Origin of the sequence: Altererythrobacter lutimaris, assembly GCF_013371495.1 — a bacterium.
Lineage (GTDB): Bacteria > Pseudomonadota > Alphaproteobacteria > Sphingomonadales > Sphingomonadaceae > Erythrobacter > Erythrobacter lutimaris_A.
The window spans coordinates 57,672-285,248 of record NZ_JABWTA010000001.1; the positions used below are offsets into that span (position 1 = coordinate 57,672).

Here is a 227,577-nt window from a genome sequence, read left to right on the forward strand (position 1 = left end):
GTCGCGCATGCCGCGCGAGAGATTGCGCTCCTGCTCGGGGAGCCGGGTGCTGCTCGTGGCTATCCGCCCTCTGCTCTCGCGACGATTACCAGACTGGTCGAGCGCGCCGGTAATTCCGCAAGGAGCGGGGGCGCGATCACTGGTGTCTACACAGTGCTTGCTGACGGGGACGATCAGGATGATCCGGTTGTCGATACAGCACGCGCGATCCTTGACGGCCACATTGTTCTATCGCGCGAGCTTGCTCAACAAGGGCACTATCCCGCGATAGATGTTTCGGCTTCGCTTAGCCGCGTGATGGACGCAATTGTCAGCGAGCAGCATCGCCGCGATGCGCGAGAATTGCGGTCGCTCGTGTCTGCGGTCCAGACCAATCGCGACCTTGTCATGATGGGCGCATACCGTCCTGGTTCGGATCCGTTGCTCGACCGCGGAATGGCGGCAATGCCGAAAATAAACACTTTTCTTCAACAGGATGCGGATGAACGAGTAACGATTGCCGATAGCGTCGCGGCTTTGGCTAATGCCACAAGGCTTGAGGCGGAAGCATGAACCGGGAGAAGAAAAAAGCGGCCGTTCTTGCGCGGCAGTCCCGGATCGGTGCAATCGAACGCAAGCTCGCTTTGCGCGAACTGGCCGATGCCCAATCAGAGCGCTCCCGGATGCACGCTTTGGCAGAGCGGAGCGAGGCCCTGGCGGACAATCGCGCCTCCCGAATGTCAGTCAAAAATGCGAGCGATCTGAGTAGCCTAATTCGCTTCAGCGGCGCGCTTCACGGCGTTAGCGATGATGCGCGTAAGATGAGCGATGTGGCGCAGAGTGAAGCGGATCGCAGTGCTCAAACGCTCGGCCGGCTCGATAACCGGTTGAAAACACTGAATACCCGTAGGCGCGATGCCGAGCGCGCTGTCGAACGCAAGCAAGCGCAGCGCGCGCTCAGCCAAGCCGCGCCGCCGGGTCAAATTGGCACGAGAATTGCTTCTTCAGGTGCGGAGAAAAAGGAACCGCAGCGATGATCCAATTGCCCAGCTCAATGATACCTCAGCCAACCGGCGGACCTAGCATCGCTGTCGGCAAGCCACTGGAATCGATCACTGAAATCGGCCTGAGCGCGGAGTTTGCGGCAGCACTTGCCGATGTGCTGCAGATCGAGAATGGCGAAGTGCAGCTGGTTTCGGGCGGTCCGCGATTGCCGGGCGGCAATAGCTTGCCGGGTGACAGCGATCCGGTCGAACTGCTTGGCAATCTCTTGCCGGATGGCGCCGCTGCGAGTGCTGGAGATGACCCCGAGATAACTCGAGATGACCAGGAGATTGGTCGAGATCAACGCATCGCTTTGATAGATGGCCGGCTCCAAGTCGTAGTTCCTGGTGAGACCAATTTAGCTCTCACGAGCGCGGCCCAAACTTCAAGCCCGCAAACCGGCACCCTAACCGATACTACCAACAGCACCCCGCCACTCGCCGCTAGCATTGCCCGTCTGCAATCGCTGCTGAGCCAAACCGGCTCCAATGATGCAGGCCAGCCCGCCGCTGCTCGCCAAGCCAACGGCATAGAAGCACGCCGGGCAGGGCTTGAGCGCGCTTTGGAAGCTATCATGGGGAGAGCTGCGCAGCCTGCCGGTCCATCCGTTCAGATCCCGCCGACACAAGATGCCGAGCTGCCAAGTTTACAGAGCTCCGCCATGCTTGAGCGGCTTGCTGAAGCTATTGGTCGCCCTGCCAGCGAAGTGCGCGAGCGCTTTGCCATCGTGCAGGAAATCATGCGCGATCCGGCACCGACGTCGCGCGCGCTGGACCAGCTTGGCCTCACAACTGGGGCCACAAGCGACACAGCGAATGCCAGCACACAGCGCCTCTCGACAAGCGGCTTCGAAAGCGCGCTGCGCGATAGCAGCCAGCTTGAGACACTGATCGAGAACTTGGCTCAGGCTCGCGAAACGGGCCGCGCAGCTAAAGGCGAGATGCTTGTCCGGCACGAGGATTTCGGCGTTGTCAGCATGAAGCTCGCCGCGATTGAAGGCGAGCTCAAGGCAACGCTTAACAGCCGCGATCCCGGCTTTGCTCTTGCCGCGCAAAACGCGATCGCAGAACGCAGTGTTGCCGCTGTCAGCGACAGCTACAACGCCCAATCGCGCGGGCAGGATAACGCCGCAGGCCAAGGCTCATCAGGCGGCCAGCAGCAACGCGATTTCGGCGCGCAGCTTCAGCAGGGCGGAGGCTCAGGCGAGCAATCTTCAGCACAGAGCGAACGCGATTCCATGAGCGGACAAGCATCGCGCAGCAGCGATGAGCAACGCGAGGAAATGATCACTTCAGGGCCGTCTACCAGCGGGCTCTACGCCTGATTGCGCAGCGCAAGACCTGAACTTCAACTGCACACACAATTGACATTTTGAGACTGGAACTATGGCGAAGAAAGACAAGGCAAAGGACGAAGACGAGAAGCCCAAAGGCGGCAAGCTCAAGCTGATAATCGGTGCCGTGTTGCTGCTCGGTGCGGGCGCGGGCGGCGTCTATGGCGCTATGGCGGCAGGTCTGCTCGGTCCAACTGCGGAAGCCGCAGAACCGCAAGGCCCAGAGCTTATCCTGAAAGGCGAGACCGACCCTTACGCGCCGCCATCCGACAGCAAGGATGCCGCAGCCGATGCAGCCGTATTCGGTGAAGGCGGCAGCAAATATCGCACTGCCTATTTCCGCTTCGAGAACAGCTTCACGTCCAATTTTGCTGATTCCACCGGCATCATCCAGGTCAGCCTCGCAACTTCCACGCAGCGCGATGGCCGCGTGTTGCAATGGCTCAAGCGGCATGAGCTGGCGGTGCGTTCAGCGATTCTGGTCGAGCTTGCTGCAACGCCGGAAGAAGACGCGTTCTCGGCGGACGGGAAGGAACGCATGTCCAAACGCCTCACGCAAGCGATCAACAAAGTTCTTGAGGAAAAAGAGGGCTTTGGCGGCGTTGATGCAGTCTATTTCGAGCAGTTCCTCGTCCAATGAAGACAGATCACAACTTTGTGGCAGAGCGCGCTCTTGCCAATCATTGTGCGGAGCTGATCAGCAAGCCTCTGCGCGATCCTGAGCGTATCGAGCAAGCCCGCACTGACTTTGCGCAGAGCCTCGCGCGGATGCTCCAAACGGGCATGCGCTCATTACTGGCAAGCAAGAGCGTGCAAGTCGCAATCGAACCGCGCGGGCCGGAAACAGCCAGCTCGCTCGCGCAGACCATCGGCCCGCGTGCCGCAAATTTTGCGCTTGGTGTGGCGGACGCAGCCCAGCCTTATGCACTCTCGTTGGACCTTAAAACCGCGATGGTCCTGACTGATAGACTGTTTGGCGGCGAAGGCGAGGAGCCTACAGAGGAATTGGAAGCGCTTCCGGCATCCTGCGCTTTGGCGCTGCAGGAAGTGGGACTGTCAGTCGCGCGCGCTATTGCTGAAGCACTTGAGCGGGAACCTGCGCCGCAAATCCTCAGCCAGCATGAGAAATTCGCCCGGATGGAAGTGTTTCCGCGCGGCGATTATTGCCTGAGCTGGACAGTGACCGTCAAACAGGATGGGCGCAGCGATTGGTCGTTCTTGCTGATGACAACAGAGCATACGCTCGATGCAGTGCTGGACACAGGCAGCGGCAGCAAGGTGCAAAACGGCTTTGCCGCAAGCCCCGATGCCAAGCCATTCGCGGACATTCCGCTGCTCGCCCGCGCGATTCTCGCTGAGTTCAAGCTTCCTTTGGGCCGGTTGGCGCGGCTTTCGCCCGGCGATTCCATACCGCTGGCCCCGGCGCGCGAAGTGCCTTTGATGATTGGACGCCAGACCTTGGCGCATGGCCGCGTAGGCGCGCTCGACGAGCGCATTGCTCTGCGCATTTCAAACCTTTCCTCCCCGGAGATGACATCATGAACGCCGCAGCCGCCCACGCGAAATTGCTCGATGATATTGCCGTCACTGTCTCGGTCGAGCTGGGCCGCGTCGACCTGCCGTTGAAGAAAGTGCTGGCGCTCGGGCCGGAGAGCGTTGTGCCGCTTGACCGCCTGACCGACGAACTACTCGATGTAATGGTCAACGGGCACACGATCGCGCGCGCAGAGGTGGTGACGCAGGATAACAAATTCGCGCTTCGCATTGTTGAACTGGTGGGCGTCGGCCCAATGCCGGATCCTGTGCCTGACAGCCCAAGTCCGGCGGCAGATGGGCCGAGTGAGGCTGCATCTGCTGTGCCTCCTCCACCTGCAGGGGCGTAAGCCATGCTGTGGTATTTCGCTAAGCTCGCCTTTGTCCTGCCGCTGCTCGCGCTGCTCATTTGGGGCAGCCTGAAATTAACGCGACATATGCAAAATCGGCTCGCGCAAAGCGGCTCGTCTGAGCGCGCGATCAAGCTGGTTGAGACGAGCTTTCTCGCACCGGGCATTCGGCTTGCGGTGGTTGAGTTTCACGGGCGCGAGATTCTGCTCGGCTGTTCCAAACAGGGTTTGACGCGGCTCGCTGAAGTGGAAGCGCGCGCTGCGGTGCCGAAACAGCCTAAGGCGCTGGAGCAAGCACAATGACAGGCCGCATCGCGCTTCTGATTGCTGCTATCGCGCTCGGCGCGGCGGCAATCCTCGCGCCGAGCATCGCTTATGCGCAAGCGCCGATCCCGCCCGTGGCGGCGGAAGGCGTTGGCAGCGCGATCGAGCGTGCGCTCGGTGCAGGCTCTGAAAGTTCTGACGCTCCCTTGTCGATATCGCTCCAGCTGCTGCTGGTCATGGGTCTGCTTACGATCCTGCCCGCGCTGGTTCTGATGATGACGAGTTTCACCCGCATCATCATTGTTCTGGCGATCTTGCGGACGGCTTTGGGTTTGCAACAAAGCCCGCCTAATCAGGTGCTTGTGGGCCTCGCTCTGTTCCTCTCACTATTCATCATGGCGCCCACTCTGGCTGATGTGAACACGCTTGCACTCGCGCCGTACATGGCGGGACAGATGACAGCGGATCAGGCGATTGTCGCGGCAGGAGCAGAGTTTCATGAGTTCATGCTGCGCCAGACGCGCGAAGCCAATCTTGCGATGTTTGCGGATATTGCGGGCAATCCGGGTTTCGCATCGCCTTCCGACATTCCCTATTCGATCCTGCTGCCCGCGTTCGTGACGAGCGAGTTGGAAACCGCGTTCCAGATCGGCTTCATGCTGTTTCTGCCGTTTTTGGTGATCGACCTGGTTGTTGCGAGCGTGTTGATGTCGCTCGGCATGATGATGCTCTCGCCGACCATTGTCTCGCTCCCGTTCAAGCTGCTGCTGTTCGTATTGGTCGACGGCTGGGCGCTGCTGATGGGTTCGCTCGCCATGAGCTTTGCGTAGCGGAGGGCGTAGGTAATGCAGGATGATGCTGAGATTATGGCGCTTGCCGACCAGATGCTGTGGATTACGGCATTGGTCGCAGGGCCCGTTCTGGTGGCAGCGCTCGCGGTTGGCCTGATCGTCGGGATCATCCAGGCGGCGACTTCCGTCAACGAACAGACTTTAAGCTTCGTCCCAAAGCTGGCGATCACCGCTGCGATCATGGTGCTGATGGGCGGCGCGATGATGAGCTTGCTGACGGATTTCTCGCGCGAGATCTTCGCGCAGATTGCAGCGATTGCGCGCTGATCCATGAATGTCACCGATTTCGGCTTCGGCGCATTGGACGAGCAGCTCTGGACGCTGCTGATCCTGTCGATCCGCTGCGGAGCTGCGCTGATGGCCGCGCCTATGTTCGGCATGATGAGCGTGCCGGTGACGATCCGCGCGCTGTTCGGCTTCGTGCTTGCGCTGTTCATCATGAGCTGGATGCCCGTGCCGGATCTCCCGCCAATGCTTTCCTTGGAAGCGATGCTGATCGTGTTGCAAGAAGCACTGATCGGCGTAGCGCTGGGCTTCGTGCTGCAGATCGCCTTTGCAATTCCGTTGATTGCAGCCGAGCAGATCTCCGGCACCATGGGGCTTGCGATTGCGACTTCGGTTGATCCCAATACCGGCGCGCAGTCAGGGGCGATCGGGCAGTATTTCTCGCTGCTGATGACGCTTATCTTCCTCAGCATTGGCGCGCATCTCATTTGGCTTGAGCTTATCCTGGAAAGCTATCGCGCGTTGCCGCCGGGTCTTGCGATCTTCACGCCGGAACGCGCCATGCAAGTGGTCAATTTCGCAGGGCTTGGTTTCCTGACCGCCGCTGCGATTGCCTTGCCGGTTGTGCTGGTCCTGCTGCTCGTCCAGATCGTCACAGGCGTGCTGAGCCGCTCCGCGCCATCGCTTAACCTGTTCGCCCTGGGTTTGCCGGCTGGCGTTCTTGCGGGCCTTGCAGCCTTGATCGCATCCTCCGCCATCCTGTTCGAGCAATTCGTCGATCTGTCCGAGCTCTCGCTTGAACAAGTCGGCGCGCTGGTGGTGGCTCCATGAGCGAGCAACCGGCGGGCGAGAAGAGTTTTGAGCCGACGGAAAAGCGGCTGCGCGATGCGACCAAGAAAGGCGACGTTCTGCGCAGCCGTGAGGTCGCAACCGCTGTCGCAGTGGCCGTGGGCGGCGGCTGGCTCTTGATGGGCGGGCCATGGCTCTTGGAAGGGTTGCGCAGCGTTGCACAAGTCGGCTTCCGCTTCGATCACGGCGCGCTGGAGAGCTTCTCCGCAGGCGCACGTTTCAGCCACGCGCTCGAAGCTCTCTTGCCGCCGATCCTGTTCCTCGGCCTCACCGTGCTGATCTTCACAGTCGCATCGCAATTGGTCTTCGGCGACGGGCGCTGGGTCAACGCCAATGCCGCGCCCAAGGGCTCGCGCATCAATCCGCTTTCAGGGCTCAAGCGCATGTTCGGCACGCAAGGCCTGATCGAGCTCGGCAAGAGTTTGCTTAAGCTCATCCTGCTCGGCGGCATTGCTATGTGGTGGGCGTGGACGAATATGCCGGGGCTTATCAAGCTGGGGCGGGGCGCCTTTCAAGGACAACTGGCCGCAGGCTGGGATGCAGCGGTCATGCTGGTCGGCCTGCTCGCGCTCGGCCTGTTTGTGATCGCCTTGATCGACTATCCGATCCAGCTGGTCCGCCGCATCGGCAGGCTGAAGATGACGCAGCAGGAACTGCGCGACGAGACCAAGGAAACTGAAGGCTCCCCGGAAAAGAAAATGGCGCAGAAACAGCGTCAGCGTGACATGGCGAGAGCAGGCGTGTCAGGCGCCATGGAGAAAGCGCAATTCCTTCTGACGAACCCGACTCATTTTGCGATTGCGCTTACGTATGATCCGCTACTCGCACCTGCACCGATTGTGCTCGCCAAAGGGCGCGGTGAAAAAGCGCTCGCAATGCGCGAGCTGGCAGCGGAAAAGAAATTGCCGGTGCTCGAATACCCGGCCTTGGCCCGCTCGGTGTACTTCACCACGCGCGAAAACCAGGTCATCCGCGAAGAGCTTTACATCGCGATCGCTTCGCTCGTCGCTTTCGTCATGTCGTTGAAACGCGGCGAGAAACCGCGCCGTCCGCAGGTCGATGTGCCTGTCGCTTTGCGCTTTGATGCAGACGGCAATTTGCAAAAGGCTTAAGCATCGCGCGGCATGGCCGTTTTAGAGGGCATGGAAACAGCTCTCTCATCGATTGTCGGAACCCTTGGCGGCGGTAGCGGCGTGGACATGGTCAAGCTTGCAGCGGACTTGTCTGCTGCCCGTTTCGCCCCTGCTATCGCGCAGCTTGAAGCGCGTAATGAAGAGCTTCAGACGCGTATCAGCGCAGCCTCGGATCTCCGCAATCAGCTCTCGCAGCTTTCGAGCGCATTGGGCGACCGGATGCGCAATGGCGACCTCGCTCCTGCAGCGCGCCTCACAAACCCCTCCATCGCTGACGTTTCCGTCCTGCCGGGCGCAAACCCAAGCGGGACCTATTCGCTGGAAGTCACGCAACTGGCGGATGCACAGACGCTGGTCATGCCAGCCTATGGCAGCAGCGAGGATTTTGTCGGCGAAGGCACGCTCACTTTGCGTTTTGGTACTGTCGCAGGCGGAGGCTTCACCGCTGACACCGAGCGTGCAGCAATTGATATTGCTATCGCTCCCGATGACACGCTCGCCGATGTCGCGCGTAAGATCAACGGCACTGGTAGCGGCGTGACGGCCTATGTTGCCGATGGCACCAATGGCGCGCAGCTCGTCATTAAGGGCGAGCAAGGCGATGCGAACGGCTTTGTTTTGGAAGCCGCGCCGGCTGGCGGGGGAAGCGGCGCGCCGGGTAGTCTCGATTATCTCGGCTGGAACCCGGCGAGCGATACAGGTCAGCAACGCAGCACGGCTCAGGATGCGATCTTCCGCTTCGACACTATCGAAATGCGCAGCCAGTCCAACACTGTCTCTGACTTGCCGGGCGGGCTCAGCGCCGAGTTGACGTCCACCAATATCGGAGCGCCTGCAACAATCGGCTTTGCCTCACGCAATGATGCAATTGGCGCTGTGATGGGCGACCTTGTGGCCGCTCTGAATGACATTACCAGCAATCTGCGCGATGTCGCCAATCCGCTTGGCGGAGAGCTTGGCCGTGATGCCGGTGCGCGCGGGCTGAAGCGTGCTCTCTCCGGCCTGACGTCCGAAGTCATCATGCCTAATACAGCGCCGGGTGAACCGAGCCGGCTGTCAGATCTTGGTGTCTCGATCAATCGCGACGGCTCCTTCAGCTTTGACAGCGCGCGCTTGAACGAAAGCCTGGCAGAGAACCCGACAGCCACAGCGGCCATGTTCACCACCGGCCTGTTCGGTATCTTCGCGACGATTGACGATATCTCGCGCTCAATGGGGGCTCCGGGCGATCCCGGCTCGCTCGCTGGCTCAGTCGCCCGCTACACGCAGCAAGTGGAACGCAATGATGAACGTCTGGCGCGCGTGACAGAGCAGCAGGACAAACTGCGCGAGACCATGACCAGCCAGTTTATCGCCGCTGATCGTAATGTGTCTGCTTCGCAGTCGACCTTGGACTTCATCCGGTCTCAGATCGAGATCTGGAACAACACGAATAATTGATGATGATGCCGCTTACCGCCAATCCCGCTGAAGCCTATCGCCGCGTTGAACTCGATGCGCGGATCGAAGGGTCTGACGGCACGAAGCTCACGCAGATTTGCTTGGAGGCAGTCGTGCAGGCGCTTGCGAGCGCGCATGCGGCGGCCAAGCGCGATGATCGCATGGAGCTGACCGATGCGCTCAGCCGGGCAGGGCAGATCATTCTCGGGCTGGAGCGAGCGGTCGATTCTACCAATCCGATGAGCGCGACTTTGCGAGAATTCTACAGCGCGGCGAGCCTGCAAGTGCGGCAGATCACGATCCGCTATGATGAGAATATGCTTGTGACATTGCGGCAGGACTTCATCGACGTCATGGATGCGATGGACGCGGCACGGCGTGCAGAAGCGAGTGCGCCGCAAGCGGCTTAGTGCCTATGCCATGGGGATGGGGGTTGCAGCGACGGAGGTTCGCCCGCATTAATGCTCGCCACTATGAGTGCGGGGGCAAACCAGAAAAGCAATGACGCTGCCGCGTCGCGCCGCGCTGCGATCACAGCAGAGTTCGATGCCTGGGCGCCGAGCTATGAAAGCGGCAGGCTTGCCCCGTGGTATCAGATGCATGCGCGCGAAGTGTTTGGGCATCTCGATTTGGCGAATGTCCGCCGCGTGCTCGACATCGGTTGCGGGACAGGCTGGGCGCTAAGACAGCTCGCGGCTGAGCATCCGAAAATCGAGTTTCACGGTATTGATCTGTCGCCAAGGATGATCGCAGAGGCAGAGCAGCGCGCCACGTCAGAGGGCTTCAGCAATGTCGCTTTCCATCAGGGCGATTGGGAGAAATTGAGGCCAGAAATCGCGGCTGGCAAACACGCCGTTCAGCCCGGCTTTGATCTGGCGCTCGCGCTCAGCAGCTTGCACTACATGGCTGATCTGAAAGCGGCACTGGCGCATATAAGGGAAAGCCTCTATGCAGGCGGCAAGCTGGTGCTGGTAGAGCGAGACACGCAAGGCTCGTCACTCACTCGGCTATGGGGCGCATTACACAAATTTGTTCTGAGGGACGGTGTCGAATTTGCTGATACCGGGGAGCTGATGACGATGATGCAATCAGTCGGATTTGAAGACGTGCGGGTTCTGGCTCGTAAGCGTCAATTCTTGCGGCATGGTAAGCTGTTTACGAGCGTGGTTCTCATCGAAGGGGCTCGTAGCAAGTGAGCCTGCCGGATAGCTCCTTGATGGCTGTGCGTGCGGCGGAGCGCGAGCTCAAAGGCAAGAAATGCCTGGTGACAGGCGCGGGCGGGTTTATCGGCGGTGCCTTGCTTACGCGCTTGCGCGACATCGGCGCAGATGCGCTGGGTACGACGATTGACCAGGAACAATGCGACAAGCTTCGCAGTAAAGGCCACCGTGCAGCGGTTTTCGACTTGAAGCAGACGAAGGATGCTGTGCCGCTGCTCGAAGGCGTTGAGATCGTCTTCAATGTCGCTGCTATGTTCAATGAAACCGAAGCCTCTGAAGCAGAATATTTTGAAGTCAATGAAACCGCAACAATGGCCTTTGCAGAAGCAGCTTACGATGCCGGGGTGAAGCGTTTCGTCCATGTCAGCACGGTGGGTGTGCATGGCGATGTCATGGAAATCCCTGCGACCGAGGAATCGCCATTCAATCCGATGGATAGCTATCACCGTTCCAAGCTGGCTGGCGAGCGGGCGATCCTGATGATGGCGCGCGAGCTTGGCGAGGACGAGATGGTCATCACTGTCAACCGCCCGGCGATGGTCTACGGCCCGGGCGATATGCGGCAGCTGAAGCTTTTTCGCCTGATTGCGCGCGAGAATTTCGTGATGATCGGGAGCGGTAATACGCTCGCGCATTTCGGCTATATCGATGATCAAGTGGACTCGCTGCTGCTGTCCGCTGTCGCGCCGCGCGATCAGGTTCATGCGGAAGCCTTCAACATCGCCTCTGGCAAGCCGATTACATTGAACGATGCAGTCAAGGTCATCGCTAAAGCGCTCGATATGGAGAGCCCGGATACGCGGCTGCCATTGGCACCGGTCATGCTGCTGGCGACCGCGATCGAGCTGTTGTGCAAGCCTTTCGGTATCCGCCCGCCTTTGTCGCGGCGTCGGGTGGGTTTCTTCACGCACAACCGCGCGTTTGACCTTGCCAAAGCGCAAGAGCGGATGCGCTACGAGCCGCGCGTTGATCTGCCGGAAGGCGCACGCAAGACTGTCCAATGGTACCGCGAACGCGATCTTCTGTGATCCTGGCTAGACCAGCGTCATCAGGTCTTGCGCCATGCTGACAGCGCGCCAGAAAATGTGGCTCGGGATCAGGCGGGTCCTTACTCCGAAGATAATCGTCTCGCTGATATACTACTTCAAATATGGCGCCCGGGTGAGCCCGCGTGCGGAAGTGGAGCTGAATTCCAACCTTGTCCTGGGGCGCGATTGCCGCATCGGTCCGTTCGTGAAGATCAAGGCCTTTACCGGCCCCTTGCATATCGGCGCGCGGGCCAGGATTGAAGCGGGTTGCTTCATCACGTCGCGCGAAGGCGGGACCATGATCGGTGATGATTTTGTCTCAGGGCCCGATGCTAAAGTCATTTGCGGCAATTACCGCTATGATCAGAAAGGCGTGCATTTGGAGGACCTTGGCGGCTCATCCAAAGGCATTGTCATCGGCGACCGGGTTTCGATTGGAGCAGGCGCCATGATCGCTGATGGCGCCAAGCTCGGCGATGATACGCAAGTGTTGCCTGGCGCGCTTGTCAATCGGCCTTTCAAAGGCGGTATTGTCCTTGGCGGCTCGCCTGCGCGCAGGATCAAGCCTGAGGAGGATGCGGATTAGCCCGCTTTGATCTGGATTTTCGCAAGGCCTGACTTCGCGATATCGAGCATATGCGTTTCCGCGCCTTCCGGGCGGCCTCGTGCGTACCACAAGCCTGCAATTGTAGCGCAGTACGTGATCGCGCCAAGCGCGACGAGCAGTCCGAATTCCACTGCGATCTGGAACAGATATATTGACGGCGCAAAGCTGATGGAAGCGGCCCAGACGACCGCGCTCATGACCAGAGCAGCGATCACTGGTCTCGCCGCCAGCCTCACATGATCTCCGACTGTCACGGGACTGATCCGTGCGATCAGCATCATGTTGAGGAGTGCATTGATCGCAGCGGCAATCGCACGCCCATATAGCGCGCCCAGGATCACGTCATTGCCTGTCCTGAGACCCCAGATGATGCCGAGAGCCATGAGTGGCAGCCGGATCAGCATTCCGCGCAAGTCGCGATTGAAAAGCGCTTTGGTGTCTCCGGTCGCCATAGCAACCGGGTTCAACGACTGGAGCAGCCGGCAAGCGACACAGAATGCGAGGATCTGGATATAGGGCACGGCTGGCAGCCACTTATCGCTCAACAAAAGCCGCACGACGGGGTCAGAGAGCAAGGCAAGCCCGACCGCCATGGGAAGGATGCCGGTCACCAGCACACCTTGCGCATCGACATAGGCTTGGCGCAGCCGCGCCGCATCGGAACGAATGCGCGAGAATGCGGGAAACAGCATGTGCGAAACCGGATGCAATATCTCGCGCGAGATAATGCCGGAGGTCCGCTCTGCCATCGAAAACTGACCGATCGCTGCAGACGGCACGAACAGGCCAAGCACCATAGGGTCCGTGCGCCAGTTAATCGTCTGGACCCACATGCCGAGCGTCATCCATACCGAGAAATGCACGAGTTCGCGCCAATGCGATAATGTGATGCGCGGCCTGTAAGGTGCAAACAAATATGACAGAATGACGCGTGCCAATTGCGAAGCGAGAATGCCGATGGGAAGCGCAAAATAGCTGCCCGTTGCCCAGGCAATCCCGACTGTCACAATCAAGCCGACCACTTTGTCCGCCATGTCGAGCGCGACCATGGCGCGGAAATCCAGCTCGCGCTGATAGAGGATGAATTTCGGACTGATCAGCGCGCCGATAAAAGCGATCCCTGCAAAGATGTAGAGGACTTCGACCAGCCGCATGTCATCGTAGAATTGCGCAACCGGGATCGCCAGAAGCGCGGTTGTGCTGCTCATCAAAGCAGCGCGGATGATGTTGATGGTAAATGCGGAATCGAAGTGTCCATCTTCGAGGTCTTCGACATGGATCAGAGCCTGGCTGACCGACAGCTCGCTAACCATTGTGATCAGCAGCGATACGGCTGTCGCGATCGCGAACAGACCGAAATCATCAGGCGCAAGTAGCCGTGCCAAAAGGATAATGCTGGTAAACGAGATCGCTGCATTGACGATCCGTGCACCGCCCATCCAGGCGGCCCCGGCGACCAGTTTGTCGCGCCGACCGGGCTCTTCCATGGGCGTTTCACCGCTCATGCTGTGTGCGTCCCGTTGCGATACAGTTGTGACGCAGCGCTCGCGCAACCCTCGCTTATGGGCAATCCAACAATCCCATATTTACCAAGGGTTAGAACGGGTCTGATGAACACTCTTTGCAAGATGCATATCCATGACTGGGTCAGTCGCCCTGCGACGCATCGCGCTGATCGACTTATCCGTAAGTGCCGCCGTTGTGGGAAAGTGAAAGTCATCCGGCTCAACGTCCCGCAAGGCTCGCATCAGCCGGCAAGTCGCTCTTCCTATCCTGCTGATTTGCCACGATAAGCGGTTCGATTTCGCGTTTTTCAGCGATCCCGTTATCGCTTTCCGATCCCATTTTGCTGACCAGATGGCTCGCTGAGAGGCGCGCCAGGCCGCTGAGGCCGATAACGCCAGTGATGAGGTCCTTGGCTGACTGACGCATGGCTTTATCGTCATCACGCAATCGCCACAAAGTGCCGCGCAAAACCGTTTCCACGATCTCAGTTGCATTGCCGCCTTCCCCTTCGAGATTGCGCAAACGAGCGACAATTTCGTCTTCGAGAGCGCCGGGGAAACCGTGTTTGCCGCAGACTGCACGGCGACAAATGTCGCGCTCGACAGAGCCAATTGCGACTGTCGGGGCAAGGGCCGATGCCGCGCGCAGATCATTCACAGCATCGCTCCACATATCGTGGCGCGCCGACACGCAGGCGCGTTGCAGCAATGCTGCGCGTTTGCGCAAGCGCGGATCGGTATGCGTGAACATCGACTGGTAAAAGCTCAGAGGAATGATCTGGCGCTGGCGCTCAAAGATGCGGCGATCATAGTCCAGCCAGACCGATTCCGAACTGCCAGCCGCATGGCGAATGCTGGCCGGCCCGCGCGCGCCATCATGCTTGCGCTGATCGAAAGCAATGAAGTCGACATAACGGCAGCGCACTTGCGTCGCGAGCCGGACCGCCATGTCATAATCGAGCGAGCGCAGAAGCGTTTCGTCGAACGAACCAACTTTGGCATAGGCTTCACGTGTTGCCAGCGTTGCGTTCTGCATAACGAAAGAATCTTCCAGCACATGGCGCGCAATGCTGCCTTTGGACAGGTCCGGCCAATAACCGGTGCCCATATCCCGTCGCTCGCCATCCACTTCGGCAAAGCGGGTGTAGCGCGCGAAGACCATGTCTGTATTCGGCTTGTTGATCGCAGCAACCATCAGCCGCACACAGCCTTCGCGCAGCAGATCGTCATCATCACAAATCCAGATGAACTTGCCTTGCGCTTCGCTGAGCCCTCGATTGAGCGCGACAGCCTTGCCGCTGTTTTCTTGGGCAATGATCCGGTGGTCCCCGGTGACACGCTTCAAAACCTCAGGCGTGTCATCGTTCGAGCCGTCGTCGATCAGGATCAGCTCATCGTCTGCAGACATCTGCGATGTCACGGACGCAATCGACTCTTCAATCAGATGCGCTCTGTTGAAAGTCGGCATGAGGAAACTGATGCGCGTCATGGAAGCACTCTGGTCGATTGATCGGTTGGCAAGGCAATTGCGATGCTCATGGCAGCATCCCCAAGGCTTGCTCCATGGCCTTTATCTGACGATCGTTACCATCGCCCAAATAATTGTCGTCGCTTAGGGAAATACGGTTCTCGGTTGGCCATTCGACGATATCGAACCACGCCTTTGTGCGGCGATGCTGCCGTCCCGCTTTGCGTGCCATCCAGAAGAACCAGATATCATCGCCATTGGGGCAGAGCGCTTTGAACTGCGCTTCGTCCATGACATCGGGATGCAGCGAGCCAGGGGGATAGAGAATGCCGCCAACCCCGGTCGGAAACAGCCGGTCATTCGCTTTGCGCGGCAATTGCGCATCGGTTGCCAGTTCCCAGTCCGCATAGGTTGTGAGCTCGCCGTTTTCGCCCACTTCAGCCATGTGAGCGCGCGTGCCGATCACGTCCTCAGGGTATTTTTTCGCAGTTTCGACCAGCCCGGTGAGCCATTCCGGCGGATAATAGACATCATCGTCAGCCGTCACGAAAGTTGCGCCCGGCCGCTCTGCCAGCGCCGGGATTAGCTTCTTGTAGCTGCGCGTGTCATCGCACCCGCGAATCTCAAGGCCATGATCCTTCAGTGCCAACACGTCTGCCGGAAGGTGCTCGATGTCGTCATGAGCAAGCCACAGCATCACGCCATCGGCCCGCGTTTCCTGATCGAGCAGGCTTTTCAATGTCTTGCCGAGCATAGCAAAGCGCGGCGGAAACGAGGTTAGCGTTACGATCAACGGCGTTCCAAGGCCGTGCGGCTGCTTGTCAGAAATGCGCGGGAAAGAGGCGACAGCACGCTCTGCGGCGGCCTCCAGCCAGCGCTGACGCAGACTGCGGTAAAGCAGTTTCAAGCGATAGGTCCCGCGCATCAGCCTTGCTCGCGATAATTGATCGAGTTGGCCATCGCTTCTTCGCGTTTCTTGACCGCGAGCCAGCGTGCGGTTTTCTTCAGCTGCCGCTTCGCAAACCGCCGGCCAAGCGCCAGCCTTGCCAGTTTGGCTGGACTGCGGAAGCGGTAATAACGCGGGTGATCAAACACGTGGTGCGCATCGGCAACGTCGCCAGCCTCCAGCCAGCGGACCTGATAGCTCGCATCGCGCAGCAGGAACGGTTCGAACTGCTCGACGAAACTTGGCGAAAGTCCGAAAGCAGGCACAGTGCGCAAAGGCGCCGCGCCGCCTTCATAGCCAAAGTGCTGGAGCCATTCGTGGCAGATCAGGCTGATACCTGCAGCCATGTCTTCATCGAGCGTGTTTTTCCAAGCATAGACGCGCGAGGCATCGAGTTTGTCCGAGACCTGCGCTTTCCAGCTCTCGCCATCGGACGACACATCTTCTGCCGCGTCCTGAAAACGCAGCATGGCCGGGTCGAATGCGATACCAAGCTTCGCGCAAAGGGTGTTCAATTCCGTTTCCGGCGCAGCCATCAGATCTTCGTAACGGATGGTTGCAACAAGCGGGTCTGTCGCGAGGATCGGCTCGCCTGCATCCTGCCATTCGCGCCAGATATAGGCGTTTGCGAGCGGCGAATTGCTGAAAGTCGGAAGCTTGCAGGTCGAGACCACACTGTCGCGCGGGTCACGCACAATGCGGATGATCCGGGCTTCAGGCCAAAGCTCACGGATCTGCGCAAGATTGCAGATGTGGTTGGGTGTCTTCTCTACCCAACCGTTTTTCCCGCGCGCTTTCGCAAACGGCATTGTGAGCGCTTCCAGCATAGCGGCAACCGACGGCTCGCGCTGCGACAGAAAAGCGCGGACTTTCTCTGCGTCGGTTCCAAACAGCTCAAGCACAGACTGATCTGCCAATGTCAGGCTTGCCAAGGTCGAAACCGCTTTGTCCGGCCATGTTCCAGCATTGGTTGCGGCTTCCAGCATTTCGCCATTGAGCTTGGAGAAAAACTGCGTTTCTGGCCCCGCGGCATAATCGGGATGCGCCCCAAACATCGCGGCGAGCAAAGTTGTGCCTGAACGCGGTGCACCAACGATAAAGACTGGAGGAGGAGAGACTGCCATGGAGTGTGCGAAACCCTGAATCGCGCGATCAGCTTACGCTGCGCGATTTGCTGTAAGCGAGCATTTCGGCTTTCTCGTCTGCACTAAGCGGCAGATCATCTTTGGCAAAGCCGAGCGTTAGCGCCGCATAAGTCAAGATGGTCTCTGCGTATATCTGTCCCAGACCGATGCTTTCGAAATAGGTCCGCAGCGTTGCATAGACGAGCCATGCGCAAAAGAAGATGCGTGTGGGATCAGGCCTGACCATCGTGCGCCAGATCAGCGCTCCGGCAGACACGGCAGCGATCACGCTGAATAGCGTGAAGCCCACCCAGCCCAGCGAAACAAGCAGCTCTTTGGCTGTGTTGTGAAAATTGAACCCGGTGCGGTTGAAGACACCGAAGTCCCGCCAGATTGCCTCGGCATCGAAATTGCCCGGTACCCAGAATGCAGCAAAGCCCTGGCCCAAGAACGGTCGCTGCGCAATAAGCTGGTCGGCTTTGAGCCAAAGCTCCACGCGACCTGTAAGGCCGGCGTCCTTGCCCGAGCCGGTGATGACGAATTCGAACAGGATCGGGAGCCAAAGCTCGACTGAAATGGCCGCGGCGAAGACCATCACGCTGATGGCGATGAGGATCGAAGCGCGTGCCTGACGCGGCAAACGCTGCGATGTGATCCACATCATCGAGCAGATAATTGCAGCGCCTCCCCCGATAAGAGCACCGGCTGAAAGTGCCTTGTAAAGCGAGTACAGAGCGACCGGCATCAACAGGACGGAGACCGCAAGCAATGGGAATGAGCGGATCCGCTGCGCCAATGACATGCAAGCCAGCGAAAGCAGGATTGCAATGGCAGAGGAGCTTCCAGCCATGTTCTTGCTCGGCGCAATTCCGATAAAGGCGACTTCATTGGTGTTGTAGCCGACGCGCCGCTCGTCTCCTATGGCGAGCCCGGTCATCAGGAAAGCCAAATAGGCCAACATGACGCCGACCAACACAGCCCGGCGGTCAAGGCAAGTCGCCATGAGCACACCGGATGCGACGGTCATGCCGAACAGGATGCCGTAGCGCATGGTTGCACTGGGCTGTACCGACCATATGTAGGATGCCAGCGCGAAGATCGGGATCAGTAGGATCGGCCAACTTCGCGCAATGGCAGAAGGCAGCTTCTCCATCCGCAACCATGCCGTCAGCACGACCGAGCCAAAGACGAGAATAACCGATAATGGCCCGAGCTTGCTGTTGAACAGACACGCAAAAATAGGAAGAGCGGCCAGCAGCGCGTCGACTATCAACGCACCTTGACCGCTCTTGAGGTCATTCAGATAGACAGCGTTGGGCTGGCGGCTGACGACCTGCTCCATGATGGTGTGGTTACCTTCTTGAGAAGCTTAGAGGAAGCGCTCACCGATACGCACAGTGTCACCTGGGAGGATCCAGACCGGCTGATCGGGCTTGAGAATGTAAGTGCGCTCTTCAGTCTCTCCGGCGCGGCGGATGAAGACTTTGTTCTTGTCAGCGCGGTAGGAATAGCCACCGGCCAGAGCAATTGCTTGCGTAGCGGTCAGATTGGCGCGGTAAGCGAACTCGCCCGAGCTCGTGACTTCGCCAAGAATGTAGAACGGACGATAGTTCAAGACTTCCATGCTGACGCGCGGGTCGTTGAGATATCCGCTGGCGAGACGGTCTGTCAGAAGCTTGGCTGATTCTTCAACCGTCTTGCCTTCAACCGGGATCGCTCCGAGAAGCGGAAACGCGATATCGCCAACGGATGTGACAACATACTCATTGCTGAGCGCGTCTTCACCAAACACAGTGACTTTCAAGCGGTCACCGGCGCCAATCCGATAGGATGGTGCATCCATTGATGCATCGGCGATAGGCGGTGTTCCTGATGCGCAGGCACTCAAACCCAGCAGCATGGCACCCAGAAGTGCGAACATTTGCGATATGCGTAGCATGACGATTTTCCCCATTGTGAGCGCGATGAAACGCTCAATTATCCGGCAATTTCAAACATATTAGCCGACCCGTCATCCAGCCCCTGTCGAGCTTTTTGTCGGTTGAAGACTATCCTTAGTTAGCCGGTGAGGCAACCGCATCGCTCTTGCAGGCGCTGCCCCATAGAAGGACAGGTTTTTCAAACACCTTTAATGTGCCGAAAACAGCTAACCGAGCTTCAGGATCAGATCCTAGCTGCCTGCGAATCGCTTGAGCCGCGCTTTAATCGGCATGGCGAAATGACGGATACTGGCGGGTTCGCGCAGGACTTCGCCCATTGCCGCTAAGGGTTTGCCAGCTTTGAGCGCTTCGATCGCAAGGGTGAAAGCAACCGCTTGGCGCATGGCATTCTGGCGCGTGCGAAAAGCTGGACTCTCCAGCCCGGCGTCCTTGACGTCTAATTCCAGCGTCTTCGCGCGCTCACCCATAGCCGCAGCATGCTTTGGCGAGAGCCGGTGCGAGATCGATTGCTCGTGCTTGCGGTAGAGATAGCCCGCCTCCGGTGCGACATAATACCGCCCACCTTCCATCAACAGCCGGATGATCAGATCATCGTCTTCGGCAACGCGCAGTTTTTCGTCGTAGCGAATGCCGGTTTCCTCGATCAGTGCGCGCGCAATCATGGGCTTGAGGAAGCCTGGATTGGGGGCAGGGCCGTACATTGCGCTGTCTTCAAAATAGCGGTCCAGCGTTACTAAAGTGTCCGGCAAATTTGATCCAACCAGAAAAGCGGTCGTCTCCATGCCTTCGCCAAACAGATGCAGATCGTCCGCGACCATATTGGCTCCGCGCGCTTTGGCCGCCGCGATCAGCCTTTCGCTGCGCTCGGGCACAAGCAAATCATCGCTGTCAAGGACGGCGTACCAATCGCCACGCATGTTCTCCAAGGCGATATTGCGCGCGCCGCCAGGCCCGCGATTGGACGGCGTACGAAAGAATCTTACCCGTTCGTCAACCTCGGCCAAGCGCTGCGCTAAAGCATCGCTGCCGTCAGTGCTGCCGTCATCCACGATGATGACTTCGCAAGCTATTCCGACTTGCGAGAGGGCCGAATTAACGCATTCTTCAAGGTATTTGCCCGAGTTGAAGCTAGCGACGGCAAAAGTCACATCCATTCGGGAACTACCTCGTAATTTCATGACTCTTTCTCTACCTATAGAAGCATCAGGAGCAAGCTCGGACATTCGGGCTGGATCTGGCATAGGTAGAAAGAAAATCGGCAAAAGTTTGATGGATTTCTGGAAACGTCACCCGCACACGGCTGCGGGCGAGCGTCTCTATGCCATCGGCGATATTCATGGCCGGGCCGATCTTCTTGAGCAGATGCTGGCTGCGATCTGGGACGATATGGCGCGTACCGAGGATGGCCGGACCGCGCGCATCCTGTTCCTTGGCGACCTCATCGACCGCGGGCCGGATAGCAAGACAGTCTTGTCACTGGTGCTCGATTTAACGCGCACGCAGAATGCGATTTGCCTGCTGGGTAATCACGAGCAATTATTAATGAGCGCGCTGATGGGCGACAAGGCTGCGCTTAAGGGCTGGCTGAAGCTCGGAGGCTGGGAAACGCTTAGGTCTTACAGCGATGCGAAGCGAAAGAAGAAAGAGAGCGACAAGGAATATGCGATGCGTTTGGCTGAAGCCATTCCGCAGCAGCATATTGAATTTCTTGAGAACCTGCCGACGTCCTATCGCTCTGGCACGTACTTTTTTGCCCATGCCGGTGTGCGCCCTGGCGTGAAGCTGAAAAAGCAGGACCCGCATGATTTGGTCTGGATCCGCAAACCGTTTCTGGAAACGCAGGAAGATTTCGGCGCGATCGTCGTACACGGCCATTCCATCGTCGACAATGTGACCTTCTTCAACAATCGCATCGCGCTCGACACACAGGCCTGGAAGAGCGGCAAGCTCTCTTGCATCAGGCTGTCAGGGGAAGGGTGCTCTGTGATGTTCGCAAAGAAAAAGAGCGTGAAAACAATTCCGATTTGGTCGGAAGATTGATCCTTATCGTGCCGAGATGGCGGCAAGCTTCGCTTTCAATTCCGCATGAACGCTTTCGGCTGAGAAATGGGCCTGAGCGCAGGCAAGCGCTTTACCTGCCAGCTCCGCGCGCGCCTCTCTATCTTCCACAAGCGCGATAATTGCTTCGGCCATGGCTTGTGGATCATCATGGCTATGAACCACGTCGCGGCAGATATCTTCGACGCCTTGTAGAGTGACAGAGGTGGCGACCACAGCCTTGCCCTGGCCAAGCGCTTCGACGAGTTTGATTTTGAGGCCTGAGCCGAAGGTCAGTGGGGAGATCAGCACGCCCGCATCTGCGTAATGCGATGCCAGATCATCGACCAAGCCCAGAAAGCTGACATTGGGATAGGATGCAGTGTCGAACTTACGGCCGACGGTCCCGATGACGTACAACCGCGCTTGTGGTTTGGATGCGAGAACAATTGGCCAGACTTCTTCGCAGAACCAATTGAGGCCGACGGAGTTAGGCGCGGTATCGCTACCGATGAACAGCAGGCGGTTGTCATAGCCCGGTTGCGGCTCTGTGACGATGCTTGCGGGCATGGCTGCGAGTACAGCATCAGCCTCTGGGCAGGCCTTTGCGACAAAATCGCGCTCTTCGGACTGAATGGTGATCACCATGTCTGCCCGCGAGAGCATGGCGACTTCTGCATCTTCACTTAGGACTGCGACCGAATCCGCCCCTTTGCCATCGCGCTGCGAAAACAGGTCGTGCATGATGACCGCTTTAGCGGTGCCCACCGGCACATTGGCGAACGCATCTGTCGCGAAGACATAGTCCGAAACGACTAGCTTCAACCGATCGCATGCTTGCTGCGCAAAATGCTCGACGAATTGATGCTCTTGGCGCTGCCAGGGAAGCGCGATCGAATAGGGGCGGGGGCGGTCTTTGAGAAAAGCCTTGTCGCCAAACAGCTTGCGCAGAACGAGCTTGAGCCCGCCCGTGACAAACCCTGACCAAACGGCTGGCGAAAGCGAGACAGCCGCGCCGCCGATGCGCTCCATTCCCAATATTTCATGGCGCGCAAACACATTGAGCTCATCGCTAAAACGCAGCACAGGTGTCCGGCCCGGCAAGTCAGCGCTCGGCTGTATCAGCCAGACATCGAAGCCGCTGTCTCTGATGGATCGGGCCAGCGCGAGCACGTAGGCAGAGCTGCCATTATTGGATGCAACGATCCTTTGCTTGCTGACCAGCAGAGCGACGGGCCGCGCCTCAGATCCAGCGCTATTTGGTACATTCGCCGCGGCCATATCAGCTGGCAGGGCTGCCATTATTGGCTTTGAACCCGAAGCGGGACGGAACGCCGCGCGGATGCATGACGAGCTCTTGCAAAAAGCCTGTGCCCCAAGCGGCGTGCATAATGATCGCGGGGATGCCGCACAACAGGCCGCATGCGCTTCCGGCCTTTGCTCCTACGATTAGGCCCAAGAGCAGGATGGACGCGATATAGAGAAGCGCTGGCACTGCCGCGATCGCACTGATCGGTGCGAGCAGCAGGCTCAGAAGCGCAAAGGGCACAAACAGCGGGAGGATCTGGCGCAGTCGCAGACGGCCACCATGCCGCCGAACATTCCGCGCTCTGCCCTGGCCATAGCGAAGATACTGCCGCCACAAGGCGCTTGGCGAAGAACGCGGCAAATATCCGATGGTTGCTGCCGGCTCGAGCCAGATGGACACATTCGCTTGCCCCAGACGGAAGTCGAGCTCTGCATCTTCATTGCAATGCATCGCTTCACAATATCCGCCAACATGCTTGAACGCTTCGATCTCCATCAACGCGTGATGGCCATGATCCACGAACATGCCTTGGTCTTGAACGTGCCTGTGAGCGGCTGCTCCTGTGCCGATCACGCTGTTCTGAGCGGTCGCCACTGCATTCTGAAAGCATCCTTGCGCGCGTGTGACCATGGGTACGACAACGGAGCGCGCTCGGTTCTTCTCAGCCGCATCGAGCAAAGTGCTGACATAACCTTCGGGATAAAAGCTGTGCGCATCGATCCGCACCAGCCAGTGATAGTCTTCGCCATATTGAGCAACTGCTCGATTAACCCCGGCGCTTTGAATGCGATCGGGATTGTCGAGCAAAGCGATCCGGGCGTTATCTGCGCCCATATCCGACACGATGGTGCGGCTGCCATCGCTGCTGCCACCATCTGCTACCACGATCATGTCGGCTTTGGGATCAGCCAGCAGATCTAGCAGCAAGCGCGGCAAATGCGCTGCTTCATTGAGGCAGGGAATGACGACCAGCGTGCGCATTGTCTCTAAGCCAGTTCCTCGAGCCATGCCGTAAACTCACGGCACTCAGCATCGCCCATTATAATCGCATTCGGCGAAATAGTGGAAACTTGACCTTGGAGCGCAGCGTAGCCCGCCGCATCCAGACTGGCAAAAACCGATTGTAATTCCGTGGTTTCCACGATTTGCAGACCCGCATCTCTCTTTGCCAGCCAACGGCCGACTTCATGCCTTTTGAGCACGATAGGAACAGTTGCGTGCGCTGTTGCCTCATACAAGCGGTTGGGCAAGAGCCATTCGCTGTTCTGTCCCTCTTCGAACCAGTCAATCGCCCAGGCGAAATGGCACGCCGCATAGAGTTCGGGCAATTGTGCAGGCGTGTAGGGCCCAGAATAGTGGAAATGCGGGGCCGCTGCGACCTGCGTTTCGAAGTCGGGAAGTTCAGCTGGTGACGGCTTGCCAGCGATGTGGATTTGCACTGCACCGTTCAGCTTGGCCGCCACCTCGGTAAGTTCCGCCAATGTCCGCTTGCAGCGCAGCATTCCAAACCAGCCAATGACCCACGGCGGTCCAGCCGGTTTGGCTTGCGGTGCCAAAAGCGCGGCGGTCTCTCCCGGATCAAGCAGGATCTTGTTCTCAATCAGCTTGATCTCGGCATCGCCTATCGGTCGATGGTCGAAATATTCGCGAATGAAGCCCGGCGAGGACGTAATGATCGCTTTAGTGTTCGCTAGCAATTTAGCTTCAATGCCTCGAATGATCTTTCCCGCGAAGCCGTCATTCAGCAGGCTGCGGTGAATATCCAAACATTCATAGATAACCGGTCGCCCATCCGCGATACGTTGAGCGATGGCGAGCGATTCCAGATTGCGCGCTATCAGGATGTCCGAGCCGTGCATCGCTTCGCTTATCTTCGCTGGCAAAGTAACGTTGCGCATCACTGCCATGGCCCGCTGCGCCAGCGCTCCATCGGCCGTTTCGCCTAGTTCAACTGGACTGATCCCTTGCACTTGTGATGGGGCATTAGCTCTGCGGAAGCCTGCAAGCTGCACTACCGCACCGCCGCGAAGCATCATCGCGCAGCGTTTGGCAACGGCCGCGTCGTTGAGATCGTGAACAATGTAGCCGATACGCAAGGTCAAGAATTCGCTCGTTATTTCAAAAACGTGTAAAGGCTCTCATGCGGTCAGCAGCGCTTACGCATAGAAGCCTGCGCTGCTTTGCATATACAGGGCTGGCCTTCAACACACAGCGCGTTTACCAATCTCGGTTAATAGCCCTGCGTTGAAGCTCAGGGCGGATGAAGTTGGGGGCCTTTTTTGTCAGGCAATATCGCAGTCATTATTCCGGCATACCGGGCTGCGTGGTGCATCGCGGAAGCGGTTGCGTCTGCTTTGGCGCAGCCAGAAGTGGCCGAGGTCCTGGTCGTGGACGACGCTTCGGGAGATGACACTCTCGAAGTCGCATCAACCGCCGATGACGGCACAGGCCGGCTCAATCTTCTGCGGCAGGAGGTCAATCAAGGTCCATCTGCAGCGCGAAACCGCGCGATTGCGGAAAGCCATTCGCCATATATCGCGGTGCTCGATTCCGATGATCGATTTCTGCCCGGCCGGTCCGCAGCTCTGCTGTCGATCAAGGAAGAATGGGACTTTGTTGCCGACAATATCCTGTTTGCAGGCGATGCCGAGACGATTGCGGCCGTTCCCGCGCTGGACACTGACCAGCCGCCGCGAACGCGCCAGATTGAACTGGTTGAATTTGCGCGGCGAAACATCAGCAAACGCGGCGCCAATCGCAGTGAGCTGGGCTTTCTCAAGCCTCTGATAAAAAGGGATTTCCTGGAGCAGCATGGCCTTATCTATGACGAGCAATTGCGGCTCGGCGAAGATTTTGTCCTCTATGCTCAGGCCTTGGCAAAGGGCGCTAAGTTCCTGCTCGCTGAGACCTGCGGCTATGGCGCTATCGAGCGCGCTGGATCGCTAAGCGGCAATCATTCCGCGAATGATCTGGCTGCTCTGGCTGCTGCATCGCGTGAGATCATGCGCACATTGCCTCAGGGCGCGGAGAAGAACATGATGCAGCGCCATGCTGCATCGCTTGACGGGAAAGTGGCCCACAGGCGGTTTCTTGATCGCAAGCGCAGCGAAGGACTTTGGCCTGCCACCGCGCATCTGATGCGTTCGCCCAACCGCTTTCTCCATGTCAGTTGGAGTATTGCGCAAGACAAGCTTTCGCCCGCCGCTCCTTCACCTTTGCCGCGGCAGCTTTTTTCAAGTGAAGAGTTTGAAAGACCATGATAGTGTAATCCACACTGGTCGCGGGGCGGTAACCAGCTACAGGCGGGCTGTCCAACAATGAAACGTACATGCGAAGCCTCAAGGCGGTGTGATGTGCTGCAGACTTACTTGCGCTATGGCGGAAGCTCTTAATGCGGAGCGACTTGACTGCCTGAGGTTTTAATCAAAGATTTTCAGACACTTGCCATTGGAAGACCTGATAATCTGGAAGAATCGAATTGACCTCGTGTTAGCCAGTGCTTGGGCCAAGGACTAAAAAAATGAACGCACAGAATATGCAAGATGCTGCGATTGAAGCGCCAATTGAGCAAAGCAGAGGACTGCCATTGCTTCCTGATCCCATGCAGGTCTGGCAGATTTTCCGCCGCAATCTGAAGCTGTTTCTCGCTGTCGCCGGCGCTGTGCTTGCATTGGTAAGCCTCGCGTACTTCCTTCAGGAAAAGCGTTACACGGCCAATTCTGCCTTGCTCATTGCGCCTTCAGACTCCGTCATCCGCACGCCTGATCTTAATCAGCCCAATACCGCGTCCACCGATGACAAAGCGATCGACACGCAGATGCGTCTGATGCAGTCGCCTGAGATTGCTCAGCGAGCGGCGCGTGCCTATGCGGTCGACACGCTGTCACCCGACGGTGACGCATGGTCGGAAGACGAGATCGAAAGTCTCGCTGCGCGTATTTCGCGGACCTACACTGTCATCCGAGAAGGCGATACGCGCGTTCTCAACGTCCAAACGAACTCAACCGATCCGTCCTTCGCGGCGACGGTTGCAAACCTTGTGGCGCAAAGCTTCATCCAGTGGCAGCTCGAGGGCAAGCAAGCTGAAGCGAGCGGGGCCAATGCATTCTTGCGCGAGCGTCTTGCCGAGCTGGAGTCCGATGCCATTCGGACACAGGCTGCGGTCGATAATTTCAAGGTCGAGCGTGGTCTTTTGAGCGCGCAAGGTGCTACAATTGCCGAGCAGGAAGTTTCCACCATCAACCAGCAACTCGCGATGGCGAGAGCGGATCTTGCTGAGAAGCAAGGCCGATTGAGCGCGGCACGAGCGCAGCTGGCACGTGGCGGTGGCGGTGCAGATGTCGGAGCGGCGCTCGGCTCCGGGACAATCGGCACATTGCGCGCTCAGGAAGCCGACTCCAGTGCACGCCTGGCTGTGCTGACTGAGAAATATGGCGAGCTTCATCCGGAACGCCGCCAGGTCGAACGGCAGCTTGCCGATATCCGGTCGCAAATTCAGCAGGAAATCAACCGCGTTCTCTCCAGTCTGGAAGCAGAAGTGGTGACAGCACGTTCTCGCGTCGGTTCGCTCTCGGGAAGCCGAGGCGCTGCTACCGGTGCGCTCGCCGCCAATGGGCGCGCGCAGGCTGGACTGAACGAGCTTCAGCAGAAAGCCGATGCGGCGCGCACCATTTACGAGAACTTCCTCGCGCGTTCGAAAGAGACCGCAGCGCTGGAATTCGCGCAATTACCGGACATCAAGCTGGCCGAGCGCGCGACTGTGCCGCGTTCGCCCTCTTCACCGAATACGCTTCTGTTTATCCTGATGGGTCTGGTTGGCTCACTTGCTGCAAGTGTCGGTGCAATCGGCGTTGCTGAATATGTGCGTACAGGCATTGCAACCAAGCGTGACGTGCAGGCCAAGCTTGGCGTGCGTTATGCTGGCGCCGTGCCTACGCTTGAATCCACGATCGATGGCCCTGCAGTGGAATCGCCGCAGGATTACGTGGTCAATCACCCGCAGTCGCTATTCACGGAAGCCTTCCGGTCGATCCGCGCGTTTTTGTTGCTCAGTGCAAAATCTGAGCCGCGCGCGATTGCTGTTGTTTCTGCATTGCCGCAGGAAGGCAAGTCGACCACGGCGGTCTGCCTGGGACGAGTATCTGCAATGGAAGGACTGCCGACGATCCTGGTGGACACCGACTTGCGGCGTTGCGGCACTAGCCAGTTGATCGGCATTCCCGAAGACAAGCCTGACCTCTACGATTACTTCGCGGAAGAAGCGACGCTCGATGAGGTGATCGTCATTGACAAGGAATCGGGTATGCACGTCCTTGGGGTGAAAGCGCCTCAGTCGAGCCCGGTGAATCCTCTCATCGAACGCAATATCGAGCGAATGCTGACTGATCTCAAAGCGCGTTATGAAGTGATCATCATCGACACCGCTCCGATCCTCGGCGTTGCTGAATCGCGTTTGCTGGCGCGTATGTCGGACCGCGTTCTGGCGCTGTGTGAGTGGCGCAAAACCAGCGCCAATGCGATCCAGGCAGTTATCGAGATTTTACGCAATACTAACGCGACCGTGTCAGGGGTCGCGCTAACACAAGTTGATATTCGCAAATATGCCAGTACCGGTGACGGAGACGTCTACGGTTACACTAAGAAATTTAGGGGGTATTATGTTGACTAAGGGAACGCGGCTGAGCCGCAAGTGTGCCCTGTCTCTCGGAGCGAGCGCTGGTGCAGCGCTCGCTTCTGTTTCTGCTGTGCCTGCAATGGCGCAGGACGATGTGCAAAACCAGTCGGTGCTGGAACGCGATCGTCCCGAATATGAAGGCGATGGCTTGCGCGTCGGCAGCCTGATTGTTCGTCCTGAGCTCAACACCACGGTTTCGTTTAACGACAACATCCTTGCTGACGACACGGATACGATTTCTGACACAATATTCCGTGTGCGTCCCGAAGTCCTCGTACGGCTCGATCAGCCAGTGATTGATCTGCGTTTGCGAGCCGGTGCGGATTTTGAGCGTTTTGCAGACAATACGTCTGAAAATACTGATGCCTATTTCACGACCCTGCGCGGAATTCTCGGTCGTGGTCGTCCAACGCAGGCGCAATTCCGTGTCACATATCGCGCCGACAATGAAAGCCGTCGAGCGCTTGACGCGGCAAACAGCCTTGCGACCCGTTTGGGACGCGACAGCATTGAGGCTTTTGCAGAGGTTCGTCAGGATCTCGGCGATCTCGACCTTCTTGTAAGCGGCCGTGTCCGCGATCTGAGCTATGGCAGCGCCCGCAATGATGTTGGTGATCTCGTGGACTTCTCGTTCCGTGATCAGACCATTTATCAAGGCACGATTGGCAGCGAGTATGCTATTTCGCCGAATGATTTGCTGATCGCTCGTGCGACCTATGACAAGCGTGACCTTGACGTCCGTCCCGGCGATCCGCTGTTCCCGATTAACGGGTTCGATCAGAGTTCAGAGGGTTATCGCCTGGAGGTGGGCTATGGCCGTCAGGTGAGCGAGCTTCTCTATCTGCGCGTCTTCGTCGGGTATCTTGAGCAGAATTTCGATGACAACCGTGTCGAAGACATTTCCGGTTTGTCGCTGAACTCCGATGTCTTCTGGAACGTCACTCCGCTCACGTCCGTGCGCGTGGCGGCATCGCGCTCCATCGATGAAGTGGTTGCGCCTGATCTCGCTGGTAATTTGCGCTCGCAGATTTCCGGTCAGGTTGATCACGAGTTGAAGCGCAACTTCATCATTTCAGGCGGCGTGCGCTATGCCGATATCAGCCCGCGCGGCATCGGTGTCTCCAGCGACGAGTTCGAAGCAAACATTACCGGACGCTTGCTGGTCAATCGCCAGATCACCGTGACCGGCGGCTTCAGCCATTTCCAGCGCAACTCTTCAAACGCGAACCAGCGCTTTGACGAGAACGTCTTCACTGTCGGGCTACGTTTCCGCATCTGACGTAAGACAAATGCGCGCTTGATGCCGGAGTAGTACCGACAAGCAATGCGAAAGACATCGAAAAGGGCGCAGCACTCGATTGGGGTTCTGCGCCCTTTCTCTTGGACACACCTTTTATGGCGCGGGTCTTTTCCTCAGGCGTGGAAAGAATTTGATAAGACTTTCAGGGTTAGTCTGGTTGCATGGCCAATGCGACTAACCCTGATCGAGAACATCTGCGGACTGCTCATGTTGAAGCGAGCTTCTTCGTTCCTGCTTCGTCGAAATCGAGCTCCATCGGCTGGGATATCGCGCAATCACCGGATGATAGATACTCGGTGGCTGCGCGTGCATCCATCATTTTGGGTAGCTGCGTCGCGTTCTGGCTCTCATTGGGCCTGTTAATATCTTGACGCCTATTGCGTCGTTTTAATACAACTCTGTTTTTCAGGGACTTATGGGCGGTAGTTGAGTTGCAAGAATCGAGTTAACGGTTTACTAACATTGCAACGCAGCAAAATGGGGCTGCGATGCAAAAGACGAGGCAACCGTGTCCACCACTGCAATTCTTCATCCGACGCCAATTGCGTCTCTGAATGTGGAGAATGGCGCGCAGGATCCCGATTCTGCTCAGTGGCTTGATCGTGGTCTCGCACTATTCCTCATCATCTTTCTGGCGCCGCTGCTGATCGCGACTGCGATTGCGATTGTGGCAACAAGCCGCGGCAAAGTCTTCTTCCGTCAGGCCCGGATCGGTCGGGGCGGTCAGGAATTCCAGTGCTACAAGTTTCGTACCATGGAAGTGGATGCAGAACGCCGCTTGGAAGTCCTGCTCCAGAATGATGCTGAAGCTCGCCGTGAGTGGGCGGAAGACCAGAAGCTGCGCAACGACCCGCGGATCACCAGCATCGGCACGTTCTTGCGCAAGAGCTCGATCGACGAGCTGCCGCAACTGTTCAATGTGCTCAAGGGCGATATGCGCCTGGTTGGACCGCGTCCTATCGTCCAAAGCGAGCGTCAGAAATACGGCCGCTATTTCCGCGAATACTGCTCAGTCCGTCCTGGCATTACTGGCCTTTGGCAAGTGAGCGGACGCAATGACGTCTCCTATCGTCGCCGCGTCGCTTACGATGTGCTGTATAGCAAGCATCGCTCTTTCCTGGTGGATCTGGGTATACTGTTCGCGACAATCCCGTGCGTGCTGTTCCGTCGCGGCTCTTACTGAGCGGGCGTCACTGCAATCAGTTCAGCAAATAGCAGCAGCCCAAGGCTCGTCACATGCGCGCGATAATCGGCGCACGTACGGAAGCCACGGACTTATCCGTGCGAATTTACCACTTTGTTCCGGTAGCTAGTGCTAGCTGAACCAGATCACTGCTTGGTAGACAATTGCAGCCCACATGAGACCACTCAGTGCCATTGCTTTTGCTAAAGCTGTGACCGGTAGTTGAACACCAATCATTACGACTTCCTCTGCGCCCGCGTTATTTTCTTGCGTTTTTTGCCCCGAAGGGAGGTCCCCTCTAGCGAATATTTCAGTTTGGTTAAAGCCCGCATCTGTGGGGGGCACAAATTTTGTCGTTTCAGGCGACCCGTTCGTCGTTTTCATTATTGGCTTGCTCCAGCAGCTCGTAGGCCTGAGACAAGCGTTGGCGAAAACGATCAATTCCGTATTCCTGCTTAGCGCGGGAAGCAGCAGCCCGTCCGATACTCTCTCTTTCGGCCCCTGCATTCAATGCATTCAGCAAGGCTTTGGCGTATCCATCCGGTGTTACATCACCAAGATAAGCCGTTGAATTATCGAGAACCTGTGTGTGACTGAGAATATCGGTTGCGACGATAGGGACGCCGCTCGCCATGTAGGCGTAAACCTTCATTGGCGTGTTGATGCCTTTGATCCGCGGTGAACACAAAATATCGGCCTGAGCGAGATAATGCATCAAATCGGACAAAGGTCTGGGCCCCAGAAACCGAACATCATTGGCCAGTCCAAGCGACTTCGCTTGCGATGAATAGGCGTTAATACTTTCCTCATTCCCGCCAATAATCGCCATATCGGGTCTCTGATCCGAAGACAGTTGCGCCAGCGAATCGAGCAAGAGGTCGATGCCCTGATAGTGATCAAGGTTTCCGACATAGAGCGCCAGCGGTCTGGTCTCGCTTTCACGGATCGACGGAACATGCGCGCCCGCAAGATCGCTTGCAGCCATGTCCGGTGCGATGTCGGGCAGAACCTGCACAGCCTTTGCGCCCCATCCGCGCGCGCGATCGGCAATCGCTTCACATACAGGCAAGACGAGATCAGCACTGCGAACCGCGCGCCTCTCGAATGCTTCCATGGCAGTGCCCAAGAAGCGGAGCTTCGAGAACTTCTCGATCAGCTGATCGCTAAGCACTGAGTCCATATCGTAGACCAGGCGAGGGCCTTTGCCCCGGCAGAGCGGCAATGCGAGGAAGACGGATTCTTCGACCGCATGGATCACATCATATCGCTTCTCGCGAACCATCTTGACCATGGCTGCACCAATCGCGCCGTCGACCATCAGCTTGGCAGGCGAGAACCCGATCGGAAGTGACTTGATGAAAGATGCCTTGCTCGCCCGGTGTATCGTCACACCGGGCATTTCGACATCCTCGCCCAGATGCGTGGTCAGCAGATCGACTTCATGCCCCATCGCACCGAGGCTCTCAGCCAGATAGCGCACAGCGATCGGCGTGCCGCGTTCGATAAAAAATGGCTGCGGGGCAACGAGGAGGATACGCATCCTAGCGCCCCCCTTTTGCAAGCCGCAAGCGCAGCTGTTCGCCGACGCTGGCGCGCGCGCTCTTGCGCTGTCCGTATGGTGTCAGCGGCACGGTCCGGTTACGCAGCATGGCGATGATGTCCTGCGCGCCGATCGGTGCCGAGTTCGCCTGCAAGGTGGAGCCGAACGCGCCCACGCTATCGCTTGAACCAGCCATCGGCAGATTGTCACTTCCGCGAAGCACACGTTCGCCGGCGAACATCGGTTCGTGCCACAGGGCAGGCCGATTGGTAATGTCTCCGAGCAGGATCTGATGAGACAGCCGCGCAAAGAGCTCGTGTGCCAAGCGTCTGCGCTCGCCGAGCCACTTGCCAAAGCCCCATGGCAGGCACACAGCAGCGCCTCTATCGAGACCTGCCGCAATTACGCGATCAGCAGGAGCACCTTCGAGCGATTGATCGCGCGATCCGATATGAAGCACTTCAAGACCTTCAGCGCTCACGACCTGCCGTCCGGCAATGAAGTGCAAGCCAGTCGCTTCGTCCCTTAGGCCGAGTTCTCCCCATCTCTGATTGGTGCGTTCAAGCTCGGCAAAGCGATCGACACCGGCGGATTCGACGATCAGGCAAACATGCAAATGGCCGGGTGCAGCGCGTTCGAAGTTTGCGGCAATCCGATCCCACGGCATATCGCGTTGCAAATGGACGTGTCCGTCCATCGCAATATCCTGCGTTGAAGTCATGTCGCTTGAGATGTCAGGCTGGGAAGCCACTGCTCGGTGTCACTTCACCTGCTTGATCGGCAGGACATTCTGACCGGAATCAGGCGTGTCTGGTGTATCCGGTTCATCGCTGGCAGCCTCGCTATCTTCGCTAACTGTCTCGGCGTCTTCCTCGACACGGGAAACCGAGCGTACGTGATAGGTCGAGAATTTGCGCGCTCTTGTGAACATGACGATTTCTGCAATCAGTCCGACAACAGCGATCTGCAGACCCAGTACGATCGACAGCACCACCAGCAGCAGCATCGGGCGGTCACCCATTGGCACAGAATAGAATGTGCGTTCGACTACCATGTAGATGCCGAGCAAGACGCCCGCTGCGATAAAGGTTGCCCCGATCGATCCGAAGAAACGGAACGGCTTCTGCATGAAGCGCATCAGGAAGCCCATCGAGATGAGGTCGAGCAAGGCACCGAGATAGTCGGTGGGCGCGTGATAGCGGAATTTCCGGTCCATCTCCGACTGCGGCAACATCAGCAATTTGACGCTGTATCCGGCGCGCTCTGCAATGAGCGGCAAGAAACGGTGCTGTTCGTCCTGCAGATTCAGCTCTGGCAGGATGTTCGCGCGCAGCAGGCGCACCGCACAGCCCGGATCGCGATAGGGGGAACCGGCAAGCGAGGCGCAGCGGTCAAAGAACCAGCCGCGCAAGCGGTTCATAGGCGTGTCTTCGCTGCGGTCGCGCGCTGCGGTGACAACGTCCGCGCCGCTTTCATCCTCGAACAATTTTCCGATATGGCCGGGTTCAAGCTGGAAATAGGCTGGCAAGATGAGGATTTGCTCGCCACGAGCCCGTCGCGCGCCTTGCATCAGGCAAGCCGCTTCACCGAAGCGTGAAGGCATACGCAGCACGAGATCAGGCTGTTTGTCCTTGTCGACTTCAGCCAGGCTCTCTTCAAACGCAGGCTGAGCTCCGTCGACCACAAAGATGATCTCTTGGCTCTCGACGTGATCCTTGACCGCATCGCGATACGCCTCAAGCAAGCGGGGCACATCGTCAAAGCGCCCGCAAACCGGGATGATCACGGAAACATCTATAGGCATATTGGCATCAACCATTGTTGGTGTGGTCCATCATTTGTTGGTCCATCATTTGCTCGAGCGTTTCGCGATTGCTTGACGGCAGGCCTGCAGCGAGCCGTGCATATCGCGCAACGCTGGGTTCAATCTGTGCGAACAAGGCGCCCAGCAATCCCCATGCGAGAATAAAGATGGAAAAGGAGAAGAAGACGAAAGCCACCGCTGCTTCGATCACCGACACATAGCCATTGGTGAAATAGCCGACCAGCAGCATGACGATTGCAGGGATCAAGCCGAACAGCAGCGGCAGCTGGATCCAGCGCAGCGGATGGCGCGCATAGCTGAGCAAAGCGCGGATCGAGATGATGTCGAAGAACACTTTCTGGATACGCGAGAAGCCGTATTTGGAGACACCGAACTGGCGCGCACGGTGATTGACTTCGATCTCTGCGAGCTTGGCGCCTGCAAGACTGCAAAGCGCAGGAATGAAGCGATGCATCTCGCCATAAAGCGGGATGCCTTTGATAAGCGGCGCTTTGTACGCTTTCAAAGAGCAGCCGCTATCCTGTACTTGCACGCCGAGGATTTTGCCCATCATGCGGTTGGCAATTTTCGAGATGACAACGCGCGCACCGCCATCCTGGCGTTTCTTGCGCCACCCCACAGCGATGTCGTGCCCGTCTTCAATCAAAGCCAGCAGTCGCGGGATGTCCTTCGGATCATTTTGCAGGTCGCCGTCCATTGTGACCACAACTTCCCCGCTTGCGAGCTCAACGCCGGCCGCCATTGCCGCGGTCTGACCGAAATTGCCATCGAGCTCGACGACTTTGACCATGGGCATTTCCAGCATCATGCGGCGCGCCTCGGACAAAGTCGCATCGCTGCTGCCATCATCGACCAGCACTACCTCGATGCCCGGCAAGTCCGCGCAATGCGCCGCGATGTCGCGGCACAGCAGCTCGACATTGTCTTCCTCATTATAAAGAGGAACAACGATCGATACGGACTTGATCACGGTCTGGCATGCCCCCCAAAGTCGTTATGCGGTGGTGAACGCCCGTCCCAAGTCGTGACAAAGCGTTTTATTAAATCAATTTCTCAAGAGTTTTACCGTAAGTCCGGCTAGGAATCGACTCGATAGTAGTGATGGAAATGCAGGCGAACCAGTTTGAGACAGAGGCGGATCGACCGCTTAACAACGGCGCCGGGCTGAGCCTGAGCCGTGCCGGCTGGCTAGCGCTGGGGCTGGTGGTGATTGCTGCCGTCTTGCGTCTCGTAGGCCTGTCCTCGCGAGAGATCCATCCCGACGAATGGTATCATGTGCTGGCAGGTGCAAGCTGGGCAGAAGGCGAAGGCCTCACCTTCATTCGCGGCATTTACGACCGCGCCTGGCCGTTCACGATTTCAACCGCCTGGGCGCATTCGTGGCTTGGCCTCGACGGTTTTATCGCCGCGCGTTTCCCCGCGCTGGTCGCCGGTGTCGTGTGCGTTTGGCTTATATATATACTCGGCAAGCGGACCGCGTCGCCTGCTGTCGGCTTGATCGCTGCTGCCTTGCTCACCGTCGACAATATGGCGATTGAATGGAGCCAGATTTCGCGCTTCTACACCATGCAGACGGCGTGTATCCTTGGCATTGCATGTATCTTTGCTGGACCAAGCTTCGGAGCGCCGCGAGCGAATCTTATCCGCACAGCCATTGCAGCGGTAGCGGCGTTAGCGCTCGCTGTGCTGGCATTGCTACTGCAAGTCATCTCCATTCTCGGGATCGCGGGTCTTATCCTCTTCCTGTTCACTCGCACGCCTTATTTCTCGCTTGAGTTTGCCCGCACGTCTTCGCCTGAGCGCACGCTTGTTGGGACAGCACTGGTTATCGGCGCCGTAATTGGTCTGGCGGGCGCTTCGATGATGTGGCCGGAACTGCGCGCAACACAGGCCTGGTCGGCGCAGGATGCCAACAATTTCCTTTACTACGATGACTATCTTCGCGCGATGTATGGCGTGCTGTGGCCGCTCACCCCGCTTGCTGTGCTCATTGGCCTATCGCATTCACGCAAGGCTGTGTTGCTCGCTCTCAGCGTTATTGTTCCCGTCCTCCTGGTGCAGTCGATCGGCGGAATGAAGGCCCCGCGTTATATCATGCAGTGCGTGCCGTTCATCATTCTGCTGTGGGCCGTTGGCCTCAGAAGCGGTTTCCTGTGGCTCGCCGGCATGATTCGCGACAGAGTGCCGTTTGGCAATGCAGGGCCGGGCCATTGGGTCTCGAACGGCGCGGCGCTGGCCGTGCTGGCATTCGCGCTGGCTGGAAATTTGTCCTTCCGCGAGTCTGCAAAATGGGCAATACGCGATGGCAGCGCGACCCTCGCTGGCAAACCGATATTCTCCGGTGAGCCGCTAGACCCTGCTATGCAAGCCGCATCGCAAGAGGCTGCCACAAAGCTGCGCATTGGCGAGAGTGTCTTGATTGCAAGTGACCCTTGGATCCAGGCCTATTACGGACAAGCCGGACAGTTCATGCTGATCAATCCGCTGAATGACGATGACCAGCCGCTCAATTACGAGCGCAAAACCGGTCAGGTGCGGATTGGCAATGCAGAAGAACTGGCGATAGCGCTCGATTGCTTGCCTTCGGCTGACATTCTTTTGCAGTCGAAGAAGGCCGGGACGTTCTATTTGCCACCGGAGACCATGGCTGTGATCGAAACAAGGGCAAAGCCTGTGGCAATGGATCACAGCGCATTGCGGCTTTACCAATGGGATCGTCCAGTGGATCAAACCGATACAGACTGCACAATTGTAGAAGCTGAACTCGCTAAACAAAGCTAGGCAAACAACAGCTTAAACATAAAGTCAGGGTCAGATCATTGCCAGATACCGTTACAGCATCTGAGGCATATGCGCTGCGCTTTTCCGGCGATGCCGGTGCCTATCTGCTCGATGTGCAGGAACTTTCGCTTGCCGCTATCCTCAATGCAGAGCCGCGCTTGCCTGCCGGAGCTTCTTTCCTCGACCACGCTGGCACACACGGACAGGTCGCGCCGTTGCTGCAGCAATATGGATTTGCGAGAACGGTGAGCGCCTCTTCTATGAATCTGGTTGACCGCGCGAACACAGCGGATCCGAAGATCGTTGGTCCGCTTCATAAGCTCGACATGGCAAGCAAAGTCTTTGACGGCGTGATTTGCGTGCGCTTGCTGGCCCATACCGACGATATTGATGCAGCTGTGGCAGAGATGTGCCGCCTTGCGCGTCAAACTGTGATTGTCGATTATCCGAGCCAGCGTAGCATCAACCTGTTTTCGCGCTGGCTGTTCAAATACAAAAAGCACATCGAGCGCGACACGCGTGAATTCACCAGTGTTTCGGACCGCAGACTGATCAAGGCTTTCGAACGAAACGGATTTCGCTTGAATGTGATCGAACGGCAGTTTTTTATACCCATGGCAATTCATCGAGCTGTTGGTAGCAACAGGCTAATGAAAGGGATCGAAGCACTGGCTCGAGGGTTGGGACTGACAAGATTGATGGGCAACCCGGCGGTCGCCCGATTTGACCGAATTGATAGCGAGTAGACTATGCGCATTGGCGTAACGGGTGGCACAGGCTTCACTGGCGGGGCCTTAGTGCGACAGCTTTTGCAAGATGGATATGACGTCGTGTGCTTGGCGCGTGATGCCGCGCGTTTGCCTGAAGAAGCTCGCGCCAATGCGATCGTCGGTACAACCGATCAGGCGGGGATAGCGGAGCGCTTTGTCGAAGGCGTCGACTCTGTGATCCATGTCGCGGCCATGTTTCGCGATGTCGGCACGACGGACGAATTTGAGCGCATCAATGTCGGCATGACCAAGACTTTGCTCGATGCGGCAGAGAAAGCGGGCGTGAAGCGCTTCGTTTATATCTCCACCATGGGCGTGCATGGCAGCGTGCCTTATGTGCCGGCGGATGAGAACGCACCATTCTCGCCGCAGGATGATTATCAGCGTACCAAGCTGAAAGCGGAAAAGATGTGCCGTGCGCGCGGTGAAGAGGGCAATATCGAAGTCGCGATCGTCAGGCCCTGTGCGATCTATGGCCCGGGCGATCTGCGCATGCTCAAGATGTTCAAAATGATCCGCTCAGGCACGTTTTTCATCGCTGGGAAGTTCGATGCGTACTTCCATCCCGTCTTCATTGATGACCTTGTTCAAGGCATCACGCTCGCAGCAACAAAGCCGGAAGCCAAAGGCGAAACCTTTGTGATTGGCTCTGCCAAGTATCACAAATTGCGCGATTATGTGAACACAGCGGCTGATGTGCTGGGTGCGAAACATCCATGGATCAACCTGCCATGGCAGCCGATGATGGCGCTTGCCTGGGTGTCGGAAAAGCTCGGGCTGATTTTCCGGTTCAATCCGCCGCTCTATCGCCGCCGGCTCAAATTCTTCAAGCATGACCGCGCCTTCGACATCTCCAAGGCGCGCCGCGTTCTGGGTTATCAGCCGCAAGTCGATATCGAAGAGGGTTTTCGCCGCACGATCGATTGGTATCGCGAGGAAAATTTACTTCCTCCGCGCTAGGGTGGCCCGCTCTGCGACACTGTGGACAAGCACCTTTCGCAAACCTCTGATTTGCTTAGATAGGATCGCATGAGCGAGAGAAAGAAATCTGCCTGGACTGGCATTGCGCGTGTGCTCACGCCGTCTTTTGTCGTGTCGCTCTATTACTTCCTGAAATTCAAAGCGAAAATCAGCCCCAAGGCTGAGGTTGAAATGTCGCCGAAACTGCATTTGGGCAATGATTGCCATGTCGGCAGCTTTGCCAAAATCAAGGCTACCGATGGCGTGCTCAAGATCGGCAATCGCGGACGCATTGCTGTCGGTGCTTTTATTGATGGCGGCAAAGGCACGACGATTGGCGATAATTTCATCGCCGGACCGCATGTTCACATTGTCGCAGCCAATTACAGCTATTCCAAAAAGGGTGTGCATCTGGAGGACATGGATGTGATCTCCAAGGGAATCACCATTGGCGATCATGTGTGGCTTGGCGCCGGTGTGACAGTCACGGACGGCGCTGAGATCGGCGACAACACCATCGTTGTTGCGAACTCGCTTGTGACGCGAAAATTTCCCGCTGACGTTGTCTTGCAAGGCAACCCGGCAAAGATCATTGCTCGCCGCTAAGGGGCGGTCCGGGCACGAACGGAGGCAGAAGTGGCCAGCGTAAAAGAAATCGTTCTTGGTGCGATCAAGGACATCAACGAAGATCTCGATATGGAGCAGTTCGCAAATCCGACGGACGAAACTCCGCTTTACGGCGATGAAAGCGAGCTGGACTCGCTTTCGCTGGTGATGCTCGTGGGTGAAACCGAAGCGCGCATCAATGACGAGTTTGACAAGGCTATCGTGATCGCGAGCGAAAAAGCCATGTCGATGCGCAACAGCCCGTTTCGTAGTATTGGCGCTCTCGTCGAATTCATTGAAGGGGAGCTCGCCGAAGCATGAGCGGCGTCATGATCGTAACCGGCAGCCGCAAAGGCATTGGCCGCGGTATTGTCGAGCATTATCTCGCAAAGGGATGGAAAGTCGCGGGCTGCTCTCGCGGGGCGTGGGAAGATGCGCCAGAGGGCTATCGCCACTTTGAGGTCGATGTGGCTGACGAGAAAGCGGTTGTCCGCATGGTCAGCGCGGTGCGGCGCGAGTTCGGACAGATCGATGCGCTCATCAACAATGCCGGTATTGCGTCGATGAACCATGCGTTCCTCACGCCGCTTGCAAAAATGGAGCAGATTTTCGCGACCAACACTTTCGGCACATTCCTGTTCTGCCGCGAAGTCGGCAAAGTGATGATGCAGAAGAAGAGCGGACGGATCGTCAATTTCGCAACTGTTGCAACGCCTCTAAGGCTCGAAGGCGAAGCGGCCTATGCGGCCTCCAAGGCGGCTGTGGAATCGCTGACGCAAGTGCTCGCGATGGAGCTCGGCCAGTCTGGCATCACTGTAAATGCGGTCGGGCCGACGCCGGTCGACACAGACCTCATCAAGTCAGTGCCGAAGGACAAGATGGATGCGCTTGTCGCGCGGCAAGCCATTCATCGTAAAGGCACGATCGAAGACGTCATCAATATCTGCGATTTCTTCATCAAGCCGGAAAGCGACTTTGTGACCGGCCAGGTCGTCTATATGGGCGGAGTGTGCTGATCCATGTCGGGCCTCAGGGGCCTATTGAAGCGGTTTAAACGATATGCAGACCGCCCGGCGCTGATCGAAGCGGATGGGCGGGTCGTCACTTTTACAGAGCTGGTTGAGAGCGTCGACGCCGTGCGCGAGCGCTTGGCCGAGGCGGGCGTTGCAGCGGGCGATGTGATCGCGCTCAAAGCTGACTATGACAGTGCGTCCATCGCCAATCTTTTGGCCGCTTTAGGGCATGGGGCCATCGTGGCGTTGCTACCAGTAGCCAGCGAAGCGGATACGGAATTGCTGGAGCTTTGCCAGGCTAGTCACTTGGTGGAAGGCGAGCAGATCGCGGCTCTTCAAGGCACTAAAGGCGAACCCCATCCGCAGCTCGAAACCCTGCGGCAGACGAGCACGCCCGGCCTTGTCATCTTCACTTCCGGGACATCCGGCAAACCCAAAGCGGTGCTGCATGACGCGGAGCGCTTCCTCGCGCGTTTCGAGGATGCCAGCAAAGCGCACACCACCATCGGCTTCCTGCTGTTCGACCATATCGCAGGGCTCGACACGGCCTGTTACACGCTCGCAGCGGGAGGCACTCTGGTGGCTTTGAAGGATCGCCGCGCCACGACCGTGCGCGAGGCCATTGCTTCGACATCGGCTGAAGTTCTGCCTGCATCCCCCTCGTTCCTAAGGCTTTTGTGCCTGGATGAAGACGCTGCGAGCGATCTCCAGTCGCTGCGCACTATCACTTACGGTTCAGAGCCTATGGACGAAGCAACTCTAGAGCGGCTGGAAGCCATGTTGCCAGATGCCAAGCTCATCCAGAAATTCGGTACATCAGAATTCGGCGTGGTTCCTGCGCGTACCAAGCCTGATGACAAGCGCTTTATCGAACTGGATGAACGCAAAGTCGGCATCCGCATCGAAGACGGCATGCTCCATGTTCGCGCGCCGACCGCGATGATCGGCTATCTCGGTGAAGAGACGCCGTCGGTCGTAGACGGCTGGATCGCAACCGGCGACAGCGTCGAGCAAGACGGTCAATGGATCCGCATCATCGGCCGCCAATCCGAGCTCATCAATGTGGGCGGCGAGAAAGTCTATCCCGCTGAAATCGAAGACGTGATCCGCGAGCTGGATGAAGTGCGCGAAGTGATCGTGCGCGGCGATCCGCACCCGCTGCTCGGCAAGGTGATCGCTGCACGCATCCGGACAGTCGAAGGCGCCGACACCGCCGCTGTGCGCAAGGCTGTGCGCAAACATTGCAGCGCGCGTCTTGCCCGCTACAAAGTCCCTGTGACTATCGAGCTGACGCAAGACGCGCTGACCGGCGAGCGGCAAAAGCTGCTGCGTCGTAGCTAGCGCGCGAGAGAGCCATGAAGCTCGCGTCGCTCATCGCACCCTTCAAGAATGCGACAATCGGCTCTGCGCTGATTTTTGCAGCGAGCGGCGCAGCTTTCGCGCTGGCCAATATCCTGCTGGCAAGAGGGCTGGAGGTCGAAGCCTATGCGCGCTTTGCGCTGGCGATTGCGGTCTACAACGTCGCGGCTTTGGTTGCGCCGCTGGGCATGGATCAGCTGAGCATCAGGCGCACCATGCGCTACACGCTGCGGATGATCTTCGCGCAGATCTTTGCGGGCAGCTTCGTAGGCTTCGTCTTCGCTTTGGGCGCGAGTTTCTATGTCGACATGAGCCCTAATGCAGCGCATGCGCTCGCCGTTTCGATCCTGCTGGGCGGCGTCATGGTTGGCGCCACCTCGGAGCTGCGGCGGCGCGGGAGCACATTCTTCGCGCTGGTCATATACGTCTTGCCGAACTTGGGCTTGCTGCTGATCGCGGGGCTCGCGCAAGTCTGGTCGAACTTGAGCCTTGCCAATGTCCTGTGGCTTTATGCAGGCGGGACCGGCATCGCGATGGTGCTTGCGCTCGTCAAAGCAGCCAGCGGCGAAGGTCTCGCCAAAGGCGCTTCAGGCTATCGTTTCGCTGAGGCCTTGCCGCTGCTGGGCCTGGCCGCGCTCGGCACGCTAACGCTGCAGATGGAGCGGCTCATCCTGCCCGCGCTGATCGACCTTGGCAGCCTTGCGACGTTCAGCCTGCTCTCTTCGCTCGCCATTTTCCCGTTTCGCCTGATAAGCTCAGGCATGGGCTTTGCGTTGACCCCGCAATTGAGCGACCGCGAGAAGCTAGCGAGCAATTATGCGCGGGTGCGCCTTGAGATGGTGGCGCTTGCGGGGCTTATGATTGCAGGTTCAGGCGTGCTCGTATTCCTTGTCCCTTACCTCATGCCGTGGCTGACTGATGGTCGCTATGAAGCCAGCCATTGGTTGGTACTTGCGGCCTGTTGCAGCGGCTTGGTCATGATCGGCCAAGCACTGGCGCGCGCTATCATCACAGCGCTCGGCTCTGTCAGCATGCTCCACGCCTTGAACTTCGCAGGCTGGGGCGGACTTCTCGCTTCGCTGATCGCCGCTTGGTTGGGGTCAGCCTATGGTCTGATCGGTGTGATCCTTAGCGTCGCTGCTGCGCAAGCATTTGTCACGATCCCGGTGCTCAGCATGGCGTGGCGCAGCTTTGCCCGGCAAGCGAAGGCGGCATGAACCTTCCTGCTTCCGCCCTGGTCCGCGATACGGCCCGATTGAAGAATGAGAGCTTCGACGTACTGGTTGTGGGCGGCGGAATTGACGGCGCTTATTGCGTCCTCGATGCAGCATCGCGCGGCCTCAAGGCGGCGCTGATTGAAAGCCATGACTTTGCCTGCGCGACTAGCGCAAACTCGGCCAAAGTCGCGCATAGCGGGGTGCGCTATTTGCAGCATGGCGACCTCAAACGATTGAAGAAATCTGCCAAGGAACGTGCTGCTCTGTTTGCGAACGCGCCGCATATCATGAAGCATGTGCCAGTGCTGATGCCGGTACGCGGGCACGGCATAAAGGGCCGCGAGACGGTGCGCATTTATACCGCAATCTATGACTGGCTGAGCCGCGAATGGCGTCGTTCGGAAGATCCGGAATTGGCGGTTCCGTCTTCGAAGATGTTGTCGCGCGAAGAGGCACTGGCAGCCTGTCCGTTGATCGCGCCTGAGAAGCTAACCGGAGGCGCGGTCTGGCCGGAAGGTCTGGTCACGAACACAGAGCGGCTGGTGATCGGCGTGCTGCGCGCCGCTGCGGAAAAAGGCGCAGTCATCGCGAACCGTGTCGCAGCCGAGGAACTGTTCAAAGCGCCTGACGGCGCAGTGCAAGGCGTGTTCGCGCGTGACCAATTGAGCGACGAGGCTCTGACGATACAGGCCTCGATAGTGATTGATGCGACCGGGCCGCTCACCGGATGGTCAGGCGCGAAAACGCGCGTTCCACTGGCGCGCGCATTCGGCCTTGTGACGAAATCTTTGTGCGAAGGGCATGTGCTCTCTTTTCCTGTTCCGCCAACCTATCACGATACGGATGCGCTGGTTGACCGCGGGGAAAGCCTTCAATTTGCCGTCCCGTGGCGTGGCAAGTCGATCCTCGGGACGATGCATTTGCCGCTCAATGGGCCAGCCGACAAATCCAGCATCACGCAAGACGAAGTCGACCGCTACATTGATGCAGTCAACCGCGCTTTGCCCGATGCGAAGCTCAAGCGCGGCGATGTCTACCGCGTGTTCTGGGGCGTTTTACCTTCTGCGAGCGAAGGCTCGCCTAACCCGGAAAAGCAAGGCCGCGTGCTCGATCATGGTACGCTAGACGGGCTGCGCGGCTTGTTCGGTATTGCAGGAGTGAAGCTTACAGAAGCGCGTGCTTTGGCAGAAGAGGCGCTCGATGCAGTGTGCGAACAGCTTGGCAAAGAAACGCCAGCGGAAACAGCTCACATGCCGATTTGGGGCGGGGGGATCGCGCAGCTCGAAGATTTCAGGCGCGAGGCGGAGCGTGTGATGGATGCTCTGCCACGCGCAGCACGTACGCGCCTCATGCAGCATTACGGAACGGGCTTTTCGGAGGTGATTCGCCATGCAGGCAAGCTCGGCCCGCTCGACTTCATTGCCGGTACGCATGTCCTCAAAGGCGAAGTCTCCTACGCTATGCAATACGAACAGGCGTTGTCCTTGGCGGACATCGTCCTGCGCCGGACTGATCTCGGCAGCGCGTCCTTGCCGCCTGCGTCCGCTTTGGATGCGATTGCGCGGCTTATGGCTGCAGAGCTCGGCTGGGATGAAACGCGGATCGCGAGCGAAATCGCTGCGGTGGAAGCGCGCGCCAATTACGGAACGTTTCCCGCTGCCGACGCGCTACGGTCGGGCTAGTTAGCCTCCGCGAAGCGCTTCAAGCGGGGTTGCACGATATCCGTGCACTGTCATCCGAATACGTTCGCCTGGTTCAAGCGGCTGCCAGCTGCCGGCCCATTGCTTGGCCCAGCCATGCCTGTCAGCGGCGTAAAGCGAGATAATCGGACGCATCGCGCTGCGCGGGAAAGCGGGGCTTTCTTCATTAAAGCCGTGCACTTTCTCACCATCGACAAACACATCGATCAAGCCAAGGTCGGCATGGCGGCGCAATGCCACGCGCATCCGCCGACCGGAATGGTCTCCGGCAAGGCGAAACTCTTCAGACTGGCGAATGCCTTCCGGAGCGCCGTGGATCGTAATCTGGAGATGACGCTTGCCGACAATCTGAACAGCGATCGATTCTTCGGTCCGGTCATTATAGAGCATGATTGGTGTCGCGATCAGACCAGGGCGCATATCGGGAACCGTGAAGTCGACCTGATACATGCCTTGCGTCCATTCCGGATGGCCCTTTTGCGCTTTGAGCTCTGGTGCGCCGCTGGCGTTCAGGACAAAGTGCGTGTCGCCGCCAAAGGCCTGACGCACGCGGCCATACTTCCATGGAATGGTGGAGTCGCCATTCGCCCACTCGCTGGCGTGCCACATACCGTTCCAGTTCCATGGTTTCATGTCGGACAGATAAATCCGGGGCAAACGCAGTTCCGTGTTGGGCTCTGGCAGTGGTTGCGAAATACGCTCGCCGGTTACAGTGACTTGCGATTGCGCAGCTGTCTCGCCGGTTTCTGGCACTGTGCCAGCTTCATCTGCGGCCATCTGCGGGTTATCTCGACTTATCTCAGGGGTATCTCCCGCTGTCTCGGCGCCTTCGACAGCGTCTTGTCCGCTAACCGGAGCGGCGGCCACGAGCAGCACGAATGCCATCGTCACGGCGATGGAAAGACTTGATTTTGCTGAAAAAGCTGGCGAGTTCATGCGATAAGCCTCAATCGGAGTTGATCAGGCTTTTGCTCTATCACGAATGAGCGAGCGCTGAACCGGCCTTGCGGCCAAGTGTCTCGAAGCGGTGCAACTTATGTCAGCGGATTAACGCTGTTTTGGGTTATAAACCATTGAAATACATGGGTTGTATGGCTGGCGCTATTGTTGCTCAAAGCGGTAGCCATGCACTGTCATGACCAGCTGTTCACCCTCCGCAAATCCTTCCCACGGTCCGGTCCAAGGTTCCGCCCAGCTGACATTGTCGCCGACCCACATGGAGATTACGGGACGCATCTCTCCGGTCGGGAAAGCATTGGTATTGTTATAGAAAGTGTACACGACCTGCCCGTTGACCAGCATATCGATCTCGCCGCGCTCCAGGTCGGTTGCAATGCCCAGCTTCATCCGCTGGCCGGAAAAATTTCCTTCGATCTGGTGCTCTTTGGTGCGATGCTCGCCAGAGCGATAGGAGTGGATCGTAAGCTGCAGAAACTTGTCGCCTACAAACTCGAAATCAACCTCGTCGCGCGTGTGATCATGCCATAGCCACAGAGGCGCAACGACCATGCCGCTACGCAATTCCGGCAAGGTAACATCGACCTCGTAGAACGCCTTTGTCGAATAAGGGTGCCCGTTTTGAGCCTTGAGTTCAGGCGCGCCATTCTCATCGAAGATAAAATGGGTGTCACCATTTTCGTCTTGAATTACATGATCATATCGAAACGGGAGGGAAGACCACGCATTGTCCCAATTGGATGCGTGCCACTTCCCATACCAATTGTAGAGCCGCATATCCGACAGATCGAGCGGCGCCAGATCGCTCTCTGCCATGGTCCCGCCGTCACTTCCGGTCGACCCAGATCCGCTGCTCCCGCTGGTGCCCGTACTAGAGCCGCTGGTTCCGCCGTTCTCAGGTAGTGTTTTACTTGGTCCAGGACCTTTGCGCGACACTCCACCTTTCCCAAGCGGCTGCTGCGAAGGATGCTCGATTACATTGCCATCGGGCGTGATCGAGATCGAGCGCGGTCCCGCAGTTAACGGATGGATGGACGCGCTCGTCAGAGCGCATAAGGCGAGGATGGATGAGACACGTGAAGCCACGATCAATTCCTTTCTCGAAGCTGAGAAAATCGTAAGCATTGCGTGACTCGCTAACCTTTACCGCAAACGACCGAGCATGGTTAATCCCGGTGCATGTAAGGCAGGTTAGACGTCACCCGGCTTATCGCAAGCACTACTGAACGCGAGTCCCGCTTCAGTACGGCCTTGTGCAGTCAGACTGTGGACCGTTTATAACTCTGAAATTCAATGAAAAACTGGACTGCTTAACGGGGTTATGTGCCGAAGAAGGCCCTGATTGCGCCGCGTTTGGCCGGTTTGGTCTCGCCAATGGCTTCGAAAAGGTAGTTAGCCAGCTGCACCGCCTGGTTGCGATCCAGCAAGATCGCACGCTCGCGCATTTCCCGTTCGCTGCTGCCATTACGATGCATGGTTTGCAGATGCAGGACGACACGCTGTCCCAGATCGTCCGCGCGCCAACCCACCAAAGCCCCTGTATCGAGCTTATCCATTCCTTGCCCCTTCTCCGATCAGACTGGCGAATGCTTCTGGTCCAGCAGCACTCCCTGTGTGGTCGTTTGTCATCCCAAGCGGTGACGCTATCGTTTTTGCCTAACGAGTTAACAAATTCAAGCTAACTCCGCCGGAAGGTCAGTTGCGCTTTGCAATCTCTTCTCGACATGGCATGTTCAAAGTCGTCTCTTGCCGAGCTTGAGACTACATCCAATGATTCCATCGACCAGACTTTAGGACACCCATGCTCGATACTTCCAATCGCTTTGCTTACAATGAAGATCACGAGGCTTTCCGCGACACTGTGCGCAAAGTGCTCGCAGAACATATGGTCCCATATCTGGACCAGCATGAGGAAGAGGGCATTGTCCCGCGCGAAGCGTGGAAGGCAGTTGGTGAAGCGGGCATGTTGTGCCCGACGGTCGCGGAGGAGAATGGCGGTCTAGGTCTCGATTTCGGCTTTAACTGCGTCGTCAATGAAGAGCTTTGCTATATCGGGACGTCGGCAGGCTTTGGGCTGCAGAGTGACATTACCGCGAACTATTTCGAACGCTTGGGAACGCCAGAGCAGCGTGAGAAATATCTGCCGGGCATGGTCTCAGGCGACATTATCACAGCCATTGCCATGACTGAGCCGGGGGCAGGCAGCGATTTGCAAGGCGTCCGAACCACTGCAATCGAAGACGGCAACCATTTGGTCCTCAACGGTTCTAAAACCTACATCACCAACGGTCAGAATGCAGATGTTGTTATTGTCGTTGCAAAGACCGATCCCAGCCAGGGAGCGAAGGGTACTTCGCTCGTGCTAGTTGAAGCGGGTACGCCCGGATTTGAAAAGGGCCGCAATCTCGACAAGATCGGGCAGCATTCTGCCGACACGTCCGAACTGTTCTTCAGCGATTGCCGCGTTCCCAAGACCAACATCCTTGGCGGGGAAGGGCGCGGCTTTGTCCACCTGATGGAAGAGCTGCCGCAGGAGCGCTTGTCGATTGCGGTGAGCGCGCAAGCGGGCGCGCAGCGAGCCTTTGATGAAGCGGTCAATTTCACGAAAGATCGCAAGGCCTTTGGTCGGACCGTGTTTGAATTTCAGAATACGAAATTCACATTGGCTGATTTGAAGGCCAAGCTGCAGGTCGGCTGGGCGCATCTGGACTGGGCAATCAAGCGTCATCTGGATGGCAAGCTTACGACCGACGAAGCGAGTGCTGCTAAGCTGTGGCACACCGATCTGCAGTGGGAAATCTGCGATGCGGCGCTGCAGCTGCATGGCGGCGCGGGCTATATGAACGAATACATGATCGCTCGCCTCTGGCGCGATGCCCGCGTAACCCGCATCTTTGGCGGCACGAACGAGATCATGAAGGAAGTGATCAGCCGCGCAATCTAAGGGAGACAGCTTGAATGATCGATCCGCTTGATTTCACCGGAAAACGTGTCCTCGTCATCGGAGGATCAAGCGGGATCGGCAACGGTATTGCGCAAGGCTTCGGCGCGCGGGGAGCTGATGTTCACGTCACAGGTACTCGCCCTGACGAAGGCGACTATCTGGAGGCGGAAGACAGCGACTTCAGGGGCCTCACCTACCACCAGCTCGATGTTAGCGAAAGGGATCGCGTTGACTCCCTTGCCGAGAAGATTGGCGCGTTCGACGTGCTTATCCTGTGCCAAGGCATTGTGCGTTATAACCGCGAGGAATTCGAAGCGGAAGGCTGGGACAAGGTAGTCCAGGTCAATCTGACTTCGCTGATGGATTGTGCGCGTGCTTTTCGCGCAGGCCTAGCCGAGCGGGGTGGGTCGATTACCATCGTTAGTTCCACTGGCGGATTCCATGGCATGATCGGAAATCCAGCTTACGGCGCGAGCAAGGCGGGCGCGGTAAGTCTCGTCAAATCGCTTGCGCAAGCCTGGGCGAAGGACGGGCTGAGGGTCAACGGGATCGCGCCTGGCTTTGTGCCGACCAAGATGACAAGGGTCACGACAGAGAATGAGAACCGCCGCGAAGGCGCGATTGCTCGCATCCCATTAGGCCGCATGGGCAGGCCCGAGGATATGGCAGGAGCTGCTCTTTTTCTCGCGTCTCCACTGGCGAGCTATATCACGGGCCAGTCATTGATCGTTGATGGCGGGCTATCGCTCTAGCCGTAAATCTGGAGACCAATCATGCAGTTCACCCGCCTTGGGCCGTCAGGTCTTACAGTCTCACGACTTTGCCTTGGATGCATGAGCTATGGTGATACGTCCAAGGGCTGGCACGGGGACTGGCTGCTCGACGAAGAGGCCTCTGCGCAATTCTTCCGCCGCTCACTGGAAGCGGGGATCAATTTCTTCGACACAGCCAATGGTTATGCTGGCGGGACTTCTGAAGAGATTACCGGCAAGCATTTGCGTGCTATGGCTAAGCGTGACGAGATCGTCGTAGCCACCAAAGCCTATCTGCCATGGCGAGGCGCGCCGAACACGTCGGGTCTTTCGCGAAAGTCACTGATGCAGGCAATCGATGACAGCCTGACCCGTCTGGGGATGGACTATGTGGATTTGTATCAGATCCACCGATGGGATGATGCGACACCCATCGAAGAAACCATGGAAGCGCTGCATGATATCGTGAAGGCAGGCAAAGCTCGCTATATCGGCGCTTCGTCCATGTATGCCTGGCAATTCGCGAAGGCACAGGAAACCGCGCGTATGAACGGCTGGACGCGATTCATCTCCATGCAAAACCAGCTCAATCTCCTCTATCGTGAGGAAGAGCGCGAGATGCTGCCGCTGTGTGCGGATCAGGGCGTCGGTGTGATCCCGTGGAGCCCGCTTGCGCGAGGCCGTCTGACCCGTCCGGTGGGTGAATCAACTGTCCGAAGCGAAACGGACGGCTTCGGCAAAGTTATCTATGACGACGAGAATGCAGTCGATCATTCAATCATCGCAAGGGTCGGCGAGATCGCGAAAGCACGCGGCGCAAAGATGGCGAGCGTGGCGTTGGCTTGGCAGTTTACCAAGCCGCAAGTGGCCTCGCCCATCATTGGGGCTACCAAACCGCACCATATCGACGATGCTGTTGCGGCGCTTGATATTGCGCTCACAGCGGAAGAAATCGAAGCGCTTGAAGCGCCGTATAGACCCAAGGTACCCACGGGCATGGGAATGAGCCTGCCTCCCATGGATCAGGTTACAGTCCTTCCTGATTGAAAGTCCTCAATTGCGCGATGGTCAATCGGATTCCACGAATTGCCAAGAATTGAGGCATAAGAGGGATTGATCGTCGATTCGTGCGTGTTTCCTAGGGGAAACGCCACGAAGCAGAGAGGACTATGAACACGCACGCGCCCATCAGCGAAGACCAGGCAGAGATCGCGGATAGCGAGCTCTACTTCAATCGCGAATTGAGCTGGCTGAAGTTCAACGAGCGTGTGCTCGCTGAAGCGGAGAATGAAAGCTATCCACTGCTGGAGCGCCTGCGGTTCCTTTCGATCTCAGGCAGCAATCTTGACGAGTTCATGATGATCCGTGTGGCGGGCCTCGTGGGCCAGGTGCAGCGCGGCATCGGCAAGCCATCGATCGACGGACAGACGCCGTCACAACAGCTCGCAGCGATCCGGTCAAAGCTGGTGGAGCTCAGCGCAAGGCAGCAGACCATCTGGCGCGATTTGCATGATCGCCTCGGTGAGATGCACATTCACGTTGCTGACGAGCACCGGGTCAAACCGTCCGCCTATCAATGGCTCAAGAACTACTTTCTGGAGGAGATCCTCCCGATCATCACGCCGCAAGCGCTTGATCCTGCGCACCCGTTTCCCTTCGTCACCAACGAGGGGATGGGGCTGCTATTCACGCTCAATCGGGAGGTGGACAAGGAACGGATCATCGAGATGATCCTGATCCCTCCCGCGCTGCCGCGCTATGTTCGCGTGCCCGGAGAAGAGGCGATCTATGTCAGTATTGCAAGCCTGATTGTCCGTTTCGCCGATCATCTCTTCCCCGGCTTCACAATCAAAGGTAATGGCCTTTTCAGAGTGCTGCGCGACAGCGATATCGAAATCGAAGAAGAAGCCGAGGACCTGGTGCGCACCTTCCGTAGCGCGATCCAGCGCCGCCGCCGCGGACAGGTGATCCAGCTGGAAATGGAAGAAGATTTCGACACTCATGCCGAGCAGGTTTTGCTCGAGCAGTTGGGTGTGCACGAAGCAGCGGTCATCAAGACCGATGGTATTATTGGTATCGATGGACTGGCCGAGATCGTCGAAGAGGATCGCCCGGATCTCAAATTTGACAGCTATTCGCCGCGCTATCCGGAACGCATTCGCGAACATGATGGGGACTGCTTCTCCGCCATTCGCGAAAAAGACATCATCATCCACCACCCCTATGAAAGCTTTGAAGTGGTGGTGGACTTCATCCGGCAAGCGGCGGCCGACCCTGATGTCGTTGCGATCAAGCAGACGCTCTATCGGGCTGGCACACAAAGCTCTGTCATCAATGCTCTGATCGCAGCGGCAGAGAACGGCAAGTCAGTCACCGCGGTGGTCGAACTCAAAGCGCGCTTTGATGAAGAGCAGAACCTCTTCTGGGCAAACAAGCTGGAGCGGGCCGGAGTTCAAGTCATTTACGGATTTGTCGATTGGAAGACGCATGCGAAGGTCGCAATGGTCGTCCGCCGCGAGGAGCAAGGCTTCCGCACATATTGCCACTTCGGCACCGGGAATTATCACCCGGTCACAGCCAAGATTTATACCGATCTGAGCTTCTTTACCGCTTCTCCCAAGCTCGGCCGCGATGCCGCGAAGCTGTTCAATTTCGTAACCGGCTACGTCGAACCGCACAGCATGGAACTGCTTGCGGTCGCACCGCTCAACCTGCGCGAGAGGCTCTATGAGTGCATCGACAAAGAGATCGAAAACGCGCGCAAAGGCAAGCCTGCGACGATCTGGTTCAAGCTCAATCAGATCACTGACAAGGAAATGATCGACCGGCTTTACGCCGCGAGCCAGGCCGGCGTCGAGGTTGAGCTTGTTTGCCGTGGTATCTGTTCATTGCGGCCAGGCGTGCCAGGTCTTAGCGAGAATATTCGGGTGAAATCGATTATTGGTCGCTTCCTTGAACACAGCCGTATTTTCGCTTTTGCCAATGGCCAGTCCATGCCCGGCAGCAAGTCCAAGGTGTTCATCTCGTCCGCTGATCTGATGGGGCGTAACTTGGATCGACGGGTCGAAGCGCTCATTCCGATCAAGAACAAGACCGTGCACGATCAAGTTTTGCAACAAGTGTTGCTTGCCAATGTGCTCGACACAGAACAAAGCTGGGAGCTGCATCCTGATGGGAGCTATTCGCGCATGCAGCCTGACGATAAGCCCTTTAATTGTCACCGCTATTTCATGACAAACCCCTCGCTTTCAGGACGAGGAGGGGCGCTCGAGCCTGATGCGGTGCCGAAACTCGCACTACGCAAAGGGCGTCACGCATGAGCCTTCGCGCACGTCGTACAGACCGCGATGGCATTTTCAGCGGCAATACGCCGGAACGCGCGATTATCGACATCGGATCGAACACAGTGCGCCTGGTCGTCTATGGTGGCTCCATGCGTGCACCCGTGGTGCTGTTGAACGAAAAGGTTGCCGCGCGCTTGGGCCGCGAAATGGCCGAGACTGGGCGTATTCCGCAAGATTCATTCGATCTAGCCTTGCAGGGATTACGGCGATTCCGCTTATTGCTTGAAGAGCTCGAAATCGAGGACGTGGAAACGGTCGCAACCGCTGCGTCTCGCGAAGCAGAGAATGGACCTGACTTCATCGCAGCGGTCAAAGAACTCGGCTTCAAGCCGCGTGTCATCTCCGGCGAAGAGGAAGCACGAGTCAGTGCCCAGGGGGTGATCGGTGCCTTCCCGGGCGTCCAAGGCGTGATGGCTGACTTGGGCGGAGGCAGTCTGGAACTGATCCGTATTCGGGATGGCGAGACATGCGATGCAGCGTCATTGCCTCTTGGCACCTTGAGGCTCTCCGCATTTGGCGACGGTGATCCTGATTCTATGCTCAAAGCCTTGGGCAAAGAGCTGAAGAAGGGCGGCTGGGGCAAGCCCATCGATGCACCGCTCTATCTTGTTGGCGGAACGTGGCGCGCGATGGCGGTCTATGCGATGGAGAAGGTCGGGCATCCTCTGAGCGATCCGCACAGCTTGTGGCTTGATCCCAAGCGTGCACGCGTCCTCGCTGAAGACTTGGCGCAAGCAACGCCTGAAACCCTCCAGCAAATCGAGCGCATCTCGACCATGCGTTCCAACACGATGCCGCATGCAGCCGTGCTACTTCGGGCAATGCTGAAAAAGCTCCAACCTGAGCGGCTTGTGTTCTCGTCATGGGGACTGCGCGAAGGGCTGCTTTATGACCGGCTTGAGATCGGTGCTCGCTCGCAGGATCCGCTGCTTGCCGGTCTAACCCTGTTCGCAGCCCAGCGTGGGGCACCACCTCGACTTTCGACGCGTGTCGCAGGATGGACGGTGGATGCAGTGCCGGCTGGCAAACATGGCTCAGAACGCTTGCGGCTCGCGGCAACGATGCTGTCGCTCGCTTCCATGCAGATTGAACCCAATTTGCGGCTCCACCAGGCAGTGGATTGGGCGCTGCATAAGCGCTGGATCGGGATTGAAGCGCATGAGCGTGCAATGATGGCAGCGGCAGTATGTGCCAACCGCAACCATCTGGATTTGCCATCTGAAGTCACAGCTTTGGCGAGCGAAGAGGCCTTGAACGAGGCGATTGGCTGGGGGCTGTCGATCCGGCTTGCAAGGCGTCTCGGAGCGCGCTCCAAGCGATCATTCCAAGTCAGCAGGCTGCTCCGCGACGGGGATAAGCTCGTGCTGCAACTGCGTGAAAGCCACAGGGATTTGCGCGGTCTGCCACAAGACAAGGATATGACCTTGCTGGCGAACCATCTCGGCGGCGACTATGAAATCCGCACTGTTCCCGACGAAGAATGGGACGTTTCAAGCGAGAGCGGAAACGACGATCCCTTCGATAGCGTCAGCCAAGCGGCGGAGTAAGCCCTAGCTTGCACCGGTCTTGCTGCTTGCGAATGGGGAGAAGTCCGTATCGGTGTCAAACAGGTCGACGCCCTCTGCGCGCTTGAGCTTGTTGACGACCAGATAGGTCACTGGCGTGAGCAACGCCTCCCATGCGGTCTTGATAAGCCATTGCGAGATCACAACCTGAACCAGCGTTTCAGGTGGCCATCCGGCAATGCCCCAAAATGCAAGCGGGTAGAAGATCAGGCTGTCGAGCCCTTGGCCGACCACAGTCGATCCGATCGTGCGGCTCCATAGATGTTTGCCCTGCGTCCAGACTTTCATCTTTGCCATCACGAAGGAGTTGGCAAACTCCCCGGCCCAGAATGCGACCATGCTTGCGATTACGATCCGCCAGCTATTGCCGAAGACATTCTCATAGTCGCTCTGGAACGGCCATCCGTCAGCTGGCGGCAGGCTTACGACCACCCACGCCATGAACGCCATAAAGGCGAGAGCGGCAAAGCCGGTCCAGATCACACGCCGCGCGCGGGCATACCCATAGACCTCCGTCAGCACGTCGCCGATGATGTAGCTGATGGGAAAGAACAGGACGCCTGCCCCGAAGATCCATGGATCGCCGCCGGGTAGCGTTATGTAGCTCGGTTTCGAAGCGCCAATCAGGTTGGAGAGCAGCAGGATCGTCACGAACGCTGCCATCACCAGATCGTAATAGCGGAAGCTGCTGGGTGCTGTGGAGGTGCGCTGCGGCGCTGAGCTTACTTCGGAATTTTCCATCGCTGCGCGCCCTAACGCCATTTGCCCCTCAGGAAAAGCACGCTAAGGAGCGCGCGGCGCGCGCCCGTAGCTCATCTGGATAGAGCGCGAGACTTCTAATCTTGAGGCAGCAGGTTCGAGTCCTGCCGGGCGCGCCATGAAATCAATAGCTTAGCAGTTACCTGATGCTCAATCAGGTAACATATAGGATACAAAATGAGGCCAAAATGCTTGAGCTGATAACCAACAATCTGGCTGAATCGGTCTCGATTGGCACGGTCATTCTAGGCTTCGCATTGGAGCGAATTTTCCGACTTAAAGCGAAGCTTTTCTACAGTATTCGCCACGCATCGAGTTATCCCGTTGAAGAACCCCTTCATGACAAAGACGGCAAAGTGATCCAGAAAATGCAGGTCGTTCATACGGCTAGTATTGTGGCGGAAAATACCGGCCTTCAGCCAGCCACTGATGTTGAATTTACCTTCAACTGGAAGCCACCCATATTTACCGTGTATCCTGGACGCGCCTTCGAGGCGAGCACCACAGGGATGGGGCGCTGGTCACTTACTCTGCCAAGCCTTGCACCAAAAGAGGTATTTGTGATCGAGATTATGAGCATTAATCAGGAACTGCCTATGCTAACTGCGGTCAGATCTCGAGAAGTTGAGGGCAAGGCAATCGCCATGATCCCTCAACGCGCAGTTTCCCCATGGCTGGTCCGTCTCGAAATCATGCTTTCGCTGATCGGGATAGGTACTTGCATGTATTTCTTAGCCAGCTTCATTGAGGCGATTCTAGGATAGCTACTAAAAATTCATCGCGTGTTTAACTCCTCGCGAATGACTCTAGCTTTGAGCCCCGTCACCGCAATGTGGCGGGGTTTCTTCTTGCCTTGCGCTTAAGGAAGATTCCCGCCAGTCCCATAAACATGAACAACAGGTTTTACGGCATTCTTGAGCAGCAACTGCGCTTGCAGCGCCAATTCAAGGAAATTGGCCTTGGTCTGCGACCATACGATCAGATCCGAGAGGCGATGGAGACAGTCTATCCGACCATGTCGGTACTGGACAGGTTAGGCCTTACGAACAATGCGTTGATCGAATATACGAACATATCAAAGGAGATGGCCCAGATCGACTTCCCGACCGCTCGCCAATCTCTGTTCCCTCTCAACCGCAACATAGGTGAAGACTTTGCAGGCATCTCGAATGCAACGCGAGGCCTTCGAGACCTGTTCAATGAGAGTGAAGTGCTGAAGGCAATGGAGGGCTTCACTCCAGCCCTAACTGACATGCTGAAAGGCTCGCAAGGTGCTGTAAATGCTCTGAACCTAGCGGTTGATCAGAGCCTAGGAAACTATCGTGACGCCTTCGGTATAGCTGGCGGTCTCGCCGAGAGACTGGCGACCGACCAGGCTGGGATAATCGATGCGGTAAGAGCCCTGACCTTGCCGGAATTATCTGATACCGCCCGTGCATTCAGAGACCTCGGAATTGGTGACTGGGAAGACATTGACGAAGAGAGCGACGACGAGGTGCGCGGGCGTCTCACAACCGTAATCGCGATGTTGCTCCAGCAACTTGATTTTCGGAATTGGGCCCCTGCTGAGTACATTGCAATAATAGCGTTGATCTATACCATCGCTAACCCGTCATACACCAAGGAAGATCGCCAGTTTGCGAAAGAATCAAGCAAACAGGTCGCAAAGCTTCAAGAGGAAGCAGAAGAAGCCACCAAAGCTCTCCAGCATCTATTGCGTGCTGAAGCAGAAAGAGGCTTGTATTTGGAGTATGTCTCAAATCTGCCTCGGGCCAGGGTGGTCAATCGCGCATACATTCGAGAAAGTGCCAATGGAAAATCAGCGCACATAGCAACATTGAGGGCGGACTCAGCATTGGCGATCAGGCGGATCGAAGGACCATGGGCCTTGGTAATCTATCGTGATTCCCTGACCGATGAGTTGGCTGAGGGATGGGTCTGGAAGGCCTCAATCACCGAGCTTGAATAACCTCCCCCACCCGATCATCAAACTCGTGCAGCTTCCACTCCTCAACGCCCTTGGCTGAAACCTTGGTGATCCGGATCTCTCCGCCCACGCCAATTCCGTTGCGGCCACTCGCCCATTCAGTCGGCTTACGCTGAGCTTGCACGAACTTCATTGAATCTGCCCGAGGATTGAAATTCTCAGGCTTAGTTATGTCGATTGTCGTGTCAGTCCCCCAAACCTCAACAGGCTCAACATAGGGCAGGATCATCGCGCGCTTTGGATACCACCTCCAAGCATTCGCTTCAGGCTCCCCATCCGCAGGATCAGTAAAAAAGTAACACCCAAACGCCCGACTCAGCTCAGCAGAATAGTATGCAGCAATCCAACGGGTCATCTCTTGCGCAGGATTGTGACCGTCTCGCTCATATACCCGTTTCACAACTTGCTTGAAGCGATCGAGCGTAAAGGCCTGTTTGGCGAAAACCTCCAGGCAAGCGATATGCACCTTCGCAAGGATATGTCCTGAGCCCACCGCTGAGATCACGACAGGTACGCCGTCGATCAGAATGGATTTGGGCTCATGCATTAGCACTTGCCCAGTTTCATCGAAGAAAGCGGAATCGGTTACGAGATATGCCGCCTCGTCCTGAACGATAAGATTGCAGAGGCTCATGAAATGTATCCTTCATCATTTCGATGCAGCTTGCTTCGTTGCGCCGGTATGAAGACGCTAGACACTCCCGCGCTGAGAGCTTGTGAACGCATCAATGCCCGAAACTCTTCCGGCACACGTTGCTTGAACTTTGATGAGTTTGCAGCATCCGCCATCCGGTCAAGCAGCGCAGCTTCGGCTTTCGCCTGATTGGCCTCCTCCATCTTGCGAGCGAATTGATTGGCTGCGCGGGCAGCTCGATCGAAACCGGCAACCGCAGAGGTTTGCGCAGTCGTTCCGCTCAAGGTTTGCAAGAAGGTTGCCGCGGCGGCGCCTGGACGTGCCGCCAGGTACTCGTTCAATGTGCCTTGAGGATTGAGGTTCACCCATTCCGAAAGGTCCTGCATCAATGTCGCAATTTGTTCGTTCGGTATCTCCTCGCCCAGTTGGCGTAGAAGCGTCTTTCCGAATGGCGACTTTGTGGTGATCGAATCGACAAGTGCCGAAGCCGGGATCTTCTCGGTCAGCGTTTCGATTGCGCCCACTTCAACGGCATACTTGATCGATGTGACACGATCAGCGCCCCGCAGCCGTGCATCGGCATAAGATGGAACGCCAGTTTGCACTCCCATCATGCCAGCAGATACATTCGGGTTGCGCGTCAGTACGCCAGCAACGAGCGCCATAGCGCTTTGAGGCGTTTGTTCGATCCCTTGCAAGATGTTTTCTTGCACAAAGCCGGTGTAATCTGGACGTGCCTCAGCAACGGCAATTGAGGCCTGAGAAACTCCTGCTTCAAAATAGGCTCTTCGATCAGCAGCGCGGCGCTCCAACTGGCCGCGCGTGAGAGTGTTAGGCGCAGCAATTCTATCAACGAAATCCATGGCGCTGCCAACGCTATCCGCCAAAGAGAAATTCATCTTTGCGCCTTGAAGGCCAACACCCTTAAATGCTGCCTCGGCAGTTGCGGGAAGCTTCTTGATGGTGTCCCAGATGCTTCCCAGCGTGCCCAAGCTTTCCGCATCATCTTGCGCCATGATAGCGCCGCGTGGGTTTTGAGCGGACCAGCGACCGACTTCAGGGAATTGCTCTGTTAAGCCAACAAACTTGCGCGTTTGCAGTGCGCGCTCAGTGTCATCGACGTTCTGGACCTCGTAAGGTTCGACACCAGCTTCACGAGCCACGCGCTCTTGCCGAGCAATCTGATCAGGTGGCGGCGAGAATTGCATATCCTCGCGCAGCTTGTCAGCCTGCATACGCTGAATTTCAGCCTGAACGGGATCTAATGCAGCCGTGCGCTCAGTCTTGCGCTCTTGCCGCTCAAAGCGTTTCGCATAGTCAAAGGGATTGGTAGCCACTGCTAGCGCCTTCCCAATAGGATATCAGGCGGGGGCAATTGAACAGCATTGTAGTTGGGCTCAGGTTCTGGTTCCTGACCCATGAGCCAAGCGAACGGGTTCATCGCTTGGGCGTCCAAACCCCTCGTTCGCGATGACAAAGGTCGATTGGCTTTGCGGGCTTCATCAGCCGCCCAAGAGCGAGGATCAAATTCAGGAGCGCGCGGCATGGCTAGGACGCCTGGCCAGGGTGAAGCTCGTTCATGAGCCTACGGACTGGCGTGATTATTTGATCGCCCACATGGCTTTTTTCGCGCCCCTGAACGACATCTCCAAAGCCATACTTCCCACGGCCCCTCAGAAGCGCATCGAGACACCATCGCTTGTCTTCGCGAGTATCGTGTTCCTTTGCCCACTCTTCGCGCTCCTCAGAGTCGAGAGGCTCGAACTTGCGATCAGGCGGACCATCATAGCGAAGGAGCTCGTCAGGCTCGTATTGCGTCCCAGCATAGACCGGTACACGCAGACGATGCGTCGGATCGCCAGCGCGGGAGATTGTGTAGCCAGCGCGCGTCATCAGTTAGTTTCCTCGGTTGAAGCTGGTGCGCGCAAAGAGAGTGCTGAAACTCCGTCGCCATGCATTTCGTCAGCGAGAGTTGAGAGATGGGGAAGTTGCTCGAGTGCTGCACGTGCAGTCGCAATCTTGTTGTTCGCCCGGCCGTGAAAGTCCAGTAATGACTTTTGATCATCGACTCCACGCGGTAGCCTCCAACGCGTGGACATCTCGCGGATGGCGTTCTGAATGCCTTCCGCATTGTCGATCGCTTCAACCAGGATTGAGAGCGCGTCTTCGATCTCGGCTGCCTGCTTGGAAGCCTTCGCATAGACCGCATCGATCTCAGAGAGCTCATCCTCCCAGCGCTTGCGATCAGCTTTCGCTTGCTCGATCTTCTCAACGGCCACGGACTCTGCCCAGGCCGCTTCGAGCGCTTCGAGCTGGGATTCGATTCGTGCCGTCTTGGCCTGCGCTTCGACCTGCACAGCCTCATCTACATTGCCCAGCGCTACGTCCAAGGCAGCTCCGCTGAAGGCTTTGATTGCCGCTTCTCGCTCAGCTTCCAGCGCGTCTCTGCGCTTGTGATAAGTTCCTGCATCAAGGGTCTTCATTGGGTGTACTCCATCAATCGTTCCGAGAACGATAGGGTTGTTTCGGCAGCGTTTGAATCGCGGTCACTGCGTCGAAATTTGCGCATACCGACCATGCTTCAGCGCGTTTAGATTTCCGACCGGTGCACCCGGTGATTTGCCGCCGTGAAAGTGGCAACGACCGTTGGCCATAGGTTTCCGTTTGCAAGGCACGCCCTTGCGGTTCTTCGCTCCGCAGAAGCGTTGAGACTCAACCATCGAGCTCAGCATAGCGATCAACAGGCTTGCGACGCACATCACTGCGATAGACCGGGTCGGTGCAATGAGCTTCGGTCCCATAGCCGTAGAAGCCACCATCGACTGGCAACACTGGTTCAGCAAATGTCAGAGCAAGAGCGTCTGCATCATCAGGAGAAGGCAAGCCGCGCGCCTTCATATCCTTCTTCTTCTCAAGCTGGATCGAAACCTGATCGGCTGCATAGCCATACTCAGGGCCGGTAAGATCAGCCTCCAGATCATCGCAATCAGGAATGGCCCCAGTCTCCAACCAGGCGCGCATACTGGTCCACATCTCAGCCCTGCGATTGATAGTTTGAACGCGAACGCCGGAAGCCCAATCCGCCTCACGCCCTTTCGCGCCAAACCAGACTTCGACTACGTTCTGCACATTAAGCTGGCGCAAGCGATCGACCACTGCCGCGCCAATATTACCAGCATCCACACAAATCATTTGCGGGTTCCAGCGTTGAGCCTCTAACGCGACTTCAGAGGCCAGTGTCATTGCATCAACGTCATTCCAGCGTTTCCATGCCAGCGATCTGGCATCCCGCCCACGCCGGAGAGCAAGCGTTGAATGGTCATCTCCGAAACGCGCGCAATCCAGCCCGAACACCAGCGGATCACTTGGCAAAGCCGATACTTCGCGCTTGCGAGCATTTTGGACTATCTCAGAAGAGATAAACTGCATCGAGCCTGCGCGCGGGAATTGCCCAAGAACGCGAACCCGAACGAAATCGCTGTCAGCCCCATACGCATCAATCCAAGCTTGAAGTTGATCCTTGTTCGTTCGCTTGGCAGTCCGGCCGTCAATCATGCGGTGCGACCAATGATTGCGATACCGACCGACAATCACTTCTCGAAAGCGCCCGGTGTTTCGTGTCGGGTTTCCATATGCCAGCCAGACGATTTCTGTCTTGGCATCGGTCAGACCACCGCTAGCCGTATCCCAGATCGCATCAATGATCGAAGATGCTTCATCGAACAGCAGGATCGTGCGCTTCCCGGCATTGTGCAAGCCCGCAAAGGCCTCCGTGTTCCGTTCCGACCATGGGATAGCGTCAATCCGCCAATTGCGTTCGTGACCCGCTTGTGTCGAATGGATCGAGGTTGCTTCCATCACGAACAATTCACGTAAGCAATCGAACTGAAGCAGCGAGTACCACTTAGCCAATTCCGGCCAGGTTTTCGTACGAAGCTGCCCTTCGGTGTTCGCTGTGACCACCCCGCGCGTATCTTCATGCGTCATCAGCGCCCAGAGGATCAGCCAGGCGACCTGAGAGCTTTTCCCGATACCGTGACCGCTGGCAGTTGCGTCTTGAATAACCTTGAAAGGATCATCGCGCAGCCTTGAGCCGATAAGCTCCAGTTGTTCACGCTGCCATGTGTCAGGGCCGTCTTCATCCGCAAGTGATGTGCCTTCTACGCCCCAAGGAAACGCCCACATGACAAAGCCGAGCGGATCATGGGTTAAGCGGCCCAGGTCCGCGATCACTTCCTTGCGAATTTCGTCGGCGTTCAAGCAGACCTCCTGTCGATTTAGGAGGGCTTAGGCTCGTCACCCATGGGGTTGAATCGCGCTTTAGGAAGAATCGTCCGAGCAAGACTATTGCGAATCCCAGTTACACCAATACCCTAGTAGGGAATCAGGAGGGGATTTTGATCAGAGTTCGCGAAATATCTCGTGCGGGCATTCTTACTGGATTTGCGAGTATCCTGTTTGGCTTTGCGGCTGCTTTTATTGGTCGCGAGCTTTTCCAGCTGTTCCCAATCCTCGGTCAACGTTCCGAAGATGTCGGAACTATACTTCTAGGTGCAGCGGGGTTCTCGCTTGCTATGCTCTACGGTCGATACCGTAGGCGCAAGGAAAGGGTCGATGCCGGAGCTGTTGATGGGCAAAGGCCCTCGATCCTTCTTGCAGAGCTAAATGGTGACAAGAACAACGCTCGGCAACTGGAAATCGACAGATCAATCAGAGGGCTTTTAGGGGACGGTGTAGAAGTATTGATTTGGCCCTTTCCGGTCCCAATCCAAACTGGAGCCAAGGGAGCTCGCGACCACAAATTGAGAGATCTGGCCGAAGAGTGGCTCAAGCAAACCAACTGCCATGTCCTGGTCTACGGCACTGTATCCGATACCTCAGCAACCCATCTCTCACTCTTCAGTCCTGAACGGGGCGTGGAAGAAATCGAGGGGGCCGCTGGTGAATTGCTTAAGTTTGACACGGCTTTCTCCGATAAGATTGCAGATCATATTGTCTCAGAGGTCGCGAAAGTCTCTTTGTCCGAGGCCGAGCATGTGCTTTCCGATGAAGACCTCAGTTCGATGCTTACCGTTGTGGACCAGCTATTGGACTCAACCAAACATCCGTTGGTGCGCCACAATCATTTATCCTCCAAAGCCGGATTGCTTTACGGAAAAGGTACAAGAGATGCAGATACGAGCATAATCGAACAAGCATTGACCACCTTTAGCTCTGCTCAAAGTTTGGTTGATCCGCGGACAAATCCGCATCGATGGAACGCAGCTCAACTAGGCGTGGCGAAGAGCAACTTGAGCCTCGGTGTCAAAAACGAGGACCAAGCTCGATTAAGACTCGCGCTAGTGCAGTTTGAACAGGATGCAAGCGATCACGGGGGACCCAAGTGCTCCAAATGTCGGCAAATCGCCCTGGAGTTTCGTACCGGAGCACAGATCGAGTTGCTTAAAATTTCATGGAGCAAACCCGACTGGGAACGTGGGCTTTCAGACGTCGAAAAGATGGTTGAAGAGTTCTCCAATATTGACACAGACGAATACTGGAGGGCTCGTGCGACGATGCTCCAATACCTCTCACAGGGTATTCGGTTCGCAGATAAAGGTTCGGACATATTCCGTTTGGCTGACGAACTGAGTGAACAGGCCTTGTTCATTCCAGATGGGATATCACGTAGCTGCAAGATCGAGTTCAAAGGCATCGCAGGCATTGTGCAGCTGGACTTGTTCGAAAATCTAGATGAGCCAAAGCACGCTGAGACTTCAGTTAAGATTCTTAATGACCAGCTCACCTACCTATCGAGGAAGCACGATTCATCTCGATGGATTGAAGCCCAAATCAACAAATGCGGCGCATTGAGCAAACTAGGTGAAAAGCAAGTTGGTAAGGTAAATCTCCTTCGCGCGGTAGATTCAGGTGAACTCGCGCTAGAGTCAGTCAATAAGGTCGACAATCTACGCGAATGGGCTCGAGCCAACAGTGCGCTGGCATTTGCTTATGAGCTCCTGGGGGACCACACCGGTGACCCTGAACTATTCAAGCGCTCAGTAGAGGGGCAAGGATCTGCATCTATCGCACATGCACGCATGCGTAACCGGCAATCGTGGGCCACACAGCGCATGAATATGGCTCTGGGCATCTGCAAATACGCTGCTGCTAGCGGAGGGAAGAGTGATGACCCGAAACAGCGTGAGAGAATTTCTGATTGCTTCGCGCGCAGCGAGCGATTGATCAAGAACATCATGCGATACTATCGCAAAAACGGACAAAGGATGCAGGAGATAAGAGGAGTTACAAATCTGTCGTTCGTCCAAAGCAGGCGAGGCTGGGTCTTGAGCGACAGACAAAGTGTTCTAGCCGCCATAAAGACATCTAGGCAGGGACTTCAAATGATTGACTCGGGCGCACACAAAGCAATTTGGGGCACTCTAACACTTAATCTAGCTTCCGACTTATTCGCATTGGGCTCCAATGAGCAGAACGACTCCATGCTTGCAGAAGCGGGCAAGCTAAGTCACTCGTATCTGGAGCAATTCGAGCCGCAAGGAGGGATGAACCGAAACGTATCCCATATGAAGGAGATTAGGGATGCGGTTGAAAGTGCGACGCGTGCAATGCGGCATTGAACAGCCCATCATTTTGCCTTTGCCTAGTGGCGGAACCAATCATCATTAGCCTAACCTTCCCAATAGGTTTTTCACGCTAGACGCATGCCACTTGCCGCCGCGAGGCGTGACAAAGCCACCTTCGTTCATCGCCTTCGCCAAGCCCGTGAGCGATGAAATGCCCTTTTCGTTCAGATCCTCGATCACTGAGCGCAATTCTTCGGCTCGCTCTTGTGCATCGGCCTTGAGGCTCTCAATCGCCGCTGTGTTGCCTTTCTGAGCCCGTCTGAGCGCAGCAGCGCCGTTCGGGTTGCCAAGCTTTACGCCGCGTTCTTTCGCGGCTTGTAGGGCAGTCTTTGTGCGCTCAGATATGAGGCGGCGCTCCTTTTCTGCCAACGCCGCGTAAATGTGCAGCATGAAGGGATCGACGTCAGGACCAAGCTCTGTGACGATGAAGGGTATACGCTTGGCCATGAGCCCACTGATAAAGGCGACATCACGGCTTAGTCGATCGAGCTTCGCGACAACCACAGAAGCACCGTGGAGTGACGCTTGTCTCATCGCCGCTCGCAGTTTGGGCCGCTTGGAAAGAGCGTCATCTCCCTTGCCAGTCTCGACCTCGATAAACTCATCTACGAGATCAGCACCCTGAGCCTCTATGAAGCGCTCTATGGCGTCTTTCTGCGCTTCCAACCCTAGACCAGACTTGCCCTGTTTCTCGGTTGAAACTCGGTAATATGCTACGGCTTTCATCTCTCACGCCTTCCTTACAAATCGCACTAATGAACATTAGGCGAATATGTAGGGATAGGCAATGAGATTATGCAGCCTCTAATCGCGGAACCAATGCCCGCTTGCGTGCAGCCTCCAGCAGTGTCGCGGTGGCTTCGTCGGACCTTACTTCGATACCGAGATCCTGCTTTGGTTTGCCCCAGCCACGATCGAGAAGAGCAATGGCAGCGGAGACGCGAGCATTCTCGCTCTCGCCGCCAGTAGCGATCTCAACCAGCGTCTCCACTGCCTCCCTGGTATGCTCTCGAGCCAAGTCGGTTAGCGTCCTGCCATCGGGCAGCACGATCTTGGCCTTGCCACCGGGGTTTCCGCTCTGACCTTTCTTAAAAGGCATTGCATTGCTCCTGAATATTCAGTGCAATGGCTACCCATCAACATCGAGTCGTTGAATCGCAATGCCCAGAAGACGCTCTCCACCACCTCTTTCGACTGACATTCCGCCAGGCTGGACCGCGCACGACGGCGGACCTTGCCCGATCGACCCTGAAGCAATGCCAGCAATAATGTTCAGGCGCGGCACCCGCATTCAGGCCGACTACCGAACCGCAGGAAGCTGGGCTCATATGTGGGAGCACGCTGGAGTTTCTATGGATATCGTGGCTTATCGCATCTGATCCATTATTCTGGCGCGGCGGTCTCGAAGAGCCGCGCCGGATTATACGTAGTATATAGTGAGTGTATCTACCGCAGTCGTTGGCATAGGAATCAGGGACTTGCATTATAGTCTCCCGCGTTTGCCGCAGGTGTATCCCGCGCGGTCTCCCGCACTTCCCTTAGGCCCTGAGCCGCCTTGCGATCACTGGTTCTCCAAGGCAGTTCTCCACGCTCAATCTTCCCAATGCGGAAGAGGCGATCGAGCGCTTTCTCAAGGCGCGGTTGTCCAATACCCTTGCTCTCCGGCATGCGCGCAAAGACCTTTGGGGCATAGGTGCTACTCGGCTTCTCAGAGACGGCGCGCTGTTCTTTTGAGCGCTGCCTAAGGCACGCGAGGAACAGTTCATTGTCCGCCGAGGCTTGCTGGCTCTCAGCAAATTGTTTGGCTTTGTCTGGCGGCAACTCATCCTCGCTTATGAAGGACCAATCGTTCCACATGAACCGAACTTGATCACCTTTTCGCGCGTAATTCGCTTTGCCAAGCCTCAGGGTGCGAATGTCCGTCATCGGATCGTGTTCAATATCAAAATGCGAACGCACAGCGTTGAGCCAAGCCGTTGTGCCGGAATAGCTATCGCCGTTTTTGTTGGGGTGCCCCAAGAGGATCAACGCAGCACTCGCTTGTCCCGCCAAGCGGTTCAGCAGGTTGATGAAGCGAGTAACTTCGCCTCGGTCATTCTCATTTCCCACGAAGAGATGAGCGACGTTATCGAGAAAGATTAGACGCGAGTCGGTTGCCTCAATAAGCGAGGAAAGCCGGTCAAAGGTTGCAGTTGGTCGAATGGCGCGGTCGCTTGTGAAGGTTGCCAGCTCCGCTCCAATTTCCCCACGCAGTGATGCAAGATGTAGTGTTTCTGATAAGTCACTCATGGAGCGGTTGAATGCTGAACAGATATGGCTCTGACGCCAATGCAGCTGACCTATATCATCTTCGCACGTTAGATAGATCGAAGACGTCTTGGGAATGTCGAAGCCGAGCGTTGGAATGCCGTAAGCCGCAGCAGTAGAGAACTGTTGCGCCAGCAGGCTTTTCCCGGCCGAACCTGGACCCGTGAAAAGTGTCACTTCGCCAGCGGGTGCCAAGCGAGGAATTATGAACTCTTTCGGCCTTGGCTCGACCTTGCACAGAGCCAGAAGGTCGAGAGTCTTGATGGCGTTGCTACCCGCTGCGAGTTGAGCTAGCTCCTTGAGCTCATCAGCCGACCCGTCCCAGTCAAGAATATCGCCAGCAGGCGGAAGCCCCGGCAGTCGTATCAGGTGAGGAATCCCGTCAGCGCTCTCGACAGCTTCAAGGGCATGAGAAGCCAAGTTGGTCCCAGTCTCATCATTGTCCGGAAGAATATATACCGTGCGACCGGCGACGAACTTTCCAAACTCGTCTTTCCAATCTTTGTGCGACGTTGCGAGCAAACCGAAGGAAGCCAGCTTGTCGGCCTTGGCTTCGCCTTCAGCCATGTAGAGAGGCTCTGATTGCGGAGCAGAGATCAGGTCAAGAATCCGATAAGGCACAGGATCGCCGCCCCTGCCGGATCGCCACACTCCATTTTGATCCAGATGATCGTAGAAGAATTCCTTGTCGCGATGGCGCCCCGGCTCGATCCTATGCTTGCGATAAGCCAGCGCCCCATCAGCCTCGAAATACTCGAATGTCGCTACGATCTTTTGATTGCCGGTCAGCCCGACCCCGTGCTCCGATGCAGGCTTAGTCGGCTCGCGTTGAGGCGGGATCCACGGGATCGCGCTGTTATCATTGGAGCGAGGTGGGAGAATGCCGGCATCCCGAAGCAGATCCTTGATCTCAAGAGGATCGCCGCCATTGCTGCAATGAACTAGGACACCATCGGGAGCGCCGGGCTCAATACTTGCCCAGCTTCCTCGATCTTTCTTGCTGTGACCTGGCGTCGGAAAGCAAGCACGAGAACCGCGGACCTCTCCGCCCATTACGCGAGCTATCTCCTGAAGATTTGGCGCGGTCATAACTCTACCACCATCACGCCCAAGTCGAGCGAGCCTAGAAAGTCGTTTCTTGCCTTGCGGTAGGCTGGCAAGATCGACCGTGCTTTTCGTCCTTTGGGCTGGTGCGGCGACCAGAACGCATCGAACCGATCCCCATCAAGTGAGAATTCCACGCTGAAGCGACGATCGAGCGCATAGGTCTTGCGGTATGCGAGCGAATTCATGCCACTTCCCCAAACAAGACCTTGCAGCCCCAACGCTTGCCAAGGCGGCACGCGTATTTCTCAGCGCTTTCCCGCTGGCGAAAATTTGAGCCCCACCGCTGACGACGAACCTTGCCGCCAACATGGAACGCAAGCTCGACAACCCAAAAGCGCGGACATTCGCGTACTGTGAAGAAGCGATCAGTCGGAAATTGCAGAACGTTGTTCATGGCCACTTCCCTCCCGCACGACGTTGATCGCGGCACACGGCAGTCAAGCTTGCGCTGAGAATCAGGTTGCGGTAGGAGAAAGACTGATCAAATGCGTACCAGCGAAGATCAGACGCGCCCCTCCAAGGGCGCGTTTTTCGCTTAGGAGGGCCGGTCATCTAACCCCTCCCACAGCTTCAGCACAGGCTCTGGCACTTCTAGCTTTCGCCCTGCCGTGTCTTCAGCAATTTCTATGCATCGAATTGAGCGTTCATGGATTTCACGCGCTAGGTTGTTGGCATCATCTACGTTGAGCCGAAAACCCATGTGCCGCCTCGCCCATTCCGTCTCGGCCATCACTTCGAATCCGAAGTTGCCGATCGGCCGCACCCAAGTTCGGTGCGGCTTCATGCCGCGATCCGATCCTGAAGCCATGCTTCAACTTCCGCGGCATTGTAGGCGAGGCGCCTAGAAGTAATTCTGATAGGCTCTGGGAATTTCTTCGCTGCTACCAATCTGTCGATAGTCGACCGGCTGAGACTGGTGAGTTCGCAGACACCTTTGGGGCTGAGTAATTGGGTTTGCATTTGCCGTCTCCGTTTTGTGGACGGCTATGGAACTTAAGCATATCAATGGGTCAGTCGACTAGGTTCTAGGGGAGATTGTCGGAGAATTTTCGAACCAATCTCCCTAGTACTGCTTTACGAGTTCCTGTGCTTGCTCGAGTGTGAAGTCAGGATCTTCAACATGGTTGATGATAATCTGGACTAACGCGATGGAGGCAGACTTCAATTCATGGCCGAGCGCCTCTTCGACCAGGCTCCGGGTTGCTTCCACCATGTACCGTCGCCACCATTTCTGAGCCGTACCTTTTGGGGCTCTTATTTCCGAGTTCTCCAAAAGTGCGTTCAGTGCATCGAGATCAGAGAGAGCTTTTGAGATGGCGAAGGGGCCCAATATGGCGCCAACCGCAGGAGATGGCCGTTTCAATTGCCGCATCAACTGCTCAACGTCAGATTGAAGTTTAGTGAGAGAGGCTCGTGTCGCGGTGATGTCGCGCCATTCCGGGACTTCTTCCTTCAAGTCTTCCTTGTAAACCTCGGCGATCCTTTCAACACGCCAAAGTGGTATAGCGGGCCACCGTCTTTCTATCTCTGCTTTTGAGGAATCGCTCAGGCCTAATTCAGCCATTTAGTCGCACCACGTTCTCACAACGCTCACCATTAACTACACGATCAATCTCGGCAGCCCACGTCTCAAGCGCATGGCGTTTCTCAGCCGCGTGGTCGTATAGATCGTACACGCGTCGCGTGACGCCCTTCTCAGCGTGATTGAGGACGCGCTCAATCAGGAAAGGCGCAACACCTAAGCGGCCCATCTCTGTTGCCGCTGTGCGCCTTAAATCGTGAAAGCGCCAATCAGCAATTGGCTCGCCGATAGCAGCGATAAACTTATCTAGAAGGCTCTTGCTACGAGCAAAGGCACTAACCGGGGTTTCGCCGTTCGTGGTGAACACAAATTCACCCATGCGCGGCTGGGCCTCAAGAATTCCAATTGCCAATCCTGAGAGCGGGACAAGCTGCTTCCGGTCGGCCTTCGTTTCGTCCGCTGCGATGGTCCATGTCGCCTCAATAAGGTCAATGTCGTCCCAGCGCATTCTTGCCACCTCAGTGCGTCTCTGAGCGGTCAGCGTAAGCGTTTTGAGCCAAGGCCCCATGGGATAGCCCAGCGCATCCGAAGCTCGCCAGATGGCCGCTATTTCCTCAATCTTAAGAACGCGGTCGCGCGCCTTCTCGACCTTTGCTTTCCTAACGTGGTCGGCTGGAGAGTTGTCTATGAAGTCCTCGCTCGCTGCCCAGCCGAATATGACCTTGACGAGCGCCAATATCCGATTGGGCAAGACTTTGCCTTCTAGCCCGCCAATCAGCTCGCGAACATCGCGGCGCGTGATTGCAGTGATCTTGCGCTCTTTCCAGTTCGGATAGACGTGCGCTTCAAGTTGGCGTTCTTGCAAGCGCCATGCCTTGTTCTTGTCCTTAGCGACGCGCTCGATCCAGAGCGCCGCTACTTCGCCAAAGGTTCGATCAATGCCATCGGTGCTGCCATCGCGTTCTAGAGCCTCAAGCACGTTCTCAGCAGCGACCCTAGCGCCTGCGAGTTTTGTGGCAGGATAAGTCCCAATCTTTCGGTTGATGACTTTGGACCCCACGCGCTTGCGCAGGGTCCAAGTCTTCTTGCCACTAGTGCCGACGCGAAGCCGCAAGCCTGTCACCTTGTGGTCTGGGTATTCGTCCTGCCCAGACTTAGGAGGCTTGATGGACGCGATCTTCGTTTCGGTTAGCACGATGAGACTCTCGCGCTTCCCTTGACGCGGCTCAGCTTGAGACTGGGTGGGAATAGATGGTCATCGGCAAGGCAGCCAGCCCGCATTCTTTGAAAAGCACCGAAAGTCCCATCTGGCTTCAGCCACATCTTCCCAATAGTTGATCGCTTCATACCTGCCTCCGCACGAGTTCGAGCAGGTAACGCGGCAATATGTTCGCAGAGAGCGACGTATGTCGTCCAACGCGTGTTATTCTCTTCGACACGTTGCCGGACATATTCAGGTGCGTCCCACCAAGCGCAATCGTCAAATTCGGAGAGAAGATCAAACTTTATTTGTTCGCGTTCAAGCGCGTGCTCTGCCTTTAAAACATTGGCATAAGCGCAGCAGTGCTTGATGCTATCCTTCCATGCTGGCCCTTTGCGGTTCGCTTTCTTGCTTCGAAATTCGTCTAGGCTGACAACAGTCATGCTCTGTTACCTTTTCGAGATTAGGTAACGCTTTAGGTAACTCAGACTGAGCTTCAATGCAACGCATGTGAAGCATGAGGCCTAGCTTTCTGTGGATTTGAGGCCTTATGACGCCTCATGGTAATCGCCAGCCTAGACTTCTAATCTTGAGGCAGCAGGTTCGAGTCCTGCCGGGCGCGCCAGCCAAAAGGCATCCCTTTGGGGATGCGTGGTGGCTTTTGAGACTGGCGGGCTCGAACTGAGTTCGGAATCGAAGCGCCGCAGGCGCGGAGATGAACGAGGAGTGCAGCGACGAGGACAGTCCTGCCGGGCGCGCCATTACCCCCGCATGACGCTTTCCAGCAATTCGCTTGTTATCGGATAGCCTGCATCTTCCATGATCGTGAGCATGGGTTGGCCCGAGCTGTCATCCACTTTCGGCACTATCGTCCGCACGGGAATGCTTTCGGCTTGGGCCTTGGCTTCTTCGAAGTTTGCGAAGAGCGCGAGCCGTTCCAGATTACGGCGCGTTGGGAAGATCAGTTTGATCTCGCCTCTGTCAGCCGCGTCCAGGGCGCCCTGAGCGGTTGTCCAGAACAGATGCGTGTTCTCAGACTGATCGGCTGCAATATCAACCGCACCTGTGCCTAGGTCTGCCAAATAGAAGCGCGTGTCGTAGACGCGGCTAAGCTGTTCGTTCTTGGGATACCACCGCGCAAACGGTGTAATCTGATCGAGGTCCAGCTCCCACCCGAAGTGTTCAAGCACAGGCGCGAGTTGGCCGGTCTCCTGCAGAAACAGGCGTGAAGCGCGCGCTTTCTCGGCATCGATTTCGCCTTTGAGACCGACAACGAGGCCGGTTTCTTCCAGCGTCTCGCGAACAACAGCCACCTGATGCGCGGCCTCTTCCGGTTCCAGATCACCGCCCAGCATTGCGCCGAGCTCGAAGTCTGCTGGATCGACACGTCCGCCGGGGAACACCGCCATGCCTCCCGCAAACACCATTTCGCGGCTTCTGATAGTCATCAGGATTTCCGGCGGCTCTCCCGCTTCTCCATTGCGGAAAATGATGATGGTCGCGGCAGGAATACCCAGCGGGGTATTGTTGGATGAAGAACTCATGGAAACCTTAGTGGCGCGTCGCCTACGCCTTGCCAACCCGCCAATCACAGGTTGCCGTCGGGATTCTTTACAAACCGCCAAGGCTCTGAACAGTCATTAACCATCTAAGCGGCTGCAAATCCGCCAATCTTCTGAATTGGCACGCCCTGTGCATGTTATTGGGCATACCCGTTGGTCTTCGATATCGAGGCGGGATCACAGGTCTCCCGATCCCGCCTCGCCCGACACAACCGAAATCCCAAAAACAAAGATCTCAATATCTAGCCGCCCGCAGAGGCGGCTTTCCTTTTTGTGCATCTGGTGACTGGAAGTGCAATCCGGACGCGTCAGTCAGCGCCCGCAGTTAGATCGCTCAGCTTTCCGCTTTAGCGACGCCCTGTTCGTCAAGCAGCTCTTGCAGTTCACCAGCTTCGAACATTTCCTTCATGATGTCGCTGCCGCCGAGAAACTCGCCCTTCACGTAGAGCTGAGGGATTGTCGGCCAGTCCGAGTACGCCTTGATGCCTTGGCGAACTTCCATGTCCTGTAACACGTCGACGCTCTCATAGGCGACGCCGCAATGATCGAGCACCTGCACTGCGAGATTTGAGAAACCGCACTGCGGAAACAGCGGCGTGCCCTTCATAAACAGGACGACGTCATTGTCTGAAACGAGGCTTCGAATGCGATCATTGATATCGGACATGGTGTTTCGGATCCCGGCTAAATCTAATGCGGTCTACTTGGGAACGGCAGTGCTGAGTTGCAAGGCATGGAGCACCCCGCCCATGCGCCCGCCAAGCGCTTCGTAGACCATCTTGTGCTGCTGTACGCGGTTCTTGCCGGCAAATTGCGGTGCAGTTACCTTGGCAGACCAGTGATCGTTGTCGCCCGCAAGGTCAGTCATCTCGACCTCAGCGCCGGGCAGAGCTTCCTTGATCGCTTGCGTAATTTCATCTGCGCTCATCGGCATCGCGAGCAAACTCCTGCCTGGATCAGCTTTCGCTCATATACTGACGCCGCGCTTCAACCGCGCATTCGTCGAGCTTTGCACGGATGTCAGCCTCGGACACGTCGGCATCGGCTGCTGTCAGATCGCCAAGCAGTTTGCGGATGACGTCTTCATCGCCGGCTTCTTCAAAGTCCGCTTGCACAACCGCCTTCTTGTAAGCGTCTGTCTCTTCCTCGGTGAGGTTCATCAAGCCCGCAGCCCATTCGCCAAGCAAGCGATTGCGGCGCGCCGCCACTTTGAAGGCGGTTTCTTCATCCATTGCGAATTTGGCTTCTTCAGCGCGTTCGCGGTCCTTGAAATCGGTCATAGCGTGTGTCCCCTCAGGAGTGTCTCTCAAACAGTAAAGTAGGGTGCGTGTGCCCTTGCGACAAGCACGATTGGCAGGTTTGAACTCAATCCATCGTTACGACGAGCTTGCCGACAGCCTGACGGCTCTCAAGCTTCGCAATCGCATCACCGCCTCGCTCCAAAGGGAAAGTCTCCGACACAAGCGGATCGATCTTGCCGTCCTGCATAAGCTGAAACAGCTCTTTGACCTGTGCCACGAATTTCTGCGGCTCGCGCGCTGTGAACGCGCCCCAAAACACGCCGCAAATGTCGCAGCTCTTGAGCAGAGTGAGATTGAGCGGCATCTTTGCAATGCCTGCCGGGAAGCCAACAACCAAGAAGCGGCCTTCCCAGGCGATCGAGCGGAGCGCAGGCTCGGAATACTGCCCTCCGACAATGTCGTAGACGATGTCCGCGCCATTCGGCCCGCATGCGGCTTTGAACGCATTGGCGAGCTCTTTCGAGGCCGCCTTGTCCATCTCGCCCTTGGGATAGATTACGACATCATCAGCGCCCGCTTTCCTCGCGACTTCTCCCTTTTCTTCAGAAGATACCGCTGCGACAACACGCGCACCGAACGCCTTGGCAAGTTCGACTGCAGACAGGCCAACACCACCCGCAGCACCCAGGACCAGCACAACATCGCCTTCCTTGATGTGTCCGCGGTCTTTCAAGCCATGGATCGTGGTGCCGTATGTCATCAGTAGCGAGGCGGCTTTCTCGAATGGCACGCCGTCAGGTACAGGGAACATGCGTCCAGCAGGAACCACGACTTTTTCCGCAAGCCCGCCATGACCGATGCCCGCCATTACGCGGTCGCCAACCGAATAACCTTCAACGCCTTCGCCTATAGCTTCGACAACACCGGCGAGTTCGCCGCCGGGCGCGAAAGGTCGCTCAGGCTTGAACTGATAGAGATCGCGAATGATCAGCGTGTCCGGGAAATTGATCGCACACGCCTTCACGTCGACCAGCACTTCGCCTTTGCCGGGGCTGGGTACGTCAACGTCATCCAGCGTGAGCGTTTCAGGGCCGCCTATGCCATGCGTGCGAAGGGCTTTCATTGGTCTCTTTCTCCCGGGTATTCTTGTGTCTTGCGCGGGCAATCAGGCCGCAATATTCGTCCCATGTGCGATCCATGGCATGGCGCCAGCACGCTTGCTCTCGAACTGGCCAATCGTGGCATCGCTTTGCAGCGTGATGCCCACTTCATCCAGACCATTCATCAAGCAATGCTTACGGAAGGGATCGACTTCGAATTCGAAACGATCTTGATACAGCGTTGTCACTGTCTGGCTGTCCAGATCGACAGTGATTTCCTGCTCTTCTGAGGCGACTTCCATCAGACGGTCGATCTGCTCTTGCGGAATAGCGACAGTCAGGATGCCGTTCTTGAAGGCGTTGCCTGAGAAGATGTCGGAGAAGCTTGGCGCGATAACGGCCTTGATACCCATGTCTTTGATCGCCCACGCGGCATGTTCGCGGCTGGAGCCGCAGCCGAAATTATCGCCTGCAATCAGGATCGGGCTTCCCGAATAGCGCGGATCGTCAAACACATTGCCGTCTTGCGCGCGAACGCTTTCAAACGCGCCTTTGCCGAGCCCCTCGCGGGTAATGGTCTTCAGCCATTCCGCAGAGATGATCACATCGGTGTCGACATTCTTCGCGCCGAACGGATAGGCTTTGCCTGCGATAGTGGACACGGCATCCATCAGTCAGTCTCCGGTTGTTCGCCGGAAGGAATCTTGCCCGGCTGGGTCGGCGTATTCTTAGCGTCTTTCTTGCGCTTGCCCGCGTAGAGCAAGGCCGCAGCGATGGCCGCAGAGCCGATGGCTCCGGCAGCGATGGCAGCTTTTGATTTCTTCGTCATGACTGTCTCATGGGGTTGGGGGTGGGGGATGACAAGCGCTTTCGCGCTCTATGTCGGGGCCGGTGCGGCAGAAGGCGTCGCCGGTTCATCGTCAGCGACGGTCCCGCACTTCATGCAAAAACGGAAGAACGCCATTTTGCGCGTATCGCAGCTTGAGCAATGATCGAAGAGCGTCATGCCGCAGTGAACACAGAAATTGGTCTCTGTGCCTTCCATTTTGGCGATCGGGCGGTCGCACCCAGGGCATACGCTTGATGACATCTTCTTGAACGCTTCATCATGCGAGACGAGCTTGCGGCGCTCTTCTTCAGCCTTTTGTTCGACCTCTTGCCGGTTCGCGAGATATTGCCGCATGTTCTTGATGAGAAAATGCCCGGCGGCAAATGTCAGTATGATCCCCACGCCATAGCGGATGTACCCGCCATAGCTCGGCAGATATGGGACGAGCTCGACAAAGAACACGAATACCGCTGCGAGCACAAACCCGCGAGAGATCGGCCAGTATTCACCTTTGCGGCGTTTGACGATCAGATAGGCGGCGAAGGCCAGCATTGGCAGAGTGATCAGTAATCGCAGGCCGAAAATTCGCAATTCCTGCCAGAATTGCGCTTGCTCGTATGCTGGAATGCCAGTCAGCTCGGCATCGGAAATTCGGTCATAGAGGGCGTTCGAGCGCTGATCGAGCTGTGTCCGCTCAGTCTCCAGCTCACTGATTGAACTCTGCACTGAGCGCTCGTTTTGCTGTAGCTGCTCTAGCTCGCGCGTCCTGCGGATGACTTCAGGGTCCTGCGTCGGATCGGTCGTCGCTGTCCGCGTTTGTATCCAGGCTTCGAAGGTTTCCTTAGCTGACTGTGCTTCTGAAGCAGCCTGATTGCGCTGGATGCGCAGCAAATCGAGCCGGTCATTCAACGCATCGCTTTGTTGTTGAACATCGCGCAATTCACCGCGCAGCTCTGTGACCTCGGCGCTCTCTACGTAGTCGCTGCGCTCGATCCGGTCTTCGACTTGCGGTAGATCGCCAATCACCAGATTTCCGAAGCCGATAAGGAAACCTGCAAAGATGATCGAGACGAGCCAAAGCACGCCCTTGTAAAGCCGCTCAGGGACTCTGATCCCTTTCATGACATCCATAATTCCACCCTCTCCATCTGCTCACGCTTGTGCCTTACTTCGCACAGGCGTGGCAAGGCTCTGCGACGAAGGATCAGGAGAATTCCCGTACGTCAGCGAGCTTCCCTGCAACAGCAGCAGCTGCGGCCATGGCGGGCGAGACGAGATGGGTTCGTGCTCCGGGGCCTTGACGACCGACGAAATTGCGGTTGCTGGTTGATGCGCAGCGCTCTCCGGGCGGGACTTTGTCAGGGTTCATACCGAGACACGCGGAGCAGCCCGGTTCGCGCCATTCGAAGCCGGCTTCAGTAAAGACTTTGTCCAAGCCTTCTTCCTCGGCCTGCATTTTCACAAGACCTGAACCCGGCACGACAATTGCCCATTTGACGTTTTCAGCTTTCTTGCGGCCTTCGAGAACCTTGGCCGCTGCACGGAGGTCTTCGATCCGACTGTTAGTGCAGCTGCCGATGAAGACGTTCTCGACTGCCACATCCTGCATCCGCTGCCCAGGAGTGAGACCCATATATTCAAGGCTTTTCGCAGCGGCTGCCTGCTTGGAAGCATCGGTGAAGCTTGCAGGGTCTGGCACGACACCACCGATCGCCACGACGTCTTCTGGGCTGGTGCCCCATGTCACACTAGGCTCTACATCAGCTGCGTTGATTACAACGCTCTTAGCGAAGGTCGCACCGTCATCGGTTCTGAGCGTGCGCCAATAGGCGACCGCATCGTCCCATTCCGCGCCTTTGGGCGACATCGGACGCCCCTTGAGGTAGTTGAACACCGTATCATCAGGCGCGATCAAACCAGCGCGCGCACCCGCTTCGATGCTCATATTGCAGACCGTCAACCGCTCTTCGACGCTCATCGCTTCGAAGACTGCGCCGCGATATTCGATCACGTGGCCCGTACCGCCTGCGGTTCCGACGACGCCGATGATGTGAAGGATCAGGTCCTTCGCGCTCACGCCGGTCAGCAGCATACCTTCAACTCGTACTTCCATCGGCTTCGAGCGCTTCAAAAGCAGTGTCTGCGTTGCCAGCACATGCTCGACTTCGCTGGTGCCGAGGCCAAAGGCGAGTGCGCCCAGGCCGCCATGGCTCGCCGTGTGAGAATCGCCGCAAACGATTGTCGTACCGGGCAGCGAGAAGCCCTGCTCTGGACCAACAACGTGGACGATGCCTTGCGCTGCGGCCGTCGCATCGATGTATTTGACGCCAAATTCCGGCGCGTTCCTTTCCAGCGCGGCGAGCTGCTGTGCACTCATCGGGTCAGCAATGGGGATTTTGTTGCCATCCGCATCGAGCCGCGGTGTTGTCGGTAGATTGTGGTCAGGCACCGCCAGCGTCAGTTCCGGGCGACGGACCTTGCGGCCTGTCTGGCGCAGAGATTCAAATGCCTGAGCGCTCGTCACTTCATGCACAAGATGGCGGTCGATGTAGAGAATACTCGTGCCATCATCGCGCAGCTCGACTTCGTGCGCGTCCCAGATCTTGTCATACAGCGTACGGGGGGCAGTGCTCATCTTGGTATTCCTATCCGTTTGCGGAGCCGATTAGCGGCGATTGCGCAACACTTGCAAGATATGGCGTGACTACCTGACGATCAGTCATGGATTTTTCATCTTGATATGCTTAACTGACAATCATGTCAGCAGTGCCATTCACCTTTCCGATCCGAGTCCTGCCAGAAGATATCGACTTCATGGGGCATGTGAACAACGCGCGATACTTGAATTGGGTTCAGGACGCGGTGCTCGCGCATTGGAACAAGCTTGCCCCGGCAGAGGAAGTCGCAAGCAAGGCGTGGGTCGCTCTGAAGCACGAGATCACCTATCGTAAGCCTGCTTTCCTTGAAGACGATGTCATCGCGCAAACTGTGCTCGACCATTTCAAAGGCGCACGGGCCTTCTACACGACTGTGATTCGGCGCGGTGAAGACGTGCTTGCGGAAGTCAAATCAAGCTGGTGCTGCATTGACGCGGAAACATTGCGGCCCGCGCGCATTGGCGAACATATGAGAGACTTCTTCTTTCCTGACAGCGAATAGCCTATAGACGCCCCCGTCATGAGTATTCTTGTGCCTCTTCTGATTATCATTGTGACTGTGCTCGCGATGGAGATGGTCGCCTGGTCGAGCCATAAGTATATTATGCATGGTTGGGGCTGGGCATGGCACCGCGACCATCACGAGCCGCACGACAATCTGCTTGAGAAGAACGACCTTTATGGCGTTGTTGGCGCGGTCATGAGCATTTCCTGCTTCATGTGGGGTAGCCCTGTGGTGGTGGGCGAATGGGCGTGGATCCCGGCGACTTACATTGGCATCGGCATCCTCATCTATGGCATCATCTACACGCTGATCCATGACGGGCTGGTGCATCAGCGCTATTTCCGCTGGGTCCCGAAGAAGGGCTATGCCAAGCGGCTGGTCCAATCGCACAAGCTGCACCATGCGACGATCGGCAAGGAAGGCGGCGTGAGCTTCGGCTTTCTGTTCGCGCGCGATCCAGCCAAGCTCAAAGCGGAGCTGAAGAAGCAGCGCGAGGCAGGGATAGCTGTGGTTCGCGAGAGCGTGGGCGCTTAGCCAAACCTCCATCTTCACTGGCTCGGTATAGGCATGTTGGATACGCATGTTACACAGTCCTGGGAGCAAGAACTCCGGGCAATCAGCGTAAGATAATTTCCTGCAATTTCGCGCCGCACATGAGCACGATTTGCGAGTTTTACGGAAAGATCGACGAAGTCAAAGAGCGCTGGCGGGTTTAGCCCGATGCGCGAATTTAGGAAATGTGAGCTTGTTGTATCCAGTATTGGCGCCGATACCTTCAATTGCGGACGTTCAACGTGGATATGTTAGTAGCTGCGGCACCGCGCTTCGGGAGGTCAAATGAAACACGTATGTCTTCTTGGTGGTACATTGCTGCTTGTAACTTGCGCGGAAGAACAGCCTTCTGATCCTGCCACAATCAAGTCCGAAGTTGATGCAGCGTTGTCCGCCTATGCCGATGCAATCAATAACGGCGATCTAGAATCGGTTGCCGCGCTCTATGACGATGATCCCGATTTTCACTGGATTGATCAGGGGGCATTGCAATACAACTCCGCAGATGATGCCAAAAAGTCGCTGAGCGCCCTTGCTTCACAAGGTACACTGCCAACAATCATCATGCAAAAGCCGCTAATCGCTGATCTTGGTGAGCGAGCCGCTATCGCATCCGTGCAGTACCGTTTCGATATGCGCGATCCAGAAGGCAACGAACTCTTCGGCTGGGAAGGCTGGATGACGCTTGGATTTGTCCGGCGAGAGGAAGGTTGGAAGATTGCCTCTGGTCAGGCGGGACCGTCTGAAAGCGCGATCGGCGAGAATTAGTCTCGTTTATTCATTCCGCGTCCAGATCCACGGGCCGACCAGCACCAGGATCGCAATGGAGATCCATGCCCATGGAAAGCCGAGCGTCAGGTAAGTGAACGCAACGCCTGCACTCATCCCGCCGATTGCCATATATTTGGCGCAGCGCGGGATCGCGCGCCGCTCATACCAGTCGCGCACTTGTGGCCCCCAATGCGGGTGGTCGAGGATTCTCTGCTCCCATGTGCGATTGCTCCGCGCAAAGCAGAATACCGCCACCAGCAGGAAAGGCACTGTCGGAACGATGGGCAGGAACGCGCCTGCCGCCGCCAGTCCTGTCGCGATGATGCCCCCCGCCAGATAGAGCGGGCGCATCTCAGCCGGAGCTCGCTTGCGCTGCAGCCGGGTCACTTGCGATGCGTGCGGCATGCTCTTTGACGAGCGCAATCATATTCGGGACGCCTTGCGTGCGGTTCGATGAGAGCTGGTTCTTCAAGTCAAACGGTGCGAGCGCTTCAGTGATGTCCATGCTGGCAACTTCGCTGGCCGGCTTGTCCTGCACCGCTGCGATAACGAGGGCCACGATACCTTTGGTGATGGCCGCATTGCTGTCTGCAAGGAAGTGCAGCTGGCTTGTGTCACCGGTTGGATAGACCCACACACTGGCAGAGCACCCGCGCACCAGCGTTGCGTCGGTTTTCAAGGGGTCAGGCATATCGTCGAGCTCGCGGCCCAGCTCGATCAGCAGGCGATAACGCTCATCGCCTTCAAGGAATTCATATTCTTCAGCTATGTCGGAAAGGGATCGCATGTCAGCGCATCTAAGCGCTTTCGCTCACAAATCCACCCCGCTCGCGATGGCTTCGAGCTTTTTGATGCGTTCTTTGAGGTCTGCAATCTCGATCCGCGCAGCACTGGCGCCAACTCCGCCTTCAATCTCTGCGGGCGTGTTGTCGAGTTCGCGCTGCTTCAAGCCAAGCCACCCTTGCCAGGCGCGCAGCATGGCGAAAGCGGTGACACACAATCCGACCAGACAGGTCGCAGCGATCATGACGGCGGGGTCCAACATATCCCTGGTGCTCCTTCTTACCTCAAACTTGCAGGGTTTAGGCCTGCTTGTTTTCTTCCTTCAGACTTTCAATTTCTGCAGCAATGCGCCGGGCTTCGACGGCTTCGCTTGAATTCGTATCAGTGGCGATCCGCTCGAGAACTTGAATGCGCTCGCGCAGTTCCGTGACTTCGCTTTCCAACTCCTGTTCGCGCTGGCTGGGCAGTTCCTGTGCACGGCGATCGATTTCCTTCTGTGCACGCTTGCGGCGGCCCAGCACGCCGGAGACCGCCATGATGAGGACAATCAAAACGACAGCCGTTGCCCAACTCACGAAGTTTTCTCCCGGCCAGTTGTCAGCTGTTCGATGTCCTGCATGTCACGCAGCGCTTCGATCTGGCCTGCAAGGTTGACGTCCTTGTCCGTGACAATCCGTTCCAGCACGCGGACACGCTCTTCCAACGCGTCCTGACGGTCGGAAGAAACAGAACCTCGCTTGCTCGCTCGGTTCTCTTCCATCCACTTCTTGTGGTCGAGCGCCTTGCTGACGATCCGGTTCGCTGTGAAGCCGAGGATCACAAGAACGGTCGTTACAAAAGTGAAGATCAGGACGAGTTCACTATCCATCAGTTGACGCCTTTCTCATCACGCAGACGATCGATTTCGCTGGTCAGTTGGTATCCGCTGTCCGTCACGATCCGTTCGACATTGGAAAGGCGGTCCTTCATTGAGCCAAGCTCTGCGCGCAGTTCAGCGTTTTCTTGCGTCAGCAGCGTGACCCGCTGCTTCGCTTCGGCGTCATCGCGCGGGTAGACTGCCTTGCCCCAGCTGTTTTCCAGCGGGTAGCCATTATTGACGCGCATCCAGGTATTGAAAACCCAGGCTCCGGCAAACGCGATGCCGACGACGGACAGCAATTCAACTGTGATGAGCTCATTCATGGCTTAAGCGTGGTCCTTGCGTTCGATGTTGAGGGGTACGCCTGCGTTTGCAGAACGTGTTGGCTTGTCACGTAGCGCTTCGATTTCTTCCGACAGTGAATAACCGCGATCCGTTACAATGCGTTCAAGCACTGCCATGCGGTCCTGGACATGCTCAAGCTGATCCTTGAGTTCGCTGTTTTCGGCGCGCAGCGTCTCCACTTCAGCGCTGTCGCCGCGTTTCGACTTGCCGCCCCACTCATCTTCCAGCTCGTAGCCATGTTTGGCGCGGATCCAATTATTGATGAGCCAGCCGCCATAGCTGACCGCAATGATGGCGAGGATAAAGCTGGGGCCTTGCATCCAATCCATTATGCGCGCTCCTTATTTTCAATAATGAGGGGAGTGCCACTGCCGGTTTCGCGATCTGGTGCGGGTAATTCTCGTGCTGGAATATCTCTCAGTGCTTCAATCTGTTCGGACACGTCATAGCCTTTGTCGGTCACGATCCTCTCGAGGACGCGGACGCGCTCTTCCAGTGCCATCTTTTCCATTGCGATCGTTGCAGTCTTGTTCGCGCCGCGTTCTTCAGCAAGGGCCAATCGCAAGTGATTGAATTTGTCCCTTGTGATCAAATAGCCAGCGGCGAGTGCGCCTGTGATTGGCACTGCAAATAGGAGGAATTCCAGCAGGTCGCCCATTATGCGCGCTCCTTCCGCTCCATTTCGAGCGGGACGCCGCTGCCCATTTGCTCGTCCACGCGGCGTTCGTCGCGCAACGCTTCGATTTGCGTGGCCACGTCATAGCCTTTGTCGGTCACGATCCGTTCAAGCACGCGGACCCGGTCTTCGAGCGCCTGTACCTTGGTCGCATATTGCGCAGCTTTTTCTGCAGTGTGTTCAGCGGTCGCATCGACTTGCAAGCGTGCGACTTTCTCTTTGTGTTTCAGAAAGATCGCGACAATCGGAATTGTGCATCCAAATACAATTCCGAGAATGGGGATCATAATCGGATCCATTGTGAAGTCCCTCCAAATTCAGTTCTGATCAGCGGAGTCGCTCGATCTCGGCGGACAGGCGCGGATTACTGCTCACATAGTGATGCTCGACATTGGCAAGCCGGCGATCAACATCACGGAAGCGTGCACGAATTTCGCGGGCCGAGCGCTGCGGGCTCTGGCGAACACGCTGCCAGTACTGCTGCTCTTCGGCATCCTTGTAGAGATGCGGCGGCTTCTTATTGAGGATGATCCCGGCAATGAAGTAGGCGGGGATCGACCAGCCGCCGGTCGCGAAGATCGAGAAGAACGCACCCAGACGCACCCAGAATGTGCTGACGCCGGTGTAGTCTGCGATACCGGAGCAAACTCCCATAAGCTTCGCATTGGCCTTGTCGCGATAAAGCGTAGTGCGGGGGGAATTCATCGGTTCGCTCCTTTCTTGTCGGCGAGCAAACGATCAAGCTCGCGCAATTGCTGGTTATCGGTTTCCTGGTCAGCCTGAAGCCGCTTCATTTCGAAGTCGGGATTGTCGGCAGCCACGAGGCGTTCGACGGTATCCATGCGATCATCCAGGCGACGGGCAAGCTGATAAAGCTCGTCCAGCAGCACTTCGTCGTCGGTGGTGATTGTCGCGGCAGTTTTCCACTTGGTCATGTAGTGCATGACCAGCCAGGGAAGCCCGATAAATAGAAGAGCGACAACTAGGACTGGTTCGAGTTCCATGACTTAACCTTTCTTCTCGGCGCCATCTTTGCCCAGCGCCTTTTTCATCTGTTCCAATTCATCATCGATCGCGTCTGCGCCTTCCAGCGCTGCAATCTCATCTGACAAGCTTGGCTTGCCGGACTGATCTGCAATCGAAAGGGCTTCTGCGCGGCCTTCAGCGTAATCGACCCGGCGTTCCATCTGGTCGAAGCGAGCAAGCGCTTCGTCCGTGCGTTCCGTGCTCATCAGCGTGCGAAGTTTGACGCGGTTTTCCGCGCTTTCGAGGCGAGCTGCGATCTGCGTCTGGCGGCTGCGTGCTTCGCGTAGGCGATGCTGCAGCTTCTGAATGTCGTCTTCATAAGCGCGCAAGGCATCGTCCAGCACAGCGATTTCCTGCTTGAGCTGGTCAGCCATGTCTGCGGCTTTCTTGCGCTCGACCAGTGCGGCCCGCGCGAGATCCTCGCGATCCTTGGAGAGCGCAAGCTGTGCTTTCTCGCCCCAGTCAGCCTGAAGCCGGTCCAGCTTGACTGTGTGGCGGTGCATTTCCTTCTGGTCAGCGATCGTGCGAGCGGCCGATGCGCGAACTTCCACCAGCGTCTCTTCCATCTCGAGGATGATCATGCGGATCATCTTTGACGGGTCATCCGCCTTGTCGAGCATGTCATTGAAGTTGGCAGCGATAATATCGCGGGTACGGCTGAAAATGCCCATGAAGGCTACTCCATCAAGTAAACTGTTGCTGCTTGCGCTGTCGCGCAGGCGTTCGCGCGGAGTTTGCGTCGGAGTGGGGCTGCGACGCAAGCGTTCAATTTCCGCATCCAGGCGCGAGATACGTTGGCGGTCGGAACCGCTGTCTGAAGAGGTTTGGGCCGGAGCATCGATGTCGAGACTGGATTCAACATCGAGAGGATTGCTCTTATGGGGGACTGAGCGCTCCGGCCCGTTAGAGGATCCTTCGGGGGACCTCTTGGGGGACTTCGTAGTAGATTTCGGGTTTTCCTTGCTCATGCCAGTTCCACAGCGATCACAGGATCGGCTGTTTCATCCGCAGCCATGGCAAGTGTCGGAGCAAACTGCATCTGCGTTGCCAGTGCCACAAACAGCACCATCGCGCTGACGCTCGCCAGAGAGGCGTGTCCGAGCTTGGTCTGGAAGAAGCTTTGGTCGTACATTGCTGTGTTACTCCGTTGGTGTTTGTTTACATATTAGCAAGGGGTGTGCCAAACCGGAATAACATTTATAAAACAACAACTTGGCGGAAATACGCATTTCAAGGATTGGTTTGTATTGCCAAGCATTGGGAATTTTCACTATAGGTTGGGGTGATGGAGCGCGAAAACCAGTTTATTGGCCAATCCGGAGCCTTTCTCGATGCGGTGGAGCGCGCTTCCAGAGCGGCCCCGATGTCGCGTCCGGTCCTTGTCATTGGCGAGCGTGGGACAGGCAAGGAACTCATCGCAGAGCGACTTCACCGTCTGTCCACCCGCTGGGACGAGCCGCTGGTGACAATGAACTGTGCGGCGCTTCCCGAGACATTGATCGAGTCCGAATTATTCGGTCACGAAGCAGGGGCTTTTACTGGCGCTACCAAATCACGCGCGGGAAGGTTTGAAGAAGCCGACAAAGGCACGTTATTTCTCGACGAACTGGGCACTTTGTCGATGGGTGCGCAAGAGCGCCTGCTGCGCGCGGTTGAATATGGCGAAGTGACGCGCATCGGCTCTTCGCGTCCTATCCGGGTGGATGTGCGCATCGTTGCTGCGACCAACGACGATTTGCCAGCGCTGGCCGCAAGCGGCGAGTTTCGCGCAGACTTGCTTGATCGGCTTAGCTTTGAAGTCATTACTTTGCCCCCGCTAAGGGTACGCGAAGGTGATATTTACGTGCTGGCTGAATATTTTGGACGCCGCATGGCAGCCGAGCTCGATTGGCACGACTGGCCAGGCTTTGCGCCGCTTATTGCCAAGCAATTCGAGGATTATGCTTGGCCCGGCAATGTTCGTGAGCTGCGCAACGTTGTCGAGCGGGCGGTCTATCGCTGGGATGATCCCAATACCCCAATTGCGCATGTGCAGTTTGACCCGTTTGACAGTCCGTGGAAGCCGTTCATGCCGGAACATCGCAAGGCGCTGCATACAGGTTCCACTGGAGAGGCGGCTACGGCAGCCAGCGCGGCTCACACCGCGCAAGCAGCACCTGCAGTCGATCTTGACCATGTCGATGATTTGCGGGGCGCAGTCGAAGCACATGAGCGCATGATTGTAGAGCACACGCTCGGCAAGCACCGCTGGAACCAGCGTCAGACCGCGAAAGCGCTGGGTCTGACTTATGACCAGCTACGCCACTGCATCAAAAAGCATGGATTGATGCAGGAAGAAGGCTGAGAGTTGCTTCAGTTCTGACGTTACCCCCGTGATAAACCCCTAGGGTAAGCGAGCGACCGCGTTAGTCATACCCGTGCCATGCCCGGTCTTGTTATGACTGGGCTATCCAATCGTTCAGCTCGAGCGCCCTTGTTTGGCCTCTCGAGCGGGCCTGCCATGGGGCCTCGGAACCAGCCAGCGAGCGAACCAGTGACGCTGGGGCGACGCGGAGCTGCGCGCGCGCGTTTGGCTTTGCCGGGACGAATGGTCACCTTCGACGGTACGACATCATGTATGATCCTCGACGTCTCGCAGACAGGCGCGCAGATTGGCTGTGACGAGCCGCCACGTGTCGGCGCGATGGCTGTGATCGAATTCCCGCCAATTGAGTTCTTCGGCAATGTTGCATGGGCGCTGGATACCCGTTTCGGGATGCATTTCGATGAACCGCTGGACCAAGAGATGGTTATCGAGCTGCGCCGTCAGGCTGACTCATATGATCGCTCTGAACGCCGCCACTTGCTGAAGATGGCAGAGGAATTCGTTACAGGCCGTGCCAAATAGATTATCCGCGCTTTAATCACTCTCGAGCTACAGCAATCTGCAGGGGCAGGGTAGAGTACGTGATATGGGCAAGAAGCTGCTTGGCTGCGGATGTTTAGGGCTGCTGCTGATCGGCGGGGCGCTAGCCTATTTCGTGACGCAAACCGAAAGCGGCCAATGGCTTGGTGCGCTTATTCTCCTATATGGCGGCATCATCGTTGGCGGTGCAGTGATGCACGATACTGTTCCGGGTGTGATTACGGAAGTGAAGCGGATCGAAAACCCCACAGCTATTCAAGCGGGCAGTATCCGCTTCCGCTATGAAGATGCGTCCGGCACCACGCGGACAGGCTTTCGGCGTGTGATGTATTCCACCTCCAAGTTCGAAGCTCTGGACGTAGGAGACGAGATTGCCGTTTGGGTGTGCAAAAGCGATCCTGCAATTGTGAAGCTGGTCGGCTATGGCACGCACGAGCCGGATCAATGCCCTTCATCCAATACAGAAGAAGAGCTTAGCGCAAACTAGCCCTTGCGTAACGGCGGGGACGCGCCTATCTGCAAGCCATCCCGACATTGTCGTGACAAAGAAAGGATGCTGGCGCCGCAAGGGGCCGGCCCCGAACCGCTTTGCAAGATGACGCGGTTAGAACCGGAGATAGTGCGAGACAGATGGCAGATATTGCGCGACTGATAGAGATCATCGAGCCAGAGGCGAAGGCCTTGGGCTTTGATCTCGTGCGCGTAAAGATGATGCCCTCTGAAGCTGGCGATGGCGGCATGGCTCTGCAGATCATGGCGGAGGATCCGGCAACGGGCCAGCTGGTGATCGAGCAATGCGCAGCGCTCTCGCGAGCAGTGTCCGCTGCAATGGATAAAGCCGAGGAAGGTGGCGAAGAGCTGATCGAAGGCGCTTACCATCTGGAAGTAAGCTCGCCCGGTATCGACCGCCCGCTTACCCGCGCGAAGGACTTTGCCGATTGGGCAGGCCACGAAGCGAAGGTCGCTATGGTCAAAGGCTTTGACGGTCCTCGCACCATTCGCGGCGAGCTGATTGGGATAGATGGCGAAACCGTTACAATCGCCGACAATAAAGCGGGAGAGGTTGCTTTCCCGCTTGAAGCCATTCACAGCGCGAAGCTCGTCCTGACCGACGCGCTGATCGCTGCAACACAGCCGCTCGACACCACTGGTGCCGAAGACATAGTAGAAGACCCGGAAACGGACGAAGAAGAGAAGGCTTGAACAACTGATGGCCAGTGCAATTTCCGCCAACAAGGCAGAGCTGCTTGCGATCGCGAACGCGGTTGCTTCGGAAAAGATGATCGATAAGGCGATCGTCATCGAAGCGATGGAAGAGGCGATCCAGAAGAGCGCGCGCAACCGTTATGGCGCAGAGAATGACATTCGCGCAAAGCTCGACCCGCAAACGGGCGACCTGCGCTTGTGGCGTGTCGTGGAAGTGGTTGAAGAAGTCGAAGACTATTTCAAGCAAGTCGATCTGAAAGCGGCACAAAAGCTGGAAGCTGATGCCAAGATCGGTGACTTCATCGTTGACCCGCTGCCGCCGGTTGATCTTGGCCGTATCGATGCGCAGAGCGCCAAGCAGGTCATCTTCCAGAAGGTCCGCGACGCTGAGCGTGAGCGTCAGTTCGAAGAGTTCAAGGATCGCGCCGGCGAAGTGATCACTGGCGTCATCAAGTCGGTCGAATTCGGTCATGTGATCGTCAATCTCGGCCGCGCAGAAGGCGTCATCCGCCGCGACCAGCAGATCCCGCGTGAAGCGGCTCGCGTTGGCGAGCGTGTTCGCGCGCTCATCACTAAGGTCGAGCGTAACAATCGCGGCCCACAGATTTTCCTAAGCCGTGGCCATCCTGACTTCATGCGCAAGCTATTCGCGCAGGAAGTGCCGGAGATTTACGACGGCATTATCGAGATCAAGGCCGCTGCCCGCGATCCGGGAAGCCGCGCGAAGATCGGCGTCATCAGCCATGACAGCAGCATCGACCCGGTCGGCGCCTGCGTCGGTATGAAGGGCTCTCGCGTGCAGGCCGTGGTGCAGGAATTGCAAGGCGAGAAGATCGACATCATTCCGTGGTCGGAAGAGACCGCAACATTCGTCGTGAACGCATTGCAGCCCGCCACTGTCGCGCGCGTTGTGCTCGACGAGGAAGAAAATCGCATCGAAGTCGTCGTCCCTGACGATCAGCTTTCGCTTGCGATTGGTCGCCGCGGCCAGAACGTGCGTCTCGCCAGCCAGCTCACCGGTCACCAGATCGACATCATGACCGAGGAAGAGGCGAGCGAGAAGCGTTCGAAGGAATTCGCAGCGCGCTCGAAGATGTTCGAAGAGGAACTTGACGTCGACGAAACGCTCTCGCAACTGCTGGTTGCTGAAGGCTTCGCAGAACTTGAAGAAGTCGCCTATGTCGAGCTTGAAGAGCTCGCATCTATCGAAGGCTTCGATGAAGAACTCGGCGAAGAGCTGCAGAACCGCGCTAAGGAAGCGCTTGACCGTCAGGAAGAAGCGCACCGCACGGCTCGCCGGGAACTGGGTGTAGAGGACGATCTCGCCGAGCTCCCGCATCTGACTGAAGCCATGCTGGTCACGCTGGGACAGGGCGGCATCAAGACGCTGGATGATCTGGCGGACCTTGCGACCGACGAGCTCATCCAGAAGAAGCGGGCCGCACCGCGCCGCCGTAACAATGCGGACGGTCCACCGATGCGTCGTCCTTCGCAGCGTCAGGAAGATGTTGGTGGTGTCTTGGGCGAATATGGCCTGACCGAAGAGCAAGGCAACGAGATCATCATGGCCGCTCGTGCGCACTGGTTCGACGACGAAGATTCGTCCGAGCCCGACACTCAGGAGGCCGCCGATGCGGACTCCACCCAATGAGCGCGTAAGCTCCGACATCGTTGACGCGTCGCGGCCCAGCAAGTCTGAGCCAGAACGCCGCTGCATCCTTTCCGGGGAGACGCATCCGCGGGCGAGCTTGCTGCGGCTCGCGATATCGCCTGATGGCCTTGTGCTTCCTGATCCAAACGCCAAGGCCCCCGGTCGCGGCTCTTGGCTCGGCGTGGATCGACGGGCCCTTGAAGACGCGCTTGCGAAGGGCCAACTTAAGGGCGCTTTGGCGCGCGCATTCAAAGGTGCCGCGCTGAGCATCCCTGATGATCTGACAGAGCGGATCCAAGCGGCTTTGCAGCGCAATCTCACGGACCGACTGGGTCTGGAGATGCGCAGCGGACAGGTCGTCTTGGGCTCTCAGCGGATCGCTGAACAAGCACGGCAAGGACGTGTTGCGCTGCTGATGCATGCCTCTGACAGCAGCGAGGACGGGCGCAAGAAGCTCGACCAGGCTTGGCGCGTCGGGTGTGATAAGGAGGGCACGGGCGCGCGCGGAATTGTCTTACCACTGGACCGGGCGGCTTTGTCTGTGGCATTGGGCCGCGAGAATGTCGTCCATCTCGGGATCGGAGAGGCGGCAGCCGCGCTGCGGGTCCAACAGGCATTAGCGCGCCTGCTTAACTATTTGGGTTCGGAAGAACCGATTGAAATCGATGGCGTTTCGCAAGACAGCGGGATTGCCGGGCGACATGAATTGAATGCGTGAAGGAATAGCGAGCTAGATGAGCGACGAAGACAAAAAACCGGCCCGTAAACCGTTGAGCCTTAAAGGTTCGCAGCCTGGTGAGGTCAAGCAGACCTTCAGCCACGGCCGCACCAATAAGGTTGCGGTTGAGGTCAAGCGCCGCCGCAAGCTCGTGAAACCGGGCGAGGCGCCGCCACCTCCACCGCCTCCCGCGCCCGAGCCGAAGCCTGAGCCCGCACCGGCCCCGGCTGCGAAGAAAGCTGCGCCAAAGAAGCCCGCAACGCCTGCGGAAACTCCACAGGAACGCGTTGCACGCCTTCAGCGAGAAGCGGAAGAAGAGCGGCTGAAGCTGGCTGAAGAAGCGCGCAAGCGTGAAGACCAGAACGCTAAGAAGGCCAAGGCAGACGAGAAGAAGCGCGCGGAAGAAAACCGCAAGGCTGAAGAAGAAGCCGAGCAGCGTGCAGCAGAAGAAGCCAAGGCCGCTGCTGAAGCTGAGGCGGCTGCGGCAGAGGCTGCAAGTGAAGCGCCTGCAGAAACCGGCAAAGCCGCACCTGCTGGCCGCAAGTTTACGCCGGTTGCCCGGCCTGAGCCCAAGCGTCCTGAGAAGAAGAAGGAAGAGAAGAAATCTCGCACTTCAGAGCGTCCTGACAAGCGTCGCTCTGGTAAGCTGACTGTCTCGAAAGCGCTCAATGAGGACGAAGGTCGCCGGGCGCGTTCGCTCGCGGCATTGAAACGTGCGCGTGAGAAGGAACGCCGCGCGCAAGGCGGTCCAACCACTCCGCGCGAGAAGCAAATTCGGGACGTTATCGTGCCGGAAGCGATCACTGTCGGCGAGCTCGCAAAGCGGATGGGCGAGAAGGGCGCGGACCTCGTCAAGGAACTCTTCAATCTCGATATGATGGTCACCGTCAACCAGACGATTGACCAGGAAACCGCAGAATTGCTGGTCGAACAGTTCGGCCACAACATCCAGAAGGTCTCAGAGGCTGATGTCGATATCGACACGACTGAAGATCAGGATCCGGAAGAGACGCTGAAGCCGCGTCCCCCAGTCGTCACGATCATGGGCCACGTCGATCACGGCAAGACCTCGCTGCTCGATGCACTTCGCGGGACCAATGTGATCAAAGGCGAAGCTGGCGGCATCACCCAGCATATCGGCAGCTACCAGGTGAAGACGAAAGGCGGCAACAAAGTCACTTTCCTCGATACACCAGGCCACGCGGCTTTCTCTGAAATGCGTGCGCGCGGTGCGAATGTCACTGACATTGTCGTGCTGGTCGTTGCAGCCGATGACGGCGTCATGCCGCAAACCATCGAAGCAATCAGCCATACGAAGGCGGCTGGCGTTCCGATGATTGTTGCGATCAACAAGTGTGACAAGCCGGAAGCCGATCCGAACAATATCCGTTCGCGTCTGCTTGAGCATGAAGTGATTGTCGAAAGCATGTCGGGTGAAGTGCAAGATGTTGAAATCTCTGCGCTTAAAAAGACTGGTCTCGATGAGCTGCTAGAGAAGATCGAGCTTCAAGCGGAACTAATGGAGCTGAAAGCCCGTCCAGATCGCGATGCAGAAGCGACAGTGATCGAAGCGCAGCTCGACAAGGGTCGCGGTCCGGTCGCAACTGTGCTGATCAATCGCGGCACGCTGAAGCGCGGCGATACTTTCGTGGTCGGTACGGAAAGCGGCCGCGTTCGTGCGATCGTCGACGACCAGGGCAAGCAGATCAAGGAAGCCGGGCCTTCCATGCCGGTCGAAGTTCTCGGCCTTGGCGGTGTGCCCAGCGCTGGCGATCAACTGACCGTCGTTGAGAACGAGCAGCGCGCACGTGAAGTGGCACAATATCGTCAGGAGAAGGCAACGGAGAAGCGCACCGCGCTTGCCCCGACCAGCTTCGATACGATGTTCAACAATCTCGCGGCCAACGTCATCGAATGGCCGGTTGTCGTGAAGGCAGACGTGCAGGGCTCAGTCGAAGCGATCGTATCAGCGCTCCACAACATCTCGACCGACGAAATCAAGGTCCGCGTCCTGCATGCAGGCGTGGGTGCGATCACGGAAAGCGATGTTACACTCGCATCGGCTTCAAATGCGCCGATCATCGGTTTCAACGTACGCCCGAACGCGAAAGCGCGCGAGCTGGTGAAGAAGGACGATGTGCGGATGATGTATTACGATGTCATCTACCACCTCACCGAAGAAGTCGCGAAGGAAATGGCCGGCGAGCTCGGTCCGGAGCGGATCGAGACAGTCGTGGGCCGTGCCGAGGTCAAGCAGGTCTTCAAATCCGGCAAGAAGGACAAGGCCGCAGGTCTGCTGGTCGAGGAAGGGGTCATCCGCAAGGGACTGTTCGCACGTCTCACACGCGAGGACGTCATCGTTTCCGCGACCACCATCGCTTCGCTGCGGCGCTTCAAGGACGATGTCGACGAAGTTCGCGCAGGTCTCGAATGCGGCGTTGTGCTCGAAGATACGAACGACATTCAGCCGGGCGACCAGCTCGAAGTCTTCGAAGTCGAGGAGCGTGAGCGTACGCTGGAAGTCTCCTGATCTGGTTTTGATGTGCGCTGATGGAATGGCAGGACCAGATCGCATCGAGTACCGATGGCTCGCCGCACTCGGAGTTATTAGGCTCTGAGTTTGTGGGTTTCGATGCACAGACAGCAACGGCGACCATGCGTTTCAAGGTCCATCGCCAAATGACGACCTGGCGAGGCGGCGTGCAGGGCGGTCTGGTTGCAGGCTATCTCGATGATGTGATGGGTTATGCCTATGTCGCTGCGACGGATGGTGAGCAGGCCCCGCTAAACCTCGAGATCTCGATGCAGTTGCTGGGATTACTGCCGGAAGGCGCGACCATTATCGGCAAAGGACGCGTGGTACGCGGTGGACGGCGTGTGATCTTCCTTGAGGGGGAGCTTCTGACCGAGGAAGGGCAGGTCCTTGCGCGTTCAACATCGACGGCGATCCCAACCATGCGGCCAGTGCCGCCACCGGAGCCAATGGAATAATGGCCCGCAGGCAAGACTTTACCGCTGAGCAACAATCGGTTCGCGTCCTCAAGGTTGGGGAGCGTGTACGGCACATCCTCAGCGAGCTTCTCGCGCGACAGGAAGTGCATGATGACATCGTCAGTGCTGCCAATATCGCGGTAACGGAAGTGCGCATGTCGCCTGACCTGCGCAACGCGACCGCTTATGTGAAGCCACTGCTGGGTGCTGACGAGGATGCTGTCGTCAAAGCCTTGCGCCAGAACACGGCCTATCTCCAGCGCGAAGTCGCCAAGCGGCTGGGGCTGAAATTCGCACCGAAGCTGAAGTTCTGCTCCGACGAAAGCTTCGATGAAGCAGACCGGATCGAGAAACTGCTGCGTGATCCCAAGGTGGCGAGGGACTTAAGCGACGATCTCGAAGCGGGCGATGAGTAACGATCGCGAGTGGCAGCTGCGCCCATTCAAGAGCGGCGATGTCGGGCTGATCGGCGCGCGCCAAGCTATCCTTTACGCTGAGGATTGGGGCTGGGGGCAGCCACTCGAAGCGATCATCTACGACATTTGCGGCACATTCTTGCGCGACTTCAAAGAGGGGCGTGAGCAATGCTGGGTCGCGGATCGCGACGGGCAAATGCTCGGCGGGGTCATGCTGGTTGAAGAGGATGCGGACACTGCGCGGTTGCGATTGCTCTACGTCGAACCGGAGGCGCGCGGCCTCGGGGTCGGATCAGGCCTTGTGAAGCAATGCACCGCATTTGCGCGCGAGGCAGGCTACAGCCGAATTGTGCTTTGGACGCATGGTGTGCTCCACAGCGCCCGGCGGATCTACGAAGCTGAAGGCTATCGTATCACGTCGACCGAGCTGCAATCCGACTTTGGCAAGGAAGAACTGAGCGAGCACTGGCTGCTCGAACTCTGAGTTTCACCCTTGCGGCACCAGCCGCGCACGCAGCTCGATATTCACCCACTTGCCGACAATCAGCGAGTAACTTGTCATCCCGAATGCGCGGCGATTGATGCGCGTTGTGCCAGAGAGCGTTACAGCTTCACCTGGCACAAGATCGGCGGGAGCCGTGTCAAAGATCACTTCAAGCGTGACCGGCTGCGTCACACCGCGCGCAGTCAATTCGCCATCCACTGTTCCACTCTTCGGGCTCGTAAGCTTCATTTCGCGGCCGACGAAGCGCACTTGCGGGTACTTCTCGACCCAGAAGAACTTTTCGCCTTTGAGCCGGCTCAAGGTCAGATCATCGGGCGCTGTCAGCGCGCGCGCATCGATTGTGACATCGAGATCGATGGTCTCAGGTCTGGCCTTGTCGAGCCGGACTGTGCCGGAGACTTCGGGAAAACCTGCTGTCCGCCTGCCAATGCCGAGGAAGCCGACTTTTGCGTTCAATGCGCTCGCATTGTTGTCGACTGCATAAACCTGCCCAGCAGGGCTCGCGCCAACCAATAGAGCGGCAAACAAAGCCAGCAAGAGCGCGCGCAGCGGTGTCATTACAATAGATAATACGTTGCGAGCGCTCAAAAGGTTTCTCCCGAGCCTATCCAGCCGGACTTGGCAGGGCGTAAGTGACCGGCGCATCCGGCCCCAGCGGAATTCCGAGATAGATCCACGCGACGATCAGGATCACGCCGGAAATCAGCAGCCAGATCGAATAGGGGATCATCATTGCGGTGAGACTTCCGATCCCGAAATCCTTTTGCCAGCGCTGCGCGAAGACGAGGATCAGCGGGAAATAGACCATTAGCGGCGTAATGATATTGGTCGCGCTGTCGCCCACACGATAGGCGGCGGTTGCGCCTTCCGGGCTGATCCCAAGCAGCATCAGCATGGGAACAAGGATAGGCGCGAGCAGAGCCCATTTCGCGCTCGCAGAGCCGACAAACAGGTTCAAGAGGCCAGCAAAGATCACCATCAAGCCAAGCACAATGGGGAGCGGCAATCCAGTCGACTGGATGCCGGCCGCACCGTGTACGGCTGTGATGAGACCAAGATTGGACCAGCCGAACATCGCCACGAAATGCGCCGCAGCGAATGCGAGAACCAAGTAATAGCCCATGTCTTTCATGGACTCAGCCATCATGTTGACCAGGTCGCGGTGGTCTTTGATTGCGCCCGTTGCGCGGCCATAGGCCCAGCCGGTGAGCAGGAAGAGTAGGAAGAAAGCTGCGACAAGCGACTGGTAAAGCGGGCCAAGTTCAGTGTGGATCGAGCAGTCTGCAATGCGTGAGCCGTCTTCAGCAAGGCAGACCGCTTCGTTGACGAGCGGGGTGCCCGGCGCGAACACCATCGCGACCCATATTGCAATTACGAACAAGGCTGCAAGCCCGGCTGCGCGCAAACCCTTGGAAGCGAGATCGCCATCATGAGCTGTCGGATCAGGGCTAAGATCGCTTGCATCTGCGCCAGCCGATGCGCCGCCGGTCCAAGCGCCAAGTCGTGGCTCGATGATCTTGTCAGTGACGTACCAGATGATTGGCAGATAAAGCAGCGTCATCGCAGAGATGAAGTACCAGTTACCTGCGATATTCGCGGTCCAGGAGGGATCGAGCGCGCTCGCGGCAACTGCTTCTTCCGTGATGCCGAACAGCAGCGCATCGAGCTGTCCGGGCGAGATGTTGGCCGAGAACCCACCCGACACGCCTGCAAAGGCTGCGGCAATACCTGCCAAAGGATGCCGTCCGGCAGCAGCAAACAGGATGCCGGCAAGCGGGATCAACACAACATAGCCAGCGTCCGCCGCGTGGTTGCCGAGCATGGCGACGAGCGCGACAACTGGCGTAAGCAGCGATGTCGGTGCGCCTTTGACAGCTTTCGCCATACCAGCTGCGAAGAAGCCAGAACGCTCGGCAACGCCGGCACCCAGCATCACGACGAGCACATATCCCAGCGGATGGAAGTGCGTGAAGGTCTCCGGCATGTCGACCCAGAGCCGTTGTATATTGTCTGCGGCCAGCAGGCTGACCGCGCTGATCTTAAGCGCTCCGCCGGTTGCCTCGTCAATCTGTGTCGGGTGGAATGCGGATACGCCTAGCATCGCGCAAATGACGGATATGACGACCAGCGCGATGATCAAATAGAAGAAAATGAAAACCGGATCGGGCAGCTTGTTGCCTGTCCGCTCCACCCATCCCAGAATGCCGCCTTGCTTGGCTGCTGCTGCGTCCGCCATTGTCATACCCTGTACTGATGATTTCCCTCTGCGTGCATCGCTAGCATCACGCGGAGCGCCTGTCTGCCCTCTGAATGTCCATCCTGTGCATCAATTGGTCCGATCATTGGTGCCTTGCTTGTCGAAGCGCGATTCCAGTGCAAAGCATCGTCCATGGCCAAGCTCTATTTCTACTTCGCCAGCATGAATGCGGGCAAATCGACGACACTGCTGCAAGCGGATTTCAATTATCGCGAGCGGGGCATGACGACCATGCTGTGGACCGCGCAGCTGGATGATCGCAGCGATGACAAGGCGATTGAGAGCCGCATTGGCCTCGGCGCAGATGCGCATCGGTTTGCGCCGGAAACAGATATGTGGGCTGAAATCATGGCGGCGCACAAAGTCGAGCCGCTCGATTGCGTACTGGTCGATGAAGCCCAATTCCTCTCCAAGGATCAAGTCTGGCAGCTTGCTCGGCTCGCTGATCAAGCGGGCATTCCGGTGCTTTGCTATGGTCTCCGCACTGACTTCCAGGGCGAGCTTTTTCCCGGTTCAGCGGCGCTGCTTGGCATTGCTGATGCTTTGGTGGAGCTCAAGGCCGTGTGTCATTGCGGCAAGAAAGCGAGCATGAATTTACGCGTCGATGAAAGCGGCAAGGCCGTGAAGCAAGGCGCGCAAACCGAAATCGGCGGCAATGACCGCTATGTTGCGCTCTGCCGCAAGCATTTTTCCGAGGCGCTTCAATGAACAATCTGTCAGCGACTCTGGAGCACGGTCCGGTCCGGCTCGAACCCTTTGAAGACAAGCATCTGGAGCCGCTGAGGGCTGCGTGCAAGGCGGACCCGGAAATCTGGGACATCTATCCGGTTAATCTGGGCGGAGATGGCTTCGATGGCGCAATCGGCATGTTCCGAGCCTCCCCTGACTGGACGAATTTCGCCGTCCTCGAGGCGGCGAGTGGCGATCTGGTTGGCATGACCAATTACATCCGCCCGACCAAGTTCGGCGTGGTCGAAATCGGTGGGACTTACATCGCGCCGCATGTGCGCGGCGGCATATTCAATCGAACTATGAAAAAGCTCATGATCGAACATGCGTTCGCGTCCGGGTTTCACAAGATCGAGTTTCGGGTTGATACGCGTAACAAGCGCTCGCAAGCGGCCGTGCTGAAACTCGGTGCGCAGCATGAGGGGACAACACGGCAGGATATGGTCACTTGGACCGGCTATCGCCGCGACACGGCGATCTTCGGACTGCTGAAGGACGAGTGGGCAGGCTGACTGCGCTGGCTTAATGCGCTGACGCACCCTATCTAACGGGTATGTCCGATACCGTTCTTCTCATTCTGGTGCTGGTACCAGCGCTCATCATCGCCATCGTGTTTCACGAGGTCGCGCATGGCTGGGCGGCATTGTCGCTGGGTGATCCAACCGCCAAGGAGCGCAATCGGCTGAGCCTCAATCCGATCCGCCATGTCGATCCGGTGGGCACGTTGCTGGTGCCGGGCTTTCTGGCTGTCGTCGGAGGGCCAATTTTCGGCTGGGCCAAGCCTGTCCCGGTTAACGCGCATCGACTGGACAATCCACGCTACGGGATGATGGCTGTGGCGGCGGCTGGGCCTGGCTCGAATTTCATCCTTGCGGGCATTGGCGCTGTGCTTCTCGGCATAGTGGCACCGCAGGTCTGGGGCTTTGCGCCGGGTGCAGAGACATTCACGATCATTGATGGAACAGGTGAGACCAGTCTCGTTCTGACAGGTCTGTTCTATTTCATTCTGATCAATGTCTTTCTCGGCATCTTCAATCTTTTGCCGATCCCGCCATTTGACGGCTCGCATATTATCGAGGGTTTGCTGCCGCGCCGCTATGTCCATCTCTATGCGAAGCTGCGCCCGCTGGGCATGGTGCTGTTCTTCGGACTTGTCGCCTTGGTCTGGTTCGCACCTCAGCTCGGCGTGCTGGAGAAAACGATCTGGCCGCCGGTCCAATGGGCTCTAAACGAGTATCTCAGCCTCGCTGAGGCGATTGCCGGTGGTTGATGCACCTGCCAGCGGCTGGCTGATCCTCGACAAGCCGCGCGGGCTTGGCTCGACGCAGGCGGTGGCTGCCGTGAAGCGAAATTTGCGTGAGGCAGGTTTGCCCAAGACGAAAGTCGGCCATGGCGGCACGCTCGATCCGCTCGCGGAAGGCGTACTTCCGATTGCGCTGGGCGAAGCGACCAAGCTTTGCGGGCGGATGTTGGATAGCGACAAGACCTACGAATTCACGATTGCATTCGGCGAAGAGACTGACACGCTCGACACAGAAGGCGAAGTCATCGCGCGCTCGGATCACCGCCCTCCCATGGCGGCAGTCGCCGCGGTGCTTGAGCATTTCACTGGCGCAATCGAGCAAGTCCCGCCGGCCTATTCGGCAGTCAAGATTGACGGCAAGCGAGCATACGACAGGGCGAGGGCAGGGGAAGATGTCGAGCCCAAGGTACGGGAAGTGACGATACACTCCCTGAGCTTTGCGTCTGACTATGAACCGCAAACCGAGCTTACATCGTCCTTTGCCACAACCTCGGGGAGGCCAGACCCGTTTGACCCGGCATCGCCCCTGATGCTGGCCGACAGCGTCACCCTTCGCGCTCACGTATCCAAAGGCACCTATATCCGCTCTCTGGCGCGCGATATTGCCCGCGCTCTTGGAAGTGTGGGGCATGTTACCTATCTAAGACGTGTAAAGGCTGGCCCATTCCTTGAAGAACAGGCGATTTCGCTGGACAAACTCAACGAAATTGGTAGAGGCGCGCCACTTAGAGACCTCCTCCTGCCGCTCGAGGCAGGGCTGGACGACATCCCGGCCCTCAATCTCGACCAGACAAGCGCGCAGGCGGTCCGTCAGGGCCGGGTCCTGTCTGAACTGCCCCAAAGCAATGGGCTTTACTGCGCGATGCTGGACAATGTTCCGGTAGCGCTGGTGGAACTCAACGCTGGCACGGCGAAGGTCGTGAGGGGTTTCAACCTACCCGATGTCGCAGAGTAAGAGAGAATAAAACATGTCAGTTACGGCTGAAAAGAAACAAGAGATTATCAAGGACAATGCCCAGGCTAAAGGCGACACGGGCAGTCCGGAAGTGCAAGTCGCGATCCTCACAGAGCGTATCCGCAACCTGACAGAACACTTCAAAGGTCATCATAAAGATAACCATTCGCGCCGCGGCCTTCTTATGATGGTCAACAAGCGTCGCAATTTGCTCGCATACCTCAAAAAGAAGGATGTTGAGCGGTATAACGCCCTGATCCAGAAGCTGGGTCTGCGTAAATAAGAGTTTTGCGAAGGGCGGCTCAAAGGGCCGCCCTTTGTCTATCCGGCGTCTGTGCAATTCGGCACGGGACCGGCCAACAGGGGCGCGAAAAGCCTCGCACCGGACCGGGACGGATTACCCGGCACTGTAGGCCCCGCATCGCAATAAGGCTGTGCGGGTCATTTTAGGAAAATACATGTTCGACAAGAAAACCGTATCGATTGAATGGGGCGGAAAAACCCTCACTCTCGAAACTGGTCAGATCGCCCGTCAAGCAGACGGCGCCGTTCTGGCCACTTATGGCGAAACCGTAGTGCTCTGCGCTGTGACCGCCGCAAAATCTGTGAAGGAAGGCCAGGACTTTTTCCCGCTGACCGTTCACTACCAGGAAAAGTTCTCCGCAGCCGGACGCATTCCGGGCGGCTTCTTCAAACGCGAAGGTCGCGCAACGGAGAAGGAAACGCTGACCTCACGGCTGATCGACCGGCCTTGCCGTCCGCTCTTTCCGGAAGGTTTCTACAACGAAATCAACGTGATCTGCCAGGTTCTCTCCTATGATGGCGAGACCGAGCCAGACATCGTAGCCATGATTGCAGCCTCTGCTGCGCTGACCATTTCCGGCGTTCCATTCATGGGTCCGATCGGTGCTGCGCGCGTCGGTTACCGCAATGGCGAATACGAACTCAACCCGTCACTGCAAACCTGTCTTGACGAAGAGGGCCGTTTGGACCTTGTCGTTGCCGCGACGCAAGACGCTGTGATGATGGTCGAATCCGAAGCGAAAGAACTGACCGAGGAAGAAATGCTCGGCGCAGTGATGTTCGCTCACGAGGAAAGCCGCAAGGTTATCGGTGCGATCATCGATCTCGCGGAGCAGGCTGCGAAAGCGCCTTGGGATCTCGATCCGGTCGAAGACAAGAGCGAGAAGATGGCGAAGCTTCGCGATGCCATCGGTGCTGACCTCGAAGCAGCTTACAAGCTGACCAACAAGTCCGAGCGTCAGGATGCTGTCAACGCAGCGCGCGAAAAGGCGCGTGAAGTGTTCGCGGACTTGGCTGAAAGCGATCCGGCGGAATATCTTGGCACGCTGAAGCTCGTGAAGAAGCTGGAAAGCGACATCGTTCGCGGCTCCATTATCAAGGATGGCACCCGCATTGATGGCCGTAAGCTCGACGAAGTCCGTCCGATCGAAGCGATGGTTGGCCTTCTGCCACGGACACACGGTTCTGCGCTGTTCACGCGCGGTGAGACGCAGGCGATCTGCACCACCACGCTGGGCACGAAAGACGCTGAGCAGATGATCGACGGGTTGGAAGGCCTCTCTTACAACCACTTCATGCTGCACTATAACTTCCCGCCCTATTCGGTTGGTGAAGTGGGCCGCTTTGGTTTCACGGGGCGCCGCGAAACCGGTCACGGCAAGCTCGCATGGCGTGCGCTGCACCCTGTGCTGCCTGACCATGAAGACTTCCCGTACACCATCCGCGTGCTGTCAGACATCACTGAGTCCAACGGCTCGAGCTCTATGGCGACCGTTTGCGGTGGCTGTCTCTCGATGATGGATGCAGGCGTTCCGATCGAGCGTCCGGTATCCGGCATCGCGATGGGTCTGATCCTTGAAGGTGACGACTTTGCGGTTCTGTCGGACATTCTGGGTGACGAGGATCATCTGGGTGACATGGACTTCAAGGTGGCCGGTTCTGAAGCTGGTATCACCACCATGCAGATGGACATCAAGGTTGCCGGCATCACGCAGGAAATCATGGCCAAGGCGCTTGAGCAGGCGAAGGCCGGCCGTACGCACATCCTTGGTGAAATGGCGAAGGCTCTGGGTTCTGCCCGTACCGGCGTTTCCAAGCACGCACCGCGCATCGAGACCATGCAAATCGACAAGTCGAAGATCCGTGACGTTATCGGAACGGGCGGCAAGGTTATCCGTGAAATCGTTGCTGAAACCGGTGCCAAGGTCGACATCGATGACGAAGGCGTGATCAAGATCAGCTCTTCCAATGCCGATGAAATCGAAGCCGCGAGAAAGTGGATCGAAGGCATCGTCGAAGAGGCTGAAGTCGGCAAGATCTACAATGGCAAGGTCGTCAACATCGTCGATTTCGGTGCGTTTGTGAACTTCATGGGCGGCAAGGACGGTCTCGTCCACGTCAGCGAAATGAAGAACGAGCGGGTTGAGAAGCCATCCGACGTTGTTTCCGAAGGCCAGGAAGTAAAGGTCAAAGTGCTCGAGATCGACCAGCGCGGCAAGGTACGCCTGTCGATGCGCGTCGTTGATCAGGAAACCGGTGAAGAGCTGGAAGACACACGTCCGCCAAAGGCACCACGTGGTGACAAGCGCGACAGCGGTGATCGTCGTGGCCCACGCGGCAATCGCGCGCGCGGCGGAGACCGCGGTGGTCGTCGTGATCGCGATGATCGTGGCGGCGAAAAGAAGGGCGGAGGCGATGACGGCGCGGCTCACGTGCCGGACTTCCTGAAGGACTAGTCTTCCTTCAAGACGATTCGAGAAACCCGCCGGGAGCGATTCTGGCGGGTTTTCTTTTCTGGAGCGCGCGGGTGGCGACGGTCGCGTGGGAGCGCTAAGAGACAAAAATGCTCAAACGCGTTCTTCTCGACACCGCTCAAATCCCTGATGGGGAGGAGCTGACGCTCTACAGCCACGGCCGCGATTTCATGATCGTGCTCGGCTATAACGAGCTGATGAGCACGCGCATGCGCTTTTCCGAAGAGCAGCTTGCGGATCTTACATTCGACCGCTTGCCTGGTGACAGTCCCCGCATTCTGATCGGTGGATATGGCATGGGATTTACACTTCGCGCAGCGCTTGCGCGGATGGGCGAGAGCGGCGAAGCGGTCGTCGCGGAGATATCCGATAAGATCATCGAGTGGGCTAAAGGTCCGATGGCCGAGCTGACCGGTGATTGCCTGAAGGACCCGCGGCTCGACTTGAAGATCTGCGATGTTGCAGCGCTGATCGACGATGCCAATGACGGGACGTGCGAGAAATTCGATGCGATCCTGCTCGACGTTGACAACGGGCCGGATGGGCTGGTGCGCGATGCCAACAACCGCATCTATTCGAAGACAGGCCTCGCCAAGGCACGCGATGCGCTGAAGCCTGGAGGAATCCTCGCCGTATGGTCCGCCGCGCCTGATTATGCTTTCAGAAAGCGCATGCAGGATGTGCGGCTGAAGGTCGAGGAGCTCTCGGTCCGCTCGCGGCCCAACAATAAAGGCGCACACCACACGATCTGGTTCGCGCGCAAGGCCTGACCCTCAAAAATCGTAGATCAGAGTAACACGGCTTAGCGTGTCTGTGCCGACCGCGCCTTCAGGCGGGTTGCTGTCATATTCTATCGCGTAAGAGAAACGTGCGGTGACTTTGTCGCTTACCTTTGCGTTGAGGCCTGTGACGAGGTTTACGCTGGTATTGCTTCCATCAGTGATGAGCGTGGCTGAGCCTCCTGCCTCCGCGACAGCGTTGGTGTCGTGAGTGAGTTTGAGGCGATCGGTTAGATCCCAATCGAAATCCACACCAGCGAGGCCGGCAATGCGGCTTTCGCTGCCGCCATCGACAAATTGTGTGATCCGATAAGCAGGACCGACTTTGGCTGAAAGCTGCATGTTATCCTGATCGATGATCTGGTATCCGAGACCGCCCGAAACCGCATAACGCGCTGAAAAGCCTTGAAAGCGGTCGCGTTCGTATTGCGCGAGGCCATAGATGAACAATCTGTCTGAAATCTTGTAGTTGGGCTCGTACGCTGCGAAGAATTGCTCGCGCGTTGTTTCGCCATCGGCGCGTCTAAAGTCAGCGCGTCCGCGCAGCTTGTGTCGCCAGTCCAGCCCATCGCGGGTCAGAGCAAGAGCTGCTGTGAGACCCGTTTCCGAGCTGTTTCCCGTTGCCCGAAAACCGCCCAGCTCGCCTTTGCCAGACCAATTGTCGAAAAGTCCCGCGGTAAGGATTTTTTCTCGTGCTTCCTCGGCCTTTGCGGCTGCGAGGACTTTCTGATCCTCGTCAAACTTGGCTTTGATCGCATCGATCTCCGCCGCGTCTTCGGGATGCACAGTGCGCGCGAGCTCAAGGACAGTATTGACTTTCTCCGCATCTCCCGTGGCAATCGCAGCATCAATCATGGCGCGGGTCGATTCAGGCAGCTTAGCGAGAGCTGGAGATGCGCTTAAGCCAAAAAGTGCGGCTGCCAGTGAAATGCGAAACATAGTAATACCTTCGCCGGAAATCCGGCTAATCAAACTCAGAATTGCAATGTCAGGCGTTCGTGAAGAGAGCGCGCGAGATCAGGTCATGATCCTTACAGGTCCCATGAAGTCCATTTTGCTCAATGGAACACCCTTCATGCGGAGGATGTCGTAGAACGTCGTCGCATGGAAATAGAGGTTCGGCTGGTTGAAGCTGAGCAGCATATTCTGGCCGGTCAGAGTCATCAGCCTCTTTCCGCCCATGACGAAACCGATGGGCTTGTCAGCAACCGCTTCCAATTGATCTGGCGTCACCTTGGCTAGCTTGTCCTGAGCATCCGCGACCATCGCCTTCATGCCTTCAAAGCCTTCTGGAAGCGTTGTGAAATCGGGCGTGAATTCGCCAAGCTCCAAACGCTCTATTGCATAAGCGGAATGCATCCAGCAGCTGCGCACGTGCCATGGCAGGTTCCACATGTCCTCGGCGAGTTTGGCTTCGTAGAGCTCGCTTGGATCGATTCCCTGCTCCTTCGCAAAGGACTCGCCTTTGCCGATTACCGTGTTGAGACCAGCGAGCGTTTGCTGTGCACCTAAAACGAAAGCATCATAGAGGGACAAGGACATTGGGGGTTCTCCTGAAATGAGAAAGGCCCGGCGCTCCCTTGGGATGACCGGGCCTTTGTGAAGCTTTGGTTTAGCGTACTCGCGGGCCGCCAAATGGCAGCGGGGGAGGGGGACGGCGTGCACCGCGCGGCAGCTGTGCCTGATAGGCTCGCCCGCAATGCTCGACACAATAGGGGAAACCTGGGTTCACAGCTTCACCGCAGAAGTGAAAGTCCGCTTCGCCCGGGTGACCCATCGGCCAGCGGCAGACCTTGTCTGAAAGATCGAGCAGGCTCGTCTTGTCGGCAATCTCAGGGCTTGGCTTCGCTGGAACCAGACGGCGTGGCGGTGCAGGCGGAATAGGCGCTTGCTGATCGCCCGGACCCTGACGCAAAAACCCTCCTGGACCTACAGAAACGATCTTCGGCAAATCAGGCGTCGGATTGGGGATCGGCTGCGAGGGTACAGCGGACCCCGATGCCTTGGGCCCGGCCGCTGCCGCAGTTTTCACCGGTGGCGATTTGGCTGCCGGCTTTGCCGATGGCTTGGTTGCCGCCTTCTTGGCTGCTGGTTTGGCAGCGGGTTTCTTTGCCGCAGCCTTCTTCTTGTCATTTGCTTTCACCGGAGAAGGGCGCGCCTTCAGGCCAAGCCGGTGCGCCTTGCCGATCACGGCATTGCGGCTTACTCCGCCGAGTTCCTCAGCAATCTGGCTAGCGGTGGATCCGCCTTCCCACATCTTTTTGAGCGTTGCGATCCGCTCGTCAGTCCAAGCCATAAAACTTCCAATTCCTCTGTGGCAGTTTTGCCCGATACTTCCGAGCGCTTGCCAGTCTTGCGCTATCGCACTACTCGCCGCGTCATGGCCGATCAAGCACCTACGACAAGCGCAGCGAATGCGCCTCAAAACAATGATAATCCGGGTGAAGCCGCAGCGCGATCAGTCGCTGCATTTCCGCCGCGCGGTGAGCCAATCATTACTGGCATCAACCGCATCGGATTGTGGAGCCTTTATATTAAGGAGGTTCGCCGGTTTCTCAAGGTGCACACGCAGACAATTTGGGGTCCTGCCGTCACTACCTTGCTGTTCCTTGTGATATTTTCCGTAGCGTTGGGGCGGGGCGGGCGAGAAGTGCTCGGCGCACCTTTCGTCAATTTCGTCGCCCCCGGCCTGATTGTGATGGGGATGATGCAGAACGCGTTCGCGAACTCATCCTTCTCGCTACTCGCAGGCAAGATACAGGGGACGATTATCGACATGCTGATGCCGCCGCTGTCGGAAGGCGAGTTGATGACGGGGATCATCGGAGCGGCCGTCACCCGCGCAATAATGTTGGGAGCGGCTGTCGCGTTTGTCATTCTCCTCTGGCCGGGCGTTTCGCTCGCTGTGACGCATTGGTGGGCAGTGATCTGGTTTGGACTGATGGGCTCTGTGCTGCTCGCTGTAATCGGCCTTGCGACATCTATCTGGGCCGAGAAGTTCGACCACAACGCGGCGATTTCGCAGTTCATCGTTGCGCCATTGTCGCTGCTTTCCGGTACATTTTACGTGATCGACAATCTCGCGCCACTGTTCCAGGCGATCAGTCGCGCGAACCCATTCTTCTATGTGATATCAGGTTTCCGCTACGGGTTCCTAGGCAAGAGCGATATCGGCTCGGACGCGGATGTGCTGGTCGCAGCAGGTGGCTTGCTCCTGCTCAATATCGTGTTGATCGGAGCAACTTACCTGGTGCTGAAATCGGGTTGGAAGCTGAAAGATTAAGCCCTGAAGTCAGGCTCTAGCCGCGAGGTCCTCGATCAGGTCCTGCGCGCGCAGGACGTCTGCCACGTTTTCTATGACGAAGTGGTCTGTGCTAAGGTCGCCATCGTTATCACGGCTCATCCCGGTCACTATCCCTAGGGTTCCCGAACCATCGCGGCGCTCTGTCCGCTTTACAGCGCCAATTCGACGCGCCGGGACTGATTCAGCATTTATCGTCCGTCCGAGTTTCAGTTTGATCAGACGCTCATTGGTGATGGCATAGAGTACTTTGCCTTTGTTCCACAAAGGCAGGAATGGCGAGCCAAGCATGCCAAGTCCGACTACGATGAAAGGCACCCCGAACAGAGGGAATGCCCAGCTGAGTATTCCAAATCCGTCATCCATCGAGGCTGCACCTGCCGCAGCCATGGCGGTCCAAAACAGCGAGAAAGCGGTCCAAGGTATCGCGAACAGGTAGATGCCAAATGACATATAGGAGACGCGCGCAATCTGACGCTGCTCCCACAACACCCGCTCACCAGACTTGAGTTCGCGGTCAAGCGCGAGTGAAAGCCGATCAGGCTGCAATGTCTGAGGAGGCGTCATCCGGTCCATGGGGCTCTCACTAACAAAAAAGTGTTGCCAAGGACCAAACGGACTGCCGCTTAGTGCGTAAGTGCGCGCCGCATCTGGTATCGCCCGCCGTCAAAGCTTTCAAAAAGCTGGTGAATCTGCGGGTGGTCAACCGGACCATTGTCAGCATCGCCGAGCAGGTTTTGCTGGCTCACATAGGCCACATAGCTGCTGTCATCGTTCTCAGCGAGCAGGTGGTAGAATGGCTGGTCGCGCTCCGGACGCAGATCCTCTGGGATCGACTGATACCATTCCTCGCTATTGGCAAAGACGGGATCGATATCGAATACAACGCCGCGAAAGTCGTACAGTTTGTGGCGCACGACCGCTCCGATACCGAAGCGCGTTCGCGTCTGCCGAGGAGCATCAATCGTGCGCCCGGCTTGCGAAGAGAAGAATGTGGCTCGGTCCATGATGGAGAAGATATGGTGCGATGCTGCATCGAAACAAGATGCGGGGCAGCTCCCATCCCCCAATTTCTGGCATAAAGGCCAGCAAAGAGGCTTGGCATTAAGGTGCACGTCGGCTAATCGGCCCGCTTCTTGATAGCGATGCGACCTCAGACCGGCGCTTACAGAGCGAGCCGGTAGCGCGATCAGGAAGTACGGAGAGATGCCGGAGTGGTCGAACGGGGCGGTCTCGAAAACCGTTGTGCTCGCAAGAGTACCCAGGGTTCGAATCCCTGTCTCTCCGCCATCCACCCCCGGCACTCGTCTCTGTTTTCAGGAGCGTTCTGCAAATGGCCCTGTCAGACTAACTTGTGACTTAACGTGCTGCCGCCTTGAGTGGCAAACCTTGGTGATCTGAAGAGCCATGCGGGTAGGGCAAGCTACACCAAGTGGAGACGAGTTCTTGTTTGACTGACAGCACCCGAGTGTGTGTCAGCCTTTCATCACCTGATCAGCGGCGGTTGGCAAAACGGCTTAAGGCCTTAGCATCATTCCAATTGGTAGTACAGAAATATTCATAATGGCTAGGCAATACGGTTGACAATGTTGGTCTAGGGATTATCACAGCCCTCGGAGAAACCCTGAGGGAGGGACAGATGTCTAAGTCAGGTGAAGGCCGCAGTGCGGTCAATAATAGTTCACGCAACATCGCGAAATTGATGGCGAGCACGGCGTTGGCGGTGTTTGCAGTTCCAAGTGTTGCATTTGCGCAAGATGAAGAGGCGGCTGCAAGCGATGAAGGCGATGCAATTGTTGTCACTGGTATTCGTCAAACAATCCAGAACTCGATTGAAGAGAAGCGCAACGCGACTGAAGTGTTCGATGCTCTTGCTGCTGAGGAAATCGGCGATATTCCGGCATTGTCGATTGGCGAGGCGCTTGAAACCCTCACAGGTGCAGGTTCTCACCGCGAGCAGGGCGGGGCTACTGAAATCTCCGTCCGTGGTCTTGGGCCTTTCCTGGGTTCAACTGTTATCAATGGCCGGGTAGCTACAAACGGTAGTGGTGACCGTTCGGTCAACTTCAGCCAATTCCCTTCCGAATTGTTCAACAAGATCGGTATCTACAAGACTCAGGCTGCCAGTTATATTGAAGGCGGCGTGGCCGGGCAGATTGTTCTGGAAACTTTACGCCCGCTCGATTTTGGCAAGCAACGCATCCAGGGCGAAATCAAGGCCGAGATCAATCCATACAATCTGGATATCGATGCCGATCAGCGGTTCAACAAGTTCGGCTATCGCGGTTCGCTGAGCTTTGTTGACCAGTTCAAGCTGGGCGACGGGGAGCTGGGTATTTCGCTTGGCTACGAGCGGCGAGACTCCAACAATCCGGAGCAGGAAGTTCAAGTCTCGAACACAATTCGTGCTTGCTCATTCAACCCAGCCCTTGCTGCGGAGAACGACGGTATCGCCGATGAGGATAACTGCGATACCGATTCTAGCGGTATCAACGCTCTCGGTGCCATTTTGGCTGGCGAGGAGCCGTTCGCCATTGCGCGCAATAGCTACGGATTCCGCACCAACATTACGGACGACAATCGTGACGCCTTCTTTGGGGCAATCCAGTATCAACCGTCGCCTGACGTCGATATCAATGCCGATTTTCAGTATTCGAAACGCAAATTCCGGGAACAGCGCAGCGACCTGTTGTTCACTGAGGGGCGCAGGATCACTCCTGAAGGTGATCCCAACAATATTGGTGCGCTCCTTGGTCTTCCGTCAATTCTTGTGACCACTGAAACAGGCGCGCTGCGCTTGTTTACCAACGAGTCCCGCGTCGAGGCGGTGAGCGAATATCTGGAACGTGACGAAGAGTATTATGGCGGCGGATTGTCGCTAGATGCGCAAGTTTCAGACCGGGTAAAGCTTTCGCTCGACGCTTCCTATTCGCGCACGCAACGGATTGAGGAGGCGGTGCAGGTTCGGTTTAGGACAGAGGATGGTGAATCGATCTTTGGTAATGAGGACGGAGATGGAAACCCTTTCTTCCCAGATGTCATTCAAGACGATGGTGATGATAATGATGACCGCGTCGAAGCACTCTACCAGATATTCCAGAACGGGTCGGAAGGCCTCAACATCATCGTCCAAAACTTCGACGTGACCGACCACAATCTGTTTGCAAATGACCCTCGGGTTCGCGCCGACCTTGAACAGAAGCGATTCAATGAGATTTGGGCCATGCGCGGCGATGTCGAGTATGAAACTGATGGTTTCTTCTCAAGCTTAATGGCCGGGGCGCGCTATCAGCAATTGACCTATCGCGACGTACCCGGTGCGAGCGGACCAAACCGGATCCAGGTTAACTTCAATGACACTGACGGGACAGGAGCGCTCGCGGTTGCCAACCAGGAGTGCCGCACGAATTTCCCAACGACCGGCTTCCTTACGTCAATCAGTGGAGGCAATCCGCTGTTCACCAATATCGATGAGAACGGCAACATCATCGGGACGACCAATACCTTTGCAACTTTCGATGCGCGATGCATTGTCCGGGTACTTGATCGTGAGGATCCGTCGGATGAGATCAATTTCGATGAAGACGGCAACGTGATCTTCCCGACCGGAGATATTGATTCCATCCAGAACACAGATGTCGAGGAGCGCAGCTGGGCGGCATATCTTCAGGGGAACTTCGATACGCAATTTGGCGAGCTGCCGATCCGCGGTAATGTAGGCCTGCGCATCGTTGGTACGACGGTGGACTCAACCGGCTTCCGGGGTGAGTTGACCGCTATCATCGATCCGGACGACGGAACTATCTCGATTAGCGAAGACGACGATACCCTTCTACCGGTCTCAGGCGGCAATTCGTACACCGAATTTCTTCCAAGCCTGAATGTAGTTGCGGAGTTCTCACCCGACTTGTTGGGGCGTTTCGCATTCTATCGCTCGCTTTCCCGCCCCGATCCCTCCGATCTGAGCTTTGGACGTTTCTTCAATGGCGTAACAGATGACTCTGAGGGCGCAACCTCGATCGCGGAACTCGTCGGTACAGCCGGAGCGACCGGAAACCCCTTCACCGATCCCCTGCTCTCGTGGAATGTCGATGCTGGGCTTGAATGGTATCCGAATCCCGACACGATCTTGGCTTTCAATGCTTACTACAAAAGCTTTGACGGCGGTTTTCAGACCGTCGGTCAGTTCGAAACTTTTACAGTCGATGGTCAGGATTTGAATGTCCTGGTTACAACGACAAATGTTTCGGAGGAGTCCAGCACAATATATGGGCTCGAAATTACTGCGGCTCACCGGCTCAGCTACTTGCCCGCGCCGTTTGACGGACTCGGCTTCAAAGTGAGCTACAATTACGCAGATTCTGATTTCGAATTCGAGGATGATACACTGGGCGAAATTCTCGGTGTAAATGATGACGGCTCCACATTCGTGGACCAGCCCGGCATCATCCCGCCGACCAACTTGTTTGGTTTTTCCAAGCATGTACTTTCGGCGCAAGCCTATTACGAAATCGGGCCATTCGATTTTCAAGGTGTCTACAAATACCGCAGCAGTTACTTCCAGCAGTTCATCGGTTCGCCTGGGCGGATCCGGAATGTCGATGACGTGGAAGTCTTTGAGGCGCGTGTGTCGTTCAAATTGAATGACAATGTCCGTTTCTCGCTTGAAGGTATCAACCTCTTCAATGAGCCGCGTACGGATTTCCGCGGTGCGCCTGACGATTTAGGCCAGGTGCTCGTGTATGGGCCTCGTTACTTTGCAGGTGTTCGTTTCCGGTTCTAAGGCTTGGCCGACGCCGCCACACTCCCTTGGTGGCGTCGGCTAAATCCTCGCTGCTGGAAATACCAAGACAAATCGGCTAGGAAAATTGGTATAGACTCTAACTCAATGCATTAATGGGGTACCGAGCGCGTATGACCTCGAAAAGACTCTTCCAATCTGTAGCGGAACAAATCGCCGAGCTCATTGATCAAGGCGCTTATGCGCCCGGCACAAGGTTGCCTGGCGAACGCGAATTGGCGGAGAAGCTTGGGGTCAGCCGCGTCACAATCAGAGAGGCAGAGATCGCACTTCAGGCAGTTGGCCGGCTGGAGATCAAGACGGGCTCCGGTGTCTACGTTAGTGAGAAGGTGCCGACCATCGGCGGGAATCTACCGCAAGCGAGTGCGTTCGAAGTCACAGAAGCGCGTCTTTTGGTCGAGTCCGAGGCAGCCGCATTAGCTGCCCATAATATTTCGGAAGAGGCCATTGAGCGGTTATCTGGCCTTGTCGAGCAGATGGCCTCTGATGATGAAGAGGTCGCAAACGCTGCTGATGAGCAATTCCATCTGACAATTGCTGAAGCTTCCAACAATGCCGCAATGGTGCACACGATCAAATCTCTTTGGCAAATGCGCGAGGAGATCCCGGACGTGAAGGCGACTTACGAGGCGGTTTGTGTGCACGATTCGAAGTCGCGCACGGAAGAACACCGGGCTGTATTCGATGCACTGAAGGCGCGAGATCCAGCGGGAGCTCGCGCTGCTATGCGCGAGCATTTCCATCGGTTGATAGACGCAATGCTTGAAGCCACTGAGCGCAAAGCGCTTGAGGAGTTGCAGCAGAAGGCGTCGGAAAGCCGCCAGCGTTTCAGTGCGGCAGCTAATATCGGCTAGCCAAACTGGTATTACAAAAAAAGTTGAAACTATAAGTCCAGATTGATTGACAATCTGGCGGCTTGTCGTATTGTCTCACCCGATAAGTGGATGAGAGGGACACGGGGATGCTTACGAGGTTTTTCCTTGTAGCTATGATCGCATGGCTTGCAGCCGTGCCGGCGGCGGCCGAGCATTTCTTTGTGCGCAATCAGAACGAATACGCTCACGCACTAAAGCAAATTGAAGCGGGCGACGTGATCATCCTGGCGAATGGCGAGTGGCGGGATTTTGAGCTCGTAATCACCGGCAAGGGCCGCAAGGGCAGGCCCATCACTGTCATATCGGAAGAGGCGGGGAAGGTAATCCTGACCGGCCAATCGAGCCTTCGTATCGGCGGCGAATACATTCTGGTCACAGGGTTAGTCTTCAAGGACGGCTACAGTCCCCGCGGCGAAGTCATTTCATTCAGGCGGAATAAGCAAGATCTGGCCCGCAACAGCCGCGTGACCGAAGTCGTGATTGACGGCTTCAGCAAGCCGGATCGTTATGAGTCTGACTATTGGGTCGGAATGTACGGCAAGAACAACCGGTTCGATCACAACCATCTTGTCGGAAAAACCAACAAGGGTGTGACCCTTGCAGTCCGCCTCGATAGTCCGGAGAGTCAGAAAAACGGCCATCGGATAGACCACAATTACTTCGGGCCACGTCCAGTCCTCGGGTCGAATGGGGGCGAGACACTTCGCATTGGAACCAGCAAGTATTCGATGCATCGCTCAGATACATTGGTCGAGAACAATGTGTTTGATCGCACCGATGGCGAAGTGGAAATCATTTCCTCGAAGTCTGGCGGAAATGTCTTTCGAGGCAATCTGTTCTTGCGCTCGCGTGGAACGCTCACTTTGCGTCACGGCGACGATAACCTTGTTGAGCGCAACGTGTTCCTCGGCGACGGAAAGGACTATACCGGCGGCATTCGCGTAATCAATCGCAACCAGACAGTGCGCGAAAACTATATGGAGGGGTTGCGCGGAACCGGTTTTTCGAGCGCTCTCACCGTAATGAATGGTGTGCCCAATTCACCGGTCAACCGCTATGTTCAGGTCGAGAACGCGCTGATTGAACGTAATACGGTTATCGATAGCAGGCGCATCACGCTCGGCGCAGGTGCTGATGAAGAGCGGTCTGCTGTTCCGATTGCAAGCGTGATGAAGGGCAATCTGTTTGGCGGGCTCGATGGCGGAACCTTTATCGAGGTCGATGCGGATATCTCCGGCATAGCGCTGTCTGGCAATGCAATCATCGCAGGTAACGCTCATAGCGCTCTTCAGTTGATGGAACGCGCTTCCACCGACATGGTCCGGGCCGACAATGGCCTTCTTTATCCCAGCGATCCTCGGCTAGCGGAAACAGGCGCTCCAAAGGACTTGCAGCCAATTCCGCTCAGCAAGGTTGGTGTCTCCTGGTATGCCAAGCCGGATGATCGATCACCGTTCGGTAGCAGTGGATCCGTGCTGCAGGTTCCTGCCGCGGAAGGCGCGCTCGCACAAGCGGTGTCGAACGCAAAAGACGGCGACGTGTTGCTCCTCGCTCCTGGCAAGCACATCGCTGATCGTACGCTTACTCTGGATAAAACTCTCACAATCAAATCTGCCTTGAGTGCCGGCGAAGCGGAGGAGTTGGCAGTGATCATGTTCACGCGGCCATCACTGTTCGAGCTAAGCGAAGGGGGAAATCTACAGCTTGCGAACTTGCAAATTGACGGGGCACTGGCTCCGGATTCGGTTGGCAATTCGATGATCCGAACAACGAGTTATCCGATCCAGTCGAACATGCTGGTAGAGATGGATGGCGTGTCTGTACGAAATCTCGAGGTCAACAAATCGTTTAACGTCCTCACACTTGGCAAAAGCGCGCTCGCGCAGCGCGTCTCCATCCGCAACAGCGATTTTGCCAATATCAGTGGAACCGTTGTGTCCGCTGCGGCGGAGACGGAAGACTTCGGTCAATACAATGTCGAATATCTCGATATCATTGATAGCAGCTTTGCAGATATCGGTGGGCCAATAGCGGATGTGTATCGCGGCGGCCGCGACGAGAGCACTTTCGGTCCGCTCGTGACCGTTTCAGGCAATGCCCTGGCAAATGTCGGACATGCCGCGACGAACGGGTCGGGCGGATCTATCCATCTGCATGGGGTTCAGACGACGCAGATCACACGCAACGCCGTCACCAATTCAGCGCCGGTGAGAATTGTCCACACAGTCGGAACGCCGAAGTCAGCTCTGACCGACAACGCATTTGTCAAAACGGCTGCACCGCTTTTCGAAGAGTTGAACTTCGAAGGCGATCCACGGGTCAAAACGCGCGGCAATATGCTCGATGGAGAGCCGCTTCCATGAGGAGTTTGCTCGCCTCGATTGCCATTCTGGCAGGGATGGGCGCGCCCGCTGCCGTGCCTGTGGCTTTTGCTCACGATGCGCCAGTGAACGCAAAATCAGCATTGCCACCGCTGTATCAAACTGAAGTCGATCGCGCTCAGTCCTTCGTGTCGCAAATGATGGGGCAAGGTGTCGTCGTTCCCGTGCCGAAAGATCCCGGCGGCGGTTACACGCACGAGCAGCACAAGCGTAATTACCGCGCACTCTATCTTGGCGGTCAACTGTATCAGATCACAGGCGACGAGGCATATCGGACCTATGTCAAAGACATGCTCCTTGAATATGCTGCGCTTTATCCAACGCTGGGTGACCATCCCGCCAAAGCGAACCAGAATGTCGGGCGACTTTTCTGGCAAGTGCTCAATGATGCGATGTGGCTGGTTCATGCGGTTCAGGGCTATGCTAACATTCGTGACAGTCTGACGGATGAGGAACGGGCGAAGATCGACAATGATCTGTTTCGCAAAGCGGCACACTTTTTGTCCGTAGATTCCCAAAGGACATTTGACCGCATTCATAACCATGCGACCTGGGCGACGGCGGGCGTCGGGATGACCGGTTATTTGCTCGGCGATGAAGACTTGGTCGAGCGGTCGCTGTTAGGCTCTGACAAGAGCGGACGGACCGGCTTCTTGCGGCAGACCGAGCTGCTGTTTTCGCCTGATGGGTATTACACCGAAGGCCCTTATTATCAGCGCTTCGCAATGCTTCCTTTTGTTGTGTTCGCGAATGCCATCGAGCAAAACGAGCCTGAAAGACGGATATTCGAATACCGCGACGGGATATTGGTCAAAGCGCTCACCACTACCATCCAACTGACCTATGGCGGGTATTTCTTTCCGTTTAACGATGCCATCCGCGACAAGAGCTTGAACACTGCCGAGCTCTATGAAGGCGTGGCGATCGGGTATGGGCAGACGGGCGATCCGGGCCTCCTTTCAATTGCCGAGTGGCAAGGGCGCACAGTCCTGAACTCAAACGGATTGATGCTCTCTCGCGACTTGGCGGCCGGGAAAGCCGAGCCATTCGGTTTCCAGTCGATGCTGCTTCGCGATGGACCGGAGGGCCATCAGGGCGCAGTTGCGATCCTTCGTCATGGAACTGGCGGGCGTCACACAGCTCTGGTCGCGAAGAACAGTTCGCAAGGAATGGGGCACGGCCATTTCGATAAGCTGAGCTGGCAGCTCTATGACAACGGACACGAGATAGTTCGCGATTATGGAGCAGCGCGTTTCCTCAATATCGAGGCGAAAGAGGGCGGACGCTATCTGCCTGAGAACGAAAGCTGGGCTAAGCAATCCATCGCGCACAACACGCTTGTGGTTGATGAAACCAGCCACTTTGGCGGCGATCAGAAGGTTGCTGACAAATTTGCGCCGTCGCAATTGTACTTTTCTGCGGAGTCTGATCTGCAAGTCAGCAGCGCGGCGATCGATACAGCTTACCCCGAAAACAGTGTCAGCATGCTGCGGACGCTCGCATTGGTATCCGTCGAAGGTCTTTCCGCGCCAGTAGTGATTGATATTGTTCGCGGCGCTGGCGAGGGGCAGCACCAGTTTGATCTGCCGCTCCATTATTCCGGCCATCTGATGGAAACCGGGTTCGAGCTGGACAGTAATGTCACCGCGCGGCCGGTGCTGGGCGGAGACGACGGTTATCAACACATCTGGGTCGATGGCGTCGCCACTCCCGATGCTCAAAGCGGTTTTATGACCTGGCTGCTCGATGGCCGGTTCTACACTTACAGGTTTGTCCCACAGGCGGGAATGGAAGTCATCCTCGGCGAAAGCGGAGCAAATGATCCCAGCTTCAACCTTAGACGCGAGCCGATCGTGATCCAGAGGCTCGCCGCCGCTGAGAACGCTACGTTTGTCAGCCTGCTGGAATCGCATGGCCTTTATGACGGCGCGACAGAACAGACCGTTGGCAGCCGAAGCCAGATTTCGTCGCTCAAGCACTACCATCAATCGGGCAACGATATCGTCGTCGTCGAAACTGTTAGCGGCGAGAAGACCGCTCTTGCGGTCTCCTACGATAACGACCCTGACAAATCTCATGACGTGACAGTGGAAGGCCAAGTCTATTCCTGGACTGGCTTTGCCGCACGCCTCGAAATCCCCGGGGAGGGAAAATGATATGGCCAGCAAAGTGCTAAGCAGCAGCGATGCTTTCATTTCCGCATCTGAATTGCCCAGGGAAGAACTTGGCGGCGGCATTTCTCGCCAGATCCTTGGCTACGGACCGGATCTCATGATCGTGCGAGTCTGGTTTGAAGAAGGGGCAGTAGGCGAGATTCATTCTCACCATCACAGCCAGTCGACCTTTGTCGAGAGCGGCAAATTCGAAGTGTTCGTTGACGGATCGAAGCGTGCCCTTGGCGCGGGCGATAGCTTCTATATTGCTCCGCATCTGGATCATGGAGCTGTCTGTCTGGAGCCTGGTGTTCTGATCGACACTTTCAGCCCAGCGCGAGAAGACTTTCTGGATGAGGGGGACTGATCATGTTGAAAGGCAAATTGCGCTATTGGATTGTTATCCTCGTCGCGATTGCGACAGTCATCAACTATATTGACCGCGGTGCTTTGGGTTTTCTCTGGCCGGAGATTTCCAAAGAGCTGGAGATGACCGAGTATGATTATGCGATCATCCTCAACGTTTTCACTTTCGCATATGCCTTCGGACAATCGATATTCGGCAAGATTTTCGATTGGATCGGGACACGAATGGGCTTCATCCTCTCGATCGTCGTATGGTCAGCGGCGACCATCTTGCATGCGTTTGCGCGCGGTCTTCTGACTTTCTCCATTTTTAGAGCGCTTCTGGGAGTTGCTGAAGCGGGCAACTGGCCCGGCGCGACAAAGGCCAATGCTGAGTGGTTTCCAATCGACGAGCGTGCCCTTGCTCAAGGTATCTTCAATTCCGGTGCCGCGATCGGGGGTATCGTTTCGGCTCCGATCATCGGTCTGCTGTTCGTCTGGCTGGGAAGCTGGCAGGCTACCTTTATCGGCATCGGCGCGCTCGGCTTCTTGTGGCTAATACCGTGGCTGATCGTCTACAAAAGCGGGCCGGATGCCCACCCTTGGATTTCCGCTGAGGAACGCGAATATATTCTAACAGGGCAGCGCAATGTTGAAACCAATGAGGTCGCAGACTACGCGCCGGACACGAAGGAAATTCTCAGCCGGAAGGAAAGCTGGGGCGTGATTATGGCCTCCTTTTTCCTCGATCCGATCTGGTGGCTCTTCGTCGGCTGGCTTCCAATCTACCTTTCAAAGACATACGGCTTCGGGGTCGAGGAAATCGCGATCTATGCGTGGATCCCTTATGTCGGAGCCATGTTCGGTGCCTGGTTCGGTGGGCTTCTTGCCGGCAATCGGATCAAGGCCGGCTGGTCAGTCAACAGAACCCGCAAGACAGTCATAGCCTTGGGTGGCCTCATCATGCTTGTCTCGCTTCTTGCGACAACGCAGGCTGCTACACCTCTGTTTGCGGTGTTGCTGATGGCTGCGATCCTGTTCGGTTTCCAAACAGCGGTCGGCAATATCCAGACGCTGCCGAGCGACTTTTACAGCGGGAAATCGGTCGGAACCTTAGCAGGATTTGCAGGAACCGCTGCCAAGCTTGCAGTCGTAGGCCTCAATTTCCTGATTCCTGTGATCACTGTCACGAGTTACGCACCAGCATTTATCGTTGGCGCTGGTCTTGCGATTGCGACGGTTCTTTCGGTGCTCATTCTGTGCCCCGACATCAAACCGCTCAAACCAAAATCAATCTGACTTCAATCCATTCAAGCAACGGGATCATTCACAATGAAATTCGAAGGCAAGACGGCAATCGTCACTGGGGGCAGCCGCGATATTGGGCGAGCTATCTCCGTCAAACTCGGCAGCGAAGGTGCTAATGTCGTCGTAAATTTCAACAGCAATGAAACCGATGCCGACGCAACGGCAGAAGCTGTCGAAGCTGCGGGCGGCAAGGCAATCAAGGTCAAGGCCGATGTTACCAAGGCAACGGATGTTGATGCATTGATCAATGCCAGCCGCGATGCGTTTGGAGATCGCATCGATATCCTCGTGAACAATGCAGGCGGGCTGGTTGCACGCAAGACATTGGAAGAGATGGATGAGGCTTTCTTCAATCACGTGATGCAGCTGAACCTGACTTCGACCTTCCTCGCTTGCAAATCAGCAGTTCCATTCATGAGCGATGGGGGCTCTATCGTGAACCTTGCCAGTCTCGCCGGACGCGATGGCGGGGGTGGGGGCGCAATTGCCTATGCGACCTCCAAAGGCGCGGTGATGACTTTCACGCGCGGGCTTGCGAAGGAGCTTGGCCCCAAAGGCATCCGTGTGAACGCCATCTGCCCCGGCATGATCGCTACAACCTTCCATGACACTTTCACTCCCGATGCAGCGCGTGAAAACGTCGCCAATTCGACTCCATTGCGCAGGCAGGGACAGGCGAATGAAGCGGCCGATCTCGTCGCATATCTCGCATCGGACGACGCATCATTTGTGACCGGTGCCAATATCGACATCAATGGCGGTCTGGGCTTCTCCTGATCGCCTTGAATGTGAGAAGGAGTGATGACCACTGCAATTGTCGGCGAAGCCATGCTAGAGTTTCACAGCCATGGCGGGCAAGGCCTTCGCTATGGCGGAGACACGCTTAACACAGCGATCCACTTGGCGCGTGCCGGTCATGAAGTCGCTTACATAACCGCTGTTGGAACGGATCCTATCAGTGACGCCTTGGTCGAAGCGTGGGCCAGTGAAGGAATCGATACGCGGTTTGTGCTGCGCCATCCTAATCGTCATCCCGGTATCTATGCGATCCATCTTGATGAGCATGGAGAGCGTAGCTTCTTGTATTGGCGTGACCGGAGCGCTGCGAAAGACATGTACGGTCTGCCGGGCATTGACGCGGCAATGGACTTCGCGAGCTCCGCAGACTTGTTTTACTTCAGCCTCATAACGCTTGCGGTCGTCGGGAATACGGGGCGGCAGCGGCTTCTATCGGCAGCCAACGAACGCAAAGACCGTAGGCGGTCCGTTGCATATGACAGCAATTTCAGACCCTCCCTCTGGGTAGACCTTGTTCAAGCACGCGAAGCGTCGCTCGCAGCGATGAAGGCATGCACAATTGGTCTGCCGACCAATTCGGACGAATGCGAGTTGTGGGGCGAACAAGTGTCTGAAGCCGAAATCGCGGAGCGATGGATTCAGGCGGGCTGCAGTGCCGCGGTCGTCAAAGCGGCAGAGAAGGGCTGTGTGATAGCCGGCGCTGATGTGCCCAAGCCGCGCGCGATGGCCGGCAGTCCGGTTCAAGTTGTCGACTCAAGCGGCGCCGGCGATGCGTTTAACGGCGGCTTTTTGGCAGGCTGGCTGTCGAGCAAATCGATCGAGGACTGCGTCGAAGCGGGGCAAAGCCTCGCACGCGAAACGCTCACCCATCAAGGCGCCATCAGTTTCGACTAAGCAACCGTTGGCGATGCGGCACTGTCAAAAGCATGGCTGCAGATCAGTTGGCTTGCTAGCCGGTGCGGAACAGCAAAGCTAATCACCCGTTCCGATACTTCCATTTACCGCCAGAAGTGATCCAGATGGTTGTGAAGATTAACGGCGAGAACGGGTCATACAGCGACTTCGTAAGATGAAGGGCTTGCCGGAATTCACATCAGTTCACACCAGCGTTCAAAACCACTTCAAATACGACCGACATCCCAACAATAGAAATAAATACAAAGCCAACCACCCAGCCGCCTATTTCCAGCGATGTTACACGTTCGGTCTGCAGCACGGACTGTGCCATCTGGTCTCGTGCAGCATGACCCCGCCTAATATCCCCGCTTCCCGAAGACCTTCTGGGTGCTCTCCCAAGCTCACGAACGCCTCGATTGCGGCCTCGTCGCGGCCAAGGTCCTTCAATAGATGGCCCAGATGAAGACCGATCTCATAGGGCTCAGAAGACCGATCTCATTGGGCTCATCGGCCAACTCCAAAGCTGTCGCATAGGAATCGACCGCTTCTTCCTTCTCGCCGCTTTCCTTCAAGGCGTGGCCCAGCAATTCAAGTGTTCGCCAGTCTTCCGGCCACGCTTGAACGACGGAGCGGAAGGCAGAGATGGCGGTCGGCCATTGCTTGTTGGCCATCGCCTTTTGGCCGGCCTCCAGCTCGTCGTAAGGGTCGGTAGAAGACATCTTTCAATCCTGCTCGATCATCTGATCGGTAATCTCCAAGCGATCAAGGATTTCGATAAGAACGTCTAGTGTCGATCTCGGCAAGGTCAGAATGATGCGGTCAATCGCGAAAAACTCGCCAGATCAAGGCGTTAATCGGCCAAATCGCCCGCATCTATTCGTAAATTGGCTGAAGATAGGTCGAGATGATCCTGAGATAACCCAAGATGAAGTCCAGACGGAACCCACAAGAATAGCGCGCGCAGCAGACACCTGCTGGTTTCCCGCAACAGATGAAGGAGGCAATCTGCTTCAGAGGATTCTTCTCCAGTGCATGGACCGGCACAGTCGCGCCCTCTGCCGGATAGCCGACCACCAGCAAGAGATAGGGCTTCTCGCTTTTCGGGCGTCCGCACAGATCATGAAGAAAGGTCATCGGCTTCGGCGTGCGCGTGAGCATGCACAGTCCGGCATGATGCAGCGCGCTGATGAGAATGCCCATCTCGATTCCGAGTGATCCAGGCACGTAGTAATTCTGCTGCGCCTCGTCTTCCTGGATGCCCCCTTTGCGTTGGCCAAGGATCGCGATGATCCAAGGTGCATGTTCAAGATACGGCTTGTGTTCGTCTGTCCCGAGAGCATCGAGCGCGTCCAACCAGGCCTGACCTGCTCTGCCACCATAGAATTCGCGCTCTCACAAGGCTGAGTCACCCGCATGACACTTGTGTGACGAATCTCAGTCAAGATTCTTCGTTCCGCCACAGAACTGACACTCACGCGTCACTCCTGACTTTTAGGGGCACTTCAAAATCAAATGAGGAACCCCGATTCATGAAAACCAGATTTCTCGCCGGTGCAGCCGTCGCAGCGTTTACTCTCCCAGCCACTGCTGTTGCCGGCGATGTGACCGGCGTCGTCGTGGATGCTAGCGACACCATCGCGTTGCAGGCTGCCGAGCTCACTATCGAAGAGCTTGGGCGCAAGGCAACCGCCGGATCAGATGGGCGTTATCGCTTCAATGAAGTGCCGGGCGGCACATACACAATCGTCGCGACCTATATCGGGGCTGAGCCAGTGCGGCAGACCATCACTGTGCCAGAGACCGGCACCGTCGAACTCAACTTTGTGCTTGGCGACACGGGCGGTGACATTCTCGTCATCGGTCAAAGCGCGAACCAAGCGAGCGCGCTTTCTCGCAAGCGTGCCAGCGACATTGTTGCTGACGTCCTGACTCGTGATGCGATCGGTCAATTTCCGGACCAGAACGTCGCGGAATCGCTGCGCCGCCTGCCGGGTGTCAACATCCTCAATGACCAGGGCGAAGGACGCTTCGTATCCGTGCGCGGGCTTGATCCAGAACTGGTGGCGACCTCGCTCAACGGCGTGCGCTTGCCAGCTCCTGAAAGCGATACGCGCTCTGTAGCGCTCGATGTGGTTTCCAGCGACATTATCGAATCCATCACAGTCAAGAAGTCGCTCACGCCGGACATGGACGGCGATACAATTGGTGCATCGGTAGAGATCGAAACAACCAGTGCGTTCAACCGCACGAAGGACCTGCTAACGATCAAGGCTGAAGGCAGCTACAATGATTATGCAGGCGAGCTGACGCCGAAGATCAGCCTGGATTTCTCTAACCGCCTGAGCGACAGTTTTGGCGTTTCCGGCGGTGTCTCCTTCTACAATCGTAAGTTTGAGACCGACAACATCGAAGCCGATGGCTATGTCGATGCAGGCGGTGCGGTCTTCCCTATCGAAGTGCAGTATCGCGACTATGATGTAGAACGTGAGCGGATCAGCGCGACGCTCGGGTTTGATATCCGCGCAAGCGACAGCACAGAGCTTTATGTCAAAGGCATCTGGAGCCAGTTCGACGATCAGGAATTTCGCCGCCGGCTGCGTTTCGACCTTGATGATTTCGAGGATTTCGGTCCGACCAGCGTGAACGGAACTTCCGCGATTTTCGACGATACGACTGTTAATATCGACGGCGATGACGTGCGCCAGCGCATTGGTGTCCGCCGCGACATCAAGGACCGCTTTGAACGCCAGCGTATCCGCTCCATCACAGCGGGCGGCGAAAGCGACTTGGGCGACTGGTTTGCAGAATATGCGGTCAGCTGGGCCAAATCGACTGAGACCGAGGACGGCAATGTCGACCCGACAGAATTTCGCGAGCGTTTCTCTGACGATGGCTTGACCATCGGTTTCGATTATTCCGATCCCCGCTTGCCGCTTTACAGCGTGATCAATGATGGCGTGGATTTCTTTAATCCCGCGACTTACCCGCTGAACGACATCGAATTCACAGTCCTGTCCGATTCCGAGGACGAGGAATATGCAGCGCAGTTCGACCTGGGCCGCCGGTTCCAGATGGATAGCGGCGAGTTCACCGTTCAGGCCGGTTTCAAAGGCCGTTGGCGCGAAAAAGGCTTCAGCTTTGATGTTGAGTTCTATGAATTCAACGAGGACTTTGGCGAATATCTCCTGTCCGATGTGCTCGGCGAGGATGCGACTTACCGCATCACCGACTTGAACCCGCTGCCCGGTTTCACACAGGCGACCGACTTCTTCTTCGCCAATCGTGATCAGTTCGAGCTGCAGGAATTGGACAGTGCGTTCGATTCCTCGATCTCCGACTATGCCGTCAAAGAAGACATCATGGCAGGCTATCTGCTGGGCCGCTGGGAAACCAATGACCTGCGGGTCATCGGCGGCGTACGTTATGAGCACACCTCGAACACGCTCAATGGCAATCTCGTGACGCTCAACGAAGACACTGAGACGGTAACTGTGGCGCCTGTCAATTTCGAGCGCGATTATGACATCTGGCTCCCGAGCCTCAACATTCGTTACGAAGCGCAGCCGGACCTGATCCTGCGTCTGGCAGGCTATCGTAGCCTTGTCCGTCCTAGATTGAGTGCTGTTGCACCGCGCTTTGCTGTTGAAGAGAACGATGAAGGCGAGCGCGAAGGCGAGTTCGGCAACCCGGCACTGCAACCTTTCAAGGCCTGGAACTTCGATGCTTCCGCTGAATGGTACATGTCGTCGAACGGTGCGTTGACCGCAGCCTTCTTCTACAAGGATATCAAGGACTACATCATCAACGAGGTCCGCGAAGACAGCAGCTTCAACGGAATTCCTTTTGACGAAGCCGTAGTCCCCATCAATGGAGACAGCGCAACAGTCCTGGGCTTTGAGCTAGGTTTATCGCAATCGCTGAAGGGTGCGCTGGATGGCTTCATCATCCAGGCGAACTACACCTTTACCGATGCAGACGGCACTGTCTTCCAGGATGGCGATCCGACCAATCCGCGCAGCATCCCGCTGCCGGCAACCTCAAAGCACACCGGCAACATCTCGCTGGGCTATGACAAGGGTCCGTTCGATATCCGCCTGTCTGGGACTTATCGCGACAGCTATCTCGACGAGCTGGAAAGCGAAGCGGCTCTTGATCGCTATGTCGACGATCATTTCCAGCTGGACCTCAGCGCGAAGTACCGCCTCACTGACAATATCCAGTTCTTCTATGAATGGGTGAATATCAACAATGCCAAATACTTCGCGTTCAATCGCTTCGGCAATCAGGTGAACAACCTCCAGTACGAAGAATACAGCTGGACCATGAAAGGCGGCGTGAGGATCAACTTCTGATGAGGGCAATTCGTGGAGCCCTTGCTCTCATCGCTATGGGGACCGTGGCCGCATGTGCCACGGTTCCTGTCATGGGCGACCCCGCGGTGGACGTCGCGGCTCTGGCTGAGACGGTGCCTGTTGGGACGACTAATGAAGATGCGGCGGACGATCCGGCCATCTGGCGCAATGCAGCCAATCCGGCGGCGAGCCTGATTGTCGGTACGGACAAGAAGGCTGGCCTTCACGTCTATGCACTTGATGGTAGCCAGAAGAGCTTTCTGGGTGCAGGGCTCCTTAACAATGTCGATCTTGTCGAGCTTGCTGACGGCACGATCCTTGTGGCGGCTAGTGACAGAACCGATCCCCAAACCGCGCATGTGATGCTGGCAGAGCTGGATGGCTCTAGCGGTGTTCTCACGGAAATCGGGCGTTATCCGGTGGGTCCGGATGAAGGCTATGGCCTGTGCATGGCGCAGCCTGATGCCGACGGCAGGGTCCGCGTGTTTAGCCCGGTGAAGGACGGCAGCGTCGTTCTGACCGAACTCCGCCGAGGCGAAACCGGTTGGCAAGCGCAGTCGCGGCAATTGCATAAGCTTGCAACGCAACCAGAAGGCTGTGTTCACGATGCCCGCACGGACATGCTTTATGTCGGCGAAGAGAATACCGGCATCTGGGCGTTCGATTTGAGCGCGAGCTCAGAGCCCGAACTGGTTGCCGCGATTGATAACGCGCAATTGGTGGCTGACGTTGAAGGCCTCGCGCTCGCGCCGGAAGGCGAAGACGGCGGATATCTCGTCGCGTCCAGCCAAGGCGACAACGCCTATGCGGTTTTCCGCTTGCCGGACCTCCAGCCTGTCGGCCGTTTCCGGATCGCCGCAGGCACATTCGGCGCGACAGAGGAAACCGATGGCATCGCGCTCGACAATCGCAGTTTCGGTGCTACCTATCCCGACGGGCTATTCGTGGCGCAAGACGGGATCAACGGAGCAGCAGCGCAGAACTTCAAATATGCGTCCTGGGCGGAGGTGAAAACGGCTTTGCAACTGCCTTAGCTTGCACGCTAAATAATCAGGCAATTTGCATTACGCGCTGCGGCTTCTATGCTCAGCGGTGAACCTTCCACTCATCGCTGAGCCTTTCGCTGCGTACTTCATTGCGCGGCTGGAGACTTAGCCGACAAAAACAAAGCCAGAAGAGCTGATGCAAACACAGATCGATCCGCCGATCGAACCACCTATCGTTGATCTTCCAATTGAGACGCATGATAAAGGCTTCTACGATGGGTTCAGCAGAGCAGTCACCATCCCGGGGAAAGTGATCGTATCGCTGCTCATCATGTGGGCGATCTTCTTTCCGGTTCGTGCCAGTGAAACCCTGCAGGCAGCCAACACCAGTATTATTTCGAGCTTTAGTGGCTGGTATGTCTATCTGGTTGCATTCCTGATGCTGGTCGCGCTTGTGCTAGCCGTGATCCCGCAATCCGGGCGGTTGCGGATTGGCGCGCCCGGCGAAGAACCTGAGTTTTCGAAATTCTCCTGGTTCGCCATGCTGTTTGGTGCGGGTATCGGGATAGGGATGCTCACCTATTCGACGGGTGAGCCGCTCGCGCATTTTTCCAACAATCCGGACATTATCCGCGGCACGCTGGAAGCGCGCTCAGCCGAGGCGGTGCGACCGGCTTACATTTACACTTTCCTGCATTGGGGTTTTGCCGCTTGGGCGACTTACGCGCTCGTGGGCCTTGCGATTGGATATGTATCTTACCGTCGCAATCTGCCGCTGACGATCCGCTCAAGCCTTGTGCCGCTATTCGGGCAGCGCATGTCAGGTCTTAGCGGCCATGTGGTCGATATTGTAGCCGTTGTGGCAACGATCCTGGGCGTGTCAGTCACGATGGGGCTGGGGGTCGAACAGTTTGTCGCTGGACTTCACCGCGTTGGCATGGGCGACTGGCTGATCGCAGAGACTGGTACAGCAAGTACAGCTGCTATAATCGTCGCCCTGGTGGTGTTGGTCGGTGCGTCAACCATCAGTGCGCTTTCCGGTGTAGGGCGAGGCATCAAGTGGCTCTCCAACCTCAATATGGGGCTGTCATTTTTCCTACTCGCGCTTTTCCTTTTGGTTGGTTCCGGTTGGCTTGGGATGCAATTGCTCGCGACTGGCATCTATGATTATCTGCGCACTTTGCCAGCTAATACGCTGTCGCTGTTTTCAAGCGATGGCAGCGTGACGGGCGATGCGCTTGTCCAATGGCAGCTCGATTGGTCAATTTTTTACTGGGCGTGGTGGATAGCCTTCGCGCCATTCGTCGGCATGTTCATCGCGCGCGTATCGCGGGGGCGCACCGTGCGCGAATATGTGTTCGGCGTGATCCTCGTGCCTTCACTGATGTGCTTTATCTGGATGGCGATTGTCGGCGGGACCGCAATTGACCTCGAGCTGACGGGTGTGGCGCAAGGCACGATCGTCAATGCGGGAATTTCCGATCAGCTATACGCGACGCTCGCCGTTTTGCTCGATCCCGGCCTGGCGTTTGCGGTGTCCATCGTGGTCGTCGTTCTGCTGATGACCTATCTCGTGACATCTGCGGATAGCGCGATCCTGATTGTGAACACGATCAACGGGGCTGGCGATGACGAAGGTCAGCGCCGCTATCACATCCTGTTCTGGGGTGCAGCGCTCGCATTCGTGGTCGGGAGCATGCTGGTACTCGGTGGCATCGACGCCATTCGCATCACGATGATTATCGGCGCACTGCCATTCTCGTTTGTGCTTGCTCTCATGGCGATTTCGATCGTCAAGGCGATAATCTTTGACTTGATCCGCAAGCATCACGGTGTTCCCACCACTGCCGAGGCCTGCGAAGAGTGGGAAGCTGCCAAGTAGAGCCAAGTGCTTAGAATTGCCCCGACTTCGGGCATTTTTCGAATAGAAGCGACATTATTTGAGTATACATGAGTTTACTTCAAAATATATTTGCTATGTATAAGTGCTAAACAAGACAAAAATTTGAAGACTAACGTTGATTTTTTGAATATTTCAGATTTACTATATTTTGATTATTCATGTTGTTTTCGCGCAACACGCGCTTCCTTTTTCAAAATATATCAGGTCGCGCTGTGGTGACCTTTAACTTGCATTGTTAAGGCGCGCCTCAACAGGCATGATTTCATCTCACTTTCTCCCATTCTGATCGCGAATACTCAGTTTGCGCGTTTTCGCGCGGCATTTGCGCGTGTGTGGGTGAAGTAAACAGGGAAGCAATAATGAAGAAACTTACCAGCAGCGTATCGCTCGGCGCGATCGCAATCGGAATGGCGAACCCGGTGTTCGCACAGGAGGCAGCGCAGGAAGGCGCTCAAGAACGCACTGGCGGTGTCCCGACGATTGTAGTGACCGCGCAAAAGCGTAGCGAAGACTTGCAGGACGTCCCGGTCAGCGTTTCCGCAATTGGCGAAGAAGCGCTGAGCGAGCTCAACATCGATACGTTTGAAGACTATCTCGACCAGCTGCCGACGGTCACGGCCGGTGGTTCTGGTCCGGGCCAGAGCACGATCTACATTCGCGGTCTCGCTTCCACTACGCCAAACCTGACGACAGCTGGCGTTGCAGGCCTCGCGCCCAACGTTGCCATGTATCTTGACGAGCAACCGCTCGCGCAGCCCGGCCGTAACCTTGATGTTTACGCCGCTGACATGTCGCGGATCGAAGTGCTCTCCGGCCCGCAAGGCACGCTTTTCGGGGCGAGCTCGCAGGCGGGTGTGGTTCGCTTGATCACTAACAAGCCTTCGCTGTCCGGCTTTGATGCAAGCGCTGCTGCCGGTGTCTCTTTCACTAAAGGCGGCGAGACGAGCTATAAGGCAGAAGCCATGCTCAACGTGCCGGTGAGCGATACTTTCGCGCTGCGCGGTGTCGTCTATCTCGATGATCAAGGCGGCTATATCGACAATGTCCAAGGCACGCGTGATCTCAGCGAAAGCGCCCGCTTCCGTCCGGCTGGAACTGTCCGCTCAAACGGTGTTCCCGTAAACGCGCTTCGCGGCGGGTTCCAGGCTGGCGCAAACCTCGATAATGTCACTTTCCTTGAAGCGAACAATGAAGGCATCGTCGAAGACGATTTCAACGACACGCAATATGCTGGTTTTCGTGCGACTGCCCTTTGGGAAGTCACACCTGACTGGACAGTGACAGTCGCTCACGCGCGCCAGAGCATTGAAAGTGACGGCGTTTTCTTTGCGGATCCAGAACTTGACCTCGACAACCTCGAAATCCAGCGCTTTGAAGAAGACCGTCTGGAAGACGATTTCTCCAACACCAGCTGGACTGTCGAAGGCCGCATCGCGATGCTCGATGTGGTCTACACGGGCGCATACACCGACCGCGAGACCGAGCAGCGTGTCGACTACACGGACTACCTCTTCGTCGGCCAGTACCTGCCATACTATATCTGTGATGGCTCAGTGACCTATCCAGGCATGGCTGACCCAAGCGGCGTGTGTCAGGCACCGAATCTTTATGTGAATTCAGTCAGTGAAACGACTGTCTTCACACAGGAATTGCGGTTCAGTACTCCGGCTGAAAACCGCTGGCGGGTCACGGCTGGTGGCTTCTATTCAGATCTTGAGCTGAAAGAACGCAACGACTTTGCTTACCCGGGTAATGTGATTGCACAGCCTTTCGGACCATTTGCGCCGAACTTCCCGCAGGAAGGATTCACGACTGTTGATGGACCGTTCCCGGCAGAGACGATCTTCCGCAATGACATTCGTCGCACAGACAAACAGTTCGGCATTTTCGGGGAAGCAAGTTTTGACATCGTGCCGGACCTTCTGACCGTCACGTTAGGCGCGCGTTACTACGACATCGAAGTTGACTTCGAAGGCAGCGCCAATGGTTCGTTCTGTAACTCAGGCGCCGCTGAAGATGCGAATGCTTTCGGTACGGATATCAACGATCTGTACGATGGCGATGGCGAGTTTACCTTTATCGGATCGTGCAATGCGGCTTTACGCCAGACGTTCACGTTGGATGACACTTTGGCGGATATCGAAGCGGCTGGCTTGAGTGCAACGCAAGCTCAGCAAGTCTTCAACGCTGTGCGTGCGCCTGCCACAGCAAATGCCGACGGTTTCATTTACAAGGGCACAGTCACGCTCACGCCAAGCGAAGACTTGCTGTTCTACGCAACCTATTCGGAAGGCTTCCGCCCAGGCTTGCTGAACCGTCCGGGCGGCGCGACCAATGGCGCAGGCTTCACTGTGCCTTTCGAGCTCGATACCGATGAAGTGAAGAACTACGAGATCGGTTGGAAAACCGAGCTTGCCGATGGCCAGCTGCGGATCAACGGGAGCGCATTCTACGTTGATATCAGCCGCTTGCAAACGACGATCTTTGATCCGAGCATTACCAACCTGTTCTTCTCGGCCAATGCGGCGGATGCAGAAATTCTCGGTATCGAATCCGATTTCACTTTCGCGCCGTATTCGCTTCCGGGCCTTACAGTCGCTGGTGCATTCTCTATCCTCGATACGGAGATCACCGATGTTCTGATCCCGACGAGCGACGTGATCGAAGGCGAAGATCTCGCATTCGCGCCGTCATTCCAGGGCAATATGCGCGTACGGTATGAGTGGGATGTCAGCGATGACCTGACCGCTTTCATTATGCCGCAGGTGACCTATTCGGCGTCCAAGCTGACGGACATTATCGAGATCAATAAGTTCCGCTTGGACAGCTACACTGTGGTTGATCTGGCGGCGGGCGTCTCGAAAGACCAGTGGTCGTTCGAAGTGTTTGGCGAGAACCTGTTCGACACGCGCGCGGAAATCTCAGGCAATTTCATCAATGACCGCGAGCGGATTACGACCAACCGCCCGCTCACTGTCGGACTGCGCGTCTCTTTCGACTACTAAGTCGGCAGCACAGGATACCAAGCGGTGGAGGCGAGCCTTGACGGTTCACCTCCACCGTTTTGCTTTGTAGAGAGAAGCGATGGCCTCCCGCGAAGAGCAATTGAAAGCAGCACAGTCTGCGCTGCAGTCCGGCAATTTTGCGGCCGGGCTTGCGCAGGCAGAGACTGTGCTCGCGGATGATCCGCGCGATGGTGAAGCGCTTTATATGGCAGCGGTTGCTTCGCGATATCTCAAAAGCTTCGATGCCGCCTCAAGCCATCTCGCGGCGCTTCATGCTGTGACGCCTGAATATGGCAGAGCGTGGCAAGAGGAAGGGCACCTCGCGCTTGCACAAGGCGATCCTGCTCGCGCCCTTGATGCGTTTACGCGGGCGACGCGGTTCAATCCGGCGCTCGCGGCAAGTTGGCGCGAGCAGGCACGACTTGCTGAACAAGCAGGGCACGCCAGTGAAGCGGCAGCGGCCAAAGCTCAATTTGAGCGGGTGAGCGCGCTCCCGAGAGAATTGCTCGCGGTCACCAATCACTTGCACGAAGGCCGCTTGCTGAGAGCGGAAGAGATTTGCCGGCACTTCCTGCGCGCCAATCCCAAGAATGTCGAAGGCATGCGATTGCTCGCGCGCATCGGGGTTGAGCTGGGCATACTCGATGATGCAGAATTTCTTCTGGAAAGCGCTGTCACTTTCGAGCCAGACAACATCCAGTTGCGGCTTGACTATATTGATGTGCTGCGACGCAGGCAGAGATTTGATGAAGCGCGCGGTCAGGCAGAAGAGCTGCACCAGCGCGACCCTGAAAACCCGCTTTTCCAGTCGCGTCTTGCGATCGAAAGCATGCAGACCAGCGATTTTGACCGCGCGTTTGAGCTGTTCGATGCGGTCCTCGCGAAGCTCCCGCATGATCCTGCGACACATACCAGCAAGGGACACGCGCTGAAGACCGTCGGGCGCAGCGATGATGCGATTGCGAGCTACCGATCAGCTATCAATGCCAAGCCCGATCACGGGGATGCCCATTATGCGCTCGCGAACCTTAAGACGTACCAGTTTGACGATGCTGAGATCGACGCGATGCGCGCGCAGATCGAACGGCCGGATCTGGCATTCATGGACCGGGTCCATCTCTCTTTCGCGCTCGGCAAGGCGCTTGAAGACCGCAAGGACTATGAAGCGAGCTTCGGTTTCTACGAGCAAGGCAATGCTCTCAAACGTGCGCAAACGCGCTACAGCGCTGAGGCGATGACGCGTGAGCTTGCTGCTCAGAAAGAGGCCTGCACGTCCGAGCTTTTCGCAAAACATGAAGGCGCAGGCCATGATGCGCTTGACCCGATCTTCATACTCGGACTCCCGCGTGCAGGCTCGACTTTGCTGGAGCAAATCCTTGCAAGCCATTCACAAGTCGATGGAACATTGGAGCTGCCCAATATTCTTGCGTTGGCGCATCGCTTGCGGGGCCGGAAAGCAGGGGCTTCGCGTTACCCTGAAATCCTGCATGAGCTGACCGCTGAGCAGCTCGCGAAATTCGGCGAGCAGTTCATTGAAGAGACGCGCATCCACCGGCAAGACGCACCGTTCTTCATCGACAAAATGCCAAACAACTTCCGGCATATCGGTTTGATCCATCTGATCCTGCCGAACGCCAAGATCATCGATGCGCGCCGCGCGCCGATGGATTGCTGTTTTTCCGGTTTCAAACAGCTCTTCGCGGAAGGCCAGGAGTTCACTTACGGTTTGCATGAGGTCGGCCGATATTACGCGGACTATGTTGACCTGATGGACCACTGGGACACGGTTTTGCCGGGCAAGGTCCTGCATGTGCAGCACGAGGATGTGCTCGACGATGTTGAAGGGCAAACACGCCGGATACTCGATTATCTCGGCCTGCCATTCGAAAAAGCGTGCTTAGAGTTTCACAAGACTGATCGCGCAGTGCGCACGGCCAGCAGCGAGCAAGTCCGACAGCCTCTCAACCGCAAGGGCCAAGATGCATGGAAGCCATTCGAGCCATGGCTCGACCCGCTCAAGCAAGCGCTAGGCGGTCAATTGAATTGAGCGCAATCAGCGTGCTTGCGGTTCCGGTATCGCCTCGGGATTATCCCTGAAGGCGTCGCGAATGAGCAGGTTTGGCAGGAACACATTGTCCCACTCCGCCACATCGCGCGGTGGTCTTGCACCAAGACGCATGATGACCATGTTTGCGGACGGGATCATGTAGACCACCTGATTGCCATTCCCATCGAAAAGAGAGATTTCGCCATCAGCGTAGGGCTCTGAATGCAGGATCTTCCCGAATGGAACAGCCGGATGGGCAAAACCACGCCGCTCGGTGTACGGGCCAGGCACCCAAAGACCGAGGCCGTAATACGGGTTCTCAGCTGTACCTGTGCGCATCTCTGCAACATAACCTTCAGGAAGCAGGCGCTCGCCGTCCCAAATGCCATCCTGCATCAGAAGGACTGCCATGCGCAGATAGGTCCTCGCGGGCAGCAAAGCGCAGCATCCCGAATGCGCTGTACCTCCCGGGCGATTCACCCACACCGAGCCCCCAGGTGCGCCAATCGGTTGAAGCAATGCAGAGCTAAGGTATTCTCCATACCGCATCCCCGTCGCTCGTTCGATAAGCGGCGCGACCATCTCGCTCGTCGCATTGGCATATTCATATCGCGAGCCCGGCCAGTTCACGACGGGATACTCATTGATAATGATTTCGTCGTGACGAGGATGGAGGTAAGCCTTGTTTAGGATATCGTCTGGATCGGTCGCGAACCCCTGCGGCAGGAAGCCTGTGCGCATATCCAGCAAGTGCCGAACGAGGATGGCCTCTTTCTGAGGGTTGCCTGCCCACTCGGTGATAAAATCCGAGACCGATTGATCTAGTGACTTAATGTAGCCTTGTTGGATCGCGCGGCCCACGATGATCGCTGTAATCGGCTTGGCGAGAGACTTTGAGACGATTGGTGTCGACTGCTCGTATTCGCCAAAATAGCTCTCTTCCTCGACGACACCATCGCGCCAGACGAGAAAGGCCGAAGAGTTGCGCTGCGCAGCGTAGTCGCGTGCGGTGGCGAGCGCTTCGCTCGAGAGGGTGGCTGCAGGTTTGCTTGGAAATGCTGCAGGTTCCGCTGCACCTGGCAACGTTTCAAGTGTGTCGTAACCGGAAAGTCCTGCACCGCCGCTTCCGCCTTCACGCAACCGATTGAAGCGCGCCATGTAAAGCGCTTCCTCTGGGTCTTCTGCAATTGCCTCTTGCGCTGGGGCTGCTGTGCTTTCGGCAGGTGTTGCTGTCGCACAGCCTGCGAGGGCAACACCGCAGAGCAGGGCGGGGGCGAAGAAACGGAACGATGGCGAACTTGAAAATGCGCGAAGAGTCATGACGCGTTAGTGTTAGCAATCCCACGCAAATCGCAAGAAAGAGTTCAACGTGAAATCCGCCTGTCGAATACTCAGTGGCTTGCGCTGAACGCGTCCCGTCAGATCGCTGAGCTGAATTGGCGCAGAGATTGCTTGCGATAACCATCGCATAGCGACGCGATTACCCGCGCATAAGGCAGACCGACAGGCGTGATCGAGAGCGTCATATTGTTCAGCTCAGCCAGCCCGCGTTCAATAAACGGAACAAGGCCAGGCCTAATCTCGTTCTGCAGACAAAATGGAAGTTCGACCTCCGCATCGCACAGCAGTCTCTCGATAACGCGCGAGCGCAGCATGTCATCTTTGTCGCGAGCGAGGCCATGCGACGTCGTGAGCCGGTCTTGTGATGCGAGCATTCGGTAGCGCCCGCTGTTCTTCTCATTCTGCGCCAGCAATTGCGGGAAACTGCTGATAGCAGAGCTGCCAAGCCCGATGAGATTGACGGCCTGATCGTCGGTAAACCCCTGGAAGTTGCGCTTCAATGTGCCTTGAACTGCTGCAATGGCTAGCGGGTCGGAGCCTCGCTTCGCAAAGTGATCAAATCCGACCGGGGCATAATCGCGGCTGATCAAATATTCGAAACCGAGTTGCGCCATCGCAAAGCGCTCGCGTTGGTTGGGCATTCCTGTTGGATCGATCGCACGCTGGCGAGGCACGATATGCGGAACATGGGCATATCCGAATAGAGCAATCCGATCTGCGCCAATCTCAACGGAACGCGAAAGGCTATCTTGCAAATCTCCGCGCGTCTGCTGCGGCAAGCCGTACATCAGATCGAAATTGAGCGATGTGACGTCGGCATTGCGGAGCCAATCGACGGTTTGGTGGATCAGCGCATCATCCTGAACGCGGCCGATGACCTTCTGGCAGTGGCCTGCGAATGTCTGCACACCCAGACTTGCGCGCGAGATGCCCGCCACCTTGATTGCATCACCCCATTCCTTGCTCATCGTACGCGGATCGAGCTCGATCGATAGCTCGGGCGAGCTGCAATCGAAGTAATGATAAAGCGCTTCCAGCAATTGCAGGAACTCGTCTGGGCGGATGGCATTGGGGCTCCCTCCGCCGAAGGAAATTCGCTTGATCGGTGTACCTTGAGGAATCAGCGACGCGACAAGCGCGATCTCCTGATGCAAAGCCGAAAGGTAGCTTTCGAGCCGCTGCCTGCGTCCAGAAGCGCCGGTATTGCAGCCGCAATAGAAGCAGATCTTCTCGCAAAACGGGATATGCACATAGAGCGAAGTCGGCCCTTCCAAGGCTACCAGTGCATCGCGGTGCGGAGCGGGATCAAGCGCGGAAAATTCCGCAGCGGTGGGATAGCTAGTGTAGCGCGGTACCGGCGTTTCCAGCAATTCAGGATGATAAGGCCACATGCGATGCTATCTCGCTTGGGAGCCCCATGCGGTCATTGACGCAGATCAATCTTCTTGCGGCAAGTCCCGCCATGGCAGGCTTCGAGCTCGCATGGCGCGTCTTGCTGATCTTCTTTCGGCAGGCCGAGATCGATTTCGATGCCGCCGCCACTGCACAGTTTGGCCGTGATGGTCACTTCTTCGTCCGAGCTTGTGGCCTCCGGTAAAGCTGGCCCTGCTGCGAGAGGAACTGCCGCTGCGTAGAGGAGAAGAGCCTTGATCATGCAGCATCATCCTCTTCATCATCGATGAGGATACGGTTGGCTGCGCCGTCCAGGTCTTCAAACTGTCCGCTGCGCATCGCCCACAAAAACATGACCAAGCCAAACAGGCCCATGCCAAGCGCGACCGGTATGAGAAGCATGAGCCCAGTCATCGCGCGACCCTCGCGAGTCGAAGAGAATTGGCGACGACAATCAGGGAACTCAATGACATCGCAATCGCCGCAATCAACGGTGTGACGTAGCCGAACAAGGCAAGCGGCACAGCCAATACATTGTAGCCTATAGCCAGTCCGAAGTTCTGCCGAACGATCTGCATGGTGCGGCGTGCAGCACTAATGGCGAGTGCGACCGGCATGAGCTTGCTTCCGATGAACACAGCGTCAGCTGCTTGCTGGCTGGCATCGCTCGCCGTGCCGGGTGCTATGGAGGCATGGGCTGCGGCAAGGGCAGGGCCATCGTTGAGACCGTCGCCAACCATGAGCGGGAAATGACCTTGCGTGCGCAGATGCTCAAGCTCGGTCAGCTTGTCCTGCGGGCTGGCTTGCGCGTGCGCGAAAATGCGCAGTTTGCGCGCCACGTCCGCCACAGGGCCCGTCCTGTCCCCGGATAGGATGCGGGCATCCAAGTCCAGCTCTGTTAGAGCTTCTATTGTGTCTGCTGCATCGGTGCGCAATTGGTCGGCAAAGGTGATCGTCCAGCGATCCTCTCCGATAACCAGATCCGCTGCCATCCCGTCCAGTGCGGATTGTGGACGCTTAAGGCCGACGGCGACATCGCCCCAGCGCGCTGAAATGCCTGCCCCAGAAACCTCGCTTAGTTCGGCAAGTGGTGCGGCGGTCACAGCTTCTTCATTCAGAGCCGCAGCAAGCCCCTGGCTTAGCGGGTGACGGCTCGATTGAGCCAACGCGAGAGCCACACCCTTGGCTGTGTCTGGAAGTTCAGAAAGATCAGGTCGCGGTGTTCCCAACGTCAAAGTACCGGTTTTGTCGAACAGAGCTATGTCGACTTCTGCCAATCGCTCAAGCGCGCTTCCGTCTTTGATGAGCAAGCCCTTCTTGAGCAATGCGCCGGATGCAACGACCTGTGCTGTCGGAACGGCCAAACCCATGGCGCAAGGGCAGGTAATGATGAGCACAGCGATCGCTATGATCAGCGACTGATGCCAGCCCGCGCCAGCAATCATCCAGCCGACAAATGCCAGCGCCGCTAGCGTATGCACGACTGGCGCATAAAGGCGTGATGCTCGGTCTGCGATCCGGACATAGCGGCTGCGTGATTGCCCGGCTTCATCCATCAGACGCGCGATCTCTGCGATCACAGTGTCGCTTGCTACAGCGGTTATTTTGACGCGAATGGGTGCAAAGAGATTGATGGCGCCGGCATGGACTGTGTCGCCTGTCTTGACGGGCTCAGGCGTGCTTTCGCCGGTCACCATGCCGTTATCGAGTGCGCTCTCTCCATCGAGGATTATGCCGTCAGCCGCGAATGCCTCGCCGGCTGCGACCAGCATGACCATGCCCGTCTTCAAGTCTTCTGCTGCCATGCGCCGCATGGAGCCGTCCGGCTGGATTACGCTCGCGCTGCGTCCCATTCGGCCGAGCAGAGCGCCAATGCCAGCCCGCGTGCGATTCCGCATCATGGCGTCGAGCGCACGCCCTGCGAGCAGGAAAAACAACAGCATAACCGCGCTTTCAAAGTAAGCGTGGCTACCGCCTGTTGCGGTCTCGTAAATGCTGAGCGCTGTGGCGAGCAGCACGCCGATGGAGATGGGCACGTCCATGTTGGTGCGCTTGTGGCTTAGAGCCATCCAGGCTGAGGCGAAGAATGGCTGGCCTGAATAAGCGATCACAGGAAGCGCTATGAGGGCAGAGAGCCAATGGAAGAGATCGCGCGTTGCCCCGTCTGCACCGGACCAGATGCTGACAGAGAACAGCATGATGTTCATCATGCCAAAGCCTGCCACTCCAAGCGCTCGGAACAGTCGCTTCGTTTCCTTGTCGTCGCTAGCAAGCGGATTCTCCGCAACTGGCTGCGATTCAAATCCGAGATCACGCAGGGCATTGGCGAGATCGCTCTCGTCAAGCCGAGAAACGTGCTGGATCGCAACACGTTTTGCAGAGAAGTTGACGCGAGCGGCTTCCACACCTTCCACATCCAATAGGCCGCGCTCGATCTTCGCGATGCAGCCCGCACATTTGATACCCGGGACTGTCAGCCGAGTATCGCTGAGCGCAGTTTTGTCGAGAGGATCAAGGGCGACCGCGGCATTCATTTGATGGCGATCTCCCGCGCCCAGTTCTTCTCGCCTGCAGTGAGGTCGAGCCGCACAATCCAGCGTCCTTCAGCAATCGGTGCATTCGAGCGGTAGGTTCCATCGCCCGTTGGGACGAAGGCAATGGTATGGCGCTGCTCTTCACCAAGAGGGCGACGCATCAGAGCACTGACTTGCGCGTATTCTGGAACAGCACTTGTCTTGACTTCCAGATGACCGTCTTCAGTGCGAGCCACTTGTGCGCTCCAGCCTAGCGCTTCTTGCGCGCGGGCCTCTTCCAGCCAGCCATTGTACTTCTGGCTTGCGACATAGGTGTTCTCGACGATTACGCCGCCAAAGCCGCGCGTTGCCAATGTCGCCATCAGGAAGTTGACGGCCATGACGATGCCGAAGCCCACGACCAATATGGTGAGCATGTTTCGGCCGGTGAATTCGCGTTGCATCATGGCTCTCCCGGGCCATTGAAAGTGGTGGTTACAGTGTCGCTTTCGCGCTGCTCGTCGAGCGAGGTCAGGACAAACGCGAACTCGCTTGTCGATGCTCCTTCAGGAACCATGACATAGGCGCGTACGGTCTGCGTTGCGTCGGCCGGCACAGGGATGTTCTGTGTCGTCGCGGCGTTGTCCGGGCCAATCATATCGGTCCACATGACAGCGCCCGGCAATCCAGTGACGGCGACTTCCATTTCGCGCGGACGGCTCTCCATATTGCGCAAACGCAAAGTGTAGGCGTTTCGTACCGAGCCATCGGAAAGCAGCATGAAAGGCGGATTGCGGTCTGGTGAAACCGTCAGGTCCGTATGGCTGCGCGTGCCCAATGCGAATAGCATTGCCGTGCCAATCGCTGTCCAAACGCCGAGATAGATCAATGTGCGGGGACGCATCAGCGCTTGCTTGATCGGCTGGGGCGGGGCGCCTTTGGCTTCCGCTTCGCATCCTTCGAGGGTTGCATAATCGATCAGACCGCGCGGCCGCCCGATCTCGGCCATCACACGATCGCAAGCATCAATGCAAAGCGCGCAGGTGATACAGCCAATTTGCGCGCCTTCGCGAATGTCGATCCCGGTTGGGCAAACTGCAACGCATTGATTGCAATCGATACAGTCGCCGTATTCCTCAGGGCTCTTTTGCGCTTTTTTCAGGCTGCCGCGCTTCTCTCCACGCCAGTCTTTGTATGTGACAATGAGTGACTTCTCATCCAGCATCGCGGTCTGGATCCGCGGCCATGGGCACATATAAATGCACACCTGTTCGCGCATGAAACCGCCCAGCACAAAGGTCGTTGCGGTAAGCACGCCGACAGTCATGTAAGCAATCGGTGCGGCATCCAGAGTGAAGAAGTCGCGAAACAGCGTCGGTGCATCTGCAAAGTACAGGATCCAGGCGCCGCCTGTGACGAAGCTGATCAGCAGGTAGACTGCCCATTTGCTCGTCCGGCGAGCGATCTTGGACGGTCCCCAAGGCGCTTTGTCGAGCCGGATGCGGGCGTTGCGATCGCCATCGAAGAAGCGGTCGACATGCTGGAATACGTCGGTCCAGACCGTTTGGGGGCAAGCGTATCCGCACCATGCGCGTCCGACTGCGCTTGTCACAAGAAACAGGCCAATGCCTGCCATAATGAGAAGGCCTGCTACGAAATAGAATTCGTGGGGCCAGATCTCGATTCCGAACATGTAAAAGCGGCGATTCGCGAGATCGATCAGCACGGCCTGGTCGGGCGCATAGGGACCACGATCCCAGCGCAACCAAGGGGTTATGTAGTAGATCGCCAGCGTGACGATCATCACAAACCATTTGAAACGGCGAAATGGCCCGTCGATCCGCTGGTTGTGGACTGTCTCGCCTTTGGCATAGAGCGAGGAGGGGATCGCCTGGGTAGCCGCCGCCTTGTGCGGCTTTATTGCGCCGGGGGAAGGCGAAGGCGCGCCGGTGGTGCTGCTACCACCGGGCACCGCCTTCTCCCACCTGTCATCAGGCGGAGGGTCTTTGATTGGAGCGTCAGAGTTGCCCATTACCCTCAGCCTCTGCGAGGGTCGCTAGAGCTTCCTCTGCGGTTTCTTCGCTCCCGGTAGGTACTTCCAAGGTTTCCCCACCACCGCGAGAGTACACATAGGCCGCGAGCATCTTGATCGTTACCGGATCAAGACGATCCGCCCAGCCGGGCATCACACCGTGGCGCGGAGCCTTGATCTGAGCGCGGATCTCAGCGAGTTCGCCGCCACGCAGCCAGATCGCGTCATTAAGGGCTGGTGCGCCCTGAATGCGGTCTCCGCCACCTGCTGGACCGTGGCAAGCCAGGCAATTGTTGGCATATAGCTCAGCGCCGCGCGGTGAGCTCTGGCCTTTGCCTGTGAAGGAGAGGACGTGGTTTGCAACCGCGTCGATCTCTGCATCGCTGAAGATACCTTCAAAGCCCGGCATCAAGCTGAAGCGGGTCTGATCAGAGCCTTCCCAGCGAATGCCATGCACGAGCGTGTACTCGATCGCAGCAATATCGCCGCCCCACAGCCAGTCATCATCATTGAGATTGGGGTAGCCATAATCCTCAAAGCCAGCTGCGCCAGCGCCGTGGCATTGCACGCAGTTCACTTTGAAGGCGGCGGCACCGCCTGCGATGGCTTGCTGCATTAGTTCAGCATTGGCGGGCAGCTGAGTGATGTCTGTCGCTGCAATCTGCTCGCGCACGGACTGGCGTGCAATATCGGCAGCGGCCATCTCTTCTGCCAACTGTCCGCGGCTGGTCCAGCCCAGGACACCTTCCGTGCCGCGCTCGATCATCGGCCATGCGGGGTAGAGTACGACATAAACCAGACCCCAGGCGATGGTCAGATAGAAGGTCCAGAGCCACCAGCGCGGCAATGGCGTATTCAACTCTTCAATGCCGTCCCACTCATGGCCGACAAATTCGGTTCCGGTAGGCTCGTCTACGCGGCTATTCTGTTTGGGATCATTCGCCATGGTCTTCATCCCTGAAATCATCATCTTTGAAAATCGAGTGAGCGGCTTGGTGATTGTGCGCTTTGGCACCCGGGCGGAACGGCCATGCGCATAGCCCCAGGAAGATCGCGAACATGACAATCAAAGCATAGCTGTCCGCGAAGTGGCGCAGAGTGTCGTAAAAGCTCATCGACCTCTCTCCTCAGCCAGTTCCTGTTGTGCCGCGACGCTGTTCACATCGACCAGAGTGCCGAGCATCTGGAGGTATGCGATCAAAGCATCCATTTCTGAAACCATCGCCGGATTACCATCAAAGTCGCGGATCTGCGCTTTGGGATAGCGTTCTTCCAGATCGCCCGGATTGGCGTTCGGATCAGCCTGCGCCATCATGTCGGTTTCAGCGCTCGCGATGTCAGTCTCCGAGTAAGGGACACCCACGCGAGAAAGCGCAGTCAGCATCGCTGAAGGATCAGCAACCTTGAGCGAGTTCTCTGCAAGGAACCCGTATTGCGGCATGATGCTTTCCGGCACGACCGCTTGCGGATTGGTGAAGTGCAGGACGTGCCATTCATCTGAATAGCGCCCGCCGACACGTGCAAGGTCTGGCCCTGTACGCTTCGAGCCCCATTGGAAAGGATGATCGAACATGCTTTCCGCAGCCAGGCTGTAAGCGCCGTAGCGTTCGACCTCGTCACGGAAGGGCCGGATCATCTGGCTGTGGCAGACATAGCAACCTTCACGGATGTAGATGTCGCGGCCAGCCTGCTCCAGCGGCGTGTAAGGCCGCATGCCTTCAACCTGCTCGATCGTGTTGTCGAGATAGAATAGCGGAGTGATTTGCACCAGGCCGCCAATCGCGACGGTGACCAGGGTTGCCAGCGCCATCAGAGTGACATTGCGCTCCAGCTTCTCATGGCCCTTGGCGGGTTTTGCATTAGGATCAGTCATCGTTTCCGCTCCTTATTCAGCTGGAACAGCGTTGATGGGACGGTCGGCTTCCTCATCGAGAGGCGTGTGGCTCATGGGAGCTTCCTCTCTTTGTTTGCCGAGGATGGTCATCCACACATTGTAGACGAGCAGTCCGGCACCGATGAGGTAGAGAAGGCCGCCAAAGGCACGCAGAGCAAACATCGGCTTGAGCGCTGCGACAGTGTCGACGAAGCTGTTCACCAGATATCCGTCCACGCCGTATTCACGCCACATGAGGCCCTGAGTGATGCCGGCAACCCACATGCTTGCGGCATAGAAAACGATGCCGAGCGTCGCGAACCAGAAGTGCCAGTTGATCATGCGCAGACTGTAGAGCCGCTCACGCTGCCACAGACGCGGGACGAGGAAGTAGATGCAGGCAAAGGTAATCATGCCATTCCATCCCAGCGCACCAGAGTGGACGTGACCAATGGTCCAGTCGGTATAGTGCGACAGGCTGTTGACGGCCTTGATGCTCATCATCGGACCTTCAAAAGTGCTCATGCCGTAGAATGCGAGCGCCATCACCATCATGCGGATGATCGGGTCTGTGCGGACCTTGTCCCATGCGCCATTCAGCGTCATCAGACCGTTTATCATCCCGCCCCAGCTCGGCATCCACAGGACGATCGAGAACACCATACCCAGGGTCTGCGCCCAGTCAGGCAAAGCTGTGTAGTGAAGGTGGTGCGGACCTGCCCAGATGTAGAGGAAGATCAGAGACCAGAAGTGGATGATGGACAGGCGATAGGAATAGACGGGACGCTGCGCTTGCTTCGGCACGAAGTAATACATCATCGCAAGGAAGCCTGCCGTCAGGAAGAAGCCGACTGCATTGTGGCCATACCACCATTGCACCATGGCATCCTGTACGCCCGGGAAGACCGAATAGCTGCGCGCGCCGAAAAGGCTGATTGGGATCGCCAGATTGTTGACGACGTGGAGCATCGCGACAGTGATAATGAAGGCGAGGAAAAACCAGTTCGCGACATAGATATGCGGCTCATGGCGCTTGATGATGGTCGCAACGAAGACCACCAGATAGGCGACCCAGACAATCGTCAGCCACAGATCGACATACCATTCCGGCTCAGCATATTCCTTCGACTGCGTGACGCCCAGCAGATAGCCGGTTGCCGCGAGCACGATGAACAGCTGGTAGCCCCAGAAGACAAACCGGGCGAGCGAAGGCAGCGCTAGCGTCGTGCGGCATGTGCGCTGCACAACGTAGAAGCTTGTTGCAATCAGAGCGTTGCCGCCGAATGCAAAGATGACCGCAGAGGTATGCAGCGGGCGCAGACGCCCGAAATTCAGATATGGCTCGAGGTTGAGCTGCGGGAATACCATCTGCAATGCGATGAAGAGCCCGGCGAGGAAACCTGCCATGCCCCAGAAAATCGTTGCGATGACGCCCCAGCGGATGACATCGTCATCGTATCGGCTAGGACCGGTTGGCATTTTGAAAATGCTCTGAGCCGCCGCCATTTCATCATAGCTGGTCGCAGTGAAACACATCAGCAGGAATGCAACCACCGCGATAATCAGCGCATGCACTGCATAGCCGAAGTCTTGCGCATTGGCGTAAGCCAGTATCGCAAGACACAGAACGACGAACCACAGGCCAATCCGGCCTAGAACCGATGTCATGATCATTTTCCTCCTGTCGTCAGTGCAGCTAGCTCGGCTGACTGGGCTCGACCTTGATCTGAATCAAAAACGGGATTTTTCTCGTTGCGCACATGAGTATCAGCGCACCGTCCTGAGATCGCAGTTAGCTTTTGAAGGTCGAGTAGGGATACCTGCGCGCGTCCACGTGTCGCGATCAGGCCTATGTCTCGGAGCGCGCTGAATTGACGGCTGACGGTCTCGATCGTGAGCCCGAGCGAATCGCCGATTTCCCGGCGCGACATAGGCAGCTCGAGCGTACAGGAATTAAGCTCCGCGCCGCCCACCCGCTCTGCCATTGCGAGTAGAAAGCTCGAAACGCGCTCCAAGGCGTTCTTTTGACCCAGCGCAACTGTCTTGTCCCTGCAACGATGCAAAGCCCCACGCAGCCGTTCGATTACGACACGTGAAGCATCATTTTCTCTTGAAATACAGTCAAGAAACTGTCCTGCCGGAAACACCAGCAGGGTTGTGCTCGTCAGCGCGGAAACAGTGTAGTGGTGCATCTCGGCGCGCGGGATCGAAACCAAGTCGCCTGCAAACTGAAACGCGACGATCTGCTCTCTTTCATGCGATGCAAGTGCGGCCAGCTTTGTGGCGCCGCGCGCGATGTAGACTACTCTGTCCTGGCGAAGGTCAAGTCTGGCCGCTTGGCCGGGCTCTACCGACACGAGTTCTGAAAGGTGCACTAGCTGTGTGCCGAGTACGCCCCCGGGGTCCTGCCCGAATATCGAGCGCATGAATGTCTGAAATACGGTTTGCTTGTCCATGGCGCGCCTTGATCGTGACCAATTGGTGGCATTGCTTTGTCAAAAGCGGGGCAAGCGGTCTTTGATCTCGATCAAGGTCAGGCAGGGCGGTGTGTGGTTAAGGCACATTTGTTGTCGCAAACATCCTGGGCCGCGTTGGGCGGCCGCTGCGACACTTGGATTAGAATGATGAAAACTCTTCTCGCTTGCGGTGCCGCTGCTTTCGCGCTGCTCGCACAGCCTGCTTTCGCGCAGGATCAGGACGGCAAGCTGCAAATCAAGATTCTAGGCACTGCGGTATTGCCAGACGGCGAAATTACAGATTTCAATGTAGACCTCGTCGGCCTGCCTGCTGATACTCAAACCGAAGCGAACAACAATGTCGTGCCGACAATTGCCATCGAGTACTTTGTCAGTGACAACTTCTCGATTGAAACGATCTGCTGCCTGACACAACATGACGTGGATGCGGTGAGCGGACTGCCCGGCGCTGAGCTCGTCTCGAACGCTAAACTTATTCCAGCGACCATCACAGCGAAATACCATTTCGATCTCGGCAGCGTGAAACCCTATGTCGGTGCTGGTCCAACTTACTTCTTGTGGATCAGTGACAAGCCAGGTGCTGACACAATTCCGCTTGGCGTCACAGACACCGACCTTTCAGATGAGCTTGGCTTCGTCTTGCAAGCTGGTTTTGACGTGCCGATCAACGACCGTGGTCTTGGCCTTACCGTCGATGCCAAGCGCTACTTTGTTGATACAACTGCGCGCTGGTATGCAGGCGACGTTCTTGCGATCGAGACTGAGCACAAACTTGATCCTTGGGTCATCAGTGCTGGTGTCTCCTATCGTTTTTAAAGAGTATCTTTCGCCTGGATGGGTGAGGGCAAAGGGCCGGGCGTTTCGAGGGGTGCTCGGCTCTTTCTTATGCGGTGGTCAGGATCAGCTTTCTCTTGCCGCGATGACATAAATATCCGATTGGAATGCGGACACTTTCATCAGGCATGGATGAGGAGAGGCTACCATGCTCGATCATAATCCGTTCGCCCGTTTTGCGCCGGCGATTTCTGCGACGACTTCCTTGAGGCGTGCGATTACAACGGCTTATCGCTTGCCTGAACCGGATGCGGTTTCACCACTGCTTGAAGCTGCAACTCTTCCCGATGCGGATCGCGCTGCGATCAATGCCCTTGCGACGGAACTGGTGGGTCGATTGCGCCAAAAGGGCCAGCAAGGCGGCGTTGAAGGGCTCGTGGGCGAATACTCGCTATCCACTCAGGAAGGCGTGGCGCTGATGTGCCTTGCTGAAGCGCTCTTGCGTGTCCCAGACAATGCAACGCGCGACGCACTCATCCGTGACAAGATCGCCGGCGGCGATTGGCGCAGCCATGTCGGAGACGACCGATCCATCTTTGTGAATGCTGCGAGCTGGGGGTTGGTCATCTCCGGCAAGCTGGTGACCCCTGTTCAGGAAGACAGTCTGGGCGCGTCGCTTACCGGCTTGATCAAGCGCGCAGGCGAGCCGGTAATTCGCGCTGGTGTTCATCACGCTATGGAAATGATGGGCGAGCAATTCGTCACCGGCGAAACGATCAAAGAGGCATTGAAGCGCGCGCGGGACATGGAGGAGCAAGGCTTCAGCTATTCCTATGACATGCTTGGCGAAGCGGCGATGACGATGCGCGATGCCGAACGGTATTATGCCGATTACGAGCGCGCGATCCGTGCGATTGGCAAGTCTGCGACGAGTCGCGGCATCTATGAAGGGCCGGGTATTTCGGTCAAGCTGTCCGCGCTCCATCCTCGCTACGAACGGGCGCAATCGGACCTGGTCATCAGCGAGATGCTGCCGAAAGTCCGCGCACTCGCATTGATGGCCAAGTCCTATGAGATCGGCCTCAATATCGATGCGGAAGAGGCAGATCGGCTGGAGTTATCGCTAGACATCTTGGAGATGCTTGCGCTCGATCCGGAGCTTGCCGGCTGGGATGGGCTGGGCTTCGTTGTGCAAGCCTATGGCAAGCGTTGTCCGATGGTTATCGACTGGATCATCGACCTCGCAAAACGCTCGCGCCACAGGATCATGGTCCGGCTGGTGAAAGGTGCCTACTGGGATAGCGAGATCAAACGCGCGCAAGTCGACGGGTTGGCCGACTTCCCGGTCTTCACGCGCAAAGTGCACACTGATGTCAGCTATATCGCTTGTGCGAAGAAACTGCTGCAGGCGCGGGAGGTCGTTTTCCCGCAATTCGCCACGCATAATGCGCAGACGCTTGCGACCATTTATCATCTTGCAGGGCCTGACTTCGCGGTTGGCGATTACGAGTTTCAATGCCTGCACGGGATGGGCGAAGGCCTTTATGAGGAGGTGGTGGGATCGAGGAAGCTCGACCGTCCATGCCGGATCTATGCGCCGGTTGGCAGCCATGAGACACTGCTCGCTTACCTCGTGCGGCGTTTGCTGGAGAACGGCGCAAACTCTTCATTCGTAAACCGGATCTGGGACGAGGATGTGCCAATTGAAGAGCTTGCACGCGATCCGGCGGAAGAAGCGCGCGCAATCGAGCCTATCGGTTCGCCTCATCCGCTTATCCGTTTGCCACGCGAGCTTTACCCTGAACGCACCAACTCGCGCGGAATCGATCTCACCGATGAAATAGCGTTGGCCACCCTGACTGAACGACTGAGCAACAGCGCGTCGCGCGAATTCAATGCCCAACCTCTGGTGCCGGGGCGCGGCGAGACTGGAAGGGCGGACGCAGTCCTCAATCCGGCCAATCATTCAGATCGCGTAGGCACAGTCGAAAACGCCACGCTGGAAGATGTCGAGCTCGCCATGCGCAATGCAAAAGCAGCATCTGATGCTTGGGCACAAGTTCCCGTTAAAACCCGCGCGCAGCACCTCCTGAAAGCGGCTGATTTGCTCGAAGAGCGGATGGAAGATCTGCTCGGTCTGATCATGCGCGAGGCGGGAAAGTCCGCGCCCAACGCGATTGCCGAAGTGCGCGAAGCGGTCGATTTCCTGAGATACTATGCTCAGCAGGCTTGCGACGGGTTGGACGGCGCAAAGCCGCTCGGCCCGATCGTCTGCATCAGCCCATGGAACTTTCCGCTGGCGATCTTCACAGGCCAAGTGGTGGCCGCTTTGGTTGCGGGCAACTCAGTTGTCGCGAAACCGGCTGAAGAAACTCCGCTCATAGCTGCACAAATGGTTGCGATCCTACATGAAGCAGGCGTTCCGGAAGAGGTGCTGCAATTGCTGACCGGCGCAGGCGACATTGGCGCGGCTCTTGTCGCTTCTGAGCATACTTGCGGCGTAGTATTTACCGGCTCAACCGATGTTGCAAAGCTGATTCAGCGCCAGCTTGCAAAGAAAACCTTGATCGACGGGTCGCCGATCCCACTGATCGCTGAAACTGGGGGCCAGAACGCGATGGTAGTGGATAGCTCTGCCTTACCCGAGCAAGTTGTGCGGGATGTGCTTGCAAGCGCGTTCGATAGCGCGGGCCAGCGCTGCTCGGCACTGCGTGTACTCTGCGTGCAGGAAGACATTGCAGACAATCTGCTCGAGATGCTTCGCGGCGCGCTTGCCGAGCTTAAAGTCGGCTCGACCACGCGGCTATGCGTCGATATTGGTCCTGTGATTTCAGCAGGCGCACAACAGACCATCAATACTCACATCGAGCAAATGGAGACGTGCGGGGCTCGCATCGAGCAGCTCGAACTTGGTCCGGAAACTGATGCGGGGACCTTCGTTGCTCCCACGATTATTGAGATCGCAAGCCTTGCTGAACTCGGCCGCGAGGTTTTCGGGCCGGTTCTGCATGTTTTGCGTTTCAAGCGCCACGAGCTGCGCGATGTGATGCGCCAGATCAAGGAAACCGGCTATGGCCTGACCTTTGGTCTTCATAGCCGGATTGACGAGACAATTGCGGAAGTCACGGCGCTCGCAGAAGTCGGCAACATCTACATCAACCGCAATGTGGTTGGAGCGATAGTTGGCGTGCAACCCTTCGGGGGTAGGGGCCTGTCTGGCACCGGACCCAAGGCTGGCGGGCCGCTCTATCTTGGGCGACTTGTCCAAGGCGCAGCCTCACAAGCGCCGCCTCTAGGTCTTCCAGTAGAACTGCCGGGTCCGGTTGGGGAGCGCAATCTCTACGCGGTACAGCCCAAAGGGCGGGTGCTCGCGTTGCCAGAGACGATTGAAGGGCTGCAAGCCCAGCTTGATGCGATAATTGAGACCGGCAACGTCGCTGTCTTGCCGGATCGCGTGCGCGGTCTGGCAGAAGCACTTGCGCCGGAAGACTTTGCAAGGCTCGGCTGGGTTACAGACTGGCGCGCTGAGCCACCTTTCGCACATGTCCTGATCCAAGATGGCAGTCAGGATGTGAGCAAGATCCTGCAATCGGTGGCAGTCAAGGATGGTCCCATCCCCATTGTGCAATTGGGCGGGCGTGACAAGCCATATCGGACAGACTGGATGATCGAGGAAGTCTCAACATCAATCGACACCACCGCCGCCGGCGGTAATGCGAGCCTGATGGCTGTGGCGTAGGCATTTGGGACGCTAGTGGACACTTCGTTCCGGTTCGTGCGTTGAAACTTTGGTGCGATTACGCGCCGCACGACATTGTTCGCCAGTCGAGGGAAAGTTGCGCAGGGGGCCAGGTAAACTGGGGGAGCGCTACAAAGGCAGGCGTCAAAACGGAGAGAGCACAGGATTGCCATGACTGACCATATCGGTTTTGCACCCAATCACGACGAGGCATCGCGCCAGGCATTCGTCGCTAGCCTCAAGAAATTCGTCAATTTCGACGTCGAAGCCAAAATTGCAGAGGTGTTCGAAAACGAGCTGGCGCCGTCCGCAGAAAGCCCGCCGCAAACGCGCGATGATGCGGCCGCATTGCTTGAGCCGCATCCGCTTTACCAGCTGTGGGCGTCGCTCACCTTTCACAGCCAGAACCTGATGTGGGATGCAGTGCAGGAAACCACCGATCGCACGATTGATGCGCAGGTCGAGGCCTATCGCGCAATCGCAGGAAAAAAAGACAAGGGTGGTTCGGTTTCATTGAGTGAAGAGTTGCTCGTCAAAGCCCCAATCGCCACCACAGAAATCCATCGCCAGCCGGGCGGTTATTGGCGAGAGAACCGCCCTGACGATATCGAAGCCGCGCTCAATTACGCCGGGACAGTCGATCTCTACCGCAACGCCAAAGGCATGGGGATTGGAGCGAAGCCAGCCGCGGATTCCATTGCGCGCTTTGTAGCGGGCATTGCGCGGCAATACGCGCCCGATCTGGATCCCGAGACGATCCTCGACATGGGGTGCGGGACTGGCGAGCAGACGCTCGGTTACAAGCGCGAATGGCCTGATGCAGAAGTGACCGGGATCGACGTGGCGCGCCCCTTTATCCGCTTTGCGCACGGTCATGCTGAAAGCGAAAGCGTGCCTGTGCATTTTGCTGAGATGGATGCAGGCGCGACCACTTTTGAAGACGAGAGCTTCGATCTGATTGTCTCCATCATCATGTTCCACGAGACGACCAAAGCGCAAGTACATGACATCATGAGCGAATGCTGGCGTTTGGTGCGCCCCGGCGGCCTGGTGCTCCATCTCGACGTGCCCTACCAGCCATCGCGCATTCCACTGGTAAAACAAGTCACGAACAATTGGCAGGTGCGCCACAATGGCGAGCCGTTCTGGAGCGGGTTCGCGAGCCTCGACATGAGAGAAGAAGCGATCAAAGCTGGCTTTGATGCCGAGCACGCTTTTGCGACTTATGAAGGGCAGGGGCCTGCGATTTATCACTTCTTCGGCGGCAGGAAACCGTAATGAGCGATGCACCAGATCTGCCAGTCGGTCCGCGCGCGGGCGACCGCGAGACAACGTTCTTCGACGATCCGGTGAAGGATCATTTGCTCCGATCGCTTGTGACGGTGACGATGGAGCTTTCAGTCACGCGTGACCGGCTTGCAAGCCTCGAAGCGTTGCTGAAGGAGAGCGGCGTGGTTTCAGCCGATGCACTCGATACGCTTCAGCCTGACATGGAGACCGCAAGACTGCGCGAAGCGGCGCGGTCAAAGCTCATCGAAGACGTTCTCGGGCCGCTTATGCGGCGCTTAGCGAAAGAGGGCTGAGCCCGCATCCACTAGGCGGATAGTTATCTTGTGGTGAGTGCCACAAGGCCCGTTGGCGGGGCAGCGCAATTGGCACTTCACATTCTCGGCTCGGAGACTGCATTTGCAGATCATTGATGTCCTGTTTGCGCCTGCCAATGGCGCATTTTTCTATGATGATCAGGCCGCGATCCGTGCCGGCCGCGAGCATGACGGTGTGGCCTATAAGGGCGAGCCGCTCACTCCAGGCTTCACGAGCGTTCGCCAGCCATCAAAAGCGCTCTCTATAGGGCTGATGCTGGAAGATGACGCGGTCATCTGGGGCGATATGGTCAGCGTGCAATACTCAGGCGCTGCCGGACGTGACCCTCTGTTTGAGCAAGCCGCTATCCTGAGCTTTTGTCGCGAAGTACTCATCCCGCGTTTAATCGGTCTTGATGTGAGCCAGGGTGCGGAAATATGCGACGCCGCGCTCGCATTCCATGATGGTGCGCGTTTGCCGATTGCGGTCGAATACGGCGTCAGTCAGGCGCTGCTGAAAGCGGCTGCCTATGCGCGCCGAATCACACTGGCGGAGCTTATCGCGCAGTGGCTTGGCGTTCCTCCTCCAACGCAAGCCGTCCCACTCTTCGCGCAAAGCGGTGATGAGCGGTACGCGAATGTCGATACCATGATCCTCAAGCAGGCCGATGTGCTGCCGCATGGCCTGATCAATTCGGCGGAGAAGTTCGGGCCTGATGGCGCGACCTTCAGCGATTATGTCGTCTGGGTGGCTGACCGGATCGCGCAGCTGGGCGAAGCAGGTTACAAACCGACGCTTCACTTCGATGTCTATGGCTGGATTGGCCTTGGTATCGGGACCGATCCAAAAGCCATCGCTGATTATATCGCGAGCGTTGCTGAGCGTGTCGCCGGATACACGCTGAACATCGAATGCCCGGCTGACTACGGCAACCGGACTGCACAGATCGAGAACTATGCTGCGATTGTCGAGCATGTCGATCAGCTATGCGGCAACGCGACGGTCGTTGCGGATGAGCATTGCAACACTCTTGAGGACATCGAAGCCTTCATCGCAGCGCGCGCGGCGCATATCATTCAGGTCAAGACACCGGATGTGGGCAATCTGCTTGATACTGCGCGCGCCATTGTTGCTGCGCGAGAAGCAGGGATCGGCGCATACAGTGGTGGGACCAGCGCAGAGACTGACATTTCGGCACGCGCTTGCGTCCACGTGGCTTTGGCAGCGCGAGCCAGCATGATGCTCGCGAAACCGGGTATGGGCGTGAACGAAGGCATCACCATTGTAGGTAATGAGCAAGCACGCACGCTGGCGACAATCCGCGCGCGTCTCAACAGGGATAATTCCCATGCAGGATGATCTCAACGGCGTTCTTGTGGTCTCGCTCGAACAGGCAGTCGCTGCGCCATATGCAAGCTCGCGGCTGGCTGACGCAGGCGCGCGGGTCATAAAGATCGAGCGCCCTGAAGGCGATTTCGCGCGCAATTATGACACCATGGTCAAAGGCGAGAGCGCGTATTTCGTGTGGCTTAACCGCGGCAAAGAGTCTCTGTGTCTTGACCTGCGCGAAAAAGATGACCGGGCCTTGCTGCTTCGGATGATTGCGCGGGCCGATGTGTTCATCGAGAACCTGAAGCCCGGCACACTTGCGAAGTTCGGCGTCGAACTGGACGCGCTTTGTGACGAGCACAATGGCCTCATCGCTTGCTCGATATCGGGCTTTGGCGAAGAGGGGCCATACTCCAAGCTCAAAGCCTATGATTTGATCGTCCAAGGCGAAGCGGGGCTCTGCGCGATCACGGGTACAGCGCATGGTCCGGCGAGAGTCGGCGTATCGGTCTGCGATATCGCAGCCGGCATGACTGCGCATGCTGCGATCCTTCAAGCTCTCTTTCGCCGCGAGCGGGAGGGCCACGGGCGACGCATCCGGGTTTCGCTGTTCGATGCGCTCGCGGACTGGATGAACGTGCCGTTCCTGCAATACGCTTATGGTGGCTATCAGAACCAGCGAAGCGGTGTGAACCACCCCTCCATCGCACCATATGGAGCCTTTCCGACTGGCGAAGGCAAACAGGTCATTTTTTCTGTCCAGAACCAGCGCGAATGGTACGCTTTCTGCGAACATGTGATGGGTGATGCAGCGCTTGCAGAGGACCCGCTGTTCAAGACCAATATGGAACGGCTCGACAATCGCAGCGAGTTGGAAAGCCGTGTCCGAGCCCGTTTTTCGGAACTCAGAATCGCCTCAGCAATGGAGCTGCTTGAGCGCAGCGGCATCGCTTATGGGCGACTCAATTCGATCGCAGAGCTAGCAGAGCATCCCCATCTGCGGCGGCTGACGGTGAATACCGACGCGGGTGAAGTCCACGTGATTGCGCCTGGAGCGCTGTATGGCGATAGCGCATCAGAGCGTGTTCCAACTGTTCCGAGTATTGGAGCGCAATCGGCTGAAATGCGTGAAGAATTCTCGGAATAGCCGGCGCTGCGGGACCATATTCGATCAAATACTGTAAAAACTGTATGACATGCGCTATTGTCATACTTCAATGACACTACTTGGTTAAATTGCGATAGCAAAGGCCATGGGAAGCAAGGGCGCTGTATGGAACGTGGGGTACCAATTCGTGCGATCAGTCGGGGGCTTTCCGTCCTGACAACAGTCAATCGTGACGGCCCCATATCAATGATGGACATCGCAAGAGCGGCGCAGGTTCCGTACCCGACTGCTTGCCGCATTATCCAAACGCTGCTGCATGAAGGGATGGTCGAGAAGGAGCCGCATCGCAAACGGTACCGCGTGACATCGCTCGTACAGACACTCTCGACCGGATATCAAACGGAAGACATGCTGGTCTCAGCCGCGCGCGAGCATATCGAGACTCTGTGCCAGGAGCTCAGTTGGCCGATTTCCATCGCGACGCGTGTTGGCACACGCATGATGGTACGCGATTCCACGCATAAGATGACTTCGCTCACCTTCTCGCATTACTTTCCGGGATACACTCTGCCCATTGCGGAATGCGCAACGGGCAAGGTGCACTTGGCGTTTTGTGATGATGAAGAGCGTGAGGCTATCCTTGAAGGCTTGAAAGCGATTGAGACGGAGAGCTCGCACATGGGCCTCGTGCTGATGGGCGATGACTACATGCTCACGAAGATTCGCAAGGATGGCTACGCGATGCAGATACGGAACGTCTACAATGCGGATCCGGGCAAGACCTCTTCGATCGCTGTTCCGCTGTTTGATGGGAACGACCAGCTGATAGGCTCGCTTGCGCTGATATTCTTCGCCAGCGCCATGAACGGCGATGAAGCGGTCGCTAAGTACCTCAAACCGATGCAGGATACCGCTCGCGCGATTGGAAGCTCGATGCGAGCCGCGACAAGCGCGGCCGCTTAGGACCGCATCTCTGGACAAAGCTAAGCAGGCACAACGCAGGTTGCAGCATGCTCGCCTGCGAGCCGACCCAACGTAGTAGCGGTGAGCAGGCCATTGCCCGCCATATAACCGTCAGCGCCCGGGCCTGAAATGCCTCTTGCAGCGCCTCCGCCAGCGTAGAGGTTAGGCATAGTGCCTCCGCCCGCGCGCTTGACCCGCGCGTGCTCGTCCACTTCTAAACCGCCTTGCGTGTGGAACAGTGCGCCCGTTACTTTGACCGCATGGAAAGGCGCGGAGAGCGGCGCCTTGCCAGCGAAACTGCGACCGAACTGGTCGCGCTCTTCGGTTTCGATAAGTCTATGTGTTTCTGCGACTGTCGCTTCGAGACCCTCGGCATCAACGCCGATTTTCTCAGCGAGTTCAGCGAGTGTGTCGGCGGAGTTCAAGCATCCTGCGGACATAGCCTGCTGGTAGTCGTCGAATTGCACCATAACTTGGTGGCGGGTTTCATCATAGACGCTCCAGGCAACATGGCCGTCCTGCCGCAAGACTTCGACCGCTTGCTCGGAATAGCCCGCCGCTTCATTGGCAAAACGCTGCCCAGCGCGGTTCACCTGGATCCCACCTTCTGTGATCAGCGGCCAAAGTATCGGGATTCCGTAGCCTGCTGCAAGCCCAGCATGCCCTTGATAGGCGCTTAAGTCTGCCATGGCTGCATTCAAATCGCGGCCCCATGCGATCGCATGGCCTTTATTACCCGGATGCCCGTGAAATGTGGCATGCTCCAGCTCAGGGATGAGCTCGCTGACCATTTCCTGATTTCCCGCAAACCCGCAGCAAGCGAGGATCAAAGTCTCGCAGCCGATAATGTCGGTTTCGCCGTCGGGGCGCGTTGCATCGATAGCGATGATCTTGTCGGCTTCATTGACGTAGATTGTATTGACCAGGCTGTCCGTGAGGATGTCGACGCCTGCATCTTCGCACGCGCTCGCAAGTGCGCCCATCAACTCGCTGCCGGACCGGCTTGGCATACCGTGCATGCGAAGCGCGGAGTGTCCTGGATAGGTAAAGCCTTCCACAAGGCTTAGATCGATGCCGTGTTTCTCAACCAGCCAATCGATCGTCTTGCCGGATTCTTGCGCAAGGTGCTGGACCAGCTCTGCATCGACTTGGCCTTTGGCTTTGGCCGCAATGTCTTTTGCGAAAAGATCCGGCGAGTCTTCAATGCCTTTCGCGCGCTGGATCGCGCTGCTCGCCGCCGGGATAAGGCCGGTGGACATGGCAGTCGTTCCCATTGGCTGGCCGTCGCGCTCCACAACCAGAACATCGACGCCAGCATCACGTGCGGCAAGCGCAGCGCAAAGTCCGGTTCCCCCGCCACCGACAATCACTACCGGAATCTCGGCGATGGATTCGACGTTTTCTGTGCGAATGACGCGAATATCGCTCATGTGTGCATACCTTCAAAAGTCAGAACTGGCTTGATGACTTTGCCGCTCGCCGCTTCCGCGAAAGCCTCAGCGATGTCTTCAAACCGATATGTTTTGATCAAGCGGTCAATCGGCATGTCCCCGCTCGAGAGATAGGCGATCAGCAATGGCAAGAACTCGGACGGGACCGCATCGCCTTCGATGATCCCTACAATCGACTTGGTCATAAAATCGAGCCCGCCCGGATGCGGAACCGGGGCATCGAATTCGCCTGGCAGAGTGAGCACGCCCAGAGTGCCTCCACTGTGCAAGGCCGCGATGCACGCTTCGAATGTTGCTTGCGTGCCTGCGGTATCCAGCGCTGCTGTCACGCCGCCGTGGGTGAGCGCTTGCACTGCTTCCGCCCAATCCTTGTTGGAACCGTCGATGACGTGCGATGCACCAAGCTCTTTGGCTAATGCCCGCCGTTCAGAACCGAGTTCAATCGCGACGATGGGGTCACAGCCGATGATTTTGCCTGCCATAATCGCTGCGGCACCCACCGCGCCGGCGCCAACAACCAGCAAGGGCCGATCAGGTAGAGCTCCGATCTGATTGAATACCGCGCCCGCACCTGTCTGAATGCCGCAGCCAAGCGGGGCTGCTGTGACCATGTCGAGACCATCCGGAATGCGCACGAGGTTTCGCTCGGTTGCTAATGCGTAAGTGGCGAAACAGCTCTGCTGGAAGAATGCGCCACCGACTTCGCTGCCATCTTCGCGCGTCAGAGAAGGACGATCGGTAGCGCGCTGTCCCTCGATATTGAGCGCGATCCCGTCAAAGCAATAGGCTGGCCTGCCGCCCTCGCAATTGGGACAAGCGCCGCAGAAGCCGAAAGTTGCAACAACCCGGTCGCCTTTCTCGAACTGGGTTACTGCAGAGCCTGTCTCGACCACTGTTCCTGCGCCTTCATGGCCGAACACTCGCGGCGTCTCGCTCCATTGCGAGATGCCGAGATCGGTGTGGCAGATGCCTGCCGCTTCGACTTTAATCACGACTTCGTCCGGCGCTGGATCGTCAAGCATAAGTGTTTCGATCCGCGGTGGAGCGCCTTGGCCGTTACAGACGGCTGCCTGGATGGAGCGCGGCATCAAGCGCCCCCGTGCAGGTCTTGGAACGCGACGATTTCTTCCATTCCGAGCAAGCGAGATATCTCGCCGAAGTCGAACATGTTGTCATGCGCTGGATTGGCATCATCGTTTGCCAGAGAATTGTAGAAGTTCGCCGCACCTTGCAGCGCCGAAAGCGATGGCCCCGCAGGATAGATAACTAGCTTTGCACCAAGCTTGGCGTAGCCTGACGGAGACAAGATCGGCGTGAAACCGCCATGCGCTGCATTGATCAGCAAAGGTTTGTCGAACGCTGCGGCTGCTGTCGCGATCTCTTCTTCGTTCTCAGGCGCTTCCAAGAAGAGTATGTCAGCACCCGCCTCGCTGTACGCTCTCAGCCTATCGATGGCAGCATCCAAACCTTCCGTACGCCGCGCATCGGTTCGCGCAATGACCATCAGATCGTCATCGCCGCGCGTCTCAACAGCGACCCGTATTCGCTTGACCATCTCCTGCGCGGGGACAGATGTCGCTCTTCCCACATGACCGCAAATCTTGGGGAAAGGCTGATCTTCGATCTGCATCGCAGCGATCCCGGCTTGGCAGTAGAGCTGAACTGCGCGGCGCAAGTTCGTAAGGCTGCCAAAGCCGGTATCCGCGTCTGCAATGATCGGCACTTCAGCGCGTGCTGCAAACCGGCCAAAAGTGCTGACGAAATCGCTCATCCCGGCAATGCCCACGTCGGCTTCACCATAGGCAGAGGCTGTGCCCCAATAGCCCGAGGCGTAGAGCGCTTTGTGTCCGGCGGCTTGGCCGAGCAGCAAGCTCATATGGTCGTAGATGCCCGGTGCGGCGACGATGTCTTCGCTTGCCAGCAACGCACGCAGTTGAGCGCCGCCTGAGAGTTTTTGATGCTCGTTCATGCAAAAATGCCTTTGATTTCGTCGAGTGCGCTTGCGTCCTCGATTGTAGGCGGAATCTTGGCCTTTTCCCCGTCGGCAATTTCGCGGATGGTTTTGCGCAGGATCTTGCCCGAGCGCGTCTTGGGCAGCTTGGCGAGCACATGAACCTGCTTGAAAGCGGCAACCGGACCGATCTGAGACCGGACTGCGGCAATGAGTTCAGCTGCGAGATCAACAGCCGAAATGTTTGCGCCCGCTTTAAGGACGACAAACCCGACCGGAATCTGTCCTTTCAACTGGTCCGCTTTCCCGATCACAGCACATTCAGCGACGCTGGGATGGGCAGCCAGTACTTCTTCCATCGCAGACGAGCTTAAACGGTGGCCCGCGACATTGATGACATCATCGATGCGCGCCATCACGCTGAGATAGCCATCCTCGTCGATAAACCCACTATCGCCGGTCAGGTAATTGCCGGGGAAGCGGCTGAGATAAGCTTCCTGGTAGCGCTCAGGCGCACTCCAGAGTGTCGGTGCGAAGCCTGGGGGCAAAGGCAAGCGCGCAACAATCGCACCGCTTTCGCCAGCTGCGACAGGCTCGCCCGCCTCATTGACGCAGGCCAGATCCCACCCCGGCATTGGCATGGTGGAGGAGCCTGCCTTGGTCGGAAACTCTTCGATGCCAAGAGGGTTGGCGGTGATCGCACTGCCGGTTTCCGTCTGCCACCAATGGTCAACGACCGGGACACCGAGCAAATCTTGCGTCCATGCCAGCGTGTCAGGGTCAGTGCGTTCACCAGCGAGATAGACCGCATTTAGATTGGAGAGGTCTGCTTCCTTCGCGAGTTCGCCGTCGGGATCGACTTGCTTGATCGCGCGCGTCGCGGTTGGGGCAGTAAAGAAGCTGCGGACCTTGTGCTTTGCCATGATGCGCCAGAAAATCCCTGCATCAGGCGTGCCGACGGGCTTACCTTCAAAGATCACGCTGGGATTGCGATGCAGCAGCGGCGCGTAGCAAATATAGCTGTGGCCAACGACCCAGCCTACATCGCTCGCCGCCCAATAGGCTTCACCCGGCGGGCAATTGTAGATGCCTGTCATGCTCCAGTTAAGCGTCACCAGATGCCCGCCAGTATCGCGCACGATGCCTTTCGGCTGTCCAGTCGTTCCTGACGTATAAAGGATATAGAGCGGATGCGTCGCTTCAACGGCAACGCAATCAGCTGGCTCAGAGCTAGCGATCAAAGCCGACCAGTCATGCGCGTTGTCAGCAGACAAATCGGCTTCGTGCTGCGAGCGCTGCCAGAAAATCGTGTTGGAAGGCCGATGGGCGGCGAGCGCGTAGGCATCATCAAGGATCGGCTGGTAGGGCAGCGTCTTCGTCCCTTCGATCCCGCAACTCGCAGCCAGCACGACTTTGGGCTGCGCATCATCGATGCGGGTTGCGAGTTCGGGCGCAGCAAAGCCTCCGAAAACGACTGAATGGATCGCTCCGATCCGCGCACAAGCAAGCATACCAATCACTGCTTCCGGCGAGTTTGGCATGTAGATCAGCACGCGATCGCCTTTGGTGACCTCAAGCGACGCCATCGCGCCCGCCAGTCGCGACGTCGCGTCTTGCAACTCCGCATAGGTCAGAATGCGTGACGTGTTCGTAACCGGGCTTTCGTAGATCAGAGCGGTCTCATCACCGTGACCCTCGTCAACGTGGCGGTCCACGCAATTGTAGCAGGCGTTGATTTTGCCATCGACGAACCAGCGCGGGATGAGGTCGCCCTCGCGCTCAAGGATCGTCTGCGGCTTCACCTCCCAATGCAGTGCCTCGGCCTGTTCCGCCCAGAATGCCTCCGGCTCGTCGATCGAGCGCTGATAGATGGGAAGATAAGTGTTCATACGCGTCATTCTCTTATGCACTCCGCCTCTATTCCTGCCTCGCTTTCGACGCTTACCTATGGCTCGATATTATCCAATGAGCGGATAGTCTCTGTGGACCTTTGCGGAACTGTGCGCAGCTTTGGTATTTGAATTAGTGAGAGATCACTCCTTGATCAGGAAAGACGTAAAGGGTGTCATGAACAAGCAAACTTCCAGCACCGAAGTTCCCGCGCAATTGGGTGATGAGATCGGAGGCTCCGGCAAAGTGTATTTCGAGAATGTCGTGATCGACAATATTCTCGACGCGCTGCTCGAATTGTCTGCCGCCACATGGACATTCCAGGACCGGTTGTTGGTGCTTGAAAAAGTGCTGGAGAAGCATGGCATTAACGCCGCTGAAGAAATCGAGCAGCATGTCCCTGATGAAGCGGAAATCGAGTCGCGGGCAGAGCAGCGCGCTGCAATGGTACAGCGCGTATTTGGCAATTTCGTTCGTCGGCCGGTTGCCGGCGTGAACATATCTGCAGGAGATCAAGCATGAGCCGCGGTCACATTGGCGTTCTTCCACGTCCGACCAAACTTGAAGATGAAAGCTATCTTGAGTTCATCACCAGCTTCCGCCGTTTGGCCATTCAGGAGATGTTCCCGAAGGTAGCGGAGCATGGCGAAGTCGCGCTCGCAAAATCGCTTGAAAAAGGTGAGATCGCCAAGCCTGCTGAAGGCGAAGCGCTCCCATTGGGCGAGATCAAGAAGGTCTTCGGCAAAAATCCGGTCACGCCCACATTCCAGCGATTTGTACGCACGCAACAGGAAATGATGTGGCGCCGTACGCGCGAAAGCTTTTATCGCAATATCGATGAAGTGATGGCCTACATGGATGATGCGGAGGCGAAATGCCCCGAGCGTATCCATATCGATCCAGATTTTGTGGAGCCGGACTACACCCGCCGCGAGATTCACTGCCAGCCGGGCGGATACACCGACGATCCGATGGGCGGCATCGTTTTTCACTATGGAACCAAGGTCTTCTACGAAGGCTTCAACGATCAGGACGAGCTCCATATCGAGCTTGCTGAAAAAGCGACCAAACCTGCTGATGGCAAGGTCGAGCGCATTCTCGATATTGGCTGTTCAATCGGTCAGGCGACGACTGTGCTGAAGGATTTGTATCCTGAAGCTGAAGTCTGGGGCCTGGACGTTGGTAAGCCGCTGGTTCGCTACGCCCATGCGCGCGCGCTGGAGCACGGCAAGGAAGTCCATTTCAAGCAGGGCCTGGCTGAAGACAGCGGCTTTGAAGATGGCTCATTTGATATGGTGCTGAGCTATATCCTCTTCCACGAAGTGCCAGTGAAGAAGATGAAGGAAATCATCGCTGAGACTTTCCGCGTGCTGCGGCCCGGCGGTGTCTTCTCGATCTATGAATTCCCTAGCAATGACCAGAACCAGGTCAGCGCAGCGCACCGCTTCCTGATTGACTATGACAGCAAAAACAATTGCGAGCCGTATTCACCCGGCTTCGTTGCGAGTGACTTCAAAGGTATCATTGAAGAAGCCGGCTTTGTCGTTGAGCAGGGGCCTGGGCTCACCAATGACTTCTTGCAGTCTTTGGTGGCGCGCAAGCCCGACTGATCTGACAACCAAGAGTTAAACGCAGGAGAGCGCGTCCGGAGCGATCCGGGCGCGTTTTCCTTTGCCGCCAGAAAGTGAGTTCAAGCCAGTTCGACGCTGGCTGGATCATATTTGAAGATCCCCAAAGCGTCTTCGTTTTTAGGCGGATTGTCGCGCAAGACATACGGATCCATCGCTTGCAGGCGATCACCTCCGACATTGCTTTCCGCTTGCAGGAATGCGGCGCGTTCGACGCGCGCTTTTTCATACATGGCAAGCGCCTGCAGCGGGTCTGAACTTGTCGCAAAGCACCGCCCGAGGACCACACCGTCTTCAATCGCGCTGGAGGCGCCTTGGCCCATGTAAGGGAGCATGGGGTGGGCGGCATCACCCAGCAGCCCGACGCGGCCCTTGACCCATTGGTTTAATGGCGTGCGGATGAAGAGGCCCCAGCGATAAAGGTCGTCCTTGCCGATCGCAGCGATTGCGTCCGTCACATAATCGGTCCAGCCTTCGAAAATCGCAGCGAGCTCTGATGGGTGCGCCTTCGCATTCCAGCTTTCCTCGACCCATCCGTCTGCGCGGGTGAGGGCAACCATATTGACGAGATCAGTGCCGCGGACCGGATAAGTGACCAGGTTTTGACCGGCGCCGATGTGATTGACGTTGGTCCGCTCGGTCGCGCAGGCGCTGAGCTTTTGCCCCGGAATGAGGGCTCGCCATGCCACATGCCCGCTAAACTCAGGTTCCGGTGTGTCGAACAGGATATCGCGGATGACGGAGCGCAATCCGTCTACCCCTATAACAACATCTGCTTCTGCAGTTGAGCCGTCATCGAAACGCATTTCGACATGGCTTTCGTCTTGCGAAAGGCCTGTCAAAGCCTTGCCCATGACGCAATTGTCCGTGCCGAACGCATCGACCAGCCCGTTCATCAAATCGGCGCGATGCAATTGCAAGTAAGGTCCGCCATATTGGTCTCGGCAGGGCACGCGATCGATGTCGAGCAGCAGCTCGCCGGTCAGCCCGTGGAAGAGCAATTGGTGAAGCGGCTCGTTAGCTGTGCTCTCAAGAAATCCGCCCAGACCAATGCTATCAAGGCCTTTGACCGCATTGGGGCTAAGCGAAATGCCTGCGCCGACTTCTCCAAATTCTGGGGCGCGTTCGTAAATGACTGGCTCCAGACCAGCCTTTAGCAAAGCAATCCCGGCGGTCAGCCCGCCAATGCCGCCACCGATAATCGCAACCCGTTTCATAGTCCCAGAGCTCCCGGATTGAGGATGCCGTTGGGATCCAGTCGATGCTTCAAATCGCGCAGCAGTGCATCGGCCTCGCCTTCGCGGGTGCTTGCGTAAGGATAGAGCCTGCCGAGCTGAAAATGCGTGCTCCCATGCTCGCGCATCAGGGCCACGATTTCTTGCACCAGCTCGCGGACAAGCGCGCGGCCTTCAGGGTTGTCTGGGTATTCCTGTGCGACCCCATCAAGATAAGCGGGCGTGCGTCGCTCGTGATAGAGCATTTGGCTGTCCGGCCAGTAGAACACAGGTTCGTAAAGAGTGCCAATCCCCGCGATGCCAGCAAAGAACTCAGCGATGGTCACTTGATGCTGAGCCAATTGCGCTTGGCGTCGTTTCTTCAAGGCGACGTAATCCTCATGGAACGCTTTGATCCGCGAGTCTGCTATCACGCCATGGATTGGCAGCAAACGGCGCCCGTCCGGATGCGTCACCGGCAATTCAGGGAAGGGCGCACTGCGCGTTGCCAGCGGCACGGTGTTGACGATTTCCTTGCCGCCTTTGGCGAGCGCTTTGATTGCGTTCAAACGGCTGCGCATCTCGTCCTTGTCGCGCGCCTCCACCATGAAATGCGCGGTGTAAGCCGCACCATCGAGGAAGCGCCGCCCGGCCATCGCGACGCGTGCCATCCGTCCGACGGCACCGATCACACTGCCTGCAGCCAAGCCGATGCGCCACATCGCTTTGACGTCCTCAACCAAGTTTGGCGGGCCAGCATTTTGCCGCGCAACATCAGCATCCATTGCGAGAAATTCGCTTGCCAGACGCTGCAAGCGCACTTCGCGCAGCATGTCAGCCATGGGCTCAAAGTCATTGAAAGCGAATGACAAACCATTGACCAAGGCAGGGCGCGGTTCGATCTCCAGCGTTGCGGCGGTCTTTATCCCCAAAGCGCCTGCATCATTCGCAAATATGCCAGTCAGATCAGGTCCGAAATTGCGGTTGAAAGGCGTTGTGCCTGCGCTGCCGTCCGAGCCAGTATGCAGAACTTCGCCCGCTCCTGTGACGATCTCGAAGCTCTTCACTGTATTGGCGGAGGCACCAGCCACGCCGGAACCGAAAGTAACCGAGCCTTGGCTGAGGCCGCCTCCGATCGTAGCAGTCCCGCCCGACATCGGACCCCAGAACCGGGCACGCATGCCATGCTTTGCAAGCGCTTCATCGAGCGCCGCCCATGTGCAGCCTGCTTCGACTGTCACTTCGCCATCTTGCGCATTGATCGAACGGATCGCGGACAGCCGACTGAAATCGAGAATGATGCTGCTCGTTGCGCGTGGCTGGAACGCATCTGTGTAAGACATTCCGCCGCCGCGCGGGCAAATCGCGATGCTGTTTTCGTTGCACCATTTTGCAACCTTTGCGGCATCTTGCGTCGAACCCGGTGAGACTACCGCCAAGGGCAATGCGCCTTCGAAGAACAGGTCCTGACTGGCGAAGCGCAGCTCCTCTTCGCGGGTCTCGACAGCTTCGCTACCGACTAGCTCCGTCAAAGCGGAGACTAGATCAGTTGCGAGGGTTTCAGACGGGTTCATCGGTGCATTCATGGTCAGTCTGTTTACGTCCTAAACCAATTCTCGCGAGATAGCGCAATCGGCTGTCCACTACGCGGATAGTGGCGCGCGTAATTGTGCGATGAATGGTGGGGCGGGCTAGGCGCACTTATGGCCTCCGCCCCTGCAAATCCTGCTCATCAAGCGACTGCCACAGCCAGCCTCCCTTCGTCGGGGCGCGCATGGTTCGCTGTATTTGCGCTCTCAATTGCAGGGATCGTGAGCTACATTGACCGCCAGATTCTCAATCTCCTGGTTGATCCAATCAAAGCCGATCTCGCTCTGAGCGATGTCCAGATCAGCTTGCTTCAGGGTTTCTCTTTCGCGCTCTTTTATGCCGTGATGGCAATTCCGCTTGCCTGGATGGCAGACCGGCACAACCGGAAATGGGTAATCCTCGCGGGACTCGTTTGCTGGTCAAGCGCCACTTTCATGAGCGGATTTGCCGCCGGCTTTCTGTTCCTGTTCTTTGCGCGGATGCTTGTCGGCGTAGGCGAAGCGACGCTAAGCCCGGCGGGCTTCTCCATCATCTCGGACAATTTCAGCAAAGAAAGGCTTCCGGCCGCCTTAGGGGTGTTTACAGGGTCTGGTTTTATCGGTTCAGGCCTCGCGCTCACGGTCGGCGGCATCCTTTACGCGCAACTCGCGGCCATAGGGCCTGTTACGCTGCCTTTCGGAACCTTCGCGCCCTGGCAGCTCACCTTCATGGCCGTGGCATTGCTGAGCGTGCCGCTGTTCTTCCTGTTGTTGCTGGTGCGCGAACCGGAACGTCAGCCCGACAATATCGTGATGGCGAGTGACGATGCGCCGCCAGCCTTCGAGATCGCACAATTCCTCAAACGTCATGCAGCCGTTTTCATCCCGCTGTTTTTCGGCTTCTCCAGCTTCGCAGCGGCGCAATACGGGATCGGCGCTTGGGCACCGAGCTTCTTCGGCCGCACATTTGACTGGAGCGAGTTGCAGATCGGGCAGTATCTTGGCCCGGTCACCATGGTTGCAGGCGTGACGGGCGTTGTCGCAGGTGGCTTTCTTGCAGGCAAATTGATGTCGAGCGGGATCAAGGATGCGACCTTGAAGCTGTCCATGATCGCGGTGGCGTGCGCGCTGCCATTCGCGATTGTTTTCCCGCTGGTGGAAAGCCCGTTCGCTGCGCTTGGATTGCTGGGGCTTGTCTTGCTGCTCGGAACCGTACCTTTCGGCGCGGGTGTTTCCACATTCCCGCTCATCACGCCTAACCGGATGCGTGCTCAAGTGATCGCTGTCTATCTGCTGATCGCCAATCTCGTTGGATATTCCGCAGGTCCGATTTTCATCGCTGCGCTGACCGACAATTACTTCGCTGATCCTGCATCATTGAACCAGTCGATGGCGATTGCTGCCCCGACCATGATGGTGTGCGGGATCATTCTCATCGCTTTCGCCGTTAAACCTTACAAGGCCATGCTGGCCGCTCAATCTTCTCAGGAGTCATAGAATCTCATGGCATTGATCGATCTTGCCCCCGAAACGAAGTCCTTCCTTGGCAAGGATTTGAAGATCCTTATCGGCGCCAATTGGGCGGACCCGTCGTCAGACAGCGCGATTGACGTGATCAACCCTGCTGATGAAGCGGCTATCGGGCGTATTGCTGACGCAGCGATTGCCGACGTGGACCGCGCCGTTATGGCTGCGCGCAAAGCGTTCGATGAAGGCCCATGGCCGCATATGAAGCCGGGCGAGCGCGTCTTGCTTCTGAACAAAATCGCAAATGCGATGGAAGCCAATGCTGAGCAGCTCGCTCAGCTCGAAACGCTCGACAATGGCAAGCCGATAATGTGGGCGCGCGCGGATGTTGGCGCAGCGATTGGCGCCATGAGATACTACGCCGGTTGGGCCGACAAGATTCAGGGCACCACACACAACATCAACATGCCTGGCGAGCATCATGTCTACACAGTAAAAGAGCCAGTTGGCGTCGCAGCCTTGGTCGTTCCGTGGAATTACCCGCTAGTGATGGCGGCAATGAAGCTGGGGCCGTGCTTGGCTGCTGGCTGTACCGCTGTGCTGAAGCCTGCTGAAGACACCTCGCTGACCGCGCTTCGTTTGGGCGAGATCATGCTAGAATCTGGCCTTCCCGAAGGCGTGCTCAACATTGTCACAGGTTATGGCCACACAGTTGGGGACGCGCTGGTGAAGCATCCTGCGATCGACAAGATTGCGTTCACTGGTTCAACTGCAACCGGCAAGATCATCGCTCATGCTGCAGCAGAGGGCTTGAAGAAAGTCAGCCTGGAGCTTGGCGGCAAATCGCCCAACATCATCATGCCGGATGCTGACCTGGCAGCAGCTATTCCAGCCTCAGCCATGGGTATTTTCTTCAACAGCGGTCAGACCTGCACCGCGCCTTCGCGCCTCTATGTGCATGAAGACGTGAAGGACGAAGTGATCGCGGGCATCGCGGAAGTCGGCAAGTCGATGAAGATCGCCCCGGGTCTTGATGAAGAAAGCCAGCTTGGCCCGCTTGTCTCAGCCAAGCAGTTCGAGCGTGTTTCGAGCTACATCGAAAAGGGCCAGAGCGAAGGCGCTGAGATCGCAGCGGGCGGCGGGCGTCACGGCAATAGCGGATACTTCCTTGAGCCGACGATTATCTCGGACACGAATAACTCCATGTCCGTTGTGCGTGAGGAAATCTTTGGCCCTGTTCTTGTGACGCAGACATTCTCCAGCGAGGATGAAGTCATCGCACTTGCGAATGACAGCGACTATGGTCTCGCAGGCTGTGTCTGGACCAAGGATATCACAACCGCGCATACGATGGCGCGCAAGATCAAGGCAGGCATTATCGGCGTGAACACCGCTATGGGCGCTGACTGGGATGTGCCGCTCGGCGGCTACAAGCAGTCAGGTATCGGGCGCGAGAACAGCCGCGATGGGCTGGAGCTTTACCTCAACACCAAGTCTGTCTTCACGCAGTTGAAGTCGGCCTGGTGAGTTCCCCCGCGTTTCCTACTGATGTGCACCGCATCGACGTAGGCGACGCGGAATTGCATGTTGAGATCACGGGCGAGGGGCCTGATGTGCTCCTCGTCGCGGGTCTCGGCGGGCGAGGGGCCTTCTGGACCAACCAGATCCAGGCTTTCGCGCGGCACTTCAGAGTGATCACTTTCGATCATCGCGGCTGCGGGAGCAGCACAAGGGGCAAGACTGTCCAGAGCGTCGCGCATATGGCGAGCGATGTCACAGCGCTGATGGACGCGTTGGATATTCGGTCCGCGCATCTCGTCGGTCATTCGACCGGTGGTGCGATCGGACAGCATATCGGTGTGGAGACGCCTGAGCGGCTGGACAAGCTCGTGCTGTCATGCAGCTGGCCCGGGCCGGACGCTTATTTCCTTGAGCTGTTCCGCATGCGGCGGGCGGTGCTTGAGCAATGCGGGCCGCTTGATTACCTGTCTTCGGGTACGTTTCTCGCCATGCCGAGCCGGTACTTGCAGCCGCAGATGGAGAATGCGAGGTCCTACATGGAAGAGCGGCTATCGGCATTTCCCGGAGTGGAGGTGGAAATCTCACGCATATCTGCGGTTATGTCGCATGATCTACGCGAAAAGCTCACTCATCTCGCGTTATCTACGCTGTGTCTCGGGGCTCTGGATGACCAGATTACGCCTGCTGGTTTCACCAAGGAGATGACTGATCTGATTCCCGGAGCAGAGCTCCATCTCTTTGATAATGGGGGCCATTTTGCCCCGATGTGCGTTCCTGAAGAGTATAACGCGCGCGTTCTGGAATTCTTGCAAAGCTGAGGAAGAGACGATGTCTGATCATCCCCCTGTCGGCCACATCACCAAGGGACAATCCGTGATTGTCGGACCCGATGAAGGCCGTTCTTTGTGGCAGCCCATGCCGAGCCGCGGCTATGTCAATGTGAACCTCACCGCCGACAATATGCCTTATGATACATGGTCTTCGGGCATTCAGGTGATGCCGCCGGGCTGCATGGTGCGCGAACATGGGCACAAGCAGAACCACGAGCTGGTCTTCGTTTATGAAGGTACGGGTCAGGTCGATATTGATGGCGAAGTCACGGAGTTCGGCCCCGGTACGACCATCCTGTTTGCGCGCAATTGCACCCACTGGATCAAGAACACAGGCGACACGGACATGAAGATGTTTTGGGTCTTCTTCCCGCCGGGCCTCGAAGATTGGTTCTATGCCATTGGAAAAGAACGCAAACCCGGCGATCCAATGCCTGAGCCCTTCGACCGGCCTGACAATGTACAGGACGTGATGGACAAGATGCGCTTTCTCCCTCCGCGCGGAACCTGAAGGACAATCATGCGAATTATTCCGCAATCCGAAGTGGAGCGGCTGCTCCCTGTTGGCGCCTGTGTGCCGGTCATGCGCGAGGCGATGATTGCAACGTCGCGCGGCGATGTCAGTCTCCCGATACGGCAATTCATGCCTGTTCCAGGAGCAGCTGGAAAAATGGCGATCATGCCGGGTTCGCTAGGCACCGCGGGTGAATCTGAAGATGCGAGCTTCGGGATCAAGCTGGTGTGCAAGTATGAGCGCCCACATGGCGACCCGCTTGGTACACATGTCGGCATGGTCATGCTGTTTGACAGCGCGAAGGGCATTCCGTTGGCGATGATCGAAGGTTCTTCGCTGACATCGATCCGTACTTCAGCTGCGAGCGCGCTGGCCACTGACTTGCTTGCTAGACCCGATGCAACGCGGCTTGCCCTTATAGGCAATGGCGAACAGGCGATGCGGCATATCAAGGCGATGCAGGCCGTGCGCGCTATCGAGCACGTAACGGTGTGGGGCCGTGATGCCGAACGAGCGCAGGCTTTCGCTGCGGACGCCTCCGATCAATGCAATGTCGAAGTAGTCACCTCAGCGACGCCGGCTGAAGCGGTGGCGAACGCCGACATTATTTGCACAACGACGTCAGCGAAAGAGCCCGTATTGATGGGCGCTGATCTGAAACCGGGGCAGCACATCAATCTGGTCGGGTCAGCTATTCCGACGACGTCGGAAGTGGACCACGAAGCTGTCAGACGCAGCCGGTTCTATGTCGACTATCGCCCCGCAGCGATGGCGGCGGCTGGTGAGCTCCTCAAAGCAATCGAAGCCGGGGTTATCACCGAGGATCATATTGTTGCCGAAATTGGTGAAGTAGCAGCGGGTGATGCGCCCGCACTCGGTTCTTCTGAGGAGATCACGTGCTACAAATCGCTCGGTGTTGCCGCGCAGGACCTTGCGGCGGGCTATGCTGTGTATCTCGCAGCTGAAGCTGAGAACACAGGAACAGTTGTCGATCTGCTGGCTTAGCTGAGCGTCGTCTCACCGCACAACAAGAGGGGCGACATCTCGCGATGCCGCCCCTTTCTTTTTGGCCTACAGGCTCGACTTAGAAGTCGACGGAACCTGTAACCCCGAATGTGCGACGCTCCCCAAAGAACTGGCCGTACGTATTGCCAAACGGGAGCAGCACGACGAAAGCGTTCGACGTGTACTTCTTGTCGAACAGGTTGCGTGCCCAGAGGCGGACCTTGAAGTTATCGATACTCACGCCGGCGGCAGCATTCACGAGGAAGCGTTCTGGAATGATGCCGAGGTTGCCGGAATCGGCGAAGAAATCGCTCTGCCAGCTCGCATCGGTGCGGATGAAGTAGGAATTCCCGTCACCGAAATCGCCATCATATTGCGCACCGAAAGAGGCCTGTGTTGGCGCCTGACGTTCAACTTCATTGCCGCCGATGGATCCGTCGGTAGCGCAGACGATGTCGTCACACGGGGCTGTTGATCCAGGTACACCCCGGCTGAAACGGCTGTCGACCGTATCGTCGCTATACTCTGCTTCTGAATGAGAGAATGTCGCATCGAAGCTGAGATTGTCAGTCGCCTGATAGCGAGTTGATATCTCGATCCCGTAGACCGTTGCATTACCCAGGTTTTGAGTGATGTTCGGGACGTTCGGATCGTCGGGATTGTCCGGATCTTCATCAGCCGCATTGACCTGAATGTCGGTCCAGTCGGTGTAGAAGACAGAAGCGTTGAACACGAGATCGCCATTGAGCAGATTGCTCTTTACGCCGAGCTCATAAGTCCAGTTGTATTCAGGATCGAATGTGTTGTCGATTTCCTGACGCGCGGTGACGTTAAAGCCGCCAGCTTTCGCACCGCGTGCCGCAGTTGCGAAAAGCAATACATCCGGATTGAGTTCGTAGTCGATCGTGAAACGCGGTGTGAACTCCTTGAAAGTGTCATTCAAAGTGATCGCACGGCGATTGTCCTGCGCAGTGATTTCTGTTTCGGAATACCGAGCTTCCGCGCCAACGGTCAGGCGTCCGTCCGCTGATGTCCAGTAGAACTCACCGAAGATCGACTCCACTTCTGTGCGCGATTGCTCATCAGCAAGCAGGATGTTGAGCTGTGTCGGAAAAACGATCGCAGTGCCAGGAGGCTGAACCGGAATAACCGGATTGCCTTCAGTGATCGGAGGTAGGTTCTGGCTGGTAAACAGAACGCTGTCTGTACCATCGGAAAGGAACCCTCCAACCGAGGTTCGGATCGTGCCGTTATCGAAGGTCAGGCGTGCTTCATGCGTATCGTAGTTGATGTCGCCGACGGGCGTTTGCTGGAAATTGCAAAGTGGAAACAAGGGGTTGTTACCAAAGCTGACGATCGCACCGCAATTGATCGGATCAGGCTCGCCGCTGGTGCCGATATTCACATTGCCTTTGACGTTGCCGAAGACATAGCTGAGTTCGATATTGTCTGTCAGTTCAGCCGTCGCTGCGGCCCGGAAAATCCCTGTATTTGCTTGCGTCGCAAAGCTACGCGGATCGACGAGAACGGAGTCAGCTGGATCAGGCAATTCGCCACAAACCAGCGGAGAGAACGCTCCGAAGCGTAACGCACCGCAATTCGTGATCGCAGTCAAGTCGGTGCTCGCGTCAGGATCGAGGATACCGCCGCTGCTGTCGCCGAAATACCGCGACGCACGCGCCTCGTTTTCAACTTCGAAACGGTTGTAAGAAGCTTCAATAGTCAGGCCTTCAAAAGGCTTTGCTGCCGCTGAGATCGACCACGATTCGTTTTCCCAACCGCCGACATTTCCCTTGGTGCTTGGCCCGGGAATGCTCAGGTCAGCAAACGGGTGTTCGTTTTCCCACGAGCCATCGAAGCTTGAGTATTCGTAGGTCCCGGCAATCGCGAGGTAATCGGTGACGGAGAAGTTCAGATGACCGCCGATGTCGCGACGCTCATCGGAGCCAAACGTGCCTTCCAGACCGCCTGAGATGAAGCCATCCATCGAAGCTTTGAAAGGCACGTAGTTGATTGCGCCAGCAAAGGCGTTGCGGCCATAACGCGCGCTTTGCGGTCCTTTGACGATCTCGACACGCTGGAGATTGGCTGTGCCGATATCGACGGCCCAGCTGCGCGGAATGTAAATGCCATCGAAGAAAGTCGAGACGTTCGACTCTAGCGCTGTCACACGTGAAGTTGCCTGACCGCGAATAGTCGGCTGAGCAAAGCCGCCAGAGAAGTCTTCGAAGCTGAACCCCGGCGTGAAGCGTGCCACATCGTCAAGCTCTTGCAGGCCGCGGCGCTCGATATCTTCCTCGCCAAAAGCAGTAATCGCAAGAGGAACGTCTTGTATGTCCTCCGCCCGACTACGTGCTGTCACGATGATTACGTTGCCGTTTTCTGCATCTTCCGCAGTTGTTTCGTCTTCGGACTGCGCAAATGCAGCACCAGGGGCAAACACAACCAGGCTGGTCGCAATTGCCGCTACACTGGTCTTAGAAAGGAAACGCCTCATTCTAACTTCCTCCAAATTGATTGGTTCGGGTTCTTCCCCACCCTGATGCGGCTCCAATTGGGCATTTCCGCTGTCTGCTGAATGGAGTCGGCGCATTTGTTCGACAGGCGATTAGAGACTTCCGCTAACGTTATGTACGTCGCGACAGAACCGTATCGAAGTTGACAGCAGGATCGCGCCGAAGGCTTCCGGAACCTGAATTTGAGCGGAAGCGTTTGTACGCAGAGAGGTTTATTTGATGGCTATGACTATTGCCCCCGAAACTCAGGTTGCGGGACCAGCTGAGGAAAAACTCTCAGTTGGCTTGAAGCTTGGTTGGGGCACGGGTGCTTTTGGCGTCGCGCTGCTAATGAACGGCATTTCGGGCGTCATTCTTGGCTTCGCGGGGACCATCCTGGGTCTTGAGCTGTGGCTTGCAGGCGCGGTCATTTTTGCCAGCAAGCTGGTCGACGTCGTGACCGACCCGATAGTCGGAATGTGGAGCGACAAGCACCAATCAGCCAAGGGGCGGCGGCGGCCATTCCTGATATGGGGAGCCTTAGCGAGCGCAGCCAGCTTCGCCTTAATTTTCACCACTCCGGTGTTTGACAATCAGTATGTGACCGCAACCTATCTGTTCGGTGCACTCTGCCTGTATGCATTTGGCTATACGCTCTTCAATATCCCCTACATGTCGATGCCCGCCGAGATGACAGACAGCTATCATGAGCGTTCTTCGATCCACGCTTATCGAATGGTGTTTATAGCTCTTGGCGCGCTAGTCGCTACGTCGGGGATTAAGGGCGCGTTGGATGTACTCGGTGAGAATGACATCGGCAGCTGGCGACTGGTCGGCATTGTCTGCGCTGCTTTGATATTGATTAGCCTTATAATTGCGTACCTTACAACCGCGAAAGCGCGTTTTACGGTCGGAAAATCGGCAACCGCTGAGTCTAAACTCGAGCAGTTGCGCACAGAATCCGGAGCGGTGCTGAGCAATCGCAATTTTGTTAGGCTGATCGGCGTGAAGTTTTCTCAGCTCATGGGTGTACAGACCATTGGCGCTGCAATGCTCTATTTTTTCGTCCAGTATCTTCAAAGTGACTTCGGCACGCTCGCCATTTTCGGTGTCATCGTCACGGCTTCAACGATCATCTTCTCCCCAATATTGGTCCAGTTCTCGAAGAAGTTCGGAAAGAAAAACGCCTATTTCGTGGCAGCCGGCGCAAACATCGCATACGCGCTGAGCTGGACGTTTGCGAACCCCGGAGAGCCAGAATGGGCAATCTATCTGCGCGCGTCGATTGTCGGGATCGCTTTCGGCGGCAATGTCATCATGGCAATGAGCATGCTCACCGATATCATTAACGAAGATGCCGATCGCACCGGGGTACGGCGCGAGGGCGCATTTACGGCGCTCTACAGCTTCGTCGAAAAACTGACCGGAGCGCTTGCCCCGTTGATCGTCGGTATTGCGCTCAGCTATGTTGGTTTCGACCAGAGCTTACCCTTTGGTGCTGACCAAGGTGAAAACGTCAACACCGCATTGCTTCTTGCGGTGTCATGGTTGCCATCGGTCTTCAATCTCATCGCGATCATACTGCTGGCGGGATATAATTTGACTGAGGCCGATGTGAGAAAGAGCAAAGTGCAACAGGAATTCTCATGAGTACGAACGCTTACCAAGACCCAAAACTGCGTCAGCGTGGACGCGCTTCAGTGGATTTTCTGGCTCAGATGGCAATGGCCTCGGGCGGGGTGCGGCAGGCAGTGGATGGCGCAGTCAGCGAGGCGGTTAAAGACCCTGCTGAACTGCCTGACGATCTGGATGAACGCCTCGCGCACATGGATGCAGCGCTTGCTGACAGTTCTGCCTACACAGTTCAGAAGCTGATGGGTGATTGGCACGGGCGCATGCATGGCCGCATTGCTGCAGAAGCATTCGGCGAAGTGGAAGGTGATCTCGCCGAAGCTTTTGCTGCTGCGGAACAAGGGCGGGCAACGCTGGAGCTCGATCCTGATCTCGTTCCGCCAGACTATTGGGATGGCGTGAACTTTCACCGCACTCACGGCGGTTGGGACAAGCATCCCGAGCAAGGCTACGTGCACGGCGAGATCATTCATAAGAAAATGGTCGCGCGTTTCTTCCCTGGCGGAATTTTCAAGCAACGCGCTGAGGTTGCGGCGATGGCACCGCGCGACGACTATAAGCGCATTCTCGACATGGGCTGCTCTTCCGGCCATTTCACCACTGGCTTGCAGACAGTCTATCCCGACGCGCAGATCTATGGCGTGGAACTCTCCGCACAGATGCTGAAGCATGCCTGGCGTACCGCCAATGCGAACGGCTGGAACTGGAAGCTTTATCAGCGCGCGGCTGAAGACACTGGCTTTGAAGATGGCAGCTTTGACTTCGTCGCTAGTTACATCATTCTTCATGAAATGCCTGCCTGCGCCATCCGCAAGGTATTCGCCGAGGCGTTTCGTGTACTGGAGTCTGGTGGTGATATGCTGATGAGCGATGTCACGCGCTATGCTGATATGGACAAGCTTTCTGTCTGGAAAGCGGATCGCGGGGCGAAGTTCGGCGGCGAACCACATTGGCGTGAAAGTGCGAGCCTTGATCTCGCTGAAATTGCCCGCGACGCAGGCTTTGTCGATGTGAAAGCGGGCGGGTATTATCCGCATGTCGTTCAAGGTCGCAAGCCATGAGCTCAGTCGACCCCAAGAGCTTCAACACGCCGAAATCTGAGATTTTCGCTCCCGACCAGGTCGATAATATCGCCCGCGCAGTGCTCACGCTCACGCGCGAAGTGGCGGTTCTGAGCGATCGGGTGATGGTGCTTGAAGAGGTGTTGGGCCAGAAAGGGGTCGATGTGCGAGAAGCGGTTGATACCTACCAGCCGTCGGAAGAGTTTCAGGCGCGCGCAGATGCCAGCACGCAACTGATCCTCAAGAATGTCATCGCAGCTTTGCAGGGTGCCGACGGGGGCGATTAGCTCATTAAGCGGGCCCGAAGACGGAGATGGTACTGCTCAGCTGAAGACACGCTCAAACGTTGTCAGGGGCAAGGAAGACCTATGGTATTGAAGCGTACTGGCCTGCCTTTCGGTGTCGCGGCGATCCTTGCGGGATGTACGGGACCGCTCGAGCGGACCCCGCTGCCGGAGCAGGCTTCTTCTCCTGAAAGTGAAAGCTGTGCAGCGCGTCTCGCAGGAGCTTCTAGCGAAGTTTCCTTGAGCGTGACTGAGGGCAGCGAGCGGCAAATACCGGTCACGCTCTTCCTGCCTGAGCAGCCCGGTGAGTATCCTCTGTTGGGATTCTCGCACGGAGCCTTTGCCAGCCCAACCCGCTATCGGGCGATGCTCGCACCGTTAGCGAGTGCGGGTTACATCGTTATCGCGCCAATGCATGTGGATTCCGAAGAGTTCGGATCGGACGAGCGGCCCGATCGCGACACAACCTGGCGCACGCGGAACGAGGATATGGCGCTCGCGCTCAATCCCAATCAGGAGCTCCTCGACCTGCTTGAGGCGCGCGAATACACGCTTTCGAAAGGCAAGGTCGCATCAGTCGGGCATAGCTATGGCGCGATCATGGCGCAGCTGCCCGGAGGCGCGCTCGCCTATGAGAGCGATGGTTCTCAGGTTGATCGAGCTGATCCCGATGTGGACGTTGTGGTCGGCTGGTCGCCGCCAGGTTCAATTCCGACGATGATTGACGCAGAGGGTTGGAACACGCTTGCGGTGCCGTCGCTGACAATCACCGGAACAACTGATGTGTTGCCCGGCTTTATCGATGATTGGCGCGCGCATCTGGCGAGTTATGAAAACGCGCCGATTGGCAAACGTGCATCATGGGTTGGCGAGGGTATCGACCACTATTTCGGAGGAATGTTCGGGCGCGAAAAACCGGCTGATGCGAACAGTCAGCGATTATTCCACCGCGCAATGGAAATCAGCCTCAACTTTATGGATCGGCATATCGGAAGCGAGCAGGTTTGCACGCTCGGTCCGCCCGTATCGGGTGAGGCATATCAAGAGGATGGTGCATGACACGCGAATTCAAGCTTCTCACAGCTGTCCTTGCGATTGCGCTTGCGGGTTGCAGTGCCGTCGAACCAGCAGCGCCGAAAGTTGCTGCGACATCCCCGCCTGCTGAGAAGTCTTACCCTGATCAGGCGGAGCTTTACTCCGATCTCGACAATCCCATGCGACCGGACGAGTTTCAGGGTGCGACAATCCTTGATGTCGATCGCTACCGTCCGACTTACAACTTGACGGGTTGCGAGGCGGCGCCACTGCCTGTGGCTGAGCCGACACCAGCTCTTTCTCAAGCTCTCGCCAAGGCAAAGGCATACTCCGAAGAGGCAAGCGGTGTCGGCCTGATCGTCATGGTGGATGGGGCGGTCGTGCATGAAAGCTATGCCAATGGCGCGGACGAGAATTCACTGACCACCTCTGCGTCCAAGATGAAATCTGTCCTTGCGCTGCTTTACGGCATTGCGATCGAGCAAGGACATATCGGATCGATTGACGATTCAGCCGGCGCTTACCTTGATGAGTGGACTGACGATCCACGTGGAGCGATCACTCTGCGGCAGCTGATGACTATGTCTGCCGGGCTTGGCCCGACTGACTTCATGCAGTTGATTTTCGCGCCAGACATCGCGCCGGTTGCGCTGCAGGCTGCGAGGATTAGCGCGCCAGACACAGAGTTCAATTACAGCAATGCCAACAGCAGAATCCTCGCGATCATTCTGGACAGGCAAGTGCGCGCAGCGGGCTTTGCAAGCCTCGCACAATTCCTGCAAGCAGAGCTGTGGTGCCCATTGGGCGGTAGCGATGCATTGCTGTGGGTCGACCCGGCAGGCAAAGCGCGCGGTTATGCAGGCCTGCACGCAATTTTGCGCGACTGGGCAAGAGTTGGCGATCTGATCCGCAACAACGGCACGGCCAATGGCAAACAGATCGTGCCAGCTGAATGGATTGCAGAAATGGCGAAGCCGTCGGCGGTCAACTCGCAATATGGCTTGCATGTCTGGCTCGGAGGCGAGTGGACCCCGCAAAGGTCCTACAGTGCTGCCAATCCGATCAAGATCACACACAGCGAAGCATTTGAAGCCAAGGACATCATCTACTTTGACGGGTTTGGTGGGCAGCGTGTCTATGTGATGCCGTCTGAAGGCGTGACGATTGCGCGATCAGGCCTCGTGAACATGCAATTTGATGACGCTATTTTGCCCAATACGGTTGCACGCGCAGTCGAGTGAGCAGCGAGGGCTGAGCGGTCACTCTCTAAAGAAGAAAGCCTTGCGCGTTTCTTCTGTCGGATCGCCGACTTTCATGTCGGTTTTGAGCAAAGCCATGCCGCGCTGAACGCCCGGGCGCGTTTCACATTTCTCGATCCATGCGGCGACATTCGGGAATGCACTGATGTCGATGCCGTGCAGCTTTTGCTGGCGCGCATCCATCCATGGGTAGGTCGCCATGTCTGCCAGCGAGTATTCGTCCCCAGCAATCCAAGGCTTCTTGGCCAATTCGCGATCGATGAGACCATAAAGCCGCTTGGTTTCACCGCTGTAGCGCTCGATGGCGTAAGGAACTTCCTCAGCTGCATACCCGCGAAAGTGTCCGCATTGGCCAAACATCGGGCCGATATTGGCGCACTGGAAAAACACCCATTGCGTGATGATTGAGCGCTGAACCGGATCATCGGGCCAGAACTTTCCGGTCTTCTGTGCAAGATAAAGCAGGATCGCGCCGGATTCGAAAACCGTGTGCGGGCGTCCATCCGGTCCGTCATAGTCAACGATCGCAGGAACACGATTGTTGGGGCTGATCGCGATAAAGTCAGGCGCGTGCTGTTCGCCGGTCAAGATATTGATCGGCTGCGTCACATAATCGAGCTCGAATTCTTCCAACGCGATGGAAATCTTGTGGCCGTTGGGTGTGGGCCAGAAATAGAAGTCGATCATTGCGATTAAGCCTTTTGAGCTGCGAGGACTTCTTGGACAGCCGCCTGCAGTCTTGCTGCGCTGGTATCGCTTGTGAAGTCCTTGTTGTAATGCGATTGGACCGATGGACGCTGCACCGCTTCATCGTACCAATCAGAGAGCGCTGGACGACCTTCGCGCCAATCGAAGTTGGGGTAGATCGGGTCCTTCGCTTCGTAGAATTCCGCGCGGAAACCCAAATAGCTGATCGCATGCAGCATGGCCGCGTGGCCGACATCGAACGTGTCCCAGCCTTTCGCAGCTTCGCTATCCAGCCAATCGAGCCCGCGAATGAATTTTGGCCAGAGCCGTTCGAACACGAACATGTTCCACTGGCCTGGCTCTTGCCATTGTTCGGCAACCATCTGGACTGTGCCTTCGAAGATCGTGTCTGACAGAGCAAGGCGCGTCACGGCATCCCAACGCGCTGGCCCGGGTTCAGGATACATACGACGAGCTTTGCTTTGGCTGTCGAGGAACTCACAAATCGCCTGACTGCCATAGATTACTTGGCCTTCATCCGTGGCCATCGTCGGAACCTTGCTCAGCGGATTGATCGCCGCGATGGAATAGGCTTCGCCCTGATCTTCGCCATCGAGATTCTTAAAGGGGAATGTCGCGACGAAGTCGATCTCGTCCCACAATCCGCACTCATGCGCAGTGACGAGAACCTTGTGAATGAAGGTGTGAAACGGAGAGTAAAACAACTTCATTGGATATGCTCCTCGCGTTGCTGCGGTCTGATTTCGGAAGGTACTCTAGGTCGAACTTAATGCATGCCGACCTTCTGGTGATCGGGTGACTTGTCCTTGGCAGACAGTTCGCCGGCTTCTTCCTTTTGCTTCATATTCTTGAAGGTATCGAACTCGTTCACGCCGCCCATTTCCTTCTTGGGCCAACGCGTTGCAAAGCCACGCGGGTATTCGCTGTCATCGTCTTTGCGACCATCTTCTGACCACAAGAGCGGGAAGAGCGGGCCGTCCGGCTTTTCGCCTTCAAGCATCTCGTCAAAACTAACGCCCGCCAGGTTCAGGCAGTCCGGACGAGGTGCCCAGCGGATGTCATCGCCAAACACGCGCTCTGAAATGGCAATGCGCCAGTCGTCAGTCGGATTACCTGAAGAATAATGCAGCGCCCACGGGTGCACGATCAAGATATCGCCCGGATCCATATCCCAAGTCAGAAAGCGCTTGCCCGGTTCACCACGCATTGGTTCGATATCCGGGTGAGGCACCCGGTCATCAGGCTTGATCATCTTGCGCGCATTCGGGCTGAATAGCCAATAGGGAACATCATCATGCTGGCTTTCCGCGAGCACTTCCAAGCAGTTCTCTTTCACGATCGGGGTAAGTGGTATCCAAATGGAAGGAACCATCTTCCCTTCCACCGGGAATGCCATCCGGTCACAATGCCAAAGCGTCTTGGCATCAGATTGTGGCGGTTTCGCAAAGAACTCGTCAAAATAGAAACGGATTTCCTTTGATTCCATGACCTTGCCTGCAGCTTCAGCAAGCGGTCCCTTAAACACAAGTTCACGATATGCTTCCAAACGTCGCGCCATGTAGCGACCAGGAAGAGTTGGAAGTAGGCCGACGTCCTCTTTCTCAATGATCACCTGGCGCGCAATGGGTTCGAGCAAATCGATCCAGTCTTTGTCGAGGACATTGCGCAAGCAAACGGCACCGTCGCGTTTGTAGTCATCGATATCCTGCTGAGTGATATCGCGCAGCGGACTGGAATTGAGCGGCATTGTCGTACTCCTTACGTCTTTAACTCCTAGCGATACCAAAGGGGTTCCATCGCGGGTTCAGCAAGTCCCGATACTATCCACGCTTCGGATATTAATGGTGCGTCGGTGCGCCCTCCTGGACGAGTACCAAGGTCGCAGGGCTGCAAGCTCTTCGCAGGGTGGAGAAATTGTAAAGCGGGGCCTGTTCGTTTTGTCATCTCCCTTATTGCTGCCTCACGGACTGGTCGAAAATTCGGAGTTAACAATGCAGGAAATCCGCACGCAGGTTGTGGTGGCAGGAGCTGGCCCGGTCGGGACTGTTGCGGCCTATTTGCTCGCGAGCCGCGGTATTGATGTGGTGCTGTTGGAAGACGGTGCTGATTGCGCACTCGATCTGCGTGCGTCCACTTTCCACCCGCCAACGCTCGAGATGCTCGAGCGTTTCGACATCACGCCGCGCCTGATCGAGAAGGGTTTGAAAGCACCGATCTACCACTTCCGCGAGCGCCGCACGGGCGAAGTCATAGACTTCGATCTGAGCGAAATCGCCGATATCACAAAGCATCCTTATCGCATTCAGTGCGAGCAGTATCACCTGTCGAGAATGCTGTCCGAAGGCGTGCGCAGCCAGCCTGGTGCAGAAGTCCTGTTCAACCACCGCGTTGTGGCGCTGGAGCAGTCGCCAGAAGATGTGACTGTCTATGCGGAGACGCCCTATTCGATACTCAAGATCAGAGCTGATTATCTGATCGGCGCTGATGGTTCGAACAGCTCGGTTCGCAAGTGGCTCGGCACGGAATTCGATGGCTTTACCTATCCGGAAAAGTTCCTTTGCTTCACGACCGAAGAGCCGCTGGAAGAGCACATCGAGAATCTCGCTTATGTGAACTACGTGTCTGACCCAGAGGAATGGATGGTGCTCCTTCGCGTACCATCACTTTGGCGGGTATTGGTCCCTGCGGACATGGATACGCCGGACGATGTCCTCAAAGCGGACCCCAAGAAGGAAGAAGTCTTCAACCGTCTGATTGGTAAGGCTGATGTGAAGACTCATCACCGCACGATCTATCGCGTGCACCAACGGGTCGCGAAAAGCTTCCTGACGGGGCGCACGGCGCTGATCGGCGATGCGGCGCATCTTAATAACCCGATCGGCGGGTTCGGCATGAACTCAGGCATTCACGATGCCTTCAATCTGGGTGAGCGCTTGCTGAAGATCTATCAGCATGGTGCCGATGCAGACCATGAGCTCAATGCTTTTGAGCGTCAGCGTCGCACTACGACGCATGACTTCATTCAAGCGCAGACGATCCGCAATATGGAGTACCTGAAAGAGGGCGAGGACCAGCTTCATGACCGCCGCAAGGCTGAAATGCAGGCTATCCGTGATGATCCTGTGCGTCGCCGCGAATTCCTGCTGCGTCAGTCGATGATCGATTGTGTCGAGAAAGAAAGGGAAATGGCCTGATGCCGGTCAAGCCTCGTCCTAATCCGGACGCTCAAGGCTATCGCGCGCTATTTGGTGTGCTTGGTCCCTCGACCAATACAATCGTCCAGCCAGATTTCGATGACCTGCGTCTACGCGGCGTCACGAACCATTACAGCCGGATTGTGGTTGATGACGCCAACGCGATTTCGGATGAGACATTCATGGCGGGCACGCTGGAGATCAGCAACAACACGCTGGAGGCTGTTCGCGGTGTTCTGACTTGCAATCCTGACTACCTCGTCATGGGGATGTCGGCGGTGACCTTCTACGGTGGAGCAAAGGGCGCAGAAGAGTGGCGGCAGAATATCGAAGATGCTTCAGGGCTCAAACTGTGTACTGGCTCGCAGTCCTTGATCGAAGCGTTCAACGCCTATGGCGGGATCAAGAAGATCGCGGTTATCTCTCCCTATTTCCCTAGCGCGAATGCGCATGTGGCGCATTTCATGTCCGACCACGGCATCGAAGTCGTGCGCGACACCTGCCTCCAATGCCCAAGCTGGACTGCCATTGCGCAAGTTCCGACAGAAACGCTGCGTGATGAACTCATGAAGCTTGATGGCGATGATATTGACGCGCTGGTGCAAGTGGGCACGAACCTCTCCATGGTGCGCTTTGCTGCTGCAGCAGAGGAATGGCTCGGCAAGCCCGTAATCGCAATCAATACAGCCACATACTGGAACGCTCTGCGCCAGAACGGCATTAAAGATCAAAAGACCGGTTTTGGCCGGCTGATGTCCGACTTCTAAGGAATACGCTCTAACATGTTCGAATATGATTATGTCCCGCTCCCGGAGCGCGCTCCGCTTCGTTGGCCGAACGGCGCGAAAGTCGCGATTATGTTCACGTTCAATCTCGAAACATGGGACCTGGTGAAGGATACGGACCAGCCGTATTATGCGGGCGGACCGGCTTTGCTGCCAAATGCGCTTGCAGGCCGCATCCCCGATTACCCGAACTATTCCTGGCGCGAATATGGCCAGCGGGTGGGCGTATGGCGCATGTTCGAGATGTTCGACGAGATGGGCGCAAAGGCAGGTTGTACAGTCAATGCAGTCACTTTCGAACGGCGCAAAGCGATGGCGGATGCCTGCCTTGAGCGCGGCTGGGAGCTGATCGCGCACAATTACGAGCAAGGCGAACTGCTGACCGATTTCCATGACGATATCGACACCGAACGCGACATCATCCGCCGTTCGGTAGAGATGTATGAGAAGCACACTGGACGAAAGCCAAAAGTATGGCTTTCCAGCAGTTTACGCGGCACCTTGAATACTCCGACTATCCTCGTTGAAGAGGGTTTCAAGGCCTATTGCGACATCATGAATGATGATCAGCCTTATATGATCCGCACCGATGCGGGGCCGATTGTCGGTACGCCGTACTCGAATGTGATCAACGATTTCACGATTCTGACGCGCAATGCGCGCACCACTGACGAGTATCGCGACCTGCTGATCGAGGAATTGAAGGTGCTGCACGCAGAAGGTGCGAAAACGGGCCGCATCATGAATGTGGGCCTGCACCCGCACGTCTCCGGGCGCGCTTACACGATCCGCGCTCTTCGCGAATTTATCGAATATGCTCAATCACTTGATGGTATCTGGTGGGCAACGCGCGAAGAGATCGCCGACTGGTATGTCGACAATCACGAAGCGCATTTCCCGGGTCAGCTCAAGGGTTAGAGACCTTTCGAGATAACCCCGAGATGAAGCGAGATACCCCCTAGAGCTCGCGAGACCTCCGCAAGATCCCTTACACAATCGCGCAGACAGTCTTGAGTTCAAGATAGTTGTCCATTGCGGCCTGTCCGCTGTCGCGGCCATAGCCCGACTGCTTCATCCCGCCGATCGGGAGCGAAGCGTCATACATCGCGTGGCTGTTGATCCACACCGTTCCGGCCTGGAGCCGCTCTGCCATGCGCGTCGCGTTGGAAAGCCCTTCCGTCCAGATGCCTGCGGCGAGGCCATAATCGCTGTCATTGGCCGCTGCGATAACTTCGTCCGCATCTTCAAAACGTGTGATCACGACAACAGGACCGAAAATCTCTTCGCGCACGATCCGCATGTCCGCTTTGATGTCGGTAATGACAGTCGGTGTGACAAAACTCTGATTGGGGCCAGCCGTCTCGCCACCCACCAGCACGCTCGCGCCTGCCTTTTTGCCGTCCGCGATATAGTCCGCAACTTTGCCGGCGTGTCCTTTGGAGATCAGCGGGCCCATATGCGTTGCCGGATCAAGGCCGTGGCCCAGCTGGATGGCTTTGGCTTGCTCTGCCATGCCTTCAAGCACGCGGTCATAGACGCTGGAATGCGCGTAAAGGCGTGAGCCTGCAATGCACACCTGACCGCCATTGAAGAAGATCGCATTGGCCGCGCCCGGAATGGCTGCCTCGAGGTCCGCATCGTCCATGATGATGACCGGAGACTTGCCGCCGAGCTCAACACTCACGCGCTTCAAATTGCCTTGCGAGGCATCGACGATCTTGCGACCCGTCACTGTCGAGCCGGTAAAGGCGATCTTGTTCACGTCCTCGTGCTCAGCAAGCGCTGCGCCTGCCTCCGCGCCGAAGCCTGTGACAACATTGACCACGCCCTGCGGCGTACCCGCCTCCTGGATCAGCTCTGCCAAACGGATAGTCGTCAGCGAGGTCTCTTCAGATGGCTTGAGTACCAAGGTGCAACCTGCGGCCATCGCAGGGGCTATCTTCATCGCCGTCAGCACCAGCGGCGAGTTCCACGGCAGGATGCCGCCGACAACGCCGACCGGCTCGCGGCGCGTATAGGCATGAACGCGCTTGCCTTCAGGCTGGTAATTGATCGAAGTCGGGATGGTCGAGCCTTCGATCTTCGTCGCCATCCCGGCGAAATAGCGGAACTGCGCAACCGCTCCGGGAATTTCCGCCCAGCGCCCGACATAAAGCGCCTTGCCCTGATCGAGCGTTTCCAGCTCTGCCAGCTCGTCAATCTTCGCTTCCATCAGGTCTGCGATCTTCCAGAGCAGCTGGCTGCGCTCCATCGGTGTCATCGCTCGCCATGGGCCGGTTTCGAACGCCTTGCGCGCCGCCGCAACTGCTGCATCGACATCGGCTGCATTTCCACGCGCAATTTTGCCGATAACTTCGCCGGTGGCCGGATCAAGCGTGTCGAATGTCTCGCCCGACTGGCTGCTCACCCATTCGCCATCAACCAGCAGCTTGTGCTGGACACGGGCGAGGAAGGCGGCTGCTTCTGCGTTGGGTTTGAGAGCGTTAGAAAGGTCCATGGGTCACGGGTCCGTTGGTTGCGCAAATCTGTCAGGTTCCACGTAGCGTGAGGGCCGATGTTCTGGCGGCACAACGCGCTCGCTAATCGCTGATTGGATAAATCCGTGAGCGATGTGCCTGTTCCCGGTGCTGTATCGTGCGCAGAGCATAAAAAAGAAGGCGGGATCACTCCCGCCTTCTCCTTGATCACAAAGCTGTGCCCGGTCCTTAGAGGCCAGGAATGTCCGCGAAGTTCACACGGATACCAGCATAGAAATAGCGTCCGCGCCAGCCGGTGGGGGTGTTGTTCAACCCGATTGCCGGCTGTTCATTGGTGAAGTTGTTCACGCCGAGGTAGAACTGGAACTGATCGTCCGCAGTCTGGAACTCTGCCCGAATGTCATGCATGAAGCGTGATCCAATCGTCAGGAATTCGGGAGCAGCGCGGTCCGGGTTTGCAGCCAGAACGTCTTTTTCAAAACGCAGCTGGGGTCCGATATACTGCACACCATAATTCAGAGCAAAGTTGCCACGGGTGTAAGTGATATCGGCATTGCCATTCCACTTCGGAGAGCCGGTTTCCCCGCGATCATCGTCCACTGTCCCGCCATTTGACGGAACGAACGACAACGTATCAAGATAGCCAAGCGTGCCGCGCAACTGGATATCGCTATTGTCGTCAAGGTCGAAGCGATAGCTCATCGTCATGTCCGCGCCAGACGTTTCGAAGAAGGCGACGTTAACAGGTGACAGGCTGAAGCTCTCAACGAAGCCGGTGCCCGCAGCTCTGGTCACCCGATCGCAGAACTCATTGTCCAGCGTTGGAGAATCGACACAGAACTCAGCAATCTCTGACAATTCCGCTGTATTGATCGCGTTCTCGATCTCGATATCGAACCAGTCGAAGCTGAACGTCAGCCCTGGCAGGAAGCTCGGCTGAACAACCACACCTGCGGTCCAGGTTGTTGCTTCCTCTGGATCAAGCTCCTGGTTGCCCGAGACAAAGCCCTCGATGCTTGCGCTTGATGCGATATCGTTGCCAAAGTCATAGGTATCGAAATCGGCACCGAGGCCTTCGATCAAGGCGCGGCAATTCGCTTCGCGTACAGGCGCACCGTTGTTCACATTGATCGGGTCGCATGGGTCAGTAAGGAAATCGAACGTGCCTGTCGCCGGAGCAAACAGCTCGGTTATGTTCGGTGCACGTACGGACTGGCCATAACTTCCGCGGAAGCGGACATCGCGGACTGGCGCCCAGACACCAGATACGGACCAGCTGTCCGTGTAGCCCGATGTGGAATAATCCGAAATGCGTGCAGCAGCGCGCAGTTCAAGCAATTCGAAGAATGGCATGTCAGCCAACAGCGGCAATGACAGTTCAGCGAAGCCTTCGATTACATCGAACGAGCCGGTCTCATTGTCGAGAAGTGCGAGATCGGCAAGAACACCTTGGTCTGGATTGAAGTCAGTGACCTGACGCGCGAGGTCGTCGACCAATGAGACACTCTTCTCCTTACGGTATTCACCGCCGAGCACGAAGCCGACAGGGCCGCCGGGCAATTCAAAAAACGATCTGAAATCGCCGGAAACGAAGCCGTTCACCACATGTTGAGTGAGCGTGAATTCGTTGCGCAGGTCTGCGTTGATGAAGTCAAGCGCAGCCTGGCTTGCAACCCCTTCACCGAACACGTTCAATGGGACACACTGGTCTGGCGTGAATGTCTGAGGCGCTTCACCATAGTTGAAATTGCCATTATCCACGATGCCACTGCCGTCGATCGAAACGCGGCACACTACGTTGCCGTTTGGCGTGCCGTTCAGGAATTCACCTTCATCAACCGCATCAAGAGCCGCGAAGTAGCGGTCTTCAATGCGATAGTTTTCAGAGATGTAGGTGGTCTTGTTGCGACCATAGACATAGCTCAACTCAAAACGTGAGTTGTCGCCAATGTCACCATCAAAGCCGATTACACCGCGGAACAGATCTCGTTCGAGGCGCTCATTGCGTGTGCCAAGATCAAAGTTGTCGCGGTTAAACAGCACACCCCCGAAATCGCCGCGGTCGTTGACGGCATCACGGACGTTCTGCGGGATCAACGGGTTATCGTTCGATACGAAGGTGAAGAAGTCAAAGGAAGGCTGCGCAATCGAGAAGTTCTCGGTGTTCACGTATTTGCCTTCAGCGAAAAACCGCAGTGTTGGGCTTAGCTCGTAATTTGTGAACAAGTTGAACGAGTGGTGCTCGGTTCTGGCCTGAAGATCGCCTTGATAACTTGCAACGGGCGTATCATCCGTGTCCGGAGAACCTGCAGACAGGAAGCCTGAATTCGGCAGGAACGTGCCTGCATTGTAGATGCCGCCATCGCCTCGGAATTCGGGCAGGAAGCTTCCATCGATGACCAATGCACCACCTGGGGCACTATCGGCCCAGCCGATGTACCGCAGCGGGATGTTGTCAGGAATATCGGGATCGTCCGGAATATCGTCCGGGTTGCGAACGAATACAAATGCATCGAACTGGCCATTGGGCCGGTCGCCAAACCCAACGCGGCCATCCTTCCGGTATTCGTAAGACGCGGCAATATTGCCGCGATCATCAGCGAAATTGGTACCGACTGTGATCGCGCCAAGAAAACTCTCGGCATCGCCAAAGTCGGAAACGCCAGCTTGGGCGCGTGCATCAATGCCTTCGAAGTCGCGCTTCATCACGAAGTTGACAACGCCCGACACGCCATCAGCACCATAAACCGATGAAACGCCGCCGGTCAGAATGTCGACGCGCTCAACCAAGGCAGTAGGGATGGTATTGATGTCGACACCCGCTTCACCGGGAACGCCAGCGATATGGCGTCGGCCATCGACGAGCACGAGCGTGCGCTCTGGACCGAGGTTACGCAGGTCAAGAAGATTGACACCAGTACCGCCAAATCGCGCTTGCGAACCGGCCGCATCGAAATTGTCTTCCGAGTTGAACAGCGCAGGGCTTTGCGTCAGCAATTCAGTGAGGTTTGTTTCACCTGAGCGCGTAATCGTTTCAGCATCAATTGCTACGATCGGGTTCGGACTGGCGGCTCCGGGGTTGGTGTTAAGACGCGTACCGGTCACAACAATCGCGTTGTCGGTTTCAGTGGCCTCAGTCTCAGTGTTTGGTGCATCTTGCGCAAGCGCTGGGGTTGCAAGTGTGATAGCAAGCGCTGACACGCTTGCTCCGGCTACAGCGCGCACGGGACTGTGCGTCGCAAAAGCGATTACCTTGATCATCGAGGAGTCCCTCTGATTTTTCGATCATTTTCGATGGATCGAAATGAAGTTATTCTCTGAGCGAAATACAATTCACCCGGCTAACTCCAGTCCCGCACCTTTTTTGCGCTCATGTGTTATTGAGCGCAAGGCAGCTCAATTAACCACTTCTGCCTTTCCGCTGAACTGTAACCTCTTGGCAACAGGGGAGATGGTCAGTTTTGCCTTACATTCGATATGACGCCCCACTACAGGTCCGTACGCTCGCGAAGGTGCTTCGCGCACAGGTCTTGAGAATTGGAAGGACTGACTGTCATGGAATGCGAATACGTGACATTGCCTGACGGGAAGCAGATGCATTATCGCAGCATGGGCGAGGGTCCAGCTCTGGTCATGCTCCATCCCTCGCCGCAAAATTCCGAAGCGATGATCCCGGCCATGGGCGCGTTTTCGAAGGCAGGCACTTGTATCGCGTTTGATACGCCGGGCTATGGTTTGTCAGATCCGCTCGCCGTCAGCGGCACGCCGTCGCTCGGCGATTATGCGCGCCGGTTTGTCGAGGCAATGGACGCGCTCGGGATCGAGAAAGCTTGCATCTATGGCGCTGCGACAGGCGCTCAGATTGCGGCAGAGATGGGCAAGCTGTTCCCGGACCGGATTGCCTTCGTCATGCTCGATTCCAATGGCGAGCTGACCGAGCAGGAATGCGCAGACTATATCGAAGCGGGCTATTTCGCCGACGTCACGCCGCAGCGCGATGGAGCGCATTTGCTCACCTATTGGGACATGTGCCGCAACCTGTTCTACGCCTTCCCGTGGTTCTCTGACGCGCCTGAACACAGGCTCGGTCTCGACGCGCCGCCGGTCGAGATGATCCACGCGACACTGCTGCGCTATTTGCAGGCAGGCGAGAACTATGCCGATGCCTACAAGCCGGCTTTCTATGCAGAGCGGGTCGAGCATCTGGAGGGCATGGACGTACCTGCGACGATGACGCGCTGGGAATCGAGCCCAGTGCTGGCGCTGGCGGACGCTTTGATCGCGCGCGGACTACCGGACAACGTCAAACTGCTTCGCGCCGGGGCAGGTCTGGAGGCGCGCTATGGCGTTCAGCTTGAAGCGTTGCAGAGCTTTTTGGCGGGCGCTGATTTGCCGACGTTCAAAGTTCCTAATGCGGAAGAGACAATAGGCCGCTTCTGGTGCGACACACCCGCAGGCCGAATTCATGGCGAGCGGCGGGCAGGGGAAGGCGATCCGGTCGTGATGCTGCATGGGGCAGGCGGGACCGCCGCGCTTTTTGTCGAGCGGTGCCAAGCCCAAGCGAATGGTCGGTCAATCGTGGCGTTTGACTTGCCATGCCACGGCACGTCCTCTGATCTTTCGCGTGGCGGGCCAATCTCAGTCGAAGCTATGGCAGATGCACTATTTCCGGCCTTGCAAGGCGAAGGTCTGGCGGGTGCAGACGTGATCACAGAAGGGCTGGGGGCGGCGGTGGCTGTCGCTTTAGCTGAACGATCGGGGTCAGGCACTCTCAGCATTGTCGAACCTGAGCGATATTCGCAGTCGCAGGTAGAAGCCGCGCTTGCTGGCGGCTTGCCGGACCTGTCGCCGCGCATGGACGGCACGCATCTGATCGCTGCCTGGAGCTATGCGCGCAGTGGCCGCCTGTTCACGCCGCCATGGGATTTCAGCGCGGCAGCGCAGCGCTCACCAGCTCTCAACACAGACCCGCGCGACATTCATGAGGAATGTACCGCGATGCTGCGTGTCGGCACGCATTGGCGCGAGCTCATGGCGCTGGAATTACAGATCGACTGGAATGCGCTGGTACAGCGCAGCGGTGCGGAATTCGTCACACTGGACTGACGGTGAACTGCGTGGCCGGGCAGTCGAAGTCGAACACATAGCGGCTGGTTGTCCGGCGGCGCTTGTGACCGTTTAGTTGCTCATACGGTAGCCCTGCATCGCGCGCGGCCCTTGCGACAAGCGTTTCGAGTACCGCCCCTTGCGGCCATGTCGCCAGCGTTCGCACGCGGCCGTGGCGGAAGCTCGCGAGCGTGCCATCCTTGGCGACCAATTCAGCCTCAGCCGCATGGCCAGCTTCCGCATGATCGAGCCAGCGCGCAATCGCCCAGCCATCTCCTTCATTTTCAAGTCCGGGCCGCAAGCTCTCGCTGAGCGCGACGGTCAACCCGCAAAGCTCAGTGAGCGCACCCGGTGCGAGTTCTGGCGGGAATGCAAAGTCGGCATCGCGCGATCCAGTACGCGGGCCGATAATGATCTGTGCTTGGCTGTGCTCCAAGGCTTCTGCAAGTTCCAGCGTCACAATCGGATTGCATGGCAGGATCACGAGCGCATAGCCGGTGAGCGACACGCCGGGCTTCACGAAGTCGACGTTCAGGCCGAGCCGCCGCATAGCGGAATAGCAATCAAATGCTGCCCACAGCGCGCTCAGCCCTTCGCCTTGCGGCTGGATTTGCGTCATCCATTCCGCGGCATAGTCGAACACGATTGCAACGTGTTTGACAGGCGCGCCGATGTCGCCAAGTTCTTCCAGCATATCGGCGGCTTGACGTGCTTCGCCCAGCGCTGGCGCTGGCTCGCCATCGGGCCGCAAAAGCCCTGCATGCATTTGCTCCTGCGCATGGGTGAATTGCCGCCAGCGGAAATAGCTCACAAGCTCCGCGCCATGCGCTGCCGCTTCCAGTGTCCAGAGCTTGACCATGCCAGCGAGCGGCGCGGGGTTGTGCCGCGCCCAGTTGACCGGCCCCGGCTGCTGTTCCAGCACAGACCAGCGACCGTCTTTGGCGCAGCCACGATAGAGGTCGTGGTGGAACGCGGCGATATCGGGATGACTGCACCTTGCGAACGAAGTTTTTTCTTCATCGGAAAAGCGGAACATCTCCAGGAAGCCGAGCGGGTAGCTATCCCAGCCTAGGACATCGAGATCCTCGCCAAGATCGAAGTGATCGTACCCTGTGTAAAAGCCCATAGCGTTGTGCGTGATCGCGCGGCCGGGTGACAGTTCTCGCAGGATATCCACCTGAGCGCGGTTGAAGGCCATTACTTGATCGGAAGAAAAGCGCCGGAAGGCGAGCCAGTGCGCAGGGTTCGCTTCTGTCACTGTCAGGTTCGGTAACTCGATCTCTTCGAAACTGCGATATTCCATGCTCCAGAAGACATTGCCCCAAGCTGCGTTCAGGGCCTCGACTGTCTTGTAACGCGCCTCAAGCCATTTGCGAAACGCATCGCGCGCGGCAGGAGAGAAGCTCTGCACGGTGTCATGGCAGCCATATTCATTGTCGGTCTGCCATGCTGTGATTGCAGGGTGATCGCCATAGCGTTCGGCCACTGCCCGCGTAATCCGCGCTGCCTCTGCCTTATATCCTTTATGGCTAAAGCAATAATGCCGCCGCGATCCAAAGCCGCGCGCCTTTCCATTGCGATCCAGCGCCACCATGTCCGGCATGTGGTCGACCAGCCATTTGGGCGGTGTCGCAGTGGGCGTACCCATGATGACTTTGAGCCCGGCTGCGTGCAGCGTCTCGACCGCTTGGTCGAGCCAATCCCAGGCGACCTTGCCCGATTCCGGCTCGATCCGGCTCCATGCAAACTCGCCGATACGCACTTGCGACAGGCCCGCATCGCGCATCATCTGCGCGTCCACGGCCCATCGCTCTTGCGGCCAGTGTTCGGGATAATAGCAAACGCCCAGTTCCATCCTGTGCCAATGCGCAGGTTTAGCGCCTGCTGGCAATATCGATTGCGATTGCGAGAGGTGCGCGCGCCTCTCCGACAGGCGAGCAGATTGCGCGCAGCACGGCACTCTGCGTTGAAGCGGGACCCGCTGCATGCTTAAGGCGTTTCATTCCCGTCTAAGGAGGATCAGCGCCATGAAAGTCGATGTCAGCCTGCCACATGGAACCCCGGCATTACCGGGCGGCCTCGATTGGGCTAGCGGCGAGCCGAAACCCGGCCATTCGCGGCTGATCTATGCTGCGACGGAAGAAGCGCTCGTCGATGTGCCTGATGCGAGCGAAGCGGAAGTCGAAGCGGTGGTCGCTAAAGCGCGCGATGCTTTTGCGAACGGCCCATGGCGCAAAATGCTGGCAGCAGACCGCGCGCGCATGCTCGCGAAGTTCGAAGAAGCGGTTCTCGCCCATGCCGACGAGCTGGCGACATTGCAGACGCTGGAAACCGGCATGCCATTTCCGCAGATCCGCGGCATGCATGTCGCGCGCACGGCAGAGAATTTCCGCTTTTTTGGTGAGCTTTCGACTTCGCTAGCGGGCGAAGCGTATGAGCAAACCGGGCGGTATCTGTCGATTGTGACGCGTGAGCCGGTGGGCGTCAGCCTGCTGATCGCGCCGTGGAACGCACCGCTAGTCCTCGGCTCCATGAAGATGGCTGCGGCAATAGCGCTCGGTAACTCCGTTATCGTCAAGCCGAGCGAATATGCGCCGCTGGCGATCATGCGCCTCGTGGAAATTCTGCACGAAGCGGGGCTGCCTGAAGGCGTCGTCCAAGTCGTCACGGGGCCGGGGACGGGCGCTGGCTCGCAATTGGTGAAGCATCCCGGCGTCAACGTCGTCGGCTTTATCGGCGGCACGGCTACGGGCAAACGCATCATGGCCGATGCTGCTGGCACCCTGAAGAAGGTCGGGCTGGAGCTGGGCGGAAAGTCGGCCAATATCATTCTTGACAGCGCAGACTTTGACCGCGCGCTTGACGGTACGCTGATGGGTTTCCTTGCAGGCAATGGCGAGCAGTGCCTTGCCGGAAGCCGTATCATGGTCGAGGATTCTATTGCTGATAGATTCATCGAAGCGCTGGTTGCGCGGGTCGAGAAAGTGAAAGTCGGCGATCCGTTCGCGGCAGGCACAGAGCTTGGGCCGCTTGCCTTCAAGGCGCATTACGATCGCGTCTTGAACTTTGCCGAGCGCGCGCAGTCCGGCGACGAATACAAAGTGCTCGCAGGCGCCAAGAAGGCCGAAGGGTTCGACCGCGGATACTACTTCGCGCCGACGGTCGTCGAAGCCAGCGACAACAGCACCAGCCTGTGTCAGGAAGAGATTTTCGGGCCGTTTGTGGCAGTCCAGCGTGTGCGTGATCTCGACGATGCGCTGGTGCGCGCCAATGATAGCGAGTTCGGGCTGGTGAGCTACATCTGGTCGGATGATTTGCCGAGTGTGATGCGCGCACGGCGAGAGCTGCAAGCAGGCACGGTTTGGGTCAACACGCCGATGGCGCGCGATCTTCGCGCGCCGTTCGGGGGCTACAAACAGTCAGGCATCGGGCGCGATGGCCTGCCGGGCTCTGTAGAGCTTTTCACGGAAGAGAAGACCACGATGATCCCGCAGGAGCCGTTGGAACTGCCCAAGCTCGGCATGGGCGACTAATTTGGTGGTCAGTATCGACAAAGCCCCAATCGCCAAGGCTTACGTTCGCATCGCCGAAGGGCAATTGCATTTGCGCCATTTGGAGGGCGCGCCGGAAGTAACCCCGCTAATCCTCTCGCATGCGTCGCCATCTTCGTCGCGCTCGCTCGAGCCTCTGCTGGAGGCATTAGGGCAAGGCCGTGCGCTCTACGCATTCGACAATCCGTGCAACGGGCAGTCCTGCGCGCCTGTTGCCGACGCACCTGCGATGGCGGATTTTGCGGATATGCTGGCGCGTGGCAGCGCTGCGCTCGGGCAAGAGAAAGTCGCTCTTTACGGGACGCATACCGGTTCTCACATTATGGTCGAATGGGCGCTGGCTGAGCCAGACAGAGTCGACGCGCTGATCCTTGATGGCGTCGCCTTGATGGACGAGGCAACCGCAGCCGAATTCCTTGAAAAATACGCCCCGCACAAAGTGCCGGACGAGACCGGAGGCCAGTTTCATTGGGCGTGGAATTTCATCCGCGACCAGATGTTCTTCTACCCGCACTACAAGAAGGACAACGCGCATCGGCGCCCGGAAGGCGTGTTCGATGCGTGCACGCTGCATGACCTGACGATGGACGTGCTCGGGAATCTCGAAACTTACCATCTGCCCTATGAAGCGGTGTTCCGGCACGATGTGCGCGCCCGTCTGAAGCTGCTCGATCTGCCTGTCCTGATCCTCAGCCATGATGATGGCGCGCTGGATGAAGCGAGCAAAGAGGTCGCCGCGCTTGTCGCTGGTTCGCAGATCGTGCGCACCGACGGATCACCGGAGGCTAAAGCCGCTGCGATCAATACCTTCCTGGAGACACACACATGACCGACACGCCTGTCTTTCTCGTTGCGGGTGCAAGCTCCGGCATGGGACGCAAGGCTGCATTGAAGCTTGGTGAAGGCGAAGGGCATGTCGTGCTGGCGGCACGCCGCGAAGAAGCTTGCGAAGAAGCAGCGGCACAAATCCGCGCGGGCGGAGGCTCGGCTGAAGCCCTGCAGTTCGACGGGACCGATGCGGAAAGCTGCCATGCGCTGATCGCAGCAATCGAAGACAAGCACGGGCGGCTCGATGGTGCGTTCAACAATCTTGGCGACACTCTGGGAGACTCTCCACTTCATGAAACGCCGCCGGAACGCTGGGATGCGACGATTGCAGTGAACCTTTCCTCGGTCTTTCATCTGATGCAGGCACAAGTGCCGCTGATGCTGAAGAATGGCGGCGGGCGGATCGTCAATAACAGCTCTACGGGCGGGCTGCGCGGGACCAAGGCAATGAGCGACTATTCCGCCGCCAAATGGGGCGTGATCGGCCTAACCAAGTCCGCTGCGCTCGACTATGCGAGCCAGGGGCTGGTGATCAACGCGATCGCGCCCGGCATCATCGCGACAGAGAAGTTCCGCGAATTTGAAAAGCGCGTGCCGGAAATCTTCGAGAAAATTCGGGTGGAGACGCCGATTGAACGTTTCGGCGATATGGGCGAGATCGCGGACGTGGTCGACTGGCTCTTGCGCAGCGCGCCGGGCTACCTCAATGGTGCGGTTCTGCCCATTGACGGAGCGCGCACTGCTTGAATGAAAAGCGAAGTCCTGACGGCTATGATCTGCTGCTGATCGGCGGCGGGCATGCGCAGCTTGCGGTCATCAAGGACTGGATCGACAATGGCGTGCCAGCGGAGCGCGTCGCGCTGACCGATCCGGCGAGCCACGCGCGATACTCCGGGACAGTACCGGGCATTATCAGCGGTCAGCATGATCTAGAACACGGCCAAGTCGATCTGGCGAAGCTTTGCGAGCTTGCTGGTATCGAGCGGATTGAGGATCGTGTGGTCGCGATTGATCCCGATGTGCGTCATGTGACGCTCGGTAGCGGCGAGCAGGTGCGTTTTGATATCGCATCGATTGATACAGGCGGGGTGGGGCAGGCAGAACGCATTCTCGGGCCAAGCGACAAGCTCATTGATGTGCGCCCGATCCATGACTTTATCGAGACCTCGCGCGATCTGGCGGAACGGCATCGCGGCAAGCAATTGCATGTGGCTGTTGTAGGGGGCGGTGCTGGCGGCGTTGAGCTGGCCCTTGCGATCCGCAATGCAAAAGGCATCGAGCCCGCACCGCAAGTCGTTCTGATTGCAGGCAAAGCAGGTCTTCTGCCAGAGCTGGGCAGCTGGGTGCGCGGTCTGGCCGAACGAGAGCTGGAACGGCAAGGTATTCCTCTCATCGAAGCAGACGCTCAGTTCCGAAACGGCGCGCTCACTGTGCAAGGACAGGCGCTTGAGCCGATAGATGCAGTGATCGCAGCGGTCGGCAGCGGCGCGCCGCAATGGCCGGGCGAAGGCGGGCTGGCGACGGACTCAAGCGGCTTTATCGCTGTCGATGCCTATCAGCGCTCGACCTCGCATCCGCATGTCTTCGCGAGCGGTGATGTCGCGCAGCGAATGGATCGCCGTGTCCCGCATGCAGGCGTCCATGCCGTGCATACAGGGCCAGCGCTTGCGGCAAACTTGCGCGCGCTGGCGGGCGGCGAAGGGCCAAGCGAAACCTACACTCCGCGCCCGGCGAGCCTTTATCTTCTCTCGACCGGCACAGGCGAAGCGATCATGAGCTATGGCTGGCTTGGCGGGCAGGGCGCTTGGGCGCAGCGCTGGAAAGAGGCAATCGACAAACGCTGGCTCGATCAATACGGGTAGCGAAGAGGGCAAAGCGTAACCAATCGCGGCATTGAGCCGAAACAAGGGATACGCTTGAGGTCGGGGACACGCATATGAAGAAAATCGTTATTATCCTTGCGCTAGTTGCGCTTATTGCCGCCTATTTCGTCTTCGATCTGGGCGATTATCTGACGATTGAAGGTATCAAGCAGATCGCAGCGGATTTCAGCGAGGAGTACGCTGAGAATCCCGTCCCGATCCTGGCGGCATTCTTCGCGATCTATGTCGCTGTGACCGCAGCGTCGCTACCAGGCGCGGCGATCATGACGCTTGCGGCAGGCGCGCTGTTCGGGCTGGTCGTGGGCACGATCCTTGTCTCCTTCGCTTCGACCTTGGGCGCGACACTCGCCTTCCTTGCCTCGCGCTATGTCCTGCGCGACAGCATTGAGAGCAAGTTTGGCGACCGGCTGAAGTCGATCAATGATGGCTTGGAGAAAGACGGCGCGTTTTACCTTTTCACGCTGCGCATGATCCCGATCTTCCCGTTCTTCGTCATCAACCTTGTGATGGGTCTCACCCGGATTAAGACCTGGACTTTCGCATGGGTCAGCCAGATCGGCATGCTGCTCGGCACGATTGTATATGTGAATGCCGGGACGCAGCTTGCACAGATCGAAAGCCTTTCCGGCATCGCTTCGCCGGCTGTTCTCGGCAGCTTCGCGTTACTTGGCATTGCACCGTGGATCGGCAAGGGCATTATCGGCATTATCAAGCGCCGCCGCGTCTATGAAGGCTTCACCAAGCCCAAGAGCTTTGATCAGAACCTGATTGTGATCGGCGCGGGCAGTGCTGGCCTCGTTTCCGCGTATATAGCAGCACAAGTCAAAGCAGGCGTCACTCTTGTCGAAGCCAAGGAAATGGGCGGCGACTGCCTCAACACCGGCTGCGTGCCATCCAAGGCTCTGATCAAAAGCGCAAAAGTCGCTTCAACCATGCGCAATGCGGACAAATACGGTCTGACCCCGGTTGAGCCGCAAGTGCCGTTCAAGGCTGTGATCGAGCGCGTGATGGACGCGATCCGCACGATTGAACCGCATGACAGCCCGGAACGCTATGAAGGCCTCGGCGTGAATGTCGTTCAAGGCTACGCTACGATCAAAGACCCGTGGACGGTCGAGATTGCGCGCCACAACGGGGAGACTCAGCGGTTGACGGCGAAGTCGATCATTATCGCGGCGGGCGCAGCGCCGTTCGTGCCGCCGATCCCCGGCCTCGATACATCCGGCTACCTCACCAGCGATACGATGTGGGATGCGTTTGCTGGGATGGAGCAAGCGCCGAAACGCGTAGCCGTCCTCGGCGGCGGGCCGATTGGATGCGAGATCAGTCAAGCACTCGCGCGGCTCGGTTCGAACGTGACACAGGTCGAGATGGCGCAGCGTGTGCTGGGCCGCGAGGACGATGACGTCTCCGCACTCGCCAAGTCTGTACTGGAAGAAAGCGGCGTCACAGTCCTGACTGACCACAAGGCGGTACGCGTAGAAGAGGGCGCGATCATCGCAGAGCATGGCGGTCTGGAGCGCGAGATCGGGTTTGATGTGCTGATCGTCGCAGTGGGCCGCGCTGCGCGTCTTAAAGGCTATGGCTTGGAGGAACTCGGCGTCGATACGGAGAAGACAGTTGTGACTGACGAATTCCTCGCGACCAGATTCCCGAACATCTTTGCAGCGGGCGATGTCGCAGGGCCGTATCAGTTCACCCACACAGCGAGCCACCAGGCATGGTTTGCCAGCGTCAATGCGCTGTTCGGTGCCTTCAAGAAATTCAAGGCCGACTACCGCGTTATCCCGGCGGTGACGTTCCTCGATCCGGAATTTGCTCGCGTCGGTCTCAATGAAACCGAAGCGAAAGAGCAAGGCGTCGAATATGACGTGACGACTTATCACTTGGATGATCTCGACCGCGCTATCACAGAGAGCGAGACCAAGGGCTTTGTCAAAGTGCTGACGCCGCCGGGCAAAGACACGATCCTTGGCGCGACGATTGTCGGCGCAAATGCGGGCGAGCTACTCGCCGAGTATGTGACAGCGATGAAGTACAAGCTGGGTCTCAACAAGATCCTCGGCACCATCCATTCCTATCCGACCATGGCGGAAGCGAACAAATTTGCCGCAGGTGAATGGAAAAAAGCCAACAAGCCGGAAACTGCGCTCAAATGGTTGGAGCGCTATTTCAAATGGGTGCGCGGCTAGATCCCGATGGCGGTGCTCGCGCAATTTCAGGGCTTGCTGGGCCTTGCGGTGATTACAGCGCTTGCCTGGGCCCTGTCAGAAAACCGCCAGGAGTTGCCAAGCTGGCGCTGGATTGCAGGAGCGCTCGCGCTGCAACTGGTATTGGCGCTGGCGATCGTGCGCTTGCCGTTCGTGTGGAACATCATCGGGCTTGCCAATGACGGTGTGACGGCGATCGAGCGCGCGACGCTTGATGGCTCCGCCTACATGTTCGGATATTTGGGCGGAGCGCCGCTTCCGTTTGAACTGAAAGAAGGCACGGCCGCGCCGGTCATCATCGCTTTCCAGATTCTGCCGCTTGTCATCGTGTTCAGCGCGCTCGCCGCCTTGCTGTGGCATTGGGGCGTGCTGCGCTGGCTGGTGAATGGCCTCTCTTTCCTGCTGCGTAAAAGCCTCAAAGTCAGCGGAGTTGTCGGCCTTGCAGGCGGCGCAAACATGTTCCTGGGCGTCGTTGAAAGCCCGCTTGCCGTGCGCGCTTACTTTGCGAAGATGAGCCGCGCAGAGCTGTTCCAGGTCATGGTCCTTGCGATGGCGACGATCAGTGGTGCGATCCTGATCCTTTATGCAACCACTCTCTCACAGACTGTGCCTGACGCGGTCGGTCACATGATTGCCGCGTCGCTCATATCGCTGCCTGCAGCGCTGCTGATGGCGAAGTTGATGGTGCCGGGTGAGGGCACAACGCAAACCGACGAGAGTGAACCCGGCCTCAAATATGAGAGCAGCATCGACGCAATCGTTAAAGGCACGATGGACGGGATGCAGCTGTTCCTGGCGGTGATCGCGATCATCATCGTTGTGTTTGCCTTCGTCTCGCTGGCGGATCAGATCCTCGCTGTGTTCGGACAAGTGGGCGGCGAGGCGCTCACGCTGAAGCGCATTCTCGGCTGGCTGTTCGCGCCGCTGATGTGGCTCATCGGTGTGCCGTGGGACCAGGCGCAGGCTGCAGGCGGGTTGATGGGGACCAAGTCTATCCTCAATGAATATGTGGCTTATCTGGAGCTGGCAGCGCTTCCTTCAGACACATTCGATGATCGCAGCCTGTTGATCGTGACCTATGCGCTGTGCGGGGTCGCCAATCTCGCGAGTGTCGGACTGCTGGTTTCCACCATCGGCACGCTATGTCCGGAGCGGCGAGCCGAAGCGGCTGCGCTCGGCATGAAGAGCTGGCTTGCAGGCAATTTCGCAACACTGATGACCGGCGCTTGGATAGGTATCGTAACGTGGGGCTGAAAATCTGATGCTCGACGCAAAGCTTCGTCCGCTGATTGATCCGCCGCTCAACAAAGCAGGCGCATGGCTTGCGCGCGAAGGGATCAGCGCGAACTTGCTCACGCTTTCCGGACTGGTGATCGGACTGCTCGGTGCGGTTGCAATCGCGATGGAGCATTACTGGCTGGGTCTCGCGCTCATCATCGCAAACCGACTGTTCGATGGGCTTGATGGAGCGGTAGCAAGAGCGAGCAAACCAACCGATCTCGGCGGGTATTTCGACATCGTCGCGGACTTCGCTTTCTACGTTTCGATCCCGCTTGCCTTCGGGATTGCCGATCCTGCCAACTTGCTGCCGGCGCTGGTGCTGGTCGCAAGTTTTGTTCTCACTGGCACAAGCTTTCTTGCCTTTGCCGTGATCGCGGCCAAGCGCGGCGAGGACACGGATGCGCATGGCAAGAAGAGCTTCTTCTATTCTACCGGGTTGGCGGAAGGGGCAGAGACCATCGCTGTGTTCATCGCGATGGCGCTATTCCCCGCATGGTTTGCGCCAATCGCATTCGTTTATGCAGGGCTTTGCGTGCTCACGGTCTTCCAACGCAGCGCGATGGCAGTCAGCCAGTTTCGCGACTGAGCTTAGCGCAAGCGCGCTTCTGTTGCAGCGCGCAGCTCGCGGATGCGTTCCGCATTCTTGCCGAGGTCTGAGATACCCACGCGTGAGACAGAGCGGAAGTCGATCTGCCCGTCTTCGATCCGCGCGACGACATCGTCTTCAAAGCCGTACCAGAAGGTCGTGAACGTGCCGAAGACCATACTGCCCACAGTATCGGTCTCTGTTGCGCCCATGGAGCGCATCGCCGCGAGCACCGCTTCCTGCGCCTGAGCCGGTGTGCTGTTACCGATCGGCAGCGGCGCCAAGTCGCCATAGCTTTCCGCATTGATCTCAGCGAGCGTCTTCGGACCTAGCTCGCCAAACCGCTCGCCTTGATACATTTCGCTCTGGCTCAAGGGTTCGGCATAATCGAGCAGAGGGTTGGTATCGCCAGCATTCGCTCGGCGCTGGATCCATCCGTCAGAGAATTGCGGCGGATTGTCAGGCGACGTCGTGACGTCATGGATCGCAGGAATGTCAGCCGCTTTGCTTTGGATGTTCATCACCGCGCCGACGATCACAGCTGGCACGACCAGCGCCAGCAGCGCTTTGCCCCAGCCATCGCGCGGCGGCTTTACCAGACACACAATCAGCGAAATGATCGCGACCAGAGCAACCGCTCCGATCACGAACGGAGCCCATTGGAAGAGCATCGTGCCAAGACCGAACTGCCAGCTCCAGATGCCGAACTTCGTCCCCAGCGCAGAGGCCGCGAAATAGAGCGGGAGCAGGAGAGCGAGGATCAGCGCGAGACGCGCATGCCATGGTGTTGCTGTCTTTGTCATGGCGCGCAGCTAAACCGAGCGCGCCCCCTGTGTCAAAGCCGCGATGGATAAGTATTCCACCGCTGCACTGATCTCGGTTTCAGCCGGCCCAGACGCCACCATCGTGAGCATTGCAAGAAAGCGAACAGATGCTGCCTGAAATCCACTGTTCTTGCGGATCAAACAGGCCGATTTTGCGTTGAATAAGTGAAACAAAAGCATCCCCCGCTGCGCGAGTGAGGCGCGCTGCCTACACACTGGAAGCAGTCCCATGAAACACCTCGATACCAAACCGCTGGTGCGGCAAGTTAACCCTGATATTGCGCTCACCACGCATGTTGCGCCAGTAACTCTGAGCGATAAGATCGCCTTCAGCTTTGTGAAGTTCCTGCGTTTTTTCGCGGATACCTTCTTTGCCAAGCGTTACGGTCACCGCGCGGTTGTGCTTGAAACCGTGGCGGGCGTACCCGGCATGGTCGGCGGTTTGTGGCAGCACCTGACGGCGCTGCGCAAGATGCGCGATGATGAGGGCTGGATCCGCACTCTGCTGGATGAAGCAGAGAACGAGCGGATGCACCTGATGACGTTCATCGAGATCGCACAGCCGAACCGGTTTGAGCGTTTCTTGATCATGGTGACGCAGCTGATCTTCTACAACTTCTACTTCTGGCTGTACCTGTTCGCGCCGCGCACAGCGCACCGCGTCGTCGGTTACTTTGAAGAAGAGGCAGTGATCAGCTACACGGCCTACCTTGCTGAAGTGGATGCCGGGCGGCACGAGAATGTGCCAGCGCCGCAGATTGCGATCGATTACTGGCAGCTATCCGCTGACGCCCGCCTACGCGATGTCATCATTGCTGTGCGCGCGGACGAAGCCGAGCATCGCGACGTCAACCATGCCTTCGTTGACGAACTCGACAGGAAGGACGCCCACCGTCCCGGCTCACCCATCCGCAAGGCGGATTGACTGAAAAGCGGTTGACGGAAAGCCGCTAAGGGTGTTGCCCTCTTTCCCAATTCCAATGGGGGAGAGGACCGATGAAGACCAGAGCTGCCGTAGCATTCGAAGCCAAACAGCCGCTTGAGATTGTCGAACTCGATCTGGAAGGCCCCAAGGCTGGCGAAGTTCTGGTCGAGATCATGGCGACCGGCATTTGCCACACCGATGCCTACACGCTCGACGGGCTTGATAGCGAAGGTATTTTTCCGAGCGTCTTGGGCCACGAAGGCTGCGGCGTCGTTCGCGAGGTTGGGGAAGGGGTCACTTCCGTCAAACCCGGCGATCACGTCATCCCGCTTTACACGCCTGAATGCCGCCAGTGCAAAATGTGCCTGTCTGGCAAGACCAATCTGTGCAGCGCGATCCGCGCGACGCAGGGGCAGGGTCTGATGCCTGATGGCACGTCGCGCTTCAGCTATAAAGGCGAGACGATCTACCACTATATGGGCTGCTCGACTTTTTCGAACTTCACGGTCCTGCCGGAAATTGCGGTCGCGAAAATCCGCGACGACGCGCCCTTCGATACGACCTGCTATGTCGGCTGCGGTGTCACGACAGGTGTGGGCGCAGTGACCAATACCGCCAAGGTCCAACCCGGCGATAATGTCGTCGTGTTCGGGCTGGGAGGGATTGGCCTCAACGTCATCCAGGGCGCGAAGATGGCGGGTGCGGACCGCATTGTCGGCGTCGATATCAACCCTGCCAAACGCGAATGGGGCGAGAAGTTCGGCATGACCGACTTCGTCAACCCACGCGAGACTGCGAATGTAGTCGACCATCTGATCGAACTGCTCGATGGCGGCGCGGACTACAGCTTTGACTGCACCGGCAATGTCGAAGTGATGCGCGATGCGCTGGAGTGCTGTCACAAGGGGTGGGGCACGTCGATCATCATTGGCGTTGCAGAGGCAGGCCGCGAGATTTCGACCCGGCCTTTTCAGCTTGTCACTGGGCGCAATTGGCGCGGCACGGCCTTTGGCGGCGCAAAAGGGCGGACGGATGTTCCCAAGATTGTCGACTGGTACATGAACGGCAAGATCAAGATCGATCCGATGATCACGCATCGCTTGTCGCTTGAGGAAATCAACAAGGGCTTTGACCTGATGCATGCAGGCGAAAGCATCCGCAGCGTGGTGGTCTATTGATGGCTGAGAGCGCACCCACCAAAGTCAATCTGTCAAACAAGCTCGCGCTGTTTTCCGATCATTGGGCGCCGCGCATCGTCGGCCGTTACAATGACAATGAGGTTCGGCTGGTCAAAGCTTCCGGTGATTTTCAGTGGCACAAGCATGACGATACGGACGAGCTGTTTCTCGTGCTTGAAGGCCAACTCGTGATGGAGTTTCGCGGCTCGACGCAAACACTTGGGGCTGGTGAGATGATCATCGTTCCTCGCGGTGTCGAGCACTTCCCGCGCGTACCGGAAGGCGAGGTCAAACTGTTGCTGATGGACCCGCGCGATACGCCCAACACCGGGGATCCCGAGACAGCCTACAGAGCCAATGAAATTTGAGTTGGCCGGTTTCCTACACAGGCGAGAGGTGCCTATTTGGGAAACATGCGCGCTCTCAGCCATTTGTATAGTGTAATCATAACTTTACGCGCAAATTCCGGTTCAGAACTTTTTCTCCCTGGACTGTGTAACATGCGTATCCAACACGCGGCCTTTGATAGCCCCGAAAGAGACGAATCATGAGCGAATATCCTGACCTTCACTTGCTGATCGGCGGCGAGAAACTGAGCGGCGATGGGCGCGAGAGCGAAGATGTGATCAGCCCGATGACGGGCGATGCCATGGCAGCGCTTCCGCATGCGACTGCGGATGATCTCGACGCTGCGCTTGAGAATGCTCAGAAAGGCTTTGCCGAATGGCGGCTGGCTCCAGCGGACAAGCGCGAAGGCGTGCTGCGTGAGGCAGCTAAGCTGCTGCGCGAACGGGCAGGCACAATTGCTGACATGCTGGCGCGCGAGCAAGGCAAGCCGATTGCTCAGGCCAAAGGCGAAGTGATCTACTCGGCCATGCTGTTCGAGTTCTATGCAGGCGAGTGCAAGCGAACCTACGGTCGGACGCTCGTGCGGCCTGAGGGGCAGCGCAGCGAAGTGCGCTATGATCCGGTCGGGCCTGTCGCGGCCTTCGCGCCGTGGAACTTCCCGGCATTGAACGTCGCACGCAAAGTGGGCGGGCCGATTGCGGCGGGCTGCTCGGTCATCGTCAAGCCGTCAGAGGAAACGCCAGCTGCTGGTCTCGCCGTGGCGCAGGCACTGCTTGATGCGGGCTGCCCGCCGGATGTATGCCAGGTTGTGTTCGGTGTACCTTCGGATGTCAGCGAGCACCTGCTGGTATCGCCGATCATCCGCAAGCTCTCATTCACCGGTTCAACCAAGGTCGGCAAGCATCTTGCGAAGCTGGCGGCAGAAGATCTGAAGCGCACGACCATGGAACTGGGCGGACATGCGCCAATCCTGGTCTTTGCGGACAGTGATATCGACCGCGCGCTCGATACCATGGTGCCGAACGCCTATCGCAATGGCGGGCAGGTGTGCGTGAGCCCAACGCGCTTCCTTGTCGAAGAGCCGGTTTACGAGCGCTTCCGAGATGGGTTCGTCGAACGTGTCGAGAAGATGGTTGTTGGCGATCCACTGGACAAGGCGAGCGATATGGGACCGATGGCCAATGCGCGCGGGCCGGACCAGATGGAGCGTATGATTGGTGATGCGAAGGACAAGGGCGCCGAGTGCCTGACGGGCGGCGAGCGGATCGGCAACCAAGGCTTCTTTTTCAAGCCGACAGTGCTTGCAGAAGTGCCGGAAGAGGCTGAAATCATGCAAGAAGAGCCGTTCGGGCCGGTCTCGATCATCAATCGCTATGCCGGTGAGGCCGAGATGATCGAAGAGGCCAATCGTCTGCCTTATGGGCTTGCGGCTTATGCGTGGACGAAGGATTCAGCGCGGCGTCAGCGGCTTGCGCGCGATGTCGAGGCTGGCATGCTCGGGATCAATCATGGTTCGATCAGCGCGGCCGATGCGCCGTTTGGCGGGGTCAAATGGTCCGGTTACGGCCACGAGGACGGCGCGGAAGGTGTCATGGCTTGCATGGTCACGAAGACCGTGCACGAGATACTTTGATCACGCGCTGTCGGGCTTGGGCGCGTCAACCTGATTGTCCGGATGGGCGCGCTGGAAAGCGGGCAGCGCAAGGCAAGCCTCTTCAATGCGTGTCATGTGCGGATAATTGCCCATATCCATGCTGAACCTTCGAGCATTATACATCTGTGGGAGAAGCAAAACCTCGAACAGACCGGGCGTTTCCAGCAGGAAGTCTTGCGACCCGTGCTGAGCAAGCCTTGCCTCTACCGGGTCAAAAGTCCGTGTAAGCCAATGCCGGTACCAGTCATCCAATTGTGGCTGTGAAGCATCGAAGTTCGTTTGGAGATACTTCAGGACCGGCAGATTGTTTGGAGCGTGCGTTTCGGTCGCAATGGCATAAGCGAGCTCGCGGACGCTGAAGCGGGTTTCGAGGTCAGCTGGAAGGAGCGGGTTCTCTGGATAGGCCTCGTCCAGCCATTCAAGCTGAGCCATAGATTGCGCGCGATCTCGTCCGTCAGCAACGAGCAAAGGCACGCTGCCGAAGGGATTGCGACTGGTGTAGATATCGCTCTTCTGTTCGCTCGCGAGGAGGTCTACCGGAAAGTATTCGTACTCAATTCCTTTGAGCTCCAGTGCAATGCGAAGCCGGTAGGTCGTCGAACTGCGAAAGTATCCATAGAGCTTCATCAACGACCCTTTCCTAAAACGCTGCGAGACCTGTAATGCCGCGACCAAGGATCAGCGCGTGCACGTCATGAGTGCCTTCATAGGTGTTGACCGTCTCAAGGTTCACCATGTGACGGATCACTTGGTATTCCTCGGAAATGCCATTGCCGCCATGCATGTCGCGCGCGGCCCGTGCGATATCGAGTGCTTTGCCGACATTGTTGCGTTTGACGACGCTAATCATGTCGGGCGCGAAACGGCCTTCATCCATCAGCCGGCCAACGCGCAAGCTACCTTGCAAGCCGAGCGCGATATCGGTGAGCATGTCAGCGAGCTTCTTCTGGAACAGCTGCGTTGCGGCGAGCGGACGTCCGAACTGCTTGCGGTCCAAACCATATTGGCGCGCTGCGTGCATGCAAAATTCCGCAGCGCCCATCGCGCCCCAGCTGATGCCATAACGGGCGCGGTTGAGGCATCCGAAAGGCCCTTTGAGGCCTTGGACATCGGGCAGCAGAGCGTCCGGGCCGACCCTTACATCGTCCATGACGATCATACCAGTCGTTGATGCACGAAGCGAAATCTTTCCTTCGATCTTAGGCGCGGAAAGGCCTTTCATGCCTTTTTCCAGCACGAAGCCGCGAATACCGCCGCCATGTTCCTCGCTTTTCGCCCAAACGACAAACACATCCGCGAAAGGCGCGTTGGAAATCCATGTCTTCGAGCCATTGAGGACGTAGCCATCACCGTCCTTCTTCGCGACCGTCTTCATTCCGCCGGGGTCCGAACCCGCGTCAGGTTCAGTGAGGCCAAAGCAGCCAATCAGCTCGCCAGAAGCGAGCCCGGGCAGATACTTCTTGCGCTGCTCCTCTGAGCCATAGGCATGGATCGGATACATCACCAAGCTCGACTGCACAGACGCCATGGAGCGATATCCGCTGTCCACTCGCTCGATCTCGCGCGCGATCAGACCGTAGGCGACATAGCTAGCGCCCGCTCCGCCATATTCTTCGGGGATCGTTGCGCCAAGCAATCCGGCCTGACCAAACAGCGGGAACAGCTCTGGCGCGTCAACTTCGTCGCGGAAGGCGTCGATCACACGCGGTTGCAGTTCGCTTTGCGCAAAGCCGCGCGCTGCGTCCCGGATCATGCGCTCATCTTCAGTGAGCTGCGTTTCGAGATCGAAGGGGTCTTCCCAATTAAACGGGACCATGTTGGCCACTGGTTGCTCCTGAAACTGGTTTTCCGTCCCTTTCGCAGGTGCACAGGCACGCTGCAAGAGCGTTCAGGAGATAATGTGAAGCGCTGCTGGCTTGCCGCCAGCGTATTGTGCTGCGGCGCTGCTTCCGACCGAGGGCTTAGCCTGCAAGCGCTGCATTCACAGCCTCGAGCACTTCGGCAGGTGGGCAAGGTTTGGCGAGTGAATGGGCGTCAGGAAATCGGTTCTCGACTTCGTCGGTCGAGTAATTGCCGGTATGGAATATGATCGGGATATCTTCCTCGGCGAGCTTTTGAGCTAGCGGGTAAACAACGCCGTCGTCCAGCTTTACATCGAGGATCGCCAAGTCGGGCTTTTCTTTCTGAAAGGCAAGCATTGCCGAAGAGATGTCTCTGTGAGGCCCTTCAACAATAAAGCCAGCCTCTTCAACTGTATCGATCAGGTCGCACGCGACGATTGCTTCATCTTCTGCGACCAGAATTCGCGGCTGCACCATCCTCAAAACCCTCTGCATGTGTTGTGTTATACAACACAAACGTCGGTTCCGTCCAAGTTGTTCCCAGAAAAACTGATCCAGATCAAATCTATTGCGTGTTTCCGAATTGGTTCGCGAAGCCGATTTCGTCCCCTGCTGCGAGCATTTTCGCTTGATCGACCCAGGAATCGCGACGGATCCGACCTTGAAAACGGCCCAATCCAGCATCGATCCGGTCCACATCGGCATCGGACCATTCTGCTATTTGAGCGAACGTTGTTATGCCTTGTTCTTGCAACATGGCTGACAGTTTCGGGCCCAATCCTTTGATCCGGGTGAGATCGTCTGCGCCAGAGCCGGACGAAGCCGACGACGGAGTTGGCGGCTTTGACGGGACGACTGCCGCGCCAGTCTCGGCATCTGCAGTCGCACTTGCATGAGTGACCTTTTGCGAATTGGCCGCTTCAGACAGTGTGCTGGCTGCCGGTGGTGCTTTGATCAGCGCGTCGTTGCGTGCGGCTGGCGCGGCACCTTCATCGAGGACATCCTTCTTCGAGTCTTCATGGCGTTTAATTGACGTCTTGCGATTGGCCGCAAAGGCAAACCAAGCAATCGCCAGTCCGACAAGAAATGCAATGAGCAGGTAAGGCCAATAAGTGGCTAGAAGTTCAGGCATCAATTCCTCTTTGGTCAATCATCTTTCTGGAGACGCGCGCGGCGCGGCAAGCGGATGGGTGCGGCTGACAAAAGCCACCCGATTACAAGGCCAAGGCCATATGCGGCAAGGCACAGAACCATGACTTCGGCCCATACTGCCATTTTATCGAGGCCCCGGCGTATCGATGGGGGTCGGTTCGAACGGTACTGTTGCAACGACTTCAAAATCGATCCGCCGATTAGCCGGATCAGTCGGCAGTAATCCTTCTACCGGCTCGCTTGAACCAAGGCCTTCGACCCTAAGGCCTTCAGACGGGATGCCTCGCGCAATCAGGGCGCGCTCGACGGCGCGTGCGCGGGCTTTCGAAAGAGCAATGTTTACCTCTTCATCACCCGATGAATCGGTGTGACCAGTGATCGAAATGATGCTTCCAAGGCATGGACGAAGAGCCGCGGCGACTTCATCGATCAACGTTCCGTTTGCAGGCGACAGCGAGCTTGAGGTTTCTTCAAAGCGCAGCGTCCGGGCGGCCAGCAACGCTTCTACATCATCCTGACAATGGAGCGGTGACAAAGGCTGCTCGGTTGACCGTGCCAACATCGAGCCATCCGCCCAGCGCACTCCTCCCACTCCCGGAAGGCTTGCAACCGCCTTTGCGACTGCGTCGCGCGTCGCTTCGCTATGTTGCTCGCCGCCCGATAACAAAGGATGGCGAGTTGGATTGCCGAACCGGTCAGCGAATTCTGCGCTGATCCCGACGCCACCATTTTCTGCAATCGCGGCTGCAGTCTTTGCCGAGAGTGCATCAAGAAACGCATCGTCGCTGCGCGCAGCACCTGCGATGCCAACGCTCACGCTGGCTAGTGCACCTGCAATAATAAGGATGGACGGGCGGATCCGCATATGCGCTGCTTAGCGCCCAAACTGCCACGCAGGAAGGCCTATCTAGGGGTGATCTGCCGAGTTTGCGTCATTATCTCCGCCGCCGATATTCTTGCGGAACAACACCCGGTCTTCCGGGCCAAAGCCCTTGTGCCAGATGACATAGCCATAAGTCAGAAGGATGGCTGGAATGCCGAAGATCAGCTCGGCCCACTCCGGGAGGAGCGTTGCAAGGTAGCCAACTACCACCGCCGGCGCCGTCGCATAGACGAGAGCCCAGCGCCAATTGCCAACAGGCGCTTTGAGGATACGGCTCAGTAGGAACGCCTTCACGATACTCGCAGCCCCGAGCGCCAGCATGAGAGCCATTGCGGCTGCTGCCGCTTTGAAGGGTTCGCCAAAGTCCAAATGATTGACGAGCATGATCAGCCCGACTGTCAGGCCTGCTTGCAGGACTATGGTTCCTATGGAGATCGCAAGATTGCGTTTGCGCGCAGTGTAGACCAGCGCACTTTCCGCAACGACGGCGGTGGCAGCGACAACCTCTGCCATCAGCAGGAACGCCAATGCACCTGTGCCGCCGACCAGATCAGGCCCACCGAGCCCCATCACCGCTTCTCCGGGAATGGCGAGGGCAAGCGCTATTCCGGCCTGAACCGCGATGATCCAGAAACCAACCTGGCGGACTTGGGCAGCGATTGCGGCGAGATTGCCGAGCTTCAAATTTTTCGTGATGACAGGCCCGAGGATCGGCTCGAAGCTCGTCTTCAGTTTTTGCGGCAAGCTCGCGATCTGCTGGGCGAAGTAATAGATACCCACTGCCTCGGAGGCTGCAAAAAAGCCAAGGATGAAAATGTCGAGACGGCGCGTGCCCCATTCGACCGCATCAGCGACCAGCAGAGGGAAGGCCCGAGTGGTGATCTTGCCCATGCGGAACGGGTGCGGGCGCCATTGCTTCGGAAGTCCGTAGGTGCGCAGGAACGGCCAAGCAGCAGCGAGAAGCCCTGCAAAGATCGAACAGATATAGGCCAGTGCGAGCCCGGAATCGCGCGTCTCGGGGATGTAGAAGAACACGCCTGCCATGATGGAGATTGTCCAAGGCTCGACTATGGCGCGCGCTCGTACCGTGGTTGCAATGTCATAGCGATAGGCTTGAGCGGCTAGCAGGATCTCCGTCATCGCATATCCCGGGATCGCAATGATCAGCCAGATGTCATTGGCCCCATTCATGCCGTTGGGAAACATCGGCGCAGGGAATAACCACAAAAGCAATCCTGCAAGGCTGGAGAAGATCAGCGCCAACAGCAGCCCGTCATAGACGAGGTTGGTTTGGCTGCCTTCGCCGTCCGTTAGACGCTGCGCAAGGCCGCGCTTCTCGCCAAGCGAGCACATCAAGGCCAGCAATTCGATGACGACTAGCGCTGAAGCAAAACGCCCCATTTCTTCAACGCCATAAAGGCGGGCTGCGATGAAGAGAAAAGGTATGCGCGCAAGCAACCGCAGCAAAAATCCCATGACATTGGTGCGCCCACCTTTGGCGAGCGCAGCCATGTCCTGATCGCTGGATTCCTCAGGCGGGGCTTGCGTCGATGCGGGATTGCTCAACCTTCGTCGCCTCGTTCAGCGCGAAGAGGTCGTGCCAGCAGCTCAGCCACAACCTGTCCTGCGCTCGCACCTTCAAGAATGGCATTGACCGCATCGACAATCGGCATGGCAATCCCGCGATCCTGCGCAAGCTGTTTGAGGACTGGCGCTGTATGCGCGCCTTCAGCCACTGTGCGGCGATCCGTCATGAGCGCTTCAGCTGATTGGCCTTCCCCCAGTGCTTTGCCGAGCGAGAAATTGCGGCTGGAAGTGGACGAGCAGGTCAGCACCAGATCACCCAGGCCGCAGAGGCCCGCGAGCGTTTCCGCTTCCGCGCCCATATTCTCGCCAAAGCGCAACATTTCAGCATAGCCGCGCGCAATCAGCGCTGCGCGCGCGTTCTGGCCAAGTTGCAAGCCATCGACAACGCCGCAAGCGATCGCGAGGACGTTCTTGATCGCGCCGCCTATCTCCGCCCCTGTGACATCGTCCGAGTAATAAGGTCGGAATGCAGGACGTGCGATTTGCGATGCGAGCCGGTCCCATTGCGGGCGTCTCCCACCGCAAGCAAGTGTTACTGCGGTTGGGAGGCCAGCTGCCACTTCATGCGCGAAGGTCGGGCCCGAAAGCACAGCGATGTCAGCACCGGGACAAGCATCGCGAGCAACATCATTCATCAGTCGCCCGCTGCCTGCTTCAATACCTTTGCTACAAAGCACCAAGTCACGCGGAGGTTTGCTGAGCTGGCCGATAATGCTGCCAAGATGCTGTGCGGGGGTAACGACCAGCACAGTTTCGACACCGGCCATATCCTTAATGTCGCCGGTCGCATGAATGCTTGGAGCAAGCGATGCGGAAGGCAGATAAATGCTGTTTGTGTGAACGGAATTAATCTCGTCGACCAATTCGCTTTCCAGTGCCCAAAGCAGCACTTCAGTCCCATCGCTCGCCAGCATTTGCGCAAGCGCTGTGCCCCAGGCACCCGCTCCCAGAACGCCAATGGTCATGCTTTCACTCCTGCGCCGCGCGCGGGCTCAGCCTCGGGATCGAGCGGCCAACGCGGTCTAGCGACAAAGTCGAGTGGATCGTTCTGCCCAAGTGCCAAGCGTTCACAGCCTGCCCATGCGATCATCGCGGCATTGTCGGTGCACAGTTTCAGCGGGGGTGCAGAGAAGGTCATTCCGTGCCTGTCCGCAAATCCTTCAAGCGCGCCGCGAATGGTCTGGTTGGCCGCAACGCCGCCAGCAACCACCAAAGCTGGGACGGGTTCGCTGTTTGCAAGTGCGCCGCTCAACCGATCAAGCAGGCATTCGATCGCCGCTTGCTGGAAGCTCGCTGCAATGTCGGCATCCTCATGCTCGCCGCTTTCTTTGGCGCGCAAGACCGCGCTTTTGAGGCCTGCAAAGGAGAAATGCGGTTCGCTTGATCCTTTGAGGGGGCGGGGGAGCGGCACAGCTGAAGGATCGCCTTCTTTTGCCAATCGTTCCACGGCAGGGCCGCCGGGATAGCCGAGGCCAAGGATTTTGGCAGTCTTGTCGAACGCTTCGCCCAGCGCATCATCAATCGTCGTCGCGAGCCGCCGATATTGCCCGACACCGTCAACCCGCAGGATTTGGCAATGCCCGCCGGAAACAAGCAGCAGCATGTAAGGGAAGTCGAGATCAGGATCAGCGAGGCGAGGGCTTAACGCATGGCCTTCCAAGTGGTTAATTGCCATCAGCGGGGTGTCCGACGCCATGGCGAGCGCCTTTGCGCTGACTAGCCCAACCATCACGCCGCCGATGAGGCCCGGTCCTGCGGTTGCGGCAATCGCATCGCAATCGGCAAGCGTGACGCCTGCCTCATCCATCACCGCTTCGAGCATCGGCGCGAGCCGCTCTGCATGCGCGCGCGCTGCAATCTCCGGCACAACGCCGCCATAGGGCGCGTGCTCTTCCACCTGCGATGCAATTCGCTCAGCAAGAATACGCCGGTCTGTATCGACCAGCGCCACTGCCGTTTCATCGCAGCTTGATTCGATCCCCAGCACAAGCGCCATTGCGCTTTCCCTTAGCTGTTCAGCGGGCTAGGGCAAATACAGCAATGACTGAAAACTCTGCATCCGCACCGCTCCTTCGCCTTGGGACCCGGGAATCTCCGCTGGCCATGGCGCAAGCGATTGAAACGCGCGAGCGGCTCTGTGCGGCGCATGGCTGGGAGCTCTCGCAAGTCGAGCTTGTCACTGTGAAGGCGAGCGGAGACAAAATTCTCGACCGGCCTCTGGCGGATATCGGCGGAAAGGCACTTTGGACCAAAGAGCTCGATCAATGGCTCGGGGAAGGCCATGTTGATGCCTGTGTTCACTCGATGAAAGATGTTGAGACGCTGCGTCCCGAAGTCTTCATGATTGGCGCAATCCTGCCGCGTGCTGACCGCCGCGACGTGCTAGTGGGCGCGGAGAGTATCGCAGACATTGCGCAAGGCGCCCGCGTAGGTACAAGCGCGCCGCGACGTGCAGCGCAATTGCTGAACCATCGGCCAGATTGCGAAGTCGTCGGCATCAGAGGCAATGTCGCGACACGGCTCGCCAAACTCGAAGCGGGCGAAGCGGATGTGACGTTCCTCGCTGCGGCTGGTCTTGAGCGGTTGGGGCAAAGCGATGTCGGTGTAGCGCTTGATGAAGACACATGGATTCCTGCAGCTGCGCAAGGAGCCATCGGCATTGAATGCCGCGCAGAAGACACGCGAGTGCGCGAGCTGCTCTCAGCTATCGATGATACGCCGAGCCATGCAGAAGTTTTGGCAGACAGGGCCCTGCTTGAGGCGTTGGGCGGGAATTGTCACAGCTCTGTCGCTGTAGACAGCCGTTTCGATGATGCCCGCATCCACATGCGCGCCGTTGTCTTCAGTCCTGATGGGCAGGAACGGGTCGAAGGCAAGGTTGAGTTTGCAGCTGGAGTTGCCGCGGGTCCGCAAAGTCTGGCGTGCGATCTTCTTGGTCGCTCCAGCTATAACATCCGGAAGCATTTCGGTCAGCCCGCATGAGCCAAGTGCCGGTCATTGCGATCCGGCCTGAACCGGGTCTCAGCGCAACTGTCAAATCCGGGCGCGCGATTGGTCTTCGCATCTCGGGCTATCCCTTGTTCGAGATCCAGCCGGTAGGCTGGGATGCGCCCGACCCGAATGCATTCGATGCGTTGCTTGTCGGAAGTGCCAATGTGTTTCGCCACGGCGGATATCACCTTGCTGGATTGCGCTCCCTTCCTGTGCTCGCAGTAGGTAAGACAACAGCCACTGCGGCAAAGGAAGCAGGCTTTTCTGTGCAAGCGATAGGTTCTGGCGGCCTCCAATGGTTGATTGATGCGCATGGGAGTGAGCCTGCGCATTGGCTGCGCTTGGCAGGGGAAGAGCATGTCCCGCTCCAACTGCCGGACAATCTGAAGCTTACAACGCGTATCGTCTATCGGGTCGAGGCAACTGAAATTCCTGCGGAAATGGCGGCAAGGCTGGAGAGCGATTGCATTATCCTGCTGCACTCTGCAGCGGCAGCTCGACACCTTGTCGAGCAGTGCAACGCCCATGACATCGATCGCGCTAATGTAGCGCTTGCGGCGTTGGGACCACGGATAATCGAAGACCTAGGCGAAGGCTGGATGCGGGTGGAATGCGCTGAAAGCCCCAATGAAGACGCATTACTGGCCTTGGCGAAGAACATGTGCGAGACTATCTGAAACGCGCGCTTTCGCTATTGCGCACAGAAAAACAGGTTGCGGACACACACGATAATGGAACCCAAATACGGCACTCGCCGCAAGACAGGATCGACGACAGCGATCGTAGGCACAGCGCTGGGCTCATTTGTCCTTGGCGCTGCTATTGTGGGCTATTTCCTGTGGGATAGCAGCGAGACCGAGCCGGTTGAAACCGAAGTCGCGACGATTGAACAAGCTGCGATCGAGGACGTCGCTGCTGTCGAAACGGAAACGCCGGAACCGTCACCTACAGCAACGGCCAGCGAAGCGGCTGAAGCTGCAGAGGCCGTCGAACGCGTTGCCGAGCAGCAGGGCGGGATTGACCAGCGGTTGGCGGCAGCCGAGCAGCGTCTTGCTCGGCTCGACCTTCAGGCACAGGCTGCTGCAGGAAATGCAGCGCGCGCTGAAGGCTTGCTGATTGCCTTCGCAGCACGGCGGGCGCTGGAGCGTGGTGAAGAACTTGGCTTCCTTGCTGACCAGCTCCGGCTGCGCTTTGGCGACAATTGGCCCAATGCGGTTCGCACAGTCATCTCTTTTTCGCGCGACCCGATTACGCTCGACCGATTGCTCTTCCGTCTGGAAGGTCTGGGGCCGGAAATCAGCGAAGCGGAATCGATAAGTTCCTGGGCAGATATCCAGCGCGAGCTGGGCCAGCTGTTCATCATCCGGCGCGAAGACACGCCTTCTCCTCAGCCCGAGCGACGCTTGGAACGTGCGCGTTTGTTCCTTGAAAGCGGAAGGACCGATGCGGCAATCGCGGAGGTCGAAGCCATGCCTGGAGCTGAACAGGCGGCGACCTGGATTGCCGATGCGAAGCGTTTTCGCGACGCCATGGATGCGCTTGACAGGCTTGAAACAGCGGCTGTGCTTGAGCCGCGTCGTTTGCGTGATGGCGCTGGCAACCGGGTCGAGCAACCGAGCCCGGTGGAAGCGGTCGGCGACAGCTAAGCGCGGAGCAATTCCGGAAGGTCACCGGACACGCCGCGCGCTTCATCCATGAAAAACTTCTTGAGGATCGGCGCACGCTGAACGCCGGCCATTCCGATCCGGCGCACCGTGGATGCAGCGGCTCCCGGCACTCCAAAAAGGCGCGTCAGGCCATCGGTGGCCAGCGCGACCATGAAACTATCAAGTCCGCGCCATTCTTCATAACGCTTCAAGAGCTGCGCATCGCCTGGCTCCAGACCGATTAGCCGCCCCTCGTCAAGCACTTCAACAAGCGCGCCGACATCGCGCAGACCAAGGTTCAGCCCTTGCCCCGCGATCGGGTGAATGCCGTGCGCGGCATCGCCGATCAGCGCAAGTCTCTCGCCAGTGATCTTGGCAGTGTGGTGGAAACCTAGCGGATAGGAACTGCGCGGGCCAACAGAGAATAGCTCGCCAAATACGCCATCCATTCGCTTGTCCGTCTCAGCAAGGAAAGCGCGCTCGGACAGTTTCAGAACGCCTGCTGCATCGTTCTCGTCGACAGTCCAGACCAACGCGCTGCGATGCGTGCCGTCCGCATCGTCCAGCATCGGGAGCAATGCAAACGGACCGGCTGGATAGAAGATTTCCCAAGCGACATTGTCGTGGGGGCGCTCATGGGTGATCCCCGCAATGATTGCGCGGTGGCTGTAATCCCATTTCGCGATGGAGATGCCCGCTTCCTCGCGTGTCGGGGAGCCGCGCCCTTCGGCAGCGATCATCAAATAGCCTTCAAGCGTGCGGTCATCGGCAAGCGTCACCGATACGCCGTGCTCGCTGCGATTGCGCGCGACGACTTCCGCACGCGAATGCCATTGGATAAGCGGCTCTTTCTCAGCGGCTTCAAACAGTGCCAGGCGCAAGCGGCGATTGGCAAACATCCGGCCCAGTGAGCCTTCATGTGGCTCAGGCTGGAAATCGATCCGCCCCGGCTTGTTCTGATCGGTCACAGCAATTGACGAGATCGGACAAGCGAAGTCTTCAAGCGAGTCAGCGATCCCGATATTCTTGAACAGGTTCCAGCTCGCAGTCGAAATAGCAGACGCGCGCCCATCAAATCCTTCAGCGGTCAGTTCAGCCGGATCCGCGCGGTCAACAACATGGCTGGAGAAGCCTTTACGGGCTGCAGCGAGCGCTAGCGTCATGCCGACCAAGCCGCCACCAATGATGAGAAGATCTGTCTTTTCTGTCACGCCGACTGTCACCATTTGCCACTTCGTTGCGAAAGGAGAAGCATAGCCCTAGAGGGATGAGCGTGATTCAAGCAAGATTGTTCCACCGGTTTGCGGCTCAAATCGCAGTTTTCTGTGCCATAGCGCTCACCTTGGTTGCGCTTGACAGCACGGCACGTGCGCAAGAGACAACTGAGGCCTTTGTCCAGGCCAACAATCTGCAGGGAGAGTTGGTCGCTGAAGCTTCGCCACAGCCGGGTGAAGAGCTGATGGTTGCGCTCCATTTTCGGCCTGTTGCGCCCGAATGGCATGGCTATTGGTCGAACCCCGGTGATGCGGGGCTGGGCATGCAGTTGGAATGGAGCTTGCCCGATGGATGGGAAGCGGGCGAGCAGCTTTATCCAGTCCCGCAACGTTTGGTCATCGCCGGATTGATGAACCACATTTACGAAGGCGATTATGCGGTTCTCGTGCCTATCAGTGTGCCTGATGATTATGTTGTCGGCTCACCGGTAGAGCTTGCGCTTAAAGCGCAATGGCTTGCCTGCACGGATCAGATCTGCGTGCCGGAGCAAGGCGAATTCGCGCTCTCGCTGTCAGATGAACGCGATGCAAGCGATGCTCGTTTCGCGACTTGGCGCGCCGCGCTTGCTCCGATGCTTGACAGCGTGGGTGCATTCGAGGTCACCGACAAGTCATTGCGCCTTTCCATCCCTGTCCCATCGGCAGTCGAGCTTGCCGATCCGCATGTGTTTATCGGCAACGATCGGCTGGTTTCCTATGCCGATCCGCAAAGGTTCTACCGCAAGGATAATGCGCTCATTGTCGAAATTCCGCTGCGCAAAGGTGAGCGCGATGTGCCGGATCAAGTGAACGGCATTGTTGCTTTCAGCGAAGGCACAGGCGTGCGTTTTGCAGCGGGTTCGGGAGAGGTTGGAAGCGGAGGAGAGCTCGTCCGCATGGCGTTCGATACGCCGCCGCTCTGGACCTTGATACTGGGAGCACTTGCAGGAGGCCTGATCCTCAATATCATGCCTTGCGTCTTCCCGATCCTTGCGATCAAAGCACTGAGCTTGGCAAAAGCTGGGACGAGCGAAGCACAAGCCCGGCGCGATGGCCTCGCGTATACTGCAGGTGTAGTCTTGGCTTGCGTCGCGCTGGGTGCGCTGATGTTGGCGCTACGCGCCGCAGGCGAGCAAGTGGGCTGGGCTTTCCAGCTTCAGTCTCCGGGGGTTGTCGTCGGACTCTTGGTGCTCGCAACCATCATCACACTCAACTTTGCTGGCAGTTTCGAGCTTCCATCTGTCTCTTTCACACGCAGCGGCCAGCCAGCCAGCGCGTTTGGCACGGGATTGCTTGCTGCATTTGCTGCGACGCCTTGTACCGGGCCATTTATGGCTGCCGCTTTGGGTGCGGCCTTATTGCTGCCGCCGCTACCGGCGCTGTTGTTGTTTGCAATGTTGGGTCTGGGACTGGCTTTGCCTTTCTTGCTGCTCGGCTGGGTTCCGGCGCTTCGCAATAAGCTGCCAAAGCCTGGTGCGTGGATGGAGACATTCCGCAAAGCGATGGCGATCCCGATGGGTCTCACAGCGCTCGCGCTTATCTGGCTGACATCGCGTCTTGGCGGACAAGGCTTCGCGATTGTGGCGCTGGTGGTCGTCTTTGGGATCGTCGCAGCTCTGCTCGTTGTCGGCCGATTGCAGCGCGCGGGCAAGATGGCATGGCCGGCGTTTGGACTGATCGCAGCGCCGTTCCTGATTTTCGGCGCATTTGCCTTGCCTTCGGCGCTCGAAACGCGCGCGGATCGCGCGCCGCAGTCCATCCTTGCTGCCGAGGCATTTTCAGCTGATGTACTGGCCGAAGCGCGAGCCTCTGGGCAGCCTGTATTCGTCTGGTTCACGGCCGACTGGTGCCTCACGTGCAAAGTGAACGAAGGCGTTGCGATCGAGCGCGAAGCGACCAAAGCCGCTTTTGAAGAGGCAGGCGTGGTCGCAATCGTAGGGGATTGGACACTGCGCGATGAAGAGATCACGCAGTTCCTGACTGAACAAGGCGCTGCGGGTGTGCCGCTCTATCTTTGGTATGAGCCTCGCGACGATGCGGAGCAATTGCCGCAAGTCCTGACGCCGGACATGCTTATTGAGCGGGCGGAGCGGGATCGGCCTTAGCCGGCTCTGACTGCGCGCGGCAGGTGTCGACCAGTTCGCCCGGTAGCGGGCTGGGATTAAGTCGTACCATGCCAGCGCCAGGAATAGTCGCCGTCACAGCGCGAGCACCGCTAAATGCTTCCATGCGCTGATCTTCCGGATCTGCCACGCCTTCCCAGCGAAGTCCTGTGTCGGCTTCGACCAGATCGACGGGTATGCGTGCGACATGTCCATTGCCGATCAGTGCGAGGAATGCCTGTGCGCCTTCATCAGCGGGTGCGAAGCGGGTGAAGCGAAGCAAGGGTTCAGACTCGCTGACCTCGCATGCCACAGCAAAAAGAGGGGGCTCCCCGGGCTTACCGTAAATGAGTCGCAGCGGCGTCGCGCTTTGAGACCAGATAGCGCCTTCAATATCCGGCGATTCCAAGGGCGTTGCAGGCCCATCTGAGGTCGCCGAACGTTCCTGTCGCTCCGCAAAACCGTCAGTTGCAGGTGGTTTGCAGGCAGCGAGCGCGATGCAAGTCAAAACAGAGAAGAATCGCAAGGCTCGCAAGGCTTCGGTCATCTTAGTCATTCATGTCGTAAGGCAAGAGCGGGTTGAGATGATGCGCGATGGATTTCAAGCCGTTGATCCCACTTGTCCCCAAGGCTTCTTCTGCCCAGCTTTGGGCGTGTTGCCACGCGGCATGAGCCTCGACCATTGCCGCCTCACCTTGGGATGTGGTCGAGTAGCATCGCACACGCGCATCCTGTTCACTTGGTGATGCTTCTAGCCAGCCTTTTGCGACCATGCGTTCCAAGTTCCTGCTTAGCGTCGATTGATCCATTTTGAGGAAGGGCAACATCGCGCTCGCGCTAGGCGAACCCATCTTGCAGATCATGCTGAGAAGTGTGAGTTGCTGCGGCGTTACGCCCGTCTCAGCAAGCGCCTTGTCATAATGGGCGCCGATGATACGTGCGATCTGAAGTGTGCGACCAGCAACGCAATGCGCAAGAATGTCCTCTTCGATTGTCTCAGCGCTCATGCTTCACCCTGCCCGACCTGCGTTCGACAGCAGGTAGAGCAAAGCAAAGCGTGAGTAAAACGCGTCTCTACATGCCGTGAGCAGGTGTTCCATCGGACCAATGCGATGACAGAATGACGGTGGTCGCGAAAACAGAGCCGCCTTCAGTGACCATGGGCACACCTTCCATAGGGCTTCCTCTACCGAAGTCTTCCTGTGTGACATGCGGCTGATAGATCATCACATGCGGATGGAAGCGGCCACCATCCGGCGTGAGAACCTGATCAGGCGAATACATGTAAGACATGGCGCCGACTTGTGGTTGCTCGATTTCGCCTGTGGTCAGAGCGTAGCCGATGGCGAGGTCGACCTCGTCGGTTGTTGCCCCGTTCATGAAGTGCTTGGTGGCGATCCTGTGCATTTTCAGCATTGAGCCGGTGGCAGCTTTGTTGAAGCATTGCGGCGCGCGGATCGTGGTATCAAACGCGTTGGCAGTCCAAGCACGTTTGCCGTCCTCGAATTGCGCAGGGCCTGACCAGCTTCGCCCTGTAAAGCAGGTCCAGCCATTGGTCCCCTGAACTGCCGCGCGGAAGGATCCATCAGCTTGCAAAACAAGCACGTTCGCCTCTGCAGAGATCGAAGCCGGTGCGGCTGAACGACTGAGCGCAATCTCTTCGCTTTCGTCCATCAGATAGGCTTGCGGGTCGGCAACGCCGAGCTTGTCTTGCGCAGTCGCAGAGACCGCTGCCAAGGCGGCAAGTACCCCAAGTACATACATAGAGCGCGATATTGAACAAACCATCAGAAGACCTCCTTCTCGATCTAACATGTATATACATGTAAATCAAAAGTGGACTAGAAGGTAAGGACCGTTTGTCGAGCGAAGTGGTTGTTTGGTCGAAACTGAAAGATGAGCGATGCTGCTAGCGCATCTTCCGCTGCGTTTTGCCGTAGCGCATTTTGCGCGTTCCAGGACGTCCCTCAGTAGACTTGCCTTTGACCGGCGCGAACTTCTGTTCCTCAATGAGGCCGAGCTCGTCATTTTCCAGCCGCCGAATTTCATCGCGCAAGCGTCCGGCTTCCTCGAATTCCAGATCAGCCGCTGCATCGCGCATCCGCTTCTCAAGATCCTCTATATAGGCTCGCAGATTGTGCCCGACGAGGTTGTTGACCTCGTCATCGCCCGTATCGACGGTGACGCTATCCTGATTGCTAGCATGCGCGACGATGTCGGCAATATCGCGTTTGATCGTCTGCGGGGTGATCCCGTGCTCTTCATTGTAGGCGCGCTGCTTCTCGCGGCGACGCTCGGTCTCCGCCATCGCGCGTTCCATGCTGCCGGTGATCCGGTCGGCATAGAGAATGACTTTGCCATCGACATTGCGTGCGGCGCGGCCGATCGTCTGGATGAGTGAAGTCTCGCTCCGCAGGAAGCCTTCCTTGTCCGCATCGAGAATGCACACGAGCCCACATTCAGGGATATCCAAACCTTCGCGCAGCAGGTTGATCCCGACGAGCACATCGTAGACGCCCAACCGGAGGTCGCGGATCAACTCGATCCGCTCTAGAGTCTCGACATCGCTATGCATGTAGCGAACGCGCACGCCCGCTTCGTGCATGAATTCGGTCAAATCTTCCGCCATGCGCTTGGTCAGTGTCGTAACAAGCGTGCGGTAGCCTTTCTTGGCGGTCGCTAGGCACTCCTGAATGCAATCCTGCACCTGATCTTCGACCGGGCGTATCTCCACCGGTGGATCGATCAGGCCAGTCGGGCGAATGACTTGCTCGGCAAACACACCGCCGGTCTGCTCCAGCTCCCATCCACCAGGAGTCGCGGAGACACACACTGTTTGTGGACGCATTGCGTCCCATTCGTTGAAGCGAAGAGGGCGGTTGTCGATGCATGAGGGCAGCCGGAAGCCGTATTCCGCCAGCGTGATCTTGCGGCGGTGGTCGCCCTTGGACATCGCGCCGATCTGCGGCACCGTCTGGTGGCTTTCATCGACGAACAGCAGCGCGTTCTCAGGCAAGTATTCGAACAGGGTTGGCGGCGGCTCGCCCGGTAAGCGTCCGGTAAGGAAGCGGCTGTAATTCTCGATCCCTGCGCAAGAGCCGGTCGCTGCGATCATCTCCAGGTCGAAATTGGTGCGCTGTTCAAGGCGCTGATGCTCCAGCAGCTTTCCTTCGGCCTCCAGCTCTTTCAGCCGCTCTGCAAGCTCGAATTTGATCGCTTCGCTCGCCTGCTTCATCGTCGGTCCTGGCGTCACATAGTGCGAGTTCGCATAGACCCGAACCCTGTCGAGCGACGCGCCTTTCTTGCCGGTCAGCGGGTCGAATTCGCTAATCTCCTCGATCTCGTCGCCGAAGAAGCTGATCCGCCACGCCATATCTTCATAGTGGCTAGGGAATATCTCCAGATTGTCGCCGCGCACTCGGAAGCATCCGCGCGCAAACGCCGCATCATTGCGCTTATATTGCAGCGCGACGAGCTTGCGGATCAATTCGCGCTGATCGACCGTGTCATCTTTCTTGATGTCGAAGATCATCGCCGAATAGGTCTCGACCGAGCCGATCCCGTAAAGGCAGGAAACCGACGCGACGATAATCACATCATCGCGCTCAAGTAGCGCGCGGGTGGCAGAGTGGCGCATCCGGTCGATCGCCTCGTTTACGCTCGACTCTTTCTCGATATAGGTGTCGGAGCGCGGGACGTAGGCTTCAGGCTGATAGTAGTCGTAATAGGATACGAAATACTCGACCGCATTGTTGGGAAAGAAGCTTTTGAACTCGCCATACAGCTGGGCTGCGAGGATCTTGTTAGGCGCCAGCACCAGGGCAGGGCGCTGCATTTCCTCGATCACTTTCGCCATGGTGAAGGTCTTGCCTGAACCGGTGACACCCAGCAGGGTCTGCGTCTGATCGCCTGCTTCAGCGGCGGCTACAAGCTCTGCAATCGCAGTGGGTTGATCGCCGGCGGGCTGATAGTCGCTCACCAGTTCGAACCGCTTCCCGCCGTCCGATTTTTCCGGTCGCGCAGGCTTGTGCGGCACAAACTTGCCTGTTGTGTCGGGTTCTTCCAGCCCTCTGCGGATTATCAGCTCAGCCATTGGCGGAACATATGGGGGACATCGGTAGGATTCGCAACGCCGGATTGCGCTTCTTCCCAAGCGTGTTAGGCTTGGCGCTCAATCACAGTTGGAGCCACCCGATGCACACTCGTTATCTTCCCCTCGCCGCGCTTTCTCTTGGTCTTGCTGCTTGCGGTAGCGATACGCCTGACAGTTCGGATGGAGAAACGATAAGCATGGAGGAGGTCGCGGACCGCGCGGAGAGCTCGGCCATTAAGCCGGAACCGGGCAAGTACAGCCTGACGATGGAAGTGCTGGAAATCGACATCCCGGGCGCTCCACCCGAGGCGGCGGAAATGATGCGCGGAATGATGAGCCAGCAATCGCAGGATTATTGCCTTACGCAAGAAGACGTCGATCAGGGCTTTGAACAAATGGCGCGGCAGGGTCAGGACGAAAACTGCACGTTCGAACGGTTTGATATCAGCGGCGGGGAAATCGATGCGAAGATGTCCTGTGATATTCCGGGCCAAGGTACCATGACGATGACGATGGACGGTTCCGCGACTGCCACAAGCTCGGTCATGGACATGACCATGCAAGGCAACATGACCGGAATGGGCGAGTCCACAATCAGGATGAAAGCATCTCACGAACGGATCGGGGATTGCGGCTGAGGAGCAAGCGAATAGGGTTGCGCGAACGGCTGAAGCTGGCGGCAGAGCGGATTGACGGGCCAAGCGCGGCTCGCCCATCTGCGCAGCGCATGCTGCGCGAAGCGAGTTATCCGCTCTCACCTCTTACGCGGCGCATCCGGCGTGCACCAAAAGTCACGCAAACCAACAATCCGAAGAATGTGCTTCTGTTGCCCGGCTTCCTCGCGGGGCCGCAGAATATGGCGTATCTCGGCGAGCAGCTGAGGCTAGCAGGGCATGAAGTCACGCATTGGTCGCTTGGCTTCAACACGGGTCCAACGCCGGCAAAACTGGAGTGCCTTGAAAAGGAGCTGCGCACGCTTTTCGAAGCTAAAGGCCAAGAGGTCACATTGATCGGATGGAGCCTTGGAGGACTGTTCGCACGCGAACTGGCGAAACGTCATTCACAAGCGTCAGCAAAAGTAATCACTCTAGGCTCTCCATTCTCTGGCGATCCGAGAGCCAATAATGCTTGGCGGCTATATCAACTGGTTGCCGGGCACCGGGTTGATGAGCCTCCTGTCGAGAGTGCATTGAGCGAGAAGCCACCTGTTGAAACAGTCGCTTTCTGGAGCCCACGCGACGGCGTGGTTGCACCGCGTAGCGCTCGCGGCAAGCCGGGTGAGCGCGACCGGGTGGTAACCGCTCGTTGCACGCATATGGGGTTTTCCTATTCTCCCGATGCGATTGAAGCGATTTTACAGGAACTCGAACGCAGCTGATGCCTTGAGAAAGGACAGGGGATCACTAAACCTGCAAAGAGCGAGGGCTTGCAGCATAAGCTGCATAGATCGACAGCAAACGGGGACGAATGAGCGGCTCAGTCAGCCACTTCGATGAAATGTTCGATGCTGATGGCGGCGTGCGACCCGCTTATCGGGATTATTGTGCATGGTTTGATGACCAGGACCCGAAATGGCTCGCGCGTAAGGATGCAGAAGCGGACGATAGCTTTCGCCGCACTGGCATCACATTCAACGTTTATGGCGAAGACGAAGCTGAAGAACGGCTGATCCCGTTCGACATGGTTCCTCGTATCATAAGTGCTGGCGAATGGCGACGGCTGACCAAGGGGATTGAACAACGAGTCAGTGCGCTGAACGCGTTCCTCTATGATCTCTATCATCGCCAAGAGATTATCCGGGCTGGACGCTTGCCTGAAAGGCTGTTGCGCAACAACGATGCTTGGCTTCCGAACATGGTTGGCTTCACGCCGCCCGGCGGCATCTACACGCATATTGTCGGGATCGATCTCGTGCGCACGGGACCGAACGATTTCTTTGTGCTGGAAGACAATGCGCGCACGCCATCGGGTGTCTCCTACATGCTAGAGAACCGTGAAACGATGATGGCAATGTTCCCCGAACTGTTTCAGCGGGTCGGGGTTGAATCGGTATCCAACTATCCGCGCAAGCTGGCACGATCGCTCGCCGCATGCGCGCCGCCAGCTTTTGATGGCGGTAAGGGCAAGAAGCCGACCGTCGCAGTGCTTACGCCAGGCATCTACAACTCGGCCTATTATGAGCATGCATTCTTGGCGGACCAGATGGGTGCAGAGCTTGTCGAAGGCAGCGATTTGCGCGTAGTCGATGGCAGAGTGCAGATGCGCACGACGCGCGGATATCAACCGATCGATGTGCTCTATCGGCGTGTCGATGATGATTTTCTCGATCCGCTGACATTCAATGCAGACAGCATGTTGGGTGTGCCCGGCATCATGGATGTCTATCGCTCGGGCGGGATCACGATAGCGAATGCTCCGGGCACGGGCGTTTCGGACGACAAGGCAATCTATTCCTTCATGCCGGAGATCGTCGAATTCTATACTGGCGAGAAGCCGCTTTTACCTAACGTCGAGACATGGCGCTGTGCTGATCCGGAAAGCCTCAAATACGTACTCGACAATCTCGCTGAGCTGGTGATCAAGGAAGTCCACGGATCCGGCGGCTATGGCATGCTGATTGGGCCGACTGCAACAAAGAAAGAGATCGCCGCATTTCGCAAAAAGCTGGAGGCGCGGCCGGAGAATTACATCGCACAGCCCACCCTGTCGCTGTCAACATCGCCGATCTTCACGAAGAAAGGCCTCACGCCGCGCCATCTCGACCTTAGGCCATTCGTCCTCGTTTCGCCGGACGGCGTTGAGATCACGCCTGGAGGATTAACGCGTGTCGCGCTCAAGAAAGGCTCGCTTGTGGTCAATTCCTCGCAAGGGGGCGGGACGAAAGACACGTGGGTGCTGAAGGAATGAGCGGAGCGCGATCATGCTAGGTCGGACAGCCAACGGCCTCTTCTGGATGTTCCGCTATCTTGAGAGGGCGGAAAATATGGCGCGCCTGCTGGATGCGGGCCTGCGCATTGCGCTTACGCGTGATCTGGAAACCGCGGAATCTGAGTGGCGCTCGGTCATTACAACCTCGGGAAAACGCGCTGCTTATGAAGCGGCAAATGATGGCTATTCAGGTGTGCAAGCCTGGAATTTCCTGCTGCGTGACAAAGAGAACCCTGCGAGCGTCCGAGAAATGCTCGGCCTCGTCCGGACCAATGCCCGCGCTGCGCGCAATGCGATCTCCGGTGAAGTCTGGGAAGCGATCAATGTTGGCTGGATGGAGATCGATGGGAAGCTAGCAAGGCCGGTCCCAGCGAGTCAGATTAGCGAGGTCGTACGCAAGATCCGCCGTGTAGGCACGTTGGTTCATGGGGCTGTCAACAACACGATGCTGCGAAATGCAGGGTTCCATTTTGCGCGCGCGGGGACGTTCATTGAACGCGGTGATAGCACTGCGCGTATCCTCGACATGAAATACTATCTGTTGCTGCCTTCACTCAATTATGTCGGCAGTAGTCTGGATAGCGGTCAATGGGAGCAAGTGCTGCGTTCGGTTGCTGGCGACCGTGCTTTCCTGTGGTTGCATGCAGGCCAAATTGATGCCGCACGGATCGTTGACTTTCTTGTTCTCGACGAAAGCTTCCCGCGGAGCCTTGCCTTTTGCCATGGCGCATTGCGGCAGCATCTCGCGGCCCTTGCGCGAATTCACGGGAGTGAAGGGGAGTGCAATGTTCTGATGCGTGAAGCTGACACAGCCCTCGCTGAACTGACGACAGAGAAGATATTCGAGCAAGGTCTGCACGAATATCTAACGGACTTCATGAGACGCAATGCGGCTATCGGCACTGCAATCGCTGATGACTACAGGTTTCTATCGTGAGGATGATTGACTGATGCGCCTCTCGATCCGCCATACGACACGCTATCAATTTGCACAGCCGGTGGCGCACGCACTCCAACGTCTGCGCTTGACGCCCAAAGCGACGCAGGGGCAGGAAATTCTCGACTGGTCAATGGAATTCGAGAATGCCGAAGTTGAGCTTGAATATGACGACCAGCATTTCAATCACACGACGCTCGTTGCTGTAGAACCAGGGGCAAGTAACGTCGTTGTCACGTGTCAGGGCAAGATAGACACGCAAGACAATGCCGGGGTGATTGGGATCCATTCCGGGCACTTGCCCTTGTGGAGCTTCCTCAGTCAGACGAAACTTACAAAACCCGGGCCCAGTATGCGCGACTTGATGCGAGATCTGCCTGCTGTAGCGGACGCGCCACTCGATTTTCTGCACGCACTTTCAGCGGCGATCAGGACCGATGTTTCATACGCTAAGGGGCAGACCAATGCGCGCACATCTGCTGAAGAAGCGGTCGAAGCGGGCACAGGTGTATGTCAGGATCATGCCCACATATTTATCGGCGCTGCTCGGGCCAACGACATCCCAGCGCGCTATGTGAGCGGGTATCTCATGATGAACGACCGCATTGACCAAGAGGCGACACATGCATGGGCTGAGGCGCATGTCGAGGGGCTCGGATGGGTTGGCTTCGACATCTCCAACGGAATTAGTCCCGATCCGCGTTACGTCAGGGTTGCAACCGGCTTCGATTATCGCGATGCGGCGCCATTGACGGGAATCAGCTATGGCGGTTCTGATGAATTGCTCTCTGTGGAAGTCGCAGTCGAGCAACAGCAAGTGGAACAATAGGCAATGACATATTGCGTGGGGATGGTGCTCGATCGCGGGCTTGTCTTGATGAGCGATACGCGCACCAATTCGGGTGTCGATAACATCTCGGTCTTCAGCAAGATGTTCCACTGGTCGGTTCCGGGCGAGCGGATTATCAGCGTCATGACCGCGGGCAATCTCGCGACGACACAAGCCGTTGTGAGTCAACTTGAAGAGCGCACCAAAGCACCCGATGAGCGCGACAATACGCTTCTTACCGCGCCCACGATGTTTCAGGTCGCAACGGAAATCGGCAAGCTTTTGCGGACAACGATCGCTGACTGTCAGGCGGCGAACGGGAATGGCGGGAAGGGCCGGTTCACTGCCTCCATGATCGTCGCGGGGCAAATTGCCGGCATGGAGCCGCGTTTGTTCATGGTCTATCCGGAAGGGAATTTCATTGAGGCTGGCTTGGACACGCCATTTTTCCAGATCGGCGAGACGAAGTATGGTCGGCCGATTATCCTGCGTGGTTATGACCGGAGCATGGCATTTGAAGATGCGGTCAAGCTACTGATGGTGAGCTTTGACTCTACCCTCAAGGCCAACCTCTCTGTGGGAATGCCGCTCGATCTGATGGTGATTGGCCGGGAAGATTTTGCGCCCACGCATCAACGTCGCATTCTCGCCGATGACCCGTACTTCAATGCTGTTTCTGACGGATGGGGCGACGCGCTCAAGCAAGCGTTTCACGCGCTCCCAAGCTATGATCTCAGTGGCGGGTAAACAGTCCATGGAGACTACTTAGGCAATTTCGCCTGCGGATTTTTGCTTAATTATCATCCGTTTCGGTTGTAAATTCGCGACGTTTTCTCATCGCAGGTTGGAGCGGTCTTTCAGATCGCTCCAAAGTGGCTTCAACACAGAATGAAGCTGATCAACAGCTGAGTCATAGCCTTGCGCATGACTGACAAACCCGTACTCCACTTCATCGACAGCAATACGCGCAACCGTGCCGAGCTGGCTCGTATTGGCTTCGACCTCGGCCACCATGCAGAGGTTTACGGCGATATTGCTGAGCTCGGCATTCACCCGCCGAGGGATGGGATAATCATTGCCCGTGATGTGCCGGAAGACGGGGGTATCAAGGCGTGCGTAGACCGGCTCAGCCAATTGGGTGTGTGGCTTCCCCTCATTGCAGTCGACTACGAACCTCAGGCTAATCGTATAGTTGAGGCCATCAAAGCGGGTGCGCTGGATTACCTTGCTCTGCCCTTGGATCCTTCCCGTGTGGAGCAATGCCTCAGTCGAATATCTAGCGAGGCGGCTGAGTTCAGCGAAGCGCGCAGACGTATGATCGAAGCGCGCCAACGCATATCGAATCTGTCGAACCGCGAACGCGAGGTGCTCGACTGGTTGGTCGAAGGCAGTTCGAACAAGATCATAGCGAGACAGTTGCAGATCAGCCCGAGAACAGTCGAGATCCACCGCGCCAATATGATGAACAAGCTAGGTGCCAGTCACGCTGCAGAGGCGGTACGATTGCGGATCGAAGCGCAGATGGATGGCAGCGCTACTGGCTAGCTCAAATATTTGACCCGAGTGACGAGCGATGACCGTTCTGAGCCATAGTCATAGGACGTCTTGTCAGCTCGGCAGTTCATCCGCAACCTGCTCCCAGAGTTCGATCTTCACACCGTTGGGATCAAGGATCCAGGCGAACTTTCCATAGCCTTCATCCACACTCTCGAGCACTTTGACGCGCTTCTTCTTCAATTGCTTCACGAACGCGTCCAAGTCATCGACGCGAAGATTGATCATGAAACCGCCAGTGCCGGGTTTGACATAGGTGTCGTCTGAGAAGTGGCTGATCAGCGAGTAGGGGTTCTGCTTTGGCTCCTCCGCCCAAGCGAGTTGAGGGCCATAGGTGCCGTCGATCCCCAAAGTATCGCGATACCAGGCTCGCGTCGCTTCGGGGTCTTCCACCACATAAAACACACCGCCCAGGCCCGTCACTTTTGCCATCACATCCTCCGTCCAACTATTCGCTTTATGCGCGATTTGTGCTGCTTCGCAAAATCGCTGGTGTTTAATCAAGATCGACGGGCACTCCCGCTGCTGGCATGCGTTGGCTTTGTAGAAATCAATGAAGGGACACTCTTATGACAGGCACGCAGCGTTTTTCCGGCAAGACCGTTATCGTCACAGGCTCCTCCATGGGTATTGGGGAAGCGATTGCGCGCCGCTTCCACGGGGAAGGCGCGAATGTCGTCATCAACTCGCGTAAGGTTGAGGATTGCGAGAAGGTTGCAGCCTCACTCGGCGGCGAACGCGTGCTTGTTGTTGCAGGTGATGTCTCCTCCTCAGCCTTTGCAACGGAGATGGTCGAAAAGACAGTCGCGGCTTTAGGCGGAATCGATGTGCTGGTGAACAATGCCGGGATTGGCCGAAGCGGACGCCTCTCTGCGGCCGACGATGACTTCATTGACCTGATCATCGATGTGAACCTTAAAGGCATTCTCTATCTGACGCGCGAGGCCTTTCCGCATCTCCTCAAATCCAAGGGCAATATCATCAACATCTCCAGCGTCTCAGGATTGGGCGGCGATTGGGGCCTTGGCGTTTACAACGCGTCCAAAGGCGGCGTCTGCAATCTGACGCGCGCAATGGCGCTAGAATTTGGAAGTCAGGGTGTGCGCGCGAACGCAATATGCCCATCCATGACGGAATCGGACATGACGAAGGGCGTTACCGACAATGAGCATGCTTTGAAGATGCTCGCCAATCGCATGCCCTTGGGCCGTGCGGCAGTGCCCGACGAGATCGCAGGACCCGTCC

General features: G+C 57.3%; 226 protein-coding genes and 2 tRNA genes (2 of these 228 running past the window's edge). 120 read left to right on the plus strand and 108 right to left on the minus strand.

What is annotated here, in order from left to right; genetic code table 11:
* The 16 genes from HUO12_RS00240 to HUO12_RS00315 all read left to right on the plus strand — a co-directional run.
* A protein-coding gene (locus HUO12_RS00240) for a FliI/YscN family ATPase (RefSeq protein ID WP_176271695.1) crosses the window boundary here: on the plus strand, positions 1-552 show its end. 789 nt of this gene lie to the left of the window's left edge; only the last 552 of its 1,341 coding nucleotides appear in the window; the start codon falls outside the window, past its left edge; its stop codon occupies positions 550-552.
* Positions 549-1,016, plus strand: coding sequence for a hypothetical protein (locus tag HUO12_RS00245; RefSeq protein WP_176271696.1), 468 nt, complete (start codon positions 549-551; stop codon positions 1,014-1,016). Before HUO12_RS00240 ends, HUO12_RS00245 begins: the two co-directional genes overlap by 4 nt.
* On the plus strand, positions 1,013-2,347 hold the full coding sequence (locus tag HUO12_RS00250; RefSeq protein ID WP_176271697.1) for a hypothetical protein: 1,335 nt from the start codon (positions 1,013-1,015) through the stop codon (positions 2,345-2,347). Before HUO12_RS00245 ends, HUO12_RS00250 begins: the two co-directional genes overlap by 4 nt.
* A gap of 61 nt (positions 2,348-2,408) precedes the next feature.
* Entirely contained in the window at positions 2,409-2,996 is a 588-nt protein-coding gene (locus HUO12_RS00255; protein ID WP_176271698.1) for a flagellar basal body-associated FliL family protein, read from the plus strand.
* Positions 2,993-3,898, plus strand: a complete 906-nt coding sequence (locus HUO12_RS00260; protein ID WP_176271699.1) for a FliM/FliN family flagellar motor C-terminal domain-containing protein — start codon at positions 2,993-2,995, stop codon at positions 3,896-3,898. The genes HUO12_RS00255 and HUO12_RS00260 overlap by 4 nt, the downstream gene beginning before the upstream one ends.
* Positions 3,895-4,239 (plus strand): FliM/FliN family flagellar motor switch protein, encoded by a 345-nt coding sequence (locus tag HUO12_RS00265; protein WP_176271700.1) that lies wholly within the window; start codon positions 3,895-3,897, stop codon positions 4,237-4,239. The genes HUO12_RS00260 and HUO12_RS00265 overlap by 4 nt, the downstream gene beginning before the upstream one ends.
* A gap of 3 nt (positions 4,240-4,242) precedes the next feature.
* The gene (locus HUO12_RS00270) at positions 4,243-4,542 is read left to right on the plus strand and encodes a flagellar biosynthetic protein FliO (RefSeq protein WP_176271701.1); all 300 of its coding nucleotides are present in this window, start codon (positions 4,243-4,245) and stop codon (positions 4,540-4,542) included.
* A complete protein-coding gene (fliP, locus tag HUO12_RS00275) occupies positions 4,539-5,333 on the plus strand; it encodes a flagellar type III secretion system pore protein FliP (protein ID WP_176271702.1) in 795 nt (264 codons plus the stop codon). The genes HUO12_RS00270 and fliP overlap by 4 nt, the downstream gene beginning before the upstream one ends.
* Positions 5,334-5,348: 15 nt before the next feature.
* Positions 5,349-5,621: a flagellar biosynthetic protein FliQ gene (locus HUO12_RS00280; protein WP_176271703.1), complete on the plus strand. Its 273-nt coding sequence runs from the start codon at positions 5,349-5,351 to the stop codon at positions 5,619-5,621.
* Positions 5,622-5,624: 3 nt separating this feature from the next.
* Positions 5,625-6,410: a flagellar biosynthetic protein FliR gene (locus HUO12_RS00285; RefSeq protein ID WP_176271704.1), complete on the plus strand. Its 786-nt coding sequence runs from the start codon at positions 5,625-5,627 to the stop codon at positions 6,408-6,410.
* On the plus strand, positions 6,407-7,540 hold the full coding sequence (locus HUO12_RS00290; protein WP_176271705.1) for an EscU/YscU/HrcU family type III secretion system export apparatus switch protein: 1,134 nt from the start codon (positions 6,407-6,409) through the stop codon (positions 7,538-7,540). The genes HUO12_RS00285 and HUO12_RS00290 overlap by 4 nt, the downstream gene beginning before the upstream one ends.
* A 12-nt stretch (positions 7,541-7,552) precedes the next feature.
* Entirely contained in the window at positions 7,553-9,001 is a 1,449-nt protein-coding gene (gene fliD, locus HUO12_RS00295) for a flagellar filament capping protein FliD (protein WP_232367262.1), read from the plus strand.
* The gene (locus tag HUO12_RS00300) at positions 9,001-9,411 is read left to right on the plus strand and encodes a flagellar protein FliS (RefSeq protein ID WP_176271706.1); all 411 of its coding nucleotides are present in this window, start codon (positions 9,001-9,003) and stop codon (positions 9,409-9,411) included. Before fliD ends, HUO12_RS00300 begins: the two co-directional genes overlap by 1 nt.
* Positions 9,412-9,474: 63 nt before the next feature.
* Complete coding sequence (locus tag HUO12_RS00305) at positions 9,475-10,197, plus strand: class I SAM-dependent methyltransferase (protein ID WP_176271707.1); 723 nt, start codon at positions 9,475-9,477, stop codon at positions 10,195-10,197.
* Positions 10,194-11,249 carry an NAD-dependent epimerase/dehydratase family protein gene (locus tag HUO12_RS00310; RefSeq protein ID WP_176271708.1) on the plus strand — a complete coding sequence of 352 codons (1,056 nt, stop codon included), beginning with the start codon at positions 10,194-10,196 and terminating at the stop codon, positions 11,247-11,249. The genes HUO12_RS00305 and HUO12_RS00310 overlap by 4 nt, the downstream gene beginning before the upstream one ends.
* A gap of 34 nt (positions 11,250-11,283) precedes the next feature.
* Positions 11,284-11,835, plus strand: coding sequence for an acyltransferase (locus HUO12_RS00315; RefSeq protein WP_176271709.1), 552 nt, complete (start codon positions 11,284-11,286; stop codon positions 11,833-11,835).
* On the opposite strand, the gene HUO12_RS00320 is transcribed toward HUO12_RS00315, so the two are convergent.
* The 7 genes from HUO12_RS00320 to HUO12_RS00350 all read right to left on the minus strand — a co-directional run bounded on the left by HUO12_RS00320 (position 11,832) and on the right by HUO12_RS00350 (position 20,017).
* A complete protein-coding gene (locus tag HUO12_RS00320; protein ID WP_176271710.1) occupies positions 11,832-13,361 on the minus strand; it encodes a lipopolysaccharide biosynthesis protein in 1,530 nt (509 codons plus the stop codon). The two genes, HUO12_RS00315 and HUO12_RS00320, sit on opposite strands and share 4 nt — an antisense overlap.
* A gap of 220 nt (positions 13,362-13,581) precedes the next feature.
* A complete protein-coding gene (locus HUO12_RS00325) occupies positions 13,582-14,850 on the minus strand; it encodes a glycosyltransferase family 2 protein (RefSeq protein ID WP_176271711.1) in 1,269 nt (422 codons plus the stop codon).
* A 46-nt stretch (positions 14,851-14,896) separates the two neighbouring features.
* The gene (locus HUO12_RS00330) at positions 14,897-15,754 is read right to left on the minus strand and encodes a glycosyltransferase family 2 protein (RefSeq protein ID WP_176271712.1); all 858 of its coding nucleotides are present in this window, start codon (positions 15,752-15,754) and stop codon (positions 14,897-14,899) included.
* Positions 15,754-16,899, minus strand: coding sequence for a sulfotransferase family protein (locus tag HUO12_RS00335; RefSeq protein WP_176271713.1), 1,146 nt, complete (start codon positions 16,897-16,899; stop codon positions 15,754-15,756). Before HUO12_RS00335 ends, HUO12_RS00330 begins: the two co-directional genes overlap by 1 nt.
* A gap of 28 nt (positions 16,900-16,927) precedes the next feature.
* Positions 16,928-18,241 carry an O-antigen ligase family protein gene (locus HUO12_RS00340; protein ID WP_176271714.1) on the minus strand — a complete coding sequence of 438 codons (1,314 nt, stop codon included), beginning with the start codon at positions 18,239-18,241 and terminating at the stop codon, positions 16,928-16,930.
* Positions 18,242-18,268: 27 nt separating this feature from the next.
* Positions 18,269-18,853 (minus strand): polysaccharide biosynthesis/export family protein, encoded by a 585-nt coding sequence (locus HUO12_RS00345; protein WP_232367263.1) that lies wholly within the window; start codon positions 18,851-18,853, stop codon positions 18,269-18,271.
* A gap of 216 nt (positions 18,854-19,069) precedes the next feature.
* Positions 19,070-20,017, minus strand: coding sequence for a glycosyltransferase family 2 protein (locus tag HUO12_RS00350; RefSeq protein WP_176271715.1), 948 nt, complete (start codon positions 20,015-20,017; stop codon positions 19,070-19,072).
* A 91-nt stretch (positions 20,018-20,108) separates the two neighbouring features.
* Between HUO12_RS00350 and HUO12_RS00355 the strand changes: the two genes are divergently transcribed.
* Positions 20,109-20,879, plus strand: a complete 771-nt coding sequence (locus HUO12_RS00355; protein ID WP_176271716.1) for a metallophosphoesterase family protein — start codon at positions 20,109-20,111, stop codon at positions 20,877-20,879.
* A gap of 3 nt (positions 20,880-20,882) precedes the next feature.
* On the opposite strand, the gene HUO12_RS00360 is transcribed toward HUO12_RS00355, so the two are convergent.
* The 3 genes from HUO12_RS00360 to HUO12_RS00370 are packed head-to-tail and all read right to left on the minus strand — an operon-like array spanning position 20,883 to position 24,287.
* Positions 20,883-22,178: a glycosyltransferase family 4 protein gene (locus HUO12_RS00360; RefSeq protein WP_176271717.1), complete on the minus strand. Its 1,296-nt coding sequence runs from the start codon at positions 22,176-22,178 to the stop codon at positions 20,883-20,885.
* On the minus strand, positions 22,159-23,166 hold the full coding sequence (locus HUO12_RS00365; protein ID WP_176271718.1) for a glycosyltransferase family 2 protein: 1,008 nt from the start codon (positions 23,164-23,166) through the stop codon (positions 22,159-22,161). The genes HUO12_RS00360 and HUO12_RS00365 overlap by 20 nt, the downstream gene beginning before the upstream one ends.
* Before the next feature lie 5 nt (positions 23,167-23,171).
* Positions 23,172-24,287: a glycosyltransferase family protein gene (locus HUO12_RS00370; RefSeq protein ID WP_176271719.1), complete on the minus strand. Its 1,116-nt coding sequence runs from the start codon at positions 24,285-24,287 to the stop codon at positions 23,172-23,174.
* Positions 24,288-24,464: 177 nt separating this feature from the next.
* On the opposite strand from HUO12_RS00370, the gene HUO12_RS00375 reads away from it, so the two are divergent.
* The 4 genes from HUO12_RS00375 to HUO12_RS00390 all read left to right on the plus strand — a co-directional run bounded on the left by HUO12_RS00375 (position 24,465) and on the right by HUO12_RS00390 (position 30,342).
* Positions 24,465-25,445, plus strand: coding sequence for a glycosyltransferase family 2 protein (locus HUO12_RS00375; protein WP_176271720.1), 981 nt, complete (start codon positions 24,465-24,467; stop codon positions 25,443-25,445).
* Between the two features lie 260 nt (positions 25,446-25,705).
* Positions 25,706-27,853, plus strand: a complete 2,148-nt coding sequence (locus tag HUO12_RS00380) for a GumC family protein (protein ID WP_176271721.1) — start codon at positions 25,706-25,708, stop codon at positions 27,851-27,853.
* A complete protein-coding gene (locus HUO12_RS00385; RefSeq protein WP_176271722.1) occupies positions 27,843-29,138 on the plus strand; it encodes an outer membrane beta-barrel protein in 1,296 nt (431 codons plus the stop codon). Before HUO12_RS00380 ends, HUO12_RS00385 begins: the two co-directional genes overlap by 11 nt.
* A 529-nt stretch (positions 29,139-29,667) precedes the next feature.
* Positions 29,668-30,342: a sugar transferase gene (locus HUO12_RS00390; RefSeq protein ID WP_332310351.1), complete on the plus strand. Its 675-nt coding sequence runs from the start codon at positions 29,668-29,670 to the stop codon at positions 30,340-30,342.
* Between the two features lie 132 nt (positions 30,343-30,474).
* On the opposite strand, the gene HUO12_RS00395 is transcribed toward HUO12_RS00390, so the two are convergent.
* Genes HUO12_RS00395 through HUO12_RS00415 form a run of 5 tightly spaced genes read right to left on the minus strand, consistent with a single transcriptional unit; the run spans position 30,475 to position 34,677 of the window.
* Positions 30,475-30,726 (minus strand): hypothetical protein, encoded by a 252-nt coding sequence (locus HUO12_RS00395; RefSeq protein ID WP_176271723.1) that lies wholly within the window; start codon positions 30,724-30,726, stop codon positions 30,475-30,477.
* Positions 30,701-31,882 carry a glycosyltransferase family 4 protein gene (locus HUO12_RS00400; RefSeq protein WP_176271724.1) on the minus strand — a complete coding sequence of 394 codons (1,182 nt, stop codon included), beginning with the start codon at positions 31,880-31,882 and terminating at the stop codon, positions 30,701-30,703. The genes HUO12_RS00395 and HUO12_RS00400 overlap by 26 nt, the downstream gene beginning before the upstream one ends.
* Position 31,883: 1 nt before the next feature.
* The gene (locus tag HUO12_RS00405; protein WP_176271725.1) at positions 31,884-32,603 is read right to left on the minus strand and encodes a hypothetical protein; all 720 of its coding nucleotides are present in this window, start codon (positions 32,601-32,603) and stop codon (positions 31,884-31,886) included.
* Between the two features lie 39 nt (positions 32,604-32,642).
* Positions 32,643-33,701, minus strand: coding sequence for a glycosyltransferase (locus HUO12_RS00410; protein WP_176271726.1), 1,059 nt, complete (start codon positions 33,699-33,701; stop codon positions 32,643-32,645).
* A complete protein-coding gene (locus tag HUO12_RS00415) occupies positions 33,694-34,677 on the minus strand; it encodes a glycosyltransferase family 2 protein (RefSeq protein ID WP_332310352.1) in 984 nt (327 codons plus the stop codon). The genes HUO12_RS00410 and HUO12_RS00415 overlap by 8 nt, the downstream gene beginning before the upstream one ends.
* A gap of 128 nt (positions 34,678-34,805) precedes the next feature.
* Between HUO12_RS00415 and HUO12_RS00420 the strand changes: the two genes are divergently transcribed.
* The 9 genes from HUO12_RS00420 (at position 34,806) to HUO12_RS00460 (ending at position 44,095) form a co-directional block, all read left to right on the plus strand.
* The gene (locus HUO12_RS00420) at positions 34,806-36,488 is read left to right on the plus strand and encodes a glycosyltransferase family 39 protein (protein ID WP_176271727.1); all 1,683 of its coding nucleotides are present in this window, start codon (positions 34,806-34,808) and stop codon (positions 36,486-36,488) included.
* Between the two features lie 38 nt (positions 36,489-36,526).
* The gene (locus HUO12_RS00425; protein ID WP_176271728.1) at positions 36,527-37,234 is read left to right on the plus strand and encodes a methyltransferase domain-containing protein; all 708 of its coding nucleotides are present in this window, start codon (positions 36,527-36,529) and stop codon (positions 37,232-37,234) included.
* A gap of 3 nt (positions 37,235-37,237) precedes the next feature.
* Positions 37,238-38,218 carry an NAD-dependent epimerase/dehydratase family protein gene (locus HUO12_RS00430; RefSeq protein ID WP_176271729.1) on the plus strand — a complete coding sequence of 327 codons (981 nt, stop codon included), beginning with the start codon at positions 37,238-37,240 and terminating at the stop codon, positions 38,216-38,218.
* 69 nt (positions 38,219-38,287) lie between these two features.
* On the plus strand, positions 38,288-38,824 hold the full coding sequence (locus HUO12_RS00435) for an acyltransferase (RefSeq protein WP_176271730.1): 537 nt from the start codon (positions 38,288-38,290) through the stop codon (positions 38,822-38,824).
* Positions 38,825-38,854: 30 nt separating this feature from the next.
* The gene (locus HUO12_RS00440; protein WP_176271731.1) at positions 38,855-39,145 is read left to right on the plus strand and encodes a hypothetical protein; all 291 of its coding nucleotides are present in this window, start codon (positions 38,855-38,857) and stop codon (positions 39,143-39,145) included.
* Complete coding sequence (locus HUO12_RS00445; protein WP_176271732.1) at positions 39,142-39,840, plus strand: SDR family NAD(P)-dependent oxidoreductase; 699 nt, start codon at positions 39,142-39,144, stop codon at positions 39,838-39,840. The genes HUO12_RS00440 and HUO12_RS00445 overlap by 4 nt, the downstream gene beginning before the upstream one ends.
* 3 nt (positions 39,841-39,843) lie before the next feature.
* Positions 39,844-41,178 carry a class I adenylate-forming enzyme family protein gene (locus tag HUO12_RS00450; protein ID WP_176271733.1) on the plus strand — a complete coding sequence of 445 codons (1,335 nt, stop codon included), beginning with the start codon at positions 39,844-39,846 and terminating at the stop codon, positions 41,176-41,178.
* Between the two features lie 14 nt (positions 41,179-41,192).
* Positions 41,193-42,413: a polysaccharide biosynthesis protein gene (locus tag HUO12_RS00455; protein ID WP_176271734.1), complete on the plus strand. Its 1,221-nt coding sequence runs from the start codon at positions 41,193-41,195 to the stop codon at positions 42,411-42,413.
* Positions 42,410-44,095 (plus strand): glycerol-3-phosphate dehydrogenase/oxidase, encoded by a 1,686-nt coding sequence (locus HUO12_RS00460; RefSeq protein ID WP_176271735.1) that lies wholly within the window; start codon positions 42,410-42,412, stop codon positions 44,093-44,095. Before HUO12_RS00455 ends, HUO12_RS00460 begins: the two co-directional genes overlap by 4 nt.
* On the opposite strand, the gene HUO12_RS00465 is transcribed toward HUO12_RS00460, so the two are convergent.
* The 3 genes from HUO12_RS00465 to HUO12_RS00475 form a co-directional block, all read right to left on the minus strand.
* Positions 44,096-45,049 carry a hypothetical protein gene (locus tag HUO12_RS00465; protein WP_176271736.1) on the minus strand — a complete coding sequence of 318 codons (954 nt, stop codon included), beginning with the start codon at positions 45,047-45,049 and terminating at the stop codon, positions 44,096-44,098.
* 165 nt (positions 45,050-45,214) lie between these two features.
* Positions 45,215-46,156: a family 16 glycosylhydrolase gene (locus HUO12_RS00470; RefSeq protein WP_176271737.1), complete on the minus strand. Its 942-nt coding sequence runs from the start codon at positions 46,154-46,156 to the stop codon at positions 45,215-45,217.
* 233 nt (positions 46,157-46,389) lie between these two features.
* On the minus strand, positions 46,390-46,626 hold the full coding sequence (locus tag HUO12_RS00475; RefSeq protein WP_176271738.1) for a hypothetical protein: 237 nt from the start codon (positions 46,624-46,626) through the stop codon (positions 46,390-46,392).
* 245 nt (positions 46,627-46,871) lie between these two features.
* Between HUO12_RS00475 and HUO12_RS00480 the strand changes: the two genes are divergently transcribed.
* From HUO12_RS00480 to HUO12_RS00500, 5 genes are all read left to right on the plus strand, one after another.
* Positions 46,872-48,014 carry an acyl-CoA dehydrogenase family protein gene (locus HUO12_RS00480; RefSeq protein WP_176271739.1) on the plus strand — a complete coding sequence of 381 codons (1,143 nt, stop codon included), beginning with the start codon at positions 46,872-46,874 and terminating at the stop codon, positions 48,012-48,014.
* A gap of 14 nt (positions 48,015-48,028) precedes the next feature.
* Complete coding sequence (locus HUO12_RS00485) at positions 48,029-48,766, plus strand: SDR family NAD(P)-dependent oxidoreductase (RefSeq protein WP_176271740.1); 738 nt, start codon at positions 48,029-48,031, stop codon at positions 48,764-48,766.
* Between the two features lie 21 nt (positions 48,767-48,787).
* Complete coding sequence (locus HUO12_RS00490) at positions 48,788-49,813, plus strand: aldo/keto reductase (protein WP_176271741.1); 1,026 nt, start codon at positions 48,788-48,790, stop codon at positions 49,811-49,813.
* 122 nt (positions 49,814-49,935) lie between these two features.
* Entirely contained in the window at positions 49,936-52,086 is a 2,151-nt protein-coding gene (locus HUO12_RS00495) for an RNA degradosome polyphosphate kinase (RefSeq protein ID WP_176271742.1), read from the plus strand.
* The gene (locus HUO12_RS00500) at positions 52,083-53,657 is read left to right on the plus strand and encodes a Ppx/GppA family phosphatase (protein WP_176271743.1); all 1,575 of its coding nucleotides are present in this window, start codon (positions 52,083-52,085) and stop codon (positions 53,655-53,657) included. Before HUO12_RS00495 ends, HUO12_RS00500 begins: the two co-directional genes overlap by 4 nt.
* 3 nt (positions 53,658-53,660) lie before the next feature.
* Here HUO12_RS00500 and HUO12_RS00505 read toward each other — a convergent pair whose 3' ends face one another.
* Positions 53,661-54,416, minus strand: coding sequence for a queuosine precursor transporter (locus HUO12_RS00505; protein WP_176271744.1), 756 nt, complete (start codon positions 54,414-54,416; stop codon positions 53,661-53,663).
* Between the two features lie 60 nt (positions 54,417-54,476).
* Here HUO12_RS00505 and HUO12_RS00510 point away from each other — a divergent pair.
* From HUO12_RS00510 to HUO12_RS00520, 3 genes are all read left to right on the plus strand, one after another.
* Positions 54,477-54,553 (plus strand) — tRNA-Arg (locus tag HUO12_RS00510).
* A gap of 69 nt (positions 54,554-54,622) precedes the next feature.
* Positions 54,623-55,198, plus strand: a complete 576-nt coding sequence (locus HUO12_RS00515) for a hypothetical protein (protein WP_176271745.1) — start codon at positions 54,623-54,625, stop codon at positions 55,196-55,198.
* Positions 55,199-55,323: 125 nt separating this feature from the next.
* Positions 55,324-56,403 (plus strand): hypothetical protein, encoded by a 1,080-nt coding sequence (locus HUO12_RS00520; protein ID WP_176271746.1) that lies wholly within the window; start codon positions 55,324-55,326, stop codon positions 56,401-56,403.
* Here HUO12_RS00520 and HUO12_RS00525 read toward each other — a convergent pair.
* From HUO12_RS00525 to HUO12_RS00545, 6 genes are all read right to left on the minus strand, one after another.
* Positions 56,387-57,055: a hypothetical protein gene (locus HUO12_RS00525; RefSeq protein ID WP_176271747.1), complete on the minus strand. Its 669-nt coding sequence runs from the start codon at positions 57,053-57,055 to the stop codon at positions 56,387-56,389. The genes HUO12_RS00520 and HUO12_RS00525 overlap by 17 nt on opposite strands.
* Complete coding sequence (locus HUO12_RS00530; protein WP_176271748.1) at positions 57,052-58,392, minus strand: hypothetical protein; 1,341 nt, start codon at positions 58,390-58,392, stop codon at positions 57,052-57,054. The genes HUO12_RS00525 and HUO12_RS00530 overlap by 4 nt, the downstream gene beginning before the upstream one ends.
* Positions 58,393-58,603: 211 nt before the next feature.
* A complete protein-coding gene (locus HUO12_RS00535) occupies positions 58,604-58,948 on the minus strand; it encodes a hypothetical protein (protein WP_176271749.1) in 345 nt (114 codons plus the stop codon).
* The gene (locus tag HUO12_RS00540) at positions 58,948-59,538 is read right to left on the minus strand and encodes a hypothetical protein (protein WP_176271750.1); all 591 of its coding nucleotides are present in this window, start codon (positions 59,536-59,538) and stop codon (positions 58,948-58,950) included. Before HUO12_RS00540 ends, HUO12_RS00535 begins: the two co-directional genes overlap by 1 nt.
* A 63-nt stretch (positions 59,539-59,601) precedes the next feature.
* Complete coding sequence (locus tag HUO12_RS14685) at positions 59,602-59,874, minus strand: HGGxSTG domain-containing protein (RefSeq protein WP_408609435.1); 273 nt, start codon at positions 59,872-59,874, stop codon at positions 59,602-59,604.
* The gene (locus HUO12_RS00545) at positions 59,768-61,315 is read right to left on the minus strand and encodes a terminase (RefSeq protein ID WP_176271751.1); all 1,548 of its coding nucleotides are present in this window, start codon (positions 61,313-61,315) and stop codon (positions 59,768-59,770) included. Before HUO12_RS00545 ends, HUO12_RS14685 begins: the two co-directional genes overlap by 107 nt.
* Positions 61,316-61,452: 137 nt before the next feature.
* Here HUO12_RS00545 and HUO12_RS00550 point away from each other — a divergent pair, with 137 nt between their 5' ends.
* Entirely contained in the window at positions 61,453-63,675 is a 2,223-nt protein-coding gene (locus tag HUO12_RS00550) for a hypothetical protein (protein WP_176271752.1), read from the plus strand.
* A gap of 45 nt (positions 63,676-63,720) precedes the next feature.
* Here the strand turns inward: HUO12_RS00550 and HUO12_RS00555 are convergent, their stop codons facing one another.
* The 19 genes from HUO12_RS00555 to leuC all read right to left on the minus strand — a co-directional run bounded on the left by HUO12_RS00555 (position 63,721) and on the right by leuC (position 77,185).
* Positions 63,721-64,407 (minus strand): recombinase family protein, encoded by a 687-nt coding sequence (locus HUO12_RS00555; protein ID WP_176271753.1) that lies wholly within the window; start codon positions 64,405-64,407, stop codon positions 63,721-63,723.
* 67 nt (positions 64,408-64,474) lie between these two features.
* Complete coding sequence (locus HUO12_RS00560) at positions 64,475-64,780, minus strand: DUF5681 domain-containing protein (RefSeq protein ID WP_176271754.1); 306 nt, start codon at positions 64,778-64,780, stop codon at positions 64,475-64,477.
* Positions 64,781-65,151: 371 nt separating this feature from the next.
* On the minus strand, positions 65,152-67,041 hold the full coding sequence (locus HUO12_RS00565) for an AAA family ATPase (protein WP_176271755.1): 1,890 nt from the start codon (positions 67,039-67,041) through the stop codon (positions 65,152-65,154).
* Between the two features lie 32 nt (positions 67,042-67,073).
* On the minus strand, positions 67,074-67,280 hold the full coding sequence (locus tag HUO12_RS00570; protein ID WP_176271756.1) for a hypothetical protein: 207 nt from the start codon (positions 67,278-67,280) through the stop codon (positions 67,074-67,076).
* Positions 67,277-67,489, minus strand: coding sequence for a hypothetical protein (locus tag HUO12_RS00575; RefSeq protein WP_176271757.1), 213 nt, complete (start codon positions 67,487-67,489; stop codon positions 67,277-67,279). Before HUO12_RS00575 ends, HUO12_RS00570 begins: the two co-directional genes overlap by 4 nt.
* Positions 67,490-67,630: 141 nt before the next feature.
* The gene (locus HUO12_RS00580; protein WP_176271647.1) at positions 67,631-67,903 is read right to left on the minus strand and encodes a hypothetical protein; all 273 of its coding nucleotides are present in this window, start codon (positions 67,901-67,903) and stop codon (positions 67,631-67,633) included.
* The gene (locus tag HUO12_RS14690) at positions 67,876-68,055 is read right to left on the minus strand and encodes a helix-turn-helix transcriptional regulator (protein WP_176271758.1); all 180 of its coding nucleotides are present in this window, start codon (positions 68,053-68,055) and stop codon (positions 67,876-67,878) included. Before HUO12_RS14690 ends, HUO12_RS00580 begins: the two co-directional genes overlap by 28 nt.
* 103 nt (positions 68,056-68,158) lie before the next feature.
* Positions 68,159-68,659 carry a hypothetical protein gene (locus tag HUO12_RS00590; RefSeq protein WP_176271759.1) on the minus strand — a complete coding sequence of 167 codons (501 nt, stop codon included), beginning with the start codon at positions 68,657-68,659 and terminating at the stop codon, positions 68,159-68,161.
* On the minus strand, positions 68,652-69,812 hold the full coding sequence (locus HUO12_RS14645; protein ID WP_176271760.1) for a tyrosine-type recombinase/integrase: 1,161 nt from the start codon (positions 69,810-69,812) through the stop codon (positions 68,652-68,654). Before HUO12_RS14645 ends, HUO12_RS00590 begins: the two co-directional genes overlap by 8 nt.
* Positions 69,806-70,261 (minus strand): hypothetical protein, encoded by a 456-nt coding sequence (locus HUO12_RS00600; RefSeq protein WP_176271761.1) that lies wholly within the window; start codon positions 70,259-70,261, stop codon positions 69,806-69,808. Before HUO12_RS00600 ends, HUO12_RS14645 begins: the two co-directional genes overlap by 7 nt.
* A gap of 318 nt (positions 70,262-70,579) precedes the next feature.
* Positions 70,580-71,362 carry an NUDIX hydrolase gene (locus tag HUO12_RS00605; RefSeq protein ID WP_176271762.1) on the minus strand — a complete coding sequence of 261 codons (783 nt, stop codon included), beginning with the start codon at positions 71,360-71,362 and terminating at the stop codon, positions 70,580-70,582.
* A gap of 352 nt (positions 71,363-71,714) precedes the next feature.
* A complete protein-coding gene (gene grxD, locus HUO12_RS00610; RefSeq protein WP_176271763.1) occupies positions 71,715-72,047 on the minus strand; it encodes a Grx4 family monothiol glutaredoxin in 333 nt (110 codons plus the stop codon).
* Between the two features lie 33 nt (positions 72,048-72,080).
* The gene (locus HUO12_RS00615) at positions 72,081-72,314 is read right to left on the minus strand and encodes a BolA/IbaG family iron-sulfur metabolism protein (protein ID WP_176271764.1); all 234 of its coding nucleotides are present in this window, start codon (positions 72,312-72,314) and stop codon (positions 72,081-72,083) included.
* Positions 72,315-72,336: 22 nt separating this feature from the next.
* Positions 72,337-72,660 carry a DUF1476 domain-containing protein gene (locus HUO12_RS00620; protein ID WP_176271765.1) on the minus strand — a complete coding sequence of 108 codons (324 nt, stop codon included), beginning with the start codon at positions 72,658-72,660 and terminating at the stop codon, positions 72,337-72,339.
* Between the two features lie 85 nt (positions 72,661-72,745).
* Positions 72,746-73,744 carry an NADPH:quinone oxidoreductase family protein gene (locus tag HUO12_RS00625; RefSeq protein ID WP_176271766.1) on the minus strand — a complete coding sequence of 333 codons (999 nt, stop codon included), beginning with the start codon at positions 73,742-73,744 and terminating at the stop codon, positions 72,746-72,748.
* A 42-nt stretch (positions 73,745-73,786) separates the two neighbouring features.
* Positions 73,787-74,392 carry a 3-isopropylmalate dehydratase small subunit gene (gene leuD / locus HUO12_RS00630; protein ID WP_176271767.1) on the minus strand — a complete coding sequence of 202 codons (606 nt, stop codon included), beginning with the start codon at positions 74,390-74,392 and terminating at the stop codon, positions 73,787-73,789.
* Positions 74,392-74,550 carry an isopropylmalate isomerase gene (locus tag HUO12_RS00635; RefSeq protein WP_176271768.1) on the minus strand — a complete coding sequence of 53 codons (159 nt, stop codon included), beginning with the start codon at positions 74,548-74,550 and terminating at the stop codon, positions 74,392-74,394. The genes leuD and HUO12_RS00635 overlap by 1 nt, the downstream gene beginning before the upstream one ends.
* 48 nt (positions 74,551-74,598) lie before the next feature.
* On the minus strand, positions 74,599-75,681 hold the full coding sequence (locus HUO12_RS00640) for a zinc ribbon domain-containing protein (RefSeq protein ID WP_176271769.1): 1,083 nt from the start codon (positions 75,679-75,681) through the stop codon (positions 74,599-74,601).
* A 73-nt stretch (positions 75,682-75,754) separates the two neighbouring features.
* Positions 75,755-77,185 carry a 3-isopropylmalate dehydratase large subunit gene (gene leuC / locus HUO12_RS00645; RefSeq protein WP_176271770.1) on the minus strand — a complete coding sequence of 477 codons (1,431 nt, stop codon included), beginning with the start codon at positions 77,183-77,185 and terminating at the stop codon, positions 75,755-75,757.
* Between the two features lie 122 nt (positions 77,186-77,307).
* On the opposite strand from leuC, the gene HUO12_RS00650 reads away from it, so the two are divergent.
* The 3 genes from HUO12_RS00650 (at position 77,308) to HUO12_RS00660 (ending at position 79,032) form a co-directional block, all read left to right on the plus strand.
* Positions 77,308-77,709 (plus strand): acyl-CoA thioesterase, encoded by a 402-nt coding sequence (locus HUO12_RS00650; protein ID WP_176271771.1) that lies wholly within the window; start codon positions 77,308-77,310, stop codon positions 77,707-77,709.
* An 18-nt stretch (positions 77,710-77,727) separates the two neighbouring features.
* Positions 77,728-78,246: a sterol desaturase family protein gene (locus tag HUO12_RS00655; protein WP_176271772.1), complete on the plus strand. Its 519-nt coding sequence runs from the start codon at positions 77,728-77,730 to the stop codon at positions 78,244-78,246.
* Between the two features lie 303 nt (positions 78,247-78,549).
* Complete coding sequence (locus tag HUO12_RS00660; protein WP_176271773.1) at positions 78,550-79,032, plus strand: YybH family protein; 483 nt, start codon at positions 78,550-78,552, stop codon at positions 79,030-79,032.
* 6 nt (positions 79,033-79,038) lie between these two features.
* Here HUO12_RS00660 and HUO12_RS00665 read toward each other — a convergent pair whose 3' ends face one another.
* From HUO12_RS00665 to HUO12_RS00725, 13 genes are read right to left on the minus strand one after another with little or no spacing between them, the layout of a single operon-like run.
* Positions 79,039-79,422, minus strand: a complete 384-nt coding sequence (locus tag HUO12_RS00665) for a YbaN family protein (protein ID WP_332310353.1) — start codon at positions 79,420-79,422, stop codon at positions 79,039-79,041.
* Positions 79,388-79,822 carry a SufE family protein gene (locus HUO12_RS00670; protein WP_176271774.1) on the minus strand — a complete coding sequence of 145 codons (435 nt, stop codon included), beginning with the start codon at positions 79,820-79,822 and terminating at the stop codon, positions 79,388-79,390. The genes HUO12_RS00665 and HUO12_RS00670 overlap by 35 nt, the downstream gene beginning before the upstream one ends.
* Positions 79,823-79,846: 24 nt before the next feature.
* Positions 79,847-80,080 carry a hypothetical protein gene (locus HUO12_RS00675; RefSeq protein WP_176271775.1) on the minus strand — a complete coding sequence of 78 codons (234 nt, stop codon included), beginning with the start codon at positions 80,078-80,080 and terminating at the stop codon, positions 79,847-79,849.
* Positions 80,081-80,117: 37 nt separating this feature from the next.
* Positions 80,118-80,393, minus strand: a complete 276-nt coding sequence (locus HUO12_RS00680) for a hypothetical protein (protein WP_176271776.1) — start codon at positions 80,391-80,393, stop codon at positions 80,118-80,120.
* A complete protein-coding gene (locus HUO12_RS00685) occupies positions 80,390-80,686 on the minus strand; it encodes a hypothetical protein (RefSeq protein WP_176271777.1) in 297 nt (98 codons plus the stop codon). Before HUO12_RS00685 ends, HUO12_RS00680 begins: the two co-directional genes overlap by 4 nt.
* On the minus strand, positions 80,686-81,000 hold the full coding sequence (locus tag HUO12_RS00690; protein WP_176271778.1) for a hypothetical protein: 315 nt from the start codon (positions 80,998-81,000) through the stop codon (positions 80,686-80,688). Before HUO12_RS00690 ends, HUO12_RS00685 begins: the two co-directional genes overlap by 1 nt.
* Positions 81,001-81,003: 3 nt before the next feature.
* Positions 81,004-81,351, minus strand: coding sequence for a hypothetical protein (locus tag HUO12_RS00695; RefSeq protein WP_176271779.1), 348 nt, complete (start codon positions 81,349-81,351; stop codon positions 81,004-81,006).
* A complete protein-coding gene (locus tag HUO12_RS00700; RefSeq protein ID WP_232367264.1) occupies positions 81,351-81,680 on the minus strand; it encodes a hypothetical protein in 330 nt (109 codons plus the stop codon). The genes HUO12_RS00695 and HUO12_RS00700 overlap by 1 nt, the downstream gene beginning before the upstream one ends.
* Entirely contained in the window at positions 81,680-81,997 is a 318-nt protein-coding gene (locus tag HUO12_RS00705; RefSeq protein ID WP_232367265.1) for a hypothetical protein, read from the minus strand. The genes HUO12_RS00700 and HUO12_RS00705 overlap by 1 nt, the downstream gene beginning before the upstream one ends.
* 28 nt (positions 81,998-82,025) lie before the next feature.
* Positions 82,026-82,403 carry an envelope stress response membrane protein PspC gene (gene pspC, locus HUO12_RS00710; RefSeq protein WP_176271780.1) on the minus strand — a complete coding sequence of 126 codons (378 nt, stop codon included), beginning with the start codon at positions 82,401-82,403 and terminating at the stop codon, positions 82,026-82,028.
* The gene (gene pspB, locus HUO12_RS00715; protein WP_176271781.1) at positions 82,400-82,702 is read right to left on the minus strand and encodes an envelope stress response membrane protein PspB; all 303 of its coding nucleotides are present in this window, start codon (positions 82,700-82,702) and stop codon (positions 82,400-82,402) included. Before pspB ends, pspC begins: the two co-directional genes overlap by 4 nt.
* 3 nt (positions 82,703-82,705) lie before the next feature.
* Positions 82,706-83,692 carry a phage shock protein PspA gene (gene pspA / locus HUO12_RS00720; RefSeq protein WP_408609436.1) on the minus strand — a complete coding sequence of 329 codons (987 nt, stop codon included), beginning with the start codon at positions 83,690-83,692 and terminating at the stop codon, positions 82,706-82,708.
* The gene (locus tag HUO12_RS00725) at positions 83,689-83,856 is read right to left on the minus strand and encodes a hypothetical protein (RefSeq protein WP_176271783.1); all 168 of its coding nucleotides are present in this window, start codon (positions 83,854-83,856) and stop codon (positions 83,689-83,691) included. The genes pspA and HUO12_RS00725 overlap by 4 nt, the downstream gene beginning before the upstream one ends.
* 153 nt (positions 83,857-84,009) lie before the next feature.
* On the opposite strand from HUO12_RS00725, the gene pspF reads away from it, so the two are divergent.
* The 10 genes from pspF to HUO12_RS00775 all read left to right on the plus strand — a co-directional run bounded on the left by pspF (position 84,010) and on the right by HUO12_RS00775 (position 93,095).
* Positions 84,010-85,068, plus strand: coding sequence for a phage shock protein operon transcriptional activator (gene pspF / locus HUO12_RS00730; RefSeq protein ID WP_176271784.1), 1,059 nt, complete (start codon positions 84,010-84,012; stop codon positions 85,066-85,068).
* A 156-nt stretch (positions 85,069-85,224) separates the two neighbouring features.
* Entirely contained in the window at positions 85,225-85,611 is a 387-nt protein-coding gene (locus HUO12_RS00735) for a PilZ domain-containing protein (protein WP_176271785.1), read from the plus strand.
* A gap of 64 nt (positions 85,612-85,675) precedes the next feature.
* Positions 85,676-86,116 carry a hypothetical protein gene (locus tag HUO12_RS00740; RefSeq protein WP_176271786.1) on the plus strand — a complete coding sequence of 147 codons (441 nt, stop codon included), beginning with the start codon at positions 85,676-85,678 and terminating at the stop codon, positions 86,114-86,116.
* A gap of 143 nt (positions 86,117-86,259) precedes the next feature.
* Positions 86,260-86,832: a ribosome maturation protein RimP gene (rimP, locus tag HUO12_RS00745; RefSeq protein ID WP_176271787.1), complete on the plus strand. Its 573-nt coding sequence runs from the start codon at positions 86,260-86,262 to the stop codon at positions 86,830-86,832.
* A gap of 7 nt (positions 86,833-86,839) precedes the next feature.
* Positions 86,840-88,486, plus strand: coding sequence for a transcription termination factor NusA (nusA, locus tag HUO12_RS00750; protein WP_176271788.1), 1,647 nt, complete (start codon positions 86,840-86,842; stop codon positions 88,484-88,486).
* Complete coding sequence (locus HUO12_RS00755; RefSeq protein WP_176271789.1) at positions 88,467-89,204, plus strand: DUF448 domain-containing protein; 738 nt, start codon at positions 88,467-88,469, stop codon at positions 89,202-89,204. Before nusA ends, HUO12_RS00755 begins: the two co-directional genes overlap by 20 nt.
* A 16-nt stretch (positions 89,205-89,220) precedes the next feature.
* On the plus strand, positions 89,221-91,734 hold the full coding sequence (gene infB / locus HUO12_RS00760) for a translation initiation factor IF-2 (protein WP_176271790.1): 2,514 nt from the start codon (positions 89,221-89,223) through the stop codon (positions 91,732-91,734).
* Positions 91,735-91,754: 20 nt separating this feature from the next.
* The gene (locus HUO12_RS00765; protein ID WP_176271791.1) at positions 91,755-92,195 is read left to right on the plus strand and encodes a PaaI family thioesterase; all 441 of its coding nucleotides are present in this window, start codon (positions 91,755-91,757) and stop codon (positions 92,193-92,195) included.
* Positions 92,195-92,611: a 30S ribosome-binding factor RbfA gene (gene rbfA, locus HUO12_RS00770; RefSeq protein WP_176271792.1), complete on the plus strand. Its 417-nt coding sequence runs from the start codon at positions 92,195-92,197 to the stop codon at positions 92,609-92,611. The genes HUO12_RS00765 and rbfA overlap by 1 nt, the downstream gene beginning before the upstream one ends.
* Positions 92,604-93,095, plus strand: a complete 492-nt coding sequence (locus HUO12_RS00775; protein ID WP_176271793.1) for a GNAT family N-acetyltransferase — start codon at positions 92,604-92,606, stop codon at positions 93,093-93,095. Before rbfA ends, HUO12_RS00775 begins: the two co-directional genes overlap by 8 nt.
* A gap of 3 nt (positions 93,096-93,098) precedes the next feature.
* Here the strand turns inward: HUO12_RS00775 and HUO12_RS00780 are convergent, their stop codons facing one another.
* Both HUO12_RS00780 and HUO12_RS00785 read right to left on the minus strand, forming a co-directional pair.
* Positions 93,099-93,674, minus strand: a complete 576-nt coding sequence (locus tag HUO12_RS00780) for a YceI family protein (RefSeq protein WP_176271794.1) — start codon at positions 93,672-93,674, stop codon at positions 93,099-93,101.
* 46 nt (positions 93,675-93,720) lie between these two features.
* Positions 93,721-95,352 carry an AbgT family transporter gene (locus HUO12_RS00785; protein ID WP_176271795.1) on the minus strand — a complete coding sequence of 544 codons (1,632 nt, stop codon included), beginning with the start codon at positions 95,350-95,352 and terminating at the stop codon, positions 93,721-93,723.
* A gap of 153 nt (positions 95,353-95,505) precedes the next feature.
* Between HUO12_RS00785 and HUO12_RS00790 the strand changes: the two genes are divergently transcribed.
* The 7 genes from HUO12_RS00790 (at position 95,506) to HUO12_RS00820 (ending at position 101,907) form a co-directional block, all read left to right on the plus strand.
* On the plus strand, positions 95,506-96,081 hold the full coding sequence (locus HUO12_RS00790) for a thymidine kinase (protein WP_176271796.1): 576 nt from the start codon (positions 95,506-95,508) through the stop codon (positions 96,079-96,081).
* Complete coding sequence (locus HUO12_RS00795) at positions 96,078-96,614, plus strand: GNAT family N-acetyltransferase (RefSeq protein ID WP_176271797.1); 537 nt, start codon at positions 96,078-96,080, stop codon at positions 96,612-96,614. The genes HUO12_RS00790 and HUO12_RS00795 overlap by 4 nt, the downstream gene beginning before the upstream one ends.
* Positions 96,615-96,655: 41 nt before the next feature.
* On the plus strand, positions 96,656-97,372 hold the full coding sequence (locus tag HUO12_RS00800; RefSeq protein ID WP_176271798.1) for a site-2 protease family protein: 717 nt from the start codon (positions 96,656-96,658) through the stop codon (positions 97,370-97,372).
* Entirely contained in the window at positions 97,365-98,360 is a 996-nt protein-coding gene (truB, locus tag HUO12_RS00805) for a tRNA pseudouridine(55) synthase TruB (protein ID WP_332310354.1), read from the plus strand. Before HUO12_RS00800 ends, truB begins: the two co-directional genes overlap by 8 nt.
* Positions 98,361-98,373: 13 nt before the next feature.
* On the plus strand, positions 98,374-98,643 hold the full coding sequence (rpsO, locus tag HUO12_RS00810) for a 30S ribosomal protein S15 (RefSeq protein ID WP_176271800.1): 270 nt from the start codon (positions 98,374-98,376) through the stop codon (positions 98,641-98,643).
* Between the two features lie 175 nt (positions 98,644-98,818).
* Positions 98,819-101,119 carry a polyribonucleotide nucleotidyltransferase gene (pnp, locus tag HUO12_RS00815; RefSeq protein ID WP_176271801.1) on the plus strand — a complete coding sequence of 767 codons (2,301 nt, stop codon included), beginning with the start codon at positions 98,819-98,821 and terminating at the stop codon, positions 101,117-101,119.
* A 107-nt stretch (positions 101,120-101,226) separates the two neighbouring features.
* Positions 101,227-101,907 (plus strand): spermidine synthase, encoded by a 681-nt coding sequence (locus tag HUO12_RS00820; RefSeq protein ID WP_176271802.1) that lies wholly within the window; start codon positions 101,227-101,229, stop codon positions 101,905-101,907.
* 3 nt (positions 101,908-101,910) lie between these two features.
* Here HUO12_RS00820 and HUO12_RS00825 read toward each other — a convergent pair whose 3' ends face one another.
* The 3 genes from HUO12_RS00825 to HUO12_RS00835 all read right to left on the minus strand — a co-directional run bounded on the left by HUO12_RS00825 (position 101,911) and on the right by HUO12_RS00835 (position 104,212).
* A complete protein-coding gene (locus tag HUO12_RS00825; RefSeq protein WP_176271803.1) occupies positions 101,911-102,855 on the minus strand; it encodes a DUF481 domain-containing protein in 945 nt (314 codons plus the stop codon).
* A gap of 78 nt (positions 102,856-102,933) precedes the next feature.
* Positions 102,934-103,458 (minus strand): DUF1993 domain-containing protein, encoded by a 525-nt coding sequence (locus HUO12_RS00830; RefSeq protein ID WP_176271804.1) that lies wholly within the window; start codon positions 103,456-103,458, stop codon positions 102,934-102,936.
* A gap of 70 nt (positions 103,459-103,528) precedes the next feature.
* On the minus strand, positions 103,529-104,212 hold the full coding sequence (locus tag HUO12_RS00835) for a GcrA family cell cycle regulator (protein ID WP_176271805.1): 684 nt from the start codon (positions 104,210-104,212) through the stop codon (positions 103,529-103,531).
* Positions 104,213-104,296: 84 nt separating this feature from the next.
* On the opposite strand from HUO12_RS00835, the gene HUO12_RS00840 reads away from it, so the two are divergent.
* Positions 104,297-105,199, plus strand: coding sequence for an ABC transporter permease (locus HUO12_RS00840; RefSeq protein ID WP_176271806.1), 903 nt, complete (start codon positions 104,297-104,299; stop codon positions 105,197-105,199).
* A 9-nt stretch (positions 105,200-105,208) separates the two neighbouring features.
* On the opposite strand, the gene HUO12_RS00845 is transcribed toward HUO12_RS00840, so the two are convergent.
* A complete protein-coding gene (locus tag HUO12_RS00845; protein WP_176271807.1) occupies positions 105,209-105,793 on the minus strand; it encodes a hypothetical protein in 585 nt (194 codons plus the stop codon).
* Positions 105,794-105,843: 50 nt separating this feature from the next.
* Entirely contained in the window at positions 105,844-106,224 is a 381-nt protein-coding gene (gene hspQ, locus HUO12_RS00850) for a heat shock protein HspQ (RefSeq protein WP_176271808.1), read from the minus strand.
* Positions 106,225-106,417: 193 nt separating this feature from the next.
* Between hspQ and HUO12_RS00855 the strand changes: the two genes are divergently transcribed.
* The 9 genes from HUO12_RS00855 to HUO12_RS00895 all read left to right on the plus strand — a co-directional run bounded on the left by HUO12_RS00855 (position 106,418) and on the right by HUO12_RS00895 (position 118,772).
* Positions 106,418-106,507: transfer RNA gene (locus HUO12_RS00855), tRNA-Ser, on the plus strand.
* Between the two features lie 349 nt (positions 106,508-106,856).
* On the plus strand, positions 106,857-110,000 hold the full coding sequence (locus HUO12_RS00860; protein WP_176271809.1) for a TonB-dependent receptor: 3,144 nt from the start codon (positions 106,857-106,859) through the stop codon (positions 109,998-110,000).
* 131 nt (positions 110,001-110,131) lie between these two features.
* Positions 110,132-110,872, plus strand: coding sequence for a FadR/GntR family transcriptional regulator (locus HUO12_RS00865; RefSeq protein ID WP_176271810.1), 741 nt, complete (start codon positions 110,132-110,134; stop codon positions 110,870-110,872).
* Between the two features lie 107 nt (positions 110,873-110,979).
* The gene (locus tag HUO12_RS00870) at positions 110,980-113,256 is read left to right on the plus strand and encodes a polysaccharide lyase 6 family protein (protein ID WP_176271811.1); all 2,277 of its coding nucleotides are present in this window, start codon (positions 110,980-110,982) and stop codon (positions 113,254-113,256) included.
* A complete protein-coding gene (locus HUO12_RS00875; protein ID WP_176271812.1) occupies positions 113,253-115,430 on the plus strand; it encodes an alginate lyase family protein in 2,178 nt (725 codons plus the stop codon). Before HUO12_RS00870 ends, HUO12_RS00875 begins: the two co-directional genes overlap by 4 nt.
* 1 nt (position 115,431) lies before the next feature.
* Positions 115,432-115,794: a cupin domain-containing protein gene (locus tag HUO12_RS00880; RefSeq protein ID WP_176271813.1), complete on the plus strand. Its 363-nt coding sequence runs from the start codon at positions 115,432-115,434 to the stop codon at positions 115,792-115,794.
* Between the two features lie 2 nt (positions 115,795-115,796).
* The gene (locus tag HUO12_RS00885; protein WP_217905157.1) at positions 115,797-117,071 is read left to right on the plus strand and encodes an MFS transporter; all 1,275 of its coding nucleotides are present in this window, start codon (positions 115,797-115,799) and stop codon (positions 117,069-117,071) included.
* Between the two features lie 33 nt (positions 117,072-117,104).
* The gene (locus tag HUO12_RS00890) at positions 117,105-117,857 is read left to right on the plus strand and encodes an SDR family NAD(P)-dependent oxidoreductase (RefSeq protein ID WP_176271814.1); all 753 of its coding nucleotides are present in this window, start codon (positions 117,105-117,107) and stop codon (positions 117,855-117,857) included.
* Positions 117,858-117,881: 24 nt separating this feature from the next.
* Positions 117,882-118,772 carry a sugar kinase gene (locus HUO12_RS00895; RefSeq protein WP_232367266.1) on the plus strand — a complete coding sequence of 297 codons (891 nt, stop codon included), beginning with the start codon at positions 117,882-117,884 and terminating at the stop codon, positions 118,770-118,772.
* Positions 118,773-118,971: 199 nt separating this feature from the next.
* Here HUO12_RS00895 and HUO12_RS14575 read toward each other — a convergent pair whose 3' ends face one another.
* The 3 genes from HUO12_RS14575 to HUO12_RS00905 form a co-directional block, all read right to left on the minus strand.
* Positions 118,972-119,106 carry a hypothetical protein gene (locus tag HUO12_RS14575; protein WP_269748026.1) on the minus strand — a complete coding sequence of 45 codons (135 nt, stop codon included), beginning with the start codon at positions 119,104-119,106 and terminating at the stop codon, positions 118,972-118,974.
* A 112-nt stretch (positions 119,107-119,218) separates the two neighbouring features.
* Positions 119,219-119,494, minus strand: a complete 276-nt coding sequence (locus HUO12_RS00900; protein WP_176271815.1) for a tetratricopeptide repeat protein — start codon at positions 119,492-119,494, stop codon at positions 119,219-119,221.
* Positions 119,495-119,648: 154 nt separating this feature from the next.
* On the minus strand, positions 119,649-120,128 hold the full coding sequence (locus HUO12_RS00905) for a nitroreductase family protein (RefSeq protein WP_176271816.1): 480 nt from the start codon (positions 120,126-120,128) through the stop codon (positions 119,649-119,651).
* Between the two features lie 176 nt (positions 120,129-120,304).
* Between HUO12_RS00905 and HUO12_RS00910 the strand changes: the two genes are divergently transcribed.
* The 5 genes from HUO12_RS00910 to HUO12_RS00930 all read left to right on the plus strand — a co-directional run bounded on the left by HUO12_RS00910 (position 120,305) and on the right by HUO12_RS00930 (position 131,068).
* Positions 120,305-123,127, plus strand: coding sequence for a TonB-dependent receptor (locus HUO12_RS00910; protein ID WP_176271817.1), 2,823 nt, complete (start codon positions 120,305-120,307; stop codon positions 123,125-123,127).
* A complete protein-coding gene (locus tag HUO12_RS00915; protein WP_176271818.1) occupies positions 123,127-124,161 on the plus strand; it encodes a phytase in 1,035 nt (344 codons plus the stop codon). Before HUO12_RS00910 ends, HUO12_RS00915 begins: the two co-directional genes overlap by 1 nt.
* A 148-nt stretch (positions 124,162-124,309) precedes the next feature.
* Positions 124,310-125,995, plus strand: coding sequence for a BCCT family transporter (locus tag HUO12_RS00920; RefSeq protein WP_176271819.1), 1,686 nt, complete (start codon positions 124,310-124,312; stop codon positions 125,993-125,995).
* Between the two features lie 380 nt (positions 125,996-126,375).
* Positions 126,376-129,021 carry a TonB-dependent receptor gene (locus HUO12_RS00925; RefSeq protein ID WP_176271820.1) on the plus strand — a complete coding sequence of 882 codons (2,646 nt, stop codon included), beginning with the start codon at positions 126,376-126,378 and terminating at the stop codon, positions 129,019-129,021.
* 79 nt (positions 129,022-129,100) lie between these two features.
* Positions 129,101-131,068: a tetratricopeptide repeat-containing sulfotransferase family protein gene (locus tag HUO12_RS00930; RefSeq protein WP_176271821.1), complete on the plus strand. Its 1,968-nt coding sequence runs from the start codon at positions 129,101-129,103 to the stop codon at positions 131,066-131,068.
* A 6-nt stretch (positions 131,069-131,074) separates the two neighbouring features.
* On the opposite strand, the gene HUO12_RS00935 is transcribed toward HUO12_RS00930, so the two are convergent.
* The 12 genes from HUO12_RS00935 to HUO12_RS00990 form a co-directional block, all read right to left on the minus strand.
* Complete coding sequence (locus HUO12_RS00935) at positions 131,075-132,388, minus strand: serine hydrolase domain-containing protein (RefSeq protein WP_176271822.1); 1,314 nt, start codon at positions 132,386-132,388, stop codon at positions 131,075-131,077.
* 98 nt (positions 132,389-132,486) lie between these two features.
* Positions 132,487-133,800: an oxygen-independent coproporphyrinogen III oxidase gene (hemN, locus tag HUO12_RS00940; protein WP_176271823.1), complete on the minus strand. Its 1,314-nt coding sequence runs from the start codon at positions 133,798-133,800 to the stop codon at positions 132,487-132,489.
* A gap of 32 nt (positions 133,801-133,832) precedes the next feature.
* On the minus strand, positions 133,833-134,063 hold the full coding sequence (locus HUO12_RS00945; RefSeq protein WP_176271824.1) for a hypothetical protein: 231 nt from the start codon (positions 134,061-134,063) through the stop codon (positions 133,833-133,835).
* Positions 134,060-134,215 (minus strand): cbb3-type cytochrome oxidase assembly protein CcoS, encoded by a 156-nt coding sequence (gene ccoS / locus HUO12_RS00950; protein ID WP_176271825.1) that lies wholly within the window; start codon positions 134,213-134,215, stop codon positions 134,060-134,062. The genes HUO12_RS00945 and ccoS overlap by 4 nt, the downstream gene beginning before the upstream one ends.
* Positions 134,212-136,335: a heavy metal translocating P-type ATPase gene (locus HUO12_RS00955; protein ID WP_176271826.1), complete on the minus strand. Its 2,124-nt coding sequence runs from the start codon at positions 136,333-136,335 to the stop codon at positions 134,212-134,214. Before HUO12_RS00955 ends, ccoS begins: the two co-directional genes overlap by 4 nt.
* Positions 136,332-136,781: a FixH family protein gene (locus HUO12_RS00960; RefSeq protein WP_232367267.1), complete on the minus strand. Its 450-nt coding sequence runs from the start codon at positions 136,779-136,781 to the stop codon at positions 136,332-136,334. The genes HUO12_RS00955 and HUO12_RS00960 overlap by 4 nt, the downstream gene beginning before the upstream one ends.
* Positions 136,778-138,346, minus strand: coding sequence for a cytochrome c oxidase accessory protein CcoG (gene ccoG / locus HUO12_RS00965; protein WP_176271827.1), 1,569 nt, complete (start codon positions 138,344-138,346; stop codon positions 136,778-136,780). Before ccoG ends, HUO12_RS00960 begins: the two co-directional genes overlap by 4 nt.
* On the minus strand, positions 138,333-139,292 hold the full coding sequence (ccoP, locus tag HUO12_RS00970) for a cytochrome-c oxidase, cbb3-type subunit III (RefSeq protein ID WP_176271828.1): 960 nt from the start codon (positions 139,290-139,292) through the stop codon (positions 138,333-138,335). Before ccoP ends, ccoG begins: the two co-directional genes overlap by 14 nt.
* Positions 139,282-139,461, minus strand: coding sequence for a cbb3-type cytochrome oxidase subunit 3 (locus tag HUO12_RS00975; protein ID WP_176271829.1), 180 nt, complete (start codon positions 139,459-139,461; stop codon positions 139,282-139,284). Before HUO12_RS00975 ends, ccoP begins: the two co-directional genes overlap by 11 nt.
* Positions 139,458-140,219, minus strand: a complete 762-nt coding sequence (ccoO, locus tag HUO12_RS00980) for a cytochrome-c oxidase, cbb3-type subunit II (protein ID WP_176271830.1) — start codon at positions 140,217-140,219, stop codon at positions 139,458-139,460. The genes HUO12_RS00975 and ccoO overlap by 4 nt, the downstream gene beginning before the upstream one ends.
* 12 nt (positions 140,220-140,231) lie before the next feature.
* A complete protein-coding gene (gene ccoN, locus HUO12_RS00985) occupies positions 140,232-141,887 on the minus strand; it encodes a cytochrome-c oxidase, cbb3-type subunit I (RefSeq protein WP_176271831.1) in 1,656 nt (551 codons plus the stop codon).
* Positions 141,888-141,889: 2 nt separating this feature from the next.
* Complete coding sequence (locus HUO12_RS00990; protein WP_176271832.1) at positions 141,890-142,675, minus strand: helix-turn-helix domain-containing protein; 786 nt, start codon at positions 142,673-142,675, stop codon at positions 141,890-141,892.
* Positions 142,676-142,843: 168 nt separating this feature from the next.
* Here HUO12_RS00990 and HUO12_RS00995 point away from each other — a divergent pair, with 168 nt between their 5' ends.
* The 7 genes from HUO12_RS00995 to HUO12_RS01025 all read left to right on the plus strand — a co-directional run bounded on the left by HUO12_RS00995 (position 142,844) and on the right by HUO12_RS01025 (position 152,193).
* Entirely contained in the window at positions 142,844-143,512 is a 669-nt protein-coding gene (locus tag HUO12_RS00995; protein WP_176274231.1) for an OmpW/AlkL family protein, read from the plus strand.
* A 166-nt stretch (positions 143,513-143,678) separates the two neighbouring features.
* Positions 143,679-147,209 carry a bifunctional proline dehydrogenase/L-glutamate gamma-semialdehyde dehydrogenase PutA gene (gene putA / locus HUO12_RS01000; RefSeq protein WP_176271833.1) on the plus strand — a complete coding sequence of 1,177 codons (3,531 nt, stop codon included), beginning with the start codon at positions 143,679-143,681 and terminating at the stop codon, positions 147,207-147,209.
* A gap of 171 nt (positions 147,210-147,380) precedes the next feature.
* Positions 147,381-148,487 (plus strand): class I SAM-dependent methyltransferase, encoded by a 1,107-nt coding sequence (locus HUO12_RS01005; protein WP_176271834.1) that lies wholly within the window; start codon positions 147,381-147,383, stop codon positions 148,485-148,487.
* Entirely contained in the window at positions 148,487-148,792 is a 306-nt protein-coding gene (locus HUO12_RS01010; protein WP_176271835.1) for a hypothetical protein, read from the plus strand. Before HUO12_RS01005 ends, HUO12_RS01010 begins: the two co-directional genes overlap by 1 nt.
* Positions 148,793-148,895: 103 nt before the next feature.
* On the plus strand, positions 148,896-150,152 hold the full coding sequence (locus tag HUO12_RS01015) for a methylaspartate ammonia-lyase (RefSeq protein ID WP_176271836.1): 1,257 nt from the start codon (positions 148,896-148,898) through the stop codon (positions 150,150-150,152).
* On the plus strand, positions 150,142-151,269 hold the full coding sequence (locus tag HUO12_RS01020; protein WP_176271837.1) for a CaiB/BaiF CoA transferase family protein: 1,128 nt from the start codon (positions 150,142-150,144) through the stop codon (positions 151,267-151,269). The genes HUO12_RS01015 and HUO12_RS01020 overlap by 11 nt, the downstream gene beginning before the upstream one ends.
* Before the next feature lie 126 nt (positions 151,270-151,395).
* Positions 151,396-152,193 (plus strand): IclR family transcriptional regulator domain-containing protein, encoded by a 798-nt coding sequence (locus tag HUO12_RS01025; protein WP_176271838.1) that lies wholly within the window; start codon positions 151,396-151,398, stop codon positions 152,191-152,193.
* Between the two features lie 20 nt (positions 152,194-152,213).
* Here HUO12_RS01025 and HUO12_RS01030 read toward each other — a convergent pair whose 3' ends face one another.
* From HUO12_RS01030 to HUO12_RS01045, 4 genes are read right to left on the minus strand one after another with little or no spacing between them, the layout of a single operon-like run.
* A complete protein-coding gene (locus HUO12_RS01030; protein WP_176271839.1) occupies positions 152,214-153,623 on the minus strand; it encodes an FAD-dependent oxidoreductase in 1,410 nt (469 codons plus the stop codon).
* Complete coding sequence (locus HUO12_RS01035) at positions 153,620-154,732, minus strand: alcohol dehydrogenase catalytic domain-containing protein (protein WP_176271840.1); 1,113 nt, start codon at positions 154,730-154,732, stop codon at positions 153,620-153,622. Before HUO12_RS01035 ends, HUO12_RS01030 begins: the two co-directional genes overlap by 4 nt.
* Positions 154,732-155,613 (minus strand): isocitrate lyase/PEP mutase family protein, encoded by an 882-nt coding sequence (locus HUO12_RS01040; RefSeq protein ID WP_176271841.1) that lies wholly within the window; start codon positions 155,611-155,613, stop codon positions 154,732-154,734. The genes HUO12_RS01035 and HUO12_RS01040 overlap by 1 nt, the downstream gene beginning before the upstream one ends.
* Entirely contained in the window at positions 155,610-157,493 is a 1,884-nt protein-coding gene (locus HUO12_RS01045) for an AMP-binding protein (protein ID WP_269748027.1), read from the minus strand. The genes HUO12_RS01040 and HUO12_RS01045 overlap by 4 nt, the downstream gene beginning before the upstream one ends.
* A 169-nt stretch (positions 157,494-157,662) precedes the next feature.
* Here HUO12_RS01045 and HUO12_RS01050 point away from each other — a divergent pair, with 169 nt between their 5' ends.
* Both HUO12_RS01050 and HUO12_RS01055 read left to right on the plus strand, forming a co-directional pair.
* Positions 157,663-158,007 (plus strand): hypothetical protein, encoded by a 345-nt coding sequence (locus HUO12_RS01050; protein WP_176271842.1) that lies wholly within the window; start codon positions 157,663-157,665, stop codon positions 158,005-158,007.
* Positions 158,004-159,095 (plus strand): class I SAM-dependent methyltransferase, encoded by a 1,092-nt coding sequence (locus HUO12_RS01055; RefSeq protein WP_176271843.1) that lies wholly within the window; start codon positions 158,004-158,006, stop codon positions 159,093-159,095. The genes HUO12_RS01050 and HUO12_RS01055 overlap by 4 nt, the downstream gene beginning before the upstream one ends.
* An 80-nt stretch (positions 159,096-159,175) precedes the next feature.
* Here HUO12_RS01055 and HUO12_RS01060 read toward each other — a convergent pair whose 3' ends face one another.
* Entirely contained in the window at positions 159,176-160,330 is a 1,155-nt protein-coding gene (locus HUO12_RS01060; RefSeq protein WP_176271844.1) for an FAD-dependent monooxygenase, read from the minus strand.
* A complete protein-coding gene (locus tag HUO12_RS01065; protein WP_176271845.1) occupies positions 160,327-161,913 on the minus strand; it encodes an FAD-binding oxidoreductase in 1,587 nt (528 codons plus the stop codon). The genes HUO12_RS01060 and HUO12_RS01065 overlap by 4 nt, the downstream gene beginning before the upstream one ends.
* A 117-nt stretch (positions 161,914-162,030) precedes the next feature.
* On the opposite strand from HUO12_RS01065, the gene HUO12_RS01070 reads away from it, so the two are divergent.
* From HUO12_RS01070 to HUO12_RS01090, 5 genes are read left to right on the plus strand one after another with little or no spacing between them, the layout of a single operon-like run.
* Complete coding sequence (locus HUO12_RS01070; protein ID WP_232367268.1) at positions 162,031-163,392, plus strand: MFS transporter; 1,362 nt, start codon at positions 162,031-162,033, stop codon at positions 163,390-163,392.
* A 6-nt stretch (positions 163,393-163,398) separates the two neighbouring features.
* Entirely contained in the window at positions 163,399-164,889 is a 1,491-nt protein-coding gene (locus HUO12_RS01075; protein WP_176271847.1) for an aldehyde dehydrogenase family protein, read from the plus strand.
* On the plus strand, positions 164,886-165,701 hold the full coding sequence (locus tag HUO12_RS01080) for an alpha/beta fold hydrolase (RefSeq protein WP_176271848.1): 816 nt from the start codon (positions 164,886-164,888) through the stop codon (positions 165,699-165,701). The genes HUO12_RS01075 and HUO12_RS01080 overlap by 4 nt, the downstream gene beginning before the upstream one ends.
* A 10-nt stretch (positions 165,702-165,711) precedes the next feature.
* Positions 165,712-166,224, plus strand: coding sequence for a cupin domain-containing protein (locus tag HUO12_RS01085; protein WP_176271849.1), 513 nt, complete (start codon positions 165,712-165,714; stop codon positions 166,222-166,224).
* Between the two features lie 9 nt (positions 166,225-166,233).
* Positions 166,234-167,232: an ornithine cyclodeaminase family protein gene (locus tag HUO12_RS01090; RefSeq protein WP_176271850.1), complete on the plus strand. Its 999-nt coding sequence runs from the start codon at positions 166,234-166,236 to the stop codon at positions 167,230-167,232.
* A gap of 79 nt (positions 167,233-167,311) precedes the next feature.
* Here HUO12_RS01090 and HUO12_RS01095 read toward each other — a convergent pair whose 3' ends face one another.
* On the minus strand, positions 167,312-169,729 hold the full coding sequence (locus HUO12_RS01095; protein ID WP_176271851.1) for a TonB-dependent receptor: 2,418 nt from the start codon (positions 169,727-169,729) through the stop codon (positions 167,312-167,314).
* Positions 169,730-169,967: 238 nt separating this feature from the next.
* On the opposite strand from HUO12_RS01095, the gene HUO12_RS01100 reads away from it, so the two are divergent.
* The 5 genes from HUO12_RS01100 to HUO12_RS01120 all read left to right on the plus strand — a co-directional run bounded on the left by HUO12_RS01100 (position 169,968) and on the right by HUO12_RS01120 (position 174,980).
* Positions 169,968-171,377: an MFS transporter gene (locus HUO12_RS01100; RefSeq protein ID WP_176271852.1), complete on the plus strand. Its 1,410-nt coding sequence runs from the start codon at positions 169,968-169,970 to the stop codon at positions 171,375-171,377.
* Complete coding sequence (locus HUO12_RS01105) at positions 171,374-172,420, plus strand: class I SAM-dependent methyltransferase (protein ID WP_176271853.1); 1,047 nt, start codon at positions 171,374-171,376, stop codon at positions 172,418-172,420. The genes HUO12_RS01100 and HUO12_RS01105 overlap by 4 nt, the downstream gene beginning before the upstream one ends.
* Positions 172,417-172,707 carry a hypothetical protein gene (locus HUO12_RS01110; protein ID WP_176271854.1) on the plus strand — a complete coding sequence of 97 codons (291 nt, stop codon included), beginning with the start codon at positions 172,417-172,419 and terminating at the stop codon, positions 172,705-172,707. Before HUO12_RS01105 ends, HUO12_RS01110 begins: the two co-directional genes overlap by 4 nt.
* A gap of 81 nt (positions 172,708-172,788) precedes the next feature.
* Positions 172,789-173,763, plus strand: coding sequence for an alpha/beta hydrolase family protein (locus tag HUO12_RS01115; protein WP_176271855.1), 975 nt, complete (start codon positions 172,789-172,791; stop codon positions 173,761-173,763).
* Positions 173,760-174,980 carry a serine hydrolase domain-containing protein gene (locus tag HUO12_RS01120; protein ID WP_176271856.1) on the plus strand — a complete coding sequence of 407 codons (1,221 nt, stop codon included), beginning with the start codon at positions 173,760-173,762 and terminating at the stop codon, positions 174,978-174,980. Before HUO12_RS01115 ends, HUO12_RS01120 begins: the two co-directional genes overlap by 4 nt.
* Before the next feature lie 18 nt (positions 174,981-174,998).
* Here the strand turns inward: HUO12_RS01120 and HUO12_RS01125 are convergent, their stop codons facing one another.
* The 3 genes from HUO12_RS01125 to HUO12_RS01135 are packed head-to-tail and all read right to left on the minus strand — an operon-like array spanning position 174,999 to position 177,453.
* Entirely contained in the window at positions 174,999-175,685 is a 687-nt protein-coding gene (locus HUO12_RS01125; RefSeq protein WP_176271857.1) for a glutathione binding-like protein, read from the minus strand.
* 5 nt (positions 175,686-175,690) lie between these two features.
* On the minus strand, positions 175,691-176,416 hold the full coding sequence (locus tag HUO12_RS01130) for a glutathione S-transferase family protein (RefSeq protein ID WP_176271858.1): 726 nt from the start codon (positions 176,414-176,416) through the stop codon (positions 175,691-175,693).
* A 56-nt stretch (positions 176,417-176,472) separates the two neighbouring features.
* Entirely contained in the window at positions 176,473-177,453 is a 981-nt protein-coding gene (locus tag HUO12_RS01135; protein WP_176271859.1) for a phytanoyl-CoA dioxygenase family protein, read from the minus strand.
* 244 nt (positions 177,454-177,697) lie between these two features.
* Between HUO12_RS01135 and HUO12_RS01140 the strand changes: the two genes are divergently transcribed.
* From HUO12_RS01140 to HUO12_RS01150, 3 genes are read left to right on the plus strand one after another with little or no spacing between them, the layout of a single operon-like run.
* Positions 177,698-178,900 (plus strand): FAD-dependent oxidoreductase, encoded by a 1,203-nt coding sequence (locus tag HUO12_RS01140; protein WP_176271860.1) that lies wholly within the window; start codon positions 177,698-177,700, stop codon positions 178,898-178,900.
* Positions 178,900-179,667 carry a maleate cis-trans isomerase family protein gene (locus HUO12_RS01145; protein ID WP_176271861.1) on the plus strand — a complete coding sequence of 256 codons (768 nt, stop codon included), beginning with the start codon at positions 178,900-178,902 and terminating at the stop codon, positions 179,665-179,667. Before HUO12_RS01140 ends, HUO12_RS01145 begins: the two co-directional genes overlap by 1 nt.
* 15 nt (positions 179,668-179,682) lie before the next feature.
* Positions 179,683-180,603, plus strand: a complete 921-nt coding sequence (locus HUO12_RS01150; protein ID WP_176271862.1) for a polysaccharide deacetylase family protein — start codon at positions 179,683-179,685, stop codon at positions 180,601-180,603.
* A gap of 70 nt (positions 180,604-180,673) precedes the next feature.
* Here the strand turns inward: HUO12_RS01150 and HUO12_RS01155 are convergent, their stop codons facing one another.
* Positions 180,674-182,182 carry an aldehyde dehydrogenase family protein gene (locus HUO12_RS01155; RefSeq protein WP_176271863.1) on the minus strand — a complete coding sequence of 503 codons (1,509 nt, stop codon included), beginning with the start codon at positions 182,180-182,182 and terminating at the stop codon, positions 180,674-180,676.
* A 208-nt stretch (positions 182,183-182,390) separates the two neighbouring features.
* Positions 182,391-185,423: a TonB-dependent receptor plug domain-containing protein gene (locus tag HUO12_RS01160; RefSeq protein ID WP_176271864.1), complete on the minus strand. Its 3,033-nt coding sequence runs from the start codon at positions 185,421-185,423 to the stop codon at positions 182,391-182,393.
* 294 nt (positions 185,424-185,717) lie between these two features.
* Between HUO12_RS01160 and HUO12_RS01165 the strand changes: the two genes are divergently transcribed.
* On the plus strand, positions 185,718-187,268 hold the full coding sequence (locus HUO12_RS01165; RefSeq protein ID WP_176271865.1) for an alpha/beta hydrolase: 1,551 nt from the start codon (positions 185,718-185,720) through the stop codon (positions 187,266-187,268).
* On the opposite strand, the gene HUO12_RS01170 is transcribed toward HUO12_RS01165, so the two are convergent.
* Positions 187,255-189,123: a beta-galactosidase gene (locus tag HUO12_RS01170; protein ID WP_176271866.1), complete on the minus strand. Its 1,869-nt coding sequence runs from the start codon at positions 189,121-189,123 to the stop codon at positions 187,255-187,257. The two genes, HUO12_RS01165 and HUO12_RS01170, sit on opposite strands and share 14 nt — an antisense overlap.
* Positions 189,124-189,295: 172 nt before the next feature.
* On the opposite strand from HUO12_RS01170, the gene HUO12_RS01175 reads away from it, so the two are divergent.
* The 7 genes from HUO12_RS01175 (at position 189,296) to HUO12_RS01205 (ending at position 197,607) form a co-directional block, all read left to right on the plus strand.
* Complete coding sequence (locus HUO12_RS01175) at positions 189,296-190,801, plus strand: aldehyde dehydrogenase family protein (RefSeq protein WP_176271867.1); 1,506 nt, start codon at positions 189,296-189,298, stop codon at positions 190,799-190,801.
* 4 nt (positions 190,802-190,805) lie between these two features.
* Positions 190,806-191,648 carry an alpha/beta fold hydrolase gene (locus tag HUO12_RS01180; RefSeq protein ID WP_176271868.1) on the plus strand — a complete coding sequence of 281 codons (843 nt, stop codon included), beginning with the start codon at positions 190,806-190,808 and terminating at the stop codon, positions 191,646-191,648.
* The gene (locus tag HUO12_RS01185) at positions 191,645-192,394 is read left to right on the plus strand and encodes an SDR family NAD(P)-dependent oxidoreductase (protein ID WP_176271869.1); all 750 of its coding nucleotides are present in this window, start codon (positions 191,645-191,647) and stop codon (positions 192,392-192,394) included. Before HUO12_RS01180 ends, HUO12_RS01185 begins: the two co-directional genes overlap by 4 nt.
* Positions 192,391-193,509: an FAD-dependent oxidoreductase gene (locus tag HUO12_RS01190; RefSeq protein ID WP_176271870.1), complete on the plus strand. Its 1,119-nt coding sequence runs from the start codon at positions 192,391-192,393 to the stop codon at positions 193,507-193,509. Before HUO12_RS01185 ends, HUO12_RS01190 begins: the two co-directional genes overlap by 4 nt.
* Before the next feature lie 74 nt (positions 193,510-193,583).
* Positions 193,584-195,722, plus strand: coding sequence for an FAD-dependent oxidoreductase (locus HUO12_RS01195; protein ID WP_176271871.1), 2,139 nt, complete (start codon positions 193,584-193,586; stop codon positions 195,720-195,722).
* A 6-nt stretch (positions 195,723-195,728) separates the two neighbouring features.
* Complete coding sequence (locus HUO12_RS01200) at positions 195,729-196,994, plus strand: NupC/NupG family nucleoside CNT transporter (protein WP_176271872.1); 1,266 nt, start codon at positions 195,729-195,731, stop codon at positions 196,992-196,994.
* Between the two features lie 7 nt (positions 196,995-197,001).
* On the plus strand, positions 197,002-197,607 hold the full coding sequence (locus tag HUO12_RS01205; RefSeq protein ID WP_176271873.1) for a CDP-alcohol phosphatidyltransferase family protein: 606 nt from the start codon (positions 197,002-197,004) through the stop codon (positions 197,605-197,607).
* Between the two features lie 2 nt (positions 197,608-197,609).
* On the opposite strand, the gene HUO12_RS01210 is transcribed toward HUO12_RS01205, so the two are convergent.
* Positions 197,610-198,410, minus strand: coding sequence for a DUF1499 domain-containing protein (locus tag HUO12_RS01210; protein ID WP_176271874.1), 801 nt, complete (start codon positions 198,408-198,410; stop codon positions 197,610-197,612).
* Between the two features lie 250 nt (positions 198,411-198,660).
* Between HUO12_RS01210 and HUO12_RS01215 the strand changes: the two genes are divergently transcribed.
* The 4 genes from HUO12_RS01215 (at position 198,661) to HUO12_RS01230 (ending at position 202,515) form a co-directional block, all read left to right on the plus strand.
* The gene (locus tag HUO12_RS01215; protein WP_176271875.1) at positions 198,661-199,356 is read left to right on the plus strand and encodes an alternative oxidase; all 696 of its coding nucleotides are present in this window, start codon (positions 198,661-198,663) and stop codon (positions 199,354-199,356) included.
* A gap of 71 nt (positions 199,357-199,427) precedes the next feature.
* Positions 199,428-200,534, plus strand: coding sequence for an S-(hydroxymethyl)glutathione dehydrogenase/class III alcohol dehydrogenase (locus HUO12_RS01220; RefSeq protein ID WP_176271876.1), 1,107 nt, complete (start codon positions 199,428-199,430; stop codon positions 200,532-200,534).
* Positions 200,534-200,902 (plus strand): cupin domain-containing protein, encoded by a 369-nt coding sequence (locus HUO12_RS01225; RefSeq protein WP_176271877.1) that lies wholly within the window; start codon positions 200,534-200,536, stop codon positions 200,900-200,902. Before HUO12_RS01220 ends, HUO12_RS01225 begins: the two co-directional genes overlap by 1 nt.
* A gap of 179 nt (positions 200,903-201,081) precedes the next feature.
* Entirely contained in the window at positions 201,082-202,515 is a 1,434-nt protein-coding gene (locus HUO12_RS01230) for an NAD-dependent succinate-semialdehyde dehydrogenase (protein WP_176271878.1), read from the plus strand.
* Here the strand turns inward: HUO12_RS01230 and maiA are convergent, their stop codons facing one another.
* The 9 genes from maiA to tsaD form a co-directional block, all read right to left on the minus strand.
* Positions 202,516-203,163, minus strand: coding sequence for a maleylacetoacetate isomerase (gene maiA, locus HUO12_RS01235; protein ID WP_176271879.1), 648 nt, complete (start codon positions 203,161-203,163; stop codon positions 202,516-202,518). It lies immediately after the preceding gene.
* Positions 203,164-203,176: 13 nt separating this feature from the next.
* Positions 203,177-204,352 (minus strand): acyl-CoA dehydrogenase, encoded by a 1,176-nt coding sequence (locus HUO12_RS01240; RefSeq protein WP_176274233.1) that lies wholly within the window; start codon positions 204,350-204,352, stop codon positions 203,177-203,179.
* A gap of 145 nt (positions 204,353-204,497) precedes the next feature.
* The gene (locus HUO12_RS01245; RefSeq protein WP_176271880.1) at positions 204,498-204,854 is read right to left on the minus strand and encodes a response regulator; all 357 of its coding nucleotides are present in this window, start codon (positions 204,852-204,854) and stop codon (positions 204,498-204,500) included.
* An 88-nt stretch (positions 204,855-204,942) separates the two neighbouring features.
* Positions 204,943-205,509: a hypothetical protein gene (locus HUO12_RS01250; protein ID WP_176271881.1), complete on the minus strand. Its 567-nt coding sequence runs from the start codon at positions 205,507-205,509 to the stop codon at positions 204,943-204,945.
* 14 nt (positions 205,510-205,523) lie between these two features.
* Positions 205,524-205,652, minus strand: coding sequence for a hypothetical protein (locus HUO12_RS14580; protein WP_269748028.1), 129 nt, complete (start codon positions 205,650-205,652; stop codon positions 205,524-205,526).
* Between the two features lies 1 nt (position 205,653).
* Complete coding sequence (locus HUO12_RS01255; protein WP_332310356.1) at positions 205,654-206,346, minus strand: OmpA family protein; 693 nt, start codon at positions 206,344-206,346, stop codon at positions 205,654-205,656.
* Positions 206,347-206,436: 90 nt separating this feature from the next.
* A complete protein-coding gene (locus HUO12_RS01260; protein ID WP_176274234.1) occupies positions 206,437-207,924 on the minus strand; it encodes a lipopolysaccharide biosynthesis protein in 1,488 nt (495 codons plus the stop codon).
* Between the two features lie 50 nt (positions 207,925-207,974).
* Positions 207,975-208,964 carry an NAD(P)H-dependent glycerol-3-phosphate dehydrogenase gene (locus HUO12_RS01265; protein ID WP_176271883.1) on the minus strand — a complete coding sequence of 330 codons (990 nt, stop codon included), beginning with the start codon at positions 208,962-208,964 and terminating at the stop codon, positions 207,975-207,977.
* A complete protein-coding gene (gene tsaD / locus HUO12_RS01270) occupies positions 208,961-209,995 on the minus strand; it encodes a tRNA (adenosine(37)-N6)-threonylcarbamoyltransferase complex transferase subunit TsaD (protein WP_176271884.1) in 1,035 nt (344 codons plus the stop codon). Before tsaD ends, HUO12_RS01265 begins: the two co-directional genes overlap by 4 nt.
* 44 nt (positions 209,996-210,039) lie before the next feature.
* Between tsaD and hemC the strand changes: the two genes are divergently transcribed.
* From hemC to HUO12_RS01285, 3 genes are read left to right on the plus strand one after another with little or no spacing between them, the layout of a single operon-like run.
* On the plus strand, positions 210,040-210,981 hold the full coding sequence (gene hemC / locus HUO12_RS01275) for a hydroxymethylbilane synthase (protein ID WP_176271885.1): 942 nt from the start codon (positions 210,040-210,042) through the stop codon (positions 210,979-210,981).
* Entirely contained in the window at positions 210,978-211,667 is a 690-nt protein-coding gene (locus HUO12_RS01280) for a uroporphyrinogen-III synthase (RefSeq protein WP_176271886.1), read from the plus strand. The genes hemC and HUO12_RS01280 overlap by 4 nt, the downstream gene beginning before the upstream one ends.
* 54 nt (positions 211,668-211,721) lie before the next feature.
* Positions 211,722-212,636 (plus strand): hypothetical protein, encoded by a 915-nt coding sequence (locus HUO12_RS01285; RefSeq protein WP_176271887.1) that lies wholly within the window; start codon positions 211,722-211,724, stop codon positions 212,634-212,636.
* On the opposite strand, the gene HUO12_RS01290 is transcribed toward HUO12_RS01285, so the two are convergent.
* The gene (locus tag HUO12_RS01290) at positions 212,633-213,847 is read right to left on the minus strand and encodes a UbiH/UbiF/VisC/COQ6 family ubiquinone biosynthesis hydroxylase (protein ID WP_332310357.1); all 1,215 of its coding nucleotides are present in this window, start codon (positions 213,845-213,847) and stop codon (positions 212,633-212,635) included. The genes HUO12_RS01285 and HUO12_RS01290 overlap by 4 nt on opposite strands.
* Before the next feature lie 62 nt (positions 213,848-213,909).
* Here HUO12_RS01290 and HUO12_RS01295 point away from each other — a divergent pair, with 62 nt between their 5' ends.
* Entirely contained in the window at positions 213,910-215,994 is a 2,085-nt protein-coding gene (locus HUO12_RS01295; RefSeq protein ID WP_332310358.1) for a protein-disulfide reductase DsbD family protein, read from the plus strand.
* On the opposite strand, the gene HUO12_RS01300 is transcribed toward HUO12_RS01295, so the two are convergent.
* From HUO12_RS01300 to uvrB, 4 genes are all read right to left on the minus strand, one after another.
* Entirely contained in the window at positions 215,963-216,547 is a 585-nt protein-coding gene (locus HUO12_RS01300; protein WP_176271890.1) for a hypothetical protein, read from the minus strand. The genes HUO12_RS01295 and HUO12_RS01300 overlap by 32 nt on opposite strands.
* Entirely contained in the window at positions 216,540-216,998 is a 459-nt protein-coding gene (locus HUO12_RS01305) for a MarR family winged helix-turn-helix transcriptional regulator (RefSeq protein ID WP_176271891.1), read from the minus strand. Before HUO12_RS01305 ends, HUO12_RS01300 begins: the two co-directional genes overlap by 8 nt.
* A gap of 67 nt (positions 216,999-217,065) precedes the next feature.
* Positions 217,066-217,779: a hypothetical protein gene (locus tag HUO12_RS01310; RefSeq protein WP_176271892.1), complete on the minus strand. Its 714-nt coding sequence runs from the start codon at positions 217,777-217,779 to the stop codon at positions 217,066-217,068.
* Between the two features lie 121 nt (positions 217,780-217,900).
* Positions 217,901-220,084, minus strand: a complete 2,184-nt coding sequence (uvrB, locus tag HUO12_RS01315; RefSeq protein ID WP_176271893.1) for an excinuclease ABC subunit UvrB — start codon at positions 220,082-220,084, stop codon at positions 217,901-217,903.
* A 101-nt stretch (positions 220,085-220,185) separates the two neighbouring features.
* Here uvrB and HUO12_RS01320 point away from each other — a divergent pair, with 101 nt between their 5' ends.
* The 7 genes from HUO12_RS01320 to HUO12_RS01350 all read left to right on the plus strand — a co-directional run bounded on the left by HUO12_RS01320 (position 220,186) and on the right by HUO12_RS01350 (position 226,323).
* Positions 220,186-220,722, plus strand: coding sequence for a DUF3617 domain-containing protein (locus HUO12_RS01320; protein ID WP_176271894.1), 537 nt, complete (start codon positions 220,186-220,188; stop codon positions 220,720-220,722).
* A 17-nt stretch (positions 220,723-220,739) separates the two neighbouring features.
* Complete coding sequence (locus tag HUO12_RS01325; RefSeq protein WP_232367270.1) at positions 220,740-221,462, plus strand: alpha/beta hydrolase; 723 nt, start codon at positions 220,740-220,742, stop codon at positions 221,460-221,462.
* Positions 221,463-221,551: 89 nt separating this feature from the next.
* Complete coding sequence (locus HUO12_RS01330; protein WP_176271896.1) at positions 221,552-222,991, plus strand: circularly permuted type 2 ATP-grasp protein; 1,440 nt, start codon at positions 221,552-221,554, stop codon at positions 222,989-222,991.
* 13 nt (positions 222,992-223,004) lie between these two features.
* Positions 223,005-223,949, plus strand: a complete 945-nt coding sequence (locus tag HUO12_RS01335; protein ID WP_176271897.1) for an alpha-E domain-containing protein — start codon at positions 223,005-223,007, stop codon at positions 223,947-223,949.
* Between the two features lie 13 nt (positions 223,950-223,962).
* Positions 223,963-224,778: a transglutaminase family protein gene (locus HUO12_RS01340; protein ID WP_176271898.1), complete on the plus strand. Its 816-nt coding sequence runs from the start codon at positions 223,963-223,965 to the stop codon at positions 224,776-224,778.
* Between the two features lie 3 nt (positions 224,779-224,781).
* The gene (locus tag HUO12_RS01345) at positions 224,782-225,525 is read left to right on the plus strand and encodes a proteasome-type protease (protein ID WP_176271899.1); all 744 of its coding nucleotides are present in this window, start codon (positions 224,782-224,784) and stop codon (positions 225,523-225,525) included.
* 177 nt (positions 225,526-225,702) lie between these two features.
* Positions 225,703-226,323 (plus strand): response regulator transcription factor, encoded by a 621-nt coding sequence (locus tag HUO12_RS01350; RefSeq protein ID WP_176271900.1) that lies wholly within the window; start codon positions 225,703-225,705, stop codon positions 226,321-226,323.
* A gap of 63 nt (positions 226,324-226,386) precedes the next feature.
* Here HUO12_RS01350 and HUO12_RS01355 read toward each other — a convergent pair whose 3' ends face one another.
* Entirely contained in the window at positions 226,387-226,764 is a 378-nt protein-coding gene (locus HUO12_RS01355) for a VOC family protein (protein ID WP_176271901.1), read from the minus strand.
* Positions 226,765-226,901: 137 nt separating this feature from the next.
* On the opposite strand from HUO12_RS01355, the gene HUO12_RS01360 reads away from it, so the two are divergent.
* On the plus strand, positions 226,902-227,577 hold the 5' portion of the coding sequence (locus HUO12_RS01360; protein ID WP_176271902.1) for an SDR family NAD(P)-dependent oxidoreductase. The gene runs 104 nt beyond the window's last position; the window shows 676 of its 780 coding nt (coding positions 1-676); its start codon is at positions 226,902-226,904; its stop codon lies beyond the right edge, outside the window.

Bases quoted from the DNA above. Each gene is read 5' to 3' on its own strand.
- HUO12_RS00975 (WP_176271829.1), bottom strand. From the start codon at position 139,461: ATGAGCTTTTACGACACTCTGCGCCACTTCGCGGACAGCTATGCTTTG.
- HUO12_RS01340 (WP_176271898.1), top strand. From the start codon at position 223,963: ATGCGCCTCTCGATCCGCCATACGACACGCTATCAATTTGCACAGCCG.
- hemC (WP_176271885.1), top strand. From the start codon at position 210,040: ATGACTGAAAACTCTGCATCCGCACCGCTCCTTCGCCTTGGGACCCGG.
- HUO12_RS01300 (WP_176271890.1), bottom strand. From the start codon at position 216,547: ATGACTAAGATGACCGAAGCCTTGCGAGCCTTGCGATTCTTCTCTGTT.
- hemN (WP_176271823.1), bottom strand. From the start codon at position 133,800: ATGTGGCCTTATCATCCTGAATTGCTGGAAACGCCGGTACCGCGCTAC.
- HUO12_RS00920 (WP_176271819.1), top strand. From the start codon at position 124,310: ATGCAAACACAGATCGATCCGCCGATCGAACCACCTATCGTTGATCTT.
- HUO12_RS00885 (WP_217905157.1), top strand. From the start codon at position 115,797: ATGTTGAAAGGCAAATTGCGCTATTGGATTGTTATCCTCGTCGCGATT.
- HUO12_RS00505 (WP_176271744.1), bottom strand. From the start codon at position 54,416: ATGGAAAATTCCGAAGTAAGCTCAGCGCCGCAGCGCACCTCCACAGCA.
- HUO12_RS00495 (WP_176271742.1), top strand. From the start codon at position 49,936: ATGAACACGCACGCGCCCATCAGCGAAGACCAGGCAGAGATCGCGGAT.
- HUO12_RS00675 (WP_176271775.1), bottom strand. From the start codon at position 80,080: ATGTTGGACCCCGCCGTCATGATCGCTGCGACCTGTCTGGTCGGATTG.
- HUO12_RS00625 (WP_176271766.1), bottom strand. From the start codon at position 73,744: ATGAAAGCCCTTCGCACGCATGGCATAGGCGGCCCTGAAACGCTCACG.
- HUO12_RS00405 (WP_176271725.1), bottom strand. From the start codon at position 32,603: ATGACTTCAACGCAGGATATTGCGATGGACGGACACGTCCATTTGCAA.
- HUO12_RS01305 (WP_176271891.1), bottom strand. From the start codon at position 216,998: ATGAGCGCTGAGACAATCGAAGAGGACATTCTTGCGCATTGCGTTGCT.
- HUO12_RS00605 (WP_176271762.1), bottom strand. From the start codon at position 71,362: ATGAGTTCTTCATCCAACAATACCCCGCTGGGTATTCCTGCCGCGACC.
- HUO12_RS00300 (WP_176271706.1), top strand. From the start codon at position 9,001: ATGATGATGCCGCTTACCGCCAATCCCGCTGAAGCCTATCGCCGCGTT.
- HUO12_RS00480 (WP_176271739.1), top strand. From the start codon at position 46,872: ATGCTCGATACTTCCAATCGCTTTGCTTACAATGAAGATCACGAGGCT.
- leuC (WP_176271770.1), bottom strand. From the start codon at position 77,185: ATGAGCACTGCCCCCCGTACGCTGTATGACAAGATCTGGGACGCGCAC.
- HUO12_RS00435 (WP_176271730.1), top strand. From the start codon at position 38,288: ATGAGCGAGAGAAAGAAATCTGCCTGGACTGGCATTGCGCGTGTGCTC.
- HUO12_RS00785 (WP_176271795.1), bottom strand. From the start codon at position 95,352: ATGGCGGACGCAGCAGCAGCCAAGCAAGGCGGCATTCTGGGATGGGTG.
- HUO12_RS00525 (WP_176271747.1), bottom strand. From the start codon at position 57,055: ATGAGCCTCTGCAATCTTATCGTTCAGGACGAGGCGGCATATCTCGTA.
- HUO12_RS01075 (WP_176271847.1), top strand. From the start codon at position 163,399: ATGGCATTGATCGATCTTGCCCCCGAAACGAAGTCCTTCCTTGGCAAG.
- HUO12_RS00670 (WP_176271774.1), bottom strand. From the start codon at position 79,822: ATGCGATCCCTTTCCGACATAGCTGAAGAATATGAATTCCTTGAAGGC.
- HUO12_RS01115 (WP_176271855.1), top strand. From the start codon at position 172,789: ATGGTATTGAAGCGTACTGGCCTGCCTTTCGGTGTCGCGGCGATCCTT.
- putA (WP_176271833.1), top strand. From the start codon at position 143,679: ATGCTCGATCATAATCCGTTCGCCCGTTTTGCGCCGGCGATTTCTGCG.
- HUO12_RS00250 (WP_176271697.1), top strand. From the start codon at position 1,013: ATGATCCAATTGCCCAGCTCAATGATACCTCAGCCAACCGGCGGACCT.
- HUO12_RS01065 (WP_176271845.1), bottom strand. From the start codon at position 161,913: ATGAATGCACCGATGAACCCGTCTGAAACCCTCGCAACTGATCTAGTC.
- HUO12_RS01185 (WP_176271869.1), top strand. From the start codon at position 191,645: ATGACCGACACGCCTGTCTTTCTCGTTGCGGGTGCAAGCTCCGGCATG.
- HUO12_RS01085 (WP_176271849.1), top strand. From the start codon at position 165,712: ATGTCTGATCATCCCCCTGTCGGCCACATCACCAAGGGACAATCCGTG.
- HUO12_RS00315 (WP_176271709.1), top strand. From the start codon at position 11,284: ATGCTGACAGCGCGCCAGAAAATGTGGCTCGGGATCAGGCGGGTCCTT.
- HUO12_RS01200 (WP_176271872.1), top strand. From the start codon at position 195,729: ATGGCGGTGCTCGCGCAATTTCAGGGCTTGCTGGGCCTTGCGGTGATT.
- HUO12_RS00400 (WP_176271724.1), bottom strand. From the start codon at position 31,882: ATGCGTATCCTCCTCGTTGCCCCGCAGCCATTTTTTATCGAACGCGGC.
- HUO12_RS01035 (WP_176271840.1), bottom strand. From the start codon at position 154,732: ATGCCGCGCTCCATCCAGGCAGCCGTCTGTAACGGCCAAGGCGCTCCA.
- HUO12_RS01335 (WP_176271897.1), top strand. From the start codon at position 223,005: ATGCTAGGTCGGACAGCCAACGGCCTCTTCTGGATGTTCCGCTATCTT.
- HUO12_RS01320 (WP_176271894.1), top strand. From the start codon at position 220,186: ATGCACACTCGTTATCTTCCCCTCGCCGCGCTTTCTCTTGGTCTTGCT.
- HUO12_RS00270 (WP_176271701.1), top strand. From the start codon at position 4,243: ATGCTGTGGTATTTCGCTAAGCTCGCCTTTGTCCTGCCGCTGCTCGCG.
- HUO12_RS01215 (WP_176271875.1), top strand. From the start codon at position 198,661: ATGAAACACCTCGATACCAAACCGCTGGTGCGGCAAGTTAACCCTGAT.
- HUO12_RS01155 (WP_176271863.1), bottom strand. From the start codon at position 182,182: ATGGACCTTTCTAACGCTCTCAAACCCAACGCAGAAGCAGCCGCCTTC.
- HUO12_RS00590 (WP_176271759.1), bottom strand. From the start codon at position 68,659: ATGGCTGAATTAGGCCTGAGCGATTCCTCAAAAGCAGAGATAGAAAGA.
- tsaD (WP_176271884.1), bottom strand. From the start codon at position 209,995: ATGGCGCTTGTGCTGGGGATCGAATCAAGCTGCGATGAAACGGCAGTG.
- HUO12_RS00635 (WP_176271768.1), bottom strand. From the start codon at position 74,550: ATGACGAAGAAATCAAAAGCTGCCATCGCTGCCGGAGCCATCGGCTCT.
- HUO12_RS01165 (WP_176271865.1), top strand. From the start codon at position 185,718: ATGGAATGCGAATACGTGACATTGCCTGACGGGAAGCAGATGCATTAT.
- nusA (WP_176271788.1), top strand. From the start codon at position 86,840: ATGGCCAGTGCAATTTCCGCCAACAAGGCAGAGCTGCTTGCGATCGCG.
- HUO12_RS00335 (WP_176271713.1), bottom strand. From the start codon at position 16,899: ATGGCAGTCTCTCCTCCTCCAGTCTTTATCGTTGGTGCACCGCGTTCA.
- HUO12_RS00540 (WP_176271750.1), bottom strand. From the start codon at position 59,538: ATGAAGACCCTTGATGCAGGAACTTATCACAAGCGCAGAGACGCGCTG.
- HUO12_RS01020 (WP_176271837.1), top strand. From the start codon at position 150,142: ATGCAGGATGATCTCAACGGCGTTCTTGTGGTCTCGCTCGAACAGGCA.
- HUO12_RS14580 (WP_269748028.1), bottom strand. From the start codon at position 205,652: ATGGCAGTATGGGCCGAAGTCATGGTTCTGTGCCTTGCCGCATATGGC.
- HUO12_RS14575 (WP_269748026.1), bottom strand. From the start codon at position 119,106: ATGGCACAGTCCGTGCTGCAGACCGAACGTGTAACATCGCTGGAAATA.
- infB (WP_176271790.1), top strand. From the start codon at position 89,221: ATGAGCGACGAAGACAAAAAACCGGCCCGTAAACCGTTGAGCCTTAAA.
- HUO12_RS01230 (WP_176271878.1), top strand. From the start codon at position 201,082: ATGAGCGAATATCCTGACCTTCACTTGCTGATCGGCGGCGAGAAACTG.
- HUO12_RS00255 (WP_176271698.1), top strand. From the start codon at position 2,409: ATGGCGAAGAAAGACAAGGCAAAGGACGAAGACGAGAAGCCCAAAGGC.
- HUO12_RS00835 (WP_176271805.1), bottom strand. From the start codon at position 104,212: ATGGCTTGGACTGACGAGCGGATCGCAACGCTCAAAAAGATGTGGGAA.
- HUO12_RS00485 (WP_176271740.1), top strand. From the start codon at position 48,029: ATGATCGATCCGCTTGATTTCACCGGAAAACGTGTCCTCGTCATCGGA.
- HUO12_RS01345 (WP_176271899.1), top strand. From the start codon at position 224,782: ATGACATATTGCGTGGGGATGGTGCTCGATCGCGGGCTTGTCTTGATG.
- HUO12_RS00320 (WP_176271710.1), bottom strand. From the start codon at position 13,361: ATGAGCGGTGAAACGCCCATGGAAGAGCCCGGTCGGCGCGACAAACTG.
- HUO12_RS00565 (WP_176271755.1), bottom strand. From the start codon at position 67,041: ATGGGCGGAGAGGTCCGCGGTTCTCGTGCTTGCTTTCCGACGCCAGGT.
- HUO12_RS00305 (WP_176271707.1), top strand. From the start codon at position 9,475: ATGAGTGCGGGGGCAAACCAGAAAAGCAATGACGCTGCCGCGTCGCGC.
- HUO12_RS01055 (WP_176271843.1), top strand. From the start codon at position 158,004: ATGAGCCGCGGTCACATTGGCGTTCTTCCACGTCCGACCAAACTTGAA.
- HUO12_RS14685 (WP_408609435.1), bottom strand. From the start codon at position 59,874: ATGGTGGCTTCTACGGCTATGGGACCGAAGCTCATTGCACCGACCCGG.
- HUO12_RS00580 (WP_176271647.1), bottom strand. From the start codon at position 67,903: ATGGCTTCAGGATCGGATCGCGGCATGAAGCCGCACCGAACTTGGGTG.
- HUO12_RS00430 (WP_176271729.1), top strand. From the start codon at position 37,238: ATGCGCATTGGCGTAACGGGTGGCACAGGCTTCACTGGCGGGGCCTTA.
- HUO12_RS00655 (WP_176271772.1), top strand. From the start codon at position 77,728: ATGAGTATTCTTGTGCCTCTTCTGATTATCATTGTGACTGTGCTCGCG.
- ccoN (WP_176271831.1), bottom strand. From the start codon at position 141,887: ATGACATCGGTTCTAGGCCGGATTGGCCTGTGGTTCGTCGTTCTGTGT.
- HUO12_RS01120 (WP_176271856.1), top strand. From the start codon at position 173,760: ATGACACGCGAATTCAAGCTTCTCACAGCTGTCCTTGCGATTGCGCTT.
- HUO12_RS01095 (WP_176271851.1), bottom strand. From the start codon at position 169,729: ATGAGGCGTTTCCTTTCTAAGACCAGTGTAGCGGCAATTGCGACCAGC.
- HUO12_RS00705 (WP_232367265.1), bottom strand. From the start codon at position 81,997: ATGGATCCGATTATGATCCCCATTCTCGGAATTGTATTTGGATGCACA.
- ccoP (WP_176271828.1), bottom strand. From the start codon at position 139,292: ATGGCGAATGATCCCAAACAGAATAGCCGCGTAGACGAGCCTACCGGA.
- HUO12_RS00990 (WP_176271832.1), bottom strand. From the start codon at position 142,675: ATGGACAAGCAAACCGTATTTCAGACATTCATGCGCTCGATATTCGGG.
- HUO12_RS00245 (WP_176271696.1), top strand. From the start codon at position 549: ATGAACCGGGAGAAGAAAAAAGCGGCCGTTCTTGCGCGGCAGTCCCGG.
- HUO12_RS00500 (WP_176271743.1), top strand. From the start codon at position 52,083: ATGAGCCTTCGCGCACGTCGTACAGACCGCGATGGCATTTTCAGCGGC.
- HUO12_RS01030 (WP_176271839.1), bottom strand. From the start codon at position 153,623: ATGAGCGATATTCGCGTCATTCGCACAGAAAACGTCGAATCCATCGCC.
- HUO12_RS00460 (WP_176271735.1), top strand. From the start codon at position 42,410: ATGAACCTTCCTGCTTCCGCCCTGGTCCGCGATACGGCCCGATTGAAG.
- HUO12_RS00340 (WP_176271714.1), bottom strand. From the start codon at position 18,241: ATGGAGCAGGTCGTCAGCCGCCAGCCCAACGCTGTCTATCTGAATGAC.
- grxD (WP_176271763.1), bottom strand. From the start codon at position 72,047: ATGTCCGATATCAATGATCGCATTCGAAGCCTCGTTTCAGACAATGAC.
- pspF (WP_176271784.1), top strand. From the start codon at position 84,010: ATGGAGCGCGAAAACCAGTTTATTGGCCAATCCGGAGCCTTTCTCGAT.
- HUO12_RS01140 (WP_176271860.1), top strand. From the start codon at position 177,698: ATGCAGGAAATCCGCACGCAGGTTGTGGTGGCAGGAGCTGGCCCGGTC.
- HUO12_RS01010 (WP_176271835.1), top strand. From the start codon at position 148,487: ATGAGCGATGCACCAGATCTGCCAGTCGGTCCGCGCGCGGGCGACCGC.
- HUO12_RS00790 (WP_176271796.1), top strand. From the start codon at position 95,506: ATGGCCAAGCTCTATTTCTACTTCGCCAGCATGAATGCGGGCAAATCG.
- HUO12_RS00740 (WP_176271786.1), top strand. From the start codon at position 85,676: ATGGGCAAGAAGCTGCTTGGCTGCGGATGTTTAGGGCTGCTGCTGATC.
- HUO12_RS00265 (WP_176271700.1), top strand. From the start codon at position 3,895: ATGAACGCCGCAGCCGCCCACGCGAAATTGCTCGATGATATTGCCGTC.
- fliD (WP_232367262.1), top strand. From the start codon at position 7,553: ATGGCCGTTTTAGAGGGCATGGAAACAGCTCTCTCATCGATTGTCGGA.
- HUO12_RS00325 (WP_176271711.1), bottom strand. From the start codon at position 14,850: ATGACGCGCATCAGTTTCCTCATGCCGACTTTCAACAGAGCGCATCTG.
- HUO12_RS01310 (WP_176271892.1), bottom strand. From the start codon at position 217,779: ATGGTTTGTTCAATATCGCGCTCTATGTATGTACTTGGGGTACTTGCC.
- HUO12_RS01135 (WP_176271859.1), bottom strand. From the start codon at position 177,453: ATGCCGCTCAATTCCAGTCCGCTGCGCGATATCACTCAGCAGGATATC.
- HUO12_RS00260 (WP_176271699.1), top strand. From the start codon at position 2,993: ATGAAGACAGATCACAACTTTGTGGCAGAGCGCGCTCTTGCCAATCAT.
- HUO12_RS00360 (WP_176271717.1), bottom strand. From the start codon at position 22,178: ATGGCAGCCCTGCCAGCTGATATGGCCGCGGCGAATGTACCAAATAGC.
- HUO12_RS00380 (WP_176271721.1), top strand. From the start codon at position 25,706: ATGAACGCACAGAATATGCAAGATGCTGCGATTGAAGCGCCAATTGAG.
- HUO12_RS01145 (WP_176271861.1), top strand. From the start codon at position 178,900: ATGCCGGTCAAGCCTCGTCCTAATCCGGACGCTCAAGGCTATCGCGCG.
- HUO12_RS01045 (WP_269748027.1), bottom strand. From the start codon at position 157,493: ATGACGCGTATGAACACTTATCTTCCCATCTATCAGCGCTCGATCGAC.
- HUO12_RS01150 (WP_176271862.1), top strand. From the start codon at position 179,683: ATGTTCGAATATGATTATGTCCCGCTCCCGGAGCGCGCTCCGCTTCGT.
- HUO12_RS01205 (WP_176271873.1), top strand. From the start codon at position 197,002: ATGCTCGACGCAAAGCTTCGTCCGCTGATTGATCCGCCGCTCAACAAA.
- HUO12_RS01025 (WP_176271838.1), top strand. From the start codon at position 151,396: ATGGAACGTGGGGTACCAATTCGTGCGATCAGTCGGGGGCTTTCCGTC.
- HUO12_RS00365 (WP_176271718.1), bottom strand. From the start codon at position 23,166: ATGCGCACGCTGGTCGTCATTCCCTGCCTCAATGAAGCAGCGCATTTG.
- HUO12_RS00600 (WP_176271761.1), bottom strand. From the start codon at position 70,261: ATGACTGTTGTCAGCCTAGACGAATTTCGAAGCAAGAAAGCGAACCGC.
- HUO12_RS00280 (WP_176271703.1), top strand. From the start codon at position 5,349: ATGCAGGATGATGCTGAGATTATGGCGCTTGCCGACCAGATGCTGTGG.
- HUO12_RS00915 (WP_176271818.1), top strand. From the start codon at position 123,127: ATGAGGGCAATTCGTGGAGCCCTTGCTCTCATCGCTATGGGGACCGTG.
- HUO12_RS00350 (WP_176271715.1), bottom strand. From the start codon at position 20,017: ATGAAATTACGAGGTAGTTCCCGAATGGATGTGACTTTTGCCGTCGCT.
- HUO12_RS00560 (WP_176271754.1), bottom strand. From the start codon at position 64,780: ATGCCTTTTAAGAAAGGTCAGAGCGGAAACCCCGGTGGCAAGGCCAAG.
- pnp (WP_176271801.1), top strand. From the start codon at position 98,819: ATGTTCGACAAGAAAACCGTATCGATTGAATGGGGCGGAAAAACCCTC.
- HUO12_RS00725 (WP_176271783.1), bottom strand. From the start codon at position 83,856: ATGTACGACCAAAGCTTCTTCCAGACCAAGCTCGGACACGCCTCTCTG.
- HUO12_RS01225 (WP_176271877.1), top strand. From the start codon at position 200,534: ATGGCTGAGAGCGCACCCACCAAAGTCAATCTGTCAAACAAGCTCGCG.
- uvrB (WP_176271893.1), bottom strand. From the start codon at position 220,084: ATGGCTGAGCTGATAATCCGCAGAGGGCTGGAAGAACCCGACACAACA.
- HUO12_RS01330 (WP_176271896.1), top strand. From the start codon at position 221,552: ATGAGCGGCTCAGTCAGCCACTTCGATGAAATGTTCGATGCTGATGGC.
- leuD (WP_176271767.1), bottom strand. From the start codon at position 74,392: ATGGATGCCGTGTCCACTATCGCAGGCAAAGCCTATCCGTTCGGCGCG.
- HUO12_RS00455 (WP_176271734.1), top strand. From the start codon at position 41,193: ATGAAGCTCGCGTCGCTCATCGCACCCTTCAAGAATGCGACAATCGGC.
- HUO12_RS00615 (WP_176271764.1), bottom strand. From the start codon at position 72,314: ATGCCGATGAGCGCAGATGAAATTACGCAAGCGATCAAGGAAGCTCTG.
- HUO12_RS00385 (WP_176271722.1), top strand. From the start codon at position 27,843: ATGTTGACTAAGGGAACGCGGCTGAGCCGCAAGTGTGCCCTGTCTCTC.
- HUO12_RS00445 (WP_176271732.1), top strand. From the start codon at position 39,142: ATGAGCGGCGTCATGATCGTAACCGGCAGCCGCAAAGGCATTGGCCGC.
- HUO12_RS00900 (WP_176271815.1), bottom strand. From the start codon at position 119,494: ATGTCTTCTACCGACCCTTACGACGAGCTGGAGGCCGGCCAAAAGGCG.
- HUO12_RS01210 (WP_176271874.1), bottom strand. From the start codon at position 198,410: ATGACAAAGACAGCAACACCATGGCATGCGCGTCTCGCGCTGATCCTC.
- fliP (WP_176271702.1), top strand. From the start codon at position 4,539: ATGACAGGCCGCATCGCGCTTCTGATTGCTGCTATCGCGCTCGGCGCG.
- HUO12_RS00345 (WP_232367263.1), bottom strand. From the start codon at position 18,853: ATGGGGAAAATCGTCATGCTACGCATATCGCAAATGTTCGCACTTCTG.
- HUO12_RS00620 (WP_176271765.1), bottom strand. From the start codon at position 72,660: ATGACCGATTTCAAGGACCGCGAACGCGCTGAAGAAGCCAAATTCGCA.
- HUO12_RS00640 (WP_176271769.1), bottom strand. From the start codon at position 75,681: ATGGATGTCATGAAAGGGATCAGAGTCCCTGAGCGGCTTTACAAGGGC.
- ccoS (WP_176271825.1), bottom strand. From the start codon at position 134,215: ATGACTGGGCTCATGCTTCTCATACCGGTCGCGCTTGGCATGGGCCTG.
- HUO12_RS01280 (WP_176271886.1), top strand. From the start codon at position 210,978: ATGAGCCAAGTGCCGGTCATTGCGATCCGGCCTGAACCGGGTCTCAGC.
- HUO12_RS01355 (WP_176271901.1), bottom strand. From the start codon at position 226,764: ATGGCAAAAGTGACGGGCCTGGGCGGTGTGTTTTATGTGGTGGAAGAC.
- HUO12_RS00960 (WP_232367267.1), bottom strand. From the start codon at position 136,781: ATGATGCAACGCGAATTCACCGGCCGAAACATGCTCACCATATTGGTC.
- pspC (WP_176271780.1), bottom strand. From the start codon at position 82,403: ATGAATTCCCCCCGCACTACGCTTTATCGCGACAAGGCCAATGCGAAG.
- HUO12_RS00910 (WP_176271817.1), top strand. From the start codon at position 120,305: ATGAAAACCAGATTTCTCGCCGGTGCAGCCGTCGCAGCGTTTACTCTC.
- HUO12_RS01130 (WP_176271858.1), bottom strand. From the start codon at position 176,416: ATGAAGTTGTTTTACTCTCCGTTTCACACCTTCATTCACAAGGTTCTC.
- HUO12_RS01245 (WP_176271880.1), bottom strand. From the start codon at position 204,854: ATGGTGCAGCCGCGAATTCTGGTCGCAGAAGATGAAGCAATCGTCGCG.
- HUO12_RS00795 (WP_176271797.1), top strand. From the start codon at position 96,078: ATGAACAATCTGTCAGCGACTCTGGAGCACGGTCCGGTCCGGCTCGAA.
- HUO12_RS01110 (WP_176271854.1), top strand. From the start codon at position 172,417: ATGAGCTCAGTCGACCCCAAGAGCTTCAACACGCCGAAATCTGAGATT.
- HUO12_RS01265 (WP_176271883.1), bottom strand. From the start codon at position 208,964: ATGACCATTGGCGTTCTGGGAGCGGGTGCCTGGGGCACAGCGCTTGCG.
- HUO12_RS01170 (WP_176271866.1), bottom strand. From the start codon at position 189,123: ATGGAACTGGGCGTTTGCTATTATCCCGAACACTGGCCGCAAGAGCGA.
- HUO12_RS00650 (WP_176271771.1), top strand. From the start codon at position 77,308: ATGTCAGCAGTGCCATTCACCTTTCCGATCCGAGTCCTGCCAGAAGAT.
- HUO12_RS01240 (WP_176274233.1), bottom strand. From the start codon at position 204,352: ATGGTCCCGTTTAATTGGGAAGACCCCTTCGATCTCGAAACGCAGCTC.
- HUO12_RS01100 (WP_176271852.1), top strand. From the start codon at position 169,968: ATGGCTATGACTATTGCCCCCGAAACTCAGGTTGCGGGACCAGCTGAG.
- HUO12_RS00775 (WP_176271793.1), top strand. From the start codon at position 92,604: ATGAGTAACGATCGCGAGTGGCAGCTGCGCCCATTCAAGAGCGGCGAT.
- HUO12_RS00890 (WP_176271814.1), top strand. From the start codon at position 117,105: ATGAAATTCGAAGGCAAGACGGCAATCGTCACTGGGGGCAGCCGCGAT.
- HUO12_RS01175 (WP_176271867.1), top strand. From the start codon at position 189,296: ATGAAAGTCGATGTCAGCCTGCCACATGGAACCCCGGCATTACCGGGC.
- hspQ (WP_176271808.1), bottom strand. From the start codon at position 106,224: ATGGACCGAGCCACATTCTTCTCTTCGCAAGCCGGGCGCACGATTGAT.
- HUO12_RS01350 (WP_176271900.1), top strand. From the start codon at position 225,703: ATGACTGACAAACCCGTACTCCACTTCATCGACAGCAATACGCGCAAC.
- HUO12_RS01105 (WP_176271853.1), top strand. From the start codon at position 171,374: ATGAGTACGAACGCTTACCAAGACCCAAAACTGCGTCAGCGTGGACGC.
- HUO12_RS01050 (WP_176271842.1), top strand. From the start codon at position 157,663: ATGAACAAGCAAACTTCCAGCACCGAAGTTCCCGCGCAATTGGGTGAT.
- HUO12_RS00450 (WP_176271733.1), top strand. From the start codon at position 39,844: ATGTCGGGCCTCAGGGGCCTATTGAAGCGGTTTAAACGATATGCAGAC.
- HUO12_RS00490 (WP_176271741.1), top strand. From the start codon at position 48,788: ATGCAGTTCACCCGCCTTGGGCCGTCAGGTCTTACAGTCTCACGACTT.
- HUO12_RS00955 (WP_176271826.1), bottom strand. From the start codon at position 136,335: ATGAATGCCGCGGTCGCCCTTGATCCTCTCGACAAAACTGCGCTCAGC.
- HUO12_RS01220 (WP_176271876.1), top strand. From the start codon at position 199,428: ATGAAGACCAGAGCTGCCGTAGCATTCGAAGCCAAACAGCCGCTTGAG.
- HUO12_RS14690 (WP_176271758.1), bottom strand. From the start codon at position 68,055: ATGCAAACCCAATTACTCAGCCCCAAAGGTGTCTGCGAACTCACCAGT.
- HUO12_RS00860 (WP_176271809.1), top strand. From the start codon at position 106,857: ATGTCTAAGTCAGGTGAAGGCCGCAGTGCGGTCAATAATAGTTCACGC.
- HUO12_RS00570 (WP_176271756.1), bottom strand. From the start codon at position 67,280: ATGAATTCGCTCGCATACCGCAAGACCTATGCGCTCGATCGTCGCTTC.
- HUO12_RS00290 (WP_176271705.1), top strand. From the start codon at position 6,407: ATGAGCGAGCAACCGGCGGGCGAGAAGAGTTTTGAGCCGACGGAAAAG.
- HUO12_RS00515 (WP_176271745.1), top strand. From the start codon at position 54,623: ATGCTTGAGCTGATAACCAACAATCTGGCTGAATCGGTCTCGATTGGC.
- HUO12_RS00695 (WP_176271779.1), bottom strand. From the start codon at position 81,351: ATGGATTGGATGCAAGGCCCCAGCTTTATCCTCGCCATCATTGCGGTC.
- HUO12_RS01250 (WP_176271881.1), bottom strand. From the start codon at position 205,509: ATGCCTGAACTTCTAGCCACTTATTGGCCTTACCTGCTCATTGCATTT.
- HUO12_RS01090 (WP_176271850.1), top strand. From the start codon at position 166,234: ATGCGAATTATTCCGCAATCCGAAGTGGAGCGGCTGCTCCCTGTTGGC.
- HUO12_RS00830 (WP_176271804.1), bottom strand. From the start codon at position 103,458: ATGTCCTTGTCCCTCTATGATGCTTTCGTTTTAGGTGCACAGCAAACG.
- HUO12_RS00520 (WP_176271746.1), top strand. From the start codon at position 55,324: ATGAACAACAGGTTTTACGGCATTCTTGAGCAGCAACTGCGCTTGCAG.
- HUO12_RS01040 (WP_176271841.1), bottom strand. From the start codon at position 155,613: ATGAACGAGCATCAAAAACTCTCAGGCGGCGCTCAACTGCGTGCGTTG.
- HUO12_RS01285 (WP_176271887.1), top strand. From the start codon at position 211,722: ATGGAACCCAAATACGGCACTCGCCGCAAGACAGGATCGACGACAGCG.
- HUO12_RS01195 (WP_176271871.1), top strand. From the start codon at position 193,584: ATGAAGAAAATCGTTATTATCCTTGCGCTAGTTGCGCTTATTGCCGCC.
- HUO12_RS00895 (WP_232367266.1), top strand. From the start codon at position 117,882: ATGACCACTGCAATTGTCGGCGAAGCCATGCTAGAGTTTCACAGCCAT.
- HUO12_RS00735 (WP_176271785.1), top strand. From the start codon at position 85,225: ATGGGGCCTCGGAACCAGCCAGCGAGCGAACCAGTGACGCTGGGGCGA.
- HUO12_RS01160 (WP_176271864.1), bottom strand. From the start codon at position 185,423: ATGATCAAGGTAATCGCTTTTGCGACGCACAGTCCCGTGCGCGCTGTA.
- HUO12_RS00355 (WP_176271716.1), top strand. From the start codon at position 20,109: ATGGATTTCTGGAAACGTCACCCGCACACGGCTGCGGGCGAGCGTCTC.
- pspA (WP_408609436.1), bottom strand. From the start codon at position 83,692: ATGAGCAAGGAAAACCCGAAATCTACTACGAAGTCCCCCAAGAGGTCC.
- HUO12_RS00935 (WP_176271822.1), bottom strand. From the start codon at position 132,388: ATGACTCTTCGCGCATTTTCAAGTTCGCCATCGTTCCGTTTCTTCGCC.
- HUO12_RS00765 (WP_176271791.1), top strand. From the start codon at position 91,755: ATGGAATGGCAGGACCAGATCGCATCGAGTACCGATGGCTCGCCGCAC.
- HUO12_RS00945 (WP_176271824.1), bottom strand. From the start codon at position 134,063: ATGATCAAGGCTCTTCTCCTCTACGCAGCGGCAGTTCCTCTCGCAGCA.
- HUO12_RS00575 (WP_176271757.1), bottom strand. From the start codon at position 67,489: ATGAACAACGTTCTGCAATTTCCGACTGATCGCTTCTTCACAGTACGC.
- HUO12_RS00780 (WP_176271794.1), bottom strand. From the start codon at position 93,674: ATGACACCGCTGCGCGCGCTCTTGCTGGCTTTGTTTGCCGCTCTATTG.
- HUO12_RS00870 (WP_176271811.1), top strand. From the start codon at position 110,980: ATGCTTACGAGGTTTTTCCTTGTAGCTATGATCGCATGGCTTGCAGCC.
- HUO12_RS00285 (WP_176271704.1), top strand. From the start codon at position 5,625: ATGAATGTCACCGATTTCGGCTTCGGCGCATTGGACGAGCAGCTCTGG.
- HUO12_RS00465 (WP_176271736.1), bottom strand. From the start codon at position 45,049: ATGAACTCGCCAGCTTTTTCAGCAAAATCAAGTCTTTCCATCGCCGTG.
- HUO12_RS00755 (WP_176271789.1), top strand. From the start codon at position 88,467: ATGCGGACTCCACCCAATGAGCGCGTAAGCTCCGACATCGTTGACGCG.
- rpsO (WP_176271800.1), top strand. From the start codon at position 98,374: ATGTCAGTTACGGCTGAAAAGAAACAAGAGATTATCAAGGACAATGCC.
- HUO12_RS01125 (WP_176271857.1), bottom strand. From the start codon at position 175,685: ATGATCGACTTCTATTTCTGGCCCACACCCAACGGCCACAAGATTTCC.
- HUO12_RS01070 (WP_232367268.1), top strand. From the start codon at position 162,031: ATGGCCTCCGCCCCTGCAAATCCTGCTCATCAAGCGACTGCCACAGCC.
- rimP (WP_176271787.1), top strand. From the start codon at position 86,260: ATGGCAGATATTGCGCGACTGATAGAGATCATCGAGCCAGAGGCGAAG.
- HUO12_RS00555 (WP_176271753.1), bottom strand. From the start codon at position 64,407: ATGAAAGCCGTAGCATATTACCGAGTTTCAACCGAGAAACAGGGCAAG.
- HUO12_RS00395 (WP_176271723.1), bottom strand. From the start codon at position 30,726: ATGAAAACGACGAACGGGTCGCCTGAAACGACAAAATTTGTGCCCCCC.
- HUO12_RS01060 (WP_176271844.1), bottom strand. From the start codon at position 160,330: ATGAAACGGGTTGCGATTATCGGTGGCGGCATTGGCGGGCTGACCGCC.
- HUO12_RS00700 (WP_232367264.1), bottom strand. From the start codon at position 81,680: ATGGGCGACCTGCTGGAATTCCTCCTATTTGCAGTGCCAATCACAGGC.
- HUO12_RS00535 (WP_176271749.1), bottom strand. From the start codon at position 58,948: ATGACGCGCGCTGGCTACACAATCTCCCGCGCTGGCGATCCGACGCAT.
- HUO12_RS00875 (WP_176271812.1), top strand. From the start codon at position 113,253: ATGAGGAGTTTGCTCGCCTCGATTGCCATTCTGGCAGGGATGGGCGCG.
- HUO12_RS00800 (WP_176271798.1), top strand. From the start codon at position 96,656: ATGTCCGATACCGTTCTTCTCATTCTGGTGCTGGTACCAGCGCTCATC.
- HUO12_RS00410 (WP_176271726.1), bottom strand. From the start codon at position 33,701: ATGGTTGATGCCAATATGCCTATAGATGTTTCCGTGATCATCCCGGTT.
- HUO12_RS00845 (WP_176271807.1), bottom strand. From the start codon at position 105,793: ATGGACCGGATGACGCCTCCTCAGACATTGCAGCCTGATCGGCTTTCA.
- maiA (WP_176271879.1), bottom strand. From the start codon at position 203,163: ATGAAGCTCTATGGATACTTTCGCAGTTCGACGACCTACCGGCTTCGC.
- HUO12_RS00865 (WP_176271810.1), top strand. From the start codon at position 110,132: ATGACCTCGAAAAGACTCTTCCAATCTGTAGCGGAACAAATCGCCGAG.
- rbfA (WP_176271792.1), top strand. From the start codon at position 92,195: ATGGCCCGCAGGCAAGACTTTACCGCTGAGCAACAATCGGTTCGCGTC.
- HUO12_RS00685 (WP_176271777.1), bottom strand. From the start codon at position 80,686: ATGGATAGTGAACTCGTCCTGATCTTCACTTTTGTAACGACCGTTCTT.
- HUO12_RS00995 (WP_176274231.1), top strand. From the start codon at position 142,844: ATGAAAACTCTTCTCGCTTGCGGTGCCGCTGCTTTCGCGCTGCTCGCA.
- pspB (WP_176271781.1), bottom strand. From the start codon at position 82,702: ATGGAACTCGAACCAGTCCTAGTTGTCGCTCTTCTATTTATCGGGCTT.
- HUO12_RS00820 (WP_176271802.1), top strand. From the start codon at position 101,227: ATGCTCAAACGCGTTCTTCTCGACACCGCTCAAATCCCTGATGGGGAG.
- HUO12_RS01005 (WP_176271834.1), top strand. From the start codon at position 147,381: ATGACTGACCATATCGGTTTTGCACCCAATCACGACGAGGCATCGCGC.
- ccoO (WP_176271830.1), bottom strand. From the start codon at position 140,219: ATGACTGATCCTAATGCAAAACCCGCCAAGGGCCATGAGAAGCTGGAG.
- HUO12_RS00930 (WP_176271821.1), top strand. From the start codon at position 129,101: ATGGCCTCCCGCGAAGAGCAATTGAAAGCAGCACAGTCTGCGCTGCAG.
- HUO12_RS00925 (WP_176271820.1), top strand. From the start codon at position 126,376: ATGAAGAAACTTACCAGCAGCGTATCGCTCGGCGCGATCGCAATCGGA.
- HUO12_RS00690 (WP_176271778.1), bottom strand. From the start codon at position 81,000: ATGAATGAGCTCATCACAGTTGAATTGCTGTCCGTCGTCGGCATCGCG.
- HUO12_RS00475 (WP_176271738.1), bottom strand. From the start codon at position 46,626: ATGGATAAGCTCGATACAGGGGCTTTGGTGGGTTGGCGCGCGGACGAT.
- ccoG (WP_176271827.1), bottom strand. From the start codon at position 138,346: ATGGGCAACTCTGACGCTCCAATCAAAGACCCTCCGCCTGATGACAGG.
- HUO12_RS00330 (WP_176271712.1), bottom strand. From the start codon at position 15,754: ATGCGCGGGACCTATCGCTTGAAACTGCTTTACCGCAGTCTGCGTCAG.
- HUO12_RS00840 (WP_176271806.1), top strand. From the start codon at position 104,297: ATGGCCGATCAAGCACCTACGACAAGCGCAGCGAATGCGCCTCAAAAC.
- HUO12_RS01260 (WP_176274234.1), bottom strand. From the start codon at position 207,924: ATGGCTGCGCTCGCCAAAGGTGGGCGCACCAATGTCATGGGATTTTTG.
- HUO12_RS00660 (WP_176271773.1), top strand. From the start codon at position 78,550: ATGAAACACGTATGTCTTCTTGGTGGTACATTGCTGCTTGTAACTTGC.
- HUO12_RS00825 (WP_176271803.1), bottom strand. From the start codon at position 102,855: ATGTTTCGCATTTCACTGGCAGCCGCACTTTTTGGCTTAAGCGCATCT.
- HUO12_RS00880 (WP_176271813.1), top strand. From the start codon at position 115,432: ATGGCCAGCAAAGTGCTAAGCAGCAGCGATGCTTTCATTTCCGCATCT.